Source organism: Mesorhizobium sp. M0052, from assembly GCF_040323255.1.
In the GTDB taxonomy this organism is placed as follows: Bacteria; Pseudomonadota; Alphaproteobacteria; order Rhizobiales; family Rhizobiaceae; genus Mesorhizobium.
The window spans coordinates 56403-224931 of record NZ_JAMYUS010000011.1; the positions used below are offsets into that span (position 1 = coordinate 56403).

General features: G+C 63.3%; 141 protein-coding genes, 1 tRNA gene and 3 pseudogenes (1 of these 145 running past the window's edge). 81 read left to right on the forward strand and 64 right to left on the reverse strand.

Annotated features, from left to right (window positions below):
- Together NKJ77_RS16605 and NKJ77_RS16610 are read left to right on the forward strand one after the other, a co-directional pair.
- On the forward strand, positions 1-518 hold the 3' portion of the coding sequence (locus NKJ77_RS16605) for a carnitinyl-CoA dehydratase (protein ID WP_023831230.1). The gene continues 265 nt to the left of window position 1, outside the view; 518 of the gene's 783 nt are visible here — the last part of the coding sequence; its start codon lies beyond the left edge, outside the window; the stop codon is at positions 516-518.
- A gap of 124 nt (positions 519-642) precedes the next feature.
- Positions 643-1578, forward strand: a complete 936-nt coding sequence (locus NKJ77_RS16610) for an alpha/beta hydrolase (protein ID WP_352496952.1) — start codon at positions 643-645, stop codon at positions 1576-1578.
- A 6-nt stretch (positions 1579-1584) separates the two neighbouring features.
- Here NKJ77_RS16610 and NKJ77_RS16615 read toward each other — a convergent pair whose 3' ends face one another.
- Together NKJ77_RS16615 and NKJ77_RS16620 are read right to left on the reverse strand one after the other, a co-directional pair.
- Positions 1585-2448 carry a hypothetical protein gene (locus NKJ77_RS16615; RefSeq protein ID WP_352535469.1) on the reverse strand — a complete coding sequence of 288 codons (864 nt, stop codon included), beginning with the start codon at positions 2446-2448 and terminating at the stop codon, positions 1585-1587.
- Positions 2449-2454: 6 nt separating this feature from the next.
- Positions 2455-4047, reverse strand: a complete 1593-nt coding sequence (locus tag NKJ77_RS16620; RefSeq protein WP_352535470.1) for an ABC transporter substrate-binding protein — start codon at positions 4045-4047, stop codon at positions 2455-2457.
- A 203-nt stretch (positions 4048-4250) separates the two neighbouring features.
- Between NKJ77_RS16620 and NKJ77_RS16625 the strand changes: the two genes are divergently transcribed.
- From NKJ77_RS16625 to NKJ77_RS16645, 5 genes are all read left to right on the forward strand, one after another.
- Positions 4251-6506 (forward strand): hypothetical protein, encoded by a 2256-nt coding sequence (locus tag NKJ77_RS16625; RefSeq protein ID WP_031199268.1) that lies wholly within the window; start codon positions 4251-4253, stop codon positions 6504-6506.
- A gap of 10 nt (positions 6507-6516) precedes the next feature.
- Positions 6517-10281: a DUF7929 domain-containing protein gene (locus tag NKJ77_RS16630; RefSeq protein ID WP_352535471.1), complete on the forward strand. Its 3765-nt coding sequence runs from the start codon at positions 6517-6519 to the stop codon at positions 10279-10281.
- A 304-nt stretch (positions 10282-10585) separates the two neighbouring features.
- On the forward strand, positions 10586-11263 hold the full coding sequence (gene rpe, locus NKJ77_RS16635) for a ribulose-phosphate 3-epimerase (protein ID WP_023823849.1): 678 nt from the start codon (positions 10586-10588) through the stop codon (positions 11261-11263).
- A 494-nt stretch (positions 11264-11757) separates the two neighbouring features.
- Positions 11758-12495 carry a GntR family transcriptional regulator gene (locus NKJ77_RS16640; protein WP_023694237.1) on the forward strand — a complete coding sequence of 246 codons (738 nt, stop codon included), beginning with the start codon at positions 11758-11760 and terminating at the stop codon, positions 12493-12495.
- A 269-nt stretch (positions 12496-12764) separates the two neighbouring features.
- Complete coding sequence (locus tag NKJ77_RS16645) at positions 12765-14276, forward strand: malonate--CoA ligase (protein WP_031195257.1); 1512 nt, start codon at positions 12765-12767, stop codon at positions 14274-14276.
- Positions 14277-14348: 72 nt separating this feature from the next.
- Here the strand turns inward: NKJ77_RS16645 and NKJ77_RS16650 are convergent, their stop codons facing one another.
- The 6 genes from NKJ77_RS16650 to NKJ77_RS16675 form a co-directional block, all read right to left on the reverse strand.
- Entirely contained in the window at positions 14349-16403 is a 2055-nt protein-coding gene (locus tag NKJ77_RS16650; protein WP_352535472.1) for an ABC transporter ATP-binding protein/permease, read from the reverse strand.
- Between the two features lie 71 nt (positions 16404-16474).
- A complete protein-coding gene (locus NKJ77_RS16655; protein ID WP_023834395.1) occupies positions 16475-17587 on the reverse strand; it encodes an NAD(P)/FAD-dependent oxidoreductase in 1113 nt (370 codons plus the stop codon).
- A 9-nt stretch (positions 17588-17596) separates the two neighbouring features.
- Positions 17597-18772 carry an N-acetylglucosamine-6-phosphate deacetylase gene (nagA, locus tag NKJ77_RS16660; protein WP_023831223.1) on the reverse strand — a complete coding sequence of 392 codons (1176 nt, stop codon included), beginning with the start codon at positions 18770-18772 and terminating at the stop codon, positions 17597-17599.
- The gene (locus NKJ77_RS16665; RefSeq protein ID WP_023684262.1) at positions 18769-19800 is read right to left on the reverse strand and encodes an SIS domain-containing protein; all 1032 of its coding nucleotides are present in this window, start codon (positions 19798-19800) and stop codon (positions 18769-18771) included. The genes nagA and NKJ77_RS16665 overlap by 4 nt, the downstream gene beginning before the upstream one ends.
- Positions 19797-20579 carry a GntR family transcriptional regulator gene (locus NKJ77_RS16670; protein ID WP_023668847.1) on the reverse strand — a complete coding sequence of 261 codons (783 nt, stop codon included), beginning with the start codon at positions 20577-20579 and terminating at the stop codon, positions 19797-19799. The genes NKJ77_RS16665 and NKJ77_RS16670 overlap by 4 nt, the downstream gene beginning before the upstream one ends.
- The gene (locus tag NKJ77_RS16675) at positions 20576-21454 is read right to left on the reverse strand and encodes a glucosamine kinase nucleotide-binding domain-containing protein (protein ID WP_352535473.1); all 879 of its coding nucleotides are present in this window, start codon (positions 21452-21454) and stop codon (positions 20576-20578) included. Before NKJ77_RS16675 ends, NKJ77_RS16670 begins: the two co-directional genes overlap by 4 nt.
- Positions 21455-21653: 199 nt before the next feature.
- On the opposite strand from NKJ77_RS16675, the gene NKJ77_RS16680 reads away from it, so the two are divergent.
- The 6 genes from NKJ77_RS16680 (at position 21654) to NKJ77_RS16705 (ending at position 28195) form a co-directional block, all read left to right on the forward strand.
- Complete coding sequence (locus NKJ77_RS16680; RefSeq protein ID WP_023729668.1) at positions 21654-22610, forward strand: N-acetylmuramic acid 6-phosphate etherase; 957 nt, start codon at positions 21654-21656, stop codon at positions 22608-22610.
- A gap of 1 nt (position 22611) precedes the next feature.
- Positions 22612-23871: an ABC transporter substrate-binding protein gene (locus tag NKJ77_RS16685; RefSeq protein WP_023668844.1), complete on the forward strand. Its 1260-nt coding sequence runs from the start codon at positions 22612-22614 to the stop codon at positions 23869-23871.
- Positions 23872-24111: 240 nt separating this feature from the next.
- Entirely contained in the window at positions 24112-25041 is a 930-nt protein-coding gene (locus tag NKJ77_RS16690) for a carbohydrate ABC transporter permease (protein ID WP_023668843.1), read from the forward strand.
- A gap of 227 nt (positions 25042-25268) precedes the next feature.
- Positions 25269-26108 carry a carbohydrate ABC transporter permease gene (locus NKJ77_RS16695; protein ID WP_023668842.1) on the forward strand — a complete coding sequence of 280 codons (840 nt, stop codon included), beginning with the start codon at positions 25269-25271 and terminating at the stop codon, positions 26106-26108.
- Complete coding sequence (locus NKJ77_RS16700) at positions 26105-27166, forward strand: Gfo/Idh/MocA family protein (protein WP_352535474.1); 1062 nt, start codon at positions 26105-26107, stop codon at positions 27164-27166. The genes NKJ77_RS16695 and NKJ77_RS16700 overlap by 4 nt, the downstream gene beginning before the upstream one ends.
- A 30-nt stretch (positions 27167-27196) precedes the next feature.
- On the forward strand, positions 27197-28195 hold the full coding sequence (locus NKJ77_RS16705) for an ABC transporter ATP-binding protein (RefSeq protein WP_023668840.1): 999 nt from the start codon (positions 27197-27199) through the stop codon (positions 28193-28195).
- A 26-nt stretch (positions 28196-28221) separates the two neighbouring features.
- Here NKJ77_RS16705 and NKJ77_RS16710 read toward each other — a convergent pair whose 3' ends face one another.
- From NKJ77_RS16710 to NKJ77_RS16730, 5 genes are read right to left on the reverse strand one after another with little or no spacing between them, the layout of a single operon-like run.
- Positions 28222-29115 carry an ROK family protein gene (locus NKJ77_RS16710; RefSeq protein ID WP_352535475.1) on the reverse strand — a complete coding sequence of 298 codons (894 nt, stop codon included), beginning with the start codon at positions 29113-29115 and terminating at the stop codon, positions 28222-28224.
- A complete protein-coding gene (locus tag NKJ77_RS16715; RefSeq protein WP_352535476.1) occupies positions 29112-29915 on the reverse strand; it encodes an alpha/beta fold hydrolase in 804 nt (267 codons plus the stop codon). The genes NKJ77_RS16710 and NKJ77_RS16715 overlap by 4 nt, the downstream gene beginning before the upstream one ends.
- Positions 29912-30748 carry a sugar phosphate isomerase/epimerase family protein gene (locus NKJ77_RS16720; RefSeq protein ID WP_352535477.1) on the reverse strand — a complete coding sequence of 279 codons (837 nt, stop codon included), beginning with the start codon at positions 30746-30748 and terminating at the stop codon, positions 29912-29914. Before NKJ77_RS16720 ends, NKJ77_RS16715 begins: the two co-directional genes overlap by 4 nt.
- Positions 30748-31827: a Gfo/Idh/MocA family protein gene (locus NKJ77_RS16725; protein WP_352535478.1), complete on the reverse strand. Its 1080-nt coding sequence runs from the start codon at positions 31825-31827 to the stop codon at positions 30748-30750. The genes NKJ77_RS16720 and NKJ77_RS16725 overlap by 1 nt, the downstream gene beginning before the upstream one ends.
- Positions 31828-31841: 14 nt before the next feature.
- On the reverse strand, positions 31842-33077 hold the full coding sequence (locus tag NKJ77_RS16730; RefSeq protein WP_352535479.1) for an ROK family transcriptional regulator: 1236 nt from the start codon (positions 33075-33077) through the stop codon (positions 31842-31844).
- Between the two features lie 132 nt (positions 33078-33209).
- Here NKJ77_RS16730 and NKJ77_RS16735 point away from each other — a divergent pair.
- Positions 33210-33389, forward strand: a pseudogene (locus NKJ77_RS16735) (ATP-binding cassette domain-containing protein); the annotation flags it as partial.
- 77 nt (positions 33390-33466) lie between these two features.
- On the opposite strand, the gene NKJ77_RS16740 reads toward NKJ77_RS16735, so the two are convergent.
- Positions 33467-35269 carry a dipeptide ABC transporter ATP-binding protein gene (locus NKJ77_RS16740; RefSeq protein WP_352535480.1) on the reverse strand — a complete coding sequence of 601 codons (1803 nt, stop codon included), beginning with the start codon at positions 35267-35269 and terminating at the stop codon, positions 33467-33469.
- A 191-nt stretch (positions 35270-35460) separates the two neighbouring features.
- Here NKJ77_RS16740 and NKJ77_RS16745 point away from each other — a divergent pair, with 191 nt between their 5' ends.
- From NKJ77_RS16745 to NKJ77_RS16780, 8 genes are all read left to right on the forward strand, one after another.
- Positions 35461-36819, forward strand: a complete 1359-nt coding sequence (locus tag NKJ77_RS16745) for an LLM class flavin-dependent oxidoreductase (protein ID WP_352535481.1) — start codon at positions 35461-35463, stop codon at positions 36817-36819.
- A 15-nt stretch (positions 36820-36834) separates the two neighbouring features.
- Positions 36835-37611 (forward strand): DUF427 domain-containing protein, encoded by a 777-nt coding sequence (locus NKJ77_RS16750; protein WP_352535482.1) that lies wholly within the window; start codon positions 36835-36837, stop codon positions 37609-37611.
- 35 nt (positions 37612-37646) lie between these two features.
- A complete protein-coding gene (locus tag NKJ77_RS16755) occupies positions 37647-39290 on the forward strand; it encodes an ABC transporter substrate-binding protein (RefSeq protein ID WP_352535483.1) in 1644 nt (547 codons plus the stop codon).
- A 37-nt stretch (positions 39291-39327) separates the two neighbouring features.
- Positions 39328-40287: an ABC transporter permease gene (locus NKJ77_RS16760; RefSeq protein ID WP_352496934.1), complete on the forward strand. Its 960-nt coding sequence runs from the start codon at positions 39328-39330 to the stop codon at positions 40285-40287.
- Positions 40284-41165, forward strand: a complete 882-nt coding sequence (locus tag NKJ77_RS16765; protein WP_352535484.1) for an ABC transporter permease — start codon at positions 40284-40286, stop codon at positions 41163-41165. The genes NKJ77_RS16760 and NKJ77_RS16765 overlap by 4 nt, the downstream gene beginning before the upstream one ends.
- 99 nt (positions 41166-41264) lie before the next feature.
- Positions 41265-41750: a hypothetical protein gene (locus NKJ77_RS16770; protein ID WP_023694218.1), complete on the forward strand. Its 486-nt coding sequence runs from the start codon at positions 41265-41267 to the stop codon at positions 41748-41750.
- Between the two features lie 165 nt (positions 41751-41915).
- Positions 41916-43355, forward strand: coding sequence for an aldehyde dehydrogenase family protein (locus NKJ77_RS16775; RefSeq protein WP_352535485.1), 1440 nt, complete (start codon positions 41916-41918; stop codon positions 43353-43355).
- 15 nt (positions 43356-43370) lie between these two features.
- Complete coding sequence (locus NKJ77_RS16780) at positions 43371-43952, forward strand: DUF1349 domain-containing protein (protein WP_352535486.1); 582 nt, start codon at positions 43371-43373, stop codon at positions 43950-43952.
- 19 nt (positions 43953-43971) lie between these two features.
- On the opposite strand, the gene NKJ77_RS16785 is transcribed toward NKJ77_RS16780, so the two are convergent.
- Positions 43972-44751, reverse strand: coding sequence for a helix-turn-helix transcriptional regulator (locus NKJ77_RS16785; RefSeq protein WP_352535487.1), 780 nt, complete (start codon positions 44749-44751; stop codon positions 43972-43974).
- 110 nt (positions 44752-44861) lie between these two features.
- Here NKJ77_RS16785 and NKJ77_RS16790 point away from each other — a divergent pair, with 110 nt between their 5' ends.
- The 5 genes from NKJ77_RS16790 (at position 44862) to NKJ77_RS16810 (ending at position 52205) form a co-directional block, all read left to right on the forward strand.
- Entirely contained in the window at positions 44862-47021 is a 2160-nt protein-coding gene (locus NKJ77_RS16790; RefSeq protein ID WP_352535488.1) for a hydantoinase/oxoprolinase family protein, read from the forward strand.
- Between the two features lie 12 nt (positions 47022-47033).
- The gene (locus tag NKJ77_RS16795; protein ID WP_352535489.1) at positions 47034-49238 is read left to right on the forward strand and encodes a hydantoinase B/oxoprolinase family protein; all 2205 of its coding nucleotides are present in this window, start codon (positions 47034-47036) and stop codon (positions 49236-49238) included.
- Positions 49235-49720 (forward strand): acetone carboxylase subunit gamma, encoded by a 486-nt coding sequence (locus tag NKJ77_RS16800; RefSeq protein WP_023668821.1) that lies wholly within the window; start codon positions 49235-49237, stop codon positions 49718-49720. Before NKJ77_RS16795 ends, NKJ77_RS16800 begins: the two co-directional genes overlap by 4 nt.
- Positions 49721-49816: 96 nt before the next feature.
- A complete protein-coding gene (locus NKJ77_RS16805) occupies positions 49817-50644 on the forward strand; it encodes an SDR family NAD(P)-dependent oxidoreductase (RefSeq protein ID WP_023831210.1) in 828 nt (275 codons plus the stop codon).
- A 277-nt stretch (positions 50645-50921) separates the two neighbouring features.
- Positions 50922-52205, forward strand: a complete 1284-nt coding sequence (locus NKJ77_RS16810) for an O-antigen ligase family protein (RefSeq protein WP_352535490.1) — start codon at positions 50922-50924, stop codon at positions 52203-52205.
- A 10-nt stretch (positions 52206-52215) separates the two neighbouring features.
- Here NKJ77_RS16810 and NKJ77_RS16815 read toward each other — a convergent pair whose 3' ends face one another.
- The 3 genes from NKJ77_RS16815 to NKJ77_RS16825 all read right to left on the reverse strand — a co-directional run bounded on the left by NKJ77_RS16815 (position 52216) and on the right by NKJ77_RS16825 (position 55603).
- Positions 52216-53307 (reverse strand): acyltransferase family protein, encoded by a 1092-nt coding sequence (locus NKJ77_RS16815; RefSeq protein WP_352535491.1) that lies wholly within the window; start codon positions 53305-53307, stop codon positions 52216-52218.
- 177 nt (positions 53308-53484) lie between these two features.
- On the reverse strand, positions 53485-54708 hold the full coding sequence (locus NKJ77_RS16820) for a polysaccharide biosynthesis/export family protein (protein ID WP_032885928.1): 1224 nt from the start codon (positions 54706-54708) through the stop codon (positions 53485-53487).
- Positions 54709-54925: 217 nt separating this feature from the next.
- Complete coding sequence (locus tag NKJ77_RS16825; RefSeq protein WP_023668816.1) at positions 54926-55603, reverse strand: sugar transferase; 678 nt, start codon at positions 55601-55603, stop codon at positions 54926-54928.
- 591 nt (positions 55604-56194) lie between these two features.
- Between NKJ77_RS16825 and NKJ77_RS16830 the strand changes: the two genes are divergently transcribed.
- On the forward strand, positions 56195-56467 hold the full coding sequence (locus NKJ77_RS16830) for an exopolysaccharide production repressor protein (RefSeq protein WP_023711266.1): 273 nt from the start codon (positions 56195-56197) through the stop codon (positions 56465-56467).
- A gap of 47 nt (positions 56468-56514) precedes the next feature.
- On the opposite strand, the gene NKJ77_RS16835 is transcribed toward NKJ77_RS16830, so the two are convergent.
- The 6 genes from NKJ77_RS16835 to NKJ77_RS16860 all read right to left on the reverse strand — a co-directional run bounded on the left by NKJ77_RS16835 (position 56515) and on the right by NKJ77_RS16860 (position 62228).
- Positions 56515-58350 carry an ABC transporter ATP-binding protein gene (locus tag NKJ77_RS16835; RefSeq protein WP_023745197.1) on the reverse strand — a complete coding sequence of 612 codons (1836 nt, stop codon included), beginning with the start codon at positions 58348-58350 and terminating at the stop codon, positions 56515-56517.
- A gap of 5 nt (positions 58351-58355) precedes the next feature.
- On the reverse strand, positions 58356-59324 hold the full coding sequence (locus NKJ77_RS16840; RefSeq protein ID WP_023715553.1) for a phosphoenolpyruvate carboxykinase (ATP): 969 nt from the start codon (positions 59322-59324) through the stop codon (positions 58356-58358).
- Positions 59324-61240, reverse strand: a complete 1917-nt coding sequence (locus tag NKJ77_RS16845; RefSeq protein WP_352535492.1) for a lasso peptide isopeptide bond-forming cyclase — start codon at positions 61238-61240, stop codon at positions 59324-59326. Before NKJ77_RS16845 ends, NKJ77_RS16840 begins: the two co-directional genes overlap by 1 nt.
- Positions 61241-61243: 3 nt before the next feature.
- Complete coding sequence (locus NKJ77_RS16850; protein ID WP_245266111.1) at positions 61244-61618, reverse strand: lasso peptide biosynthesis B2 protein; 375 nt, start codon at positions 61616-61618, stop codon at positions 61244-61246.
- Positions 61619-61643: 25 nt separating this feature from the next.
- On the reverse strand, positions 61644-61913 hold the full coding sequence (locus NKJ77_RS16855) for a PqqD family protein (protein WP_245261370.1): 270 nt from the start codon (positions 61911-61913) through the stop codon (positions 61644-61646).
- 162 nt (positions 61914-62075) lie between these two features.
- Positions 62076-62228, reverse strand: coding sequence for a lasso RiPP family leader peptide-containing protein (locus NKJ77_RS16860; protein WP_023684233.1), 153 nt, complete (start codon positions 62226-62228; stop codon positions 62076-62078).
- Positions 62229-62712: 484 nt separating this feature from the next.
- Here NKJ77_RS16860 and NKJ77_RS16865 point away from each other — a divergent pair, with 484 nt between their 5' ends.
- The 9 genes from NKJ77_RS16865 to NKJ77_RS16905 all read left to right on the forward strand — a co-directional run bounded on the left by NKJ77_RS16865 (position 62713) and on the right by NKJ77_RS16905 (position 73360).
- Positions 62713-63837, forward strand: coding sequence for a nucleotidyltransferase family protein (locus tag NKJ77_RS16865; protein ID WP_023831204.1), 1125 nt, complete (start codon positions 62713-62715; stop codon positions 63835-63837).
- Positions 63838-63979: 142 nt separating this feature from the next.
- Positions 63980-65002 (forward strand): glycosyltransferase family 2 protein, encoded by a 1023-nt coding sequence (locus NKJ77_RS16870; RefSeq protein ID WP_023831203.1) that lies wholly within the window; start codon positions 63980-63982, stop codon positions 65000-65002.
- A gap of 127 nt (positions 65003-65129) precedes the next feature.
- Positions 65130-65525, forward strand: coding sequence for a cytochrome P450 family protein (locus NKJ77_RS16875; RefSeq protein ID WP_023668807.1), 396 nt, complete (start codon positions 65130-65132; stop codon positions 65523-65525).
- A 121-nt stretch (positions 65526-65646) separates the two neighbouring features.
- Positions 65647-66546 carry an endo-1,3-1,4-beta-glycanase ExoK gene (gene exoK / locus NKJ77_RS16880; RefSeq protein ID WP_023668806.1) on the forward strand — a complete coding sequence of 300 codons (900 nt, stop codon included), beginning with the start codon at positions 65647-65649 and terminating at the stop codon, positions 66544-66546.
- Between the two features lie 55 nt (positions 66547-66601).
- Positions 66602-67933 (forward strand): UDP-glucose dehydrogenase family protein, encoded by a 1332-nt coding sequence (locus NKJ77_RS16885; RefSeq protein ID WP_023668805.1) that lies wholly within the window; start codon positions 66602-66604, stop codon positions 67931-67933.
- Between the two features lie 31 nt (positions 67934-67964).
- Positions 67965-69044: a glycosyltransferase gene (locus NKJ77_RS16890; protein WP_023668804.1), complete on the forward strand. Its 1080-nt coding sequence runs from the start codon at positions 67965-67967 to the stop codon at positions 69042-69044.
- 223 nt (positions 69045-69267) lie between these two features.
- Positions 69268-70509 (forward strand): glycosyltransferase, encoded by a 1242-nt coding sequence (locus NKJ77_RS16895; protein WP_023702332.1) that lies wholly within the window; start codon positions 69268-69270, stop codon positions 70507-70509.
- Positions 70510-70730: 221 nt separating this feature from the next.
- Positions 70731-71900, forward strand: coding sequence for a glycosyltransferase (locus NKJ77_RS16900; protein WP_023831202.1), 1170 nt, complete (start codon positions 70731-70733; stop codon positions 71898-71900).
- Entirely contained in the window at positions 71897-73360 is a 1464-nt protein-coding gene (locus tag NKJ77_RS16905; protein ID WP_023831201.1) for a lipopolysaccharide biosynthesis protein, read from the forward strand. The genes NKJ77_RS16900 and NKJ77_RS16905 overlap by 4 nt, the downstream gene beginning before the upstream one ends.
- A gap of 225 nt (positions 73361-73585) precedes the next feature.
- Here NKJ77_RS16905 and NKJ77_RS16910 read toward each other — a convergent pair.
- Positions 73586-74752, reverse strand: a pseudogene (locus NKJ77_RS16910) (polysaccharide pyruvyl transferase family protein); the annotation flags it as partial.
- Positions 74753-74930: 178 nt separating this feature from the next.
- Between NKJ77_RS16910 and NKJ77_RS16915 the strand changes: the two are divergent.
- The 6 genes from NKJ77_RS16915 to NKJ77_RS16940 all read left to right on the forward strand — a co-directional run bounded on the left by NKJ77_RS16915 (position 74931) and on the right by NKJ77_RS16940 (position 82561).
- Positions 74931-76103 (forward strand): glycosyltransferase, encoded by a 1173-nt coding sequence (locus NKJ77_RS16915; protein WP_023684222.1) that lies wholly within the window; start codon positions 74931-74933, stop codon positions 76101-76103.
- A gap of 44 nt (positions 76104-76147) precedes the next feature.
- Positions 76148-77143 (forward strand): glycosyltransferase family 2 protein, encoded by a 996-nt coding sequence (locus NKJ77_RS16920; RefSeq protein ID WP_352535493.1) that lies wholly within the window; start codon positions 76148-76150, stop codon positions 77141-77143.
- Entirely contained in the window at positions 77140-78087 is a 948-nt protein-coding gene (locus tag NKJ77_RS16925; protein ID WP_023696972.1) for a glycosyltransferase family 2 protein, read from the forward strand. Before NKJ77_RS16920 ends, NKJ77_RS16925 begins: the two co-directional genes overlap by 4 nt.
- On the forward strand, positions 78077-79027 hold the full coding sequence (locus tag NKJ77_RS16930; protein ID WP_023831199.1) for a glycosyltransferase family 2 protein: 951 nt from the start codon (positions 78077-78079) through the stop codon (positions 79025-79027). Before NKJ77_RS16925 ends, NKJ77_RS16930 begins: the two co-directional genes overlap by 11 nt.
- A gap of 75 nt (positions 79028-79102) precedes the next feature.
- Positions 79103-79999, forward strand: a complete 897-nt coding sequence (gene galU, locus NKJ77_RS16935) for a UTP--glucose-1-phosphate uridylyltransferase GalU (RefSeq protein ID WP_023668795.1) — start codon at positions 79103-79105, stop codon at positions 79997-79999.
- A 183-nt stretch (positions 80000-80182) separates the two neighbouring features.
- Positions 80183-82561 carry a polysaccharide biosynthesis tyrosine autokinase gene (locus NKJ77_RS16940; protein ID WP_023831198.1) on the forward strand — a complete coding sequence of 793 codons (2379 nt, stop codon included), beginning with the start codon at positions 80183-80185 and terminating at the stop codon, positions 82559-82561.
- 89 nt (positions 82562-82650) lie between these two features.
- Here NKJ77_RS16940 and NKJ77_RS16945 read toward each other — a convergent pair whose 3' ends face one another.
- The gene (locus NKJ77_RS16945) at positions 82651-83352 is read right to left on the reverse strand and encodes a metallophosphoesterase family protein (RefSeq protein WP_245266110.1); all 702 of its coding nucleotides are present in this window, start codon (positions 83350-83352) and stop codon (positions 82651-82653) included.
- Positions 83353-83423: 71 nt separating this feature from the next.
- Positions 83424-85331 carry a propionyl-CoA synthetase gene (locus NKJ77_RS16950; protein ID WP_352535494.1) on the reverse strand — a complete coding sequence of 636 codons (1908 nt, stop codon included), beginning with the start codon at positions 85329-85331 and terminating at the stop codon, positions 83424-83426.
- A 218-nt stretch (positions 85332-85549) separates the two neighbouring features.
- Here NKJ77_RS16950 and NKJ77_RS16955 point away from each other — a divergent pair, with 218 nt between their 5' ends.
- From NKJ77_RS16955 to NKJ77_RS16970, 4 genes are all read left to right on the forward strand, one after another.
- Complete coding sequence (locus NKJ77_RS16955) at positions 85550-86347, forward strand: DUF2259 domain-containing protein (protein ID WP_352535495.1); 798 nt, start codon at positions 85550-85552, stop codon at positions 86345-86347.
- A 545-nt stretch (positions 86348-86892) separates the two neighbouring features.
- Positions 86893-87180 (forward strand): PqqD family protein, encoded by a 288-nt coding sequence (locus NKJ77_RS16960; protein WP_023684213.1) that lies wholly within the window; start codon positions 86893-86895, stop codon positions 87178-87180.
- Positions 87180-87614 carry a lasso peptide biosynthesis B2 protein gene (locus tag NKJ77_RS16965; RefSeq protein ID WP_023668789.1) on the forward strand — a complete coding sequence of 145 codons (435 nt, stop codon included), beginning with the start codon at positions 87180-87182 and terminating at the stop codon, positions 87612-87614. The genes NKJ77_RS16960 and NKJ77_RS16965 overlap by 1 nt, the downstream gene beginning before the upstream one ends.
- Positions 87611-88606, forward strand: coding sequence for a phosphoenolpyruvate carboxykinase (ATP) (locus tag NKJ77_RS16970; RefSeq protein ID WP_023732536.1), 996 nt, complete (start codon positions 87611-87613; stop codon positions 88604-88606). Before NKJ77_RS16965 ends, NKJ77_RS16970 begins: the two co-directional genes overlap by 4 nt.
- 17 nt (positions 88607-88623) lie before the next feature.
- On the opposite strand, the gene NKJ77_RS16975 is transcribed toward NKJ77_RS16970, so the two are convergent.
- From NKJ77_RS16975 to NKJ77_RS17030, 12 genes are all read right to left on the reverse strand, one after another.
- Positions 88624-89649: a nucleotidyltransferase family protein gene (locus NKJ77_RS16975; protein WP_023732535.1), complete on the reverse strand. Its 1026-nt coding sequence runs from the start codon at positions 89647-89649 to the stop codon at positions 88624-88626.
- A 448-nt stretch (positions 89650-90097) separates the two neighbouring features.
- The gene (dhaK, locus tag NKJ77_RS16980; protein ID WP_023668785.1) at positions 90098-91084 is read right to left on the reverse strand and encodes a dihydroxyacetone kinase subunit DhaK; all 987 of its coding nucleotides are present in this window, start codon (positions 91082-91084) and stop codon (positions 90098-90100) included.
- 22 nt (positions 91085-91106) lie between these two features.
- Positions 91107-91532 carry a hypothetical protein gene (locus tag NKJ77_RS16985; RefSeq protein ID WP_023668784.1) on the reverse strand — a complete coding sequence of 142 codons (426 nt, stop codon included), beginning with the start codon at positions 91530-91532 and terminating at the stop codon, positions 91107-91109.
- A gap of 10 nt (positions 91533-91542) precedes the next feature.
- Positions 91543-93129, reverse strand: a complete 1587-nt coding sequence (ptsP, locus tag NKJ77_RS16990) for a phosphoenolpyruvate--protein phosphotransferase (RefSeq protein ID WP_352535496.1) — start codon at positions 93127-93129, stop codon at positions 91543-91545.
- On the reverse strand, positions 93113-93415 hold the full coding sequence (locus NKJ77_RS16995) for an HPr family phosphocarrier protein (RefSeq protein ID WP_023684207.1): 303 nt from the start codon (positions 93413-93415) through the stop codon (positions 93113-93115). The genes ptsP and NKJ77_RS16995 overlap by 17 nt, the downstream gene beginning before the upstream one ends.
- A gap of 21 nt (positions 93416-93436) precedes the next feature.
- Positions 93437-93826 carry a dihydroxyacetone kinase phosphoryl donor subunit DhaM gene (dhaM, locus tag NKJ77_RS17000; protein WP_023690004.1) on the reverse strand — a complete coding sequence of 130 codons (390 nt, stop codon included), beginning with the start codon at positions 93824-93826 and terminating at the stop codon, positions 93437-93439.
- Positions 93823-94425 (reverse strand): dihydroxyacetone kinase subunit DhaL, encoded by a 603-nt coding sequence (gene dhaL / locus NKJ77_RS17005; protein ID WP_023831194.1) that lies wholly within the window; start codon positions 94423-94425, stop codon positions 93823-93825. Before dhaL ends, dhaM begins: the two co-directional genes overlap by 4 nt.
- A gap of 70 nt (positions 94426-94495) precedes the next feature.
- Positions 94496-96139 carry a dihydroxyacetone kinase subunit DhaK gene (locus tag NKJ77_RS17010; protein WP_023831193.1) on the reverse strand — a complete coding sequence of 548 codons (1644 nt, stop codon included), beginning with the start codon at positions 96137-96139 and terminating at the stop codon, positions 94496-94498.
- A gap of 60 nt (positions 96140-96199) precedes the next feature.
- Positions 96200-97213, reverse strand: coding sequence for an ABC transporter ATP-binding protein (locus tag NKJ77_RS17015; RefSeq protein WP_023738110.1), 1014 nt, complete (start codon positions 97211-97213; stop codon positions 96200-96202).
- Entirely contained in the window at positions 97206-98318 is a 1113-nt protein-coding gene (locus tag NKJ77_RS17020) for an ABC transporter ATP-binding protein (RefSeq protein ID WP_023738111.1), read from the reverse strand. Before NKJ77_RS17020 ends, NKJ77_RS17015 begins: the two co-directional genes overlap by 8 nt.
- 2 nt (positions 98319-98320) lie before the next feature.
- Positions 98321-98524, reverse strand: a complete 204-nt coding sequence (locus tag NKJ77_RS17025; RefSeq protein ID WP_023694181.1) for a hypothetical protein — start codon at positions 98522-98524, stop codon at positions 98321-98323.
- 223 nt (positions 98525-98747) lie between these two features.
- Positions 98748-100091, reverse strand: coding sequence for a Ppx/GppA phosphatase family protein (locus NKJ77_RS17030; RefSeq protein WP_023694901.1), 1344 nt, complete (start codon positions 100089-100091; stop codon positions 98748-98750).
- A 350-nt stretch (positions 100092-100441) separates the two neighbouring features.
- Here NKJ77_RS17030 and NKJ77_RS17035 point away from each other — a divergent pair, with 350 nt between their 5' ends.
- The 8 genes from NKJ77_RS17035 (at position 100442) to NKJ77_RS17070 (ending at position 110669) form a co-directional block, all read left to right on the forward strand.
- The gene (locus NKJ77_RS17035; RefSeq protein WP_023682434.1) at positions 100442-101389 is read left to right on the forward strand and encodes a lysylphosphatidylglycerol synthase domain-containing protein; all 948 of its coding nucleotides are present in this window, start codon (positions 100442-100444) and stop codon (positions 101387-101389) included.
- Between the two features lie 147 nt (positions 101390-101536).
- Positions 101537-101610, forward strand: a tRNA-Gln gene (locus tag NKJ77_RS17040).
- 9 nt (positions 101611-101619) lie between these two features.
- A complete protein-coding gene (locus NKJ77_RS17045; RefSeq protein ID WP_031195469.1) occupies positions 101620-102246 on the forward strand; it encodes a hypothetical protein in 627 nt (208 codons plus the stop codon).
- A gap of 403 nt (positions 102247-102649) precedes the next feature.
- Positions 102650-103153: a hypothetical protein gene (locus tag NKJ77_RS17050; protein ID WP_023689675.1), complete on the forward strand. Its 504-nt coding sequence runs from the start codon at positions 102650-102652 to the stop codon at positions 103151-103153.
- A gap of 598 nt (positions 103154-103751) precedes the next feature.
- Positions 103752-107093: a M10 family metallopeptidase C-terminal domain-containing protein gene (locus NKJ77_RS17055; protein WP_352535497.1), complete on the forward strand. Its 3342-nt coding sequence runs from the start codon at positions 103752-103754 to the stop codon at positions 107091-107093.
- A 74-nt stretch (positions 107094-107167) separates the two neighbouring features.
- The gene (locus NKJ77_RS17060) at positions 107168-107590 is read left to right on the forward strand and encodes a hypothetical protein (RefSeq protein WP_023682883.1); all 423 of its coding nucleotides are present in this window, start codon (positions 107168-107170) and stop codon (positions 107588-107590) included.
- Between the two features lie 35 nt (positions 107591-107625).
- Positions 107626-109362, forward strand: coding sequence for a type I secretion system permease/ATPase (locus tag NKJ77_RS17065; protein WP_023698050.1), 1737 nt, complete (start codon positions 107626-107628; stop codon positions 109360-109362).
- Complete coding sequence (locus NKJ77_RS17070) at positions 109359-110669, forward strand: HlyD family type I secretion periplasmic adaptor subunit (protein ID WP_023689671.1); 1311 nt, start codon at positions 109359-109361, stop codon at positions 110667-110669. The genes NKJ77_RS17065 and NKJ77_RS17070 overlap by 4 nt, the downstream gene beginning before the upstream one ends.
- Positions 110670-110732: 63 nt before the next feature.
- Here NKJ77_RS17070 and NKJ77_RS17075 read toward each other — a convergent pair whose 3' ends face one another.
- The 3 genes from NKJ77_RS17075 to NKJ77_RS17085 all read right to left on the reverse strand — a co-directional run bounded on the left by NKJ77_RS17075 (position 110733) and on the right by NKJ77_RS17085 (position 113091).
- A complete protein-coding gene (locus NKJ77_RS17075; RefSeq protein ID WP_352535498.1) occupies positions 110733-112166 on the reverse strand; it encodes an aldehyde dehydrogenase family protein in 1434 nt (477 codons plus the stop codon).
- Between the two features lie 122 nt (positions 112167-112288).
- The gene (locus NKJ77_RS17080) at positions 112289-112672 is read right to left on the reverse strand and encodes an ACT domain-containing protein (RefSeq protein ID WP_023682887.1); all 384 of its coding nucleotides are present in this window, start codon (positions 112670-112672) and stop codon (positions 112289-112291) included.
- 23 nt (positions 112673-112695) lie between these two features.
- Positions 112696-113091, reverse strand: a complete 396-nt coding sequence (locus tag NKJ77_RS17085; protein ID WP_023682888.1) for a GNAT family N-acetyltransferase — start codon at positions 113089-113091, stop codon at positions 112696-112698.
- An 806-nt stretch (positions 113092-113897) separates the two neighbouring features.
- Here NKJ77_RS17085 and NKJ77_RS17090 point away from each other — a divergent pair.
- Entirely contained in the window at positions 113898-116624 is a 2727-nt protein-coding gene (locus NKJ77_RS17090) for an autotransporter domain-containing protein (protein WP_023831567.1), read from the forward strand.
- Positions 116625-116871: 247 nt separating this feature from the next.
- Positions 116872-117906: a YeiH family protein gene (locus NKJ77_RS17095; protein ID WP_502902133.1), complete on the forward strand. Its 1035-nt coding sequence runs from the start codon at positions 116872-116874 to the stop codon at positions 117904-117906.
- On the opposite strand, the gene msrC is transcribed toward NKJ77_RS17095, so the two are convergent.
- The gene (msrC, locus tag NKJ77_RS17100) at positions 117903-118400 is read right to left on the reverse strand and encodes a free L-methionine (R)-S-oxide reductase MsrC (protein ID WP_023698045.1); all 498 of its coding nucleotides are present in this window, start codon (positions 118398-118400) and stop codon (positions 117903-117905) included. The genes NKJ77_RS17095 and msrC overlap by 4 nt on opposite strands.
- Before the next feature lie 183 nt (positions 118401-118583).
- Between msrC and NKJ77_RS17105 the strand changes: the two genes are divergently transcribed.
- From NKJ77_RS17105 to NKJ77_RS17140, 8 genes are all read left to right on the forward strand, one after another.
- Entirely contained in the window at positions 118584-119480 is an 897-nt protein-coding gene (locus NKJ77_RS17105; RefSeq protein WP_352535515.1) for a GlxA family transcriptional regulator, read from the forward strand.
- Between the two features lie 325 nt (positions 119481-119805).
- Complete coding sequence (locus tag NKJ77_RS17110; RefSeq protein WP_352535500.1) at positions 119806-121110, forward strand: M24 family metallopeptidase; 1305 nt, start codon at positions 119806-119808, stop codon at positions 121108-121110.
- Positions 121111-121447: 337 nt separating this feature from the next.
- Complete coding sequence (locus NKJ77_RS17115) at positions 121448-122125, forward strand: isochorismatase family protein (protein WP_352535501.1); 678 nt, start codon at positions 121448-121450, stop codon at positions 122123-122125.
- A 3-nt stretch (positions 122126-122128) separates the two neighbouring features.
- Complete coding sequence (locus NKJ77_RS17120) at positions 122129-123115, forward strand: alpha/beta hydrolase (protein WP_352535502.1); 987 nt, start codon at positions 122129-122131, stop codon at positions 123113-123115.
- 415 nt (positions 123116-123530) lie between these two features.
- Positions 123531-125171, forward strand: coding sequence for an ABC transporter substrate-binding protein (locus NKJ77_RS17125; protein ID WP_352535503.1), 1641 nt, complete (start codon positions 123531-123533; stop codon positions 125169-125171).
- Positions 125172-125300: 129 nt separating this feature from the next.
- Positions 125301-125573: a hypothetical protein gene (locus tag NKJ77_RS17130; RefSeq protein ID WP_031195464.1), complete on the forward strand. Its 273-nt coding sequence runs from the start codon at positions 125301-125303 to the stop codon at positions 125571-125573.
- A 98-nt stretch (positions 125574-125671) separates the two neighbouring features.
- On the forward strand, positions 125672-126244 hold the full coding sequence (locus tag NKJ77_RS17135) for an abortive infection family protein (RefSeq protein ID WP_050589903.1): 573 nt from the start codon (positions 125672-125674) through the stop codon (positions 126242-126244).
- 53 nt (positions 126245-126297) lie between these two features.
- Positions 126298-126651 carry a tetratricopeptide repeat protein gene (locus NKJ77_RS17140; protein ID WP_023831564.1) on the forward strand — a complete coding sequence of 118 codons (354 nt, stop codon included), beginning with the start codon at positions 126298-126300 and terminating at the stop codon, positions 126649-126651.
- Between the two features lie 38 nt (positions 126652-126689).
- Here the strand turns inward: NKJ77_RS17140 and NKJ77_RS17145 are convergent, their stop codons facing one another.
- The gene (locus NKJ77_RS17145) at positions 126690-127352 is read right to left on the reverse strand and encodes a hypothetical protein (RefSeq protein WP_352535504.1); all 663 of its coding nucleotides are present in this window, start codon (positions 127350-127352) and stop codon (positions 126690-126692) included.
- 267 nt (positions 127353-127619) lie between these two features.
- On the reverse strand, positions 127620-128477 hold the full coding sequence (locus NKJ77_RS17150) for a hypothetical protein (RefSeq protein ID WP_031195461.1): 858 nt from the start codon (positions 128475-128477) through the stop codon (positions 127620-127622).
- A 144-nt stretch (positions 128478-128621) separates the two neighbouring features.
- Between NKJ77_RS17150 and NKJ77_RS17155 the strand changes: the two genes are divergently transcribed.
- From NKJ77_RS17155 to NKJ77_RS17185, 7 genes are read left to right on the forward strand one after another with little or no spacing between them, the layout of a single operon-like run.
- Positions 128622-129254 carry a DUF4129 domain-containing protein gene (locus NKJ77_RS17155; RefSeq protein WP_023831562.1) on the forward strand — a complete coding sequence of 211 codons (633 nt, stop codon included), beginning with the start codon at positions 128622-128624 and terminating at the stop codon, positions 129252-129254.
- Positions 129251-130456 carry a hypothetical protein gene (locus tag NKJ77_RS17160; RefSeq protein WP_023831561.1) on the forward strand — a complete coding sequence of 402 codons (1206 nt, stop codon included), beginning with the start codon at positions 129251-129253 and terminating at the stop codon, positions 130454-130456. Before NKJ77_RS17155 ends, NKJ77_RS17160 begins: the two co-directional genes overlap by 4 nt.
- Complete coding sequence (locus tag NKJ77_RS17165) at positions 130443-131399, forward strand: AAA family ATPase (protein WP_352535505.1); 957 nt, start codon at positions 130443-130445, stop codon at positions 131397-131399. The genes NKJ77_RS17160 and NKJ77_RS17165 overlap by 14 nt, the downstream gene beginning before the upstream one ends.
- Complete coding sequence (locus tag NKJ77_RS17170) at positions 131396-132706, forward strand: DUF58 domain-containing protein (RefSeq protein ID WP_023826105.1); 1311 nt, start codon at positions 131396-131398, stop codon at positions 132704-132706. The genes NKJ77_RS17165 and NKJ77_RS17170 overlap by 4 nt, the downstream gene beginning before the upstream one ends.
- Complete coding sequence (locus NKJ77_RS17175; protein WP_023831560.1) at positions 132703-133722, forward strand: stage II sporulation protein M; 1020 nt, start codon at positions 132703-132705, stop codon at positions 133720-133722. Before NKJ77_RS17170 ends, NKJ77_RS17175 begins: the two co-directional genes overlap by 4 nt.
- Positions 133709-134575: an RDD family protein gene (locus NKJ77_RS17180; RefSeq protein ID WP_023831559.1), complete on the forward strand. Its 867-nt coding sequence runs from the start codon at positions 133709-133711 to the stop codon at positions 134573-134575. The genes NKJ77_RS17175 and NKJ77_RS17180 overlap by 14 nt, the downstream gene beginning before the upstream one ends.
- Before the next feature lie 13 nt (positions 134576-134588).
- The gene (locus tag NKJ77_RS17185) at positions 134589-134942 is read left to right on the forward strand and encodes a hypothetical protein (protein ID WP_023702292.1); all 354 of its coding nucleotides are present in this window, start codon (positions 134589-134591) and stop codon (positions 134940-134942) included.
- A 7-nt stretch (positions 134943-134949) separates the two neighbouring features.
- Here the strand turns inward: NKJ77_RS17185 and NKJ77_RS17190 are convergent, their stop codons facing one another.
- The gene (locus tag NKJ77_RS17190) at positions 134950-135636 is read right to left on the reverse strand and encodes a D-lyxose/D-mannose family sugar isomerase (RefSeq protein WP_023694398.1); all 687 of its coding nucleotides are present in this window, start codon (positions 135634-135636) and stop codon (positions 134950-134952) included.
- Positions 135637-135786: 150 nt separating this feature from the next.
- On the opposite strand from NKJ77_RS17190, the gene NKJ77_RS17195 reads away from it, so the two are divergent.
- The 3 genes and pseudogenes from NKJ77_RS17195 (at position 135787) to NKJ77_RS17205 (ending at position 137508) form a co-directional block, all read left to right on the forward strand.
- A complete protein-coding gene (locus NKJ77_RS17195; protein WP_023831558.1) occupies positions 135787-136845 on the forward strand; it encodes a D-TA family PLP-dependent enzyme in 1059 nt (352 codons plus the stop codon).
- A gap of 69 nt (positions 136846-136914) precedes the next feature.
- A pseudogene (locus NKJ77_RS17200) lies at positions 136915-137219 on the forward strand (type II toxin-antitoxin system RelE/ParE family toxin).
- Positions 137212-137508 (forward strand): addiction module antidote protein, encoded by a 297-nt coding sequence (locus NKJ77_RS17205; protein WP_023672893.1) that lies wholly within the window; start codon positions 137212-137214, stop codon positions 137506-137508. The pseudogene NKJ77_RS17200 and the gene NKJ77_RS17205 overlap by 8 nt, the downstream one beginning before the upstream one ends.
- Positions 137509-137555: 47 nt before the next feature.
- Here the strand turns inward: NKJ77_RS17205 and NKJ77_RS17210 are convergent, their stop codons facing one another.
- The 10 genes from NKJ77_RS17210 to hutI all read right to left on the reverse strand — a co-directional run bounded on the left by NKJ77_RS17210 (position 137556) and on the right by hutI (position 157891).
- Positions 137556-139187 carry a tetratricopeptide repeat-containing sulfotransferase family protein gene (locus NKJ77_RS17210; protein WP_352535506.1) on the reverse strand — a complete coding sequence of 544 codons (1632 nt, stop codon included), beginning with the start codon at positions 139185-139187 and terminating at the stop codon, positions 137556-137558.
- A 35-nt stretch (positions 139188-139222) separates the two neighbouring features.
- On the reverse strand, positions 139223-139894 hold the full coding sequence (locus tag NKJ77_RS17215; RefSeq protein WP_023742739.1) for an outer membrane protein: 672 nt from the start codon (positions 139892-139894) through the stop codon (positions 139223-139225).
- 194 nt (positions 139895-140088) lie between these two features.
- Positions 140089-140841: a heme ABC transporter permease gene (locus NKJ77_RS17220; RefSeq protein ID WP_023682911.1), complete on the reverse strand. Its 753-nt coding sequence runs from the start codon at positions 140839-140841 to the stop codon at positions 140089-140091.
- A 166-nt stretch (positions 140842-141007) separates the two neighbouring features.
- Positions 141008-142780, reverse strand: coding sequence for a glucan ABC transporter ATP-binding protein/ permease (locus tag NKJ77_RS17225; RefSeq protein ID WP_023672897.1), 1773 nt, complete (start codon positions 142778-142780; stop codon positions 141008-141010).
- Positions 142781-143124: 344 nt separating this feature from the next.
- Positions 143125-151704 (reverse strand): glycoside hydrolase family 94 protein, encoded by an 8580-nt coding sequence (locus NKJ77_RS17230; protein ID WP_352535507.1) that lies wholly within the window; start codon positions 151702-151704, stop codon positions 143125-143127.
- A 270-nt stretch (positions 151705-151974) separates the two neighbouring features.
- The gene (locus NKJ77_RS17235; RefSeq protein WP_352535516.1) at positions 151975-152595 is read right to left on the reverse strand and encodes a HutD/Ves family protein; all 621 of its coding nucleotides are present in this window, start codon (positions 152593-152595) and stop codon (positions 151975-151977) included.
- 12 nt (positions 152596-152607) lie between these two features.
- Positions 152608-154278, reverse strand: coding sequence for a urocanate hydratase (gene hutU / locus NKJ77_RS17240; RefSeq protein ID WP_023705777.1), 1671 nt, complete (start codon positions 154276-154278; stop codon positions 152608-152610).
- Between the two features lie 28 nt (positions 154279-154306).
- Positions 154307-155119, reverse strand: a complete 813-nt coding sequence (gene hutG, locus NKJ77_RS17245; RefSeq protein WP_352535508.1) for an N-formylglutamate deformylase — start codon at positions 155117-155119, stop codon at positions 154307-154309.
- Between the two features lies 1 nt (position 155120).
- A complete protein-coding gene (hutH, locus tag NKJ77_RS17250) occupies positions 155121-156659 on the reverse strand; it encodes a histidine ammonia-lyase (protein ID WP_352535509.1) in 1539 nt (512 codons plus the stop codon).
- Positions 156656-157891 carry an imidazolonepropionase gene (gene hutI / locus NKJ77_RS17255; RefSeq protein ID WP_031209675.1) on the reverse strand — a complete coding sequence of 412 codons (1236 nt, stop codon included), beginning with the start codon at positions 157889-157891 and terminating at the stop codon, positions 156656-156658. Before hutI ends, hutH begins: the two co-directional genes overlap by 4 nt.
- A gap of 90 nt (positions 157892-157981) precedes the next feature.
- Between hutI and NKJ77_RS17260 the strand changes: the two genes are divergently transcribed.
- A complete protein-coding gene (locus NKJ77_RS17260; protein ID WP_352535510.1) occupies positions 157982-159334 on the forward strand; it encodes a formimidoylglutamate deiminase in 1353 nt (450 codons plus the stop codon).
- Complete coding sequence (hutC, locus tag NKJ77_RS17265; protein ID WP_352535511.1) at positions 159331-160071, forward strand: histidine utilization transcriptional repressor HutC; 741 nt, start codon at positions 159331-159333, stop codon at positions 160069-160071. Before NKJ77_RS17260 ends, hutC begins: the two co-directional genes overlap by 4 nt.
- 122 nt (positions 160072-160193) lie before the next feature.
- Here hutC and NKJ77_RS17270 read toward each other — a convergent pair whose 3' ends face one another.
- Positions 160194-160538 carry a RidA family protein gene (locus NKJ77_RS17270; RefSeq protein WP_023672906.1) on the reverse strand — a complete coding sequence of 115 codons (345 nt, stop codon included), beginning with the start codon at positions 160536-160538 and terminating at the stop codon, positions 160194-160196.
- A gap of 206 nt (positions 160539-160744) precedes the next feature.
- On the opposite strand from NKJ77_RS17270, the gene NKJ77_RS17275 reads away from it, so the two are divergent.
- Positions 160745-161083 (forward strand): protein tyrosine phosphatase family protein, encoded by a 339-nt coding sequence (locus NKJ77_RS17275; RefSeq protein ID WP_023672907.1) that lies wholly within the window; start codon positions 160745-160747, stop codon positions 161081-161083.
- 219 nt (positions 161084-161302) lie between these two features.
- Here the strand turns inward: NKJ77_RS17275 and NKJ77_RS17280 are convergent, their stop codons facing one another.
- Positions 161303-161770 (reverse strand): Lrp/AsnC family transcriptional regulator, encoded by a 468-nt coding sequence (locus tag NKJ77_RS17280; RefSeq protein ID WP_352535512.1) that lies wholly within the window; start codon positions 161768-161770, stop codon positions 161303-161305.
- A 135-nt stretch (positions 161771-161905) separates the two neighbouring features.
- Here NKJ77_RS17280 and hppD point away from each other — a divergent pair, with 135 nt between their 5' ends.
- Positions 161906-163021 (forward strand): 4-hydroxyphenylpyruvate dioxygenase, encoded by a 1116-nt coding sequence (gene hppD, locus NKJ77_RS17285; protein ID WP_023694412.1) that lies wholly within the window; start codon positions 161906-161908, stop codon positions 163019-163021.
- A gap of 67 nt (positions 163022-163088) precedes the next feature.
- On the forward strand, positions 163089-163313 hold the full coding sequence (locus NKJ77_RS17290; RefSeq protein ID WP_023702307.1) for a type II toxin-antitoxin system Phd/YefM family antitoxin: 225 nt from the start codon (positions 163089-163091) through the stop codon (positions 163311-163313).
- A 3-nt stretch (positions 163314-163316) separates the two neighbouring features.
- On the opposite strand, the gene NKJ77_RS17295 is transcribed toward NKJ77_RS17290, so the two are convergent.
- From NKJ77_RS17295 to hmgA, 6 genes are read right to left on the reverse strand one after another with little or no spacing between them, the layout of a single operon-like run.
- Positions 163317-163853, reverse strand: a complete 537-nt coding sequence (locus NKJ77_RS17295) for a DinB family protein (RefSeq protein ID WP_352519323.1) — start codon at positions 163851-163853, stop codon at positions 163317-163319.
- Positions 163850-164146, reverse strand: a complete 297-nt coding sequence (locus NKJ77_RS17300) for a hypothetical protein (protein WP_352519324.1) — start codon at positions 164144-164146, stop codon at positions 163850-163852. Before NKJ77_RS17300 ends, NKJ77_RS17295 begins: the two co-directional genes overlap by 4 nt.
- Positions 164147-164160: 14 nt before the next feature.
- Positions 164161-165174, reverse strand: coding sequence for a fumarylacetoacetate hydrolase family protein (locus tag NKJ77_RS17305; RefSeq protein WP_352519325.1), 1014 nt, complete (start codon positions 165172-165174; stop codon positions 164161-164163).
- A 15-nt stretch (positions 165175-165189) separates the two neighbouring features.
- Positions 165190-165534, reverse strand: coding sequence for a DUF7660 family protein (locus NKJ77_RS17310; protein ID WP_023713593.1), 345 nt, complete (start codon positions 165532-165534; stop codon positions 165190-165192).
- On the reverse strand, positions 165531-166394 hold the full coding sequence (locus NKJ77_RS17315; RefSeq protein ID WP_352535513.1) for an MBL fold metallo-hydrolase: 864 nt from the start codon (positions 166392-166394) through the stop codon (positions 165531-165533). The genes NKJ77_RS17310 and NKJ77_RS17315 overlap by 4 nt, the downstream gene beginning before the upstream one ends.
- Positions 166395-166404: 10 nt before the next feature.
- The gene (hmgA, locus tag NKJ77_RS17320; RefSeq protein WP_023831544.1) at positions 166405-167718 is read right to left on the reverse strand and encodes a homogentisate 1,2-dioxygenase; all 1314 of its coding nucleotides are present in this window, start codon (positions 167716-167718) and stop codon (positions 166405-166407) included.
- A 124-nt stretch (positions 167719-167842) separates the two neighbouring features.
- Between hmgA and NKJ77_RS17325 the strand changes: the two genes are divergently transcribed.
- On the forward strand, positions 167843-168277 hold the full coding sequence (locus NKJ77_RS17325; RefSeq protein WP_023831543.1) for a MarR family winged helix-turn-helix transcriptional regulator: 435 nt from the start codon (positions 167843-167845) through the stop codon (positions 168275-168277).
- Positions 168278-168529 lie beyond the last annotated feature (252 nt).

Here is a 168529-nt window from a genome sequence, read left to right on the forward strand (position 1 = left end):
AGCTGCGCGACATGAACAAGCCGATCATTGCCTGCGTCAACGGCATGGCGGTGGGCGGCGGCTTCGAGCTGGCGCTGTCCTGCGACCTCATTTTCGCCTCCGACCATTCCTCCTTCGCCCTGCCCGAAATCCGCGCCGGCACGCTGGCTGATGCCGCGACGATCAAGCTGCCCAAGCGCATTCCCTACCATGTCGCCATGGACCTTCTGCTCACCGGCCGCTGGATGGATGTGGCGGAAGCGCATCGCTGGGGCCTGGTCAACGAAGTGCTGCCCAAGGACAAGCTCGAGGAGCGCGTCTGGGAGATCGCAAGGCTGCTCGCCAGCGGCCCGCCGCTGGTGTTCGCCGCGATCAAGGAGACGGCGCGGGTGGCGGAGGCGCTGACCTTCCAGGACGCGATGAACCGCGTGACGCGCCGGCAATTGGCGACGGTCGATGCGCTGTATGGCTCGGAGGACAATATGGAAGGGTTTCGTGCGTTCGCAGAAAAGCGCGACCCGGTGTGGAAGGGGAAGTAGCCTCTTTACCCTCCTCTCGATGGGGAGGGTCGGACCGAAGGTCCGGGGTGGGGTGATGCGCCACCACTCCCCACCCGCCGCTTCGCGGCGACCTCCCCCATCAAGGGGGAGGTAAAGGAGCTGCATGACCGACTACAAAACCCTCATCGATGCCGAGACCTGGGCCTTCATCGAGCGGACCAATTCCTATTACCCGCCCGATACGATCGACTACACCATCGCCCAGCAGCGTGCGATTTATGACCGGATGTGCCGCGAGTTCTTTGCCGGCTATCCCAATGGTGTGACGGCGGAAACGACTTTCATTGCCGCCCACGACATCCCGATCCGCATCTATCGCTCTGCCTCACCCAACCGGGACGCGATGGTGCTTTACATCCATGGCGGCGGCTTCATCCTCGGTGGGCTGGACAGCCATGACGATGTCTGCGCCGAGCTGTGCGCCCGGACCGGCTTCGAAGTGGTCTCCATCGGCTACCGGCTGGCGCCAGAGCATCTGCACCCTGCCGCCTTCGACGATGCGCTGCATGCCTTCGAATGGGCGGCCTCGAACTACGACTGCCCTATTTTGCTCTGCGGCGACAGCGCCGGCGGCAATCTCTGCGCGGCTGTCGCCCACGCAACGCGCAGCCATGCCAAAAAGCCGATCGGCCAGGTGCTGATCTATCCCGGCCTCGGCGGCGACCGTTCGCAAGGCTCCTATTTGACGCATGCGGAAGCGCCGATGCTGACGGTGCGCGATCTCGACTTCTACAGGGATATCCGCACCGGCGGCGTCGATGGGACCGGCGACATCACTTTGTATCCAATGGCCGACGCAGATTTTACCGGCCTGCCACCGACAGTGCTGATCACCGCTGAGTGTGACCCACTGTCGTCGGACGGCGAGGCCTATCGCGACCGCGTCCTCGCTGCCGGCGGCCATGCCACCTGGTTCGAGGAGCCGGGACTGGTGCACGGCTATCTCCGGGCCAGGCACACGGTTGGCCGGGCCCGCGCCTCCTTCAGCCGCATTGTCGAGGCGGTTTCCGTGCTGGGCAAAGGCGACTGGATCTGGTGATCCGGCTCAACCGCGGACAAAGGCGATCAGTTCCTCAGCCATGCGATCGTTGAATTCCTGACGAAAGCGATTCTTCTTCAGCCATTCAGGGTTTGAGCCGACGGTCTTGTTGGCATCGACGACAATGCCTTTGCTGTCGACGATGAAATAGTCGATGGCGCCGAAATCCAGGTTGAGCCTTTGCCGCACCGCCAGCACCTCCGGCGGGACGGCGCCGCCCACCTCATTGCTCAGGATTTTTGAGCCGGCGCACAACACATCGTCGTAGACCTGCCGCATGTTGACCTCGGCACCGAGCAGGAACATGTAGCGGTGCTTGACGATGGGCAGGTCGAGCGTATCGAAAGCGAACTTTTCCACCATCAGGCGATTGTTGCGCCATACATCCCGCGGAACCTCGCCGATCGTCTGGTAGACCTTATAGGGCGGGCACAGGCGGTCCTTGTAGCCGGGTTCGAAGAGCTTGCGGATGGCATGCGCGCTCCTGGTCAGGCCGTTGCGATGCTGCCACCAGCGCTGCTCTGGTCGGCCCCTGGAGTTGAGGACCGTCTTGACGACAACCGGCCCCTTGTGGCTGTCGCCGGCCTCCAGCTTCAGTGTCGAATAAAGGTGCCGGTGGATGGACAGCGCGCGGCCATTGATGGTGCGGTCGTAGAGGTGGCCGAGACCGCGGTACGTTGACGGCACGATTGTCAGGTCGACATGCAGAAAGGCCACCGGCGCCCGATCTCGGCCGGCCGGCCGGTCGAGCAGGCGCACTTTCAATCCAGCCTGTTCCAGGTAAGGCAGTAACTGCGCGATGCTATAGCTCCGCACCAGTCGGAAATTGCGCAGGCTCTCTACATAGACATCGAGATCTGCGGCAGACACCGAACGCTATTCCTTGATATCGACGCCCGAGAAATCATGGTGATCAAAGGGGTCCATGACATAGCCCGTCACCTGTTCGCGCATCGGCATCGAGACCACGGAGTGGGCGATATCGACCCACGGCATCTGCTCCCTGAAGATCGTTTGCGCCTGCGAATAGAGTTTTGCGCGGGCAGCGGGATCGACGATCCCGGCTGCCTGCTTGAGCAGATCGTCGAAGGCCGGAAAACACCAGTTGGCACGATTGGTGGTGCCGACGCCGGCACAGCCAAGCGGCACCGACAGGAAGTTGTCGGGGTCGCCATTGTCGCCGGTGAAGCCGAACAGCATGGCGCCATCGCGGTCGCGTGACTTCGAGCGGGCAAGGTATTCAGTCCACTCATACGTCACGACTTCCACGGTGACACCGATCTTTGCCAGGTCGGACTGGATCATTTCGGCCATACGCTGCGCATTCGGGTTATACGGACGCTGCACCGGCATCGCCCAGATCTTCATGTGCAGGTCTTTTACGCCGGCATCGGCGAGCCCCCGCCTGGCGGCAGCGGGGTCGAAGACATGATCGGGGCTCGTCTTGTCATAGGCCCAGGAGGTCGGCGGCAGCGGATTGCGTGCGACTTCACCGGTGCCGCGGAACACGACGTCGACCAGCGCCTGGGTGTCGATGGCCATGGCGATCGCCTTCCTCACCCTTGGATCGTCGAAGGGCTTCTGCAAGGTGTTGAAGGCGAGGTATCCTGTGTTGAGGCCCTCCTGCCGCATGACCTTGATACCGGGCGTCGCCTTGATCGCGTCCAGGTCGGCCGGATTTGGATAGGGCATGAGATCGCATTCGCCGGCGCGCAGCTTTTCCATGCGAATGCTGGCATCGGTGGCAATCGCGAAGACGAGATCGTCGGTCTTCGGCTTGCCGCGCCAGTAGTCCGGATTGGCCTTGTAGCGGATGACTGCATCCTGCTGGTAGTCGACAAGCTGGAACGGACCCGTCCCGACCGGCTTCAGCGCCAAGTCGAGAAGCCGCTTCTCTGCGACGAGCTTGTCGGCATATTCCTTGGAAACGACCGAAGCGAAATCCATCGCCAGGTCGGCAAGCATCGGCGAATGCGGCGCCTTCAGCGTCATCACCACAGTATGGTCGTCAAGCTTGCGCCAACCGGCGACAAGATCCGGCATGCCGATGCCGTCGAAGTAAATGTACTGGCGTTTGGCGTAATTGTTGAACGGGTTCTGCGCGTTGGCCTGCCGGTCGAAGGTGAACAGCACGTCATCGGCATTGAAGTCGCGACTAGGCGTAAAGCCCTCGACGATGTGGAATTTCACGCCCTGCCGCAGGTGGAATGTGTAGGTGAGGCCATCGTCGGAAATCTCCCAGCTTTCGGCAAGGCCGGGGCGCACCTTGGTGGTGCCGGGCTCGAACTCGACCATGCGGTTATAGAGAGCGGTGGCCGAGGCGTCGCGGGATCCGGAGGCGAGTGCGGGATCGAACGTATCGGGGCTAACCTCGGTGCAGTAGACCAAGGTCTTGGCTACGGATTGATGGACCGGCAACGCACATGGAAAAAGCGCCGCCAGCAAGAGAACGAAGTGCCTGCGTGTCATGATACCCCCCAGGGTTGGGAAGACGCTAGCAGAAGCCGGCACTGACGGTAAGTAAGCCGGCCGGTCTTTCGCGCGCCAAGACTGTTTTCCACCTTGAGTTGACACAAGGAATTGGCCGCGCCTATGTGAAATGGCGGACAGACCCGGCCGCCGTTTTGCATGAACCTTTCCGCTTCAGCCTGCGACTGACGACCAGGCGCCGCATGGTGCGGGCCGGAAAGGATGCCCCCATGACCAGGACCCCAGAGGCTCCACGGTCTCCGGGACCAACGCAAGCTCAGCGCGACCACCGCCTTCGGGATGGAGTCGATGCGCTGGGCTTTCGGCTGATTCCGTTGACCCTGCGCAGGAGCAGGCGTATCGTGAAGATGAGGAAAGCAGACAATTCGATCAGGGACGAACGTGCCGGAACGCCGCGCCTTGCCCTGTTTCGCGCGGCCGGACCGGATGTTCCTCCCGAAAACTTCGGGGGGAGTTTTATGTCCTGCGATCGCGGCGCGTCCATGTCGTCTCCAAGCGGCGGTTTGCGCCGTTCGCTCCATCTGGCCGGCGGTTTGCTTGCCCTGGCGCTGAGCGCCACGCTCTGGTTGGACACAGCCGCCCAAGCGCAGGAAACCCAGATCATCTATCCCGGCTCGATGGCGGTCACCGGATTTTCCGGCACCGTCATTCCCAATTTCGACTCTGCCGATTCCGAAAGGGGGGGGCTGCCGCCCGGCGTCGACCCGGTCGACGAAACCTTCATCGACACGACGCGCGCCACCTTGCGCGTCTTCGACGTTTCGGCGCTCGGCGGACCGGCTTCCGGCCAGCTCGTCTACACGCCGCCGCCTTTCGAGGTGACGGCCGAACAGATCGGCCAGGTGTTCGCCATTACCTATGATGACGGTGTGCGCGACGGCGTTCCCACGGGCGTCCCCAACCTCTATGCCGGCGCGACCTCGCTGCACGGCATCCGTATCGTCACCCCGGACGAAGATGCCGACGGTCGGCCCGAGCGACAGCGCCGCGGAACCGCAGGCGCCGTCTTCATGGACGGCCAGTTCGGCACCGAAAGCGGTGGCGGTCCGGGCACGATCTGGAAGATCGACGGCATCACCGGCGCGGTCTCCAAATTCGCCGACATTGACACCAACAGCGGTTCCGGCATCGGCGACATCAGCTTCGACAGCAATCACCGCGAGTTCTTCGCCAGCGATCTCGACACCGGCCTCATCCACCGCCTCGACGCCAACGGCACGCTGATCGACACATTCGATCACGGCGTTGCCGGGCGGCCGGCGCATGGGCTGGCTCCCGTCGCCGATGACGGTGCGGTGATGGACATACAGGGTGCTGCCTTCGACTCGGAAGACCCCGACACATGGGGCTACACGCAGGACGAACGCCGCGTCTGGTCCGTCGCCTATCATGGCGGCCGGCTCTATTATTCGGTCGGCGAAAAGGCCGAGATCTGGTCGGTTGGCATTGCCCGCGATGGCAGCTTTGCCGGTGATCCGCGCTGGGAGCTGACGGTCAAGGCCGACAAGGACTACGCCGTCACCGACATCGCCTTCGACAACCAGGGTTTCATGTATCTGGCGCAGCGCGGCCCGGTCGAGAATCGCTACGATTACAGCCAGTTCGCCGATTCCGGCAAGGGCGAGGTCATCCGCTACTGGCGCGAAAACCCGGACGATCCGGCGACGGAATCGGTCTGGGTGGAAGAGCCGCAGGAATATGCGGTCGGCTTCCCGCAAGGCAACCGGCAGTCGGCCGGTGGGCTCGACCTGCAATATGGCTATGACGCCGACGGCAATCTCGACACCGGCGTGTGCACCGACACGCTGGTCAACACCGGCGACAAGCTGCGCGACAACCCGACACTTGCCGACCAACTCGCCGCCGGCGGGCCGCTTGCCGTGCACGGCGTGCAGATCACGCCGACGCCGTTGGTCAAGCCGGCCAACGTGCCGCCTTTCGGCTCGTGGTTCGTCGACTTCGACGGCTATTTCGAAGACCCAGAAGTGGAAGGCCATGTCGGCGACGTCGAGGTCTGGCACCCCTGCGACGGCCGTGCCGGCTATTATGAAGAGATCCCAGGCGGTTATCTGCCGCCGTTCTATCCGCCGGGCTTCCCACCGCCCGGCGATCTGCCTCCGTGCATCGATGTCGAGGATGTTCAGTTCTACTGCACGCCTCGCGGCCTCCAGGCCGACCTCTATCTCCATGACCATGCCGGCTTTGGCGGCGATTCGATCAAAGTCCAGTCCATGACACCAGGCGTCGGGGTGACATCACCCCAGTCGCATGCTCCCGGCAAGCCTTACACGGTCGACATCACCGGCCATTCTCCGGGCGACAGAGTCGATGTTGGACTTTGCTTCTACAGGCAGTCCGACAAGGACAAGGGTGGCTACTACCCTTGCTGCAAGATGACTCTGCCGCTCAGAACCCCAGCCGTCAGCTGCGAACGTTGAGGAGGGAAAGATGAAAAATCTCGCACTTTCCCCGACCGCGAAGAGCAGTCAATCCACCGGCAAGCAGCCAACCGTCATGGAGACCATCATGAAACCCCTGTCATATGCCAGGCGCGGCGCGCGCTGGCTGATGGCGGCCGGTATCGCGGTCGCCATGTTCACCCCTGTGGCAAGCCACGCCGAAGATGCAGTCCCGATCACTCCGGAACTGCGGCTCGACCTCGACAATTCAAAAATCGTCAATCCGAGGCCGGAACGGATCGTGCCGTTCTTCACCAAAACAGGCACACAGAGGAGCTGCGACTACGTCGTCTACTCTCTGAGCTTTGGCCTGCGCGGCGACTCGCAAGGCTTTGCCGACCCAAGCTTTTCGGCCAGGCTGAAGAAACTCCAACTCGACTTCAAGGATCAGCTTCCGCACGGTCTTGCGATCGTCAACGTCAACGTGTCCGGCGACGGCACGGATGCGTCTGGCGGACCGCTGCCGGGTGCGACAATCAGCACCTCGGCTAATCCGAACGATACGGCAACGGTTTCCGATTTCCGGATTTCCACCACCGATCTCGACGGCGCTGGGGCTGGCAATGAACGCGTCATCAATTTCAAGATCACCGCCAAGATCGACCATGCGGCGTTTCCTTCGCCGACCATCGTCGACAACCAGGGCATGATCAAGGTGACGCCGGGCGTCGGCACGGGGGCCATCATCCCGTCGCAGGATCCGGGCAAGCCCGACGACGGCGACTACAAGACCGGGGCCAAGACCTCGATCAAGATCGACCTCACCAATTGTGACAAGCGGCCTCCGCCTCCCGACCGGGAATGTTTCAAGGTGGAGCGCGGCACGGTCGATTGCATGCAAGGCGGCGGCGCGTTCATCTACCACATGCCTGTCGGCCCGGAGATGGGCGGCAAATGGGTGCAGGTATCGACGACGACCCCAGGCATCACCATCATCCCCGACACGCAATTGGTGCCGGCGGGCGGCGGTGTGCTGAACTGGAAGATCGTCGGTGCGTCGCCCGGCGACGTCATCCACCTCATCGTCACCGGCATCGAGACCTATGCCGGCCCGAAGGAGGGCTGGGGACTATGCTGCACGCAGACCATCGACATCGTCATCCCGCGTGACTTGAGATGTCCGCCCAAGGACAAGGAACCGGACCTCAAGGTCGAGAAACGCGCCGACGTGACGCGTTGCACGATGGGCGGCGGCTGCGACTTCACCATCAAGGTCACCAATGTCGGCGACGGGCCGTATCACGGCAAGATCGTGCTCGACGAGGTGACGCTGCCGGCCGGCTCGACTCTGGATTCAGGGCCCAATCCGCCCTGGGTATGCATGCCCGGCGTGACCCCGATGACGTGCACCTATCCGGTGACCACGCTCAATCCGGGGGCCTCCATCAACCTCAAGCTCGGCTTCAAGCCGGCGGGTGGTTGGCAAGGCAGCGCGCTGCGCAACTGCGCCACCTATAACTACGGCGCCAGCGGCAAGCCGCTGTTCGGCAGCCAGCAGAACGATCGCGGCTGTGCCTCGATCCCGATCTGCCGGCGTGGCGACCGCGACCGCGATTGCCGGCCCCCGGTCGACAAGAAGGTCGACCTGATCCTGAAGAAGCGTGCCCGCATCCCGGTCTGCACGCCCGACGGCATCTGCTACTTCGTGATCGACATCATCAACAATGGCAGCGTCCCCTATAATGGGCCGCTGACGGTTATCGACAATTACCCGGGCGGCGCGCCGGCCTCTTCGACCTTCGGCCCGTCTCCGCCCTGGACATGCGGACCGAACGGTCCCGGCCAGTTCCGCTGCGACAATGCAGGCATCGTGCTGATGCCGGGCGCCTCGACGCCGATCGTCGTCAAGGCGGTCATGCCGGCCGGCTACCAGTCGGATTCGGTCGAGAACTGCGCGGCGCTGAAGCCCGTCCCCGGTGAGGTCGACCTCACCAACAACAAGACCTGCGCCAAGGAACGCTTCCGTCATCCCAATGGCGGCAAGCCGACCCTACGCATCACCAAGGTCTGCAATGGCTCGCTCGCCGGTGCGGCGGTGGTTTCCTGCCGCATCACCGTCATCAGCCTTGGCACCTCTGCCCCCACCGGTCCGGTGCGGGTCAACGATGCTGCCACGCTGATATCGGGTGGCGCGCCGGTCCAGATCCAGACCGTCACACCCGACGGTGCGGAATGGGCCTGCGGAGCGGTTCCGGCCAATGCGCTGTCATGCCAGATACCCGGCGCCGCGATGACGCCCGGAACCTCCAGGCACTTCGACGTGACGGTCTTGGCCAATGGCGCGTTCGAGAACTGCGCACGCGGCTCATACGGCCCGGCCCCTGGAGACGACGTCGTCTACCCGATCGGCCAGGCCTGCGCCAAGGGCGGCGGCACGTCCACCATTAGCGTCAAGAAGACCGGCGATGCCGAATGCCAGCCCGGACAACCCTGCTCGTTCGAGATCACCATCACCAATGATGGCCAGACCGCCTTCTCCGGTCCGGTCCGCATCGGCGATGCGATCGGGGTGGACGGGTTGGGGCGGCTGCAAGGCGTCGCGATCACCGCGATCGAGCCGCCCTTCGGCTGCTCGCCCGAACCGACGACCTTGCCGTTGACCTGCATTGCCAATCTGACGCTCGGCGCCGGGGAAAGCCATGTGCACAAGGTCACCGTGGTCCTCCCGGACGCTCCCCTGGCCAATCTGCAGGGCAACGTCAGCGGCCGGAACTGCGTCGGCGTCTTGTCTCCCGACACCAGGGTGCAAGGAGGCGGCGACGTACTGCCCGGCGACCTGACCAACATCCAGGGCGATCGCGGCAAGGCCTATGCCTGCCATCCCTTCACGATCAAGCGCGAGGTGAAGAAGGAATGCTCGCCAGGCTTCGTCATGAACGATGCTGGTCGGTGCGTGTGTCCGGAAGGCACGACGTTCCGCAACGGCCAGTGCTCGCCCGACGGCGGCGTCATCATCCAGCCGAAGGATCCGAGGCCCTGCGTGCTGCTCAAGGGCCAGATCCGCACCGAGGATGGACGCTGTGTCTGCCCGCGCGGAACCGAGCTTGAGAACGGCGCCTGCGTCAAGACCGACAAGCCTGGCTGCACCATCCCCGGTTCGGTCCCGACGTCGGACGGCAATGGCTGCTACTGCCCGGAAGGCACGCATCTCGACCGACAGGCAAATGCCTGCGTGCGCGACAAGCAGAAGCCCGAGCAGTGCAACATACGCGGCCAGGTTCATGACCCCGATGGCGATTGTGTCTGCCCGCGTGGGACAGAGGTGCGCGATAGAGCCTGCCGGCCGATCCGGCCGAAGCCTGAACAGTGCTCGATCCGTGGTCAGATCCACAACGCCAATGGCAATTGTGTCTGCCCGCGGGGTACCGAGGTGCAAGGCAATGCCTGCCGGCAGAAGAAGCCTGTGCTGGAACAATGCGACATACGCGGCCAGGTGCACAACAAGCGCGGCGAGTGTGTTTGCCCGCGCGGCACCCAGGTGATCGACGGCGCATGCCGCAAGCCGAGGCCGCAGGTGGGAGACTGCGCCCCGGGCTCGCAGATGGTCGGCGGCCAGTGCGTGCCGATCATCAAGCGGCGCTGCCCCGAAGGCACCGTTGGTCGGTTCCCGAACTGCAGAGCCATCCGGCAGCAGCCGTCGCTCGACCCGACCCTGTTGCTCAATCCAGGTGTCCTTCAGCAGTTCATACCGAAGCGCACGCCGCAGACGCAGGTACAGCCGCAAAGGGATCCGGCGGCCAACTTCAAGCCATAGGATCTGGATACGAGTCAAAATTCAGAACCCCGCCGGAGCGATCCGGCGGGGTTTTTCCTTGGGCGCGCTGCGGCGATCGGGCGGCCAGGTATTCGCCGAACCCGCTGCCGGGCGCAGCAAATACCGACTTTCCCTTTCCGGGATCATGGTCTAGAGCAGTTCATCGTTTGGTGGAAAAGCCGAACCGCTCTATCTCTTTGTTTTCACGCAATTCCGGACGGAAAGCCGTTCCCACTTTTCTTGGAATTGCTCTAGCAGTCGTCAAGGCCGCGCCCGCAAACAGGGCGCCCAAAGGGGCCGCATCATGAGCAGGAAGACCCTGATCGCGCCATCGGTGCTGGCGTCGAATTTCTCGAAGCTCGGCGACGAGGTCGAGGCGGTGACGGCGGCCGGCGCCGACTGGATCCATCTCGACGTGATGGACGGGCATTTCGTGCCCAACATCACCTTCGGCCCGCCGGTGATCAAGGCCATCCGCAACCGCACCAAGGCCTTTTTCGACTGCCATTTGATGATTGCGCCGGCCGATCCTTATCTGGCCGCCTTTGCCGATGCCGGCTGCGACGGCATGACCGTGCATGCCGAGGCCGGACCGCATCTCGACCGCTCGCTTCAGACCATCAAGGGTCTCGGCAAGAAGGCCGGCGTATCGCTCAATCCGGCGACGCCGGAAAGTGCGATCGAATATGTGCTCGACCGGCTCGACCTGATCCTGATCATGACCGTCAATCCGGGCTTTGGCGGCCAGGCCTTCATCCCGGCCATGGTCGACAAGGTCAAGCGGGTGAAAGCGCTGATCGGCAACCGGCCGATTCGCATCGAGGTCGACGGCGGCGTGTCGCCGGAAACCGCCCCCCTGGTCACATCAGCCGGCGCCGATGTGCTGGTGGCAGGCGCCGCCATCTTCAAGGGCGGCAGCGTCGAAGCCTACCGGGCCAATATAGAAGCCATCCGAACCGCGGCCGACCGGGCTGCCGGCTGACATCAGTTCCAGGGCAAGTTCCCGGCTGGTAGGTTCTCCTCGGCCTGATCTCCCTGCCTGATCCTTCGATCTCCCAAAAAGCCGTTAACGGGTGGCAGCCGCAAGGGCATCGCGGCAAGCGACAGGATCGCGGCATCCGGCACTAGTTTTGGCCCATAAATCTAGTGGATAACTGCCGAAGGGATCTGCATGCGGGGAGAGGTCAATCCGGCGGCATGACGCGCGTTAAGAAAAAATTATCCGTATTCGGGATCTCGAAGCTGTTTCTCGAGGGCACCTGCCATGCTGGCAGACAAACTTTCTTCAGAAGAACAAGTTTTTCACGATTTTAGTTACTTCCGGCGGATAAGATGCGGTCAACCTTCCTCTTTAAGTCGAATATCGTGATCTTTCGCTTGAGGGGCGGATGCCTTAGGAGTTACAGTAAATTTACAGGGGAAATCGTTTGCTTCGCGAACGGGCTAGCGGAGCATGGGAGAGCTACAGGAGTCGTATTGACCTACGGATCTGCCGATGTGAGCGAAGGCGCGGGACCCAAGAGCACACTCGCTAGTACGGTCTATCAACAGCTTCGCGACGATCTCCTGCGCGGCGTGTTTGAAAGTGAAAGCAAGCTTCGTGTCGAATGGGTGGTTTCCCGTTACGGCGCCGGCGCCTCACCGGTTCGCGAGGCCCTCAACCGACTTGCTTCGGAAGGCCTGCTCGGCCGCCACGACCAGCGCGGTTTCTTCATCATGCCGGTCAGTGCCCCAGAACTCGAGGAATTGACGCGCACCCGCTGCTGGCTGGAAGAGCGGGCGCTGCGTGAATCCATTGCCAACCGCACCGGCGAATGGGAAGAGCAGCTCGTGCTGGCCTTGCATCGCCTGGCGCGTGCCCCGCGCCGCTTGCCGGAGGATCCGTCCTCGAACAATCCGGAATGGGAAAAGCTGCACCGCGCCTTCCATCGGGCACTGATCGCAGGCTGCCGCTCGCATTGGCTGACCGGCTTTTGCGACCAGCTTTCGGATCAGGCCTCCCGTTACCGGCTGATCTCCCAGGACGGCAGCGAGCGCGACGAAATCAGTGAACATCGGCTGATTGCGGAGCGCACGGTGGATGGCGATGCCGACGGCGCCGTTGAAGCCCTCCTCAACCACTACCGTCTGACGGCAGCCATGTGCATGGAGCGCTTCAACGACAGCGGCGATCCACGCGTGAGCGCCACCAAGGCGCTGCGCAGCCGCAGATAGAAGCGCTTCCGGTCCGCTATCCAAAATCCGCCCGCTATCCAAAATCGCCCGCTATCCAAGTCCGCTTGCCTTCATCTGATCGGCGGCAAACCCGATTTCACGTTTTTGCCGGACGGAGGCGAAATCGTTTCCTTTGTTCCAAGGCCATGCGCTAGAGCCGGATGATTTCAGGCCGAATCGACCTGAAATCATCCGGCTAAATCAAAGGGTAGAGCATGTCCTCCGAAAACCGCTTCACACTTTTCGGCATCATGCTCTAGGGAAGGCGCATGACCAATCACCTGTTCGACGCGTTCCGCAGCCGGATTTCAGCCTCCGAGCGCATCCTGATGGCGACCGATGACGGACGCGCGATCGCCTATCGCGACATGCTGGCGCAATCGGCACAGCTGGCACATGCGCTGAGGCATTTCGGCGTCGAGCCTGGCGACCGCGTTGCCGTGCAGGTCGAAAAAAGCCCCGAATGCATTTTCCTTTACCTCGCCTGCCTGCGCGCCGGCGCGGTCTTCCTGCCGCTCAACACCGCCTACACGCTGGCCGAACTCGGCTATTTCTTCGGGGATGCCGAGCCGCGGCTGGTCGTCTGCGACCCGGCCCGCGCCGGCGCTATCGCGCCGTTGGCGCAGGCGTCGGGTGCTGCCACCGTCACGCTTGGCAGCAATGGTGAGGGCTCGCTGACCGCACTGGCGGCACAACAGCCCACGGATTTCGACGCCGTGGCGCGCGGGCCGGACGATCTGGCCGCAATCCTTTACACATCCGGCACCACCGGACGCTCCAAGGGCGCCATGCTCAGCCATGAAAACCTGGCCTCCAATGCGCGCGTGCTGGTCGAGCAATGGCGTTTCACCGGGGATGACGTGCTGATCCACGCGTTGCCGATCTTCCATACGCACGGCTTGTTCGTCGCCACCAACGTCACCCTGATGGCCGGCGCCTCGATGCTGTTCGAGCGGAAATTCGACGCCGGCCGCATCGTCTCGCTCTTGCCCCGCGCGACAGTGATGATGGGGGTGCCGACCTTCTATACCAGGCTCCTGCAGCAGGACGGGCTGGATGCCCAGGCGGCGAAGAACATCCGCCTGTTCGTTTCCGGCTCGGCGCCGCTGCTCGCCGAAACGCACAAGGCCTGGCGCGAGCGCACCGGCCACGCCATTCTCGAGCGCTACGGCATGACCGAGACCAACATGAACACGTCGAACCCCTATGAGGGCGAGCGTCGGGCCGGCACGGTCGGCTTCCCGCTGCCCGGCGTTTCGCTGCGCATCGCCGACCCTGACAGCGGCGATGCGCTTGGCCAGGGTGAAGTCGGCATGATCGAGGTCAAAGGTCCGAATGTCTTTTCCGGCTATTGGCGCATGCCGGAAAAAACCAAGGCGGAGTTTCGTAAGGACGGCTTCTTCATCACCGGCGACCTCGGCATCATCGACGCGGACGGCTACGTCCACATCGTCGGCCGCGGCAAGGATCTCATTATCTCCGGCGGCTACAACATCTATCCCAAGGAGATCGAGAGCGAGATCGACGCCGTTGCCGGCGTCTTGGAAAGTGCCGTCATCGGAATTGCCCATCCCGATTTCGGCGAAGGCGTCACCGCTGTCGTGGTGCGGGCGCCGGCATCGCAGATCACCGGGGCCGAGATCGTTGGCGCCATTGCCGGCCAGCTGGCCAAATACAAGCACCCGAAGCAGGTGATCTTCGTCGATGAGCTGCCGCGCAACACGATGGGCAAGGTGCAGAAGAACCTGCTGCGCGAGACCTACAAGGGTCTCTACGGCTAATCCATAGCCGGCTAATGTCTTTGCCCAAGCGCTTCGCCTGGACATCTGTTCGCGGTTCGGCAGTGGCGCCTTTTACCTGCGCGGCTTTTTCACCCGAGTGCTGGAACCCCACAAAGCGCGGTTCAGCAGGCTGCGTTTGCGCTTGCGCGGGATGAGGTCGACGTCGCTGACGAGCTTGGCGCCGCCCTCCCGCCGCTCCAGGGTGATCTTGCGGCTGTGGAAGGCTTCGAGCTCCGCACGATGCGCCACGCTGATGATGGTGACGTCAGGCAGTTCGCGGATCACCGTCAACATCATCGTGTCCTGGCTCTTCTCGTCGAGCGCCGAAGTCGCTTCATCCAGCACCACGATATCGGGGCGATGCAGCAGCAGGCGCGCGAAGGCGAGGCGTTGCTTTTCGCCGCCCGACAGCGTCTGGTCCCATGGCGCCTCTTCCTTGATCCTGCCGGTGAGATAGCCAAGCCCCACCTTGTCGAGGGCAGCCTTGATTTGCTTGATGGTCCACTTGTCCGCCGCCGCGGGATAGGCGACCGCGCGGCGAAGCGTTCCGGAAGGGATGTAGGGGCGTTGCGGCAGCATGAACAGGCGCCTGTCGGTGTGGAAATTGACGCTGCCGCCGCCCCATGGCCACAGGCCCGCGACGGCCCGCACCAGCGTCGACTTGCCTGAACCGGATTCGCCTGAAACCAGCACCCGCTCGCCCGGCTCGATCACGACCTCGGTTTCCTTGACTACGGAGGTGCCGTCGTCGAGTGTCACGGAAAGATTGTCGAGGCTGAGGATGGCGCCGTCTTCCGCTTCGCCCCGGTTGATGCGTCCGAGCGCATCGCTCTGCTCGGCGCGCTCGAGCCCGTCGAGCGACACCATCAGCGAGGCAATGCGCCGCGCGGAGGCGTTCCAGTCGGCGAGGCGCGGATAGTTGTCGACCAGCCAGCCGAACGCGCCTTGCACGATGCCAAAGGCAGACGCCGCCTGCATCACCTCGCCAAGCGTCATCGAGCCTTCGAGGAATTTTGGCGCGCACAAAAGGATCGGCACGACCGGCGCAAACAGGCTCGATCCCTGCGACACCGCGGCCGTGCGCATGTGCTGTCCGGTCAGCAGCGCCCATTGCCTCAGCACATGGCCGAAATTCCTGTCGATGCCGCTGCGCTCCTCGTCCTCGCCTCCCAGCAAGGCGATGCTCTCGCCGTTTTCGCGCACGCGCGTCAGCGTGTAGCGCAGTTCGGCCTCCGCCTGGTTCTTCCGCTCGGAGAGCTGGACGAAATCGCGGCCGATGACCACCATCGAGGTCGAGGTGATGGCGGCATAGATGATCGCGGTGATGACCAGAAAGCCGGGAATGGTGATGCTCTCGCCGCCGATCGGCAGGGTGAGCGCGCCGCCGATGGTCCACAGCACGACGATAAAGGTCGAGGCCGACAGGAACGCGTTGAGGACGCCGGCGGTGAAATCGACCGGCGACTCGGTGGCGATGCGCAGATCCTCGGTCATGCGGGCCTCGGGGTTCTGGTGGTCGCCGCCCACGAGGTTCAGCTGGTAGTAGCGGCCGTTTGCCAGCCAGCGCGCGACGACCCCGGTGGTCAGCCAGGAACGCCAGCGGCGCTGGATCGTCATGCGCAGGTAGACCTGCGCGACGACAAGGCTGCCGCTGCAGATCACCAGCGGCACGAATACGGCGCTGAGGAGATAGACCGTGCGGGCGTTGCGCTGCTCGAGGGCATCGAACATCGAGCGGTTCCAGACATTGATGCCATACTGGAAACCGATGTTGATGCAGATCAGCAGCAGCACTCCGATCGTCAAAGGCCAGGCGAGCTTGTCGCCATGCCTCCCCCAATAGCCGCGCCCGCTGATCCAGAAACGCCGCAGCAGATATTTCTTGCGCGCCTGCTCGGCCTGCTCAGGCGTCAGCTTGGGATCGGGTTCGACGGCATCCGGCGGCGGCGCAGCCTCGCCAACGGGCTCGGACGTGGCTTCGGCGGCCGATGCTTTTTTCTCGCGCGGCGTGTCCTCGCGCGGTCCATCTCCGCGCGTTTGCCGTGACGGCTTTTCCCGACGCGACTTCGTGGCATCGCGCGCTCCGACACCATCGGCCGGTTTCGATTTGGGTTTTGCCTCGGACATATGCCCCGACAACGACCTCCATATCAAAAGGTTTCATGGTATGCGCCTGCCCGACGTTTCAGGAACGCCCGTCATTGCGGATATAAAAGCCCAACGACATGTTCTGCGATGGCGAGGCTGGCAGTAAGGCCAGGGCTCTCGATGCCGAACAGATTGACGATCTGACCGCCCCCGTGGTCAGCCGGTCCCTGGATGACGAAGTCGGCGGCCGGCTGGCCCGGACCGGACAGTTTCGGCCTGACGCCGGCATAGGCCGGTTGCAGGGCGCCGTCCGCCAGGCCGGACCAGTAGCGCCTGATTTCGTCGTAGAAGGCAGCGCCTCGTGCGGGATCGACGGTATAGTCGACGCGATCGATCCATTCGACATCCGGGCCAAAGCGCGCGCTCCCCGACATGTCGAGGGTCAGATGCACGCCGAGGCCGCCATGGACCGGCACCGGATAGATCAGCCGCGAAAAGGGCGAGCGGCCGGAAAGCGCGAAATAATTGCCGCGCGCCAGCCACAGCGGCGGAACACGGTCTTGCGGGAGGCCTTCGATGCGGCCGGCGAGCGCCTGCGCGTCGAGGCCGGCGGCGTTGATGAAGGCGCCGGTCTTCAAGGTGAAACCCTCGCCATCGGCGTCGCGCGTGTCGATCCGGATGCCGTCCGCTTCGATGCTCGCGCCTGAGACAACGGTGAGCAAGGCGAAAGATGCGCCGGCCGCTTCCGCGTCTCCACGCAATGACAGCATCAGCGCCTGGCTGTCGACGATGCCGGTTGACGGCGACAGCAGCGCGCCGGCGCAGCTCAGCGCCGGTTCCAGGCTTTCGGCCTCTGCGCGCGTCAAAAGCTTGAGGTCACCGACTCCGCATTGCGCCGCGTTGATCTGGATCGCCTGCAGTTTGTCCAACTGGTCGGGTTCGACGGCAACGATCAGTTTGCCGGTGCGATGATGGGCGACGTCGTGCTCGCGGCAATAGGCATAGAGACGCTCGCGGCCGTTGACGCAGAGACGGGCCTTCAGGCTGCCCGGCGTATAATGAAGCCCGGCATGGATGACTTCCGAATTGCGCGAACTGGTGCCCGTGCCGATGGCTGCGGCCTTCTCGACCACCAGCACCTCGCGGCCCGACAGCGCCAGCGCGCGGGCAATGGCGAGGCCGACAACACCGGCGCCAGCGACAACGCAGTCGACATCATGCATAAGTGGACTTTAGCGCGAACTTCCCGCGCCTGCAAAAACCTTGTCGCCGCCGATCCAGACGCCGGTGACGTCGAGGGCGTCCGACAGAGCGACGATATCGGCAGCCGTGCCATTGGCGAAGCGGCCGATCCGGTGGGCCTGGCGGACCGCCTGCGCCGGATAGAGCGAGGCCATGCGCAACGCTTCCGACAGGTCCAGCCCGACGATCCGGTGGACGTAGCGAACCGCCGAGATCATATCGAGATCGGCGCCGGCCAGCGTGCCGTCGGCCAGCCGCAGACTGCCATCCTTGCGATAGATGATGCGGCCGTTGAGGGTGAACGATGTCATGTCGGTGCCGATCGTCGCCATGGCGTCGGTGACCAGCACGATCCTGCCCGGCCCCTGCTTGGCGCGCAGCGCGATTGCCATGGTGGCGGGATCGACATGGATGCCGTCGGCGATGATCCCGGCCGACAGACTGCCTATGTCGATGGCCGCACCCGCCAGCCCCGGCTCACGGTTGCCGATCTGGCTCATGGCGTTGAACAGATGTGTGACCACGCTGGCGCCGGCATCGGCAAAGGCTCTGGCCGTGGCGTAGCCGGTGTCGGAATGGCCGAGGCTGACAATCACACCGGCCTTGGCCAAGGCCGCAACGCGGGCAGGCTCGACGGATTCAGGCGCTATCGTCGTCAGCAGCACCGGCAGGTTTTTGCGTGCCGCGACCAGCGCCGCTTCATCCGCATCCGTCATCGGCCGGATCAGCGCCGGTTCATGCGCGCCCTTGCGGGCGACGGAGAGATGCGGCCCTTCGAGATGCAGGCCGAGAAATCCCGGCAGTTTTTGCCGTGCCGCCCCGGTGCCGGCGGCAATGGCCGCGGCGGTGATGTCAGGCGTATCTGTGATCAGCGTCGGCAGCAGTGCGGTCGTGCCGAACGGCGCATGCGCCCGGCAGATTGTTGCCAGCGAGGCGACATCGGGATGGTCGTTGAGCATGACGCCGCCGCCGCCATTGACCTGCAGGTCGACAAAACCCGGCACCAGCATGCCGCCCCCGGCGTCGATGCGGGCAACGCCCGACGGAATGGCGCCGACGGGATGAATGCCTTCGACCACATCGCCGTGCACGACAAGGGCGGCGTTGTCATGCCAGTCGTCGCCATCGAAAATTCGGGCGCCAGTCAGGGCAAAACGGTCGCTCATACGGTTTCCGTCACCTTGCGCAGATTGCGCGGTACATCCGGATCGAGGCCGCGATGGCGGGCGAAGGCTTCGACGAAGCCGTAGAAGGAGACGATCAGCGTCAGCGGGTCAGTCAAGGGATGACCGGTGGCGACATGCGGCAGCCGCGCCGCGCTCTTGGCTTTGTCCGAGGTTACAAAAACGGCTGCACCCTTGCCGGCAAGGTTGTCGGCAGCCTCTGCCACGGACGGCTCGGAGGCATCGCGGGCGGCGAGCGCCAGCACCGGGAAGCCTGGCCCGACCAGGGCCAGCGGGCCGTGCATGACTTCGGCGGCGCTATAGGCCTCTGCATGCATGCCGCAGGTCTCCTTGAATTTCAGCGCCGCCTCGTTGGCCATCGCCGCCGACGGGCCACGTCCTAGGATGAACAGCGATTGCGGCGTCTCCAATGCGCCGGCCAGCGCCATCCAGTCGCAGGCGATCGCCTTGCTGAAATGCTCGGGCAGGCGGGCAAGGGCGGCCAGCAGTCTGTCGTCGCCGGTGCAATGCGCCATCAGCGCCAGGCCGGCGACCGCCGAATTGACGAATGTCTTGGTCGCCGCGACGCTGCGCTCGGGGCCGGCCAGAATGTCGATGGCAAAATCCGAAGCCCGCGCCAGCGGCGAATCGGCGGTGTTGGTGATGGCGACGGTGAGCGCACCGCCGGCTCGTGCCGTCTCGGCCATGGCGACGATATCAGGGCTTTTGCCGGATTGCGAGATGGCGAGGCAAGCCGAACCGGCGAGCTTGAGCTTGGCGCCGTAGATCGAGGCGACCGATGGACCGACCGAAGCGACGGCCAGGCCGGCGGTCAGTTCGACGGCATATTTCATGAAGGTGGCGGCATGGTCGGACGAACCGCGCGCGACGGTAACGACGAAGCTCGGATCGCGCTCGCGAATGCCGCGTCCGGCCTCGGTCAGCACCGCCGCCGAGCCATCGAGCAGACGCGCGACGGCTTGCGGAATTTCGTCGATCTCGCGCCGCATATGGGTGGTCTTGGGGATCATGGTCGGCCCTCTTCGCTCGGCCCTGTCAGGCGCAGTTCGGCGACGAAATCATAGGCGTCGCCGCGGTAGATGGAGCGGGTGAACTCGATCACCTTGCCGCTCGCGAGATAGGAAATGCGTTCGATGTGCAGGCCGGCAATGCCGGATGGCACTTCGAGCAGACGCGCATCGGCGTCGCCGAGATTGGCGGCGGAAATGCGCTGCACCGCCCGCACCGGCCGGTTGCCGGTCAGTTGCAGCGCCGCATAGAGTGACGAGCCTATCCCGGCCGGATCCGGCAGCACGCTGGCCGACAACGAGGCGCGCTCGATGGCCAGCGGCGTGTCGTTTGCGATGCGCAGGCGCGCCACGCGCGCCACCAGCTCGTTCGAGGACAGGCCGAGCACCATCATCTCGTCGGGCGAGGGCGGGTAGAGGTCGCGGTCGAGCCAGGCTGAACGCACCGCCATGCCGCGCCTTGCCATGTCCTCGGTGAATGAAGTGAGCCTGGACAGCGACTGCTCGACGCGCTCCATGCGCGGCGCCACGAAGGTGCCGGAGCCGTGGCGCTGCACGAGGATGCCGCCCTTGACTAGGTCCTGCACCGCCTTGCGGACGGTGACGCGCGAAATGTCGGCCTTGGTGGCGATGTCGCGCTCGGAAGGCAGCGCATCGCCCGGCCCGATCAGGCCGCGATTGACGGCGTCCTCGATGCTTTTCCTGAGCTGCAGGTAGAGCGGGGCGCCGCTCTGCGACGACTGCCTCAGCGTGGCGAAGATCTGGTCGGCGGCATCGCTCATCGCGTCGCCTCCGCTTTGACGAAGATGCGGGCCGCCATCTGCACGGCGCCGCCCAGGGCATCGTCGAGCGGCGCTTTCAGCAGCGCCTGGTAGCGCTGGGAAAGGCGCGGCCCATAGAGCGGCGCCAGCCCGCCGAGCAGGCAGAGCGGGGCGTCATCAGAGAGGTCGAGCGCGTGGAGCGACGCCTCGACATCGGCAACCGACTTGTCCACGATCCAGTTGGCGACGCTGTCGCCCTTCTCGGCATGCTCGAAAACCTTGGGCGCGAAGCCGCCGAAATCGCCGGGCTTGGCATTGGTGGTGAACTCGACCACGTCTTCGGGATTGTTGCGGAAAATGGCCATCATGCTGTCGGTCAGGGCTGAGCGCGGCCGGACGCCGTCATGGGCGAGCAGCGTCTGCTCCAGCAGGTCGCGGCCGATCCGGGCGCCGCTGCCTTGATCACCGACCTGAAAGCCCCAGCCGCCGATGGCGCGCGACGTGCCGCCCTTGCGCGCCATATAGGCGGTGCCGGTGCCGAGGATGGCCATGGCGCCGTCACCAGAGCCGACTGCCCCTTCGAGCGCGATCTCGGCGTCCGTCTCGACGCGGCTGATGCTGAACGGCAGGATCGCTTCAAGCTGCTGGCGATAGGTGCCGACATTGGCGCCGGCAAGGCCGAGAATGGCTGGTGTCTGCGGGATCAGGTCCGGATCTTGCCCGGCGGCGATGAAGGCCTGGCGAGCAGCCTCGACGATGTGGGTGCGAGCGCCGGTGAGATCGGTGCGGATGTTGGCGGCGCCGCTTTTGGCATGGCCAATGACAACGCCATCGCCTGTCGCAAGGGCTGCCCTGCAGCTGGTGCCGCCGCCGTCGATACCGAGCACGAATTTCACGCGATGTCTCCTCCGGGCGGATAATACCAATAAAATACCAATAGCCAAGGGATTAATTTCCGTTTCAAAAAGATTAAGGCGCATCAGGTTGAAAAACCGGGGAATTTTGCCGGCTCAACGATTTCCAGTTCGCAATTTCGTTAATGCGTGTGGACAAGTGGTATTTTTTTGGTATTGTTCTTCCATCGGAGGGACAGGGATGACCGAACCGCGCACCGAAGCGCTTCACAGCAATGCCGAGGGACTGGACATCCAGGCCCCGGACGCCATCCTTTCTTCTTTGGTCAATGCGCAGATCGAGGCCGCCAAGGCTGTGCGCGACGCCATTCCCGCCATCGCCGCCGCAGCCGAAATCATCGCCGGGCGGCTGAACGGCGGCGGCAAGCTCGCCTATGCTGCGGCCGGCAGCTCCGGCCTGATGGCGCTGGCCGACGCGCTGGAGTTGCCCGGCACCTTCGGCATCAAGCGCGAACGCATCGCCATCCTCATCGCCGGTGGCGACGACGCTTTCAAGACCCTGGCCGGCGGACCGGAAGACGACACCGACGAAGCCTCGACGGCAATTGCCGGCGCCGGCATCGGCAAGGGCGACTGCCTGATCGCCATTTCGGCCAGCGGCTCGACGCCTTATGCGGTGCAGGCGCTGAAGGATGCGCGCAGCCGGGGCGCGGCAACCATCGCCATTGCCAACAACAAGGACACGCCCCTGCTCAGGCTGGCCGACGTCGCCATCCTGCTCGAGACGCCACCGGAGGTGATTGCCGGCTCGACGCGCATGGGCGCCGGCACTGCCCAGAAGATCGCGCTCAACATGCTGTCGACGCTTACCGCCATTCATCTCGGCCATGTCCATGACGGCTACATGGTCAATCTCACCGCCGACAACATCAAGCTGCGCGACCGCGCGGCTCGCATCGTCGCCGCTATCAGCGGCCGCGACCGGCAAGACGCCGTGCGGCTGCTCGAAGCGAGCGGCGGCGTCGTCAAGACAGCCATTCTGCTCGCCGCCGGCGCTGCCAACGCCGTTGCGGCCGAGAAGATACTGGAAGGGACCGGCCAGAAGCTGCGGCCAGCCCTTTCCGCGATCGAGGGGAACAAGGGCGTGAAGGCCCCTGTTCTCAAAACCGAACCTGAAAAAGGTCAACAGGGAGACTAGCATGACAACGAAATTACTGACGGCACTGCTTCTCGGCACCAGCATTCTCGGCACCGCCGGGTTGGCTCACGCCGATGACGTAACGCTCAATATCGAAAGCTGGCGCGGCGACGACCTTGCCATCTGGAAGGACAAGCTGATCCCGGCCTTTGAGGCCAAGAACCCGGGCATCAAAGTGGTGTTCGCACCGTCGGCGCCGACCGAGTATGACGCCGCACTCGGCGCCAAGCTCGCCGCCGGCTCGGCTGGCGACCTGATCACCTGCCGCCCGTTCGACAAGTCGCTCGAACTGTTCAAGAAGGGCAACCTTGCCGACCTGTCGGCGCTGCCCGGCATGGAAAACTTTTCGCCCGTTGCCAAGGCCGCCTGGCAGACCGACGACGGCAAGGCGAGCTTCTGCGTGCCGATGGCCTCGGTCATTCACGGCTTCATCTACAACAAGGACGCCTTCGACAAGCTCGGCCTCAAGGTGCCGACGACGCGTGACGAGTTCTTCGCCGCGCTCGACAAGATCAAGGCCGACGGCACCTACATCCCGATGGCCATGGGCACCAAGGACCTCTGGGAAGCCGCGACCATGGGCTATCAGAACATCGGTCCGAACTACTGGAAGGGCGAAGAGGGCCGCGCAGCGCTGATCAAGGGCGACCAGAAGCTGACCGACAAGGACTGGGTTGCTCCCTATGAGGAACTGGCCAAGTGGAAGCCTTATCTCGGCGACGGCTTCGAGGCCCAGACCTATCCGGACAGCCAGAACCTGTTCACGCTTGGCCGCGCCGCCATCTACCCGGCGGGATCGTGGGAGATCGGCCTGTTCAACACCCAGGCGCAGTTCAAGATGGGCGCCTTCCCGCCGCCGGTCGAGAAGGCCGGCGACACCTGCTACATCTCCGACCATACCGATATCGGCATGGGCCTGAATGCGGCGTCGAAGAATGCCGACGCGGCCAAGACCTTTCTGTCCTGGGTCGCCTCGCCGGACTTCGCCACCATCTACGCCAACGCACTGCCGGGCTTCTTCAGCCTAAATTCCACCCCGGTGAAGATGGAAGACCCGCTGGCGCAGGAATTCGTCTCCTGGCGCGACAAGTGCAAGTCGACGATCCGCTCGACCTACCAGATCCTGTCGCGCGGCACGCCGAACCTCGAGAACGAAACCTGGGTTGAATCGGCCAACGTCATCAACGGCACCGACACGCCGGAAGCTGCCGCCAAGAAGCTGCAGGACGGCCTCGACAGCTGGTACAAGCCGGGCAAGTAAGCTCAGAGACAGACAGGGCCCCAAGTGGACGGCCCTGCGTTTTTCGAAAGCATCATCGACTGCGAACGACGGCGCCGCCCCTCATCCGCCTGCCGGCACCTTCTCCCCGTATAGTGACGGGGAGAAGGATCAGCCGAAACGCAGGCGCCCCCTCTCCCCGTCCTTCACGGGGAGAGGGTAAGGGTGAGGGGGCAGCGCTGCCGTCGAAGGCATTGCTAAACCTCGGCGGGGACCGCACTCATGGCCGCACAAACACGACCGAAACGACCGTTCCGCTGGCATATCGGCGTCTTCCTGGCGCCGGCGCTGCTGGTCTATACGGCGATCATGATCCTGCCGCTCGCCGGCACGCTGCAGCTGTCGCTGTTCCGCAATGTCGATCAGCATCAGGTGTTCGTCGGTTTCACTAATTTCCGTACGTTGTTCGGCGACCCCAACTGGTCGGTCGGCTTCTGGAACGCGCTGCGGAACAATACCTGGTTCTTCATCATCCACATGGTGGTGCAGAACCCGATCGGTGTCATGCTAGCGGCATTGCTGTCCAGCCCGAGGCTGAGATTCGCCGCCTTCTACCGCACCGCGATCTTCGTGCCGACCATCCTGTCCTTCGTCATCGTCGGCTTCGCCTGGAAACTGATCCTGTCGCCGTTATGGGGCGTGGCGCCGCATCTGATGGACCTGGTCGGCTTGAAAAGCCTGTTCACGCCGTGGCTGGGCAAGGAGCGATATGCGCTGACCGCGCTCAGCCTGATCTCGGTGTGGCAGTTCGTCGGCATCCCGATGATGCTGATCTATGCAGCCCTTTTGTCGATCCCCGAAGAGGTGATCGAGGCGGCCGAATGTGACGGCATCACCGGCATGTCGCAGTTCTGGAAGATCAAGCTGCCGCTGATCCTGCCGTCGATCGGCATCATCTCGATCCTGACCTTCGTCGGCAATTTCAACGCCTTCGACCTGATCTACACCGCGCAAGGGGCGCTCGCCGGCCCGAACTATTCGACCGATATTCTGGGCACTTTCCTCTACCGCGCCTTCTTCGGCTTTCAGCTGCAGACCGGCGATCCCAATATGGGCGCGGCGATCGCCACGATGATGTTCCTGATCATCCTCGGCGGCGTCTGCGTCTACCTCTTCCTCGTCCAGACGCGCCTGCGTCGCTACCAGTTTTAGAGGGGCGAGATGTCGAGCTTGAACACCCCCCTCTGGCCTGCCGGCCATCTCCCCCGCAAGTGGGGAGATTGGCAGCTCTGGCCTTGCCGCTCGTCTTGCAACGTTGGCGATTGGCGAAAGCAGTCGCGGCATCTGATCTCCCCCCTTGCTGGGGAGATGTCCGGCAGGACAGAGGGGGGTGCCTTGGCGGCAACCTCGCCTGCCTTGGCTCGTCAGGAGACCTTCCAATGAGCACCGCCACTCGTTCGCTGCCCCGCACCATCGGCGCCCACGCGATCCTGCTGACCTACACGGCGATCGCGCTGTTTCCGGTGATCCTGGTCATCATGAATTCGTTCAAGTCCCGCGCCGGCATCTTCAGCGAACCGCTGACGCCGCCGACGCCAAAGACCTTCGACCTGATCGGATATACCACCGTGATCGGGCAGGGCGACTTCATCCATTATTTCCAGAACAGCCTGGTCGTCACCGTCGCCTCGCTGTTCTTCGTGCTTCTGTTCGGCGCGATGGCGGCGTTCGCGCTCTCGGAATACCGCTTCCGCGGCAACACGCTGATGGGGCTTTACCTCGCGCTCGGCATCATGATCCCGATCCGGCTCGGCACCGTCGCCATCCTGCAATTGATGGTGGCGAGCGGGCTGGTCAACACGCTGACGGCGCTGATCCTGGTCTACACCGCGCAAGGCCTGCCGCTGGCGGTCTTCATCCTGTCGGAATTCATGAAGCAGGTGTCCGATGATCTGAAGAATGCCGGCCGCATCGACGGTCTGTCGGAATACACGATCTTCTTCCGGCTGGTGCTGCCGCTGGTACGGCCATCGATGGCGACGGTCGCCGTCTTCACCATGATCCCGATCTGGAACGACCTGTGGTTCCCGCTGATCCTGGCGCCGTCGGAAGAGACCAAAACGGTGACGCTCGGCGCGCAGCTCTTCCTCGGCCAGTTCGTCACCAACTGGAACGCCATCCTGGCCGCACTCTCGCTGGCGATCATGCCGGTGCTGACCCTCTACGTCATCTTCTCGCGGCAGCTGATCCGCGGCATCACATCCGGAGCCGTCAAGTGAGTCTAGAAAAACCCCTTCGCGTCGTCGTCGCAGGCCTCGGTAATATGGGGCGTAGCCATGCGCTGGCCTACCACACTAATCCGGGCTTCGAGATCGCGGCCCTGATCAACCGCTCCGACGTGCCGTTACCGGACGGGCTGTCGGGCTATGGCATCAGGCGCTCCTTCGACGACGCGTTGCGCGATGAAAAGCCGGATGTCGCCTGCATCGCCACCTATTCCGACAGCCATGCCGACTATGCGGTGAAGGCATTCGAGGCCGGCTGCCACGTCTTCGTCGAGAAGCCGCTCGCAACTACGGTGGCGGACGCCAAGCGCGTCGTCGCCGCGGCCAAGGCCAACGGCCGAAAATTGGTGATCGGCTACATCCTGCGCCACCACCCGTCCTGGGTCAGGCTGATCGCCGAGGCGCGCAAGCTCGGCGGCCCTTACGTGTTTCGCATGAACCTCAACCAGCAATCGTCAGGCCCGACCTGGCAGACGCACAAGCAGTTGATGCAGACGACGTCGCCGATCGTTGATTGCGGCGTGCACTATCTCGACGTGATGCTGCAGATCACCGACGCCAGGCCGGTCGAGGTGCGCGGCATGGGGCTGCGGCTGACCGAGGAGATCGCGCCGACAATGTACAATTACGGCCATCTCCAGGTGCTGTTCGACGACGGCTCGGTCGGCTGGTACGAAGCTGCCTGGGGACCGATGATTTCGGAAACGGCGTTCTTCGTGAAGGACGTGATGTCGCCCAATGGCTGCGTGTCGATCGTCATGAAGGAAGGTGTGAAGTCGGACGACATCGACACCCACACCAAGACCTCGACCATCCGCCTGCACAGCGCTGCGACGGGTGCGGACGGCAAGTTCGCCAGGCCGGACGAGATGCTGTCGATGGACGGCGAACCCGGCCACCAGGACCTCTGCGACCTCGAACAGGCCTTCGTGCTGAAGGCGATCCGGGAAGACATCGACCTGACCCGCCACCTGGACGACGCGGTGAAATCGCTCGCCGTCTGCCTTGCCGCCGATGAGAGCGTGCGCAGCGGCGCCCCAGTTAAGCTCTAGTAGGGCAAACTCTAGAACAAGGACGAAGCCGTGGGCTCGCTGGTAATCGAGAATGTGAAGAAGGCCTTCGGGCCGGTCGAGGTGCTGAAAGGCATCAACCTCGAAGTGACCGACGGCGAATTCGTCGTCTTCGTCGGCCCATCTGGCTGCGGCAAGTCAACCTTGCTCAGGGTCATCGCCGGGCTGGAGGATTCGACCTCCGGCAGGGTGGTGATCGACGGCGCCGATGTCTCGGCCACGCCCCCGGCAAAACGCGGCATCGCCATGGTGTTCCAGACGTACGCGCTCTACCCGCATCTGACGGTGAAGAACAATATGGGCCTCGGCCTCAAGCAGGCCGGCACGCCCGCCCCGGAGATCGAACGCCGCATCGGCGTCGCCTCGTCGATGCTGTCGCTGGAACCGTATCTCGAGCGGCGGCCGGCGGAACTGTCGGGCGGCCAGCGCCAGCGCGTCGCCATCGGCCGCGCCGTGGTGCGTGAGCCAAAACTGTTTCTCTTCGACGAGCCCTTGTCGAACCTCGATGCAGCGCTGCGCGTCAACACGCGGCTCGAGATCGCGCAGCTGCACCGGCGGCTGAAGGCGACGATGATCTACGTCACCCACGACCAGGTCGAGGCGATGACGCTGGCCGACAAGATCGTCGTGCTCAACGCCGGCCAGATCGAGCAGATCGGCGGCCCGATGGAGCTTTACAATTCGCCGGCAAACGAGTTCGTCGCCGGCTTTATCGGCTCGCCGAAGATGAATTTCATCGACGGCGCCAGATTGGGCGAGACGGCCAAGACGATCGGCGTGCGGCCGGAGCATCTGACCGTGGATCCAAGGTCCGGCGCGTGGAAGGGAACGGTGGTGCATGCCGAACATCTCGGCGCCGACACCAACCTCTATCTCGACTGCGAAAAGGCCGGGCTGATCACGGTCCGCATTTTCGGTGTCTACGACGCCGAGCCAGGTGCGACGCTGTATGCAACGCCGGAGCCGGGTAAGACATACCGGTTTGGGGCGGACGGGAAGACGATCAAGTAATCCTTCGCCGACAGCAACCACGGCGATCACACCGCGCCGAGCAGCACCGCGCCATGGATCGCCGCCTGCCAGCCCAGGGCCGCCCAGCGTATGTCCAGAGGCTCTACAACAAGCGAATGCGGCAGGCTGTCCGCGATGCGCTGCTTGAGCGTCTGGCGGGGATAGGACTTCATGTCGACAATGCCGCCACCGATCAGGATCGTCTGCGGGGAAAACAAAGCGGCTGCCGTTGCGATGGTCACCGCCTGCTGCCAGACGATCTCATCGAGCCATTCGCGCAGCGACGGCGGCTGCCCGGTTGCCGAAAACAGCTCGGCAACCGGGATATCGTAGTCCGCGGCAAGGTCGACAAGCGTTGCCCCTGAGGCGTAGGTCTCGACGCGGTTTGGCGGTCCGCTTTCGTCAGGCCGGTAGATCGGCATATGGCCGATTTCCAGCGCCCAGCCGCCGCCCCTGAAAATGCCGTCCTTGCCGAGATAGGCCGCACCGATGCCGGTGCCGAGATAGACCGCCAGCACTTCCTTTTGCCGCTTCACTGCGCCGGCGACGCTTTCACCGAGCAATTGCAGCACGACGTCGCGTTCGAGCCGCACGGGAACGCGGAGCCGCGATGCCAGTTCCGTACCCAGCCGGATGCCGTTCAGCTCGGGAATGTTGGCCGTGTGCAGCACCGTGTCGAAGTCGCGGTCGATGAACCCAGGCACCGTCGCAACGACCCGTGCAGGTTTGAGCCCGGCATCGCGGCAGGCTGCGGTGACCGCATCGGCCAACCCCGCCACAGGCGCGCCCTTGCGCAGTTGCGCGGTCGGGTAGGTGCGGGCGAAATCCACCGGGTGGCCGTGGTCGGCAAAGCCAACCTTGACCGACGTGCCGCCGATCTCGACCACGGCGATCGTGTCGTCCATCGTTTGATGCGTCATGCCAGCGTTTCCAGAAACTCCGAAAGACAGGCGCGGAATTCCAGCCGGTAGGCGGCGCGATCCTCCGATTTGGCTGTGATGGTGCAAAGCCGGGCCGACGGAATGAGCCCGGCCAGCGTCTGTGCGTCGTCCAGTCGATGGACGAGGTCATGGTCATGGCCGATGACAAGAGTCGGCACCGCGATAGCGCGGATCTCCGCCTCGCTCACGCCGGGACCATCGCCGGCGATCGCCGAAAGCAGCCTGCCGAACAGAACCGGGTCCGGGCGAGTGAAGAAGCCTTGCAGGCTGCCGAGATTGTCCGGCGCCAATCTGGCCAGTTCGCCGGCAACAGCGCTGTCATCGAACAGACGCCTGGCGTCTTGGGGCGAATGCCGCATCAAGAGATCGCCGACCACGGCATAGGGCCTCATATTGGCCGGTGCAGCCTGGGATACCCACGCAGGCCGGGCGAGCACCAGCGCCCGCACCCGCGCCGGCCTGTGCACCGCCAGGCGAAGCGCCAGCGCCGCGCCCATCGAGATGCCGCCGACGACGGCCGGGCCGAGGCCGAGATCGTCGGCCAGTGCATCGACGTCCTCGGCAAACGTCGCGATCGAAAGCCGCTCGACCGGCCCGTAGCCGGATCCACCCTGGCCACGGCATTCGAGCGTCACCCGCCGTGTCTGCGGCAGGTCGGGAAACACGTCGGCGACCTGCGTCTCATCGCCGCCCAGCCCATGCTGGAAGATGACGGAAAGGCCGACGCCGACGTCCCGGTAGGCAAGGTCGACGCCATCTCGGCTGAAGGTCTTTTTCACGTGTCGTCGCTCGCTTCCAGCACGGTGCGCAGAAAGGCGCCCACGCCGGGCGCCTCGGCCTCTGTCAGGCCATGCGTGATCAGGGGTCCGTCGAAGCCAGCGGCTTTCAGGCGGCCGATGAAATGCGGGAAGTCGACCACGCCCTTTCCGGCTGCGGCAAAACTGCCATCGGCATGGCGGTCCTTGGCATGGGCTAGGCCGATTTCACCCGCCAGCAAGCCGACGGCCTCGTCGATCAGGCGATGGCGCTCCGCGCTGTCGGCCACTTCGAACAGATTGGCCGGGTCGAGCACGATGCGCAGCCGCGTGCTGTTCATTTCGTCCAGCAGGCGGCGTGCGGCCCGGGCGTTGGAGACGACATTGGCCAGTTCCGGTTCGATGCCAAGCTCGATGTCGAAGCGCTCGGCAATCGCAATCGCCGCTTCCATGTCCATCCGCAGATCGCTCCATGCTGCCTCGCTCGCATTGTCGGGATGCCAGCGCCACTGATCCTGCGCATCCCTTGTGCCGGTGCACAGCGTGATCAGACGGGTGCCCATATCGGCGCATGACGCGGCCAGGACCTCAAGCCGGGCGAGGCCCTGGATGCGAACCGAGCGATCCGGGTGGATCATGTTGTAGGTTCCCGAAACCGCCGCGATCGAAACCCCGGTTTCACCGCTGGCCTCAGCGACGGACCGGGCCGCGCCGAGCTCAATGCTGTCCGGCATCGACGGCAGTCCAAGGCACGCCATGTTGAACTGCGCCGCCGTGTAGCCGCCGTCCGCCACCGCGCGCAGCACCGGCAGAGCGCCGGTGGTGGCGAAGGTCTTGGCGAAAATCCCAAGCTGCATCACACCACCCCGTCGACATCGGCCAGACGGACGGCGCGGCCGCCGGCAGCGGCCGAGCGGGCGATGGCCGCCATGCCCCTGACCGAGGCGATGCCGTCCTCGATGCCGGCGCCGATCATCGGCGCGCCATTCAGCACGACATCGGCAAAGCCTTCGAGCTGGCGGCGATAGAAGTGGCCATCCGCGCCAAGCGTCCGATGCCAACTGCCATCGGCCTCGCGGAAAATGTCGACCTCGCTGCTCTTGTAGTACCAGGGGTTATACGTCTTCGCGAGAACGCTGCCGTTCTGGCCATAGATCTGGAACCCTTCGTGCCAGTCCATGCGCACGGCGACCGTCAGGTCGAGATGGCCGATCGTGCCGTCGGCGAAGATGGTGGTGATGAACCAGCAATAGGCGCCATAGCGCTCGGTGAGCCGGGCCTCGACCGCCTCGATCGGCCTGTGCAGATGGCGCGCCGTATCGAGGAGATGGCTGCCATGCGCCAGCATGTAGTATTGGCGCAGATCCGCCTTGGGATTGACGGCAGGCTTGCGCGCCTTGGCGCTGGTGATGATCAGCGGTTGCACCGCATCGGTCATCGGGTAGCGGTGGGTGCTGTCGCAGTACCAGCCCTTGAACGCCAGCCGCTCGCCCATTTCGTCGTCGACGAAAGCCTTGGCCGCCTGGATGCCGGGATCGAAGCGCTTCATATGGCCGACCTGAAGCACCTTGCCGCTCTTGTCGAGCGTGGCCCGCAAGCCTTCGACCTCCTCGACCGAAACGCCCAGCGGCTTTTCGCAAAGCACATGCTTGCCGGCATCGAGCGCCAGTTCCGCGGCCTTGACGTGAAAAATGTCCGATGTCGCGATGATGACGGCATCGAGATCGGGATCGGCCAGCATCAGGCCGTAGTCGGCATAGGATTTTTCAGGCGCGTAGGTCGCGGCCATCCTGTTGCGCAGATCGTCGGCGACATCGCAGATGGCATAGAGATCGGCATTGCGTGCCTTGGTGCAGGATTCGAAATGCGCCGCCTGGGCAATCGGACCGCAGCCGAGCACGCCGACACGCAGCCGCTTTTCGTCTTTGCGAGGCATGGAATCTCTCCTGATTAGCGCGCGGCGAGGCCGCGAAGTTGAAATTGCGGATCGCCCGACAAAGCTGCCTGATGCAGCAGACAGGCAGCGCCCAATGCCGGACCGTCGGCGCCGACGCGCGACAGTTCGACTGTGGGAACCGGATAACCTTCAGCCAGGAAGTCCGAGAGGAAAGCTTCCACCTGTTTGGCGACAAAGGGATAGACAGCATTGACCGAGCCGGAGAGGATGATGCGCTCCGGCTGCAAGGTGCAGGCAAGTGTCGCCAGCCCGCGACCGAACCAGAGCGCCCAGTCGCGCGCGGTGGCAACGGCTGCCGGATCGCCATCGGCCAATGCCGCCACAAACTCATGCAGGCCGGCGCGCAGTCCGCTTATGTGCAAATAGCGAGCCAGCAACGCATCCTTGCCGACATAGGATTCCAGCCGCCCCGGGCGCTTCGCGTCGAAGACAAAACCTTCGTCGCCAATGCGAAGATGACCGATTTCGCCGACGCCGCCGAGCCGGCCGCGATGCAGCCTGCCGGCATTGATGATGCCGCCGCCAACGCCGTTCTCGATCAGGATGACCAGAGCATCCTCGCCGTCCTTTCCTGGCCGCGACCGGTATGTCTCGGCCACCGCCACGGCATTGGCATCGTTTTCCAAGAGGATTGGAAAGTCCGCGCCAAAGGCAGTGCGCAAAAGCTCCGCCAGATTGACCCCGTGCCAGCCAAGGATGGTGGCATGGTATGAAATCCCGTCGGCGGCGGGGAAGCCGGGCACGGCGACATTGAGCCCGTAGGGGCGCGTACCCGCAGGCAATTGCGAGCGGATCTCGGCGACGAGTTCCCCGATGATGTCGACCGCGGCTTCGGGCGTGCTACCGGGGCCGGCAAATGCCCTAGAGGCGCTCGCACGCCGCGCGCCGGCAAGGTCGACAGCCACGACTGCTATCCAGTTGACGCCGATATAAGCGCCAAGGAAGAAGCCGCCATTGCCGTCGATCTCGACCAGGATACCGGGACGGCCGACCCGACCCTCGCTATCCTGCTCGTCATCCGTTCCATCCGACCGCTCGCGCGCCAGACCGGCTTCGGTCAGCCCCAGCACCAGGGCGCCGGTGGTCGACCGGGTCAGGCCGAGATCGCGTGCGAGCGCCGCTCGGCTCGACGCGCCGGCACGAAACAGCGCCGCAAGTGCCCGCGTTTCGTTCGGCCGAAGATCGGTCGACACCAGCACGTCGTTCTCCACAATTTGTTTGATTGGCATACTAATAGAATTTCTAGGCGGTTTGAAAGGCCAACGTTGGGTGCATTGCACCAAATTATTCAGCATCCGCAAGCCATTGACCCAAGTTTCAAACGATGATTTGTATCAGAAGCTTACAAATGGGAGGATGCGATGCCGGTTCTAGCGCGTCTCGAACACATCGTGAAGGATTTCGGTGCCGTTCGCGCGCTGGACAATGTCTCGCTCGACATCAATGAGGGCGAGGTTCTCGGCATGATGGGCGACAATGGTGCCGGCAAATCGACGCTGGTCAAAACCATCGCCGGAAATTTCCAGCCGACGTCAGGCACCTCCCAAGCGTGTCCTCCGGCCGCATCGGCCGGGGGACATCTCCTCGAAGGCAGGCTTGTCAGTTGCCCGCTTCGCAGTCAGAGACTGCTTGCGTCTCTCCAGCAGGCGATCAGATGACCGTCGCCGGCCCGCCTGACGGGTGGTTGCGCCTTTCGGCAATCGGGCAGCGCGACAGGACAGCGGGCGGCAAAGGAGCATCCGGAGGTCTCGGCATCGTGTGCCGCGACGTCGAGCTGAGCCGGAGCCTTCGGCGCCGTCTCATCCGAGGAGGCGGCCAGAAGCAGCTTCGTGTAGGGGTGGTTGGGGCCACGGAAAATCTGCTCGGATGAGCCGGTCTCGACCAGCCGGCCGCGATAAAGCACGCCGATCCGGTCAGCCATATAGCGCACCACCCTGAGGTCGTGGCTGATGAACAGATAGGTGGTGTCCTTGTCGCGCTGCAGGTCGTTGAGCAAATTGAGCACGGTCGCCTGCACGGAAACGTCGAGCGCAGAGGTTGGCTCGTCCAGCACCACGAGCTTCGGCACGCCGGCAAAGGCGCGCGCAATCGCCGCACGTTGGCGCTGGCCACCAGACAGCGATCTCGGCTTCTGGTCGACGGTCGTAGCGGCAAGACGAACCGAGGCCAGGAGATCGGCGACACGCTGCTTCACCTCGCTGCGGCCGAAGCCGGCGAGCCGCCGCAGCGGACGGCCGAGGATCCTGCCGATCCGCTGGCGCGGATTGAGCGTGCGGTCGGGTGACTGGAACACCATCTGCACGTCGCGCCGTTCGCTCAGGCTTCTTTTCTCGACGCGCGGCGCGACAGTGCTGCCGAACAGCTCGACCGACCCAGCGTCCGGCGTCTGGAGGCCAGTCACGATCCTTGCCAATGTCGACTTGCCGGAGCCGGATTCGCCGATCAGCCCGAACGTCTCGCCCTGGGCTATCTCCAGGTCGATATCGTGCAGGACGGCCTGGGAGCCGAAGGCGTGGCTGATGCCTTTGCAGGCGACGGCGATCGGACGTGCGGCTTCCGGTTGATCGCTGCGGACAGGCTTCGACGGGCCGGTTGTGTGCATCTCGGCCAGCCTGCCGTCGCGCTTGGTGAAGTTGAGCGCCGGGATCGAGGCGATCAGCGCCTTGGTGTACGCGTGAACAGGGTTCTCGAAGACATCGTTGGCGATGCCGCTTTCGACCACCGTCCCCGACTGCATCACGGCCACCCGATCGCAGGCCCGGCGGACCATGTTGATGTCATGGCTGATCAGCAGAACGCTGGTTTGGTGATCGCGGCGCAAGTCCTGCAGGATGGCGACGATCTCGGACTGGACGCTGGCGTCAAGCGCCGTCGTCGGCTCGTCCAGCACCAGCAGCGACGGGTCGAGCGCAATGGCAATCGCGATGTTGGCGCGCTGCTGCATGCCGCCCGACAATTCGTGCGGATAGAGATCGAGCACCCGCTCCGGATTGCTCACCCTGACGCGGCCGAGCAGCTCGGCGGCGCGGGTGCGTGCTTCGTCCTGCCGAACCGGGCGATGCCGCATGATCGTCTCGGTGATCTGCCGGCCAATAGTCATGGCCGGATTGAGCGCCGCACCCGGATGCTGGTAGACGGCCGCGATGCGATCGCCCCTTAGCCGGCGCAGCTGTTCGCCGGAGAGATTGCGGATCTCGCGGCCCTGGAACTCGAGCGCCGACGCGGCGATCCGGGCGTTGCGCGGCAGATAGCGCAGAATAGCGAGTGCCACCGAGCTTTTGCCCGAGCCGGACTCGCCGACAAGGCCGAGCGCTTCGCCTTCGCCGATGGTGAGCGACACGCCGTTGACGGCCGGATGCGATCCCCGGCGTTCATCATAGGCGACGGTGAGCTGCTCGACGTTCAGAACCGATGACGACATGTCTTGCTGAAACCACTTTCTTTCGGCGCGGTCTTCGAGGGCAATCGCTTCCGCTTTCGCGCCGCACAATCTCTATAAAATTACTCGAATTAAGCTGGAGCGCAATCTACCTTTCACCGCTCAGGAGAGATTGTCGCAGCCGGTCGAGGCATCGCGACGGTCGCCTGAAGCAGTTCTGCAAGGAGACCGGCATGGCACGCGACCACATGATCCTCAGCGCGTTTTTCTTCAATCCGCAGGGCGATCATCGCATGTCGTGGCGCCATCCGCGCGCGCCGGGACGCGAAGTGCTCGACTTCGGCTTCTATCGCGATCTAGTGCAGGCGGCGGAGCGCGCCAGGATCGATACGATCTTTGTCGCCGACCATGTCGCGATCTGGGATTCCGTACAGAGCGGCGTCGCCCACTACGCCAACGCCCGCCTGGAACCGCTGACGCTGTTGTCGGCGCTTGCCGGCGTGACCAGGCATATCGGCCTCATCACCACCGCCTCGAGCTCCTACAGCGAGCCCTACAATGTCGCCCGCATGTTTGCCTCGCTCGACCATATCAGCAAGGGCAGGGCGTCGTGGAATGTCGTGACGTCGGCCATGGACGAGGAGGCCCGCAATTTCGGCCGCGACGGCAATATCGAGCACGCCTTTCGGTATGAGCGCGCTACCGAATTCCTCGATATCGTCAAGGCGCTGTGGGACAGCTGGGAAGACGAGGCGCTACTGATCGACAAGGCATCGGGCTATTTCGCCGATCCCGACAAGGTCCATGCGATCAACCACAAGGGCCCGCACTTCAAGGTGCGCGGACCGCTCAATGTCTCGCGCCCGCCGCAGGGCCATCCGCTGATCGTCCAGGCCGGCTCGTCCGAAGACGGCAAGAATTTCGCTACCGCGCATGCCGATGCGCACTTTGCCATCTACAGCACCAAGGAAGACGGCATCAAATATAGGCAGGACATCAACGAGCGCCTCGCCCGTTACGGCCGCAAGCCCGAGAGCTTCAAGATCCTGCCGGGCATCCTGCCGATCGTCGCAGCTTCCGAAGCGGAGGGACGCGAGCGGCAGGAGTATCTGCAGAGCTTGCTTCCCGATCGGGTCGGCATCGACCTTCTCTCGAGCTGGAGCGGCGTCGATCTCTCCGTATATCCGCCGGACGGCCCGCTGCCGCCGCTGCCGGACGAGAGTACCTTCAATGGCGGCCGCACCTCGCTCAATCGAGTCAAGGAATGGTCGAAGCAGAACCTCACTCTGCGCGAGATCGCTCGCAAGCTCGCCAACAGCGGTTCGGTGCCGACCGTCGTCGGCACACCGAACCAGATCGCCGATCAGCTGCAGGACTGGTTCGAGGCAGGTGCCGCCGACGGCTTCAACCTGATGTTCCCGCTGCTGCCGGAGGATTGGGTGAATTTTGCCGAGCAGGTCGTGCCGGAACTGCAGCGCCGCGGCGTATTCCCCACCGAATATGCGCCGGGGACGCTGCGGGACCGTTTCGGCCTGGCGCGGCCGGCCAACCGCTTCACCGAACAGCGCGACAATGTGCGCGCCGTATCCTGACTTGGAGCAATTGGTATGACCGCAGCGCCAAAACTCCAGCCCCGCGAAGCCACGGCTCCGCAACTCATCAATGTTCTGCACAGCCCCAAGCGCATTCGGGTCAAATTCGCCGGCCGCACCATCGCCGACAGCCGCAACGTCCTGGTGCTGCGCTCCAACCATTTCCTGCCGATCTATTTCTTCCCGGCATCCTCGGTGGACCGCTCGCTCTTGAAGCCGTCCGAGCATAGCCAGCCCCATCCCGTCGGTGGCGAAACCACCTATTGGAACCTGGAGACGGGAGAAAAAGCTTCGCCCAACGCGGCCTGGTCGCTTGTCGCGCCGCCGGATGAAAGCCTGTCGCCGCTGGCCGGACGCATCGCCTTCACCTGGAAAGCGGTCGACCAATGGTTCGAGGAGGAGGAAGAAGTCTTCGTCCACGCCCGCGATCCATACGCACGCATCGATGTGCTGCAGAGTTCAAGTCACGTCCAGATCTGGTTCGACGGCGAACTGATCGCCGACAGCCATCGCCCGGTGCTGCTGTTCGAAACGCATCTACCGACGCGTTTCTACCTGCACCCGGACGATGTCAGGCTCGACCGGCTAACCGCTTCGGACAGCACGACGCGCTGTCCCTACAAGGGCATCGCCTCCTACTGGTCGGGCCGGCGCGCCGACGGTTCGGTAAGCCCCGATGTCGCCTGGAGCTACCGCGATCCCATTGCCGAAATGCCCAAAATCAGGGGCCTCATCGCCTTTTACCCGCAAGCCGTCGACCGCATCCATCTCGACGGCGAACCAGTCGCTTAAGCCATTCAACAGTCATTTCAGACAGGGGTTTCAAAATGACCAAACGCAACGATATCGATACGCTTCGCAATCTGTCCGGCGACATCTGGAACGTCGCCGTCGATGAGCACCAGGCCGGCTTCCTCAAGCGCCGCGATCTCCTAAAATACGCAGCCTTGATCGGCCTCACCGGCTTTGCCGCCTCGCAGGGACTTGTTGGTTTCGGCACGGCGCGCGCTGCCGGCGCCGGCGGCACGGTCCGCGTTGGGCTCGGACAGCCGACCAAGGCGATCGATCCCGTCTCTATCACCGATCCGGCCAGCATCGGCGTCATCAGCCAGGTCGGCGAATATCTCATCCTCGACGATCCCAAGGACGGTCTGCAGCCCAAGCTCGCTCTGTCGTGGGAGGCCGACGAGACCGCCAGCCGCTGGACCTTCAAATTGCGGCCGGGCGTGAAATTCCACGACGGCCGCACCGTCACCGCCAAGGATGTGGTGGCGAGCTTCGAGCGGCTGGTCGATCCGGCCAGCGGTTCGTCCGCTTTGTCGGCCTATAAGGGCATCCTGTCCAAGGGCGGCGCCAAGGTCGTCGACGACCAGACAGTCGCCTTCGACCTCGACGGGCCCAACAGCAACTTCCCCTTCTATGTCTCCTCCGACGTCTACAATGCCGTCATCCTGCCGGCCGACTATGCCGGCGATTTCGAGAAGAATTTCAACGGCACCGGCCCGTTCAAGCTCGAATCCTTCCGCCCCAAGCAGGGCGCCAGCTTCGTGCGCAACCCTGACTATTGGGGCGACAAGGCGCTGCCCGACCGCCTCGAAATCAAGTTCTTCGACGACGAGCAGGCGCAGGTGCTGGCGCTGCAGGCCGGCCAGCTCGACGTCATCCCGAGCACGACCCGGCTCGAATTGGCGATCGAGGGCAATCCCAACTTCAAGCTGCTCAGCGTGCAGGCAAGCTCGCATGACGAGGTGCATCTGCGGACCGACCAGGCGCCGTTCACCGACAAGCGCATCCGCCGCGCACTGGCGCTCACCATCGATCGCGAGGCGGTGGTCAAGGGCTTGCTCAAGGGCCGCGCCATTGTCGGCAACGACACGCCGTTTGCGCCGATCTTCCCCTCGGCCGATCCGTCGGTGCCGCAGCGCAAGCAGGACATCGCCGAGGCCAAGCGCCTGCTTGGCGAGGCCGGCGTGCCGAACGGCTTCCCGGTGACGCTGACCACCGAACGCGCCTATGACATTCCCGACTATGCGGTGCTGATCCAGAACTTCGCCAAGAAGGCCGGCATCGACATCAAGCTCAACGTGCTGCCGCAGGACGCCTATTATGGCTCGGCGAAGTTCGGCTCGTCGCCATGGCTCGATTCCAATCTCGGCATTACCGATTTCGGACATCGCGGCACGCCCGACATCTTCCTCAACGCGACGCTGAAGAGTTCGGGCGCCTGGAACGCCGCGCATCTCAACAACCCGGCCTATGACGGGCTGCTGCTCGAATACGGCAAGGCCCGCGACCTTCAGGCGCAACGCCTTGCCGCGGGCAAGATCCAGACCTTGCTGCTGGATGAGACGCCGCTGATCATCAGCTACTTCTCGCAATACAGCCGCATCGTCTCATCGAAGGTCGAGGGCGTCCGCTTCACGGCAATCTCGCATCTGCTGCTCGACCGCGTGACGTTCGCCCAGGCATGATTGCGAGACGTCCAGCCACTCCGGGCACCGGAATCCGATGCTGACCGGCCGCACTGTGTCGGTGCGGGCAGCCTCGCTTCTGCTCACGCTGTGGTTGGTCAGCATGCTGGTGTTCTTCGCCGGGCAGGTCCTGCCCGGCGATGTCGGCCGCCTCATGCTCGGACCGTTCGCCGATGCCGAGGCCGTCGCGGCGCTGAACAGGCAGCTCGGCGCCGACCAGCCGGTGCTCGTGCAATACTGGCACTGGTTCAGCAGCGTGCTGTCAGGCGACTTCGGCACCTCCCTGTCGCTGCGTTTGCCGGTGGCGCCCTTCGTTCTGGAAAGCTTCAAGCGCTCGGCGGCCCTTGCCGGAATTATCCTCGTCTTTCTGCTGCCGCTGGGCATCGGCGCCGGCATCGTCGCCGGTCTCAACCAGGGCCGCTTTATCGACCGCCTGATCGTACTCGCCGGCGTGTCCTTCGGCATTGTCCCGGACTTCGTCTCCGGCCTGCTGTTGCTCATCGTCTTCGGCCTGTGGCTGAACTGGTTCCCGATCACCGGCGCTGCTCCCGATGGCGCCGGGCTGTGGGTCAGTGGCTATTACCTGATCCTGCCGGCGCTGCCGCTGGTGCTGAACCTTGCCGGCTACATCACCCGCATGACGCGGGCCGGCGTGATCGAGGCGCTGGCCGCCGACTATACGCGCACCGCCGTCCTGAAAGGCCTCGAGCGTCGCGAAATCCTCATCCGGCACGTGCTGCGCAATGCGCTGACGCCGACCGTCGCCGTGCTCGCGACGCAGACCGGTTACATGCTTGGCGGGCTGGTGGTCATCGAAGCGCTGTTCGGCATACAGGGCCTCGGCAACCTTGTCCTCAACGCCGCCAAGTCGCGTGACTTCCCGATGCTCGAAGCCGGCGTGCTGGTCATGGCGACCATCTTCGTGCTGTCGGCCGCGGCAGGCGATCTCGTGAATGCCTTGCTCGATCCGCGGCAGCGCCGCCGTGTCTCGCCATGATGGAACTGATGGAATTGCCGGAGCGCCGTACGCTGGGCTGGCGGGCAGCAAGTCGCATCCGCGAGACTGTTTCGCAGCTGCCGCCCTCGGTCATCATCGGCTCGCTGATCCTGCTGTTCTGGGTCGGCTGTGCCGTGTTCGGCAGCCTGTTTGTGCCCTACGATCCCTATGCCGAGGATTTCCTCGTCATGCTGGCGCCGCCCGACGCTGCGCACTGGTTCGGCACCGACCAGCTCGGCCGTGACGTGCTGTCGCGCATCGTCGTCGGCTCGCGTGACATCCTGCTGGTCGCGCCGGCAGCAACCCTGCTCGGCGTTGCCGCCGGCAGCGTGCTTGGGCTCGTGCTCGGCTATTTCGACGGGCTGGTCGACGCCATCGGCGCCAGGCTGCTCGACACGCTGATGGCTTTTCCCTTCATCGTGCTCGTCACCATGACGCTGGTCGCGCTCGGGCCGTCCAACCTCACCGTCATCCTGGTGATCGGCATCGCCTATGCGCCGCTGGTGGCGCGAACGGTGCGCGCCGCCGTGCGCGAACAGCGCGAACGCGACTATGTCAGCGCCGCTCGTCTCGGCGGCGAGAGCGCTCTTTCCATCATGTTCCTCGAGATCCTGCCTAATGTCAGGGAAACCATCCTCATCGAGCTGGTCACAAGGCTTGGCTACGCCTTCTTTTCGATCGCCACGCTGAGCTTCCTCGGCCTCGGCATCCAGCCTCCCTCAGCCGATTGGGGACTGGCGGTCGCCGACGGCTACGGCTTCCTGACCGGCGGCAAATGGTGGGTGGTGATCTTCAACTCCGCAGCCATCGTTTCGCTTGTCATGGCAACCAATCTGATCGCGCAAGGCATGGGGGCCTTTGAAAACAGCGACCGGTGAAGAGCGGAACGCTCAGCAAAGCTGACGCGCATCGCGGACCGTGCGCTAAAATCGTTCCTCGTGATTCGGCTCTGACAGGGCCTCAAAGCAAGGAACGGCATGAGCAAGGCCCTCATTACATTCGCATTGGTCGCGGTGCTCACCGCATTGCTCATGGCGCTCAGCCTGGCGGTGGCCAGGCACGGCTATCCCTATGGCGCGATCGGCGTGAGGCGGCTGGACGGCATCGCCGATGCCGGGTCGTTCCTGCCACTCGCCGCCGTCTATTTTTTCGGCGCCATGCTGATGATGATCCTGCCGATCCGCGCCGCCGGCATCGTCTTGACCCATGCTGCGGATGCGCTGTTCTGGGCTGTGATTGCCCTGTTCGCCACAATTGTCGGCTGTCTCGTCGCCCGCTGGGCTTTCGGCCAGAGCAGCGTGCTGTGGGCGCTCCTGAACTGGCGTTTCCTGTTCGCCGCGGCCATCGTTGGCAGCCATTTCACCATGAACGAGCTGCGCCGCAACATCCTGCTCAGGAGCTTGTTCTTCGTCATCTTCGCCGCGGCGACGCTGGCTTGCCTGTTCTGGACTTTTCCGACCTGACAGGGCCGCTTCATATTGTCCATCTTGAGGTCGCGGCTTTCATAGCCGCGCGCCATCGGCTATCCAGTCCGCAGCTAGATTTCAGCCCTCACAGTGTCGTCATTTGTCTGATAAATAATTCAGGCATACGGCACCCCCAGCGAACCAATACAAGGAAACCGCGACATGAGCCTGTTTCGTAAAAATCTGATCGATGGCGAGTGGGTGGGCGAGGCCGGCTCGCGCAACATCAATCCCTCGAACACGGGCGATGTCGTTGGCGAATATGCCTCGGCCGGCGCCGAACAGGCAAAGCAGGCCATAGCGGCGGCCAAAGCCGCCTTCCCGGCCTGGTCGCGTTCGGCGCCGCTGGTGCGCCACGCCGTGCTGAAAAAGGCGTCGGACGAGATCATGGCGCGCAAGGACGAGATCGGCCGCGCGCTGTCGCGCGAAGAGGGCAAGACGCTGGCCGAGGGCATTGGCGAGACCATCCGCGCCGCCCAGATCTTCGACTTCTTCGCCGGCGAGACGCTGCGCCTGTCGGGTGAATTGGTGCCCAGCGCGCGCCCGGGCGTCGGCGTCGAGATCACCCGCGAGGCCGTTGGCGTCGTCGGCATCATTACGCCGTGGAATTTCCCGATCGCCATTCCCACCTGGAAGATCGCGCCGGCGCTCGCCCACGGCAACACCATCGTCTTCAAGCCAGCCGAACTCGTTCCCGAAAGCGCCTGGACCATCGTCGACATCTTGCACCGCGCCGGCCTGCCGAAAGGCGTGCTCAATTTGGTCATGGGCAAGGGCTCGGTGGTCGGCCAGGCCATGCTCGACAGCCCCGACCTCAACGCCATCACCTTCACCGGCTCGGTCGGCACCGGCAGACGCGTGGCCGCGGCAAGCGTCGAGCACATGCGCAAGTTCCAGCTCGAAATGGGCGGCAAGAATCCGATGGTCGTGCTCGACGACGCCGACCTCGCCACGGCGGTCGAGTGCGCCATCAACGGCGCCTATTTCTCGACTGGCCAGCGCTGCACGGCCTCGTCGCGCCTGGTGGTGACCGAAGGCATTCATGACCGCTTCGTTGCCGTGCTCAAGGAGCGCCTGGAAAAACTCGTCATCGGCGATGCGCTTGATGCCAAGACCCAGATCGGGCCCGTCGTCGATGCGAGCCAGCTGAAGCAGGACGAGGACTATATCGCCATCGGCAGCCAGGAAGGCGCCAACCTCGCCTTCGGCGGCGAGCGGCTGGATCGCGAAACGCCCGGCTTCTACCTCCGGCCGGCGCTGTTCACCGAGAGCACCAACGCCATGCGCATTTCGCGGGAAGAAATCTTCGGCCCGGTAGCCAACGTCATTCGCGTCAAGGACTATGACGAGGCGCTTGCGGTTGCCAACGACACGCCCTTCGGCCTGACCTCCGGGATATGCACCTCTAGCCTCAAGCATGCCACGCATTTCCGGCGCAATTCCGAGGCCGGCATGGTGATGGTCAATCTGCCGACCGCCGGCGTCGATTTCCACGTCCCGTTCGGTGGCCGAAAGGGATCGAGCTACGGCCCGCGCGAGCAGGGCCGCTATGCCGCGGAGTTCTACACCACGGTGAAGACAGCCTATACATTCGCCGGCTGATCGACGGGTGACCCGATGGCAGCGGCGAAAGAGGACCTGACCTGGCTCAACCCGCCGCTGCACCATGCCTTCGGCGATGGCATCGTGCATGTGCGCACCGCCGGGGAAACCGACTTCTGGCGCGAAACCTTCTACGGTTTCTGGCGTGACAATGGCCATTTCCTGTATCGGCCGGTCGAGGGTGACTTCAGCGCCGAAGTCACGGTCAAGGGCGACTACAAGGTGCTCTACGACCAGGCCGGGCTGATGCTGCGGCTGAGTGAAACGCACTGGATCAAGGCCGGCATCGAATACACCGACGGGCTGGCTTACTTTTCGGTGGTGGTCACCAACGACACCTCGGACTGGTCGCTGCTCAGCATTCCCACCGGCCCCGACGGCGTGCGCATCCGGCTGACCCGCCATGCCGAGGCGATCCGCATCCAATATCTTGATACCACCGATGGCAAGTGGAAGCCGGTGCGGCTGGCTTATTTCCCGATCTCCAAATCCGTCGATGTCGGCATGATGTGCTGCTCGCCGCAGCGCGAAGGGTTTGAGGTAACATTCTCCGGCTTTACTGTCGGCCCGCCGATTTCCAGGCAATTGCACGACTGACGGCCATATCGATGGCGGACTAACCGTCTGCCCGATGCTGGAAGAACTGCAAAAACAGCTCCCGTTCGGTGGTTATGTCGAGCTTCTCGTAGATGCGGCGGCGGTGGTTCTTCACCGTGCCGACGGCGATGCCGAGCCGTTCCGCGATGTTGGCGGTCGGATGTCCCGCCAGGATCAACTCAACCAATTCCCGCTCGCGCAGCGACAGTTCCGGCCACAGGCTCGCCGGGATGGTCGGCTCCTGCCGGGGCGAGGCGCCGGGGCCGGTCGGCGCCGATGTGCGGGAGAATTCCGTCCCCCGCGCCTCAATGTCGAGTGCATGCAGCGCCTCGAACACCGGCAGCCGCTCGTCCAGCAGGGCGATCTCGCTCTCCTTGAAGGTGGAGGTCGAGCGGTCGAGGAAGATGCCGAGGCACCAGTCGCCGCCATCGGCCAGCATGATGCCGACCTCATCGCAGATTTCCGACTGCGCCAGGAAGCCGGCTATGTACTGGCCGCGCTTGGCCTCGTCATCGGCAAGCCGCTTCAGCGGCAGGATGCCCAGCCTCTGCTCACGCCGCCACGAGGCATAGAACGGGTCGAAGACGTAGTAATTGTCGAGATAGCGCCGGACCATCTCGTCGGAGAAGCGCCGGTGCTTGATGAATTCCGGCGTCTGCGTCGCCGAATATCGTGTCACGGTGACGAGATCGTGCTCGATATCGGCGCCGATCAGGTCAATCAGGCAGTCGACATGCCTGTCCGTACCGGTGGCGGCAATCGCCCTGGCGAGCGGCCCCCAGATATTGCCCATGCGCATGCCCTTTTCTCGGCGATCCCGGTCCGGCGGTCATTGTGTCTTTTGGCATATGGCGCAAGGCCGCCCAAGGAATCTAGCTTGAGCCATCCTAGAGCAATCCCGAGGCGACCGTGACCCAACCCAACCTCACCAGCCCCATCGTCGGCAATCCAATCGTCATCGGCATCGACGCCGGCGGCACCATGACCGACACGATCCTTGTCGATCAGGACGGCCACTTCAAGATCGGCAAGTCGGCAACCACGCCGAAGAACGAGGCCGAAGGCTTCCTCGCATCGGCCGAAGACGCGGCGGATGCCTGGGGCATCTCGCTGGAGCAGCTGTTCTCCGGCGTCAACGTCGTGCTCTATTCCGGCACCGGCATGCTCAACACACTGTTGTCGCGCACCGGGCGCCGGCTGGGCCTGATCACCACCAAGGGTCTCGAAGACATGATCCTGATGGGTCGCGGCCTGCAGGCCTGGGCCGACTATTCCTATGCCGACCGGCTGCATGCGGTGACGCACCACCATCCCGATCCGCTGGTGCCGCGCCGTCGCACCCATGGCGTCACCGAGCGCATCGACCAGTTCGGCGACATCGTGCTGCCGCTCTACGAGCATGAAGTCGCGATTGCGGCCAGGAAGCTGATTGCCGACAAGGTCGAGGCGATCTGCATCATGACCATCTTCTCGCACGTCAATCCGGTGCACGAAAAGCGCATCGCCGAGATATGCCGCGAGGAGGTGCTGAAAGCCGGCGCCGACATCCTCATCTACACCAGCCACGAGGTCCGCCCGGTCATCCGCGAACAGTCGCGGCTGAACTCGGTGCTGATCGAAGCCTACGCGACGTCGCGCGGCCGCAAGCAGCTTAGGGGTATCGAGGACGTTTCGAAAAAATACGGCTTCAAATACGGCGTGCAGACGCTGCTGTCCTTTGGCGGCCTGACCTCAATCAACCATCCGCGCCTGCACGAAACCATTATTTCCGGCCCGATCGGCGGTATTCTCGGCGCGGCCTATGTCGGCAAGCTCATCGGCAACGACTCCCTGATCTGCTCGGACATGGGCGGCACCTCCTTCGACATGGGCGTCATCTCGCGCGGCCAGACGCGGATCGAGAACGAGCCGCTGATGGACCGTTTCAAGCTCAACGTGCCGACGCTGCATCTCGACACGATCGGCGCCGGCGCCGGCATGATCCTCAAGGTCGACCCGCTGACCAAGAAAGTCTCGCTCGGGCCGGAAAGCGCCGGTTCCGACCCCGGCCCCATCTGCTTCGCCAAGGGCGGCACTGAACCCACCATCGCCGATTGCGACGCCATACTAGGCCGCCTCAACCCGTATTATTTCCTCGGCGGCAAGGTCGTCTTGCAGGTCGAGAAGGCGCGCAAAGCGTTTGAGGAAAAATGCTCCAGCATCCTTGGCGTCGGTGTCGAGGAGGCTGCCGAAGGCATGATCGACATGCTGGAAGCCGATGCCAACAACGCGCTGCGCCGGGTCATCTCCGGCCAGGGCATCCATCCCTCGGAATTCACGCTGCTGTCCTATGGCGGCTCGGGTCCGCTGCATCTGGCCGGCTGCTCCAGGGGCATCGGCTTCAAGGACATCATCACCTTCCAGTTTGCCGCCGCCTTCTCGGCCTTCGGCTGCACCACCGCCGATTTCATGCGTCGGCATTCGGTCTCGACGCAGCACGACATCGGCGCCCGCGCAAGCGATGACGAGCTGCTCGCTTTCGGCAAGAAGGTCACCGACGTCTGGAATGATCTCACCAAGGCGGCGGTCGACGAGATGATCAGCGACGGCCATATCAGAGACAAGATCAAGACCGTGCCTTTCCTGATGATGCGCTACACCGGCCAGCTCGAGGATGTCGAGGTCATGGCACCGCTTGCCGAGGTCAATTCGGCTGACGACATGCGTAGGGTCATCGACGAATTCGAGGCGGTCTACGCCAAGGTCAACCATCGCGTTTCGCGCTATGGCGAAGCCGGCTTCACCATCACCGAGCTCGGATTGATCGCCACCGCCGACAAGGTCAAGCCGGTGCTCTTGAAGCGCCCGCTCGGCAAGTCGGCCCCGGCAGCAGCGCACAAGGGCGTGCGCGAGGCCTATATCGGGGGACGCTGGCACAAGGCCAATCTCTACGAGATGGACCTACTGCAGCCCGGCCATGAGGTGATCGGTCCGGCCATCATCGAACATCCCGCCACCACGCTCGTTGTTCATCCGCAGGACCGTGTCCATGTCGATGAGTGGACGCTGCTGCATTACACCCATTCTTGAAAGGGCACCGCCATGTTGGACAAACCTGCCTCGGCCCTGCGCCTGCGCGAACGGCTGCTCGAATCAGAACGGCTGATGGAAGAGACCGGCTGCTATGACGGCATCACCGAGCTCACGCTACGCAACCAGGACCCGCTGAAATTCGAGACGCTGCACACCAAGCTGCGCGCCTATTGCGTCTCGGCCCGCGAAATGGCCCGCCGCATCTCGGCCTCGCCCGGCGTGCGCGAAGTCGGCGAAATGGTGGTGGCGATCTATACGCCCGAGGGCGATGCGATCGCGCTGTCCAACGGCATCATGGTCCACGTCCACACGATGAGCCGCTTCATCAAGTGGATGATCAAGAACGATTACGAGGAAAACCCGAAGATCCGCGAAGGCGACATCTTTGCCAACAACGATGCCTTCATCGGCACCGTGCAGGTGCCCGACGTCATGGACGTGGTGCCGATCTTCCATGAAGGCACGCTGGTCGGCTGGGCAGGTGCCGTCTGCCACGAGCTGGAGGCCGGCGGCATCACGCCCGGCGGCGACGTCTGCCTGGCGCAGGAGCGCTTCACCGAAGGCCTGTTCGTCTGCGCCGAAAAGATCGGCGAGAATGACGAGATCCGGCGCGACTACGTCATCCGCTGCGAGCGCAATCTGCGCATGCCGATCTACTGGGTGCTCGACGAGAAGGCCAAGGTTGCCTCCTGCATCGACATGCGCGAAAGCGTCAAGCAGTTGATCTCGGAGATCGGCCTCGACTGCTGGATGAAGGTATCGAAGGAGTTCATCGAGGAGGGTCGTCGTGCCCAGCTCGCCCGCACCCGCCAGCTCACCGTGCCCGGCATCTATCGCGGCCACACCTTCTATGGCCATGTCACAGCGGGCAAGCCCGGCTTCCAGCTGCTTGGCGATCCCGACTGGCTCTACAACATCCCGATCGAGATGGAGATCACCACCGACGGCAAGATCACCATGGACTTCGAGGGCACGCAGCCCTGGGGCTACCATTCGATGAACTGCACGCCGGCCGGCATGGATGGAGGCATGTTCGTCACCTTGACCCAGCACATGAATTTCGAGGGCCTGGTCAATGACGGCGCCTGGATGGCGACCGAGCTGAAGCTGCCGCACGGCACCTGGACCAACCCCGACAATGAGATGGTGGCGACCGCCACATCCTGGGCGCTGCTGCTGCCGGCCTATGGCGTGTTCCAGCGCCTTTTGTCGCGCGGCTTCGTCGCGCGCGGCTTCGTCGAGGAAGCCTTCGTCGGCCAGGTCAACAGCCCGATGATCGAGATGGGCGGCGAAAGCCAGTACGGCACGCCGTTCGGCATGGCGCATTTCGAATGCGCCGCCGCCGGCTCCGGCGCGCTCGCCATCGCCGATGGCCTCGACACCGCCTATGTCGGCTGGAATCCGGAATCCGACATGGGCAACATCGAGGTCTGGGAACAGTCGATGCCGATGGTCTATATCGGCCGCTCGATGATGCCCAATTCGGGCGGCGCCGGCAAATATCGCGGCGGCTGTTCCTTCGTCTCGACCTGGCTGATCAACAAGACCTCGCACCTGCGACTGCACACTTCGGAACACTCCTCGCGGGTATTCGACAATGGCGGCATGTGCGGCGGTTATCCCGCGCCGACCTGCCAGAAGCATCGCGCGGTGCGCAACTCCAACATCCACGAACTGGCGGCGAAAGGCGAACCGCTCGCGCATGCCCCAGGTATCGATCCGCATGTCTCCGACTACGAGAAGAACATCGGCGGCGACCATGCCGTGGTCGAAGGCCCCTACATCACCTCGCCGCACAAGTCGGGGGACATCTTCAGCCATTCCTACAATGGTGGCGGCGGTTACGGCGACGTGCTGGAGCGCGATCCGGTCAAGACCGCCTGGGATGTCGAGAACGGTTTTCTCACCCGCCAGGCGGCGATCCAGATTTTCGGCATCGTGCTGAAGGACGACGCCGAGGGTTATCCGGTTGCCGATATCGACGCCACCGTCGAACGTCGTGCCGCCATGCGCAGAGAGCGTCTGGCCAAGGCGATCCCGGTTTCGGACTGGATCGCTGCCGAACGCGGCCGTGTCGAGAAGGCCGACTTCGCGCCCGAGGTGAAGAAAATGTATGCCAGCGCGATCAAGCTATCGTCGCGCTTCACCAGGGATTTCAGTGATTTCTGGACCATCGACGCCAGATCGATCTTCATGCCGGGAGCAAAGCCATGACCTCATACAGCAAGGAAGTCCTCGGCGATCTCTCAGCCGGCAAGCTGCCCTGGCCTCAGACAAAGCGCATCATGAGCGCCTACAAGGACGACGACCGCTTCTTCAAGATGCTCGCCGTCTATCAGGACCGTGTCGCATGGAAGGACCCGATCCTGCTGCCGGTCTCGGATCACCTCTTCATCTGCCAAAGCGGCGATGAACGGATCACCCGCTGCGAATGCGGCCACTCTTTCGGCGACTACCGCAAGAACTGGAAGCTCAAGGCTGCGATCAACGTGCGAAACACCGAGGAAGCGCTGCGCGAGATCTATCCCAACAGCGATATCCCCGATCCGCAATGGATGGAAATCCGCGAATTTATCTGCCCGCAATGCGGCACCATGCACGAGGTCGAGGCGGCAGCACCCGGCTATCCGATCGTGCATGATTTCGAACCCGATCTCGAAGGCTTCTATCGCGAGTGGCTGGGCAAACCGCTTTAGCGACGTGGTGACCAGCGCTGCAGGCAAGGTAGCGCTCGTCACCGGGCTGGGTCTAAGACTATCGCATCAAACGTCGGCATCGGAGATTCACTGCCCATGACAGACCTTTCCGGCCGCAGCGCGATCGTCACCGGCGGGTTTTCCGGCATGGGCTTCGCCATTGCGACGGCGTTGGCGCAAGCCGGCGCCAATGTCGCCGTCGGCTCCTACATCGCGCCCGCCGGCGCCGACAGATCCGACGCCGCCTATTATCCCGGCGCCGACGAAATCGAGCGCGTGCGGTTGGCCCTGTCGGCACACGGCACCAGGGTTTATGCCGCCCATCTCGATGTCCGCGACAGCGATGTGACCGACCGGTTTGCGGCTGACGCACAAGCCGCCATCGGCCCGGCCGACATACTGGTCAATGCTGCGGGCACCACCGCCGAACAGCCGGTCTGCGGCCATTCCGACGCACTGTGGGACAAGATCGTCGACACTAATCTCAGCGGAGCGTTCCGCGTCACCCGAGCTGTGCTGCCCGGCATGATCGCGCGCGACTGGGGCCGTATCGTCAACATCGGCTCGACAGCGGCTTCCGTCGGCTGGAAGGACAACCCGGCCTACTGCGCCTCGAAGGCCGGGCTGCTCGGCCTTACCCGCTGCGTGGCGCTGGAAGGCGCCGCGCACGGTGTCACCTGCGTCATGATCAGCCCGACCTGGGTCGAGACCGAACTGATGCGCCGCAACGTGGCGCAGGTCGTCGAGCGTGAGGGCAAGGGCAGAACCGCCGAGGAAGCGATGGCCGAGATCGCCAAGGGCAATCCCCAGCAGCGCATGCTGCAGCCGCAGGAAATCGCGGCTCTAGCCGTGTTCCTGTGCTCGGATCTGGCCAAGGGCATCACCATGGAAAACATCCAGATCACCGGCGGAGCGCTGTGGTAGCGGCCACAGTTTGAATTTTCGAACGAGCGAGCCGCATTAACGCCATTTGTCGGTTGCATGGTCGTTTTGGCCCTGCCTGCAGCAACTTTACCCCTCGCGGCAAATTTACCATTGAGTGACAGGCGATAGAGAGGTTATATTGTGCACTGCACAATGGATGCCCGCTGATCGGGGTCCGGCAAGGGCAGGTTCCGGCGATCGCGCATGACGCAGAAAAGCCGACCATGGGCGCTTCAGCCCAGCCGAAAGGCGGCAGCATGAGAAATCCGGTACGGATATGAAGATCCCGAAATCCATTCTGATCGATCCGGACAACAACAAGGCCTATGCCGCCTTCGCCGTTGCGGTGTCGGTCTTTGCCTTCGCCTACTCCACCAATTTCGGCCAGATCCTGATCCTCGCCTACTTTCTGGTATGGCTGCCGCTGCTGTTCGTCGATTACCGGCGTTTCGCCCGCGATCTCTCCAGCGCCTGGCTGCCGCTGCTGTTTGCGGCCTATGTCTGCCTGTCGCTGTTCTGGTCGCAAGCGGCCGGCACCAGCGCGCGGGCGGGGCTGCAATATTTCTCCCACATGCTGTGCGCCTACATCGCGGCGCGCACCATCAGCACGCGCACGCTGGTGCTGGGCTCGCTGATCGGCATCTTCATCGTGCTGCTGTATTCGCTGAAGGTTGGCGCCTATGCGCTCGACACTATCGACGGCACCACCAATTTCGTCGGCGCCTTCGGCTCCAAGAACCAGATCGGCTTCTTCGCCTCGCTCGGCATCTTCTTCTGCTTCGCTTTTCTGGCCTTCTACCGGCGCAACTGGATGAGCTTCGTCTGGGCCGCGCCGATCATCCTGCTGTCGGTCTATATGCTGGCGATCGCCCACTCGGCGACGTCGGTCGCTTCGCTTCCGGCGGTGATCGGTGTCGTTGCCTTGCTTGCCATGAGCAAGGTTCTGTCACGCCGCTACCGCCGCGTGCTGTTCGTCGTCGGCGCTACCGCGCTGGTCGGCGGTGTGATGGCTGCGCTGAACCTTGGCCTGCTCGATGTCGTGCTCGGCATCTTCGGCAAGGATTCGACGCTGACCGGCCGCACCTATCTCTGGGAACAGGGCTGGGCCGCCGCGCAGCAGCGTCCGGTGCTCGGTTATGGCTATGCCGCCTACTGGATCCAGGGTTTTGCCGATCCGGAACGGCTCTGGGCCGAGTTCTACATCTCCACCCGCACCGGCTTCCATTTCCACAACACCTATATCGAGACGCTGGTCGAGCTCGGCTTCATCGGCGTGACGATGCTGGCGCTGATCATCCTGCGCTCCTTCTGGGGCCATGTTTCGAAGGTGGTGTTCGGTGACTGGAGCGCCGATTCAGTGGTGCTCGCCGGCGCGGTCGGCATGATGCTGATCCGCTCCTTCTTCGAGGTCGAGATCCTCGGCCCCTATTTCATGGCCTCGTTCATCGTCTATTACGGCCTGTTCAAGCTGCGCCCGGTGCCGCTCGCCAGGGCAAGGCGGGCCTATGTTCCGGTGCCGGACGAGAACACCGCCAACGGCCGCATGCCGGCGCGCGTCTGACTTGCTTATCTCAGGCGACGGCGCGCTTGCGCAGCATCAGCCGCTGCAGGAAGCGGCGCAACGGCTCGTCATAGAGGCGCGTGGCGATGTCGGCGATGACGATGACGGAAACCGCCATGACGATGCCGAACCAGGGATGATGCGCGAACGGGTCGATCGCTGCGGCCTTGCCCGCCCCGGCGATGATCATCAGCAGCGGCGTGTGGATGATGTAGATTGGGTAGGAAATCCGCCCCAGCCAGCCATAGAGGCCTGACAGGCGCGGCGCCGTCGGCGCAATGGTGCCGACCACCACCAGCGCCGGGAAGACCAGGACGACGCAGGCGAGATCGTAGGCGACGCGCGCGCCGCCGGCCGGCGCGATGGCAAAGACAACGAGCGTCAGTGCGATCGCGGCCTCTATCCACCAGCCGCGCCGCAGAAAGCCGAGCCCGCTTTGATAGCGTGTCATGGACCGGCAAAGCAGCACGCCCAGGAAGAACGAGAAACAGACGCGTGGCAGGCCGCCGATGATAGTCGATCCGGTCATGCCGAAGTCGAGGGTGCCGGCCACGATCGAAGCGATGACCAGCAGCACCAGACTGACGGCGATGAGCGTGCTCAGCACGCGTTTCGTCAGCAGGAAGAAGACGGCGACATAGGCTATGTTGACGATCAGCTCGAAGAACAGCGACCACGAGGCGGGGTTGAGCGGAAAGATCGTGTGATAGGCATCGCTGACCAGCGGGATGAAGAACATGCCGGTCGTCAGCATGGTGCCGATCTCGGAGATCGGCATGTATTCCGCCGGAATCAGCCGGTTCTTGACGATGAGATAGAAGAAACCGAGCAGCGTGCCGGCGAGGTAGAGCGGGTAGAGGCGTATCAGGCGGATCGCCAGGAACGTGCCGAAGCCCATGCCGTTTTCGATCTTGCGGTCATAGGCATGCGCGATGACGAAGCCGCTGAGCAGGAAGAACAGGTCGACCGCCAGATAGCTCGACGGCAGCACCTTGCCGGCGGCCAGGAACGGCGAGAAGTGGTAGAGCATGACGCTGATCGCCGCGACGCCGCGGATGGCATCGAGATTGAGGTAGACGTGGCGCGGTGCGGCGGGCTGCATGGAATGCCTTCAAGCGGTCGAAAAACGGAAGTTCCCGCCCGCACCCTGGCGCGAACGAGCCGAACTGGTTCCTCCCGCCTCCATCGCGCGGGCCGCGCCGCGCGCGCCCGCGCGCTAGAGCAATTCCGGGAAAAGTGGGAAACGGATTTCCGTCCGGAATTGCTCCAAACAAACAGGTTACTGGCTGGCCGTCGGCGCCAGCTTCACCTTGATGACGTCGCCCGGCAGCACCGGCGTATCTTCCTTCGCGTCGATCTCGCTGGTCTTGCCGTCGGTCACGCGCACCAGCGAATAGATGAGCGCCGGCTCTTCATTGTTGTTTGTGATGGCGGCGGTCGTGGCCGGGTCCGATGCCTGGGCCATCAGGCCCTGTTGCATGTTGACCCTGAGTGCGGCTTCGTTGAGGTCTGCTTCGACCTGCTGCCGGTCGGCGGCAAGTCTCGAGTTCAACGTGTTCTGGGCATCGATGGCATCCTGCGTCGCCTTGCTGACCGACTGCTTGGCGGTGAGGATCGCCGTCTCATAGTCCAGGATCTTGCCCTGCAGATCGGTGACCGACTGTTGCGAGGAAAGCAGGCGTGCGTTGGCGACCAGGCCCTTTTGCGCCAGCGGACCGATACTGTCCGCCTGCTGCTGCGCCAGGTCGACCTGCTTTTGCTGGTTGACGATCTTTTTCTGCAGCGCCTCGATTTCGGACTGCAGGACCCCCTTCAGATCGTCAAGCGCCTGCAGCTTCAGCTTCAACGCTTTCTGGTCGGAGATCAGGATCTGCATTTCGTCGGCGACGATTGTCGCCAGGCGCGGGTCGCCCTCAACTTCCTTAGGCGCCTCGAAACTCTCCTTGCCGGCGAGATCGGCATCGATGCGGGCACGCTTGACGATCAACCGCACGCGCTGGTCGTCATAAATGTCGAAATTGCCCTTGGCGGTGATCAGGTCCTTGCCGAGCTGGGTGCCCAAATCGGCGTTGCGCCGGATGCCGCCGGCGATGCTGATCGCCTTGAGCACGGTCAGCTCCGGCACATAGGGAAACTGGCCAGGCGTCTGGATCTCGCCCGAGATGTAGAACGGCCGGAACTGCACCATTTCCACCGAGGCTTCCGGCTTGTCCGACAAGGCAAGCTTGCGCTGCAGGGCGACGCTGATCGCGGCCGCAACCTCTGACGTGGTCTTGCCGGCGGCCGGCAGTTCGCCGACGAACGGCACCGACAAATTGCCGGCTGGACCGACCGAATATTCGCCGTTTACCGCCGACCAGTCACGGAACGTGCCTTCCACCGTCTGCCACTCGGCGACGCGGATGTTGAGCTTGTCCTGCGAGCCGAGCCGGTACTCGTCGGCCATGGCCGGAACCGCGAGTGACAGAGCGAGGCACGTGGCGACGAGCCGTGCCGGCCGCATCGGGCCGGCAAGGCGAAAATACGCTGATATGTCTGTTTTCAACTGACGTTTCCGATCCGTTTTGGCCCCATCCGCCCGATAGGCCTGCTGCCGAGTGCCTCCTTCGGAACCTGGCAGAACACTATGGCTGCAATGCGAGACCGGCCCATCGCCGAATAGCTTTGGACCGGATTGGCTTCGGGCCGTGCCGGCCCGACTGCTGACCAGTTGCGGTCGGTCAGTAGGAACCGCGCGACATCCACACCGCGGGCACGGTCTTGAGGATGATGCGAACGTCTTCGAACAGCGACCAGTTCTCGACATAGTGACGGTCGAACGCGACGCGACTGTCATAGGAGACATCGTTGCGTCCGCTGACCTGCCAGAGCCCGGTCAGGCCCGGCCGCGACTTCAAATAATAGACCGCGGCGCTGCCGTAGATCTCAAGCTCGTCGCGCACCACCGGGCGAGGCCCGACAAGGCTCATGTCGCCCTGCAGGATGTTGATGATCTGCGGCAGCTCGTCGAGGCTGAGCTTGCGCAGAACGGCGCCGACGCGGGTGACGCGCGGATCGTTCTTCAGCTTGCGGGTCGCGATCCATTCGGCGTTGGCTTCCGGATTGGCCGCGAGATAGGCGGCCAGCACACGTTCGCCGTCTTCGACCATGGTGCGGAACTTGAGGCAGGGGAAAATCCGCCCACCGCGTCCGATGCGCTTGTGGCCGTAGAAGATCGAGCCGCCGTCGGAAAGCTTGACCAGAAGGGCCACCATCAGGAACAGCGGGCTAAGCGCCACCAGGCCGACAAGTGAACCGAAAATATCGAAACTGCGCTTCAGCAGCCCGCCGATGGGTGGCGGAAAATCTACGCCGACATGCGAAAATGCCGCATTAGCCGACTTGGCAACGTCCCTCATGCAAAAGCTCCATACGTTGAACGGATGGTTTATGCCACGATACCAAAAAAATGCTGCAGCGCAACACACAATTTCCCATATGGCTGAAATAGTCACGTCAGGAACCCTCCTTGCCCAAATTTTGCCCTTTATGGCGGGTTTGTGACGAATAATTAGCAACCGTAGGAAATGTAATGCCTTTTTTCGGCGGGTTTTGGGCAAATCGTCCTTTGCCGCAGAGGGAACGGCTTTAACTGATTTTCGAATCACTGGCTTTGCTAAATTAATCAAGTAAAATACTAATCAACATTGCAGATTCTACTGTAGTATAAAGCGCATGACGAGTTAGGCCACCACCCCTGCGTGTGCATCGCAGCATGGCGGAGTCCAAGCCGCCGCCAAGCCGAAAATTATTGCTGGTTGCCCTTGCCGTCAGTTTCGCGCCTTAATAGAGTCGCAAATTATTCCTGATAGAGTCTGGATGGGTTGGGAAGGCCGGAAGCAACCGGCCGAAAAAGAGCAGCTAAATAAGCTCGCATGGCGAATGGGGAGATACTCGGGTGGGTAAGTCATCGCTTTTGCATGCTCGGGCCGGTTGACGGGCCGCCGAACATGTCATTACCAAAATTCGTCATTGGAATGGTTTTCGCCCTCGCGATCGTGGTCGCGTGGTCCTATGTCGACGGCGCGACGGTCACCACAACGGTGCTTCGCGTCATCGGCTGCGCTGTCCTCATCCAAGTCGGTTATTTCCTGCTGGTGTATGTTATGATCGCCAGGAGCGCGCCGACATCGGCCGACAGGGCTCGCGACGCCGAAAGAAGCCTCGGCGCCGACAAGGCGGTTGAAGGCGAGAAGCTCTCGGCGAGGCGCAGCGTGCATTGAACAGTCTGAAGCCGCAAGGTCGGCCTCGGATCATCTTGCAGCCGGACTCAGCCTGCTTCGGCCGGCTCGGGTTCGGATTGCTCGCCTGAAAGCATTTTCGACAGGCGGCTGCCGGCCTTCGCTTTCAACCTCTGATATTGCCCGACTTCGACGATTCGTCCGTTTTCGACTGCAACCACCCAGTCGGCGAAGGCGATCATCGATGGCCTGTGCGCAATGGTCAGGATCGTCATCGATCCGCGCAAGCCGTCGATCGATTTGGCGATCAGGGACTGGTTCTGCCAGTCGAGCGCGCTGGTCGCCTCGTCGAGAATGAGCAGCGAAGGTTTGCGCAGCAGCGCGCGCGCCAGCGCGATGCGCTGGCGTTCGCCGCCCGAGAGCCGGACGCCGCGGTCGCCGACCACCGTGTCGAGCCGCAACTCCAGCCGCTCGACGAAGTCGGCGCCATGCGCAGCGCGCAGTGCAGTCCACAGCTCCGCGTCACTGGCTTGCGGCGCGGCAAGGCGCAGATTGGCGGCGATCGTATCGTGCAGCAGGAACACGTCTTGCGGCACATACGCCACCTGGTCGCGCCAGCGCCGGCGGTTGGCGGCGCCGATCTCGACGCCATCGGCCAGGATTTTGCCCTCGCTCGGTTCGAGCAGGCCAAGCAGCATGTCGGCAAGCGTGCTCTTGCCCGATCCTGACGGACCGATCAGCGCCGTTACCTTGCCGGCGGGTAGGCCAAAGGTGACATCGCTCACCACCGGCTTGCCGCCCGCCTCATAGGCAAAGGAGACATTGCGTATGTTGAGCCCGACATCGAGCGACAGCTTGGCATCCGATTCGAGGTTTGCCGGCTCGCGCTCGGCATCGAAACGCGCCTGCATGTCGCGCATCGAGGCATAGGCCGGCAGATTGATCAGCACCTGCTGCGCCTGCATCTGCATGTCCATGAAGCGCGGCGCAATGCGCATGAACACCAGAAGCAGGACAACGATCTCGGCCAGCGAGAGGTTGAAGCGGACCAAAGCGACATAGATGAACAGGCTCAGACCAATGACGCTGGCGACCTGGAACAGAGCGGTGCCGATGGTGCTGTTGCGGACATAGTTGATGTTGTCGGCCTTCATCTTCTCCAGCGTCGCGCGAAGCTGCGCGTAATAGGTCGCCTCGACATTCAGGCTCTTGGCCACCTTGATGCCGCCGAGGAACTCCGAGACCGTTCGGTACTGCTCCTGGCGATTGCTGGTCAAAACCCGGCCGAAGGCGCTGGCTCGTGCCCGAAACGGCTGCAGCGCCAGGAAGGTGACGATGCCGACGACAATGGCAAACGCCGTCATCACTGTCGAAATGAACAGCGAGACAACGAGATAACCCGCCAGAAGCACGGTGATCTGCACCAGCATCAGCAGCGAGAACGCCGCCGACTGCACGCGGTCGATATCGCCGGTCAGCGCATGGTCGAGATCGGAGCTGCGCATGCGCGCGAATATCCCCCACCGCGCCTTGCCGATGCTCTCGAACAGGTTCATGCGCAGGCGATTGATGAAGTCGAGCAGCAGCCGCGCCATGTAGACGGATTTATAGCGGTTGAACGCTGCCTGCAGCGCGACAAGCCCGACCAGCAGGCAAAGCACCGTGGTCAATTGCAGCGTTCCGTCCGGAGCCAGCCAGCGCACCCAGTCGCGGTCAGGCAACCTGACCGCGAAATTCTGCTCGGGTCGCCCGACCAGATGCAGCAGCGGCACCAGAAGCAGGATCGAGATGCCTTCGGTCAGGCTTCCCAGGATCAGGAACAGCAATGCCGTGAAGGTCCTGCGCCCGCCGATCCGGGCCATGGCGGCGCCGAAACCGGCGACATCGCGGTAAAACGAAAAGCGCAGGATCTGCGATGCGGACATGTCAGTCACCGCGGCCCTTTGTCGGCCGCCAGATCGTTTTCGATCAGGGCGACGGCTTCGCCGATACGGTCGAGCCCGGTCGGCACTTCGAGGCGACAGACGCCGATCTGGCTGGCCAGGGCCGCGCATTGGCGAAGATGTGTCGTGGCAAAATCGCCGACCAGGGCTGGACGGCCGAAACGCGTCACATAGGAAAATTTGATGATGGCCGGCAGGGCGCCGATGCCTGGCAGCGGCGTGATCGCTGCCTTGTCGCTGCGCTCGAGGATATAAATCCGGGTCGCCGGCACCGCGTCTGCCGCAAATCCGGCGTGCAGGCGATGCTGCATCTTGTCGATCGCCGCATGCACCTGCGGGCGTATTTCTGCCTGGCGGATGGGAAACGCGGCGGCCGCATCGGCGGCGAGTTTCAGCTGCGGAAAGCCCGGAACGATCATCGGCCGGTCCGTGAGATCGAGCGCCACGACATCGTCGGTCAGCAAGCGATGGCCGGCCCGGATCATCGCGCTTGCAGTCGTCGATTTGCCGGCGCCCTTGTCGCCCATGAAGACAGCGCTCTTGCCGCCGACCGCAATGGCGCTGGCGTGCAGGATGAGCAGGCCGCGCTGGTGCAGGAGCAGTGCCATGACCGGACCGAGCAGCGGAAACGCCAGCAGCGCATCGTCGACATCGGGCGCCGGCTCCACCTCGATGCGGCAGGCATCGGTGATCAGGAAGGCGCCGACCGTCTGCCATGCCAAATATTGCTGCCGCGGCTCGAAACGGAAAGCAGTTCCGGTCTCGGGCGAGGGTTTTGGCAGGTCGATCGGGCCGACGGTGATCAGCACATCGACGCAAGCTGGTTCGCTCGGCTCTAGCTCTGGCAGTTCGACCTGCGAAGCGATCGTCAGCCCATAGGCTTTGTAGAAGTGCTGTGCGCGAGCAGCAATTGCATGGCGGTCATCAGCGGCAAGAGGCATGTTGGCCGGCATCATCAGTGGCTCCCGCGCTGTTGCACCTGCCGCAGCCACAACGATAGCGAAATCGAACGCCATACATACTGGACATCGGGCAAGGTCGCGGCCTCGGGTTGGCTGGAAATGCGGCCATAGGCGGCGGTCACCTCAGGCAGGTTGACGTAAGGGGCAATCCGCGCCGCATCTTTCACCAGCACCTTGTCCAGGAGATCGCGGTGATTGCCCAGCATGCCTTTGACCAAATTGGAGGTGAAATCGATCTTGTCGCGCCGCCACTGCACCGCCGGGGGCAAAATTCCTTCCATGGCACGGCGCAACACCGAGCGGCCAAAGCCCTGGTTCAGCTTTTCCGCGCCGGGCAGTGCCAGGCAGAACTCGACCAGCGGCTTGTCCCAGAAGGGGTAGCGCGGCTCGACGCCGAAATTGGCGGCGGCCTTGTCGAGAACCTCGAAGGCGTGCGGCACCATGCCGTTCGACAGCAGCCAGCGATGGGTCAAGGTCTCGCTGGCGCTGACCGCGGGCGGCATATAGCCGGCCCTGCGGAACCGTTCGACGAGGTCGGTACGCATCGCCAGGTCCGGATTGATCAGGGCGCGCCAGCTCGTCGCCGGCCGCCCAGTGGGATGGCGCCGCAATTTGCCAAGCACGCGGTTCGCGAACCGCTTGATTCTCGCGATGCGCCAGGCCGGCCCGTAAAGGGTAAGGAACTGGTAGTAGAGGCCGAGCATGCCATCGCCATAGGTGTTGGAGGCGCTGCGCAGCTCGCGCCACAGCTCCATCCATTTGCCGGCATAGGCGAGTTCGTGCAGATGGCCGTGGCCCTGCGAAACCACCTCGTCGCCGCCATGGCCGTCCAGCAGCACCTTCATGCCCTTGGCGCCGGCGGTCCTGTAGATGTCGCGGGTCAGCGACAGGCCGGGGGCCAGGAACGTTTCCTCCTGCTCTTCCAGAATGCGTTCGAACTCGGCGAAGGGCGCGTAGTTGCCGACGGAAATCAAAGTGCCGTCGACCTTCTCCTGTCCAAGCACTGCCTCGATGAAAGGCCGCTCGTCCATCGGCGAACCCTTTTCGAACACCAGCGAAAACGTCGGCAGCCTCGGCTTTCTCTGCGCGGCATTCTGAAGGCCCGCCACGCAGGCGATCGAGGAGGAATCGAGCCCTCCGCTCAGCATTGCGCCGACCGCAGGCGTGCCGCGCATACGGTTGCGGACCGATTGCGAAAACAGATGCCGGAATTCCTCGGCCGTATCCGATCGCATCGGCCTTGGCGAGGGTTCGATCTGCCAGTAGCGGCGCAGCACCACCTGGTTGCCGGTCACTGTCAGACTGTGGCGCGCCGGCAGGCGGAAGATATCGGCATAGGCTGTCGACTGCGGATCGTCGGGCAGCCCGGCCAGGAATCCCGAAATCTGGTGTTCGCTGATGCGCATGTCGACGCCGCCGGCATCGAGGATCGGCCCGATCTCCGAGGCAAAGACGAAGCGCCGGTCGCTCGAATGATAGTAGAACGGTTTGACGCCGAAATGGTCGCGCACGCAAAACAGCTGCCGGCGCTCGCCATCCCAGATGGCAAAGGCGAAGTCGCCTTGCAGATGCTCGGGGCAGGCTTCGCCCCAGCGCAGATAGGCGCGCATCACAAGCACGGCGTCGGCAACCGAACTGTCCCTGATGCCGAGCCTGGCCAGCAATTCGTCGCGATTGTCCAGCCGGCAGTCCGCGGTGATCGCGAGCTTGCCGCCGGCCATGGTCAGCGGGCCGGGGCCGGCTTCATCGGTGGTGTTGAGCCAGGCGTGGCCAAGAACGACGCCCTCGTCCATCCACCACGAACTGCCGTCAGGCGCGCGATGTTGCATGCGGGCAAGCATGCGCTGGATGCCGGCCGCGGCGGCCTTCCTGCCTTCCTGCCTCAGCAGAATTCCGGCGACGCCGCTCATCGCTCAATGGCCGTGGTCGACGAGATGGTTAAACCCGCCAAGCGAGCCGCCGAGCACGATGTGGTCGCCGCTGACCAGCCAGGCATGCGCCTTCAACTCGGTGCCGGTATCGCGCTCGATGCCGATGCGGATTTTTGAGGCGTTGCCCTGGCGGGCAAGCAAATATTGGCCGGAAAGCGCTTGGGTCAGACAGCTTGCGCCAGGCACCAGGCGGGCAGCCGCAGCCACGCCCCAGGCGACACGCCTGAGATCGCCGATGTCGGCTGGTTCGCGCGCGTCGAGCCGGGTCACCATGCGGCGCACTTTGTTGTAGGAAAGCAGCGTCAGCCCCAGCCGCACCGACACGACCACCGCAAGGCAGTGGGCGAGAAAGAGCATCTCCGGCCCGCTCAGTGAGAAAGCTCTAGACAAGTTCCTCATCATGGAGCCTCGCAAGCCCAGCGTCCGCCAAGCCCTTCAACAATCCATCGACATCGGCCTTGCAGCGTTCCGGATCGACATTGTAGCGATCCAGCACGGCGCTGCGGATTTCGGAAATCGGCCGCGGCTCCTGGATCAGCTCCCAGATATAGGCGCCGACGCCGTTCAGGCTGTAATAGATGTTGGACCTCATATCGAGCAGCGCTAGGCCGTTGCCGAATTCGCAGGCCACGGCATCCTTGCTCGCGCTCATCCGATCATGGTCCGTGGGGTTCCAGTCCATTCCTAAACCTCGCTCACAACCAACGCTTCGGCAATTCCGGACAAAAACGCGAGAGCCGGGGTTTGACCCCCGACTCTCCTTAGTGCGCTCTGTTTGCAGAGTCCGGACTTTGTCACCCCAACGAGAGAATACTCAGGAGAAGGTGAGTTCGCCGACCGGCGTATGTGCCGGAAACGAGGCGTCGAGTGCCGTAGTACCGCTACCGCCTTGCGTGATGGTCTCGATCGAGCCGTGGACCGTCAGGCTAGGGGTTTCGTACTCATGCTTTTCAACATTCTGTTCCAATTTACTCTCCACTTGTGGACTGGAAGCGGCCTGTCGATTGCCGGCAGCGAGCTATTGCTGCACCGCAATAGCTGCATGGCAGCATTTATGAGTCAAGCCTGATTTACCAGCCGTTAATCAATTCTCGGTTGCGACTCCCTTCAATGGTGATCAAAGCGCTTTGCATTTCACATCTCAGGAGAATTCAGCAGAGTGTCCGAGGCCGTCAACTAAGTATCTGATTTAATTACGTTAAATTTTCCTTCGAATGCTCCTCACTTGGGCGCTGGCGCATTCCCACAAAAATTGTTGCTGACGTACCCGCCACAAGCCCCGATCAGGCGGCGCCTTGCATCTCGTTGTAGGACTGTGTTGCGAAACGTTCAGGTTGCAGGAAAATTGCGCCAAAGGAAAAACTGGACGCGGCGCATGAATTTGGCGATGCTTTGCTTCGCAGTTGCAATATAACGCGCCTGGCGAATTTTTTGCGGAGATGCTGCAGCATATGGCATTGCAGGAAGGGACCTTCGAAAGGTTGCGCGCCGCTGGCTGCGCCGACGAAGTGGCCTATGTGCAGGCTTGCCTGCGGCTGTTCTTCGCCTCCAGGGCGAGCCCCAGCGCCGCGCCTGCACCGGCCATCTCCGTTGCCGATGTTTGCGATATCGCCAGGCTGAACAAGGTCGCCACCTTCATGCTGAAGGCACTGTCGCGCCCACCGGCGGGCGAGACGCCGCCGGGATTGCTCGAGTGGCTCGACACTTATCGCCGGCGCACAATTGCGATGAACTCGTCCGGCATCATGGATTCGATGGCCATCGACAAGGCGCTGCGCGGCAGCAGCATCGATTTCGTCTTCCTGAAGGGCCCCCTCCAGCAGCAACTGCTCTATGGCGACCATTTCATGAAGCCGTCCGGAGATGTCGACATATTGGTGTCGCCGGCCGGCTTCTTTAGAGCTCGTGATGCGCTGCGCTCGATCGGCTACGAGGTCGCCGGCAAGTCCCGCTCCGTCTGGTGGGTGCGCTTTCTGGGCGAGCAGCACATGGTTCGCAGCCAAGGTCGGAAATTGTCCACCGTCGATCTCCATTACCGGCTCCAGCAGCCGGGATCGCCCAGCCCGCGCGATACGGAAGGGTTCCTGCGCCGCAAGCGCGCGCTTGCGATCGCCGGCTCCAGCGTGCCGTTCATCTCGGCCTCCGACACTTTGCTTCTGTCCTGCATCAGTGTCGCAAAGGCGCTGTTCAACCGCGAGCCATGCGCGGGCTATGTCTGCGATATCCGGGCCGCTGCCAGTCGGCTGAGCGAGGCCGAGCAGCAGACTGTGCTCGACTACGCGGCCGAGCAGGGGCTGGCTGACACCCTGCTGCTGGGCCTGCGCGCCGCCGATGTGCTGCTTGGTGGCGCCGGCACGCTGCTGTCGGATCGGGCCACCAGGATCCTGTCACGCATCGGCAATGAAGACCTGTTCCACATGGTCATCGCGCCGTGGCTGTCGTCGCTCAGATGGCCGCAACGGCGCACCGTTTTGTGGGAATTGTGCGGCCGCGAACCTGTCCGCTATCTGACCGAGGCCGGCTGGGCCGCGTCAGCCGACCTCAGCCGGCGGATTTTCGAGCGGGAAAGCCGGTGACGATGAGGGTCGTCATGCAGCAGGCAGATAACGTTCCGTCCCGATCCGCTGGGGATGGATCGGGGGATGGATCGGGGTCCGGCGCCGCGCGCCGGGAGGGCGAGGGGCCTCGCGACACTTTATGCAATCGAAAGGCCACCCTATGTCCATGACAGAATCCCGGGTCTGCGTGATCATCGCGGCGCGCAACGGGGCCCGGACCATTCCCGCAGCCATCGCCTCGGCGCTGCGCGAGCCGGAGGTGGCGGAAGTCGTCGTCGTCGACGACGCCTCCACCGATGACACCGCAAAGGTGGCCAGCGCTGCCGATGATGGCAGCGGCCGGCTTTCGGTCATCCGGCTCGACGCCAATCGCGGCCCGTCCTTCGCCCGCAATACCGCCATTGCCGGGTCGGAATCACCTTTCATCAGCATTCTCGACGCCGACGATTTCTTCCTTCAGGGACGGTTTCGCCAGCTGTTTGCCAGCGCCGACTGGGATTTCGCCGCCGACAACATCATGCTGATCCGTGACGATACGGCGACCGATGTCTCGAAGATCGTCGCCCCGTCCTTTTCGGCGGACCCGGAATTCCTCGACTTCGAGCGATTCATCGAGGGCAACATCTCCAGACGGCGTGTCCAGCGCGGCGAACTCGGCTTTCTCAAGCCGGTGATATCAAGAGCTTTCCTCGACAGGCATGGGCTGCGTTACGACGAGAACCTGCGTCTCGGCGAAGATTACGAACTCTACGCTCGCGCCTTTGCCCTTGGCGCACGCTTCAAGGTCATCCGTTCCTGCGGCTATGGCGCGATCGTGCGCGCCGATTCGTTGAGCGGGCGCCACAAGACACAGGATCTGAAGCGCCTCGCCGATGCGGATCTGGCACTGCTCGAGATCGACAGCCTGCCGGAAGGCTCCAAGGCCCTGCTGCGCAAGCACGAGCGGCATGTGCGTGACAAATACCGGCTGCGCAATTTCCTCGATGTGAAGGCCGAGCGCGGCATGGCGTCTGCCGCCGCCTATGCGCTGGCCAGCCAGTCGAACTTCATTCCCATCGTTGTCGGCGTGGCCGCCGACAAGCTCGATGCGTTGTTTCGCCACGCCGGTCTGTCCCCGCGGCAGCAGCCGGTGCCGCCTTTGCGCTTCCTCATGGCCGCTACCAACACGGCGGCGCAAAAGTAGGCTCCGCCAAGTCCGGGACGGCGGCCGCAAGGCTGAAAAAATTGCCTTTCTGAAACTCGGAGGTTGCCTACACGCCCCGACGATGGCACTGTATGTTGCGGTGCAGCAATTTTGGAAGGCCAACCGGATGGCTTCAATTTTCGGCTTCAGGTCCAGGGACCCAGCGCGCGACAAGCAGACCGATCTGGCGCGTTTCGACCGTCTGGCAAAGCTGTTGGATCAGATCACGGCCGAGATTGCGGCCGAGAAGACCGGGTTGGAGGCCCGCTACCGGTCGAAGTCCACCAACGCGGCCTTCCTGGTCGAGTCGATGGAGAACGGCTCGGCGTCGGCACGCAAGCTGTCGGAAGTCGGCGAGCTGACGAAGTCCATCCTGAACTGCGAACAGCGCATCGCCGAGCTGGTGCGCCAGACGAGCCGGATGAAGGAACTGCGTCATTCACTCGACGCGATCGTCGGCGAGGATGGCCAGAGTTCTGATTCGCACGGGGAATATGTCAAACCCGCAGGTCGCTTCGGCTGAACACGGTCACACGAGACACAGAAGAGAAAGTTCGGGGACGGAGGATCGGGATCGGCCCGTTAGCAATGTGGGCCAATCGGTGACTTTGGGTTGGGGCGGAACAGCACAAAGGTGAATTGATATGAACGCAGATCCGAAGACGACGCCCATGGCGGCAATCGATGCCATGATTTCGACGCGGCCAAATCGGCCAATGCGTCTTGTAAACCCAACGCGTCTTCTATCCGTTGGTGCGCTTCTGTTGGCGGCAGCCGCAGCTCTGCTCGGCGCCGCCCACCCCTCCCGCGCCCAGGACGCCTCCCCGGAGATGCAAAGCGCACCGTCCTTCGTCGACGATTTCAAGAGTTTCGATCGTTCGCGCTGGTATGTCTCCGACGGTTGGTCGAACGGCAATCACCAGAACTGCACCTGGTCGAAAAGCCTGGTAAAATTTTCCGACAACATGCTGACGCTCGGCTTCGAAAAGCGCAAACTGAAGGACCGCGAGTTCGCCTGCGCCGAGATCCAGACCAAGCAGCGCTTCGGCTATGGGACCTATGAAGCACGGATGAAGACCGACACCGGATCCGGTCTCAACGCCGCTTTCTTCACCTATATCGGCCCTGCCGACAAACAGCCCTGGTATGAGATCGACTTCGAGGTGCTGACCAAGGATACATCCAAGGTGCAGGTCAACAGCTACATCGCCGGCAAGCCCAAGAACGAGAAGCTGGCCGAGGTCGAAGGCGGCGCCGACAAGGGCTTCAACGACTATGCCTTTATCTGGGAAAAGGACCGGCTGCGCTGGTACGTCAACGGCAAGCTGGTCCAGGAAGTGACCAATCCCGAGCAATTGCCGACCCACTCGCAGAAGATATTCTTCAGCCTCTGGGGCAGCGACACGCTGAAAAACTGGATGGGCGCCTTTTCCGACCCCGGCCGCCAGGTGACGATGCAGGTGCAGCGCGTCGCCTTCACCGCGCTCGGCCAGCCGTGCCAGTTTCCGGAATCGCTGGCATGCAGTGTAAGCAGCATAAAGTAGATCTGAACCGGCCCGGCTATATAAGGCCAAAGGGCGTGAACAGGAATTAACCCGAATGAATTTGACGGTCTTTGGAATTGGCTATGTCGGTCTCGTGCAGGCCGCGGTGCTGGCGGAGGTCGGGCACCAGGTGGTGTGCGTCGATGTCGATGAAAAGAAGGTCGAGCGGCTCAACCAGGGCCTGGTGCCGATTTTCGAACCGGGACTGGAGGCACTGGTCAAGGAGAACCACGCCGCCGGCCGCATCAAGTTCACCACCGATGCCGCCGCCGGCGTCAAGCATGGCGAGATCCAGATGATTGCGGTCGGCACGCCACCCGGCGAAGATGGTTCGGCCGACCTCAAATATGTGCTGGCGGTGGCCGAGACCATCGGCCGCGAGATGGACGGTCCCAAGATCGTCGTCGGCAAGTCGACCGTGCCGGTCGGCACCTGCGAAAAGGTGAAGGCCAAAATCGCCGCGACGCTGAAGGCGCGCGGGCGCCAGGACCTGGCTTTCGACGTCGCTTCCAATCCTGAGTTCCTCAAGGAGGGTTCCGCCGTCGCCGACTGCATGAAGCCTGACCGCATCATTGTCGGCACCAACAGCGAGGGCACCGAGGCGGTGATGCGGGAGCTCTACGCGCCGTTCAACCGCAACCACGAGAAGATGATCGTGATGGACGTGCGCAGCGCCGAATTCACGAAGTACGCCGCCAACTGCATGCTGGCGACCAAGATCTCCTTCATGAACGAAATGGCCAATTTGGCCGAGCAGCTCGGCGCCGACATCGAGGAGGTACGCAAGGGCATCGGCTCGGATCCGCGCATCGGCTACCACTTCATCTATCCCGGCCTCGGCTATGGCGGTTCGTGCTTTCCCAAGGATGTCCGCGCGCTGATCAAGACCGCCGAAGGTGTCAAGTTCGACGCCAAGCTGCTGCGCGCCGTGGAGGAGCGCAACAATGCCCAGAAGTCGGTGCTGTTCGACAAGGTGCACCGTTATTTCAAGGGCAGTCTCAAGGGCAAGACCTTCGCGCTCTGGGGCCTCGCCTTCAAGCCCAACACCGACGACATGCGCGAGGCGCCGGCGCGCGTCCTGATGGAGGCGCTGTGGCAGGCCGGCGCCAATGTGCAGGCCTACGACCCCGAGGCGATGCAGGAATGCCAGGCCATCTACGGCCTGCGCGACGACCTTTTGTTGTGCGGCACCAAGGAGGCGGCACTGCGCGGCGCCGACGCGTTGCTGATCGCCACCGAATGGAAGAGTTTCCGCGCCCCGTCCTTCGACGCGGTGAAGGATGCCCTGACCACGCCGGTCATCTTCGATGGCCGTAACCTCTATGATCCCAAGGTCATCGCCCGTCACGGCATCGAGTATTTCTCGATCGGCAGGATGGCGGCGTGAAGGCAGGGCGGCACAACGCGGAGCCAGGTTCATGAAAGTTCTGTTTGCAGGCGGCACCGGCTACACGCCGCAATTCAGCGGGGGCGTCCAGTCGAGCACCCACCACCTGGTCGAGCAATTGCGCGAAAACGGTCACGAGGCATCCGTTCTGGCAGCGCTGTTCGGCGACGGCATGTTCGGCTTCAGGGCGCGCGCCAAGATGAAGCTCCTTCGTCAGCGCGCGGTCATCGACAATTTCCCGGGCTATCCGGTTGTACGGGCGTGGTTCCCCTGGGAAGCGGCCGACTTCGCCGTCAAAAAGTTGAGGCCGGATGTCGCGGTCGTGCAGTGCCACAATTCGGTGCCGATCGGCAGAGAGCTGCAGAGGCTTGGCGTGCCGCTGACCGTCTATCTGAGGAATGTCGAATTCGACGAATTGGCCGGCGATCTGCGTGAGCTCCATTCGGCGGTCTATATCGCCAACTCCGAGTTCACCGCGCGCGCCTATAAGGCAAAATTCGATATCGATTCGACGGTTATTCCGCCGACCATCAATCCCGCGTTCTACAGCACACCGACGACCGGTGAATTTGTCACGCTCATCAATCCATATGAGGAAAAAGGCTTCGATCTTGCGGTGCGCATTGCCGCCGCCTGTCCCGAGATCCCGTTCCTGTTCGTCGAAAGCTGGAAGCTCGACGACGATCATCGAGCCCGGATCGAAGCAACAATCTCTCCCCTCCAGAACGTCAAGCTGGAAAGCCGCACCAGCGACATGAAGACGGTCTACGGCCGCACGAAAATCCTGCTTGCGCCCAGCAAATGGGAAGAAGCCTGGGGCCGGGTGGCCTCGGAAGCGCATTGTAGTGGCATTCCCGTGGTCGGCTCGCGGCGCGGCGGTCTGCCGGAAGCGATCGGCGCCGGCGGCGTGGTACTGGACTACGACGCCCCGCTCGCCGACTGGGTCGCAACGATCAGGCGGCTGTGGAGCGATGAGGCCGAGTACAAGCGGCTGTCAGCGACAGCACGTCAGTTTTCGGAGCGGCGGCAAATGAACCCCGACAGCCAGTTCGCAACGTTCATGGGCGTTCTCGACCGCGCAAGACGTGTCGGTTTGGAGCGCGCAGCCTAAACGCGTCGTGTTGCAGTTCAGCTGAGACGCTGCACGACCGTGGTCGCGCAAAGTTCCCGTTAGCCAGGTCCAGGCGTCGTGCGCCCGTCCGGATCACTTTTAATTGCTGCAGTGCAATATTTTGTGGCACTGCAGCAATCAACGTGTATTCTGCCTGTCTACATTAGGGCTTGTGCGATATGGACCGCTTGGTCCGAGCAAGCCCCAACCTTATGGGCGGGTCATGCGCGTGGGCTTTGTCGTCGGCGAATTCCCTCTGCTTTCGGAAACCTTCGTCGTGGACCAGATGGCTGGGCTGCTGGCGCGGGGCTTTCAGGTCGAAGTGGTCTGCGAAAAGATGCAAGGTGACCACCGAATTGACCGGCAAAGCGAGCCGATGGCGACGCTGCTCGCCAGAACCCGACATTGGTGGCGATGGGCCGCTGTAATCAGCAAATTTGTACAGCGTCTGCCGCCGCGTCTGCGATACAAGGCCTCGACCGTTCTCGACATCGCCTTTGCACGCCGCCTGAACCGCTGCGACGTGATTGTCGCCCACTTCGGACAGAACGGCGAGAGAGCAGCCGCACTGAAGAAATGGAAGGTGCTCAAACCACCGATCATAACCATCTTTCACGGCGCGGACGTGGCGATCCCGGCGCGGCAGGCAGTGCTCGCGACACAATATGCCGGGCTGACCAAGCATGGGACCCTGAACCTGCCCGTCAACGATTACTTCCGCACGATGCTGCTGGAAGCCGGCCTGTCCCAGGCGAGCACGACGGTCCACCATATGGGAATTGACACCCGCGAAATCGGCTATCGCTGGGAATCGTGGGAAGGCACCCAACTGGTCGTGACGACGGTTTGCCGCCTGGTCGAAAAGAAAGGCGTCGAGTTCGCCTTGCGAGCCCTGGCCTCTCTCAAGGCCTCCCAGCCGCAGCTAGACTGGCGTTACGACATTGTTGGCGACGGTCCTCTGCGGATGAATCTGGAGAAGCTGGCCGTAGAGCTGGGCTTGGCTGGTCGCGTAACATTCCTCGGCAGCCTCCCTCACGCAGAGGTGAAAAGACGGCTTCGCATGGCGCATCTCTTTTTGCTGCCAAGTATCACTGCCAGCGACGGGGATATGGAAGGCATTCCGGTCGCGCTCATGGAGGCCATGGCCGCCGGATTGATTGCGGTCAGCACGTATCATTCGGGAATCCCGGAGCTCATCAAGGATGGGGAGACGGGGTTGCTTGCGCCCGAGCGAGATATCTCAGCGCTTGCCGGCAAGCTTGCCTGGGCCGGGGAGCACCCGACCGAATGCGAGCGTATCGCGCTTGCCGCACGCCGCAAAGTCGAGGACGACTTCAACGCAGATGTTCTGAATGAACGATTTGCGCAGATCGTTACCCAACTTGCCACATCGAGCCCTGCGCATGAACCTGCCGGTCATGTCGGGGTTTCCGAGGGCTTGGCGGATCCTTCATCTGCCGGCTGACACTGCTGCTCTGCGTTTGATCGGCAGACACGCCAAGCCGAGGGAAATCTTGCTACACTGCACCAAAAATGTTGCAGTGCAGCAAGACCTATACTAACGTCCCTGCGGGTGGGCCAACAGCGGTAGAGTTCCATGCTGCATGTCTTGTGCCTCCGGCACCCTGTTTTCGGCCCGGCTTTTGTCAAGGGCACACCGGCTCTCCGCACGAGCGCATCCTGCCGATGAAGATTTGCTTCGTAGTCGACAAGTTCCCCTCATTGTCCGAAACCTTTGTTCTCGACCAGATAGCCGGATGCCTTGAGCGCGGCATGGAAGTCGGCGTCGTCTGCAACGAGACGTCCTTCGGCAGGGACAGCAACATCGATGATCCGCGCTGGCAGGCGCTGCCAGGAAAGGTCGTATGCTGGTGGGGTGGCCTGGGTCGCTATCGCCCGCTGCTCAGGAAGTGGTCCGGCAGGTTCTGGGACAAGCTCTCGACCGCCATCGACATTGCTCATGCGCGAAAACTGCAGGGCGCCCACGTCATCGTTGCCCATTTCGGCAACAACGGCATGCGCGTGGCCCGCGCCATCAAGCGCGGGAGGATTTCCGCTCCCCTGGTGACGATATTTCACGGCCGTGATGTCGGCGAACCGCTGCATGACAATACGCTCGCGCGCTACAAGATTGTGTTCGAAAAGGGCGTTCTTCAACTGCCGGTGAATGCGTTTTTCCGCGATGCCTTGATTGAGGTCGGTGCATCGCCGGAGCAGGTTGTGGTTCACCATATGGGGGTGCGGCCGAGTGACATCGACTATCGGTGGCGTTCATGGGAGCAGGCTACGCTCTCTTTCATCTCGGTCTGCCGCCTGACTGAAAAGAAGGGCATCGAATATGCGCTTCGCGCGCTTGCTGGCCTGCCGCGGCGAGACTGGATCTACTCGGTGATCGGCGGCGGAGAACTTCTCGAGCAGCTGAAGGGGATCGCCGCAGAGCTCGGCATTGCCGACAGGGTGAATTTTCTTGGGCCCCGGCCGCACAGCGAAGTCAAACAGCGTCTGCGCGATGCGCATGTGTTCCTGCTGCCCAGCGTCGGCGCCCGCGATGGCGATCTGGAAGGCATTCCGGTTTCGCTGATGGAAGCGATGGCCGCCGGCCTGACGGTGGTCAGCACATATCATTCCGGGATCCCTGAACTGATCGATGATCACAAGACGGGTTTTCTCGTGGCTGAGCGGGACGTTGCGGCGCTGACCGGCAAGCTTGCCTGGATCGCCGAGAATCCGAAGCCGTGTGAAGGGATCGCTCTCGCGGCGCGCAAGAAGATCGAGGCGGAGTTCAACTCCGATCTGCTGAACCAACATTTCGTGGAAATCGCCATGCGGCTTGGCGAAACGAGGTCGCTTGCATGAACGCCAATCCGCCCCCCCAGTTCGGTCGTGTCGCCCTGCGCGGCGGGCTGGTAACCATCGGCGCCCAGGGCTTCAAGATGGCGATCCAGTTTCTCTCCGTCATCGTGCTGGCCCGTCTGCTCGTCCCCGAGGATTTCGGTCTGGTGGCTTCCGTCGGGCCGATCGTCGCCTTCGTCGGGCTGCTTCAGAATCTGGGCCTGCAGCAGGCTGTGGTTCAGCGCAAGGACATCAGCAACCAGCAGCTCAACCAGGTGTTCTGGATCAGCGCGCTCGTCGGGCTGGGTAGTGCCGTGGTAGTGGCCGGCCTGGCGCCTGCCATCGCCGCGTTCTATGGCGATCAACGTATGTCCGGCATCACCCTTGGCTCCGCCCTGCCGCTGCTTCTCGGCAGTCTCGCCGCAGTGCCGCTGGCGTTGATGAACCGGCACCTGCAGTTCGGCCAGCTCGCACTGAACGACGTAATAAGCGCCGCCGCCGGACTTCTGGCCGCCGCGATCGCGGCCTATGAGGGGTTGGGCTACTGGTCGCTGGTCATCGGCCCGGCGGTTTCGGCAGCTATCGCCCTGGCTGCCGCCTGGCTGGTGGCGCGTTGGACGCCTTTGCGGCCGGACCTGAAGGTCGATGCCGATATATTGTCGTTCGGCGCCAACCTGACCGGCTTCAACCTCGCCAACTTCTTCTCGCGCAATCTCGACAACATTCTCATCGGAAAATATTCCGGTGCGATCGAACTCGGCTATTACGACCGCGCCTACAAGCTCCTGTTGTTCCCGCTGCAGAACATCAACCAGCCGCTGACACGGGTCATGGTGCCGCTGCTCAGCCGCATCCACGATGATAAGGCCCGCTTTCGCGATATCTATGTGCGCACCAACTGGATGCTGGCGGCCGTTACCATGCCTGGCATCGCGGCGCTGACGCTGACCTCCAATCAGATCGTCGGACTTCTCTTCGGCGCGGGCTGGGCACCGGTCGCACCGATCTTTGCCTGGCTGGGCATCGCCAGCCTGGTCCAGTCCGTTTCAAGCACGACGGGATGGATATTCATCTGTCAGGGCAAGACGAAGACCATGTTCCATTGGGGCATCTATTCGTCGCTGACGACCGTCGCTGCCTTCGTCGTCGGCCTGCACTGGGGCGCCGTCGGCGTTGCCGCGGCCTATGCCATCAGCGGTTACGTGCTGCGCGTTCCCGTGCTGGCGCTACTGGTCCATCGCGTCGGTCCGGTGACCGCCGCCGACTTCCTGCTCATGCAGGGGCTTTTCATCGCCTCGTCCCTGCTTGCCTGGTTCCTGTACCTGTGGTTGCCGGCGTCTCTAACGGGCCAGTCAGACCTGCTCGCGGTCTTTTTGGCGCTTGCCCTCAACTACGGCATCGGTCTCGTTTTCATGCTTGCCGTCCCGCAGTCGCGACGCGCTTTGTTCACCACCCTGTCCAACGCCGCGCGCAATATCCGCTGAGCGGCCGGCGATCAGCGGCGCCAGCAGGTTTGTGGCCGACATTGCCGAAGCATGTTCTTCGAGCACGGCCTGAAGGCTTGTCTTGCGATAGCGGTCGAGATTTCCCGCAAACCGGCCGAGCTTTTCGCGCGCCTCTTCGGGCGTCACGGTGTCGATGTCGAGCAGCACATCGTCGACACCGATTCGCTTGGCCACTTCCTTGGTTTTGAACTCGTAGGCGATCGGCAGCACCGGCGTGCCGACGCAAAGCGACATGATCATCATATGCATGCGCGTCGCGACGACGAAGTCGAAGCCCTTCACCAGCGCCATCAACTGGTCCGGCGTGTGGAACGAAGCGTCCACTGTCACGTGGCTGGCGATCTCAGGATCGAGCTCGGCAACGATGGCCTGTGCGGTCTTGGAATCGTCATGGGCATATTCCGGCACGCCCTGACACGTGGAGACGAAGGTCACCTCCTTGCCAAGGTCCCTGACAAGAATTGTGGCGATCTCGCGGACCGAATCCAGATAGCGGCGCATGCCGCCCTCACCGTCGCTGACGTAGTTCCAGTGGCGGACCGAAATAGCGACGCGGCCCGTCGACGCCGGCGGCTGGCTGGAAGCGAGACGCTTGCGGATCCTGTCGGTATCGGCCAAGGCGAATACGGCATCGGCCACCACGTGGCACTTGCCGAGATCCTTCACCAAGTCCCGGATATGGGTCCGCGACCGTTCGTCGCGCAACAGGATGAGCGGACTGCGGTCAAAGATCGGGCCGAGCTCCTGGCGGTTGTAACTTTTGTCGAACGGACCGAGGGATTGCGTGAAGAAGACCGGATCTTTGCCAAATACGGCATCGAGCCTGAACTGATTGAGGCGTCGTTCGAGATTGTAGTTCTCGACGAGATAGGTTCCCCCTGTGGTGACCACCATGTCCGCGTCGGCGTAGATATCGAGACCGCGCCGGTCGCGATGGCTGAAAAAATTGCCTAGCGCGCTGCTGCCAAACCAGCGCAGGGCCTGGAGAACGAGCCGATTGTAGATCGGCTTGAACCGGTCCCTCAGCCCGCTGCCATTCTTGTATCGGAACAGGGATTCCGACAGCAGCTTATGAAATTCGAGGTCGGGATAATCCGTCTTCGGATAGAGTCGTTCCGCAACCTCGGGCTGGCTGTCGAAGACGGCAAACCGCACGTCGCCTTGCACGATCGTCTTGAGAATGTGGCGGATCGCCAGCAGAATCGCCGCATCCCCGGTATTCAGGCAGACTGTGTTTTCAACGACGATCTTCATGGGATACCTCATTTCGTCAGCAGATTCCGCGGCGTGGCCTGCGGTGCCTAGGACGGGCATGGTGACCGAAAATACCCACGCCAGGACGATCCCGATGCGGCTCGCGTCACAATCCATCGCTGCATCGGGCTGGGTGACCAGCCAGAGCGGCGCTCAAGCCCGACGGAGGGTAACGCATCAATTTTGCAGTGCAACAAAAAAACGTGCACTTATGCTACGGCGCACCAAAAATGTTGCGATGCAGCAAAAGCTGGGTTAGCATTCCCCTGGGTGGGCCAACAGCGGTCGAGTTTTCATGCTGCATGTCTTGTACCTTGTGCACGATGTTTCCGACCCGGCGGTGCGCCGGCGGATCATAATGCTCAAGGCAGGCGGCGCGCGGGTCACGTTGGCCGGCTTCCGTCGGACCACAAATGCTGTTCCCGACGTCGAGGGGCTGCAGCCGGTCGACCTCGGCGCGACGCGTGACGGCCGATTCGGCCAGCGTCTGGCGGCGGTCGCCAAGGCGGCGCTGTCGATAGGCTCGAAGCTTGCGGCGATGCCGAAGCCCGACCTCATCATCGCGCGCAATCTGGAAATGCTGGCGCTGGCCAGGCGCGCCAAGGCCGCCTTTCGCGGCGGCGTGCCGATCGTCTACGAATGCCTCGACATCCATCGCCTGGTGCTGCGCAATGACATGCTGGGCAAAGCACTGCGCACAGCGGAGCGTTATCTCGCCCGCGACGTGAAGCTTCTGGTGACGAGCTCACCGGCCTTCATCGCCAATTATTTCAAGCCGTTCGGGCAGGTCGCCGCACCGGTGGAACTGGTCGAAAACAAATACTTCGAAACCGCGCCGATCGCCTTGGATGACAGGTCAAAGGCCGAAAACCCTGCAGCACCCCCGTGGCGCATCGGCTGGTTCGGCGCGCTGCGCTGCCGCCGCTCGCTGGAGCTGCTGGCCGACTTCACGCGCCGTCAGGGCGGGCGCTTCGAGGTCGTCCTCCGGGGCCGTCCGGCACTCTCGGAATTCCCGGATTTCCACGCTTTTGTCGAGGCCGAACCCTATCTCTCCTTTCGTGGCCCCTACCGCAACCCGGAAGACATGGCCGCGATCTACGGCGAAGTGCATTTTTCCTGGGCGATCGATTTCTTCGAGGAAGGGCAGAATTCGGAATGGCTGCTGCCCAACCGCCTCTATGAGGGCTGCCGCTTCGGCGCCGTGCCGATCTCGATGGGCAATACCGAGACCGGGCGCTTTCTCGACCAGCAGGACATTGGCGTCCTGCTTTCCGATGCCACGCCCGAAATCCTGGAAACCGCGCTCGGCCGCATGGACCAGGAGCACTTCGGCAAGGCCAAGGCGCGTGTGCTGGCCCGCAACCCACGAACCTGGAGCTACGACCGCAGCGACTGCCGCGCCTTTGTCGACAGGCTGCGCGGTCTGGCGGCGGTCCCCGGTCCCTTCGTCACCGAAGCGCTGGCTTAGCGATGGCTGATGATGGGAAAAATACAGAGCATGGGAAGGCGCCGATGACGCAAACCGAAGCGCTGCCGCCAAGCCTGATCGTCATTCCGTGCCTGAATGAGGCAGCCCATATCGGCGCGTTGCTCGAGCAGCTCAGGCCGGCAGCGCTAAGGCTCGGCGCCCGCATCGTCGTTGCCGATGGCGGCAGCACCGATGGTACTTTGGCCATTGTCGAAGCGGTTGCGGCCAAGGACCCTCAGGTCGTCCTCCTGCACAACCCAAAACGTATCCAGAGCGCGGCGATCAATCTCGCCGTCGCCAGCCTCGGTGACGGCGCCGAATACCTGATCCGCATTGATGCCCATGGCGGCTATCCCGCCGATTATTGCGACCGGCTGGTCGAGGAGGCGCTCGCCACTTCAGCCGATTCGGTCGTCGTCTCGATGCTGACCAGCGGCAGCGGCGCGGTGCAGAAAGCGGTCGCGGCGGCGCAGAATTCCAAGCTCGGCAGCGGCGGCTCCAAGCACCGGCACCTCTCGGCCGGCGAATGGGTCGACCACGGCCATCACGCGCTGATCCGGATTTCGGCCTTCACCGCGGTCGGCGGCTATGACGAGAGCTTCAGCCACAATGAGGATGCCGAACTCGACTACCGGCTGCGCCAGGCTGGCTACCGCATCTGGATGAGCGGCAAGACGCAGATGGTCTACTATCCGCGTTCGTCGCTGAAGGGCCTGTATTTCCAATATCTCGGCTATGGCCGCGGCCGCGCCAAGAATGTGCTCAAGCACCGTATGATCCCGAAAGTTCGGCAGATGATCCCGCTGCTGGTGGCGCCGGTCGTCCTTCTCGCGGTATTTTCCTTTATCCACTGGCTGGCGGCGGTGCCGCTGCTGGTCTGGACTTCGGTCTGTCTGGGCTACGGCGCTGTGACCGCCATCAGCCAGCGCAATCCCAACAATGTGCTGGCGGGCATTTCGGCGATGGTCATGCATTTCGGCTGGTCGCTCGGGTTTTGGCTGCAACTGCTCGGCTCGCGATCGCAGCGCGGGGTGGCATGATGGTCGCCGACAGCCGCCGAATCGACATCTGCGTCTGCACGTTCCGGCGGCCGGAACTGGCCGACACGCTGCGGTCGCTCGCTGCCATGGATATGCCTGCCGGTTTCGGCATCGGCGTCATCGTCGCCGACAATGACGACGAGCCGACCGCCGAGCCGCTGGTGACCGCGCTGGCGAGCGAATTGAAGCTCGTGGCCCGCTACCGGCACGCTCCGGCGCGCAACATCTCGGTTGCCCGCAACGCCTGTCTTGATGCCAGCACGGCCGATTTTGTCGCCTTCATCGACGACGATGAAACCGCTTCCCGGCAATGGCTGGCCGAACTGATTGCTATCGCGGAGACAAGCGGCGCCGAGGCCGTGCTCGGTCCGGTGCGGGCGCTCTACCGCCCGGATGCGCCGGACTGGATGCGCAAGGGCGATTTCCATTCGACCTTGCCGGTCTGGGTGCAGGGCGAAATCCGCACCGGCTACACCTGCAACGTCCTTTTGAGGATGAGCGCCGACAGCTTGCGCGACCGTCGTTTCAGCCTGGCGCGCGGCCAGAGCGGCGGCGAGGACACCGAATTCTTCGACCGCATGGTCAAGGCAGGCGGTCGCATCGCCTTTGCGCCGGAGGCGTGGGTCGAGGAAGTCGTGCCGCGTTCGCGAGCCGCTTTCGACTGGCTGCGCCGCCGCCGCTTCCGCTTCGGCCAGACGCATGGCCACCTCATCGGCCATGACGCAGGCGTGATAGAGCGTGCGAAGGCTGTCGGCCTTGCCTCGGCCAAGGCCGTCTATTGCTTCGGCATGGCGGCGTTGACCGCGATTAGCCCGGTCCGCCGCAACCGCAGCGTGCTGCGCGGCATCATGCATGTCGGCGTCGTCAGCGGCCTGGTCGGTATCAGCGAAATTCGCCAATACGGACTGTCTTCCCCGCAGCAAGGAGGCAAGCGTGCAGCCTGACGTCTCCTTTGTCATCGCAGCCCACAATGCCGCGGCCACGCTCGACCGGGCGATCGCAAGCGCCATGGCCCAGCGCGGTGTCAGCGTCGAAATCATCGTCGCCGACGACCAGTCGCGCGACAACACGCTCGACGTTGCAAGAGCCTATCCCGAAGATGTCGTCAAAGTGGTTGCGCTGCCGGCAAATCGTGGCCCTGGCGGCGCCAGGAATGCCGGGCTCGAACTGGCTTCCGGCCGCTGGGTTGCGGTGCTCGATTCCGACGATGCCGTCCTGCCCGGGCGGCTTTCCGCCATGATCGCGCGGGCCGAAAGCGCGGGCGCTGTGATCGCCGTCGACAACCTCCAGGTGGTGCGCGAGGACGGCATTGCCGAAGCGACGATGTTTCCCGCCGAATATCTGGAGGGCCTGCGTGAAATCACGCTCGCCGACTACATCGCTGGCAACATCGTTTTCGAGTCCACGTTCAACCTTGGCTATCTCAAGCCGATCTTCCAGCGCCGTTTCCTGATCGAAAACGACCTTCGCTATGATCAAAGTCTGAGCATCGGCGAGGATTACATCCTGCTCGCCAACGCGCTGGCCAAGGGCGGAAAATGCGTCGTCGAGCCGACGACCGGCTATATCTACCACATCCGCACGGGCTCGATCTCGCGCGTGCTCGAGCTTCACCATATCGAGGCGATGCGCAAGGCCGACGCGGTCTTCGCCGAGACCAATTCCATGGACGCTGCTGCTGCGGCCGCCTTCGCCAAACGCGCCCGCAGCCTGCGCAAGGCGGCATCGTTCCTGTCGCTGGTCCAGCACATCAAGGCGCGTTCGCCGTTGAAAGCGATACGCACCGCGCTAAGTGATCCGGCGGCTGTCAGGCACATGTCGATGCCGATCGCCGTCCGCCTCAAAAGGGTGGCGGCGCAGTTTGCCGTCGGCGCGGAGAGGTAAGGAGGGCGAGTACATGAAGACGTTTGTTCGTGGCCTGCAACAGGCTGAAATCGATCTGCTCAGAAGGAATTTGCGATGAAGAAAATCAGGAAGGCAGTCATCCCTGTGGCGGGGCTTGGAACACGGTTCCTGCCGGCAACCAAGTCGATTCCGAAGGAGATGCTGCCCGTGGTCGACCGGCCGGTCGTCCAATATGCGGTGGACGAGGCCTTCGAAGCCGGCATCGAGCACATCGTGTTCGTCACCGGCCGCAACAAGGCTGTCATCGAGGACTACTTCGACCTGCACCCCGAACTGATTGGAACGCTCGAACAAACCGGCAAGAAGACCCAGCTGGAGGCGCTCGAAAGCATGCTGCCCGTGGCCGGCGCCACCAGCTTCATCCGCCAGCAGTCGCCACATGGTCTCGGCCATGCGGTGTGGTGCGCACGCGAAGTCATCGGCGACGAGCCCTTCGCCCTGCTGCTCCCCGATATGGTGTCGTTCGGCCGCCGAGGTTGCCTGGCTGAAACAGTCGATCTCTATCAGCAGACCGGCGGCAATGTGATCGCCGTCGAGCGCTGTGATCCCAGCGAGACCAGCAAATACGGCATCGTCGGGCGCGGCGCCGAGACAGGCAGTGGCTTCGAGGTGACGGCCATGGTCGAAAAGCCGGCGCCGGCCAATGCGCCGTCGAACTATTACATCAACGGCCGCTACATCCTGCAGCCCGAGATCTTCTCGCTGCTGGGCAACCAGCAGCGCGGCGCCGGCAACGAAATCCAGCTTACCGATGCCATGGTGCGGCTGGCGAAAAGCCAGTCTTTCTTTGCCCAGCCTTTCAATGGCCGCATGTTCGACTGCGGCTCCAAGGAAGGCTTCATAGAGGCGACCATCGCCTTCGCGCTGGCGCGCGACGACATGAAGGGACCTGTGCTGGAAATGCTGCAGGCGTTCGTGCGGTCGCATGAGCGTCAGGAAGTGGCCGCATAATGCCCATCTTTCGAGGGCATATGCGTTTGGACGATGGCGCGGCTCGTGCCTGCACGCCAGGCCGCTCAGGCCTGGCGCCAGATGGCATGAAGCTTGCGTTGCATATCTTGCCCCCGATCTCCGCAGCTCCGGGCGAGGTGCCCCGTCTCGCTCCGGCGCCTGTAACCTAGAATTGGATCGAAGATGAATTATGCCAGCTTTCCTCTCGACAAGAGGATGCCGTTGCCCAACCCCGATCAGGAAAAGGGTGAAGACTTCATCGACGTCGAGCGCCTGCTTGGCATGGCGGCGCGTCAGGTCAAGGTGGTGGCAGTCTGCGCCATCATTGGCCTGTTCCTGGGGTTGCTCTATCTGCAGACCACGCCCAAGCAATACATGTCGGTCGCCAGCGTGCTGATCGACGAAGGCCTGAACAAGGTCATCGACGACATCTCGGCTGCATCCGTCACCATGCAGACCGACGCCGCCCTGCTCAGCCAGATCGAAATCATCACCTCGGCGCGGCTGGCCTCGGTGGTGGTCGACAAGCTGAAACTCGACCAGAGCGCAGAGTTCATGAACCCGCCGCAATCGGCGCTGGTCAAGGGCATCGGCTTCGTGCGCGGCGTGATCGGCTATTTCCGCTCAAGTTCCGCCGAGCAGATTCCCGGCATGGAAAACGTCGATGAGGCGACACGCCAGGCCATGATGCAGACGGCGCGCCACGACTATGCCGTGCTGAAGCTGCAGAGCGAGGTGCTGGCGCAGCGCAACGGCCGCTCCTATGTGCTCGCCATCGGCTACCAGTCGACCAATCCGGCGCTCGCCACCGCCATCACCAAGGCCTATGCCGACGCCTATCTCGCCGACCAGCTCAACGCCAGTTTCGACGCCACCGAACGCGCTGCGGTCTGGCTGCAGGGCCGGCTGACCGAGCTTCGTCAGAACTCACAGGCGGCCGCTATGGCGGTCGAGAAATTCAGGGCCGAGCATGGTCTGGCCGCCAACAGCGACGGCCAGCTGATCAGCGACAAACAGATTGCCGATCTCACCGCGCAACTGATCGTCGCGCAGGCCGATACGGCGCGCGCCAGCGCCCGCTACCAGCAATACAAGACCATCGTCGAAAGCGGCTCGGACAATGCCTTCAACGATTCCGCCATCTCAAGCGATCAGCCGGCAAGCTCGGTCATTGCAACGCTCAAGACCCGCTATCTCACAGTGGCCAAGCGGCTGCAGGATGTGACGGCCAATTTCGGCGCCGACCATCCGCAGGCGGTGGCGCTGGCCAAGGAAAAGGCCGATCTGTCGACCCAGATTTTCGGCGAGTTGAAGCAACTGACCGAAAGCTATCGCAATGAATATGAAGTCGCGCTTTCACGCGAGACCTCACTGAGGCAGAAGATCGCCGACGCGGCCGGCAAGAGCTCCATCGACAACCAGAGCCAGGTCAAACTGCGCGAACTCGACCAGCAGGCGCAGGCGCTGACCACGCTCTACCAGACCTTCCTTAGCCGCTACGAGGAGGCCTCGCAGCAGCAATCCTTCCCGGTCGGCAAGGTCCGCATCATCTCGGATGCCTCAACGCCGCTTTCCGCCTCAAGCCCGCGCACCTCCAGGGTGCTGGCGCTGTCGCTGGTGCTTGGCGTGCTGCTTGGCGCCGGCTTCGGTGGCCTGAATGAGTTCAACGAGCGCTTCTTCAGGACCGGCGAGGACATTCGCGATCGCGTCGGCCTCAAATTCCTCGGCTATTTGCCGATGATCGGCGGCAGGCTCGGCAAGGACGCCGACGGCGGTGCGGCGGATGCCAAAGGCGCCAACACATTGTCGGCGGCCGAGAAACGGGCGCGCATGCGGGTCAGCGTCGATGCGCCGGCATCGATGTTCTCCGAAACGCTGCGCAACGCCAAGATCGCCTTCGACGTCGTCATGGAAGGGCAAGGCAGCCGGGTCATAGGCGTGGTCTCGGTCCTGCCCGGCGAGGGCAAGTCTACGGTCGCCGCCAATCTCGCCGGATTGCTGGCCGCCAACGGCTCGAAGACGCTTTTGATCGACGCCGATCTGCGCAATCCTGGCCTCAGCCGCAACCTCGGCATGGAGGCCGAGCAGGGGCTGATGGAGGCCGTGGTCAACGGCCAGACCTGGCAGTCGGTCGGCAAAGTCGACCGCCAGACCAAGCTGGCGATCATCCCGGCCGTGCTGCGTGGGCAGTTCTCGCATACCAGCGAGCTGCTGTCGTCGGCCGGCATGCGGCGCTTCATCGACAACGCCAAGGAGACGTTCGAGTACATCATCGTCGACCTGCCGCCGCTCGGCCCCGTGGTCGACGCCAAGGCGTTTGCGCCGCTGGTCGACGGCTTCGTGCTGGTTGCCGAATGGGGCCGCACGCCGCGCGCCATGGTGCGCTCGCTGCTGGAGCAGGAACCCTACGTCGCAAGCAAGGTCGTCGGCGCCGTGCTCAACAAGGTCGATCTGAAGAAGCTGCCGAAATACGGCTCGCTCGGCGGCTCGGAAAAGTTCTTCGACCGCTATTCGACCTACTATCTGGAGAAATCGGACGTGCGGGCCAAGACCGCCGCCTGAACGGAGCGCGATCCTGAAAAGGAGCGTGATCCGGAAAAGCGGATCCGGTTTTCGGAAAGGATCACGCTCAAACGAAGAAGCACGGCAGGTCAGGAAAAGATCAGCTTGCCGAATTTACCCGCGATCCTGAGCGCTGTCAGCCGGCCGCTTTGAAAGGCGCCGGTGTCGATCCCGAGCCTTCGCCCGTCAAGCCTGGGGATATCGACCGGCGTGTGCCCATGCACCACAAAGCGGTCGAGCAGATGGGCGGTGTTGAAGAACTCGTCGCGGATGTTGAGCAGGTCCTGCTCATCCTGTGCGACCAGGTCGATACCCGGCCTGATGCCGGCATGGACGAAAACGAATTTATCCGAACAGAGCAGCACCGGCAGGCTGCGCAGAAAGTCGATATGGCTGGCCGGAATGACTTCCTTCACGCGCCGGTCGACCTCGTCGCTCGAGGCATAGAGGCTGGCAAGCCGCGCCGGATCAACCCCATAGGAAAACAGCGTCTCGCGGCCGCCGACCGCCAGCCAGCGGTCCCGCGACAGATAGCCGTCGAGATAGTTCAGCATCGCCACTTCGTGGTTTCCCGCCAGGCAGACGCGCAGGAACCCTGTTGGCGGTAGCGCCAAGACATGATCGAGCACGCGCGCCGATTGCGGCCCGCGATCGATATAGTCGCCGAGCATGACGATAATCTTGCGGCCGCGAAATTGCAGCGCGTCGAGCTGGATCTTCTGCTCCAGCGACAGCAATTCCTTGTAGCAGCCATGCACGTCGCCGATCGCGTAGACGACGGTGTCGTCCATATCCATTTCCAGGCGCTCGCGCGGCGCCGGCCGGGGAGGTCTGGACCGCTGAAACAACGCCACTGGGGCTGTCAGACCCCGATGCCGCGGGCTTTGAGCGCCGCGGTGATCTCGTCAAGAATGGCGGGATCGTCGATGGTCGCCGGCATCGTCCATTCTTCCTTGTCGGCGATCTTCTGCATGGTGCCGCGCAGGATCTTGCCGGAGCGCGTCTTGGGCAGGCGCTTGATCGTCACCACCGTCTTGAAGGCGGCGACCGGGCCGATCCGTTCGCGCACCAGCCCCACCACTTCGCCTTCGATGGCAGCGGTATCGCGCGACACACCGGCATTGAGCACGACGAAGCCGAGCGGGACCTGGCCCTTCATAGCGTCAGCGACGCCGATGACGGCGCATTCGGCAACATCGGGATGCGCTGAAAGCACCTCCTCCATGGCTCCGGTCGACAGCCGGTGTCCGGCGACATTGATGATGTCGTCTGTGCGCGCCATGACATAGAGGTAGCCGTCCTCGTCGATCATGCCGGCATCGGCCGTCTTGTAGAAGCCGGGAAATTCCTCGAGATAGGCTTGCCGGAAACGCTCGTCGGCATTCCACAGCGTCGGCAGGCAGCCGGCCGGCAGCGGCAGTTTCACCACCACATTGCCAAGTGTGCCGCGCGGCACTTCATGGCCGGCATCGTCGAGCACGCGAATGTCGTAGCCCGGCATCGGCACGCCGGGCGAGCCGTATTTCACCGGCAGCAGGCCGAGGCCCGCCGGGTTGATGGTCATCGGCGAGCCGGTCTCGGTCTGCCACCAATGATCGACCACCGGCACGTTGAGTTTCTGCTCCGCCCATTTGATGGTTTCCGGGTCTGCGCGTTCGCCGGCCAGGAACAGAGTGCGGAATTTCGACAGATCGTAGTTCGGCACGAATTCGCCCTTGGGGTCCTGCCCCTTGATGGCGCGGAAGGCTGTCGGCGCGGTGAACAGCGCGACCACGCCGTGTTCGGCGATCACCCGCCAATAGGTGCCGGCGTCGGGTGTGCCGATCGGCTTGCCCTCGAACAGCACGCTTGTCGCACCATGCAGCAGCGGTCCGTAAACGATGTAGGAATGGCCGACCACCCAGCCGACATCGGAGGCCGCCCAGAACACTTCGCCCGGTCTGACGCCGAATTCGTTTTCCATCGTCCATTTGAGCGCGACCATGTGGCCGCCATTGTCGCGCACGATGCCCTTAGGCTGGCCGGTCGTGCCGGAGGTGTAGATGATGTAGAGCGGGTCGGTGGCGAGCACCGGAACGCAATCGACGTTGGCGCCCGCGGCGCGCTCGCGGGCAACGGCGTCGGCAAAATCGATATCGTAATGCTCCCTCAGATCGCAGCGCAGCTGGTCGCGCTGCAGGATCAGGCAGGCGTCCGGCTTGTGGCGGGACATTTCGATCGCCTTGTCGAGCAGCGGCTTGTAGGCCACGACACGTCCAGGCTCCAGGCCGCAGGACGCGGAGATGACCAGCTTCGGCTTGGCGTCCTCGATGCGGGTGGCGAGCTCGTGCGAGGCAAAGCCGCCGAACACCACCGAATGCACCGCGCCGATGCGGGCACAGGCAAGCATCGCGACCGCCGCTTCGGCCACCATCGGCATGTAGATGATGACGCGGTCGCCTTTGCGAATGCCGCGGTTCTTGAGCACCGAAGTCAGCGCTACCACTTCGCGCTTCAATTCGGCATAGGTGAATTTCTTGACCGTGCCGGTAATCGCGCTGTCGTAGATAAGTGCGATCTGGTCGGCGCGGCCGCCTGCGACATGGCGATCGAGAGCGTTGAAGCAGGTGTTGCAGCTGGCGCCGTTGAACCAGCGCCCGTAAACGCCCGCCTTGGCATCGAAGACGCTGGCCCACGGCGAATACCAGTCGATCGCCTCGGCCGCATCGGCCCAGAATTGTTCCGGGTCGCGTTTCCAGCCGTCATAGACCTCGTGGTAGCGTGACGCCATTCATCCCTCCTCGGGAAAACTCTCTATCTTGCAATAGCCTATGCGGGTTTTCCCGGCCACGTCTTTCCCCAAATGCCATGTCTTTCCCGATATTTGGGGCTTGGCCGATCTCGCCTTGGCCATAAATTGCAGGCACCATGGCCGGGTTTGAAATCGGGGCAGGGCGCGCAATGACGGTACGATACGGGGTTGGATCTGCCGTTGGAGCAGCGCTGCTGTTGACGATCGTTTTCGCCGCCCAGGCCGGCGATGCCGCCGCGCGGCGCATCATCGGCTTTTCCCCCGACGGCAAATATTTCGCCTTCGAGCAATATGGCGAGCTCGACGCTGCCGTTTCCGGCTGGTCGCAGATCGACATCATCGACACAAGCACAGACGAGTTCGTCGGCGGCAAGCCGATCCTTGTCCTCGATGAATCGGAAGAGGCGACCACGACGGTGGAGCAGGCACGGGCGCAGGCCGCAAAGCAGGCCGCGCCAATCCTGGCCAAATATGCCATCGCCGAGCGCGGCACGCGCACGGCCTCCGACAGGTTCACCTTCCCGGACGACACGGTCGACTACAACGACATCCGTCGCCTCGATCAGGCCGCGCAGAAATGGCTGTCGCCGTTCTATGGCGAAACACAGATTTCGACCATCCAACTCGATGAGATCCTTGCCGACAGCAAGGAGGATTGCTCGGCAAGCTTTGATGACGCGAAGCCAAGCGACCAAGTTCTTCCGGGCGACAAGACACTTCAAGGCGACAAGACACTTGAAGGGGACAAGACGGCCAAGGCCCGCGGCTTCCGCCTGTCGCTGCAGGGGCAGGACGGCAAGCCGTTCAAGGTGCTGCACGAGGACAAGGCCGTGCCGGGCTCGCGCAACTGCCCGACTTCCTACAGCCTGTCGGAATCCTACGAATACACCCCGCCCGGCAGGCCCGCGGTAGTGGCGGTGCTGGTGCAGCGCTTCAGCCAGGGCTTCGAAGGACGCGACCGCCGCTTCATCGCCGTAACCGGCCAGGCACGCTAAGCTGCGGCCCCCCTTGTGGCAGGCAGAAAAAGCTCATGCGCCCGGAAAAGCAGGGCGTTCGTGTCGGATATCAGCTCTTAAAGCGGCAAGGCCGCCAGCATCAGCCCGACGCCACCCGCAATCAATATGGCGGCTGCCAATGCTTTTCGATGACGTTCGAACGCGGTCGGAGCCCGCTCCCAATTGTAACGCATACCCAATGCTCTCCCAAAACCCCGCGACTCCATAGCTTACTTTAGGTAAGAAAAGCAAGACCTTGACCCTGCGAGATAGCTGGCTTGACAGTTTGCGGCGGTGATTCCCAGCTGCAATCACCGACTATTTCTGGGGTGCTTCCCTGTTCTCAGGCTCTGAACGATGTGGAAGTTACCACAATCTGAAGTTGGATGTCTCCATTAGGCTTCGGTTGCCTGTGTCGTGAGGATGGTGGCGTTGCCGGATTGCCACAGAACGGTCAGGCCTGCCTGTTCTCACTCTCGTCCGCGCAATGGACAGACCCGCATCGCCGCGCTATCTGCTCTCCAGGAAAATGGTGGAGGGGCTCCATGGCCCAAATCGGTTCTGAAATGGTTCTGCGGCTCGCGGACGACGCCTCGGTCCAGCATGTCGGCGATGGCGCCGTCGTTCTCTTGGCGCGCAGCGGCCAGCTTTACACCTGCAACGGCACCACCGAAGCCTTTCTCGACAAGGTGGACGGCGCCCGCAGCCTTGACCAGATCGTCGTCCTGTTGTCTGACGAGTTCGAGGTCGACAAGGGCACGCTCGACCAGGACATGGCGGCGCTGGCCGCCGAACTGGTGAGCGAAGGCATTCTCGCCGACCCGGCTCCCTGATGGTGGACGGCGTTCTCCTGCGCGCTTTGTTTCGTGTCCATTTATGGGCAAGCGCGCGGCTGATGCCGACCCTGATCGGCCGCCGCAGCTTCGAATCGGTGCTGAAATGGGCGCCGCTCAGCGCACCCACCCCTTATCGCGGCCTGTCGTCAGCCTACATCGTCGCTGCCGTCAACCGGACCGTCCGGCACCCCTGGCTGATGCGCGACCGCAGATGCCTGCGCGAGGGCCTGCTCGCCCACCGCTTCCTGCGCTTTGCCGGCTTCGATCCGGATCTGCGCTTCGGCGTCGATCCGAAGTCGATGCAGGCGCCGCGTATGTCTGCCCATTGCTGGGTCTGTCTCGATGGCCGCCCAGTGGTCTCGGACAGCCTCCCCGGCATGGTCCAGATCTATCGCCATCACGCCGATGCCGGAAAGGCACACGCTGCTTGACCGGTCCGGCGACCACCTTCTGCTACGATCTCCAGGGCCAGGTCATCAGCATATCGGCCTCGCGGGCCGATCTCTGGCCGAGCTTCGACCTCATGCTCGGCACGTTGCGCGTGAGCGGGCCGGCCGAGCCCGATTTCCGCGTCGACATCGTCGAGACGCGGGAGTTACCGGAATCGCCTGCCGGAAAACTCGCTTTCGACGGCGACGTGCCGGAGGACGGCCATTGCCGGCTGATCGACGGTGGCGGCACCGTTCATCTGGTCTTTCCCGGCCTGCAGACCGTCTCGATCAATGCCGATGGAGGCTGGGCCGAGATACGAGTCCATCCCGATGCCAAGGTCAAATGGACGGTGCTGATGATGGTGCTGGATGCAGCACTTGATGCCGGCGACCAGCACATGCTGCACACCGCCGGCCTGACATTGCCCGGCCGAGAGGCGCTGGTGCTGATCCATGCGCCGAGCGGCACCGGCAAGTCGACGACGTCGCTGGCGCTGGCGTCGCAAGGCTTCGGCCTGTGCTCTGATGACGCCATGATCCTCAAGATTTTGGCCGGCGGCGGCATCACGGCCTGGGGCTTGCCGCGCAAGGTGAAGGTCCACCGCCACACGGCGGCAATGCTGCCCTTCGTGGCGCCTTGCCTTGGCGACAAATGGGACGCCAATGGCGAGCAGGCCGTCTCGCTGGAACGTCTCGCCGAGATCATCCGCATCGAGGAGACTGTCGGCAGACCGGTTGCGGCACTGCTTCATCTCGCCCGCTCGGCGGACGCGCAAACCCGGCTCGTGCCCATGACCAGGACAGACGCCCTGGTGGCGCTTGCCACCGACAATGTCAGGACCGGCATGACCGGCCTTTTGCCGGCGCAGAGGCGCCGCATGGCAACTATCGCAACGCTGGTCAAAGCCGTCCCGACCTTTACCCTGGAAGTCGGCGAAAAACCGGCCGAGGCGTCACCGTTGATCCGCGCCGCGCTGCCGGCGCCGGACTGACGGCCGGCGCGGCAAGTTCAGGCAAAACGTGACTTTGGCCTGGCGAGCCGCTGGATCCAGCGGAAGGCGTCGCGGCGCAGGCGCGAATGCATCTTGTCCCTGGAATTGACGCCGAGCAGCGTATCGCCGGTGATCAGCCATTTGGCCAAAAATATCGAGAGGTCGGGCTTGATGCGGTCGGCCAGTTCGATCGCGCGCGGTGCATCAAACAGCCGCCCCGTCACATTGAGAACCGTCGCCAGTTCGAGCTCGATGCCGCTGATGCGCGCCGCCTCGAAAAGCCGGTCTTCATCCGCGGGCGACCGCAGCGCGCGCACGCCCTGCAGCACGTCGACGCAAAGCTGCAGCCGGTGGAACTTGTGCCCGCCGGCGGCGTGAACAATGGCGATGGTCAGCAGCGCGGCCGGCGTGTCGGCCTCGCTGCCGTCGATGATCTGCAATTCGCGAAAGCCGAGCGACAGCCGCCGCCGCATGCCGGAATCATGCACCAGGTTGCCGTGCAGTTCGATCAGCAGGCTGGTATTCTCCTTCTCCAGCCACTTGAACTCCTGCAGGTCCTGCGACTGCGTCTCCTCGCTCCAGAGTTCAAAGCCGCATCCGGCAATCACAGCGTTGGCTGCGGCGATGCTGGCCGGCTCGACCAGAATGTCGATGTCGGTGAAAGGCCGGTCGGCGGCGTGGCGGTAAAGTTTGCGGGCGAAGACAGGCCCCTTGACGATGCGCGCCGGCACGCTGGCGGCGGCGAGCCCCTTGATGATGCGGTCGCCATGATATTGCAGCAGCATCGACTGGCCGGTCGCCAGCGTCGACTGATCACGCAGTTCCGACAGCTTTTGCCGCAAGGCCGCGTCCGCAGGCAGTCGGGCGTCGCCGATCTCGCTGAGCTTGCGCAGCATGATGGGAAGCACGCCGTGGAACTCGGCATTGACGAGCAGTGCCAGCAAGCTTTCGGCAGCAACGTCACGGCCAATGGCAGCCGGCGCCTCCGGGTCGGCGAAGGTCAGCAGCAGTTTTTCATCGGCAGGCGCAAGAGATGGCAGCATCAAACCCGGATTGCGTTCGCCCACATCAGCAATTCCCGTCCGGAATTGCGTCAAACAACCAACTCAGAGGAGCGTATGTTGCAGAAAAGCATGCATGAAGCCAGCGTGTGGTGGCAGAACCAGCTCATGAATTGACTTTCCACGGTTTCGGTCCATTCTTTTGCACTGGACTGAAAAGGGTGTTTGGAATGGCCAAGAAAAAGTATGAAGCGCCCGTGCTGCGCAAGGCAGGAAAGTTGTCCAGCGTGGTGGCCGGGCCGTCGCTGCCGATACCGCGATAAGACTTCTACGGCTTCGGTTTGGATGAAGCCGGAGCGGTCGGCCGCAAGGCAAGCCGCGCTGCAGGCGGGCAATCTGTCGGCGTGACTGCGGGTAACGGTCCGTCCGGTCCCGCAGGCTAAGGCAAGTTCATAAGCCGCCTGTTCGGGATATGGGCAAGGCCCCTCCGTTACAGTCCCCAGCGCAGCGCGGCTGTGTGCACCGGCGCGTCCCACATTGACGTTGCCTCGTCATCCAGCATGGTCAGCGTGATCGAGCAGCCGGCCATGTCGAGCGATGTCACGTAGGACCCGACCAGCGAGCGGGTCACCGTCACGCCCTGTTTTTCGAAGATGTTTCGGGCGCTGTTGTACATCAGATAGAGCTCCATCAGCGGCGTGCCGCCAAAGCCGTTGATGAACAACAGTGCCGGGCCTTTCGCCCTGTCGCCGAGATCGCCCAGGATCGCGGCGCAAATCTCTTCGGCGATCGCATCGGCGCTTTTCAACGTGTCGCGACGCCGGCCGGGCTCGCCATGAATGCCGACGCCGAATTCCATCTCGCCATCACCAATCTCGAAGGTCGGCCTGCCGGCCGCCGGCACCGTGCAACTGGTCAGCGCCACGCCCATCGAACGCGTCGCGCTGTTGATGCGACCGCCGAGCGCCTTGAGATCCGCCAGCGCCATGCCTTGCTCGGCGGCGGCGCCGACGATCTTCTCCACCACCAGCGTGCCGGCGACGCCGCGCCGGCCGGTCGTAAAGGACGAATTCTCGACGGCGACGTCATCATTGATCACCACCTGCAGGACGCCGTCGGCCATTTCGCCGGCCATGTCGAAATTCATCACGTCGCCTTCATAGTTCTTGACGATGAACAGGCAGCCGGCGCCGGTATCGACGGCGGCGGCCGCCGCCAGTATCTGGTCCGGCGTTGGCGAGGTGAAGACCTGGCCGGGGCAGGCGGCGTCCAGCATGCCGTGACCGACAAAGCCGGCATGCAACGGCTCGTGGCCGGAACCGCCGCCCGAGATCAGCGCCACCTTCCCCGGCTTCATCACCTTGCGGCGAATGAATTTGTGCTCCTCGCCCAGCACCAGGATGTCGGCATGAGCTGCAACGAAGCCGTTGAGGCTTTCGGTCAGCACCGTGTCGACGGAATTCATAAACTTCTTCATGTGTCCTCCCGACACAACACGATCAGCCGCCACTCCTGCCGGTGATGCTGGTGATCTTCTGGATGAATTCGTTGATCGCCTTGTCGAGCGCTGCATTCTGCTTGTCGTCGCCGAAATCGGGCACGATCAGCGAGACATGCCGGGTCTTGCGCATGCCTGCCGCAACCGACATCTTGCCGGGATGCGCCAGATGATAGGCAGCCAGAAACTGATCGCGCTCGGCCGGACTGAAATGGCAGACCGAAAAAATAGCCGGCAGATGTTTTGACGGGATCGGGGTCGAATAGGCCGCGCTGGAAATCTGGGTGACGAAGCTGCGGTGCTTGCCAAGCGCGTCGGCAAGGCGTTGTCGCATACCCGACGGTCGCTGGTCGATGACCTGCGACAGGATCGTCTTGTAGGCGCGGATCGCCTCTTCCGAGCCGGCTTCTGGTGTCTTGTCGGCCATCTCAGTCATCCTAGACCGATGCATCCGAGATGGCCGCCTTGGCCATGGCGAGTTGGGCGGGAGCCACCGAGAGATCCCGCAGGCCGGCCTCGAGCAGTGCCGGGATCGATGCCGGATCGCCGCCGGCATCGCCGCACAGGCTGACTGGGATTTTCGCGCGCAGGCCAAAAGCGGCAACCGAGCCGATCAGCCGCAACACGGCAGGATGACGCACCGAATTGAGGTGTGCCACGGCAGCGTTGTCGCGGGCGGCGGCCATAACATATTGGGTCAGATCGTTCGAACCGATCGAGAAGAAGGCGACATCGGCGAACGCTTCCGGCGCGATCGCCACCGACGGCACCTCGACCATGATCCCGAGCGGCGGCATTTTGTACGCTACGCCGCGCGCGGCAAGCCCGGCCTGCTCCTCCACGAACAGAGCGGCGGCGCGTTGGTACTCCTCCGCGACGGCGATCATCGGAAACATCACCTTCAGATTGCCGTGCACCGCCGCGCGCAGCAACGCCCTGATCTGTACGCGAAACACCTCCGGCCTTGCCAGCGACAGCCTGATGCCGCGCAGACCGAGGAACGGGTTGCTCTCCTCGACGGTGAAGCCCGGCACCGGCTTGTCGCCGCCGGCATCGACGGTGCGGATGGTCACCGGCTTGTCGCCTGCCCATTCCAGCACCTTGCGATAGGCCTGGTATTGCGTCTCCTCGTCCGGCGGCGCCTTGCCGAACAGGAATTCGGTGCGCATCAGCCCGACGCCATCACAGGTCGAGATGTCGATGCCATCGACCTCGGACGGATCGGCGATGTTGACCTGCACGCGCACCGTCGTGCCGGCCCGGGTTACCGCCGGTTTCGCGAGATAGGCTCCGGCCGTGTCTCGATGTGCCACAAACGAGGACGAGGACCGGTGGAACGCTTCGATCTCGGTCGTGGTCGGCGAAAGCACGATACCGCCATGCTCCGCATCGAGCAGAGCCAGACCGACGGGATTAGCCGGCGAAGCGCCAAGCCCCACCACCATCGGCACGCCGCGCGAGCGCGCCAGCATGGCGACGTGGCTGGCGGCGCTGCCGGCCCTCAGCGCGATGCCGCCGCCGGTGCTCCAGTCGGTCTCGAGAAAGCGCGTCGGCGCGATGTCCTCGCCATAGAGAATGGCGCCGGCTGGTGGAGCGCTCTCCTGCTCCTCGGTAAGGGCGCGCAGCACGCGGTCGCGGATATCGCTGATATCGGCGGCGCGAGCCCGGAAATAGTCCTGGTCTGACGTTTCGTAGCCGGAGATCTCGGCGTCCAGCGCCTGTCGCCAGGCCATGTCAGCCGGCATGCCGGACGCGATCGCGGCAAAAGCCGGGCCGGTCAGTGCCTCGTCCCCAAGCATGGCGAGCTGGAATTCGAGAATGCCGGCGGCCTCGTCATCGGCGGTTTCGATCAGGGTCGCGAGCCGGTCCGTCGCGCTGGCGATAGCTGCTTCCAATGCGGCCTTCTCGTCCGCGGCGCTCGCCTTGCCCGTGTAGTGCGCGGTGCCGTTGTCGAGGTTGAACAACGGCCCCTCGGCATAGCCGGCCGAGGCCGAAATGCCTTGCAGCCTAAGCGGTTCGGGCATGGCCCGCATCCTCGTCGAAACCGCGTCGCACCAGCTCGGCCAGCGCTCTCACGGCATCATCGGCGCCGTCGCCTGTGGCCCGGATGTGCAGCATGGTGCCTTTCGGCGCCCTGGCCGCCATCACCTTGACGATGCTCTTGGCGTCGAACCATGGGCCGTTGGCGGCAAGCGCAATCTCCACCTCGGCGGCAAAGCTCTTGGCAAGCTTGGTGAACTTCACCGAAGGGCGCGCGTGCAGACCTACCTCGTGGGTGATCAGGACGGTGGCCTCGGCAAATGCGGACATCAGGTCAAAATTCCCGTTCGCTCACGACGGCGACAATTCATGCGCCGTCGCCACCACTTCCTTCAGCGAGGCGCCGCCGGACGCCTCCGTCGCGGCCATCACCGCGCCTTCGACGATCGGCGCGTTGCAGACGACGATCTTCTGCGCCCGCGGCTCGCCGATCATTTCCACCGCCATTTCCGAATTGGTCTCGGCGCCGCCGAGATCGACCAGTATGGCGACGCCCGCCTCCGACCACGCCTTGTCGATGGCGCCCATGATCGCTTCGACGCTGGTGCCGAGCCCGCCATGGCCGTTTCCGCCGCACCATGCAAGCGGCACTTCGTCGCCCACCATCTGCCGCACCATGTCGGCCGTGCCTTCGGCAACCAGCGGGGAATGCGAGACGATGACGATGCCGACATTGCTCATGCTTGGCCCTCGACGGTTTCGGCGACGGTCCGCACCAGCAGCGCCACAGAGCGTCCGCCGGCATCCATGTGGCCGATAGAACGGTCGCCGAGGAATGAGGCGCGACCGCGTGTTGCCTTCATCGGCACGGTCGCTTCGGCAGCCGCGTCGGCGACATCTGCGATTTCCATGGCCGTCTTTCCTTTGACCAATGCGTCATGCACGGGTTGCAGCACATCGAGCATGGTCTTTTGACCGACCTGGGATTTGCCTCTGGCGGCCACAGCTTCGATTGCCTTGCCGAAAACAGCCGCCAGATTGGCACGATCCGGCTCTCCCGAAATCTCCTTGCCGAGCGCCAGGAACAATGTACCGAAGAGCGGCCCGGACGCACCGCCAACCGTCATCACCAGCTTGGTGCCGATCGCCTTCAGCGCCTCGGGCAGCGGCTTTGCAGCGAACGCCCCGGCATCGGCGCGCACAGCCTCGAAGCCGCGCTTCATGTTCAGCCCATGGTCACCGTCGCCGATCGCCTGGTCGAGCGCGGTCAACTCTTCCGAGTGAGCGGCGATCGTGTCCGCGGCGGCGGTGATCAGCCTGGCAAGGTCGAACGCTGCCATGTCCAGATTCCCGGTTTCGATCCTGCCGGCAGTATCGCAAGAGTTTTCATTCGACAATCTAAGCATGCCGTCAGGCCGTTGCATGCAGCGCGGCGGCGGCCGCGAACACTTCGGCCACGGCATGGGCGCCAGGGTCGACTACGCCTTGCAATTTGGTGCCAACATAGGCGGAGCGTCCGGCCTTCGCCTTCTCCATGGCAGCGGTCGCCTCGGCGCCGTGCCGTGCCGCTGTAGCCGCGGCATCCAGCCCCTTGGCATCGAGCGCCTTCAGCGCCGGCTCCAAGGCATCGACCATGGTGCGGTCGCCGACCTTGGCGCCACCGTAAAAAGTCATGCGGTCAAGCCCGGCAAGCAGCGCCTTGGACAGGGTTGCTCCGCCGTTCGAAGCCTGAGCCGCCGCCGTGAAGAAGATCGACAGCAAGACGCCTGAGGAGCCGCCCATTGCGACGCCCAGACTATCGCCTATAGCCGCAAGCGTGGCGGCAGGGTCGGCCAGCGGCAGCGCATCGAGCCGTTCCAGCACGCTGCGCGCGCCGGTCGCAACCGTCGAACCGGTATCGCCATCGCCCGCCTTGGCGTCGAGCCCGTTCAGTGTCTCTTCGAGCGCGATCAGCCGTTCGCAGACCGTGACGATCAAACGCCTGGTGCCGGAATCCTGGCTGGCCCTTTGGGCTGCACTGTTTCCAGCCGCTTTCGCCATAGGCACGATAGCCGGCGCGACGACGGTTTTGGCCGGCATCCAGGCATGTGGGCCGACAGGCGCCAGCAAGGCTGCCTCGCGCGCCGCATCGAGCTTGATCAGCGACAGCGAAAAACCGTTCATGTTGAGCGCCGTCATCAGCGGTCCTGGGCCGATCGCAAGCTTCACGGTCTTGGCCAGCGGCGAGGCCAGCACGGCATTGGCGACCAGCGACATTTCGAGCGGCGGCACCGAGCCGAGATTGTTGATGAGCAACGCGTGGCTGGCGTTCGGGTCGAGCCGCACCGCCAGCCGCTCCGCCATGATCGCCACAAGTCTGTCGGCGCTCTGCACGGCGATGCGCTCGACGCCCGGCTCGCCATGGATGCCGAGGCCGAGTTCGCCGTCATTTTCGCCGAACCGCTCTTCATGTGGCTGGCCGGGGATCGAGCAGGACGACAGCGACATGCCGAGCGAGATGATGTCCTTCGCCGCCACGCGAGCGGCTGTAGCAACGGCTGCCAGGTCCTGACCGGTCTCCGACAAATGGCCGGCGATCTTATGTACGAACAAGGTGCCGGCGACGCCGCGCGGCTGGTTGATATCCGGCAGGGCGATGTCGTCGGCGACGATCGCCATCTCGACGCGAAACCCTTCGGCGCGCGCTTTCTCGGCCGCCAGGCCGAAATTGAGCCGGTCGCCGGTGTAGTTCTTGACGATCAGCAGGCAGCCGGCGGGGCCGGTCACCGCGCGGATGGCGGCCAGCACCGCCTCGACGCTGGGCGAGGCGAAGATCTCGCCCGAAACCGCCGCCGTCAGCATGCCCTTGCCGACAAAGCCGGCATGGGACGGTTCGTGTCCGGCGCCGCCACCGGAGACGACGGCAACTTTCGCCTTGTCCCAGTCGGCGCGCAGCACGACCTTGATCTCGGGATAACCGTCGAGGCGCGCGAGATCGCCGGAACCGATGGTCCGCAACAGGCCATCCAGCGCCTCGGTGACGATCGTTTCTCTGCGGTTGAAAAAGTGCTTCATCGAGTTCGTCCCGTATTCGCAATCGTCAGTCAGAAGCCGGCGTCTAGACCGCCGAAATCTTCACATCAGCCTTTGTCCGTCGGCGCCGAAATACAGCGGCGAGCGGTAGCGGATCACCACTTTGTCGCCCTCGGCCAGATCCGTATCGGGGTCGGTGAGCGTCACCAGTTTCTTCGGGCCGACCGTAACATGCAGATGGTTCTGGTCCCCGAGATGTTCGACCCAGTCGACGACGCCGTCGGCATGGCCGTTTGCGGTCTTCTCGATCGACAGATGCTCGGTGCGCGCGCCGATGGTCTTGGTTCCGGTCGGCGCCCCACCATCAGGCAGCAGTCCCGCTGGCAGCAGATTGATCGCCGGCTGGCCGAGCCGTGCGGCGACATGAAGGTTTGCCGGCTCGGAATAGATGGTGCGCGGCGTGCCGATCTGCACCAGCACGCCATTGTTGAGGATGCCGATGCGGTCCGCCATGGTCATCGCCTCGATCTGGTCGTGCGTGACATAGAGCATGGTGGCGCCGAGCTCGGCTTGGATGCGCTTGAGTTCGAGCCTGAGATCGGCGCGCAATTTGGCGTCGAGCGACGACAGCGGCTCGTCCATCAAATAGATCGACGGCTTGCGCACCAGCGCGCGCCCAATGGCGACGCGCTGCATTTCGCCACCCGAAAGCTTGGTCGAGCGGTTGTTCAGCTTGTGGTGGATGCGCACCATCTTCGCCACCTCTTCGACGCGGCGGCGAATCTGGTCCTCCGGTACTTTCCGCGCTGGCGAACGCAGCGGGAAGGCGAGGTTGTCGTAGACCGACAGATGCGGGTAGAGCGAATATTGCTGGAACACGAAGGCGGTGTCGCGCTCGGCCGGCGACAGCGTCGTCGCATCGTGGCCGCCAATATGGATCGTGCCGCCATCCGGCCGCTCCAGTCCGGCGATCAATCTCAGCGTCGTCGTCTTGCCGGCGCCGGTCGGGCCGAGCAGCACGACGAATTCGCCATCGGCGATGTTAAGGTCGAGGCCATCGACGGCGACATGGTCGCCGAAGCTTTTGGTCACGCCCTTGATGTGCACGTCAGCCATGCTGCGCTCTCCCTTGAGAGGCGGTATCGTGGATCGCGGTGCGCACCGCCCGACCCGAGCCCTTGTCGAACAGCGACAGCCGCACGCTGTTCAACGTCAGCCCGACATGATCGCCGGCAGCGAGCCGGATTTCGGCCGGCACCCGCGCCTTGATGATGCCGTCCGCCGTCTCCACCGCCACGATCTGCGTCGTGCCGAGATATTCGGTGCCGTAGATGGTGCCGCGCAGTTTCGACGCATCGTCGAAACGGATGTGCTCGGGACGGATGCCGAGCGCCATGTCGGCGGGCGCAATTTCCTCGCGCACTTCCGGCACCGCCACCTTGGCGCCCTGGACGACGATTTCCTTCGCCCCCTTCGCCAGCCCGCCACCGAAGCCCAGGAAATTCATCGGCGGCGAGCCGATGAAGTCGGCGACGAACATGGTTGCCGGGCGGTCGTAGATTTCGCGCGGGCTGCCGAACTGTTCGATGACGCCATGGTTCATGACGGCGATCTTGTCGGCCATCGACATCGCTTCCATCTGGTCGTGCGTGACATAGACGGTGGTGGCGTGGATGCGGTTGTGCAGCTCGCGCAGCTCATGCACCATCAGATCGCGGAATTCGGTGTCGAGCGTGCCGAGCGGCTCGTCCATCAGGAAGCATTTTGGCCGTCGCACGATGGCGCGACCGAGCGCCACGCGCTGGCGGTCACCGCCGGCAAGGCCCGAGACCGATTTGTTGAGCAGATGGTCGATGCGCAGCAGCTTCGCCGTTTCCTCGACACGGCTTCGAATCTCGGCCGACGGCATGCCTTGCGCGAGAAGCGGGAAGCCGATGTTCTTGCGCACATTCATATGCGGATAGAGCGCGAAAAGCTGGAAGACGAAGGCGATGTCGCGTTCGCGCGCCCGGCGCATGGTGACATCCTCGCCGCCGAGCAGGATCTGGCCGCCCGTCGGCAGTTCCAGCCCGGCGATCATGCGCAGCGTCGTCGTCTTGCCGCAGCCCGACGGGCCAAGCATGACGAAGAACTCGCCATCCTCGACGATGAAGCTGGAATCCTGCACGGCGACGAAATCGCCGAAGGCCTTTCTCAAATGTTGGACGCGGATTTCGGCCATGATTATTCCGGGAATTTCGAGACGATGATGAACATCACTGTGCCGGCGAGCATAGTGATGAAGGAGTAGGTGTAGAGCGCGAGCGCGAAAGGCTGGAACAGCATCAGGAAGCCGACGGCGATGAGCGCCGTCGCAATGTTTTCCATCAGGCCGCGCCGGGCCCAGCGAGGCCAGGATGACTTTTTGGAGATGGCTGGGCGCGTCATGCGTAGCTGCCTTCCTTCTGCCCGGCAACGGGGCGAGACGGTTGCCAGGTGGTTCCCCCACTCCGTCGCTGCTTCGCAGCGTCACCTCTCCCCCCTCCGGAGGGAGAGGAAGGCAGCCTGCCTGAATGAAGTTCGCGTCCTTCCTCTACCCCGTCGATCGGGGGAGAGGTGTCGAGCGAAGCTCGACGGCGTGGGGGTCGACCGTTCACCAAAGCGATGCGGATCATGCTCGGCCCCGCCCACTGTTGCGCCAGACGCCGTCATCGGCCATCAGCTCGCTCAAAATGCCTTCGCGCAGACCACGGTCGGCGACGCGCAGCCGCTCCGACGGCCACACCGCACGGATCGCTTCAAGAATAGCACAGCCGGCCAGCACAAGATCGGCGCGGTCCGTACCGATGCACGGGTTGGCGCAGCGCTGCTGGAAGTCCCAGCCGACCAGTTTTTCGACCATGCGGTCGACGCTGTCGCGGTCCATCCACAGCCCATCGACGCGGCGGCGATCGTAGCGTTCGAGGTCGAGATGGACGCCGGCCAGCGTCGTCACCGTGCCTGATGTGCCCAGCAGATGGAATTTCGGGCTGGTCAGCACGTGGCTCAACCGGTCGCGGCCGTCGAAGGATTTTAGCCGCACCGCGACATCGTCGACCATCGCGGCAAAGATCTCGCGCGTCACCGTGCGGCCGCCAAAACGCTCGGCCAGCGAGACGACGCCGACCGGCAGCGACGTCCACGACACGATGTGGTTGGCAAGCCGTGGCGAGCGCTGGCCGGTGAGGTCGATCAGCGCGATTTCGGACGAGCCACCGCCAATGTCGAACAGCACCACGCCTTGCGTGTCGCGCTCGACCAGCGAGCCGCAGCCGGATACAGCAAGCCGCGCCTCGGTCTGGCGATCGATGATTTCCAGCTTCAACCCCGCCTCTCGTTCGACGCGCTGCAGGAATTCCACGCCATTGTCGGCGGTGCGGCAGGCCTCGGTGGCGATCAGCCGTGCCTTGCGGATCTTGCGGTTGCGCAATTTGTCGCCGCAGATCTTCAGCGCCTCGACGGCGCGGTCCATCGCCGCCTGGCTCAGGTGCCCATTCGCCGTCAGCCCCTCGCCCAGCCTGACGATGCGCGAGAAGGCGTCGATGACGCGGAACTGGCCATGGCGCTGCGGCACCGCGACCAAAAGCCGGCAATTGTTGGTGCCGAGATCGAGCGCGGCAAACACCGGCAGTTCCTGCATCGGCGGACGATGCATTGGCTGTTCCGGTCGGGATTGTGGCGCCGAGGGCAAAGGCACCGGCGCTGGAGCGGCCGGGCCGACTGAGGCCGGCGCACTAACCGCTTCGGCCGTTGCGAGAGGGCTGTCGTCGCGCGCAAAAACCTTGCGCCCACGCCGGCGCTTGCGCCGCTTTCTCGCCTTGCCTCGCTGATGCTGGGCTTCGCCGGCCTGTCCGTTACCGGACTGAGGCCCCGCCTGGCGGGGCCGCCCGGCGGATGGGCTTGGCCCGCCTGACGGCGGCGAAGCCCTGGACACGCCCACTTCCGGCGCGCCAGCGCCGGTGTCGTGGTCTTCCACTTCAGTTCCTTCCGGCGCCGCGCGAACCGGAAAACCGGACGCAGCAGGCGCTTAAAAATTTTAAGTTGCCGCCAGAGTAGCAGCGCCGGACCGGATCACCAAGAGCAAGGGGCCAAATTTTGCCGGCTGCGTCCTGCCACGTCCCCGCTGCTTTGCAGCGTCCCGGCGTTCGCTAGCCTTTTCATCTTGCCACTGGCACGACGAATTCGCCGTTGGCGAACCGGCTGCTCACCCTTGCCGGTTGAATAGCCGGCTTCAATGAGGCATTTCTGAAATGAGGGGGAATTGGTGAATCGCGGACGTTTTAACGCCCGCCTGGGCGATGGGCAGCAACACATGACGACAACTCCATGAATTGGGGGGGCACGAATTGGAAGCGCTATCTGTGGCCGGTCATCGGTGTCGCGGCGGTCATCGGGTCGCTGTTGTTGCTGTGGCATGAGTTGCGCGGCATCTCGATCGACGATGTCTGGGACGGCATATCAGCCATCCCGACGCGCGGCTGGGTGCTGGCGGCGCTGAGCTCGGTGGTCGCCTACGCCTCGCTTGCCGGCTACGACCACATAGCGCTCTTGCATATCGGCAAAAAGGTCTCGTGGCTGTTCGTCACCTTCTGCTCCTTCACCACCTATGCGCTGTCGCACAACATTGGCGGCTCGGTGTTTTCGGGCGCCGTGATCCGCTATCGCGCCTATGGCACCAGGGGGCTGACCGGCCAGGACGTCGGCATTCTGGTGGCGATCTGCTGGATCACCTTCGTGCTCTCCAGCATTCTGGTCGGCGGCCTGGTGCTGGTGTTCGAGCCTGCGATCATCGACCGCTTTTCCGGCGCCCCGCACCACGGCCTGGCGATCGCCGCCGGCATCGCTTTGCTGATCCTGATCAGCGCCTACATCTTCGGCAGCTGGCTGCATCTGAAGCCGCTGAAAATCGCCGGCTTCCAGCTGCACTATCCGGCGCTGCCGATCGTGGCGCGGCAATTGCTGATCGGCCCGATCGAGCTTCTGGCAGCAGCGGCGATCATCTTCTTTGCTCTGCCGGCGGCCGGAAATCCCGGCTATTTTGTCATTCTCGGCGTGTTCCTGGTGTCGTTCTCGGTTGCGCAGATCTCGCACGCGCCGGGCGGGCTCGGCGTGTTCGAGGTCGTGTTCCTCGCGGGCCTGTCTGATATGGACCCGGTCGGCGTGTTGGCGGCACTTCTGGTGTTCCGGCTGTTTTACCTGATCATCCCGCTGCTGATCGCGCTCGGCGTGGTGCTGTTCTTCGAACATTCGCAATACAGCCGGACGGAGAGCTGAGGATCATTGGGTGCGGCGCGCCACCCGGGCGTAATTGCCCCTATGAAACGCTGTGATTGAAACGCAGCTTAGGCTTGACTATTTTCCGGCGGCGGCTACAAGGCACGCGCGGCTGCTTCGGCGGCCCACCAGCGCGACAGCGCCTGCTGGGGAATAGGTTAACGGTAGACCCACGGACTCTGACTCCGTTAGTCCTGGTTCGAATCCAGGTTCCCCAGCCAAGGCACGTCATGCCCACTGACAGCCAGTACATCCTCGAACGCATCCGCCAGGGATGCGTGGAGTTGTCCGACGACGAGTTCGCCATCGACAGGCTGGCAAAATATGTCGGCAACGGGAGAATCCGCTGGCATGTCGAGTTGCGTGGGCATCGCATCGAGCTGACAACCGGCCAGATCAAGAAGCAGCCTACCTTTCGCAGGAAAATCCTCGAACAGGCCGGCGTTCTGCCGCCGCAGCGTGCCGGGGCCGATTACCGGCGATGGGCACTCGATCTCAGGCGGAATGCCATCGAGCTTCCCTGGCGCGACAGGCCGGTCGATGCCGGTTTTGCCATCGACAGGCTGACCAGCCACGGCGATGGGCGCTGGACGGTGGAATATCAGGGCAAGGCGATAAAATTCACGACGACGAAACTGCGCCGGCAACTCAGTTTCCGCAAACGCATGCTGGCCAAGGCTAAGGTGCTGCCGCCGGAATTGGCCCCGCCTGCCTATCGCAAGTGGATGGACTCGCTCATGCAAAACGCCACAGAGGCGGTACCGCAGGCCGGCGAAGCTTCGGCGACGGAGAAGAGTTGGCTTGACGACCTGCCGGAGCTGGCCGGCTGGGAAGATGAAGCGCCGCCCGAGAATTGATTGGGTTCCAATGATCATGAAATCCGGCGATGCCTCTCCGGAACTGCGCGATTGGGCAGCGGACGTTCTGGGGATACAGACCGATATCGGAATGCCTGCCAAAATTGCCCAGCAATAATCGCCTACCCGCCTCATATTCCTCCGGCGGGAATTTGGTCGCCGCCCAAATCAGCGGCCGGCGCCGCTCATTCAAGAGATGGCCTGAGGAGGCGCCGGCCAGGCGGGCCTTGGGGTACCCGCCGACGCTACATTAGCATTCACGCATAGATTTGGAATGGCGCGAACGCGGAAGGCCGGCTGCCTTCACAGCAGCATTACCGCAATTTTTCCCAAGACCAGGAACCCGCAACGGTGCAAGGGTTGGAACGCCCAGCGTTTCGGCGCGGCTTGCCTGGAGACAATCATGGCGACGTTTCTTACCGCTCTCGCATCCGAAGGTCCGCCAGCCGACCGGGCGAAAGACATGGACCTGTATGGATGGTTGATCGGCAGTTGGGACATGGAGACGCTCCACCACCGCAACGACGGCACAATTCAGAAATGGGATGGCGAGTGTCACTTTGGTTGGGTGCTCGAAGGCCGCGCCATTCAGGACATCTGGATCAGGCCCAGGCGCCCTGCCCCGTCCACCATGTATGGCACGACCTTGCGCGTCTTCGATCCCGGGATCGGTGGCTGGCACATTATCTGGAGCGATCCGCTCAACCAGGATTACTCGCGCCAGATCGGGCGGGCCGAAGGCAAGGACATCGTCCAGATGGGCGCCGACTCGCGCGGCCTGCAGGCGCGGTGGCGGTTCACCGAGATCACCGCCGACAGCTTTCACTGGATCGGCGAGGAGAGACGCGCGGAGAGCGACCCCTGGCGCGTGACCTATGAACATTTCGCCCGCCGGGCGGGTTTCTGAAGCACGCCTGCGCGTTCCGCCCTCGTGCCCTTGCGCAACGCTCGATCATTTTCCCAACCGGCGCGATAACCCTCGTCCCGGTCGACGCCCCCGGCGAGAGCACGAAGGCGGTGGTCCCGCCGCCTGCCCCGCCCGCGAAAGGCAACAGCGCGCATACCGGCGTTTGAGCGAAAGACGGAAGCTTACTCCGCCGCTTTCGTAGCCTGCGATGCCCCTGATCGAGAGGAAATCCTCGAGCCTGTATCCGGCGTATTCGGCCGTTGCCGGATTGCTTTGCGCCGCCCGACCGGCAGCCTGCGCCAGCCGGGATGGTTGATGCAGACATTGTGGTGCGCATGGCGGGCGAGGTACGACCATAGATTAGCGATAGCTCAATTAACACCAAACGAGTATCTCAAAACCCGCCGGTACAAGCGCGCCCAAGAACCTTCATATGTACTGAGCGCGAACAGAGGCTAGACAAGCGAAGATTCCAATAGCATTGTTGCCACTGGGACGGGGCTCGACCGGCAAGCGCAAACGATGCTTGTCGGTGGTTGGCAACAGCTAAACCGTACGGCCGTAATTGCCACGGCTGCGAGACCAAGGAGTCCCAAGGATGCCGAACCCAAGCCAAACCAGCGATCAATGGTGGGTCAACGACCAGACGCCGGACAACCCGTACGGCAAAAGCGAAGATTACGGGGCCTTCCTCACCTACCTTGGAGCGCTGGACCGGTCGATAACGCCGGCGATCGCGGCGGGAACGCTGAGGATCAATGTCTCCGAGCTCAATGACCATCCCGAATACAAGGCCGCCGCGATCGGCGCCTTGCAGATGTGGGCCAGTGTCACCCCTTTGAAGTTCGAAATCGTCGACAATGCACCATACAACAGCGCAACGGACTGGATGCAGGTTGTCAGCCCCGAACTGGGCGAAGAGGACGACGGCAGCGCCTATTCCAACGACCGCTATGTCAGCATCGGCCAGCGTTTCCACGACACCGAGGTCAACAAGACGGATATTGGCGGCTATGTCTTCGATTCCTTCATCCATGAATTCGGTCATGAGTTCGGGCTGAACCACCCCGGGCTCTACAATTACAGCGGCCCCGGCGGCGTACAGATCAATTATCTGAACAATGCGACCTGGACCTACGACCGTCAGCAATACAGCGTCATGTCCTATTTCGACGGGATCGATGTCGGTGAAACCAGCCGCTGGTCGGCGTCAACGCCGATGATGGCCGACATCGAGGCGGTCATCCGCCGCTTTTTCTCCACCGTCGACGAGAACGGCGTGCGCACCTATCAGCATATCGATCTCAACACCGGCGACAACGTCTACGGCTTCGGCAGTGCCGTGGACGGCTACCGGCTGACCTCCTCGGGCATGCAGCACGATATCGGCTTTGTCATCCATGACACCGGCGGAACCGACACGATCGACTTCTCCGGCTCGACGGCCGGTACGATCCTCGATTTGCGCGCCGGACAGTTCTCCAGCGTCAACGGCCACAGCAACAATGTGTCGATCTTTGCCGGGCACAACGCCGACGGCACCGACTATTACATCGAGAACGGCATCGGCAGCAGCTATGACGACGTCCTGATTGGCAATGACGGAGCCAACGTGCTGGATGGCCGCGGCGGCGGCGACCGCATGGCCGGCAATGGCGGCGACGACACCTACTTCGTCGATTCCCTCGACGACATCGTGCGCGAGGAAGCGAATGGCGGGAATGACACGGTCGTTCTGCTGAACCGGAACTTGAATATCCGGAAAATCGCCAACGTCGAACACATCATCTACGCCGACGAGTCGACACTCCAGCCTGGAGACGGCGGCACCGAAACCGCACCGACCATCGGCGACAACACGATGACCAGCGTCATCTTCGGCGACAATGGCAACAATACGCTCGACGGCGGCGCCGGCGACGACACGATCTTCGGCCAGGGCGGCGATGACCTCATCATCGGCGGCCGCGACTCGCTCGCCAGCCGCGACATCAACAACACCATCGATGTCGCCGACCTTCCAGACCAGACCGAGAGCGACGACGGCAATGACACGCTCTATGGCGGCCGCGGCAACGATACGATCCTCGGCGGCCAAGGCAACGACATCCTCGACGGCGGCGACGGCGACGATACGCTGAGCGGCCAGGATGGCGTCGATATATTCAGGGGCGGCGCCGGCGTCGACACGGTAGACTTCAGCAAGGAGAGCCCCTTCCAACTGCTCGTCAACCTCGAGACGAACGTTGCCAATGGCGGCACCGCCACCGGCGACACCTTCTACAGCATCGAAAACCTGATCGGCTCCGATGACCGCATCGACCGTTTCATCGGTACGTCGGCGGCAAATCATTTCTGGGGCCGGGGCGGCGGCGACTATTTCAACGGCGGCGGCGGCAACGACATACTGGATGGCGGCAATGACGGCGACATCCTGTACGGTGAAGCCGGCAACGACACGATCATCGGCGGCGCCGGCCAGGACTATCTGGATGGCGGCGCCGGCATTGATACGGTCGTCTACGAAGGCAGTTCCGCCGGCGTGACGATCGACCTCGCCAATGGCACGGCCAATGGCGGCGACGGCGATGGCCCGGTGCAGATCGTCGGGCGCGGCACCGTTATCCGGCACGACATCCTGGTCGGCTTCGAAAACGCCGTCGGGTCGTTCTTTGACGACCATCTCATCGGCAACGCCCAGGCCAACAAACTTTCCGGCGGCGCCGGCAACGACACGCTGACCGGCGGTGGCGGCGCCGATATATTGAATGGCGGCGCCGGCAGCGACACGGCGGACTACGCCGACGCGGCCAGCGGGCAAAACCTCAAACTGGGTGGCGGCAAATCCGGCGGCGACACCTATATCTCGATCGAAAATCTGGCTGGCTCGGGCTTCAACGATCACCTGACCGGCGATGGCGCGGCCAATGTGCTGACCGGCCAGGGCGGCGCCGACAAGATCGACGGCGGCGGCGGCGATGACACCCTGCTCGGCGATTTCGCCTATCAGGGCGATGCTCCGCCACGCCCGGGCATGGGCACCGGCTACGCCACGCTCGGACCGGACGCGACCAACAATTCGGTCTCGACCGCCTTCGACATCTCGAACAACTTCTCGCTGACCGCCGACCCCGACATCTTCGATTCGACGACCACCCTTCACACCACCGTCAATGCCACCGGAAACGGCTTGGGCGGATATTACAGCATCAACCTGGCGGCCGGCACGATCATCACCATCGACATCGATGGCATTGCCGACCCCAATGTCCATGACAGCATCGTCAGGGTGCTGGACAGCGATGGCAATATCGTCGCCCAGAACGACGATGGCGGCAACGACCCCGGCTCCAACAACGGCCGCGATTCGGGCACCAGCTTCATCGTTCAGGAAACCGGAACCTACTATATTGTGGAGGGCGAATGGTCGGACTCGGCTCCTGGCGATGGCTGGGTCGAATCCGTGCCGGAGGGCTCGACTTACAAGCTGAACGTGTCGGTCGAATTCCCGCCGGCACCAGCTCAGCCGGGCGTTGCGGGCGCCGATACGCTCAACGGCGGCGGCGGCAGCGACCTTTTGGATGGCGGGCTGGCTGCCGATACGCTGACCGGCGGCGCCGGCGACGACTATTTCCGCTTCTCGACAGAACTCGGGAACGGCAATATCGACTGGATCAAGGACTTCAAGGTCGCCGACGATACGATCCTGCTGGACAACCTCATCTTTGCCAGCGTTGGCGGCGACGGCGCCCTCGCTTTGGGCTCATTCTACAAGAGCGCAGCCGGTGCTGCTCATGATGCCGACGACCGCATCATCTACGACACCGACAGTGGAATATTGTCTTACGACGCCGATGGTTCCGGACAGGGAGCAGCCGTTCAGTTTGCACACCTGAACACAAATCTGGATCTTTCGGCTGCAGACTTCATTGTCATCTAACGCGTTGCCGGGGGAGGGGTGCCGTCAGGCTCCCCTCCCGCATACCCCAGCGCAGTGAAAAGGGAGAGGACGCGATGACCGACCGCCGCACAGTGTTAATGGCCGCCGGAGTTGCGGCAGTCGCCGCGGCCACCGGGGCAGCGGCAGCGCAATCGCCAGATATTCGCGCGCCAGATATCCGCGCAACAGATATTCGCGGCGCCGTCACCTTTGTGGGCGGCAAGGCTATCCCGGAAGGTCATCTTGAGATCTATCTTGAGGATCCCGCCATTCAGGACAGTGGGCGACGCCGCGCCGCCAAAACCAGCCTCAAGAGCGAGGGCGGCTCAAAGACCATAGAATTTTCCTTGCCCCTGCCCGCAAGCTCGACCGCTTCACCAACGCTGCAGGTCGTTGCGCGCCTGGAGCGTGCGGACGGCTGGCTGGTGGCGCGGGGCAGCGCGCAGTTCCAGGCCGGCTTGCCCGTCCATGTCACACTCAAGGCAGTTATCTATTGAAGGGACGAGATGCCATATCCTGATTGCGAGCCTGCATGCAGCTGACGCCATCGACGCCGCTTACGCTGGTCGGAATCCTGGCGTCCTTTCGACGTGCGTTTTCGGGCATCGTCCTGATGAGCGGGGTCGTCAACGTGCTGACCCTGACCGGCTCGTTCTTCATGTTGCAAGTCTATGACCGCGTCGTTCCGGGTCGCAGCGTGCCGACGCTGGTCGGCCTGGCGGTGCTTGCGGGAACATTGTTCGTGTTTCAGGGAGTGCTGGAGCTGATCCGCTCTCGCCTCATGGTGCGGCTGGGACAGGGGTTGGACGCAAAGCTGAGCCCGTCGGTCTATTCGGCGCTGATGCGCCTGCCGCTGCGCGCCAAGCCTTCCGGCGACGGGCTGCAACCCCTACGGGATCTCGATCAGGTCCGCTCCTTTATCGGCAGTGCCGGACCGACCGCTTTGTTCGACCTGCCATGGATGCCGCTCTATATCGGCATCTGTTTCATTTTTCATTTCTGGATCGGCGTTACCGCGCTTGCCGGCGCCGTTGTCCTGTTTGCACTGACGCTTCTGGCCGAATTCCGGACCCGCGGCCCGACAAGGATCGCCGGACAGCACGCGGCCGTTCGCAGCACGTTGGCCGAGGCGACAAGGCGCAATGCCGAAGCCATGCAGGCCATGGGTTTTGGCGGGCGTATCGCCGAGCGGTGGTCTGCCGTCAATGCCGAGTACCTGAACGCCCATGCGGCGGCCAGCGATGTCGCGGGAACGCTTGGCACGATTTCCAAGATCCTGCGGTTGATGCTGCAATCGGCAATGCTGGCGATCGGCGCTTATCTGGTCATCCAGCAAGAGGCGACCGGCGGCATCATGATCGCAAGCTCGATCATGATGGGCAGGGCGCTGGCTCCGATCGAACTGGCGATAGCGCATTGGAAGGGCTTCATTTCAGCGCGGCAAAGCTGGGCACGCCTGAAGCAGCTTCTGTCCGCGCTGCCGGAAGGCGCAACCGGCGTGACCCTGCCCGCGCCTGTCAGCGCGCTGGCGGTCGAGAATGTCAGTGTCGCCCCGCCGGGCGAACGCACGCCGGTGGTGTGGGATGCAAGTTTTTCACTGGCCAGGGGAGCAGGCCTGGGGGTCATCGGCCCGAGTGCTTCCGGCAAATCATCGCTGGTGCGTACGCTTGCAGGTGTCTGGCTTCCGGCGCGCGGCGCCGTGCGGCTGGACGGCGCGACGCTTGACCAGTGGCCGGCCGACGAGCTGGGTAAACATATCGGCTATCTGCCGCAGGATGTGCAGTTGTTCGACGGCACGATTGCGCAGAACATCGCCCGCTTCGACCCGGATGCGTCGTCCGACATGGTGCTTGCGGCAGCCAAGGCCGCCGGCGTGCATGATCTCGTCGTGCATCTGGCCGACGGTTACGACACAAAGGTTGGCGAAGCCGGCGCCTCGCTGTCGGCGGGGCAACGCCAGCGTGTCGCCCTTGCCCGCTCTCTTTATGGCGATCCCTTCCTAGTCATCCTGGACGAGCCGAATTCCAATCTCGACTCAGAGGGTGAAGTGGCCTTGTCCGCCGCCATCCAGGGCATCAGGGACCGCGGCGGCATCGTTATCGTCGTCGCGCACCGATCCAGTGTGCTGGCCAATGTCGACACCGTGCTGGTGATGGCCAATGGCCATGTGCAGGCCTTCGGTCCGAAGGATGAGGTGCTGAACAAGGTCTTCCGATCGGCGGCACCGCTCAAGGTCGTTGCCGCCACGGAGAGAGGCGTTCCTGCATGAGCGAGGACAGATCCGCTTTGCATCATCGGCAGGTCCGCCGCTATCTCGTGGCTGGCGTTGCTACCTGTCTGCTGCTTGTCGGAGGTGTTGGCGGCCTGGCGGCAGTGACCAAGATGTCGGGTGCGGTGATCGCAGCTGGCCGGCTGGTGGTCGATTCCAATGTAAAGAAAGTTCAGCATCCGACGGGCGGCGTGGTCGGCGAGATCAGGGTGCGTGAAGGCGACCGGGTCAAGGCGGGCGATATTCTGGTGCGGCTGGATGAAACGACAACACGCGCCAATCTGGCGATCGTCTCAAAAGGTCTGGATGAGTTTTATGCACGGTTGGCGCGCCTGGAGGCGGAGCGTGACGGCAAGGACACGATCAGCTTTCCGGACGTTTTGACATCGCGGCGCGACGAAGCCGGTGTCGCCGCATCGATGGCCGGAGAACAATCGCTGTTCGATTTCCGGCACCAGGCGCGGTCTGGCCAGCGATCGCAATTGCGCGAACGGATCGCGCAGTTGAAGCAGGAGAGTGCCGGCCTGACCGAGCAGCTGCAGGCGAAACGCCGCGAGATCGAGCTGATCCAGATCGAGCTGGAAGGTGTGCGGTCGCTCTGGCATCGCAAGCTGATAGGAATCGACCGCATGACGTCGCTGGAACGGGACGCGGTGCGGCTCGAAGGCGAGCATGGCCAGTTGACCGCGGGAATTGCCCAGGTGAAAGGCAAGGCGTCCGAGATCGAACTGCAGATCATCCAGATCGACCAGGATCTTCGCAGCGAGGTCGCGACCGATTTACGCGATACCCAGGGAAAGATCTCCGAGTTCGTCGAACGCAAGGTAGCGGCCGAGGACCAGTTGAAGCGCATCGATCTGCGCAGCCCGCAGGATGGCGTGGTGCTGCAGTTGGCGGTGCATACGATCGGCGGGGTCATCACCCCCGGCGAACAGGTGATGCAGATCGTACCGGTGACGGACGACCTGACCGTTGAAGCGCATATCGCACCGCAGGATATCGACCAGGTGACGATGGGCCAGAATGCGATTTTGCGCCTGTCGGCCTTCAATCGGCAAACCACGCCGGAGCTGACCGGGACGCTGTCGCGGATCTCGGCGGATCTCACCATCGAAGAGCGCACCGGAGCAGCCTTCTATGTGGCGCGGGTGACGCTGCCCAAAACCGAGGTCGCCAAGCTGCGCGGGCTGGCGCTGGCGCCAGGCATGCCGGCCGAAGTGTTCTTCCCGACGGGCGACCGGACGATGCTTTCCTATCTGGTGAAGCCGCTGTCGGATCAGATCCAGAAAGCTTTCCGGGAAGAGTGAAGCCGCACCTTTGAGAGCTGAAGCCTCGGGACCGGCTGGTTGCCGGTCCCCAAGGGGTAGCCCCTACTCCGCTGCCTTATACCCCGCGATGCCCTTGATCTCGAGGAAATCCTCCAGCCCGTATTCGGCGTATTCGCGGCCGTTGCCGGATTGCTTGTAGCCGCCGAATGGCAGGCCGGCGTCCCATTGCGGATAGTTGATGTAGACAGTGCCGGTGCGCATGCGGGCGGCGACTTCGCGGGCCTTCTCGATATCCTTGGCCTGGATGTAGGACGCCAGCCCATAGACAGTGTCGTTGGCGGTGCCGATCGCCTCTTCCACTGTGTCGTAAGGCATGATCGCCAGCACCGGCCCGAAGATTTCCTCGCGCGCGATGCGCATGTCTGATGTGACGTCGGCGAACACGGTGGGGCGGACATAGTAGCCGCGGTTGAGCTCGGCCGGACGCCCCGGTCCACCCGCGACCAGCGTGGCGCCTTCATCTATGCCGGCCTGGATCAGGTCCTGGATCTTGTCGAACTGGATCTGGCTGACCACCGGGCCGAGCTTGGTGCCGGCCGCATCGGCCGGGCCGACGGTCAATTTTTCGGCCGCCGTCTTGGCGTAGCCGGTCGCCTCGTCATGGCGGTCGCGCGGCACGAACATGCGGGTCGGCGCGTTGCAGGACTGGCCCGAGTTGCTGAAGCAGCCGGCGACGCCCTTGCTGACGGCCTTTTCGAGATCGACATCGGGAAACAGGATGTTGGCCGACTTGCCGCCGAGTTCCTGATGCACGCGCTTGACCGTGTCGGCGGCCGCCTTGGCGACCAGGATGCCGGCGCGGGTCGACCCGGTGAACGACATCATGTCGACATCGGGATGGCTGGACAGCGCCTGGCCGACGCCCGGGCCGTCGCCGTTGACGAGGTTGAAGACGCCCTTGGGAACGCCTGCCTCGTCGATGATTTCGGCAAAGATGATGGCGTCGAGCGGCGCGATTTCCGAGGGCTTCAGCACCATGGTGCAGCCGGCGGCGAGCGCAGGACCGACCTTGCAGGTGATCTGGTTCAGCGGCCAGTTCCACGGCGTGATCAGGCCGACGACGCCGATCGGCTCCTTGACGATGAGCGACGAGCCCTTGACGTGGCGGAATTCGAACGACTTCAGCACCTCGGCCATCTTCTGCAGATGTGCCAGGCCAATGCCGACCTGGCTGTCGAGTGCCATCTGACGCGGCGCGCCCATCTCGCGCGATACGGCCAGCGCCAGATCGGCGCTGCGCTTCTTGTAGATCTCGATGACGCGCTTGAGGATATCGAGCCGCTCTTCGGCCGAGGTGAAGCCGAACGTGCCGAAGGCGCGCCTGGCGGCGGCGACCGCCTTGTCGACATCGGCCTTGGAGCCGAGCGAAATCTGCGCGAAGGCATCTTCGTTGGACGGGTCGATGACGTCGAGTGTGCTGGGCACGACAGGATCGACCCACACGCCGTCGATATAGAACTGCAGATTGTGTGACATGGGCTTCTCCTCGGGGGATTTCTGAATTGATGGGGGGCGATCGCCAGATCGTCGTATCGGTTCAGGGATAACGATGGGGCAAGAGCGATGTCAAACGCAAGGGCGGGCGATTGAGCCGACGGCTACAGAAGCGTGTGCCCCGCCGCGACCAGAAGCCCCCTTGCCGCGGCTTCATCCTTGGCTTTGACGAGCAGATGGTCGCCATCGAAGGTGGATACCAGAAAAATGCCGAGTTCGTTTTCCGACAATGGCTTTATTACCGACAGCACGATGCCGGTTTCGTCGAAGGCAAAGGGACCTTGGAGTTTCAGGGCGACCCAGTCCCTGTCATGCTTCACCCCGTCCGGCACCCGATCCTGCAGGCAGACAACCGAAAGCTCGTCGTCGGTCCTGGTAATGCTGACGAAGCCCGGCCCGTCCGCCCAGCCGGGAATGCTGTCTTTTGCTTCGAGGCGCGAAACCGCATACCGCCCCGTGAGCGGCTTCAACCGGACCCTGACTGCCATCCGATCCTCCCTGTTATCGGCCATCACCCCAGTTTCTTGCTCATATAGACCGTGATGCCGTTCATGAACGGCTCCTCCCGGTCGATCGTATAGCCATGCCGTTTGTACAACAACACATTAGCCATGAAGGCGCCATTGGTCAGCAGGCGCAGTTCGAAGCAGCCGGCCTCCAGCGCCTTCTGCTCCGCCCGTTCCAGCAACAGCCGGCCGATTCCCCTGCCCTGCGCCTGTGGCGCGACGCAGACATTCTCGATCCAGAGATGATCGTCGGCCGGCATGGTCTCGATCATGCCGACGATGCGGCCATTTTCGATGGCGAGATCGAACGGATGTTCGGCGACCGCCTTGTCATAGTCGGCGCGCATCGGCAGCGGCTCGCGGCCGATCAGAGGCACCCATTTGGCATAGGCGGCACGCACAATGTCCTTGATGGCGGCAGCGTCCGCTGATTGGGCCGGTCGAACAGGATGGAAGAATTGGACATGGCAAAGGCTCCAGACATGAAAACCCCGCCGGCAGACGTCGCGGGCGGGGCTGGAACGAACGAACCGGAATTTTATTGGGCCGGTCCTTTTCGTCGCGCAAACAGCTTGCCGCGCTGCGTGGTGCAGGAACGGCGTCGCTTGGCGATGGCGAACGAGAAAACGAACATGACGCCACGCTGGAGCAGGAAGCGCGGCGCTGTCAAGATTTTGGCGTTGGCCCAGCCTCCGAGTTGACCCGCGCGGCTAGAGCGGGCGGCGCCGGCAAGGCCATAAGTGTACTGCCAGGCAACGCCAGTCTTCACCTTGCGCGGTGGTTGCTCGCCTAAACTGCTGCGCCGTCGAGTAGGGCTCTCGTACGCGTACAAAAAAACAGCAACAGCTAATATTGTTGGACATTCAACCTACCATTGTTTCAAATTTCTATTTGATCTAATCTTGGCATCATAATATAAGCGGAGAAGCACTGGACGGGCTGACGGGGGGGCGCCATGCATCGAGGGCTGGCAAAGCGTACAATCTCACGTTTGTTAGGCGCGATGACGGTCGTCTACGCGCTCGCGGGCACGACGTCAGCGCTCGGGCAGTCTTGTAGTCCCACACAGACAGCTCATGCTTTTAGCTTTACTGGCGGCGACCAGTCCATCTCGGTTCCTGGCAACACCCATTCCGCCACAGTATACCTCAAGGGAGCGCAAGGCGGGGTTGGCAAGAGCGGCGCCGGCACCATCGGGGGCAGCCCATTGAGCCCAGGCGGCGCCGGCGGGCTCGGCGGCCAGGTGAGCGGTTCCTTGACTGTCGCGCCGGGTGACATCCTTTCTGTCGGCGTTGGCGGCCGTGGCTCGCTCGCGGTCAATCCCGGTGGCGCGAGCGGTACTCCCGACGGCGGCAATGGTGGCGGGGCGACCGACCTGCGGCTGGGCGGAACCCGCCTGGCAATTGCTGGCGGCGGTGGCGGCGGTGGCAACGGGGGCTGGCACACTACAAATTCGATAGCTGGTGGCGCCGGTGGCAAGAGCGGGGGATCCGGCTCGGCAGGAACCGATGTTTCGGGCGGCCTTGGCCCCTTTGGCGGTGAAGGTGGCACTGTAGGTGCCGGTGGCGCGATCGGCGCTGGGTGCGATAGTTTTCCTGGCACGGCCGGTCAGACAAATGGCCAAGGCGGAACTGCACGAAATTTCTCAGGGTCTTTCCTGGGTGCCGGATATGCTGGTGGCGGCGGTGGCGGGGCTACTGTCGGCGGCGGTGGTGGCGGCGCAGGCGTCGGCACGACCTCGTGCCAGCAGAACTGGAACGGCGCCGGCGGCGGCGGCGGCGGCGGATCATCGGATGCCGGCTCGCTGCAATCGGCTGCGGTGGCGGATGGCGTCAATTCCGGCGATGGGTCCGCATTGATCTGTTTTGATGAGCCGCTCTATGTGATCAGTGGCACAGCGAGCGGTCAGACCGGGACGGTGAGTTTGAAATTGACATCAAGCTCGCCGGCAGGGACGCAAACCAGGGACGTGAATGTCGGCGATATCACCTTTGCCTTTGCGGATGGCCTGCTGACCGGCTCCAACTGGAGCGTTGAGGTTACTGCCAAGCCGGCCGACCAGACATGCACGGTCACGACGGCCTCGGGCACGGTGGCGGGAGCCGACGTGACCAATCTTGTCCTGTCCTGCACCACGGTCACGGTGGAGCTGTCGCCGGCAACATTGCCGAATGCGCATATTGGCACGCCGTACAGCCAGACCATCACGGCAAGCAGCCCCAATGGCGGCGCCGCACCCTATACCTTCACCGTGATTTCCGGCTCAGTGCCTCCCGGCCTCGCGCTCTCGCCTGGAGGTACGCTGGCTGGCACACCCACTGTCGCGGCCAATTACGATTTTACGGTGCGGGCCACGGACAGCAACGGCTTTACCGGCCAACGTGACTACACTGTGGTCGTCGAGATCCACTTGCCGTCGGCACAGGACCACACGCTGGACGTGATGGCCGGAACGACCGGGTCCCTCGACCTGACGCAAGGGGCTACGAATGGGCCGTTTACCAGCGCCACGATTGCCTCGCCGCCGCCGAGCGAAGCGGGCACGGCTTCCATTGTGCCCGATGGCGGCGCTTATATCCTGCAGTTTGCCGCGGCAGCCACCTTTGTCGGCACAACCAGCCTGACCTACACGCTCTCGAATGCCGACGGAACGTCACCTCCGGCAACCGTGACCATCAACGTCACGGCACGGCCCGACCCCTCCCGCGATCCGGAAGTGATCGGCCTGATTCGGGCACAGGTGGAGGCGGCAAAGCACTTCGCCGACATTCAGATCCAGGGATTTGGACAGAGGCTGGAACAGCTCCACAATGAGGGCGACCAGCGCCACAGTTCGATAGGCCTCAGCGTTGCCGTCCAGCAATCGTCGGACAATCCCGACGCATACGCTCAGCAGCAGAATGCGGCGAACGATCCGGCGCTCGCCGCAATCGCCACGGCATCGTCGCAGTCCACTTACGGAGCGCCCAATCCGGAGCGCATTCAGCCCAACGCCAACGCAAAGCAGGACAGGACTTCGACCGGCGCGTCGCCGATCAAGACCGGACAGTCTTCAACTGGCACGGACGTGGACACCCAGACGTCGTCACTGCCGGCCGAGAACCCATTTGGCGAACTGGCCTTCTGGAGCGGCGGCTACGTCAATTTCGGCACCGATGACGATGGAGCCATCAAGCTCGACCATACGCTGGTCGGCGTGAGCGTCGGTGCCGACTACCGCTTTTCCCCGACCTTCACCGCCGGTCTCGGGTTTGGCTATGGCCATGACGTCACCGACGTCGGGAGCAACGGCACCGAAAGCCGCGCCCATGCCATCTCGGTCGCCGCCTATAGCAGCTACCGCCCGGCGCCAAGTTTTTTTGTCGATGGCCTTGCCGGCTATGGCGCCCTCAATTTCGACAGTGAGCGCTATGTGACCGATACCGGCGATTTCGCGTCTGGAACGCGCGACGGAAGCCAGGTCTTCGGGTCGCTGACGGCGGGCTACGAATTTCGCCGGCCGGACTCTCTGATATCACCCTATGGACGTCTGTCGGGGTCCCACTCCACGCTTGACGGCTTCACCGAGACGGGTGGCGACATCTATAATCTGACCTTCGGCAAGCAGACCGTCGACACGCTGTCGGGCACCCTTGGCCTGCGCATCGAGAACAACATTCCTACCAGCTGGGGTCTGCTCACACCGCGCGCGCGCTTTGAGTATACGCACGACTTTGCCGGCTCCAGCCGCGTCAGCCTCGGCTATGCCGATATCGGCACCACGCCCTACGCGCTGGACGCAGATGCCTTTTCCAACGACTATTTGTCAATCGGGCTCGGCGTCGATGCGCAAATCGGCGGTATTGCCTTCGGGCTGAACTACAGCACCGCGGTCGGCAGCAACGGCGACAGCCAGGACCATACGATCGCCGCGCGAATTGGGATGAAATACTAGGGCATGATCCCAAAAAGTGGGGTTAGATCGTGAGGGAATTCATCATGATCTAGGGCGGCTCCAGGTTTCGCCCGGCCGCTCTTTCTCATTCTGACCTCGGCCGCCCTAAACGTTCACAAAAATCGATCATTTCAACAAAAACAATTCGTTGGAAAGATCGATTCTGGAATGACATTCTCCTGAGGTACTTGCGTGGAGAATTGCATTGTCTTCCGCCGCCCAGCTAGCGAACGATATTCCGATCAGCATGATTTCCGCCGATCTGGCCGTGGGCCGGAAGCGGCTCGGTTCCGTGTGGAATGGCGTCATCCCCGGGATCGTGCTGGTGGCGATGATCACGGGGGTGGCCTTCTCGGCCCATAATGTCTCCGGCTTCGCGCTGTTCAGCCCGATGATCCTCGCCGTCGTCGCCGGCATGATCTATTCCAACGTGCTCGGCACGCCCGCCCACGCCAAGGCCGGCATTGCATTCTCGCAGAAGCGCCTGCTGCGCTTTGCCATCGTGCTGCTCGGCTTTCAGCTGACGCTCGGCCAGGTTGTCTCCATCGGCGCCGGCGGCGTCGGCATCGTGGCGCTGACCCTTGGAGCGACCTTCGTCTTCACCATTACGCTTGGCCGGCTGATCGGCGTCGACGCCAAGCTGGCGCAGCTGATTGCCGCCGGCACCTCGATCTGCGGCGCTTCGGCGATCGTTGCCACCAACATCGTCACCGATGCGCGCGACGAGGACGTCACTTATGCCGTCGCCTCGATCACGCTGTTCGGCACCGTCGCCATGCTCGGCTTTCCGCTGCTGGCGCCGGTGCTCGGCCTCGACCAGCACGCATTCGGCCTGTGGGCCGGCGCCTCGATCCACGAGGTGGCACAGGTCATCGGCGCCGGCTTCCAGAACGGCGCCCAGTCCGGCGAGATCGCCACCGTCGCCAAGCTGACCCGCGTCGCCCTGCTGGCGCCGATGGTCATCGCGCTCGGCCTGATGGCGCGCCGCAAGAGCAATGGCGATCGCCCAAGCGACCAATCCGGTGCGCGGCCGCCGATGCCGTGGTTCGTCGCCGCTTTCATCGCCGTCGTGGCGCTGAACAGCCTGGTTGCCGTGCCGGCCGAAGTGAAGTCGGCCATGGCGTTCGCCACCACCATCATGCTGACCATGGGGCTCGCCGCCATGGGTCTGCAGGCCAACATTTCGCAGCTGCGCTCGCGCGGCCTTCGCCCGCTGGCGCTCGCCTCCTGCGCCTTCCTGTTCATCGGCTGCTTCAGCCTGGTGCTGGTGAAGTTCGCTTAATCCTCGAACGAACTCGCCGCGACATAGATCGCGGCAAGCGCCTCGATGCCCGCCTGGTCGTCCTTGTCGAAGCGGCCGGGCGCCGGGCTGTCGAGGTCGATCAGGCCGAAGACGCCGTCATTGTCCCTCAGCAGCACGACGAGTTCCGAGCGCGAGTCGGCGTCGCAAGCGATGTGGCCGGCAAATTCATGCACATCCTTGACCAGCATCGACATTTCGAGATCGATGGCGGTGCCGCACACGCCCTTGCCGACGGCGATGCGCACGCAGGCCGGCTTGCCCTGGAACGGTCCGAGCACCAGCTCCTCGTCGGAGGCCAGGAAATAGAAGCCGGCCCAGTTGAGATCGGGCACCATCTGGAAGATCAGCGCCGATGTGTTGGCGGCGTTGGCGACGGAGTCGCTCTCGCCTTCCAGCAGCGCCTTCAACTGGGTGGCCAGTTCGCGGTAGAAGGCCGGCTTGTCGGTGCTGTCGATGGTCTGGGCCGCAAACATGGCGTCGTCTCCATTGCCGGCGGGCCAAAAAGCCCGTTACATTTCCTGTCTGCCACCAATGACGCTCCCAGGAAATACACAATTGTGAATACCGACCGTGCCAGCCAAACACACGACCGGGCGCAACCCGCAGCGAGCGAAGGTCCCCTCACCTTCGCTGTGCTGGTCTTTCCCGGCTTTCCGATGATGGCGTTCAGTTCGGTGATCGAGCCGCTGCGCGCCGCCAATGTGCTGGCCAAGCGCGATTGTTACCGCTGGGTGATCGTCGGCGCCGACCAGGGCACGGTCGAGGCGTCCAATGGGGTTGTCATACAACCGGGATTCTCAGCCTCGAGCGCACCGAAGGTCGACCGCATCGTCGTCTGCTCCGGCGGCAATGCGGACTTGCTTGTCGCGGACGATGCGGTTGCCTGGATCCGCAGGAGCCTGCGCGCCGGCGCCCAAATCGGCGCGGTGGCCGACGCCGCCTTCTTCCTCGCCAGGGCCGGCTTGCTCGACGGCCATGCTTGCACCTTGCACTGGACCAGCCAGGCGGCCTTCACGGAGGCCTTCCCGGATATCGAGCTTCGGCGCGATCTCTATGTCATCGACCGCAAACGCTTCACCTCGGCCGGTGGCGTCGGCAGCCTCGACATGATGCTGGAGATCATCACCAACGATTATGGCGGCGAGCTCGCGGCGGGCGTTGCCGAATGGTTCGTGCACAGCCCCTTGCGTTCGAGCGTCGACCGCAAGCTGATGCCGCTCAGGCTGCGCACCGGCGTCCAGAACGAACTGGTGCTGTCGGCCATCGCCATCATGGAGGATGCGGTGGAAGAGCGGCTCGGCATGACGGAGCTGGCGGCAAGGCTCGGTGTCTCCTCCGACAAGCTGGAGCGCAATTTCCGCACCGAGCTCAGCATTTCGCCCAACGGCTATTACCGGCGCCTCAGGCTACGGCGCGCCGCCGACCTGTTGGCCCATTCGACGCTGATGGTGCGAGACGTGGCGCTGGCCTGCGGCTTCGCGTCCATGTCAAGTTTTGCCCGAGCGTTTCGCGAGGAGCATGGGCACGCGCCGAAGGCGATGCGGCGGCATTAGAGGGCGCTGCGCGCTAACGCGGTGAGATGTTGGCGGGACAGCGCCCCCCTCTGTCCTGCCGGACATCTCCCCCACACGGGGGGAGATCAGATGTCGCCTCGGCTTTCGCCAATCACCAACGTTGCAGGGCGAGCGGGACGCGAAAGCTGCTAATCTCCCTCCTTGTGGGGGAGATGTCCGGCAGGACAGAGGGGGGCGCGAAGGATCGCAACATTGCCCTTTGTATGCATGCCCTTCTTGCGGCATTTCGCACGACATCTGCGGATTCTCGCACAGACATTTTTCGGCGCATGGCTATGGTCTAGCCCTTCAGGAGGCGCACCCAATGAGCATCGTCGTTTTCGACCCCGACAGCACCGAGGATGTGGATTTCAAGGACCGCATGCGCCACCCGGTCGCGGCCGACTCCGCCGGTGGCATGTGGCTGTCGGACACCGAGCCGTCCTTCATCGATGCCGACGCGCTGCGCAAGGGTCGGCTGGCGAAACTGCGCGGCTGGATGCGCGAGGCGGGCTATGGGGGCGTCGTTTTGTTCGACCCCTACAACCAGCGCTATGCCACCGGCTCGCGCAACATGTTCGGCTATTTCCTGCGCAACTCGACGCGGTATTTCTTCATCCCGACCGACGGGCCGATCGTGCTGTTCGAATACCCGCAGAGCTACCATGTCTCGATGGTGCTCGACACGATCGACGAGGCGCGCCCGTCCAAGCTGGTATGGTCTTCGGTGTCGGGCCGCGACGACGAAACCGCCGGCCCCTTCGCCGACGAGATCGCCGAGCTTTTGAAGAAACATGGCGGCGGCTCGATGAAGCTCGGGCTCGACCGCTGCAGCCATTTGCAGGCGCTGGCGCTGGAAAAGCGCGGCTGCGACATCAGGGATTGTCAGGGCGAAATCCTGGCGGTGCGCGCGGTGAAAACACCCGAGGAAGTCAAATGCCTGCAGGTGTCGATGGCCGGCGCGGAAGCTGCCGTCTACGCCGTGCGCGAGGCAATCAAGCCCGGCGTATCCGAAAATGAGCTGTTCGCCATCATGTATGGCGAGGTGATCCGCCAGGGCGGCGAGTTCATCGAGACGAGGCTCCTCACCTCGGGCCAGCGCACCAATCCGTGGTTCAACGAGGCCAGCGGCCGCAAGATCCGGCCGGGCGAGCTTCTGGCGCTCGATACCGATACGATCGGCTGCTATGGCTATTATTCCGATTTTTCGCGCACCTTCCGCTGCGGGCCGGGCAAGCCGACCGACTATCAGAAATCGCTTTACCGCATGGCGCACGACCAGGTTCAGCACAACATTTCGATCGTCAGGCCGGGCATGGCGTTTCGCGAAATCGCCGAAAAGGCGTGGAAAATCCCGGACCGTTTCGTCGACCAGCGCTATACCTCGGTGATGCACGGCGTCGGCATGCATGGCGAGACGCCATTCATTGCGCACGCCATGGACTATGAAACCTACGGCCGCGACGGTGTTGTCGTGCCCGGCATGGTGGTGAGCGTGGAAAGCTATATCGGCGAGAAAGGCGGACCCGAGGGCGTCAAGCTGGAAGACGAAATCCTGATCACCGACACCGGCACCGAATTGTTGTCGCGCTTTCCCTACGAGGATGAGTTTCTGGAGAAACAGGTTTGATCGCAGCGTCCCTCACTAACGTCAGCGCGGTATCGCAAACCTTCGGGAATAGTCGCGGCAGCTATGCCTTCGTCATCCTAGGGCGAAGCAAGGAGCGCAGCGACGCGGCGCAGACCCTAGGATCCATGCCGGGACTCATCCGCGCCGCAACGGTGCAAGTTCTGCTCCGCCGCACTCTCCTACCAGCGTCACGGCATGGATCCTCGGGTCTCCGCGACGGAGCTTCGCTCCTGCTTCGCCCGTGGATGACGAAGGTGGGGAGGCACCGGCCAATCACCACTGTTTGCGCGACTTCGCTGAACGGAATGGCGGCGGTCGCGAACCAAGGCCTATCCGCATGAAAAGCCCCATCTCGATCAAACGCGGCGCGGTCGCCGCGGCGTTCATCGACCTCCAGGAAGAGCATCGGCAGGACAAGCGCTATCTGGTCGAAGGTTTTGGCGAGGTGCTGGCCAACGTCCAGCGCCTGCAGGCGGCGGCGCGGCGCAACTTCGTGCCGCTCTATCACTGGATCTATGTCGTCGATACCGCCAAAGCGCGTCCGTTCCATCCGCTCGACGCCGACGGCAAGTCGGCTTTTTCCGACAAGAGCGATCCGCTGACGGAAATCTGCCCGGAAGTGGCGCCCGCGGCCGGCGAGACGATGCTGGTCAAGACGCAGGCCAGCGCCTTCGGCGGCGGGCCTGCCGCAACCGAACTCAAGGCGCGCGGCATCGAATGGCTGATCGTCGCCGGCGTCTGGACCGAGGCCTGCATCGATGCCACGGTGAAGGACGCGATCGCATCCGGCTTTCGTGTGCTTCTGGTCAAGGATGCCTGCGGCAGCGGCAGTGCCGCCATGCACCAGACCGCCATCCTCAACCTTGCCAACCGGCTCTATGGCGGCGCCGTCACCAACACGATAGACGCGTGCCGGCTGATGGCGGGCGACACCGTCGATGCATGGCGGGTCGAGGGCTCGGTGCCGCTGCGCTTCACCTTTGAAAACGCTGAACGGCTCTACGGCGAGCTCTGAGAGATGGGCACGGTCCACAAGCTCAAGATCGCCAGCCGGGGGAAATACGCCACCCTGCTCGACCCGGCGCTGTGGGAGTATATCGACCTGGTCAATGACTGGTTCCCGCCCGAAATCGCCGAACTTCCGATCGCCGAGCAAAGGTCGGTCTATGATGCGATGTGCCGCGCCTTCCATCAGGGTTATCCCAAGGGGGTTTCGGCCAGCGACGGCATCATCGCCGCCGATGAAGGACACGCCATCCCGATCCGCTACTATCGGATGGCGGGCAAGCCCGTGCGCGCCGTCATCGTCTACTATCATGGCGGCGGCTTTGTGCTGGGCGGGCTCGACAGCCATGACGACATCTGCGCCGAGATCTGCGCCGGCACCGGTTTCGACGTTGTCTCGGCCGACTACCGGTTGGCGCCGGAACATCCCCACCCGGCCGCCTTCGACGACGCGCTGACCGCGTTCGAATGGGCGGCGGTGACAACGGACCTGCCGATCGTGCTCGTTGGCGAAAGCGCCGGCGGCAACCTTGCCGCCGCGGTCGCGCACGCCTCGCGCCGCCACCTGCGCCGGGCGGTCGGCCAGGTGCTGATCTATCCCGGCCTCGGCGGCGACGAGAGTGCCGGCTCCTATGTCGAACATGCCGACGCACCGCTGTTGACACTGCGCGACATCGCGTTCTACCGCACCATTCGCGCTGCCCCGGCACAGTCGCCCGACGACCCGACTTTTTCGCCGCTGAGCGACAATGACTTCTCCGGCCTGCCGCCGACTGTCATCATCACTGCCCAGTGCGATCCACTGTCATCGGACGGCGAGACCTATCGCGACCGCATTGTTGCCGCCGGCGGCCGCGCCTGGTGGTATGAGGAGCCGCGGCTGGTGCACAGTTTTCTGCGCGCCCGCAAAAGTGTTCAGCGCGCCGGCGAGGCGTTCGTGTGCACGCTTGCAGCCATCGCCGCCGTCGCCGTGCTCGGCAAGAACGACTGGCCATATTGAGGCGGCGAAGCGCTGATCTCCCCCTCGTGGGGGTTGAGGAGTGGTCCGCGTAGCGGATGGAAAGCCAATTGCTTGGCTTTCCGAACGACGAAAGCCGGCAGGCCAGAGGGGGCGTAAGGATCGCGGCCCTTCAATATCCTAAATCAACGCAACGATTATCTGCGATGATACTCCAGTCGGCAGACGGGATGGCGGGACAGCGCCCCCCTCTGTCCTGCCGGACATCTCCCCCACAACAAGGGGGGGAGATTGGCCATCTACCACTGCGGAGCGGTGCACAAGAATTGCGGAAAAGCGAACATTTCCCGGTGTCGGCCCGCTTTATCATCACCTGCTCAGGCAACGGCGCCCGATGATCGCATCCGCCCCCAGCGGAGGCGGACCGTCGGGGCGCCCAACAAAAGAGGGAACGACGATGAAATTCATGCTGACCGACCGCAATTTGCACCCGCAGGCCAAACCCGTTGCCGATGATTTCAGGAAAGGCGGCGTCAACCGGCGCGAATATCTCACCATCATGGCTGGCTTCGGCGTCAGCGCGGCCGGAGCACTGGCATTGGGCGGCCTCAGCGCGTCGCCCGCCCGGGCCGAGGAGCCGAAGCGCGGCGGCACCTTGCGCGTCGCCATGAACGTCAAGGGCTTCAAGGATCCACGTACTTTCGACGGCGTCGAAATGTCCAATGTAGCGCGCCATTGCAACGAATATCTGGTGCGCTGGAACCGCGACTTCACCTTCGAGCCGTGGCTGCTCGAAAGCTGGGAAACCAGCGACGACGCCAGGACGCTGACGCTGCATGTGCGCAAGGGCATCGCCTGGTCGAACGGCGACACCTTCAACGCCGACGACGTCATCCACAATCTCACCCGCTGGTGCGATGCTTCCGTCGCCGGCAATTCGGTCGCCGCGCGCATGGGCGCGCTGGTCAATGCCGACACCAAGACGCCGGTCGATGGCGGCATCGAGAAGGTCGACGATTTCACCGCAAAGCTCAATCTGCCGAAACCCGACATTTCGCTGATCGCAGGGATGGCCGACTATCCCGCGCTGATCATGCACCGCTCCTATGAGGGCGGCGACGATCCGATGAAGGCGCTCGCAGTCACCACCGGCCCTTGCGAACTGGTCAGCTGGAATGCAGAGACCAGTGCGGAGGTGAAGCGCAAGGACAAGCCCTGGTGGAAGGGCGACTTCTACCTCGACGGCATCAAATGGGTCGATTACGGCTCCGACCCCAACGCGATGCTGTCGGCGTTCGAATCCGGCGAGATCGACACCGACCATGAGACCGCGTCCGACGCCGTGTCGCAGACCGAGCAGATGGGCTTGTTGAATTCCGAGATCGCCACCGGCTCGACCATCGTTGCCCGCTTCAATGTCGGCAACGCGCCCTATGACGACGTCAAGGTGCGCCGCGCCGCCCAGCTTGCGGTCGACAATTCGGCCGTGCTGGCGCTCGGCCTCGGCGGCCGCGGGAAGCCTGCCGACAATCACCATGTCGGCCCGATGCACCCGGAATTTGCCGATATCGGCCCGGCCAAGCGCGACACGGAACAGGCCAAGAAATTACTCGCCGAGGCCGGCAAGACGGACCACGAATTCGAGCTGATCTCGGTCGACGTCGAATGGCAAAAGAGCACCGGCGATGCGATCGCCGCGCAAATGCGTGAGGCCGGCCTGAAGATCAAGCGAACCGTGCTGCCCGCCGCGACCTTCTGGAACGACTGGAGCAAATACCCCTTCTCCACCACCGAATGGCTGGGACGCCCGCTCGGCGTCCAGGTGCTGGCGCTGGCCTATAAATCGGGCGCCGCCTGGAACGAAAGCGCCTATGCCGACAAGGAATTCGACACGCTTCTCGACAAGGCGCTGGCAACGCCGGACGCCGCCCAGCGCAAGGAGATCATGGCCAGGATCGAGCAGAATCTGCGCGATTCCGGCATCATCATCCAGCCCTATTGGCGCTCCGTCTACCGCACCTACCGCAAGGGCGTGCAAGGCTGCGAGCAGCACCAGTCGCTTGAGCAGCACTTTGAGAAGGTGTGGCTGGAAGCATGATCCGTAAAAGCATTGGATACGATCCCGAAACGAACCAAGAACCAATACCGGTGAATTATTCGCCCCAAGCCTTGTCAGGCCTTCGGAAAATCGGCATTGCCTCTGAGCGGTTGCTAGCGTGGGTGGCACATGGCGATTTTCGACACCTTTTTCAAACGCCAGAAAAAGTTGCGTGGGGACGTTCCAGACGTTTTCACATACGACACTTTGCCCCCCGCCCTGCGCGTCCAGATCGTCCAGATTATGCATGAAATCCTGGGTGACCAATCCGCTTACGACGACTTCTACGGCAGAGGCGATTGGGTTCAAGAATCTTACAAAATTGTCACAACTATACTTAGAAAAGAAATGGGAGTATTTAAACTCCCTGTCAGCGAACAAAAACGACAACAATTACCTTAATGAAGTGACAATCTTTGTATTAAGCGAAACGGACACTGAGCAGTTCTTGAGCGCTATAGAAATAGTCTGTCGTTTGATCGAGAATAGAGCAAGCAAATATGACTATAGACATTTTTCCGAAAGAATTTCTTGCAAAATCGGCCATAGAAGAAATTAACGCCAGATTTAAAGAGCATGGCATTGGCTATGAGTACGATGGCGAGATTTTGCGAATAGACTCGCAACTCATCCATAGCGAAGCTGTCAAACCGGCGCTTTCCCTTTTGCAGGAAGCTCACTACGCAGGAGCCCAAGACGAATTCCTGAAGGCGCATTCGCATTACCGCAAAGGCGCCAGCAAGGAAGCAATGAACGAAGCGCTCAAGGCGCTGGAAAGTGTCATGAAAGCCATCTGTGAAAAGCGCAAATGGGCCTTTCAAAAAACGGACACAGCGGCAAAGCTTTTGCAGGTTCTGCTGGATCAAGGATTGATTCCGGCATTTTGGCAGTCGCATTTCAGTGCGCTGCGAACGACATTGGAAGCTGGCGTGCCGACGGGCAGGAACAAACTTAGCGGTCACGGGCAAGGTACATCGCAAACCGAGGTTCCGGATCACCTCGCCGGATACATTCTGAATATGACTGCGTCAGCGATAGTCTTTCTGGCAAAATCAGAGCAAGCATTGCCCTAATTGAGGACTAGGCTAGCGGCTTGTTGATTACGGCTCGCTATCTAGCATCACACATGGATCATTTCGACCTCGGCACCTATCGCCGCCCTATCTCCACCGCCTCGGCCGAGACGCAGCGCTGGTTCGATATCGGGCTGAACTGGTGCTACGGCTTCAACCATGAGGAAGGCATAAAATGCTTCGAGAAGGCGCTGGAGACCGATCCTGATTGCCCTTTCGTCCATTGGGGCATCGCCTATGCCGCCGGGCCTTTTTACAACCTCACCTGGAACGAGCACGGCAAGGACGAGGCAGACCGTGCGGCCAAACGCTGCTTCGACCATGTCCAGCTCGCGCGGGATGTGGCGATCACCTCGTCGTGCCTGTGTCGGACGAGCGCGGAGGCGGGGCCAAGCTGTTGTCACTGAAATCCCCGCCGCCCGACCAGCCGAGTTGGCTTCGCCTTCTAAGAGAAAATCTCCGCCAGTTCGTCTACGCTGGTGCCTTCCCTAACCTGGCGCAGTTCAACATGGGCGACCGCAATGGCCACCGATGCCACCGTGGACACGACCGTCGCGATAAGGACGCTTCCGATAGCGCCGAAAATCAGGGCGACCGTCGAGAGGCCGCTGAAGAAAGCGAAAATCAGGCCGATCAGCAAGGCAAACATCATCTGGAAGGCAAGCGCCGCCAAAAACAGGATCAGAAAGACACCGAACATCGGCCAGCGGCTGCCCTTTGTCAGAGCACGGCTGCGCGACATCGCGCCAAACATGCCAAGCCGCTCCTGCATCAGCACCGGCACGGAAACCGATATGCCGAGCAGCCACCTGATGCCGGCAACGAGCAACACCACGAAGGCAATGATCGCTCCGAAGATCGGCACCAACATTCCGGCGATGCCCATCACGATGAGGCCAAGGATCATGGCCAAAAAGACAATCAGCCCCACCCCAGCGTCGGGAATATGCTGCGCAAGGCTATCTGGATGCAGTCGCCGATCGCCGGGCGCTTGCCGTTCAGGTCCTCTATCGTCGCTTGCACCAGCGAGGACTGGAACAACAGCGCGCAAACGAAATAGATCAGGCTTAAAACGAGCGATAAGAACGAGCTGCTCATAATGACCCACTTCGCGCCGAGTGGAGGTGTGGCGATGTAGCCGTTGGGGCCGCCATTATTGAGCGCAACTGGGGGAGGACCAGGAAAAGCGCCGCCAAAGCAATCATCAGACCGGGATTGCGGTCGATCACGGCGAAGGTGTTGTTGAAAACCCTGCCGATCTGGAACTTCTCAAGCCGCGCCGAGGCCGTCGATGCCACGATTACCCCTTCCGGCCCGAGCTAGATCCCGGCCAATCGCGCCAACATGACTGGCTGTTCTCGGGCCAAAACCTTCGTTACGAGAAGATCTCCGCCAGTTCGTCGACGCTGGTGCCTTCCCTGACCTGGCGCAGCTCGACATAGGTGACGGCAATCGCCACCGAAATCACCGCCGAAACGATTGTCGACAGCAGGCTGCTTCCGATGGCGGCGGCAATGAGTCCGGTCGTGCTGATCCCGCCGCTCGCAATAGCAGCCTGAAACAGCAAGGTGAAAACCACTTGTAGCCCTATCGCAACAATGCCGAGGACCAGAAACAGCGCGAATATCCGCCAGCGGCTTCCCTTCGTCAGCGTCCTGCTTCGCGAAATCGAGGCGAAGACGCCAGGCCTTTCCTGAACTGCGACGGGCACAGCCACCGATATGCTGATCAGCCACATGGCTATGGGGATGAGCGACAGAAGTGCAATCACACCGCCGACGATGGGGATGGCCATGGTGATGACCGTTAATATCATCGCCACCAGAAACATTGCCACGATGATCACAAGACCAATTCCGAGCGTGGGGAGGAAGCTGCGCAGGGCTATCTGAATGCAATCGCCAATCGACGGGCGCTTGCCGTTCAAATCTTCGATTGTCGCTCGTACCAGCGCCGCCTGCGCCAGAAAGGCCAAGATCAGGAGCACCAGGCCGGCAATCATCGAAACGGCACCATAGCCCGCCATAGCCGATTGCTCGAAGCTCGCCCCAGGTACTGCTATCTTTGCAATCTGTCTAAAGCTCCAGATGTTGTACAGCAGCGCAGGCAGCGTCGAAAAAAGGCCGACGATGGCGGCAAGTGGGACGAAGCTGCGTCCGATTACCGAAAACGTATTGCTGAAAGCCCTGCCGACGCTGAACCGTTCCGGCCGCTCGCTCGCGATTGACGTCATGTTACATTCCCCCCGACTAATGGATACCCGAAATCAGAAAGTATAAATCACCGATATTGATACTTGCGGTTGCCGCCGCTTGCAATTGCCTTGGCGTATTGCCAGTGTCGGCCCGCGAACCGCAGGTTGCATGGGGGCGAAAAGGTGACTGCTGCACAGCCGGACGCTGCGCAAGCCGAATGGCTGGCCAAACTGCACAAGCAGTTGCTGTCAGACGATTCGATCCAGTTCGACCTGCCGGCCTACAGACCACCCGAGACACCCGAATGGCTGAAACCGCTGGGCGAGTTCCTGAAATGGCTCGGCCCGTACATGATCTACCTGTTCTGGGGCGCGGTGATCACAGGTGCCGCGATCATTCTGCTGCTGATTGTCCTTGAAGTGAAAGGCGTCGCCTGGCGCCTGCCCTGGTGGCGCAAAAAGAGCGTGACCGAGGCGGAAGGGATATGGCACCCCGACGTTGGCGCCGCGCAGATCCTGTTGTCGGAAGCCGATGCGCTCGCCGCCCGGGGCGAGTATGACGAGGCGGTGCATCTCCTGCTGCGCCGCAGCGTTGCCGACATTGCCGGCCGCCTGCCCGACTTTCTGCGCCCGTCGCTGACCGCGCGCGATATCGCGGGAGCGGCGTCGCTGCCAATGCGGGCGCGTGGCGCCTTTACCCAGATCGCGCGCATCGTCGAGGCCGCTCTGTTCGCGCGCCGGCCGGTCGGGCCCGAGGGCTGGCAGGAGGCGCGCAGCGCCTATGAGCGATTCGTCTTCAGGGATGCCTGGACGTGAGCGACGCGACAGCCGACATCGCCCAGCAGGAACCGTTCAGCCGCAGGACGCTGTTCTGGGGCATTTTTGCCAGCCTGCTCGCGGCGGCGGGCTTCTTCCTTTTGTCCACCTATGCGCCCGACTTCCGCCAGCCGAGCGTCGGCGGCGCAACGCCGTTGTCGAAGAGCGGCATTGGCTATGCCGGTCTGGCGCAATGGCTGAAGCTGACCGGCGAGCCGCCCTTGATGGCGCGGTCCGACAGCGATCTCGAGACCGAGATGCTGCTGATCGTCACCATTTCGCCCGACAGCGACCCGGATGCGCTTGCCAACATCATCAAGCTTCGCAAGGGCATGGATACGCTGTTCGTGCTGCCCAAATGGGCAACCTTGCCGCTGTTCCAGCACGAGGGCTGGGAGATGAAGATCCAGCGGCTGCCGGACGTCGTGGTCAACGACTGGCTCGCCCGGATCGCCAAGGCCAAGCTCGGCGAAGGTGAGACCACGGTCAAGCAACTCGACGTCTCAGGGCAAATGGTCAGCGTTCCCGACCAGTTGCAATGGGTGGCCGACGAACACCCGCTGATTGCCGCCGGCAACGGCAAGGCCGTGCTGACCGAGGTCGAAGACGAGCGGTTCTACATTCTGACGGACCCCGATCTCATCAATAACGCCGGCTTGAAAGATCCCGACAAGGCGGCGGCGGCGCTCAAGCTGATCGAGCTCCTGCAGCCCGAAGAGGGTGCTGTCATGTTCGACCTGACGCTGCATGGCGTCGGGCGAAAATACGATCTCGCCAAGCTTCTGGTCGAGCCGCCCTTCCTGGCGCTGACGCTGACCATCCTGGCGGCGGCGGCACTTGCCTTCCTGCATGGCCTTGGCCGGTTCGGGCCGCCACGGGCCGATCAGCGCGCCATCGCCTTCGGCAAACGCGCGCTGGTCGACACCACGGCGATGCTGTTGCGCCGCGCCGGCCGGCTGGAGGAACTGGGCGACCGCTATGGAGCACTGGCACGCGTACGCGCCGGCGCGCTGCTCGGCGCGCCGCACGGTTTGCAGGGCGAAGCGCTCGACCGCTGGCTCGATTCCCGCGATAAGGACGAAGCCGGCGGGTTCACGACCCGCCTGCAAGCTGCGAACGCGGCAAAGACCCTGACACAAATGCATGATGCAGCCGAAAAGCTGCACGACTGGACGGCAAGGAGGCTCGGTGAACGTCGATGATGTGAAGGCCCTGGCGACACAGATCAGGGAAGAGGTGGCCAAGGCCATCACCGGGCAACACGATACGGTCGATCTGATGCTCACGGCATTGTTCGCCGGCGGGCATATATTGATCGAGGGACCGCCGGGCACGGCCAAGACGATGACGGCGCGCTGCTTTGCCCAGGCGCTGGGCGTCGCCTATGGCCGCATCCAGTTCACACCCGACCTGATGCCCGGCGATATCGTCGGTTCCAACATCTACAATTTCCAGACCGGGCAGTTCACGCTGACGCGCGGCCCGATCTTCTGCGATCTGCTGCTCGCCGACGAGATCAACCGAACGCCGCCGAAGACCCAGGCAGCCCTGCTGGAGGCGATGCAGGAGCATGCCGTCACCTTCGACGGCACCACCCATGCGCTCGGCCCGAACTTCATGGTGGTGGCGACGCAGAACCCAATCGAGCACCAGGGCGTCTATCCTCTGCCCGAAGCCCAGCTCGACCGTTTCCTGTTCAAGCACCGGGTGAGCTACCCCGGCCCGGAAGAGGAAAAGGCGATCATCATCCACCATGGCGGCGGCACCGCCTCGCACGACATCAAGCAGTACGGCATCAAGGCCCAGGCCGACCGCAAGACGGTGGAAAAGGCGTTGGCGACCGTCGGCGGGGTCACGCTTGTCGACGACGTCGTGGACTATATCGCAAGGCTGGTGCGGGCCACGCGCGCCAGCCCCGATCTGGAAGTCGGCGCCAGCCCGCGTGCGGGCGCCATGCTGGCGAGAGCCGCACGCGCCCGGGCAGCGCTCGACGGGCGCGCCTATGTCATCCCCGACGACGTCAAGGCGCTTGCCGTGCCGGCGCTGCGCCATCGCGTTATCCTGTCGCCGGCGGCGCAGATCGACGGCCGCCTGGTCGAGCAGATCGTCACCGACCTTGTCGACCAGACGGAAGCGCCACGTTGATCTATCCGAGCGGCCGGGCAGTTTGGGGAGGTGCGGCAGGTGCAATACCGGCCTTCCTGATCGCGCTCGCACTGCCGTCTCTGTGGTATCTCGGCCTGTTGTGGATTTGCGTGCTGCTTGCTTTCCTGGCCGTGGACGCCGCCGCCGGACGCGGACGGGCTTCGCTGGATGCCAGCATCAATGCCCCGCCACAGGTCAGCGTCGGCGGCCAGTTCACCGTCCATGTCACCGCCGGGCTCAGCGGACGGCCGCGCGCCGTGCAGGCTCGTCTTGGCCATGACGAGCGGCTGGAACCGGTGGGCGGCACCGGCGGCGCATCGACCGCCGAGGCCGGCAGCGCATCGCTCGATCTCAGATTTCAGGCGCTGCGGCGCGGCATTGCCAGGTTCGATCGCCTGTGGGTGCGCTGGCGCGGGCCGTTCGGGCTGGTCTGGAACCAGGTGGTGCTGCCGATGGACGGCAAGGTGGCGGTGCTGCCCAACGTCAGCAGCGCCCGCGACGAGGCAATCACGCTTCTACAGCGCCAGTCGCTGCCCGACGGCCATGCGCAACGCCGCGCCGGCCAGGGCCGCGAGTTCGAGGCGCTGAAGGACTACCAGCCCGGCATGGGCCGGCGGATGATCGACTGGAAGCGCAGCGCCCGCCACGGCAGGCTTCTGGCGCGCGAGTTCCGCATCGAGGAGAACAACAACATCGTGCTGGCCATCGATAGCGGCCGGCTGATGTGCGAGCCCGTCGACGGCGTGCCGAAGGTCGACCGCGCCGTCACCGCCGCCTTGCTGTCGGCGTTCATCGCACTGAAGGGCGGCGACATGGTTTCCCTGTTCGGCTTCGACGCGAGGCCGCGCGTTTCCAGCGGCGCCGTGCGCGGCTCCGCCAGCTTCGCCATGATCCAGAAGCGGGCGGCGGAAATCGACTATTCCACGGAAGAGACCAATTTCACCCTGGCGCTGACGACCCTTGCAGCAAAGCTCGACCGGCGTTCGCTGGTGATCATCTTCACCGACTTCGTCGATCCGATCAGCGCCGAACTGATGCTGCGCACCGTCGGCCGGCTCACCGAACGGCATCTGGTGCTGTTCATGATGATGAAGGATGTCGAACTGGAGACACTGGCCGACATGCCGCCGGACGCACCGGAGGATGTGGCGCGCTCCGTCGTCGCCGGCGGGCTGCTGCGCGAAAGGCAGGTCGTCATCGGCAGGCTCAGGCTGCTCGGCGCGCATGTCATCGAAGCCGACCATCAGAGGCTCGGGCCGGCACTGGTCGAGCGCTATCTCGAGCTCAAGCGAGAGGATCTGTTGTGAACGCGCTGGTCGGCAAGGATGCGGTGCGCCAGTCGCTGGCGAGCTTCCGTTCGGAGCGCGAGGCCGACTGGAAGGCGTTCGAGGCGCTGCTTGCCCGGGTCGAGAAACGTGCGCCACGCACGCTGTCGGAAGACGAACTGCTGTCGCTGCCACTGCTCTACCGCTCGGCGCTGTCCTCGCTTTCGGTGGCGCGGGCGACGTCGCTCGACAATGCGCTGGTCAGCTATCTCGAAGCGCTTTGCCTGCGCGGCTACTTCTACCTCTATGGCGCACGTCGCGGCCTGCGGCAGCGCATCGGCGACTTCTTCCTGCATGACTGGCCACACGCCATTCGCGATTTGTGGCGCGAGACCTTGCTGTCGGTCGTCCTGACCTTTGTCGGCGCCGGCGCCGGCTACTGGCTGGTGGCCAAAGACAAGGGCTGGTTCGACGCCATCATTCCGCCGAGCCTGGCCGGCGGGCGCAACCCGGATGCCTCGGCCGAAGTGCTGCGGCAGGTGCTTTATGACGGCACCGAGAATAATTTCCTGTCGGGCTTCGCCGCCTATCTGTTCACGCACAATGTCCAGGTGGCGATCCTGGCCTTCGCGCTGGGCTTTGCCTTCGCGGTGCCGAGCGTGCTCTTGATCCTGATGAATGGCTGCCTGCTTGGCGCGATGTTCCAGATCTACGTCGCCAAGGATCTCGGCCTGGAGTTGGGCGGATGGCTGTCCATCCATGGCACCACCGAGATGTTCGCGATCGCCTTGGCGGGCGCCGCCGGCATGCGCATCGGCACGCGCTTCGCCTTCCCCGGCGAACTGACGCGGATGACGGCTGCTGCCGATGCCGGGCGCGTGGCCGCCACCACCATGGTCGGCGTGACGATCATGCTTTTGTTTGCCGGCCTGCTCGAAGGCATCGGTCGGCAGGTGATCACCAGCGACGTGACACGCTACGCCATTGGCGGCGGCATGCTGACGCTGTGGCTCTGTTATTTCTATGTGTTCAGGGTGGTGCGGCATGGCGACCGCTAGGCGTGCTACCGTCTCGACGATACGGCCGCTGATCACGCCGGAAGGGGTCGATCTCCGGATCAAGCTCGCCGATGCCGGCACCCGCGCCGCCGCCTTCCTGCTCGACTTTGTCATCATCATCGTCACGGCGATCGTGATCTCGATCATTGCACTGTTCGGGCTGGCCGGCCTCAAAGGCGAAGGCGCGCAGCCGCTGTTCATCGTCTGGATCATCCTGATCTTCTTCCTGCGCAACGCCTATTTCATCGTCTTCGAAGCCGGCCGCCGCGCCGCCACACCCGGCAAACGGATGCTCGGCATCCGGGTGGCATCGCGCAGCGGCGCCGGCCTGTCGATCGATCAGGTCATTGCCCGCAACCTGATGCGCGAGATCGAGATCTTCCTGCCGCTGTCGATCATCCTAGGCCGCAGCCAGATGGGGCTCGCCGACACGCTGTCGACGATCTTCGGGCTGGTGTGGACGCTGCTGTTTGCGCTCTTCCCGCTGTTCAACCGCGACCGCATGCGCATCGGCGACCTGCTGGCCGGAACCTGGGTGGTGGAGGCGCCCAAGCTGGCGCTGGTCGAAGACCTGTCGCAACGCCAGGATACCACCACCCGCGCCTTCCGCTTCACCCAGGCGCAGCTCGATGCCTATGGCATCGCCGAACTGCACAAGCTGGAAGAGGTGCTGCGCCGCGACGACTATTTCGCGCTGAAAGCCGTGGCCGAAACGATCGGGCGCAAGATCGGCATGACGATCGAGCCGGTCGATTCCAGGGCCTTCCTCACCGCCTATTATGGCGAGCTGCGGGCACAGCTTGAGCGCAAGCTTTTGCTGGGGACGCGTAAGGCGGATAAGTACCAGCGGTAGATCGGAGTTCGGGATGCCGGCTCAAGTTAGCGAAGCGGAAAAAGCCAGAATAGAACGCGCCATTCAGGCGGCAGTCTCCGGATCCTGGAAGGAATTTGCAGAACTCACCGACGAACCGTTTCCAAACGATGCATCGATGAGGGAGCAATTCGGAGATACTTCTTCCCGACTTCAGCAAGCCGACGGAAATTGGGAAATGACCTCAGGCATAGGTATCGTGCCTGACGGCAGCGCGCGCCTGATCACAGTCTTGATCAAGGCGCCGCCCACCGTGGATATTGTCCTGACGCTGCACAGCACGAGCGATCGGGATGACAGCACGATCAGCATCTGGACGTTCTTTCAGCAGGTGAATTGGGGCGATTAGGCATCGCCTACCCCACCCACTTCTCATAGTCGGACACCAAAAGGTGCACCGGCGCGACATCCTCGTCGATGTTGGAGAAGCGGCCGATCGGTTCGCGGAAGACGTTGTCGGTGAGATCGTCATTGACGGTCGATACTTCGCCGATCAGCACATCCTTGCCCTCGGCCCAGAAGGCGTGCCAGACGCCGGGCAGCAGGGTCACGCTCTGGCCCGGGTCGAGCTTCAACAGCCCGCCTGCCGGCAGCCTGTGGATGGTGCCGTCGACCGGCACCGTCACTTCGGCCTTCGGATCGATGCCGCCGTCGCGATCATGCATGAACAGTTCCAGCACGAGCTTGCCGCCGCCGCGGTTGATGATGTCCTCGGCCTTGATGTTGTGGCGATGCATCGGCGACAGCTGATCCTTGCGCGAGATCATGATCTTCTCGGCATAAAGCATGCCCATGCCCTTCTTCATGTCGGCATAGACGCCGTTGCGAACGGTGAACAGGAACAGGCCGAGTTCGTCGAATTTTTCCTGGCCGTAATCGGTGATGTCCCAACCGAGCCGCGAGGTGAAAATGGCGGCGGAGTCGGCCTTGCGCGCCTTCATCTCTTCCGGGCTCCAGTAGGCGAAGGGCGGCATGATGTAGCCGAACGAGCGGATGAAGGCGTCTGCATCGCGGATGATGTCGTTGACGGTGGAGCGTTTCATGATCGTGATCCCTTCGCGTCGCGTTCCCTGGAGTTATCTGAAGCGCATAGCCGAACAGCGCTGCGGTGTCGACGCAAACTGCGTGCTGGCCCCATGACATCCGTGCGGATCGGGGCCATAAGTCAGCCAGATTTCCCAGGGTGATATTTCATGCAAGGCATAGACGACCTCGACACGCCGGCGATCCTCATCGACGCAGCCCGCGCCGAAGCCAACATCACACGAGCGCAGGCGCATGCCGACCGCCACGGGCTGAAACTCAGGCCGCACATCAAGACGCACAAGCTGCCTTATTGGGCGAAGAAGCAGGTGGCGGCAGGTGCGGTCGGCATCACCTGCCAGAAGATCGGCGAAGCCGAGGTGATGGCCGATGCCGGGCTGACCGATATTTTTCTGCCCTACAACATCCTTGGCCGCGCCAAGCTGGAGCGCCTCAAGGCGCTGCATGGCCGTGTGACACTGTCAGTGACGGCCGACAGCCGCGAAACGCTGGAAGGGCTCGCCGCCACCTTCACCGATGCAGAGCACCCCCTGCCCGTCCTGGTCGAATGCGACACCGGCATGGGCCGTTGTGGTGTGCAAAGCGCCGCCGAGGCGCTGGCACTGGCGAAGTTGATCGACCAAGCCAAGGGGCTCACCTTCGGCGGGCTGATGACCTACCCCGCGGCCGGCCGCGCCGCCGAGGCTGAATCCTGGCTGGCCGGCGCCAAACAAACGCTCGCGGCCTCGGGTCTCGCCTGTGACCGCATCTCCAGCGGCGGCACGCCTGACATGTGGCGCTCGGGCGAGGACAGCGCGGTGACCGAATACCGCCCCGGCACCTACATCTACCTCGACCGTTACCAGGTCGCCAAAGGCGTCGGCACGCTCGACGATTGTGCGCTGACGGTGCTCGCCACAGTGGTCAGCCATCCGACGCCGGCCCGCGCCATCCTCGACAGCGGCAGCAAGGCGCTGTCCAGCGACACGCTGGGGCTCGCCGATTTTGGCGAGCTGCTCGGCATGCCCGGCGCCCGCGTCACCAGCTTGAGCGAGGAACATGGCACGGTCACGCTTGGAAATGGTGCGAAGCTTCGCATTGGCGAGCGCGTGCGCGTGGTGCCTGATCATTGCTGCGTCGTGACCAACCTGTTCGACCAGGTGCATCTGATCGACGGTGACAAGGTGCTGGAAACGCTGAAGGTGGAAGCGCGTGGGCGGATGGGGTGAGGCTTTTCGTTTTGGAGGCTCGCCCTATTTCGACATTGACGAATTGTAATTTATAACTTACTAGTCACCATGGCAATCCTGAAGCAGACAGCCACCTTTCGGAGGTGGCACCAAAAGCTGAAAGACGGAAGAGCCAAGGCGGCAATTGCCGTTCGGCTGCAACGTTTGATTGTAGGAAATCCCGGCGACGGGCCCCAGTGGGTGAAGGCATCAGTGAATTGCGCATTCACTATGGGCCCGGCTATCGCGTTTATTTTCACAAGCGCGGTGAAACGGTCATCCTGCTCCTGTGCGGCGGGGATAAAAGTTCACAAGAAACCGACATACGGACAGCAAAGCGCCTGGCCGTAGAATGGAGTGACGACAATGGTTGAAAAAATCTATGATTTCGATCCCGCCGAAATGCTCGATTCCGATACGGCAATCGAGGCGTTTCTGGCAGAGGCAATGGAAACCGGAGACGCCAAATTCGTCGCGTCCGCCCTCGGTGTCGTTGCCCGCGCCAAGGGGATGAGCAACATTGCCAGAAAGACCGGCTTGGCTCGCGAGCATCTTTATACCTCGCTCAGCGAAAACGGTAATCCTACGCTGGAAACCACACTGGCGGTCATGAAAGCATTCGGCTTTCATTTGGCCCCAAAGCACGATGCAACTCAGGTCTAATCTACGCCAGCGCGCGTCGAGCGCGAGGTTGTTCGGGCCAACTGAAATCAGGACGGATAAACCGGACCCAGCGCCGCCTTCAGCGGATCCAGCGCGTCGCCATACAGCTTCCAGCGCTCGACCGAGGATGAATAGATCGGCTGGCGCACCTGCCAGCGGCTCGGCGTCCGCACGGTGCGCTCGGTCTCGTTGAAACGCAGGCAGGCATCGTCCCACTCAACGCCGAGGAATCCGATCAATCCACGGGCGCGATTTTCGAAATCGGCGACCGTTTCTTCGTAGGGCATGTCGTGGATATTCAGCGGGATGACCTTGGTCCAATGGCGCATCAGGCGGTCATACTGCCGGTAATACTGCCCAAGCTTGGTAAGACCGGCATTATAGCCGTGCGCCTCGGAAAAATTATGCATGAAACAGGACGCGCAATTGTCCATCGGGTCACGCCGGCAATGGATGATGCGGGCATTCGGCAAGATCAGGCTGATGAAGGCCAGCAGCTCGAAATTGTGCGGCATCTTGTCGACGACAAGCCGCACCGTGTTGTTGCGCTTTTTGAGATCGTCGAGATATTTCGATCCAAGCTCCTTGGCCTTGGCTGCAGTGAGCGCCGCCATGGCCTTGGTGAAAATGGCTGGGTCGAGCTTGTCGAACCCAAGTTCGCCGGCAAGTGAACGAATGGTCGACAACTCCCCGGCGCCATGGATATCGCGATGACTGGCGCATATCTGCTCGGTCAGCGTCGTTCCCGACCGTGGCATGCCGACGATGAAGACCGGGCGTCTGGATGGATTTCCCAAATTGGCTCGCGCCTCGAAGAAGCCGGCGTCGAAAGTGTCGATGAAGCTGTCGTAAAGCTGGGTGTGCCGGTCGATGTCGAAATCATTGCCGGAAATCGCCTTGGCCCTCGCGAAATGGCGGATGGCCGGGCTATACTCGCGCTGATCATTGAGCATCTTGCCGGCGGCGTGGTGCAGCACTACCCGCTCGCGATCGGTGGTTGTCGGCAATTCCAGGCGTTTCAGCACCAAAGGCAACGTCGGATCGTCCTTGACCGCCCGGCGCGCAAGCGCCATTCCAGCCAGCGCCTCGACATGGCCCGGGTCGATGGCAAGGGCCTTGCTGAAGCATTCGACCGCCTCGGCCGGCCGGCCAATGTCGGTGAGCAAATCGCCCATACCGGCAAGTGCCATCACCGACTGGCCGTCGATAGCCAGCGCCTGGCGATAGAACCCTTCGGCAATGTCGCCCTCGAGCTGGCTGCGGTAGGAGCGGCCGAGATTGCACAGCGCTTCGATGAGCCCTCCGTCGAGCTCGATCGCCTTTCTCAGATGTCTGCGCGCCTTGTCGACGTTGCCGGTGACATTGTAGGCATTGCCGAGATTGTTGCGGAAGATGGCGTTGTCCGGTTCGAGCTTGACCGCCCTTTCCATATAGGCAATGGCGGCGTCATGATGCTCGGCCTCGATGGCGAGCGTGCCCATCAGGTTCAGCGCCATGGCATTTTTGGGCTGCGTGCGAAGCACCGTCTGGTAGCAGAACTCGGCCTCGCGAAAACGCTTGCGCCGTTGCAGGTCGATGCCGCGCTGCAATGTCATTTCCGCCGGCTCACCGGCGGTCGGCAGCGAGGCTGGGATCATTGCCGGCAGGCCCAGGGGTTGCCGGCGTGGCAAGAGCGGCATCCGTCAAATCCCGGTCGCGGCCTGCGACGAACCAATCAGAACTTCAGGGTTACGCCAAGCTGGAGATTGTGGGAGTACAATTTGGCGTTCTCGTATGTGCCGCCGCCATCATTGTCGTCTAGATCCACGCTTGTCACGGCCTTAAAGCGGTAACCGAAATCGAGGTCGACATTCTGCGTTACCGCGTAGGTAACACCGGCGCCCACTTGGCCGGCGAAACCCCAGCCGCCAGGCCCGTATCCAAAGGCGTGGCCATCAAAGTGAGTATCGGCGGTAACATAGGCCGCGCCGACACCGCCGCCGACATAGAGTTTGGCATCACCAAAATGCGCAACATCGGCCCAGACGTTGGCGAGAAGATAGGTGGCCGACAGATTGCCGGAAGCCGGATAGTTGCCGACGCCCGTGTAGCTGTATTCGCTTGCCTTGTAGCGCGCGTAGGACAGTTCGCCTTCGACACGAAACACATCGTTGATGCGCCGACCGACAGCGCCGCCGATTACGAACCCGGTATCAAGATCGACTGAATAGCCAGTACCATTGTAGTCCGTTTTCACATGGTTCGGGAAACTGGCGCCGCCGAAGAGCGTGACGTACCAGAGATCCTCCGCCCTCGGAACGTCGACAATCGCGTCGGCGGCGTAGGCCGAACTCCAACCAAGCGCCAATGCAAATGTCGAGACGCCAGCCAACAAGCGCAGTTTCATCGCCGATTCCCTCGCTACAACTAGTGACTGGTATCACTCTTGCTTCGCGGCCGAGCTGTCAAGAAAGCAAACGAGATCAAGGAGCCAAGCGAAGTCGGGAACAATCTTTTGAGAATTCTTGTTGCTGCACCGCAACATAGCAGCACATGCTAATGTTTGGCGGCAGGCGTATGGCTTCGGTTTTGAAAATCGCGCTAGTCGGCCTGCCGTGCTGCCACCCTGCGCATGGCGATCACTCGCCGACGGCGGATCTCGGTGCGCATCGCCGTCAGGTGCAGCGCGAAGAACAGCACGGTGAAGCCGAGCGCCATCACCAGCAGCGGCCATAGCAGGCTGGGATCGATCGTCGGTCCGCCGAGCCGGAACACCGAGGCCGGCTGGTGCAGCGTGTTCCACCAGTCGACCGAGAATTTGATGATCGGGATGTTGATGAAGCCGACGAGCGTGATGATGGCGGCGGCCCAGGCGGCACGGCTGGCGTCGTCGAGCGCACGCGTCAGCGCGATGATGCCGAGATACATAAGAAAGAGGATGAAGACCGAGGTCAGACGCGCGTCCCAGACCCACCAGGTGCCCCACATCGGCTTGCCCCAGATGGAGCCGGTGACCAGCGCAAGCGCGGTGAAGGTGGCGCCGATCGGGGCTGCCGATTTCAGGGCGACATCGGCCAAGGGATGGCGCCAGACCAGCGTACCGAGCGCGGCGACCGCCATCACCGTGTAGCACATCATGGCGAGCCAGGCGAAAGGCACGTGGATATACATGATGCGCACCGTGATGCCTTGCTGGAAATCCTCAGGCGCGGCAAAGCTCATATAGAGACCGATGGCGAGCAGGATCGCGGCGATCGACGCCAGCCACGGCACCAGCCTGTCGGCCAGCCCGACAAAGCGCGTCGGGTTGGCGAGGTCGGTCCAGCCGGCGAGGCGTGAGGAGGTGTCGCTCATAAGGTCTAGATAGACCGGCGGCGCGTTCGGGGCAATCGAGCGGTTGTCGCAGTGCTTACCCTCCCCCTTGTGGGGAGGGTCGCTGCAAAGCAGCGGGGTGGGGTGGCGGGCACTACCCCACCCGGACCTTCGGTCCGACCTCCCCACAAGGGGGAGGTAAAAAAGCTTACGCAGCTTCGATATTCACCGTGCGGCTGAGACGGCGGACTTCCTCGTCGTTGAGCAGGCCGCCGGCGCGCAGCAGGCTGGCGAAACGGCCATTGCGCAGCGACAGTTCGGCGAAGCCGCCCATCTCGACCACCTTGCCCTTGTCCATGAACACGACCAGGTCGGCGTCGCGGACGGTGGTCAGGCGGTGGGCGATGATGAAGGTGGTGCGGTTGCGCCTCAGTTCGTCGATGGCTTCCTTGACGCGGTCCTCGGTCTCGACATCGAGCGCGCTCGTTGCCTCGTCGAGCACCAGGATCGGTGCGTCCTTGAGCACGGCGCGGGCAATGGCGATGCGCTGACGCTCGCCGCCCGAAAGCTGGCCGCCGCGCTCGCCAACGACGGTGTCGTAACCGGCGCTCTTGGCAAGGATGAAATCCTGCGCGGCAGCCGCGTTGGCGGCGGCGTGAACCTCGTCATAAGTCGCCTCGGCACGACCGACGCGGATGTTGTCCTCGATCGAGCGGTTGAGCAGGCCGGCATCCTGGAAGACGGTGGCGATCGAATGACGCAGCGACTTGCGGGTCACCGTGCGGGTGTCGATGCCGTCGATCAGGATACGGCCATGAGACGGCGAGAAGACGCGCTGCAAGAGGTTGATCAGCGTCGTCTTGCCGGCGCCGGTCGGGCCGACGATGGCAACCGTCTGCCCGGCCTGGACCTCGAAGGAGACGTCGTCGACGCCCTGCCGCGAATTGGCAAACTCGAAGCCGACATTCTCGAAGCGGACATGGCCGGTGACGTTGGTGAGGTCGCGCAAGCCGTCCGGCTCGGCGGAGTCGGCGGCCGAATCCTCGAGGTGATAGAAGTCCTCGAGCTTGGCGCGGGCTTCGGAAATCTGGTTGGCGAAAGCCGACATCTGGTCGAGGCGGGCAATCAGCAGCGTGGCAAAGCCGGTGAAGGCGATGACGTCGCCGATCTTGAGCTGGCCATGGGTGACCAGATAGGCGCCGATCAAAAGCACAACCATCATCGAAATGGTCGACGACAGGCGGTGCAGCGCATTGGCCATCGCCCACCAGTCGAGCACCGGGTTCTGCGCGTCGAGCAGGTTCTTGACATAGCGGCGCAGCGTATCGGCCTCGTGGCCGAGACGGTTGTAGCTCTGCAGCACGGCGACATTGCTGACCGAGTCGGTCACATGCGCGAACACCTGATGGTAGTGGCGCTCGACCGCGGCCTGGCCCGCCTTGGTGCGCTTCATCACAAGCCGGCCGATGCCGACATAGAGAACGCCCAGCGCCATCAGCACCAGCGACATGCGCAGATCCATGCTTATCGCGGTCGGAATCAGCAGAGCCAGCGCAACCGCCGTCGACAGATGCTGGCGCATGAATTCAAGCCACAGGCTGAACAGCGTCTCGACGGCGCGCAGCAGCGTGTGCAGCGCGTTGGAGGTGCCGCGCTGGTGGTGCCAGGCGAGCGGCATGGTGATCACGCGCTCGAACGACTGGCACAGCACCTCGCTGCGCCGCTTGTGGGCAAAACGGTCGGCGCCGCGCGCCACCAGCACGAAGGCGACGATGTTAAAGGCGCCGAGACCGGCCCACAGCGCCAGCGTCGAAAACACCGAACCCTTATCGGAGATGGCGTCGATTACCCGGCCGAACATGATCGGCTCGAGGATGGCGATAATGGCGAGCGCGACATTCGCACCGCAGATAAACGCAACGCGCTTCCTGTCGGCTGCGAGATAACCCAGCGCTCTCCAGTAGATTTGCAGAAGTGACACTTCAGCTACTCCGCCCAAAACATTATTGTGCACCGCACCATTTCTTGACACGTACCGGTTAACGGGTCGCAAAACAATGCCCGTCTACCTCTTCCGTTCCCATTCTGCGAACAAAAGATGACGACGTTGCGAAATCTGCCGTGATCACCTAACGGTTTGAGATAAAAGGTGAAATGTCAGTCTTGCGGCAAAATCATGGCAGCATCTGGCGCTGCCACATTTTTAGTCACTGCACGCTTGGCCCGCCGGTATCCGGGAAGGTACGCCGTACTGCGCCACGAGCATGCCCAAGTAGAAAACGCGCGCCTCGAAAGGCGCGCGTCAACAATCTGAAGCCCTTGATTTTACGCGGGTATCTTGACGACCACCTCGGTCTTGTCGCCGGCCTTCGGCTGAAAACCGGAAGACTTTGTCTTGGTTCCATTGACTTCGAGCGAGATGGATTTGGCCTTTTTGTCGCGGATGACGCGAACCTTGACCTCCGCCCCCAGCATCTTCAGCGTTGCAGAATAGCCGTCCCAATGGCTGGGCAGTTTCGGCCGGAACGTGATCTGCTTGCCCCGCCGCTCAATGCCCAGAATGCCTTCGACCGCAGCACGGTAGAGCCATCCCGCTGAGCCCGTATACCAGGTCCAGCCGCCGCGACCGCCCTTGTCCTCACCGGAATAGATGTCGGCGGCGACGACGTACGGCTCGACGCGATAATGCTCGGCCGATGCATCGTCGAGCGCATGGTTGACCGGGTTCAGCATCGAGAAGCAGCGATAGGCATCGTCGGTGCGGCCCATTTCGGCGAGCGCGATCACGAACCAGGTCGCCGCATGGGTGTACTGGCCGCCGTTCTCGCGCACGCCCGGCGGATAACTCTTGATGTAACCAGGGTCCTTTCTCGTGTTCTGGAAGGCCGGGGTAAACAGTTTGACGATCTTGAGCTTGTCGTCGACCAGCAGGTTCGTCGCCTGCTGCATCGCCGTGGTCGAGCGCGCGGGGTCGCCCTCGCCGGAGAGCACGCTCCACGACTGCGCGATGGAGTCGATCTTGCACTCGTCCGAATTGTGCGAGCCAAGCGGCGTGCCGTCATCGTAGCTGCCGCGGCGATACCACTGGCCGTCCCAGGCGGTGCTTTCCAGCGCCCGCTTCAGCACATCGGCGTGTTTTGTCCAGGCCTGCGCCCGCTTGGTGTCGCCCTGCCCCTTGGCCACGGTGGTAAAGTCGCCCAGCGTCTTCAAAAGGAACCAGCCGAGCCAGACACTCTCCCCCTTGCCGGCTTCGCCGACGCGGTTCATGCCGTCGTTCCAGTCGCCGCCGAGGATCAGCGGCAGCCCGGCCGGGCTGCTGCGCTTGACCGCAAGGTCGAGCGCGCGCGCGCAATGGTCGTAGAGCGAAGCGTTCGTCTTGGAGATTTCCGGCGTGAAGAAGGCGTCGTGCTCGCCCTCGCCCAGCACCTGCCCGTCGATGAAAGGCAGCTGCTCCTTCAGGATCCCTGTATCGCCGGTCACCTCGATGTAGCGATTGGTGGCATGCGCCAGCCAGACCACATCGTCGGAGATCATGGTGCGCACGCCGGCGTCGGTGCGCGGCAACCACCAATGCTGGACATCGCCTTCGGGGAACTGCCGGCGCGCCGCATTGAGGATCTGGTCGCGCGCCAGTTTCGGATCATGCGCAAGCAGGGCCAGCGTGTCCTGCAGCTGGTCGCGGAAGCCGAAGGCGCCGCTTGCCTGATAAAAGGCCGAGCGGGCGCGGATGCGGCAGGCCAGGCTCTGATAGGGCAGCCAGTGATTGACCATGGCGTCGAGCGCCTTGTCGGGCGTCTCGACCTGGATGGTGTCGAGGAAGCCGCGCCAGACGCGTTCATTGTCGGCCAGCCGCTGGTCGAAATCCTTGCCCGAATGGGTCTGCACCAACGCGCTCGCCTCGGCTGATGTGGCGGCGTCGCCAAGCAGCCAGACCAGCGTGACGTCGCCGCCGGCGGGGATGTCGATGTCGCTGGCGACAGCTGCGCACGGATCGTCGCCGGCCTCGACGCGGCCCGACAGGCCGGCGCCGCTGACGACGGCGTGCGGGAAGGCGCTGGTGCCATGCCTGCCGATGAACTCGCCGCGATCGGCTGTCACCGAATGCACCGGACCAGTGGCGGCCAGGAAGGCCACCCGGTCGCCGAAATCGAGACCGTAGGGGTTTTGCGCCAGAAGCGCGCCAGTCGCTGGATCCCTGGACGGGATGATGGTCGCAGCCGTGCTCGAGCGATGGCTGCCGAGGACCCATTCGGCATAGGCATAGACGCGCAGCCGCGCCGGCGCCGAGCCTGAGTTCTGGATGCGCAGCCGCGTGATCTTCACTGGATCGACGGGATCGACGACGTGCGTCAGATCCATCGACAGCGGGCCGCGTTTGGACCGGAAGGTGGAGAAGCCCTGGCCGTGCCATGTCTCATAGGTCATCGAGGGATCGCGGACCACGGCAGCCAGCGGCGAGAATGCCTTGCCGCTGGCCTGATCGTAGATGTAGATGCCCTCGCCCGGCCGGTTGGTGACCGGATCGTTCGACCATGGCGTCAGCTGGTAATCGCGGCTGTTGCGGCTCCAGGTGAAGGCAGCGCCTTCGGCCGAGACATGGAATCCGAACGAGGCGTTCGAGACGACGTTGATCCAGGGCTGCGGCGTCGAGCGCCGCCCGGCAAGGCGGGTGACATAGTGGCGGCCGTCGCCCTCGAAACCGCCAAAGCCGTTCCATTGGCTGAGGCCGCTGCCGTCGGCGCTGCTGTCGGACGCGGCATGGTATGCAGGCGCCGCCGGCACCGGCAGAGACGGCTCGCGCAGCGACGCGGGGGCCACCGGCTGCAGGGCATCGCGTGCTTGCAAGGCTGCCGCCTCGGCGCGTTCGATCTGGTCGAAGATGGTGCCGTTGCGCGTGTGCAGAACCACGCGGGCAACCGCCAGCAGCGTCTTGTACGTCGCCTCGTCCATCAGGTCGCGGCGCACGGCGAAGATGTGCTGGCGCGGCCCGAGTTCCTTGCCGCGCAGGCGGCTGTTTTCGCACAGCGTCTCGACCGCGCGCTGCAGGTCCTGGACATAGGACGATGCCTGCTCGTTGACGACCACGAAGTCGATCATCATGCCGCGGGCGCGCATATACTCCTGGAAGCGCAGCGCCTGGGCGACAATTTCGAGGTCGGCCACGTCGCCGATGCGGACCAGGAAGATCGGGAAATCGCCCGAAATGCTGGTCGGCCACAGGCTGGACTGCTTGCCCAGCCCCGAAGCGATGGATTCGCCGGGAAGGCGCAGGAACGGATCGGGATAGATCAGGAAGCGCGCCAGCTTCTGCACGTTGGCGGCGTCGGTCAGGCTGAGACCAAGATGGCGGGTCTGCACCTGCGAACGCGTCCAGGCAAGCATCGCCTGGCGAGCAAAACTTTCGGGATGGTCGAGCCTGGCGATGGCCTCGTCCAGTTCGGCGCGGTTGGCGCCGACGGCGGTCCAGAAGGTCAGCGATATCTTCTTGTTGGCCGGCACCCGCACCTGGCGGCGCAGGGCCGCTACCGGATCGAGGGTGAAGCCGTGGTGACCGCCAAGCTTGGCGCCGGGATCGAAGGCCGCCGCTTCCGCGATGGTACGGCCACGGCCGATGAAGGCACGGCGGTCGGTTTCGGCCTCGGCATCGCGCGCCGACCCGGACGGATCGGTGACGAAATGCACCATGGTGACGTCAGGCTCGTTCTTGTCGCGCTTGCGCCTGGTGGCAAAGATGGCGCCGTTATTGGCAGCGATCTCGGTCTCGATAAACATTTTCGAGAACGCAGGATGGGCATTGTCGGAGGCTTCGTTGCCCAGCACCAGCTCGGCAAAGGAGGTCACCTCGATATGCCGGTCAGTGGCGCCGTCGTTGTAGAGCGTGACGCGCCGTCCCTCGCCATTGCCTTCCGAGATGACGATGCATTCGACCTCCGAACGCAGCGAGCCCACTGTTTTGACGAAGCTCGCCTTGTCGTCGGAAAACAGCGTTTGCACTCTCTCGCCGGTCGCCTGCTTCGGCTCTGCGGTGGCCGACCACCAGTCGCCGCTGCCGGCGTCGCGCAGGAAGATGTAGGAGCCGAGCCGGTCTTCGGTCGGGTCGGGCTGCCAACGGGTGACGGCGAGTTCGCCCCAGCGGCTGTAACCGGAACCGGTGGCCGAGACCATGACGGAGTAGCGGCCATTGGACATGACGCTGGTGGCGCGCAACGCCCTCAGCGGGTCGAGGATAATGCGCGAGTCCGGGCTCTCGACCTCGGTCTCGTCCTTCGAACGCTCGTCGGCTTCGGTCCTGACCGTGGCGGTCGGGATGTCGCGCGGCGCCCTCTCCTGCAGCAGGAGTTCGGCAGACTCGATCACCGGATCGCTATGGAAGCGGTCGCGCAGCCGGCCCTCGAAGATGGCGTCGGCAACGGCGGCGATCGACATGCCGGAGTGATGCGCCATGTAGTTCAGGACAACGGCATGGTCGGTGCCTTCCGGCACGCGCTGCGGCGTGAAGTCGACGGCGTCGTAAAAGCCATGCCGGCCGAGAGCGCCGATGGAGCGCAGCCTGGCCAGATTCTGGACGGATTCGCGCGGTGTGAACTGCGCCGCGAGGATCGTGGCGTAAGGCGCGATCACCGTGTTCTGGCCAAGGCCACGCTTGAGGCCAAGTCCGGGCACGCCGAAATTGGTATACTGGTAGGTCAGTTCGCGGTCGCGGGCATTGTAGGCCGCTTCCGAAATGCCCCAGGGCACGTTCTTCGAACGCGCGTACTGGATCTGGCGCTTGATGATCAGCTTGCTGGTCTGGTTGAGGATCGACCCCTGCGGCTCCTTCATTACCAAAGGCGGCATCAGATACTCGAACATCGAGCCCGACCAGGACATCAGCGCACCCTGGAAGCCGATCTCGACGATCGGCCTTCCAAGCCGGAACCAATGCTCCGTCGGCAGGTCACCCTTGGCGATGGCGAACAGGCTGGTCAGCCGCGCCTCGGAGGCGAGCAGATCGTAGCAGCTCTCGTCGAGCTGGTGCTCCTCGACCCGGTAGCCGATCGAGAGCAGTTTGCGCTCCTGACGCATCAGGAAAGAGAAATCCATCTCGAAGGCATAGCGGCGGCAGCGTTCGCGCAGCGCCAGCAGCTTGGCGCGCAAGGCTTCGACGGCGTTTTCGTCGCTGTGCGAGTCATGCACATGCGCCTCGCAGGTCGCTTCCAGCCGGGCCGCCCAGTCGGCGATAATGTCGCTCCGCTGCGATCCGGCCTCGGTGTGGATGGCGGTGGCGAGCTTGCGGATCTCGCCGGCAAGCACGGCCAGGTTGATCGTGCGGATCGAGGCCATCTCCGGCTGCGCCTTGATGGTCATGACGGCGCGCCGCATGCCATCGAGGCGATCGGCCAGACGCTGGCGCAACGGCCGCAGTTGCCGGCGGTCGTCAGGCAATTCCTCGAGGCTCTCGTCGAGGATACTCACCGTGTCGAGGACGCCTTCGAAATCGCCCTGCAGGTGAACGGACGGGGCTTCCGCCCATTCGGCGCAGGCAGCCGCCACCGCGACCAGATGTCCGGCGAGATTGCCGCTGTCGACGGCGGAGATGTAGAGCGGATAGAGCGGTTTGAGCGTCGTGGTGTCGTACCAGTTGAAGAGGTGGCCACGGTTGCGCGGCATGCTCTCGATGGTCGTCATCGTGGCGTCGATCCGGGTGATGGCGTCGGAGAGCGCAATCCAGCCGAAATCGCGTGCCGACACCACCGACAGCAGGTAGACGCCGATATTGGTCGGCGACGTCCGCGGCGCTACAACGGGCGCCGGGCTTTCCTGGAAATTGTCGGGCGGCAGATTGTGGTGCTCGGCCGTGACGAAGGTTTCGAAATAATGCCAGGTGCGGCGCGCCACGGTGCGCAGCGCGTGGATGTCGGCCTGCGATATGCGCAGGCGGTCCTCGGTCTCGGCCGAGCGGCTGATCCAGCAGGCAACCGCCGGCGAACCGATCCAGAACAGAGCGAAGAAGAAGGCGACGAAGGCACCGGTGGAATCGGCCAGCACGGGGATAGCGAGACCGACGACGCCGATGATCACGGCGCCATACATCATGCTGTAATAGGAGCCGATATCGTTGTCGCCGCCCTTGTGCGCCTGCGACGCGGTGCGCCATTCCAGCAGGTTCTGGCGGCTGACGAACAGGCGGTAGAGCGTGCGCACGATGGCGTCGCCCATCATCCAGGCATTGTGCGCCATCAACAGCACTTTCAGCGCCACAAGGGCCGTGCCGAAGACGGTGTCGTGCGCCAGCGCGGAGAAATGGCCGCGCGGCGTCTGGTCGCCGCTCTTGGGCAGGATGGCGTTGACGACATCGAAGGTCGGCGCCATGAACAGCGACAGGATCAGCAGCGCCTGCCACTGCGCGGCCTGCGTGAAGGGCAGCAGCGTCCAGCCGGCGATCGCCGCCATCACCCAGAAGATCGGGGTCAGCGAGCGGCGCAGATTGTCGACCATCTTCCAGCGCGACAGCGCCGGCACGCCGGAACGCGGCGAGAAGATGAAGCGCAGCAGCTGCCAGTCGCCGCGCGCCCAGCGGTGGTGGCGCGAGGCGTCGACCGAGTAGCGGGTAGGATAGTCCTCGACCAGTTCGACGTCGGTGACAAGTGCTGCGCGCGCCAGCGCACCTTCGAGCAGATCGTGGCTGAGGACGGTGTTTTCCTCGATGCGGCCCTGCAGCGCCGCCTCGAAAGCGTCGACGTGATAAAGGCCCTTGCCGGTGAAGGAGCCGTCGCTGAAGACGTCCTGGTAGAGATCCGAGACGGCAAAGACGTAAGGATCGAGACCGCTGTTGGACGAGAAGACGCGCTGGAAGAAAGAAGCGTCGTCGCCGCTGGTGAGCGAGGCTGTGATGCGCGGCTGCAGAATGGTGTAGCCGGCGGTAACGACGCGCTTTGTCGCGTCGAAATGCGGGCGGTTGAGCGGATGGGCGAGCTTGCCGACCAGTGACGACACGGCGTCGCGCGTGGTGCGCGTGTCGGCGTCGAGCGTCATGACATAGACGACCTTTTCCGGCAGCGGCACGTCGAGCGGCAGGAAGGTGGTGTCGCTGTCGCCGCGCAAGAGAAGGTTCAGCTCATGCAGCTTGCCGCGCTTGCGCTCCCAGCCCATCCAGGCGCCCTGCGCCTGGTTGTAGAGCCGGCGGCGATGCAGGATATAGAAACGCGGCGCGCCTTCCGAGGGATAACGGGCATTGAGCCTGGCGATCTCGTCGCGCGCATATTGCAGGATCTCGATGTCGGCGGCGTCGATCTCGGTCTTGGAATCCGGCCAGTCGGACAGCAGCGCGAAATGGATTTCTTCGGCCGTGTTGGCGAGGTGATGCACCTCGATGTTGCGGATGTTTTCCTCGACATCATCGCGCGAGCCGATCAGCGACGGCACCACGACCAAGGTGCGTGATGCCGCCGGAATGCCGTGCTTGTAATCATAGCCGACGAGCCGCGTCGGCTTCAGGAACAGTGAAACAACGGTGTTGAAGAAGGCGAGCGCGCCTTCGCTGGCAGGCACCGCAAACAGCGCCAGCATCAGCGTGATGGATTCCACCGACAGGCCGAGATGGGCAAGCGCATTGCCGGCGACAACCAGCAGCAGCACCGTCAGCAGGAAGACCGGCACAACGATGCCGAGCCAGCCCGTGGCGGTGAAGGCGCGCTTGAAGGTCACATGGAAGGGCGGCCGATAGCCGATCGCCTTTTCCAGATCCGGCCGGCGCGGGCCGACCAGGAAGAAGCCGACATCGGTATGCATGGCCGGATCGGCTGATGCATCCGGCACGCCGGAGGCATCGGTGACCCCGGGAACATGGCTGGCCAGCTCGATGGCCTTTTCGGCGACACGGAATTCGGACAGGTCGGAACGGCGCGCCAGTTGCTCGATCGACGTGCGGTACTGGTCGCGCGAAAAGAAATCGAGCGCGGCGAAATCGGTGCGCTCGCGCAACAGCGTGTCGATGCGGCTGACGCCCTCGAACCACACCGTCCAGTCGACGTCGTTGATGAGGCGCAGGCCGCGGATGATGTTGCCGGTGGTGACATTGCCGCTGGACAGCGTGCGATGCTCGGAAATGATGATTTCCTCGGCGTCGGAGCCGGTTTTCTCGAGCTCGACCTCCAGCCATTCCAGCGCCCTGCCGGCATTCTGCGAGCCGTCGCGCAGGCGGTAGAGCAACTGGGTGGCGAAGGTGGTGTCCTGCGCATGCGCGCCGTAGCCCGACAGGATCTTCCGGCGGTCTGCATTGTCGTCGGTCGCCAGCACGCGGTCGGCGACCTCGTTGGCGATATGGCGCATCTGCCTGGTGCGGTCGACGCGCACGGCGATGCGGCGCAGATTCTCGATCAAAACGAAGCGCAGCAGCGACGGCAGCGCCCAGAGCTCGCCGATCTTGAGCGGCTCGACCGACTGAAAACCCTCGACGATGGATTTGAACATGGTCGCCGAAACCGAACTGTCGGAATGGGCGACATAGCTCCAGGCCAGCGCCAGCGCGCGCGGCACCGCGGCGCGATCGGCCACTTCCAGGGTCGGCAACTGCCGGTAGAAACGGCGCGGCAGGTCGCGCTTGACCTGAAAAATGGTCTCCTCGACGAGATAATTGTTGTCGAGCAGCCATTGCGCGGCAGGCGTGATGGTTTCGCCCTTGGCCTGGGCGGCATTGGTCGAGCGGTAGACTTCGAGGATTTTCTTGGCGCTGTCGCGGATGCGGGCCTGGAAATCGAACGGCGTCAGGCCGAACAGGTCCTTGATGTCGCCCTTGGCAAGGCTTTCGCCCAGCGCGCGCAGCCGCTCTTCGGGCAGGAAATTGGAGCGTATCGGCTCTTCGGTGATGACCGGGAAGCCGGCGCTGGACTTTTCGATATGGGCAGGATTTGTCTGGATATTCATTGAAAATTCCGCATGGGGGACGCGATGCGGCGCCACCGCCACGGCAATGTCCCTAAAACCGATTCAAATGCAATTGGTTGCATGATTACACTGGCCGAAAGTTTTGCTTCGCACCACGCCAGAGGCGTTATCCCTTCGACATTTTAAGTGGGGCTTTCGACAACTTAAGGACGAGCACCCCTGCCCTCCCGTCCGCCTTGGAACGACGGAAGGATTCGGGCTTTTTCGTGATCCAGACAACAGCTTACGCCAGATTTCTCCGGCGTGCGATCATGTTTGGCAACAGGCGTTAATCGTTGTGCTGGCGGTGCGGCTGCCCAGCCTGGCTATCCGGATGACGAACACGGTCGTCGGCCGCACCGGTTCAAGCCGCAGTTTCGCGGCCTGCGGTCCGAGCAACAGCGTGTCGCGAGGTCCAAGGCGCGACGATGTCGCGCCGGTCACGCCGACCTCACCGTCGAACGGCAGGATCAGGGTCATAGCGCTGGTCGGCCGGATATCGGTCGGAACCGAAACTATCAGACGCTGGACCGAGTGCGTTGCCCGCCCGCGGCGGGTCATGACGTTGAGGTCGGTGATCGGACCGGAGATCAGCGCGGCCGTGGTCGGCACATCGGCCGGGAAGGACAGCGGGGCGGAAGCCGCCGTCACTTCGGCCGGCCGCCGGCCAGCAATGTCGAGGACGATGCCCTCGCCTTCCAGCACGGCCAGCGTGCGGTCGACGCCGGCAAAGCCCGAGAACGGCCCGCTATCCTCGACTCGCGCCATCGAAACGCGCCAGTCGAAATCGTCCAGCCCGGCGCCGTCCGGCGAGACGGCGATCTCGGTGGTCGTGCCGCCGCCATTCTTCCACGGCATGACCCGGTAGTCGGCGGCCCATAGGATGCGCATCATTTAAGCCAATCAGCCTAGAATACCGGGCAGATTGAGCTGGTGCTCCTTCGCGCACTCGATGGCGATGTCGTAGCCGGCATCGGCGTGGCGCATGACGCCTGTCGCCGGATCGTTCCACAACACGCGCTGCAGGCGCCTTGCGGCGTCCGGCGTGCCGTCGGCGACGATGACCATGCCGGCATGCTGCGAGAAGCCCATGCCGACGCCACCGCCATGATGCAGCGACACCCAGGTTGCGCCCGACGCGGTGTTGAGCAACGCATTGAGCAGCGGCCAGTCGGAGACGGCGTCGGAGCCGTCCTTCATCGCTTCCGTCTCGCGGTTGGGCGAAGCCACTGAGCCGGAATCGAGGTGGTCGCGGCCGATGACGACGGGCGCCTTGAGTTCGCCCCTGGCCACCATCTCGTTGAAGGCGAGGCCCAGCCTGTGGCGGTCACCGAGGCCGACCCAGCAGATGCGCGCCGGCAGGCCCTGGAAGGCGATGCGCTCACGTGCCATGTCCAGCCAGTTGTGCAGATGGGTGTTGCCGGGGGTGAGTTCGCGCACCTTGGCGTCCGTCTTGTAGATATCCTCGGGATCGCCCGAAAGAGCAGCCCAGCGGAACGGGCCGATGCCACGGCAGAACAGCGGCCTTATATAGGCCGGCACGAAACCCGGGAAAGCAAAGGCGTTCTCGAAGCCTTCGTCCTTGGCGACCTGGCGGATGTTGTTGCCATAGTCGAGCGTCGGCACGCCGGCATTCCAGAACGCGACCATCGCCTCGACATGCTCGCGCATTGAGGCGCGGGCGGCCTTCTCGACAGCCTTGGGATCGGAGACGCGCTTCTCGCGCCACTCAGCCATCGTCCAGCCCTTGGGCAGATAGCCGTTGATCGGGTCATGCGCCGAGGTCTGGTCGGTGACCATGTCGGGGCGGATGCCCCGCTTGAACATTTCCGGCACGATGTCGGCCGCATTGCCGAGCAGGCCGACCGACTTCGCCTCGCCGGCCTTGGTCCAGCGCTCGATCATTTCCATCGCTTCGTCGAGCGTCTCGGCCTTCTCGTCGACATAGCGGGTGCGCAGCCGGAAATCGATCGAGTCCGGATTGCATTCGATGGCGAGGCAGCAGGCGCCGGCCATGACGGCGGCAAGCGGCTGGGCGCCGCCCATGCCGCCGAGGCCGCCGGTCAGGATCCATTTGCCCGTAAGGTTGCCATTGTAGTGCTGGCGGCCGGCCTCGACGAAGGTCTCGTAGGTGCCCTGCACGATGCCTTGCGTGCCGATATAGATCCAGGAGCCGGCCGTCATCTGGCCGTACATCATCAGGCCTTTTTTATCGAGCTCGTTGAATTTATCCCAAGTCGCCCAATGCGGCACGATGTTGGAGTTGGCGATCAGCACGCGCGGCGCATCGGTGTGCGTCCGGAAGACGCCGACCGGCTTGCCGGACTGGACCAGCAGCGTCTCGTCTTCATTGAGGGTCTTCAACGAGGCGACGATGCTGTCGAAATCGTTCCAGGTGCGCGCGGCCCGGCCGATGCCGCCATAGACGACGAGCTCATTGGGGTTTTCGGCGACATCGGGATCGAGGTTGTTCATCAGCATGCGCAGCGGCGCTTCGGTCGTCCAGTATTTGGCGTTGAGCTTGTCGCCGCGGGGCGCGCGCACTTCGCGGATGTTGTGGCGAGGATTGTTCATCATTGTCCCTTTGGAGTAAGGCGGCGTCTCAGCGCCCGGCCCAGTCAATGGCGGATTGGAGGATTTTCGTCAGTGTGGCGCGCATCGGCGCGGCGAACTCGGCATCATAAGGCACCGGCCAATTGTCCGGTTCGCCCTTGCCCTCGGGCTCGCGCAAATAGCCGCGATCGGCAAGTTCCATCTGCAGCGCATGGTAGCCGCCTTGCGGATTGCCGAAATAGCGGGTGATCCAGCCGCCCTTGAAACGGCCGTTGATGACATTGCTTTCACCGCTCTCGGCCATGATCTGGCCAACCAGCGCCTGCAGCGTAGGATCCGCGGTCTGGCCGTCATTGGTGCCGAGATTGAACACCGGCAGCGTGCCATAGAACAGCCGCGGCAGCACCGAACGGATCGAGTGGCAATCGTAAATGACGACCTTCTCATGCAGGCCGCGCAGCCTGACGGCCTGGGCCGCCAGCATTTCATGGTAGGGCACGAAATACGCTATGCGGCGCTGGTCTATCTCCGACGGCGTCGGTTCCGCGCCGGGCAGATACAGCGGATCGCCGTCGAAGGTCTCGGTCGGGCATAGCGTCGTTGTCGTCTGCCCGGGATAGAGCGAGGCGCCGGAGGGATCGCGGTTGACGTCGATGACGGTGCGCGAGATCGACGTGTGCACGACAGTCGCGCCAAGGCCGGCGGCAAAATCGTAGAGATTGTCGATCCACCAGTCGCAATCGCGGCGGCCGAGCCAGGGCGAGACCAGCCGATTGTCGATGCCGGCGAGATCGATACCCGTGTGCGGGATGGACACCAACAGGGGTGCCGTGCCTTCCGTCACTGTCAGCCAGTCGGCCATGTCAGACTCCCGAAATCGAAGGCAGTGTCACCGCGCCGGCAGCCTTGATGGCAGCGCCGCTGCGCACCATGGCGATGGCCTTTTCCATATCGGGATGGAAATGTCGGTCGTTGTCGAGATGCGGCACTTCTGCGCGGACCAGTTTGCGCACGGCTTCAAGGGCCGCGCTCGACGCCAGCGGTGCATGGAAATCGCAGCCCTGCGCGGCGGCCAAGAGTTCGATGCCGATGACGGCTGTCGCATTCTCGACCATGCCGATCAGCCGGCGCGCGCCATGTGCGGCCATCGAGACGTGGTCTTCCTGGTTGGCCGAGGTCGGGATGGAATCGACGCTCGCGGGATAGGCCTTCTGCTTGTTTTCGGAAACGAGTGCCGCCGCCGTCACCTGCGGGATCATGAAGCCGGAGTTCAGGCCGGGCTTCGGCGTCAGGAAGGCCGGCATGCCGGACAGCGCGGGGTCTACCAGCATGGCGATGCGGCGCTCCGACAGCGAGCCGATCTCGCAGACGGCAAGCGCGATCATGTCGGCAGCGAAAGCCACCGGCTCGGCGTGGAAATTGCCGCCGGAGAGCGCTGTGTCGTCCTCGGCGAAAATCAGCGGATTGTCAGTGACGCCATTGGCCTCGGTGCCAAGCGTGTCGGCGGCCTGACGCAGCACACTGAGCGCGGCGCCCATCACCTGCGGCTGGCAGCGCAGGCAGTACGGATCCTGCACGCGCTCGTCGCCGACGCGGTGCGATTCACGAATGGCGCTGCCGGCCATCAGGTTGCGCAGCGCTGCCGCCGTCTCGATCTGGCCGGGATGTTTGCGCAGGAGATGGATGCGCGGATCGAAGGGCGCGTCCGAACCCTTGGCGGCGTCGGTCGACAGCGCGCCGGCGACCAGCGCCGACTGGTAAAGCACTTCGGCCTCGAAGAGAGCGGCCAACGCATAGGCGGTGGAGAACTGCGTGCCGTTGAGCAGCGCCAGACCTTCCTTGGCGCCCAGCGTCACCGGCTCCAGGCCGTGCGAGACGAAAGCGACCTTGGCCGGGAAGCGGCCATGCGGGGTAAAGCATTCGCCAACGCGGATCATCACTGCCGTCATGTGCGACAGCGGCGCGAGATCGCCGGAGGCGCCGACCGAGCCTTGCGCCGGCACCACGGGAATGACGTCGTTGGCCAGCATCGCTTCCAGCAATTCGATGGTTTGCGGCCGCACGCCCGACGCACCCTGCGCCAGGCTGGCGAGCTTCAGCGCCATCATCAACCGAACCACAGCGACCGGCATCGGCTCGCCGACGCCGGCGGCATGCGACAAAACGATGTTGCGTTGCAGGGTCTCTAGATCCTCGGCCGGAATGCGGACGCTGGCCAGTTTGCCGAAGCCGGTGTTGATGCCATAGACCGGCTCACCCTTGGCGACGATGCGGGCGACAGCCTCGGCGCTGGCCTTGATTTTTGGCCGGCAGGAGGCGTCGAGCTTCGGCATGGCGCCACGATAGATAGCGCGCCAGTCGGCCAGCGTCGCATTGCCGGGCTTCAGGTTAAGTTCGGTCATTGTCCTCTCCAGATGCGGGCATGGAGCGGGTTGAAGCCCATGCGGTAGACGAGTTCGGCCGGACGCTCGACGTCCCAGATCGCCAGGTCGGCGGATTTTCCTGCCTCCAGCGTGCCGGTCTGGCCGAGCAATCCCAGCGCGCGGGCAGCCTCGCGAGTGGTGCCGGCCAGGCATTCCTCGACGGTCAGGCCGAAAAGCGTCGCGGCCATGTTCATGGTCAGCAACAGCGAGGTCAGCGGCGACGTCCCGGGATTGTTGTCGGTGGCGACCGCCATCTTGACGCCGTGCTGGCGAAACAGGCCGATCGGCGGCTTCCTGGTTTCGCGGATGAAATAGTAGGCGCCGGGCAGGATGGTCGCCACGGTGCCGGCCTTGGCCATCGCTGCGGCGCCGGCCTCGTCGGTGTATTCGAGATGGTCGGCCGACAGCGCGCCATAGCGGGCGGCAAGTTCGGCGCCACGCAGGTTCGACAGCTGGTCGGCATGGAGCTTTACCGGCAGGCCAAGCGCCTTGGCCTTGTCGAAGACGCGGGCAATCTGTTCCGGCGAAAAGGCAATGCCCTCGCAAAAGCCGTCTACGGCGTCAGCCAGGCCCTCGGCGGCGATTGCGGGCAGGATCGTGTTGGCGACGAGATCGACAAAAGCGTCCTTGTCGCCTTTTGCTTCCGGCGGCAGCGCATGCGCGCCGAGGAAGGTGGTGCGGACCGTGACCGGGCGTTGCTTGTCCAGCTGCCGCGCGGCGCGAAGCGACTTCTGTTCATTTTCGAGATCGAGCCCGTAACCCGACTTTACCTCTACCGTGGTGACACCCTCGGCCATCAGCGCATCGAGGCGTGGCAGCGTCTGCGCAACCAGTGCGTCTTCGCTCGCGGCACGCAGGGATTTGACCGAGGAGACGATGCCGCCGCCGGCACGGGCGACTTCTTCATAGGTGGCGCCGGCCAGCCGCATCTCGAACTCGTTGGCACGGTTGCCGGCATGGATGAGATGGGTGTGGCAGTCGATCAGGCCGGGCGTGATCCAGCGGCCTTCGCAATCGGTAGTCTCGCCGCCCTGAGCCAACGCTGACGGCATGTCGGCTTCCGGACCGGCATAGACGATGACGCCGTCACGGGCGACGATCGCGCCCTTGTCGACAATGCCCAGTCCGGCGTCGCCTTCGGCCATGGTTGCCAAGCGCGCATTGCGCCAAAGGTGAAGGCCCCCTGCCCGGCTTTTGTTCTGTGCCGCCATCATCTTTTTCCGTTTGATTGGATGGCGATTATGTATATACATATTGAAAAGCACTGCAAGTGCAATTGTTCAGGGAATGCGGAGAAAAACGTGACGGCGATCTTTGCGGAACAGGCGCTGCTGCCCAATGGCTGGCACGACAAGGTGCGGATTTTGTTGAACGACGGTCGCATCACGGCAGTCGAAGCCGGCACGTCGATACAGGCTGACGACGAACGCCACGCCATTCTGGTGCCGGGCATGCCGAACCTGCACAGCCACGCCTTCCAGCGCGGCATGGCCGGGCTTGCCGAACTGCGCGGTCCCTCCGCCGACAGCTTCTGGAGCTGGCGCGAGGTGATGTACCGCTTCGCGCTGTCGATGACGCCGGACCAGGTCGAGGCGGTCGCCGCCCAGCTTTATGTCGAAATGCTGGAGGCCGGATTCTCGCGCGTCGGCGAATTTCATTATCTCCACCACGATCGCGACGGAAAACCCTATGCCAACCTTGCCGAGATGGCCGAACGTATTGCCGCGGCCGCCGGCGAAACCGGGATCGGCCTGACGCTGCTGCCGGTGTTTTATGCCCATTCCTCCTTCGGCGGCGCTGCGCCCAACGAAGGCCAGCGGCGATTCATCAACGATGTGAATCGGTTCGAACGCTTGCTTGAGAAAAGCCGCGAATCGGTTCGTGCGTTGAATCAGGCTGTCGTCGGCGTCGCCCCGCACAGCCTGCGCGCCGCGACGCCGGAGGAACTCAGCGCTGTTGCCGCCATTGCGCCGGACGGACCGATCCACATCCACGTCGCCGAGCAGGCGAAGGAGGTCGAGGATTGCCTGGCGTGGTCGGGTGCGCGACCGGTCGAATGGCTGCTCGCCAATGCCGGGATCGACAAGCGTTGGTGCCTGATCCACGCCACCCACATGACCGAGGCTGAGACAACCGGCATGGCCAGAAGCGGCGCCATTGCCGGGCTTTGCCCGATCACCGAGGCCAATCTCGGCGACGGCACCTTTTCAGCACCTCTGTTCATCGAACATGGCGGCCGCTTCGGCGTCGGCTCGGATTCCAACGTGCTGATCGGCCTGCCGGATGAATTGCGCCAGCTCGAATATTCGCAGCGCCTCGCACACCGCGCCCGCAATGTGCTGGCGGTGGCCGGCGGCTCGACCGGGCGGGCTCTGTTCGACGCCGCCCTCGATGGCGGCAGCACCGCACTCGGCGCCGGCCCGTCGCGGATCGCCGCCGGCGCCGCGGCTGATTTCGTCTCCCTCGACGAAAACCATCCTTCGCTGGCCGGAAAAAGTGGCGATGCGATCCTCGACGCCTGGATCTTTGCCAATGGCGGCAAGGTCGATTGCGTCTGGGTGCACGGAAAAAAACAAGTCAGCGGCGGCCGGCATGCAGTGCGTGAGACGATCGCCGAGCGCTTTCGCCATGTGATGACGGCGCTTTCGGCATGAGCATATCAGAGACAGCGGCGGTGGAAGGCGGCGGTTCGCTGCACCAGCGCATCCTGTCCGACATCAGCGAGAAAATAATGTCCGGCGCCTGGGCGCCGGGTCACCGCATCCCGTTCGAGCACGAGTTGACGGCCGAATACAATTGCTCGCGCATGACGGTGAACAAGGCGCTGTCGCAACTGGCCAAGGCCGGGCTGATAGAGCGCCGCCGCCGTTCGGGCAGCTTTGTCCGCCAGCCGCAGTCGCAGGCCGCGGTGCTGGAAATTCACGACATCAGGATCGAGGTCGAAGCGCTTGGGCTGGCCTATCGCTATGAGCGCATGGCGCGGCAGAAAAGGCGCAGCAGCGCCGAGGATCGCGCCTTGCTGGAATTGGGAGCGGCTGGACAGGTGCTGGCGCTGGAATGCCGGCATTTTGCCGGCAAGCGGCCGTTCGCGCACGAACAGCGGCTGATCAATCTGGCCGCCGTCGCGGAAGCCGCCGAGGAGGAGTTTCTCGACATTGCCCCCGGTCCTTGGCTGATCGGCCGCGTGCCATGGAGCGAGGCCGAGCACCGTATCCGCGCGGTCGCGGCCGACAGGCATATTGCCGAAGCCCTCGACGTCGCAACCGGCGCGCCCTGCCTGGTGGTCGAGCGCCGAACCTGGAGCGCCGAGCACCCGGTGACGCAGGTGAGGTTCACCTACGCCGCGGAGAGCCACACGTTGGTGGCGAGGTTCAAGCCTTCGCAGGGGTAGCTCCTTTACCCTCCCCCTTGTGGGGAGGGTCGCTGCGAAGCAGCGGGGTGGGGGTCGGCGCCAGCCCCCCGCCCGGACCTTTGGTCCGACCTCCCCACAAGGGGGAGGTAGAAGGCTGCACTTTAAATCGCCGCCGTAACGATAATCTCGACAGTGTATTCCGGCCCTGCAAGCTTGGCCTCACCCGTGGCGCGGGCGGGCGTGTTGCCTTGCGGGACCCACTTGTCCCATTCCTTGTTCATCTCGGCGAAGGTGCCCATATCGGCCAGCCAGATGATCGCCTGCAGGATCTTGGTCTTGTCGGTGCCGGCCTTGGCCAGCAGTTCGTCGATAGATGCGAGGATCGACCTCGTCTGTTCGCCAACGCTGGCGCCGGGCGTTCCGACCTGGCCGGCGAGATAGACGGTGTTGCCGTGGATGACGATCTGGCTCATGCGCGGGCCAACATCGATGCGACGAATGCTCATGGGATGGTTCCTTCGTTTGTCGGTGCGCCTGTTTAGAGTCGCTGCCGCCTCCGGGCAAGGCCAACAGCGCGAAACCTCTTGAGCCTGGGTTGGATCTTGGGCCGCAAATGTCTATCTGCGCCGAGGGATTTCTTTCCGGCGCGGATTGCCGACCTCGTGTGAGAGTGGCAAGACTTTGCGCCAAACCAGATTGGAGGATGAGAGCCATGGAATATCGCGAAATCAGCGAGGACTATTCGGTCTCGGGCCAGATCCAGCCCGAAGATGCCGCCGCCATCAAGGAAGCCGGTTTCAAGAGCGTGATCTGCAACCGGCCGGATGACGAGCAGCCCGACCAGCCTTCGGCCGACAGCGTCAAGGCGGCGGTCGAAGCCGCGGGGCTGGCCTTCCGTTACATCCCGGTGATCAGCGGCCAGATCACAGCCGAGAATGTCGAAGATCAGGCCGAAGCGCTCGACGCGCTCGAAGGCCCGGTGTTTGCCTATTGCCGCTCCGGCGCGCGCTGCACCAATCTCTACGGGCTGATCCAGCAGTCCAAGGGGTGAGCATCCTGAGGCGCTGGCGATCCCTCACACCCCCCTCTGTCCTGCCGGACATCTCCCCCGCAAGGGGGGAGATCGGATGTCGCCTTCGCTCTTCGCCAATCGCCGACGTTGCAGGATGAGCGCTGGACAAAGCTGCTGATCTCCTCCTTGCGGGGGAGATGGCCGGCAGGCCAGAGAGGGGTGCTGTCCCGCCGACGTATCAACTGAAACTCTCTCAAACTAGATCGGCAGCGCGCCGGTCTCCTTCAGCGTCTCCAACACGATCGCCGTCTTCACATGCTGCACGGAGTCGTGCGGCAGGAGCACACCGTTGACGAATTCCGACAATGATTTCAGATCGGGCGTCACCACCTTCAAGATATAATCCATCTCACCGGTCAGCGCGTGCGCCTCCTGCACTTCCGGCAGCCGCGCCAGCAATTCGCCGAAGCGCCGCGCATTGTCGCGGTTGTGGGTGGCGAGCGTCACCGAGATGACGTTGACCAGCGAGAAGCCGAGCTTGTCGCGGTCGAGCACCGCCCGGTAGCCCTTGATATAGCCGTCCTCTTCCAACCGCTGGCGGCGGCGCGAGCATTGGGAGGCGGAGAGGTTCACCCGCTCCGACAGGTCGTTGTTGGTCAGCCGCCCATCGCCCTGCAGAAGTGCCATTATCTTGCGGTCGAACTGATCGATGCGCGTCTCATTCATGATCTTTGGCCCGTTTGTGCACAATTCACGCACGATCTGATCATTTCAAGCGTTTGAATGCAAGCACCGTGCAGCCGCTCCGCGTTATGATTGCACGTGGTCCGCTGCGGCCACCGCCAGTTTTGGAGCAATGCCATGGGTCCCTTTCCGCACGACGCCCCGCCCGCCAAGATCAGCAAGGAAAACCCCGCCGGCACCGACGGTTTCGAGTTCGTCGAGTTCGCCCATGCGGAGCCGCAGAAGCTCGCCGAGCTGTTCACCCGCATGGGCTATGTCGCGGTGGCCAAGCACCGCACGAAGGACATCACCGTCTGGCGCCAGGGCGACATCAACTATGTCGTCAATGCCGAGCCGGGTTCGCATGCGATGAAATTCGTCGACAAGCACGGCCCCTGCGCCGCCTCGATGGCCTGGCGCGTGGTCGATGCAAAGCATGCGTTCGAGCATGCGGTATCGAAAGGCGCCACGCCCTACGACGGCAACGACAAGGCGCTCGACGTGCCGGCCATTGTCGGCATTGGCGGCTCACTGCTCTATTTCATCGAAGCCTATGGCAAGAAGGGCTCGGCCTATGATGCCGAGTTCGAGTGGCTGGGCGAACGCGACCCGCGGCCCCAGGGCGTCGGCTTCTATTTCCTCGACCACCTCACCCACAATGTCTATCGCGGCCAGATGGACAAATGGTGGGACTTTTATCGCGAATTGTTCGGCTTCAAGCAGATCCATTTCTTCGACATCGACGGCAAGATCACCGGCCTCGTCAGCCGCGCCATCACCTCGCCCTGCGGCAAGATCCGTATCCCGCTGAACGAGTCCAAGGACGACACCAGCCAGATCGCCGAGTATCTGAAGAAGTACAATGGCGAAGGCATCCAGCATATCGCTGTCGGCACCGACGACATCTACGCCGCCACCGACAAGCTTGCCGACAACGGGCTGAAGTTCATGCCCGGTCCGCCGGAGACCTACTACGACATGTCGTACAACAGGGTGAACGGGCATGACGAGCCGATCGAGCGGATGAAGAAGCACGGCATCCTGATCGACGGCGAAGGCGTGGTCGACGGCGGCATGACCAAGATCCTGCTGCAGATATTCTCCAAAACCGTGATCGGCCCGATCTTCTTCGAATTCATCCAGAGGAAGGGCGACGAAGGTTTTGGCGAAGGCAATTTCCGCGCGCTGTTCGAGTCGATCGAGCAGGACCAGATCAAGCGCGGCGTGATCAAGGTCGATGGCAAGGCGGCGTGAAAACCGTAAGCTCGTTTGCGGCTCGATCGGCTTTGATCTAAGTTCCGATCACAAGAGAGGTCGAGCCGTGAACGTCTCCATAACCGAAGCAAAGGCCAAACTATCGGAACTCGTCGGCCGCGCGGAAGCCGGCGAGGAGATAGTCATCACTCGTCACGGCAAGATCGCGGCGCGGCTCGTGGCACCAGTTCGAGAAGACTTGTTGTCGCGCATAGGTGCCCTGAAGGGCAAGATTTGGATTTCTGACGATTTCGACAAACTCGGCCCTGAATGGAACGAGTACACCAGATAAAGGTCAGAGGCCCAGCCGCTCGACCTCTTCCTTCCTCACCTTCAAATCATAATCGAGCAAAAACTCGTCCAGCTGCGGCGGCGCGACCGAGCTGCCCGAGAGCATCGCGTGAACCTGGCCGCGATGGTGGATGTCGTGGAGGAAGACATGGGCGAGAATGTCGCCGATCTTTTCGGGGATCATGCCGTCCTCGCGCCGGTCCGTGATGACCTGACGGTCGAGATCCGCCTCCGACAGCTTCTCGCAAAAGGCGATTAGGCGTCGATCTGCTGCGACCTGGGCGGCAAACAGCGCCTGCGGCACATCGAACGGCACGTAGTCGTCATAAGCGGCCGCACCGACGCCGCCTTCTTCGAGAAAATCGAGATAGAGTTGATCGACCGCGAGGATGTGGTTGAGCGTCGCCTTGATCGACGGGAAGAAGCTTGTGCGCTCGGCTTCGAATTCGCCGGGCTTTAGCTGCAGCACGGCGCGACAGAGCCGGTCGTTCGACCAGAGATTGTTGCCGGCCATGCGGCTGAAATGCTCGAGCAGGGTCACGCGTTCATTCGTCTGATCAGGCCAATGCCTGCCGCCATCACCGCGAAGCCGGCGACAACGATCAGCAGCAGCCGGTTCATGCGCCGCCGCATCGCCTGCGTCTCCTCGTCCCGCGCCACATTGGTCTTGGTGATGGTGTGGAACATCATCGCCTTGCGCGGGTAGCCGCTGCGGTTGGTCAGATCAGGCGAGCGCGCCTCGATGCGGTAGCTCAGCCGGATCGCCTGGATGAAGACCACCAGAATGGCCAGCGCCCAGACGCCGGCCAGCAGGTAGAACGCCTCGCCCGTCATTGCATTGCCCCCTCTTATGCCTGGGACTTCTCGACCTTCTGCTCGATGGCGCCGAAGATCGAGTTTCCGCTTTTATTCTTCATCTCGATACGCACCGTATCGCCAAAGCGCAGGAACGGCGTCTTGGGCTCGCCAGACTCAATGGTCTCGATCATGCGCAGTTCAGCGATGCAGGAATAGCCGGCGCCGCCGGCCGCCACCGGTTTGCCCGGCCCGCCATCCAGCTTGTTGGAGACGGTGCCGGAACCGATGACGGTGCCGGCAACCAGCGGCCGTGTCTTTGCGGCATGGGCAATCAGCGCCGGGAAGTCGAAGGTCATGTCGACGCCGGCATTGGCACGGCCGAACGGCTTGCCGTTGACGTCGGCGAGCAGAGGCAGGTTGACCTTGCCGCCATCCCAGGCGTCGCCGAGTTCGTCCGGCGTCACCGCCACCGGCGAAAAAGCCGAGGACGGCTTCGACTGGAAGAAGCCAAACCCCTTGGCGAGTTCGGGTCCGGTGAGCGCGCGCAGCGTCACATCATTGACCAGCATGACCAGCCGGATCGCAGCGCGCGCCTGGTCGAGGCTGGCGCCCATCGGCACATCGTCGACGACGACGGCGACCTCCGCCTCCATGTCGATGCCGAAGGCTTCGTCCGCCGCGCGGATCGGCTCGCGCGGCGCGATAAAGGAATCCGAGCCACCCTGATAGATCAGCGGATCGGTCCAGAAGCTTGCCGGCATCTCGGCGCCGCGGGCTTTGCGCACCAGCTCGACATGGTTCACGTAGGCCGAACCATCGGCCCATTGATAGGCGCGTGGCAGCGGCGAATGGGCATCATGCTCATGGAAGCGTGCCGACGGCACCGCATTGTTCTCCAGCGATTCGGCGATGGTCGCCAGATGCGGCGAAATCCGTTGCCAGTCGTCGAGCGCGGCCTGCAGCGTGCGCGCCAGGAACGAGGCGTCGGTGAAGCGCGTCAGGTCGCGCGAGACGACGACGAGTTTTCCGTCGCGCGTCCCGTCCTTCAATGTGGCAAGCTTCATGCATCCTCCCAATGGTTATTCGTAATATTTGCCGGCGTAGATAATTCTCGCAGCGGCCTTCCAAGGATTTTCATCAGCCAGGAATGCCGGATCGCCACCCTGATTGTCTTCAGTCCAAGCGACAGCCCGCTCGAGAAAGGCGCTGATCGAGCCGTTTTCCCATCCATTCCAACCTGAAGAATAGGGTCCCGCCGGTTTCAATGCTTCTTTGCGGTCCGCATCCTCGCTATCTCGCCTCAGACCGTCGATGAACCCGATGAAAGACTGCAAATCCTGAACATCGTCGAGAAGCAATCGAAGGCTTTCCGAGGACCGCGCCTCTGATGCCCGCAGATCCTCCCAGTGTTGTTCATCCGTCACGTCTTTGCCTCCAGCCCCACAACAAAGCCGTCGCGGGCAATCGTCAAGTCACCTACCCACGATTTCCTGACAGCAACCTCCCAGTCGGCCCCGCCGATCTCGGGATCATCGGCCGGAATAAGGTGGTTGAGCACCAGCCTCTTCACCCCGGCATCGGTGGCGATGCGGCCGGCTTCCTCGGCAAATGAGTGGCTGGCGAGCAGATGCTCCTTCAGCCGCGCCCCGTTGCCGGTCCTGGCGACCAGCCGCTCGATGCCCTCGTCCAGCATGGCTTCATGGACGAGGATGTCGGCATTTTTGGCGAAGCCGGCGAGCGGCGGGAAGAAGGCGGTGTCGGATGAGAAGACGACGCTTTTACCGCCTTGCTCGAACCGCAGCGCGAAACAGTCGGTTACCGGTGGATGGTCGACGCGCAGTGCCGAGACCTTCAGGCCGCGTTGTGCGAAAACCTGGCCTTCGCCGAATTCAACGATCGAAACCAGTTCGCGGATGTCCGGCCTGCCTTCGTCGACGATTCGGATCTCGATGTCGAACTCCATCGCCTGGCAGAAGCGCCGCCAGTAATGCCCGGTGCCGGGCGGTCCGAACAACGTCACCGGATTGGCCAGACCGGCGGTCCAGGCGGTGTGGAGCAGCGCCCCCAGTTCCAGCACATGATCGGAATGCAGATGGGTGACGAAGATCAGGTCGAGCGCCTTCAGGCTGACGCCGGCATCGACCAGGCCACGCGTGACACCCAGCCCGCAATCGACGACGATGGTCCGCCCGCCAAGCTCCAGCAGCGACGAACTCGGCCACGGCCCGCCCGACCGCAATGCCGGGCCGCCTTTCGAGCCGAGAAGCACCAGCCGGTCGTTCATTGGGCTGATCTCAAGACCAGTCGCCCTCCGGCGTGCCGTTGAAACGCTTCTTCAGATCGGTCCAGCAATCGATGTAATTGTCCTGCCTTGTTTCAAGCTCGGCGCCGTAGCGGGTCAGCATTTGCGGGAATCGGGTCTCGAACATGAAGGCCATCGTGTTGTCGAGCTTGACCGGTTTCAGCTCCGAGCGCGAGGCCTTTTCGAAGCCAGGTGCGTCGGGGCCGTGGGCCAGCATCAGATTGTGCAGGCTGATGCCTCCGGGCACGAAGCCTTCTTCCTTGGCGTCGTACTGGCCATGGATCAGGCCCATGAACTCGCTCATGATGTTGCGGTGGTACCAGGGCGGCCGGAACGTGTCTTCCGCCACCAGCCAGCGCGGCGGGAAGATGACGAAGTCGATATTGGCGGTGCCCTCCTCGCCGCTCGGCGCCGTCAGCACGGTGAAGATCGACGGATCGGGATGGTCGAACAGGATGGCGCCGACCGGCGAAAACGTCGCCAGATCATATTTGTAGGGCGCATAGTTGCCGTGCCAGGCGACGACGTCGAGCGGCGAATGGCCGATCTCGGTAACGTTGAAATTGCCGCACCATTTCACCGTCAGCCGGCACGGCGTCTCCTTCTCCTCGAACCAGGCGCTGGGCGTCTTGAAGTCGCGTGGGTTGGCCAGGCAGTTGGCGCCGATCGGGCCGCGGTCGGGCAGCGTCAGCTTGGCGCCGTAATTCTCGCAGACATAGCCGCGCACTTCCTTGTCGGCGAGCTCGACCTTGAACACCAGACCGCGCGGCAGCACGGCGATCTCGCCGGGCCGAAGCTCGATGACGCCCATCTCGGTGACAAAGCGCAAGGCACCGACCTGGGGGACAATCAGCAACTCGCCGTCGGCGTTGAAGAAATGGTCGTCGACCATCGAGCGGTTGGCGACATAGACATGCGCCGCCATGCCGCTTTGGCCCAGCACGTCGCCGGCGGTGGTGATGGTGCGCATCCCTTGAATGAAATCGGTCGGCTCCTTCGGCATCGGCACCGGGTTCCAGCGGTACTGGCCGAGCGCCAGTTCGTGGTCGCCGACATTGGGGGCGGTCTTCCACAAGGGATAGCTCACCGCCTTGAAGCGGCCGGTGTGTTTTACGCTCGGCCGGATGCGGTAGAGCCAGGAGCGCTCATTGGTGCCGCGCGGGGCGGTGAAGGGCGAGCCCGAGAGCTGCTCGGCATAAAGTCCGTAAGCCGGCCGCTGCGGGGAATTGCGCCCTTGCGGCAGCGAGCCGGGCAGCGTTTCGGTCTCAAAATCATTGCCGAAGCCCGGCATGTAGGAAAATTCCATCCGATCCTCCCTAATCCCGACCGCCGCGAAGCGCGGCCTGCCGGCGATGTTGACCAAACTGGTTTCATTTGTAACCATCGAAAATGTAACTATCAACGGCTGATGCCGCATCCACGGTGCGCATATGGAAACCCTCGAACTCGAAAATTTCCTGCCCTACCGGCTTTACCGGCTGGCCGACGCTGTCAGCCGAGAATTTTCAAAAATCTACCGCGACCGTCACGGCCTGACGCGGCCGGAATGGCGCACGCTGTCAGGGCTCGGACAGCGCGGCACGATGACGGCGACAGCGCTTGGCGAACAGGCGGCCATGCACAAGACCAAGGTGTCGCGCGCCGTGGCCGAGCTCGAGCGGCGACGCTGGCTGGTACGCACAACCGACGAGAACGATCGACGTGTAGAGCATCTGGCGCTGACGAAGGCGGGGCTGGCGGCCTATGGCGAAATGGTGCCGCTGGCGAAGGCGTTTGAACGGGAGTTGCTGGAGAGGCTGAGCACAGAGGAGCGGACAGCGATTGTGAGCGGCGTGGCGGCGCTGGAGGGAGCGTTGGGTGAATAAAGAATCTGCTCCGCCGTGATCCTTCACACCCCCCTCTGTCCTGCCGGACATCTCCCCCGCAAGGGGTGAGATCAGATGTCGCGAAGGCTTTCGCCAATCTCCAATGTTGCGGAGGTGGCGAGGCGTCAAAGCTGCCAATCTCCCTCCTTGCGGGGGAGATGGCCGGCGGTAGTGTGCTGAGAGTTCTGCAAATTCGCTGAGAGAGGGCGGTCATGGCAGGCTGGTGATGTTCAACGTCACCGATTCCCTGGA

What these genes read in the sequence shown, in the direction of transcription:
- NKJ77_RS16610 (WP_352496952.1), top strand. Translation starts at nt 643, where the DNA reads ATGACCGACTACAAAACCCTCATCGATGCCGAGACCTGGGCCTTCATC.
- NKJ77_RS16620 (WP_352535470.1), bottom strand. Translation starts at nt 4,047, where the DNA reads ATGACACGCAGGCACTTCGTTCTCTTGCTGGCGGCGCTTTTTCCATGT.
- NKJ77_RS16625 (WP_031199268.1), top strand. Translation starts at nt 4,251, where the DNA reads ATGGTGCGGGCCGGAAAGGATGCCCCCATGACCAGGACCCCAGAGGCT.
- NKJ77_RS16630 (WP_352535471.1), top strand. Translation starts at nt 6,517, where the DNA reads ATGAAAAATCTCGCACTTTCCCCGACCGCGAAGAGCAGTCAATCCACC.
- rpe (WP_023823849.1), top strand. Translation starts at nt 10,586, where the DNA reads ATGAGCAGGAAGACCCTGATCGCGCCATCGGTGCTGGCGTCGAATTTC.
- NKJ77_RS16645 (WP_031195257.1), top strand. Translation starts at nt 12,765, where the DNA reads ATGACCAATCACCTGTTCGACGCGTTCCGCAGCCGGATTTCAGCCTCC.
- NKJ77_RS16650 (WP_352535472.1), bottom strand. Translation starts at nt 16,403, where the DNA reads ATGTCCGAGGCAAAACCCAAATCGAAACCGGCCGATGGTGTCGGAGCG.
- NKJ77_RS16655 (WP_023834395.1), bottom strand. Translation starts at nt 17,587, where the DNA reads ATGCATGATGTCGACTGCGTTGTCGCTGGCGCCGGTGTTGTCGGCCTC.
- nagA (WP_023831223.1), bottom strand. Translation starts at nt 18,772, where the DNA reads ATGAGCGACCGTTTTGCCCTGACTGGCGCCCGAATTTTCGATGGCGAC.
- NKJ77_RS16665 (WP_023684262.1), bottom strand. Translation starts at nt 19,800, where the DNA reads ATGATCCCCAAGACCACCCATATGCGGCGCGAGATCGACGAAATTCCG.
- NKJ77_RS16670 (WP_023668847.1), bottom strand. Translation starts at nt 20,579, where the DNA reads ATGAGCGATGCCGCCGACCAGATCTTCGCCACGCTGAGGCAGTCGTCG.
- NKJ77_RS16680 (WP_023729668.1), top strand. Translation starts at nt 21,654, where the DNA reads ATGACCGAACCGCGCACCGAAGCGCTTCACAGCAATGCCGAGGGACTG.
- NKJ77_RS16685 (WP_023668844.1), top strand. Translation starts at nt 22,612, where the DNA reads ATGACAACGAAATTACTGACGGCACTGCTTCTCGGCACCAGCATTCTC.
- NKJ77_RS16690 (WP_023668843.1), top strand. Translation starts at nt 24,112, where the DNA reads ATGGCCGCACAAACACGACCGAAACGACCGTTCCGCTGGCATATCGGC.
- NKJ77_RS16695 (WP_023668842.1), top strand. Translation starts at nt 25,269, where the DNA reads ATGAGCACCGCCACTCGTTCGCTGCCCCGCACCATCGGCGCCCACGCG.
- NKJ77_RS16710 (WP_352535475.1), bottom strand. Translation starts at nt 29,115, where the DNA reads ATGACGCATCAAACGATGGACGACACGATCGCCGTGGTCGAGATCGGC.
- NKJ77_RS16720 (WP_352535477.1), bottom strand. Translation starts at nt 30,748, where the DNA reads ATGCAGCTTGGGATTTTCGCCAAGACCTTCGCCACCACCGGCGCTCTG.
- NKJ77_RS16725 (WP_352535478.1), bottom strand. Translation starts at nt 31,827, where the DNA reads ATGCCTCGCAAAGACGAAAAGCGGCTGCGTGTCGGCGTGCTCGGCTGC.
- NKJ77_RS16730 (WP_352535479.1), bottom strand. Translation starts at nt 33,077, where the DNA reads ATGCCAATCAAACAAATTGTGGAGAACGACGTGCTGGTGTCGACCGAT.
- NKJ77_RS16740 (WP_352535480.1), bottom strand. Translation starts at nt 35,269, where the DNA reads ATGTCGTCATCGGTTCTGAACGTCGAGCAGCTCACCGTCGCCTATGAT.
- NKJ77_RS16745 (WP_352535481.1), top strand. Translation starts at nt 35,461, where the DNA reads ATGGCACGCGACCACATGATCCTCAGCGCGTTTTTCTTCAATCCGCAG.
- NKJ77_RS16750 (WP_352535482.1), top strand. Translation starts at nt 36,835, where the DNA reads ATGACCGCAGCGCCAAAACTCCAGCCCCGCGAAGCCACGGCTCCGCAA.
- NKJ77_RS16755 (WP_352535483.1), top strand. Translation starts at nt 37,647, where the DNA reads ATGACCAAACGCAACGATATCGATACGCTTCGCAATCTGTCCGGCGAC.
- NKJ77_RS16760 (WP_352496934.1), top strand. Translation starts at nt 39,328, where the DNA reads ATGCTGACCGGCCGCACTGTGTCGGTGCGGGCAGCCTCGCTTCTGCTC.
- NKJ77_RS16765 (WP_352535484.1), top strand. Translation starts at nt 40,284, where the DNA reads ATGATGGAACTGATGGAATTGCCGGAGCGCCGTACGCTGGGCTGGCGG.
- NKJ77_RS16770 (WP_023694218.1), top strand. Translation starts at nt 41,265, where the DNA reads ATGAGCAAGGCCCTCATTACATTCGCATTGGTCGCGGTGCTCACCGCA.
- NKJ77_RS16775 (WP_352535485.1), top strand. Translation starts at nt 41,916, where the DNA reads ATGAGCCTGTTTCGTAAAAATCTGATCGATGGCGAGTGGGTGGGCGAG.
- NKJ77_RS16780 (WP_352535486.1), top strand. Translation starts at nt 43,371, where the DNA reads ATGGCAGCGGCGAAAGAGGACCTGACCTGGCTCAACCCGCCGCTGCAC.
- NKJ77_RS16785 (WP_352535487.1), bottom strand. Translation starts at nt 44,751, where the DNA reads ATGCGCATGGGCAATATCTGGGGGCCGCTCGCCAGGGCGATTGCCGCC.
- NKJ77_RS16795 (WP_352535489.1), top strand. Translation starts at nt 47,034, where the DNA reads ATGTTGGACAAACCTGCCTCGGCCCTGCGCCTGCGCGAACGGCTGCTC.
- NKJ77_RS16800 (WP_023668821.1), top strand. Translation starts at nt 49,235, where the DNA reads ATGACCTCATACAGCAAGGAAGTCCTCGGCGATCTCTCAGCCGGCAAG.
- NKJ77_RS16805 (WP_023831210.1), top strand. Translation starts at nt 49,817, where the DNA reads ATGACAGACCTTTCCGGCCGCAGCGCGATCGTCACCGGCGGGTTTTCC.
- NKJ77_RS16810 (WP_352535490.1), top strand. Translation starts at nt 50,922, where the DNA reads ATGAAGATCCCGAAATCCATTCTGATCGATCCGGACAACAACAAGGCC.
- NKJ77_RS16815 (WP_352535491.1), bottom strand. Translation starts at nt 53,307, where the DNA reads ATGCAGCCCGCCGCACCGCGCCACGTCTACCTCAATCTCGATGCCATC.
- NKJ77_RS16820 (WP_032885928.1), bottom strand. Translation starts at nt 54,708, where the DNA reads ATGCGGCCGGCACGGCTCGTCGCCACGTGCCTCGCTCTGTCACTCGCG.
- NKJ77_RS16825 (WP_023668816.1), bottom strand. Translation starts at nt 55,603, where the DNA reads ATGAGGGACGTTGCCAAGTCGGCTAATGCGGCATTTTCGCATGTCGGC.
- NKJ77_RS16830 (WP_023711266.1), top strand. Translation starts at nt 56,195, where the DNA reads ATGTCATTACCAAAATTCGTCATTGGAATGGTTTTCGCCCTCGCGATC.
- NKJ77_RS16835 (WP_023745197.1), bottom strand. Translation starts at nt 58,350, where the DNA reads ATGTCCGCATCGCAGATCCTGCGCTTTTCGTTTTACCGCGATGTCGCC.
- NKJ77_RS16840 (WP_023715553.1), bottom strand. Translation starts at nt 59,324, where the DNA reads ATGATGCCGGCCAACATGCCTCTTGCCGCTGATGACCGCCATGCAATT.
- NKJ77_RS16845 (WP_352535492.1), bottom strand. Translation starts at nt 61,240, where the DNA reads ATGAGCGGCGTCGCCGGAATTCTGCTGAGGCAGGAAGGCAGGAAGGCC.
- NKJ77_RS16850 (WP_245266111.1), bottom strand. Translation starts at nt 61,618, where the DNA reads ATGCTCTTTCTCGCCCACTGCCTTGCGGTGGTCGTGTCGGTGCGGCTG.
- NKJ77_RS16855 (WP_245261370.1), bottom strand. Translation starts at nt 61,913, where the DNA reads ATGAGCGCGAGCAAGGATGCCGTGGCCTGCGAATTCGGCAACGGCCTA.
- NKJ77_RS16865 (WP_023831204.1), top strand. Translation starts at nt 62,713, where the DNA reads ATGGCATTGCAGGAAGGGACCTTCGAAAGGTTGCGCGCCGCTGGCTGC.
- NKJ77_RS16870 (WP_023831203.1), top strand. Translation starts at nt 63,980, where the DNA reads ATGTCCATGACAGAATCCCGGGTCTGCGTGATCATCGCGGCGCGCAAC.
- NKJ77_RS16875 (WP_023668807.1), top strand. Translation starts at nt 65,130, where the DNA reads ATGGCTTCAATTTTCGGCTTCAGGTCCAGGGACCCAGCGCGCGACAAG.
- exoK (WP_023668806.1), top strand. Translation starts at nt 65,647, where the DNA reads ATGAACGCAGATCCGAAGACGACGCCCATGGCGGCAATCGATGCCATG.
- NKJ77_RS16885 (WP_023668805.1), top strand. Translation starts at nt 66,602, where the DNA reads ATGAATTTGACGGTCTTTGGAATTGGCTATGTCGGTCTCGTGCAGGCC.
- NKJ77_RS16890 (WP_023668804.1), top strand. Translation starts at nt 67,965, where the DNA reads ATGAAAGTTCTGTTTGCAGGCGGCACCGGCTACACGCCGCAATTCAGC.
- NKJ77_RS16895 (WP_023702332.1), top strand. Translation starts at nt 69,268, where the DNA reads ATGCGCGTGGGCTTTGTCGTCGGCGAATTCCCTCTGCTTTCGGAAACC.
- NKJ77_RS16900 (WP_023831202.1), top strand. Translation starts at nt 70,731, where the DNA reads ATGAAGATTTGCTTCGTAGTCGACAAGTTCCCCTCATTGTCCGAAACC.
- NKJ77_RS16905 (WP_023831201.1), top strand. Translation starts at nt 71,897, where the DNA reads ATGAACGCCAATCCGCCCCCCCAGTTCGGTCGTGTCGCCCTGCGCGGC.
- NKJ77_RS16915 (WP_023684222.1), top strand. Translation starts at nt 74,931, where the DNA reads ATGCTGCATGTCTTGTACCTTGTGCACGATGTTTCCGACCCGGCGGTG.
- NKJ77_RS16920 (WP_352535493.1), top strand. Translation starts at nt 76,148, where the DNA reads ATGACGCAAACCGAAGCGCTGCCGCCAAGCCTGATCGTCATTCCGTGC.
- NKJ77_RS16925 (WP_023696972.1), top strand. Translation starts at nt 77,140, where the DNA reads ATGATGGTCGCCGACAGCCGCCGAATCGACATCTGCGTCTGCACGTTC.
- galU (WP_023668795.1), top strand. Translation starts at nt 79,103, where the DNA reads ATGAAGAAAATCAGGAAGGCAGTCATCCCTGTGGCGGGGCTTGGAACA.
- NKJ77_RS16940 (WP_023831198.1), top strand. Translation starts at nt 80,183, where the DNA reads ATGAATTATGCCAGCTTTCCTCTCGACAAGAGGATGCCGTTGCCCAAC.
- NKJ77_RS16945 (WP_245266110.1), bottom strand. Translation starts at nt 83,352, where the DNA reads ATGGACGACACCGTCGTCTACGCGATCGGCGACGTGCATGGCTGCTAC.
- NKJ77_RS16950 (WP_352535494.1), bottom strand. Translation starts at nt 85,331, where the DNA reads ATGGCGTCACGCTACCACGAGGTCTATGACGGCTGGAAACGCGACCCG.
- NKJ77_RS16960 (WP_023684213.1), top strand. Translation starts at nt 86,893, where the DNA reads ATGGCCCAAATCGGTTCTGAAATGGTTCTGCGGCTCGCGGACGACGCC.
- NKJ77_RS16965 (WP_023668789.1), top strand. Translation starts at nt 87,180, where the DNA reads ATGGTGGACGGCGTTCTCCTGCGCGCTTTGTTTCGTGTCCATTTATGG.
- NKJ77_RS16975 (WP_023732535.1), bottom strand. Translation starts at nt 89,649, where the DNA reads ATGCTGCCATCTCTTGCGCCTGCCGATGAAAAACTGCTGCTGACCTTC.
- dhaK (WP_023668785.1), bottom strand. Translation starts at nt 91,084, where the DNA reads ATGAAGAAGTTTATGAATTCCGTCGACACGGTGCTGACCGAAAGCCTC.
- NKJ77_RS16985 (WP_023668784.1), bottom strand. Translation starts at nt 91,532, where the DNA reads ATGGCCGACAAGACACCAGAAGCCGGCTCGGAAGAGGCGATCCGCGCC.
- ptsP (WP_352535496.1), bottom strand. Translation starts at nt 93,129, where the DNA reads ATGCCCGAACCGCTTAGGCTGCAAGGCATTTCGGCCTCGGCCGGCTAT.
- NKJ77_RS16995 (WP_023684207.1), bottom strand. Translation starts at nt 93,415, where the DNA reads ATGTCCGCATTTGCCGAGGCCACCGTCCTGATCACCCACGAGGTAGGT.
- dhaM (WP_023690004.1), bottom strand. Translation starts at nt 93,826, where the DNA reads ATGAGCAATGTCGGCATCGTCATCGTCTCGCATTCCCCGCTGGTTGCC.
- dhaL (WP_023831194.1), bottom strand. Translation starts at nt 94,425, where the DNA reads ATGGCAGCGTTCGACCTTGCCAGGCTGATCACCGCCGCCGCGGACACG.
- NKJ77_RS17010 (WP_023831193.1), bottom strand. Translation starts at nt 96,139, where the DNA reads ATGAAGCACTTTTTCAACCGCAGAGAAACGATCGTCACCGAGGCGCTG.
- NKJ77_RS17015 (WP_023738110.1), bottom strand. Translation starts at nt 97,213, where the DNA reads ATGGCTGACGTGCACATCAAGGGCGTGACCAAAAGCTTCGGCGACCAT.
- NKJ77_RS17020 (WP_023738111.1), bottom strand. Translation starts at nt 98,318, where the DNA reads ATGGCCGAAATCCGCGTCCAACATTTGAGAAAGGCCTTCGGCGATTTC.
- NKJ77_RS17025 (WP_023694181.1), bottom strand. Translation starts at nt 98,524, where the DNA reads ATGACGCGCCCAGCCATCTCCAAAAAGTCATCCTGGCCTCGCTGGGCC.
- NKJ77_RS17035 (WP_023682434.1), top strand. Translation starts at nt 100,442, where the DNA reads ATGAATTGGGGGGGCACGAATTGGAAGCGCTATCTGTGGCCGGTCATC.
- NKJ77_RS17045 (WP_031195469.1), top strand. Translation starts at nt 101,620, where the DNA reads ATGCCCACTGACAGCCAGTACATCCTCGAACGCATCCGCCAGGGATGC.
- NKJ77_RS17050 (WP_023689675.1), top strand. Translation starts at nt 102,650, where the DNA reads ATGGCGACGTTTCTTACCGCTCTCGCATCCGAAGGTCCGCCAGCCGAC.
- NKJ77_RS17055 (WP_352535497.1), top strand. Translation starts at nt 103,752, where the DNA reads ATGCCGAACCCAAGCCAAACCAGCGATCAATGGTGGGTCAACGACCAG.
- NKJ77_RS17060 (WP_023682883.1), top strand. Translation starts at nt 107,168, where the DNA reads ATGACCGACCGCCGCACAGTGTTAATGGCCGCCGGAGTTGCGGCAGTC.
- NKJ77_RS17065 (WP_023698050.1), top strand. Translation starts at nt 107,626, where the DNA reads ATGCAGCTGACGCCATCGACGCCGCTTACGCTGGTCGGAATCCTGGCG.
- NKJ77_RS17070 (WP_023689671.1), top strand. Translation starts at nt 109,359, where the DNA reads ATGAGCGAGGACAGATCCGCTTTGCATCATCGGCAGGTCCGCCGCTAT.
- NKJ77_RS17075 (WP_352535498.1), bottom strand. Translation starts at nt 112,166, where the DNA reads ATGTCACACAATCTGCAGTTCTATATCGACGGCGTGTGGGTCGATCCT.
- NKJ77_RS17080 (WP_023682887.1), bottom strand. Translation starts at nt 112,672, where the DNA reads ATGGCAGTCAGGGTCCGGTTGAAGCCGCTCACGGGGCGGTATGCGGTT.
- NKJ77_RS17095 (WP_502902133.1), top strand. Translation starts at nt 116,872, where the DNA reads ATGATTTCCGCCGATCTGGCCGTGGGCCGGAAGCGGCTCGGTTCCGTG.
- msrC (WP_023698045.1), bottom strand. Translation starts at nt 118,400, where the DNA reads ATGTTTGCGGCCCAGACCATCGACAGCACCGACAAGCCGGCCTTCTAC.
- NKJ77_RS17105 (WP_352535515.1), top strand. Translation starts at nt 118,584, where the DNA reads ATGATGGCGTTCAGTTCGGTGATCGAGCCGCTGCGCGCCGCCAATGTG.
- NKJ77_RS17110 (WP_352535500.1), top strand. Translation starts at nt 119,806, where the DNA reads ATGAGCATCGTCGTTTTCGACCCCGACAGCACCGAGGATGTGGATTTC.
- NKJ77_RS17115 (WP_352535501.1), top strand. Translation starts at nt 121,448, where the DNA reads ATGAAAAGCCCCATCTCGATCAAACGCGGCGCGGTCGCCGCGGCGTTC.
- NKJ77_RS17120 (WP_352535502.1), top strand. Translation starts at nt 122,129, where the DNA reads ATGGGCACGGTCCACAAGCTCAAGATCGCCAGCCGGGGGAAATACGCC.
- NKJ77_RS17125 (WP_352535503.1), top strand. Translation starts at nt 123,531, where the DNA reads ATGAAATTCATGCTGACCGACCGCAATTTGCACCCGCAGGCCAAACCC.
- NKJ77_RS17130 (WP_031195464.1), top strand. Translation starts at nt 125,301, where the DNA reads ATGGCGATTTTCGACACCTTTTTCAAACGCCAGAAAAAGTTGCGTGGG.
- NKJ77_RS17135 (WP_050589903.1), top strand. Translation starts at nt 125,672, where the DNA reads ATGACTATAGACATTTTTCCGAAAGAATTTCTTGCAAAATCGGCCATA.
- NKJ77_RS17140 (WP_023831564.1), top strand. Translation starts at nt 126,298, where the DNA reads ATGGATCATTTCGACCTCGGCACCTATCGCCGCCCTATCTCCACCGCC.
- NKJ77_RS17150 (WP_031195461.1), bottom strand. Translation starts at nt 128,477, where the DNA reads ATGACGTCAATCGCGAGCGAGCGGCCGGAACGGTTCAGCGTCGGCAGG.
- NKJ77_RS17180 (WP_023831559.1), top strand. Translation starts at nt 133,709, where the DNA reads ATGGCGACCGCTAGGCGTGCTACCGTCTCGACGATACGGCCGCTGATC.
- NKJ77_RS17185 (WP_023702292.1), top strand. Translation starts at nt 134,589, where the DNA reads ATGCCGGCTCAAGTTAGCGAAGCGGAAAAAGCCAGAATAGAACGCGCC.
- NKJ77_RS17190 (WP_023694398.1), bottom strand. Translation starts at nt 135,636, where the DNA reads ATGAAACGCTCCACCGTCAACGACATCATCCGCGATGCAGACGCCTTC.
- NKJ77_RS17195 (WP_023831558.1), top strand. Translation starts at nt 135,787, where the DNA reads ATGCAAGGCATAGACGACCTCGACACGCCGGCGATCCTCATCGACGCA.
- NKJ77_RS17205 (WP_023672893.1), top strand. Translation starts at nt 137,212, where the DNA reads ATGGTTGAAAAAATCTATGATTTCGATCCCGCCGAAATGCTCGATTCC.
- NKJ77_RS17210 (WP_352535506.1), bottom strand. Translation starts at nt 139,187, where the DNA reads ATGCCGCTCTTGCCACGCCGGCAACCCCTGGGCCTGCCGGCAATGATC.
- NKJ77_RS17215 (WP_023742739.1), bottom strand. Translation starts at nt 139,894, where the DNA reads ATGAAACTGCGCTTGTTGGCTGGCGTCTCGACATTTGCATTGGCGCTT.
- NKJ77_RS17220 (WP_023682911.1), bottom strand. Translation starts at nt 140,841, where the DNA reads ATGAGCGACACCTCCTCACGCCTCGCCGGCTGGACCGACCTCGCCAAC.
- NKJ77_RS17230 (WP_352535507.1), bottom strand. Translation starts at nt 151,704, where the DNA reads ATGAATATCCAGACAAATCCTGCCCATATCGAAAAGTCCAGCGCCGGC.
- NKJ77_RS17235 (WP_352535516.1), bottom strand. Translation starts at nt 152,595, where the DNA reads ATGCGCATCCTATGGGCCGCCGACTACCGGGTCATGCCGTGGAAGAAT.
- hutU (WP_023705777.1), bottom strand. Translation starts at nt 154,278, where the DNA reads ATGAACAATCCTCGCCACAACATCCGCGAAGTGCGCGCGCCCCGCGGC.
- hutG (WP_352535508.1), bottom strand. Translation starts at nt 155,119, where the DNA reads ATGGCCGACTGGCTGACAGTGACGGAAGGCACGGCACCCCTGTTGGTG.
- hutH (WP_352535509.1), bottom strand. Translation starts at nt 156,659, where the DNA reads ATGACCGAACTTAACCTGAAGCCCGGCAATGCGACGCTGGCCGACTGG.
- hutI (WP_031209675.1), bottom strand. Translation starts at nt 157,891, where the DNA reads ATGGCGGCACAGAACAAAAGCCGGGCAGGGGGCCTTCACCTTTGGCGC.
- hutC (WP_352535511.1), top strand. Translation starts at nt 159,331, where the DNA reads ATGAGCATATCAGAGACAGCGGCGGTGGAAGGCGGCGGTTCGCTGCAC.
- NKJ77_RS17270 (WP_023672906.1), bottom strand. Translation starts at nt 160,538, where the DNA reads ATGAGCATTCGTCGCATCGATGTTGGCCCGCGCATGAGCCAGATCGTC.
- NKJ77_RS17275 (WP_023672907.1), top strand. Translation starts at nt 160,745, where the DNA reads ATGGAATATCGCGAAATCAGCGAGGACTATTCGGTCTCGGGCCAGATC.
- NKJ77_RS17280 (WP_352535512.1), bottom strand. Translation starts at nt 161,770, where the DNA reads ATGAATGAGACGCGCATCGATCAGTTCGACCGCAAGATAATGGCACTT.
- hppD (WP_023694412.1), top strand. Translation starts at nt 161,906, where the DNA reads ATGGGTCCCTTTCCGCACGACGCCCCGCCCGCCAAGATCAGCAAGGAA.
- NKJ77_RS17300 (WP_352519324.1), bottom strand. Translation starts at nt 164,146, where the DNA reads ATGACGGGCGAGGCGTTCTACCTGCTGGCCGGCGTCTGGGCGCTGGCC.
- NKJ77_RS17305 (WP_352519325.1), bottom strand. Translation starts at nt 165,174, where the DNA reads ATGAAGCTTGCCACATTGAAGGACGGGACGCGCGACGGAAAACTCGTC.
- NKJ77_RS17315 (WP_352535513.1), bottom strand. Translation starts at nt 166,394, where the DNA reads ATGAACGACCGGCTGGTGCTTCTCGGCTCGAAAGGCGGCCCGGCATTG.
- hmgA (WP_023831544.1), bottom strand. Translation starts at nt 167,718, where the DNA reads ATGGAATTTTCCTACATGCCGGGCTTCGGCAATGATTTTGAGACCGAA.
- NKJ77_RS17325 (WP_023831543.1), top strand. Translation starts at nt 167,843, where the DNA reads ATGGAAACCCTCGAACTCGAAAATTTCCTGCCCTACCGGCTTTACCGG.